General features: G+C 71.3%; 229 protein-coding genes and 4 tRNA genes (1 of these 233 only partly in view). 74 read left to right on the top strand and 159 right to left on the bottom strand.

Going from position 1 to position 226122, the window contains the following annotated elements; translation table 11 throughout:
- Positions 1-224: 224 nt before the first annotated feature.
- The 14 genes from nusB to LO931_RS00070 all read right to left on the bottom strand — a co-directional run bounded on the left by nusB (position 225) and on the right by LO931_RS00070 (position 13540).
- Positions 225-635 carry a transcription antitermination factor NusB gene (nusB, locus tag LO931_RS00005; protein ID WP_229051149.1) on the bottom strand — a complete coding sequence of 137 codons (411 nt, stop codon included), beginning with the start codon at positions 633-635 and terminating at the stop codon, positions 225-227.
- Positions 636-648: 13 nt separating this feature from the next.
- Entirely contained in the window at positions 649-1212 is a 564-nt protein-coding gene (efp, locus tag LO931_RS00010) for an elongation factor P (RefSeq protein ID WP_229051150.1), read from the bottom strand.
- Positions 1212-2285 (bottom strand): Xaa-Pro peptidase family protein, encoded by a 1074-nt coding sequence (locus LO931_RS00015; protein ID WP_229051151.1) that lies wholly within the window; start codon positions 2283-2285, stop codon positions 1212-1214. Before LO931_RS00015 ends, efp begins: the two co-directional genes overlap by 1 nt.
- A gap of 15 nt (positions 2286-2300) precedes the next feature.
- Positions 2301-3401 carry a 3-dehydroquinate synthase gene (aroB, locus tag LO931_RS00020; RefSeq protein WP_229051152.1) on the bottom strand — a complete coding sequence of 367 codons (1101 nt, stop codon included), beginning with the start codon at positions 3399-3401 and terminating at the stop codon, positions 2301-2303.
- Positions 3398-3931: a shikimate kinase gene (locus tag LO931_RS00025; RefSeq protein WP_229051153.1), complete on the bottom strand. Its 534-nt coding sequence runs from the start codon at positions 3929-3931 to the stop codon at positions 3398-3400. Before LO931_RS00025 ends, aroB begins: the two co-directional genes overlap by 4 nt.
- A 23-nt stretch (positions 3932-3954) precedes the next feature.
- Positions 3955-5145, bottom strand: coding sequence for a chorismate synthase (gene aroC / locus LO931_RS00030; protein WP_229051154.1), 1191 nt, complete (start codon positions 5143-5145; stop codon positions 3955-3957).
- 33 nt (positions 5146-5178) lie between these two features.
- Positions 5179-5859, bottom strand: coding sequence for an A24 family peptidase (locus LO931_RS00035; protein ID WP_229051155.1), 681 nt, complete (start codon positions 5857-5859; stop codon positions 5179-5181).
- A gap of 276 nt (positions 5860-6135) precedes the next feature.
- Positions 6136-6933, bottom strand: coding sequence for a shikimate dehydrogenase (locus LO931_RS00040; protein WP_229051156.1), 798 nt, complete (start codon positions 6931-6933; stop codon positions 6136-6138).
- The gene (mltG, locus tag LO931_RS00045) at positions 6933-8048 is read right to left on the bottom strand and encodes an endolytic transglycosylase MltG (RefSeq protein ID WP_229051157.1); all 1116 of its coding nucleotides are present in this window, start codon (positions 8046-8048) and stop codon (positions 6933-6935) included. Before mltG ends, LO931_RS00040 begins: the two co-directional genes overlap by 1 nt.
- The gene (ruvX, locus tag LO931_RS00050) at positions 8045-8527 is read right to left on the bottom strand and encodes a Holliday junction resolvase RuvX (RefSeq protein ID WP_229051158.1); all 483 of its coding nucleotides are present in this window, start codon (positions 8525-8527) and stop codon (positions 8045-8047) included. Before ruvX ends, mltG begins: the two co-directional genes overlap by 4 nt.
- Before the next feature lie 3 nt (positions 8528-8530).
- On the bottom strand, positions 8531-11209 hold the full coding sequence (gene alaS / locus LO931_RS00055) for an alanine--tRNA ligase (protein WP_229051159.1): 2679 nt from the start codon (positions 11207-11209) through the stop codon (positions 8531-8533).
- Complete coding sequence (locus LO931_RS00060; RefSeq protein ID WP_229051160.1) at positions 11209-11493, bottom strand: DUF6167 family protein; 285 nt, start codon at positions 11491-11493, stop codon at positions 11209-11211. Before LO931_RS00060 ends, alaS begins: the two co-directional genes overlap by 1 nt.
- Complete coding sequence (locus tag LO931_RS00065) at positions 11490-12026, bottom strand: hypothetical protein (RefSeq protein ID WP_229051161.1); 537 nt, start codon at positions 12024-12026, stop codon at positions 11490-11492. The genes LO931_RS00060 and LO931_RS00065 overlap by 4 nt, the downstream gene beginning before the upstream one ends.
- A gap of 137 nt (positions 12027-12163) precedes the next feature.
- A complete protein-coding gene (locus LO931_RS00070; protein ID WP_370636049.1) occupies positions 12164-13540 on the bottom strand; it encodes a replication-associated recombination protein A in 1377 nt (458 codons plus the stop codon).
- 76 nt (positions 13541-13616) lie between these two features.
- On the opposite strand from LO931_RS00070, the gene LO931_RS00075 reads away from it, so the two are divergent.
- Both LO931_RS00075 and LO931_RS00080 read left to right on the top strand, forming a co-directional pair.
- Positions 13617-13841: a hypothetical protein gene (locus LO931_RS00075; RefSeq protein ID WP_229051162.1), complete on the top strand. Its 225-nt coding sequence runs from the start codon at positions 13617-13619 to the stop codon at positions 13839-13841.
- On the top strand, positions 13829-14431 hold the full coding sequence (locus LO931_RS00080; RefSeq protein WP_229051163.1) for a hypothetical protein: 603 nt from the start codon (positions 13829-13831) through the stop codon (positions 14429-14431). Before LO931_RS00075 ends, LO931_RS00080 begins: the two co-directional genes overlap by 13 nt.
- 17 nt (positions 14432-14448) lie before the next feature.
- Here the strand turns inward: LO931_RS00080 and aspS are convergent, their stop codons facing one another.
- From aspS to LO931_RS00095, 3 genes are read right to left on the bottom strand one after another with little or no spacing between them, the layout of a single operon-like run.
- A complete protein-coding gene (aspS, locus tag LO931_RS00085) occupies positions 14449-16227 on the bottom strand; it encodes an aspartate--tRNA ligase (protein WP_229051164.1) in 1779 nt (592 codons plus the stop codon).
- Entirely contained in the window at positions 16224-17585 is a 1362-nt protein-coding gene (hisS, locus tag LO931_RS00090; RefSeq protein WP_229051165.1) for a histidine--tRNA ligase, read from the bottom strand. Before hisS ends, aspS begins: the two co-directional genes overlap by 4 nt.
- Positions 17585-18307: an MBL fold metallo-hydrolase gene (locus tag LO931_RS00095; protein WP_229051166.1), complete on the bottom strand. Its 723-nt coding sequence runs from the start codon at positions 18305-18307 to the stop codon at positions 17585-17587. The genes hisS and LO931_RS00095 overlap by 1 nt, the downstream gene beginning before the upstream one ends.
- A gap of 74 nt (positions 18308-18381) precedes the next feature.
- Here LO931_RS00095 and LO931_RS00100 point away from each other — a divergent pair, with 74 nt between their 5' ends.
- Together LO931_RS00100 and LO931_RS00105 are read left to right on the top strand one after the other, a co-directional pair.
- On the top strand, positions 18382-19620 hold the full coding sequence (locus LO931_RS00100; protein ID WP_229051167.1) for a DUF349 domain-containing protein: 1239 nt from the start codon (positions 18382-18384) through the stop codon (positions 19618-19620).
- Between the two features lie 149 nt (positions 19621-19769).
- Positions 19770-20723 (top strand): hypothetical protein, encoded by a 954-nt coding sequence (locus LO931_RS00105; RefSeq protein ID WP_229051168.1) that lies wholly within the window; start codon positions 19770-19772, stop codon positions 20721-20723.
- 59 nt (positions 20724-20782) lie between these two features.
- On the opposite strand, the gene LO931_RS00110 is transcribed toward LO931_RS00105, so the two are convergent.
- From LO931_RS00110 to thrS, 27 genes are all read right to left on the bottom strand, one after another.
- Positions 20783-23152, bottom strand: coding sequence for a bifunctional (p)ppGpp synthetase/guanosine-3',5'-bis(diphosphate) 3'-pyrophosphohydrolase (locus tag LO931_RS00110; RefSeq protein WP_370636050.1), 2370 nt, complete (start codon positions 23150-23152; stop codon positions 20783-20785).
- Positions 23153-23347: 195 nt separating this feature from the next.
- Positions 23348-23872, bottom strand: a complete 525-nt coding sequence (locus LO931_RS00115) for an adenine phosphoribosyltransferase (RefSeq protein WP_229051169.1) — start codon at positions 23870-23872, stop codon at positions 23348-23350.
- 8 nt (positions 23873-23880) lie between these two features.
- On the bottom strand, positions 23881-24444 hold the full coding sequence (locus tag LO931_RS00120; protein WP_229051170.1) for a hypothetical protein: 564 nt from the start codon (positions 24442-24444) through the stop codon (positions 23881-23883).
- 61 nt (positions 24445-24505) lie between these two features.
- Complete coding sequence (gene secF, locus LO931_RS00125; protein ID WP_229051171.1) at positions 24506-25600, bottom strand: protein translocase subunit SecF; 1095 nt, start codon at positions 25598-25600, stop codon at positions 24506-24508.
- On the bottom strand, positions 25600-27225 hold the full coding sequence (gene secD, locus LO931_RS00130) for a protein translocase subunit SecD (RefSeq protein ID WP_229051172.1): 1626 nt from the start codon (positions 27223-27225) through the stop codon (positions 25600-25602). The genes secF and secD overlap by 1 nt, the downstream gene beginning before the upstream one ends.
- Positions 27225-27521, bottom strand: a complete 297-nt coding sequence (gene yajC / locus LO931_RS00135) for a preprotein translocase subunit YajC (RefSeq protein ID WP_229051173.1) — start codon at positions 27519-27521, stop codon at positions 27225-27227. The genes secD and yajC overlap by 1 nt, the downstream gene beginning before the upstream one ends.
- 129 nt (positions 27522-27650) lie before the next feature.
- On the bottom strand, positions 27651-28730 hold the full coding sequence (ruvB, locus tag LO931_RS00140) for a Holliday junction branch migration DNA helicase RuvB (RefSeq protein ID WP_229051174.1): 1080 nt from the start codon (positions 28728-28730) through the stop codon (positions 27651-27653).
- On the bottom strand, positions 28727-29320 hold the full coding sequence (ruvA, locus tag LO931_RS00145) for a Holliday junction branch migration protein RuvA (protein WP_229051175.1): 594 nt from the start codon (positions 29318-29320) through the stop codon (positions 28727-28729). Before ruvA ends, ruvB begins: the two co-directional genes overlap by 4 nt.
- A complete protein-coding gene (ruvC, locus tag LO931_RS00150) occupies positions 29317-29847 on the bottom strand; it encodes a crossover junction endodeoxyribonuclease RuvC (protein ID WP_229051176.1) in 531 nt (176 codons plus the stop codon). Before ruvC ends, ruvA begins: the two co-directional genes overlap by 4 nt.
- 108 nt (positions 29848-29955) lie before the next feature.
- A complete protein-coding gene (locus LO931_RS00155; RefSeq protein WP_229051177.1) occupies positions 29956-30720 on the bottom strand; it encodes a YebC/PmpR family DNA-binding transcriptional regulator in 765 nt (254 codons plus the stop codon).
- Positions 30721-30739: 19 nt separating this feature from the next.
- Positions 30740-31336, bottom strand: a complete 597-nt coding sequence (gene pdxT, locus LO931_RS00160) for a pyridoxal 5'-phosphate synthase glutaminase subunit PdxT (RefSeq protein WP_229051178.1) — start codon at positions 31334-31336, stop codon at positions 30740-30742.
- A gap of 66 nt (positions 31337-31402) precedes the next feature.
- Complete coding sequence (locus LO931_RS00165) at positions 31403-32665, bottom strand: signal peptidase I (protein WP_229051179.1); 1263 nt, start codon at positions 32663-32665, stop codon at positions 31403-31405.
- On the bottom strand, positions 32662-33270 hold the full coding sequence (locus tag LO931_RS00170; RefSeq protein ID WP_229051180.1) for a SipW-dependent-type signal peptide-containing protein: 609 nt from the start codon (positions 33268-33270) through the stop codon (positions 32662-32664). Before LO931_RS00170 ends, LO931_RS00165 begins: the two co-directional genes overlap by 4 nt.
- Positions 33267-33941, bottom strand: a complete 675-nt coding sequence (locus tag LO931_RS00175; RefSeq protein WP_229051181.1) for a hypothetical protein — start codon at positions 33939-33941, stop codon at positions 33267-33269. The genes LO931_RS00170 and LO931_RS00175 overlap by 4 nt, the downstream gene beginning before the upstream one ends.
- Positions 33938-34516, bottom strand: a complete 579-nt coding sequence (locus LO931_RS00180; protein ID WP_229051182.1) for a signal peptidase I — start codon at positions 34514-34516, stop codon at positions 33938-33940. Before LO931_RS00180 ends, LO931_RS00175 begins: the two co-directional genes overlap by 4 nt.
- Before the next feature lie 38 nt (positions 34517-34554).
- A complete protein-coding gene (locus LO931_RS00185) occupies positions 34555-35097 on the bottom strand; it encodes an alternate-type signal peptide domain-containing protein (RefSeq protein ID WP_229051183.1) in 543 nt (180 codons plus the stop codon).
- Positions 35098-35287: 190 nt separating this feature from the next.
- Entirely contained in the window at positions 35288-37327 is a 2040-nt protein-coding gene (locus LO931_RS00190; RefSeq protein WP_229051184.1) for a signal peptidase I, read from the bottom strand.
- A 1-nt stretch (position 37328) separates the two neighbouring features.
- Positions 37329-37949, bottom strand: coding sequence for a hypothetical protein (locus tag LO931_RS00195; RefSeq protein WP_229051185.1), 621 nt, complete (start codon positions 37947-37949; stop codon positions 37329-37331).
- Entirely contained in the window at positions 37942-38589 is a 648-nt protein-coding gene (locus tag LO931_RS00200; protein ID WP_229051186.1) for an LPXTG cell wall anchor domain-containing protein, read from the bottom strand. The genes LO931_RS00195 and LO931_RS00200 overlap by 8 nt, the downstream gene beginning before the upstream one ends.
- On the bottom strand, positions 38586-39182 hold the full coding sequence (locus LO931_RS00205) for a signal peptidase I (protein ID WP_229051187.1): 597 nt from the start codon (positions 39180-39182) through the stop codon (positions 38586-38588). Before LO931_RS00205 ends, LO931_RS00200 begins: the two co-directional genes overlap by 4 nt.
- A gap of 64 nt (positions 39183-39246) precedes the next feature.
- Positions 39247-39780 carry an alternate-type signal peptide domain-containing protein gene (locus LO931_RS00210; protein ID WP_229051188.1) on the bottom strand — a complete coding sequence of 178 codons (534 nt, stop codon included), beginning with the start codon at positions 39778-39780 and terminating at the stop codon, positions 39247-39249.
- Positions 39781-40106: 326 nt separating this feature from the next.
- The gene (gene pdxS, locus LO931_RS00215; protein WP_304523484.1) at positions 40107-41024 is read right to left on the bottom strand and encodes a pyridoxal 5'-phosphate synthase lyase subunit PdxS; all 918 of its coding nucleotides are present in this window, start codon (positions 41022-41024) and stop codon (positions 40107-40109) included.
- Between the two features lie 9 nt (positions 41025-41033).
- Positions 41034-42683 (bottom strand): FAD-dependent oxidoreductase, encoded by a 1650-nt coding sequence (locus tag LO931_RS00220; protein WP_229051189.1) that lies wholly within the window; start codon positions 42681-42683, stop codon positions 41034-41036.
- A gap of 1 nt (position 42684) precedes the next feature.
- Positions 42685-43722 carry a diiron oxygenase gene (locus LO931_RS00225; RefSeq protein ID WP_229051190.1) on the bottom strand — a complete coding sequence of 346 codons (1038 nt, stop codon included), beginning with the start codon at positions 43720-43722 and terminating at the stop codon, positions 42685-42687.
- A gap of 90 nt (positions 43723-43812) precedes the next feature.
- The gene (gene pgsA, locus LO931_RS00230; RefSeq protein ID WP_229051191.1) at positions 43813-44451 is read right to left on the bottom strand and encodes a phosphatidylinositol phosphate synthase; all 639 of its coding nucleotides are present in this window, start codon (positions 44449-44451) and stop codon (positions 43813-43815) included.
- A gap of 34 nt (positions 44452-44485) precedes the next feature.
- Entirely contained in the window at positions 44486-45031 is a 546-nt protein-coding gene (locus LO931_RS00235; RefSeq protein ID WP_304523485.1) for an HIT domain-containing protein, read from the bottom strand.
- An 86-nt stretch (positions 45032-45117) separates the two neighbouring features.
- Positions 45118-47091, bottom strand: a complete 1974-nt coding sequence (gene thrS, locus LO931_RS00240; RefSeq protein WP_229051192.1) for a threonine--tRNA ligase — start codon at positions 47089-47091, stop codon at positions 45118-45120.
- Positions 47092-47272: 181 nt separating this feature from the next.
- Here thrS and LO931_RS00245 point away from each other — a divergent pair, with 181 nt between their 5' ends.
- Together LO931_RS00245 and LO931_RS00250 are read left to right on the top strand one after the other, a co-directional pair.
- Positions 47273-47773, top strand: a complete 501-nt coding sequence (locus tag LO931_RS00245; protein ID WP_229051193.1) for an NfeD family protein — start codon at positions 47273-47275, stop codon at positions 47771-47773.
- A gap of 3 nt (positions 47774-47776) precedes the next feature.
- Entirely contained in the window at positions 47777-49312 is a 1536-nt protein-coding gene (locus tag LO931_RS00250; RefSeq protein ID WP_229051194.1) for a flotillin family protein, read from the top strand.
- 4 nt (positions 49313-49316) lie between these two features.
- Here the strand turns inward: LO931_RS00250 and LO931_RS00255 are convergent, their stop codons facing one another.
- The gene (locus tag LO931_RS00255) at positions 49317-51038 is read right to left on the bottom strand and encodes a GMC family oxidoreductase (protein WP_229051195.1); all 1722 of its coding nucleotides are present in this window, start codon (positions 51036-51038) and stop codon (positions 49317-49319) included.
- 58 nt (positions 51039-51096) lie between these two features.
- Between LO931_RS00255 and LO931_RS00260 the strand changes: the two genes are divergently transcribed.
- From LO931_RS00260 to LO931_RS00270, 3 genes are read left to right on the top strand one after another with little or no spacing between them, the layout of a single operon-like run.
- Entirely contained in the window at positions 51097-51693 is a 597-nt protein-coding gene (locus tag LO931_RS00260; RefSeq protein ID WP_229051196.1) for a TetR/AcrR family transcriptional regulator, read from the top strand.
- Positions 51690-53111: an NAD(P)/FAD-dependent oxidoreductase gene (locus LO931_RS00265; RefSeq protein ID WP_229051197.1), complete on the top strand. Its 1422-nt coding sequence runs from the start codon at positions 51690-51692 to the stop codon at positions 53109-53111. The genes LO931_RS00260 and LO931_RS00265 overlap by 4 nt, the downstream gene beginning before the upstream one ends.
- Positions 53102-53737: an acetoacetate decarboxylase family protein gene (locus LO931_RS00270; RefSeq protein ID WP_229051198.1), complete on the top strand. Its 636-nt coding sequence runs from the start codon at positions 53102-53104 to the stop codon at positions 53735-53737. Before LO931_RS00265 ends, LO931_RS00270 begins: the two co-directional genes overlap by 10 nt.
- A gap of 182 nt (positions 53738-53919) precedes the next feature.
- Here the strand turns inward: LO931_RS00270 and LO931_RS00275 are convergent, their stop codons facing one another.
- From LO931_RS00275 to LO931_RS00285, 3 genes are all read right to left on the bottom strand, one after another.
- Positions 53920-54294: a hypothetical protein gene (locus LO931_RS00275; RefSeq protein ID WP_229051199.1), complete on the bottom strand. Its 375-nt coding sequence runs from the start codon at positions 54292-54294 to the stop codon at positions 53920-53922.
- A gap of 412 nt (positions 54295-54706) precedes the next feature.
- Positions 54707-54895, bottom strand: coding sequence for a hypothetical protein (locus LO931_RS00280; protein ID WP_229051200.1), 189 nt, complete (start codon positions 54893-54895; stop codon positions 54707-54709).
- A gap of 205 nt (positions 54896-55100) precedes the next feature.
- Positions 55101-55172: transfer RNA gene (locus LO931_RS00285), tRNA-Val, on the bottom strand.
- A gap of 149 nt (positions 55173-55321) precedes the next feature.
- Between LO931_RS00285 and LO931_RS00290 the strand changes: the two genes are divergently transcribed.
- Entirely contained in the window at positions 55322-56623 is a 1302-nt protein-coding gene (locus tag LO931_RS00290; RefSeq protein WP_229051201.1) for an HNH endonuclease signature motif containing protein, read from the top strand.
- Here the strand turns inward: LO931_RS00290 and LO931_RS00295 are convergent.
- On the bottom strand, positions 56620-57468 hold the full coding sequence (locus tag LO931_RS00295; protein ID WP_229051202.1) for an aminotransferase class IV: 849 nt from the start codon (positions 57466-57468) through the stop codon (positions 56620-56622). The genes LO931_RS00290 and LO931_RS00295 overlap by 4 nt on opposite strands.
- A gap of 81 nt (positions 57469-57549) precedes the next feature.
- Here LO931_RS00295 and LO931_RS00300 point away from each other — a divergent pair.
- The 4 genes from LO931_RS00300 to LO931_RS00315 all read left to right on the top strand — a co-directional run bounded on the left by LO931_RS00300 (position 57550) and on the right by LO931_RS00315 (position 58257).
- Positions 57550-57621, top strand: a tRNA-Gly gene (locus tag LO931_RS00300).
- Positions 57622-57647: 26 nt separating this feature from the next.
- A tRNA-Cys gene (locus LO931_RS00305) sits at positions 57648-57718 on the top strand.
- A gap of 33 nt (positions 57719-57751) precedes the next feature.
- Positions 57752-57823: transfer RNA gene (locus LO931_RS00310), tRNA-Val, on the top strand.
- A 74-nt stretch (positions 57824-57897) separates the two neighbouring features.
- The gene (locus tag LO931_RS00315; protein ID WP_229051203.1) at positions 57898-58257 is read left to right on the top strand and encodes a YchJ family protein; all 360 of its coding nucleotides are present in this window, start codon (positions 57898-57900) and stop codon (positions 58255-58257) included.
- Here LO931_RS00315 and LO931_RS00320 read toward each other — a convergent pair.
- A complete protein-coding gene (locus LO931_RS00320) occupies positions 58254-59231 on the bottom strand; it encodes a YihY/virulence factor BrkB family protein (protein ID WP_229051204.1) in 978 nt (325 codons plus the stop codon). The two genes, LO931_RS00315 and LO931_RS00320, sit on opposite strands and share 4 nt — an antisense overlap.
- 134 nt (positions 59232-59365) lie before the next feature.
- On the opposite strand from LO931_RS00320, the gene LO931_RS00325 reads away from it, so the two are divergent.
- The 4 genes from LO931_RS00325 to LO931_RS00340 all read left to right on the top strand — a co-directional run bounded on the left by LO931_RS00325 (position 59366) and on the right by LO931_RS00340 (position 63027).
- The gene (locus LO931_RS00325) at positions 59366-59992 is read left to right on the top strand and encodes a hypothetical protein (protein WP_229051205.1); all 627 of its coding nucleotides are present in this window, start codon (positions 59366-59368) and stop codon (positions 59990-59992) included.
- Between the two features lie 299 nt (positions 59993-60291).
- A complete protein-coding gene (locus LO931_RS00330; protein WP_229051206.1) occupies positions 60292-61971 on the top strand; it encodes a nitrite/sulfite reductase in 1680 nt (559 codons plus the stop codon).
- Between the two features lie 79 nt (positions 61972-62050).
- Positions 62051-62266: a hypothetical protein gene (locus LO931_RS00335; RefSeq protein WP_229051207.1), complete on the top strand. Its 216-nt coding sequence runs from the start codon at positions 62051-62053 to the stop codon at positions 62264-62266.
- Positions 62263-63027 (top strand): sirohydrochlorin chelatase, encoded by a 765-nt coding sequence (locus tag LO931_RS00340; RefSeq protein WP_229051208.1) that lies wholly within the window; start codon positions 62263-62265, stop codon positions 63025-63027. The genes LO931_RS00335 and LO931_RS00340 overlap by 4 nt, the downstream gene beginning before the upstream one ends.
- A gap of 4 nt (positions 63028-63031) precedes the next feature.
- On the opposite strand, the gene LO931_RS00345 is transcribed toward LO931_RS00340, so the two are convergent.
- Positions 63032-63895, bottom strand: coding sequence for a PPK2 family polyphosphate kinase (locus LO931_RS00345; protein ID WP_229051209.1), 864 nt, complete (start codon positions 63893-63895; stop codon positions 63032-63034).
- A gap of 74 nt (positions 63896-63969) precedes the next feature.
- Between LO931_RS00345 and LO931_RS00350 the strand changes: the two genes are divergently transcribed.
- Positions 63970-64461, top strand: coding sequence for a hypothetical protein (locus tag LO931_RS00350; RefSeq protein ID WP_229051210.1), 492 nt, complete (start codon positions 63970-63972; stop codon positions 64459-64461).
- A 1-nt stretch (position 64462) separates the two neighbouring features.
- Positions 64463-64891, top strand: a complete 429-nt coding sequence (gene msrB / locus LO931_RS00355; RefSeq protein WP_229051211.1) for a peptide-methionine (R)-S-oxide reductase MsrB — start codon at positions 64463-64465, stop codon at positions 64889-64891.
- A gap of 30 nt (positions 64892-64921) precedes the next feature.
- Here the strand turns inward: msrB and hemQ are convergent, their stop codons facing one another.
- From hemQ to hemE, 3 genes are read right to left on the bottom strand one after another with little or no spacing between them, the layout of a single operon-like run.
- Positions 64922-65650 (bottom strand): hydrogen peroxide-dependent heme synthase, encoded by a 729-nt coding sequence (gene hemQ / locus LO931_RS00360; protein WP_229051212.1) that lies wholly within the window; start codon positions 65648-65650, stop codon positions 64922-64924.
- A gap of 5 nt (positions 65651-65655) precedes the next feature.
- Positions 65656-66987 (bottom strand): protoporphyrinogen oxidase, encoded by a 1332-nt coding sequence (gene hemG, locus LO931_RS00365; RefSeq protein ID WP_229051213.1) that lies wholly within the window; start codon positions 66985-66987, stop codon positions 65656-65658.
- A complete protein-coding gene (gene hemE / locus LO931_RS00370) occupies positions 66987-68024 on the bottom strand; it encodes a uroporphyrinogen decarboxylase (RefSeq protein ID WP_229051214.1) in 1038 nt (345 codons plus the stop codon). The genes hemG and hemE overlap by 1 nt, the downstream gene beginning before the upstream one ends.
- 154 nt (positions 68025-68178) lie before the next feature.
- Between hemE and LO931_RS00375 the strand changes: the two genes are divergently transcribed.
- From LO931_RS00375 to LO931_RS00395, 5 genes are all read left to right on the top strand, one after another.
- Complete coding sequence (locus LO931_RS00375; protein ID WP_229051215.1) at positions 68179-68775, top strand: DUF3000 domain-containing protein; 597 nt, start codon at positions 68179-68181, stop codon at positions 68773-68775.
- A complete protein-coding gene (locus LO931_RS00380; protein ID WP_370636051.1) occupies positions 68772-70157 on the top strand; it encodes an HRDC domain-containing protein in 1386 nt (461 codons plus the stop codon). Before LO931_RS00375 ends, LO931_RS00380 begins: the two co-directional genes overlap by 4 nt.
- Positions 70158-70267: 110 nt before the next feature.
- Positions 70268-70861, top strand: a complete 594-nt coding sequence (locus LO931_RS00385; RefSeq protein WP_229051216.1) for a hypothetical protein — start codon at positions 70268-70270, stop codon at positions 70859-70861.
- A 195-nt stretch (positions 70862-71056) separates the two neighbouring features.
- Positions 71057-71719, top strand: a complete 663-nt coding sequence (locus LO931_RS00390; RefSeq protein ID WP_229051217.1) for a TrkA family potassium uptake protein — start codon at positions 71057-71059, stop codon at positions 71717-71719.
- Positions 71719-72381, top strand: coding sequence for a TrkA family potassium uptake protein (locus tag LO931_RS00395; RefSeq protein ID WP_229051218.1), 663 nt, complete (start codon positions 71719-71721; stop codon positions 72379-72381). The genes LO931_RS00390 and LO931_RS00395 overlap by 1 nt, the downstream gene beginning before the upstream one ends.
- Here the strand turns inward: LO931_RS00395 and LO931_RS00400 are convergent.
- Genes LO931_RS00400 through dut form a run of 5 tightly spaced genes read right to left on the bottom strand, consistent with a single transcriptional unit; the run spans position 72378 to position 75084 of the window.
- Positions 72378-72863, bottom strand: a complete 486-nt coding sequence (locus LO931_RS00400; RefSeq protein WP_370636082.1) for a general stress protein — start codon at positions 72861-72863, stop codon at positions 72378-72380. The two genes, LO931_RS00395 and LO931_RS00400, sit on opposite strands and share 4 nt — an antisense overlap.
- 28 nt (positions 72864-72891) lie before the next feature.
- Positions 72892-73572: a DUF3159 domain-containing protein gene (locus tag LO931_RS00405; RefSeq protein WP_229051220.1), complete on the bottom strand. Its 681-nt coding sequence runs from the start codon at positions 73570-73572 to the stop codon at positions 72892-72894.
- Positions 73565-73918, bottom strand: coding sequence for an OB-fold nucleic acid binding domain-containing protein (locus LO931_RS00410; protein ID WP_229051221.1), 354 nt, complete (start codon positions 73916-73918; stop codon positions 73565-73567). Before LO931_RS00410 ends, LO931_RS00405 begins: the two co-directional genes overlap by 8 nt.
- 9 nt (positions 73919-73927) lie before the next feature.
- Positions 73928-74623 carry a DUF3710 domain-containing protein gene (locus tag LO931_RS00415; protein WP_229051222.1) on the bottom strand — a complete coding sequence of 232 codons (696 nt, stop codon included), beginning with the start codon at positions 74621-74623 and terminating at the stop codon, positions 73928-73930.
- Complete coding sequence (gene dut, locus LO931_RS00420) at positions 74623-75084, bottom strand: dUTP diphosphatase (protein ID WP_229051223.1); 462 nt, start codon at positions 75082-75084, stop codon at positions 74623-74625. The genes LO931_RS00415 and dut overlap by 1 nt, the downstream gene beginning before the upstream one ends.
- Positions 75085-75135: 51 nt before the next feature.
- On the opposite strand from dut, the gene LO931_RS00425 reads away from it, so the two are divergent.
- Positions 75136-75621, top strand: coding sequence for a DUF3093 domain-containing protein (locus LO931_RS00425; protein ID WP_229051224.1), 486 nt, complete (start codon positions 75136-75138; stop codon positions 75619-75621).
- A 2-nt stretch (positions 75622-75623) separates the two neighbouring features.
- Positions 75624-76055, top strand: a complete 432-nt coding sequence (locus LO931_RS00430; RefSeq protein WP_229051225.1) for a DUF4235 domain-containing protein — start codon at positions 75624-75626, stop codon at positions 76053-76055.
- A gap of 90 nt (positions 76056-76145) precedes the next feature.
- On the opposite strand, the gene LO931_RS00435 is transcribed toward LO931_RS00430, so the two are convergent.
- From LO931_RS00435 to LO931_RS00445, 3 genes are all read right to left on the bottom strand, one after another.
- Entirely contained in the window at positions 76146-76445 is a 300-nt protein-coding gene (locus LO931_RS00435) for a DUF4193 domain-containing protein (RefSeq protein ID WP_229051226.1), read from the bottom strand.
- 128 nt (positions 76446-76573) lie between these two features.
- Positions 76574-77389 carry an inositol monophosphatase family protein gene (locus LO931_RS00440; protein WP_229051227.1) on the bottom strand — a complete coding sequence of 272 codons (816 nt, stop codon included), beginning with the start codon at positions 77387-77389 and terminating at the stop codon, positions 76574-76576.
- The gene (locus LO931_RS00445) at positions 77386-78429 is read right to left on the bottom strand and encodes a ferrochelatase (RefSeq protein ID WP_229051228.1); all 1044 of its coding nucleotides are present in this window, start codon (positions 78427-78429) and stop codon (positions 77386-77388) included. The genes LO931_RS00440 and LO931_RS00445 overlap by 4 nt, the downstream gene beginning before the upstream one ends.
- Before the next feature lie 81 nt (positions 78430-78510).
- Between LO931_RS00445 and LO931_RS00450 the strand changes: the two genes are divergently transcribed.
- From LO931_RS00450 to sepH, 3 genes are all read left to right on the top strand, one after another.
- Positions 78511-79704: an MFS transporter gene (locus LO931_RS00450; RefSeq protein ID WP_229051229.1), complete on the top strand. Its 1194-nt coding sequence runs from the start codon at positions 78511-78513 to the stop codon at positions 79702-79704.
- 12 nt (positions 79705-79716) lie between these two features.
- A complete protein-coding gene (locus LO931_RS00455; RefSeq protein ID WP_229051230.1) occupies positions 79717-83112 on the top strand; it encodes a bifunctional proline dehydrogenase/L-glutamate gamma-semialdehyde dehydrogenase in 3396 nt (1131 codons plus the stop codon).
- A gap of 81 nt (positions 83113-83193) precedes the next feature.
- Entirely contained in the window at positions 83194-84198 is a 1005-nt protein-coding gene (sepH, locus tag LO931_RS00460) for a septation protein SepH (RefSeq protein ID WP_229051231.1), read from the top strand.
- Positions 84199-84232: 34 nt separating this feature from the next.
- Here the strand turns inward: sepH and LO931_RS00465 are convergent, their stop codons facing one another.
- The 4 genes from LO931_RS00465 to LO931_RS00480 are packed head-to-tail and all read right to left on the bottom strand — an operon-like array spanning position 84233 to position 89276.
- Positions 84233-84886 (bottom strand): thymidine kinase, encoded by a 654-nt coding sequence (locus LO931_RS00465; protein ID WP_229051232.1) that lies wholly within the window; start codon positions 84884-84886, stop codon positions 84233-84235.
- A gap of 12 nt (positions 84887-84898) precedes the next feature.
- Positions 84899-85990 (bottom strand): alkaline phosphatase family protein, encoded by a 1092-nt coding sequence (locus tag LO931_RS00470; RefSeq protein ID WP_229051233.1) that lies wholly within the window; start codon positions 85988-85990, stop codon positions 84899-84901.
- A 2-nt stretch (positions 85991-85992) separates the two neighbouring features.
- Positions 85993-86568: a DUF5998 family protein gene (locus LO931_RS00475; RefSeq protein WP_229051234.1), complete on the bottom strand. Its 576-nt coding sequence runs from the start codon at positions 86566-86568 to the stop codon at positions 85993-85995.
- Positions 86568-89276 (bottom strand): bifunctional GNAT family N-acetyltransferase/acetate--CoA ligase family protein, encoded by a 2709-nt coding sequence (locus LO931_RS00480; protein ID WP_229051235.1) that lies wholly within the window; start codon positions 89274-89276, stop codon positions 86568-86570. Before LO931_RS00480 ends, LO931_RS00475 begins: the two co-directional genes overlap by 1 nt.
- A gap of 123 nt (positions 89277-89399) precedes the next feature.
- On the opposite strand from LO931_RS00480, the gene LO931_RS00485 reads away from it, so the two are divergent.
- The 4 genes from LO931_RS00485 (at position 89400) to LO931_RS00500 (ending at position 94972) form a co-directional block, all read left to right on the top strand.
- Positions 89400-91865, top strand: a complete 2466-nt coding sequence (locus LO931_RS00485; RefSeq protein WP_229051236.1) for a DNA topoisomerase (ATP-hydrolyzing) subunit A — start codon at positions 89400-89402, stop codon at positions 91863-91865.
- A gap of 77 nt (positions 91866-91942) precedes the next feature.
- Entirely contained in the window at positions 91943-92656 is a 714-nt protein-coding gene (locus LO931_RS00490; RefSeq protein WP_229051237.1) for an LppX_LprAFG lipoprotein, read from the top strand.
- 13 nt (positions 92657-92669) lie between these two features.
- Positions 92670-94448 carry an MFS transporter gene (locus tag LO931_RS00495; protein ID WP_229051238.1) on the top strand — a complete coding sequence of 593 codons (1779 nt, stop codon included), beginning with the start codon at positions 92670-92672 and terminating at the stop codon, positions 94446-94448.
- A gap of 32 nt (positions 94449-94480) precedes the next feature.
- Entirely contained in the window at positions 94481-94972 is a 492-nt protein-coding gene (locus LO931_RS00500; RefSeq protein WP_229051239.1) for a carbonic anhydrase, read from the top strand.
- A 21-nt stretch (positions 94973-94993) separates the two neighbouring features.
- Here LO931_RS00500 and LO931_RS00505 read toward each other — a convergent pair whose 3' ends face one another.
- The 8 genes from LO931_RS00505 to LO931_RS00540 all read right to left on the bottom strand — a co-directional run bounded on the left by LO931_RS00505 (position 94994) and on the right by LO931_RS00540 (position 102286).
- Entirely contained in the window at positions 94994-95491 is a 498-nt protein-coding gene (locus LO931_RS00505; protein ID WP_229051240.1) for a CAP domain-containing protein, read from the bottom strand.
- 96 nt (positions 95492-95587) lie between these two features.
- Positions 95588-96730: a tRNA dihydrouridine synthase DusB gene (dusB, locus tag LO931_RS00510; protein WP_229051241.1), complete on the bottom strand. Its 1143-nt coding sequence runs from the start codon at positions 96728-96730 to the stop codon at positions 95588-95590.
- Between the two features lie 12 nt (positions 96731-96742).
- A complete protein-coding gene (locus LO931_RS00515; RefSeq protein ID WP_229051242.1) occupies positions 96743-97366 on the bottom strand; it encodes a response regulator transcription factor in 624 nt (207 codons plus the stop codon).
- Positions 97363-98460 carry a sensor histidine kinase gene (locus tag LO931_RS00520; protein ID WP_229051243.1) on the bottom strand — a complete coding sequence of 366 codons (1098 nt, stop codon included), beginning with the start codon at positions 98458-98460 and terminating at the stop codon, positions 97363-97365. The genes LO931_RS00515 and LO931_RS00520 overlap by 4 nt, the downstream gene beginning before the upstream one ends.
- 38 nt (positions 98461-98498) lie before the next feature.
- The gene (locus LO931_RS00525; RefSeq protein ID WP_229051244.1) at positions 98499-99287 is read right to left on the bottom strand and encodes an ABC transporter permease; all 789 of its coding nucleotides are present in this window, start codon (positions 99285-99287) and stop codon (positions 98499-98501) included.
- A complete protein-coding gene (locus LO931_RS00530; protein WP_229051245.1) occupies positions 99284-100201 on the bottom strand; it encodes an ABC transporter ATP-binding protein in 918 nt (305 codons plus the stop codon). Before LO931_RS00530 ends, LO931_RS00525 begins: the two co-directional genes overlap by 4 nt.
- A gap of 68 nt (positions 100202-100269) precedes the next feature.
- Complete coding sequence (locus LO931_RS00535) at positions 100270-100857, bottom strand: hypothetical protein (protein ID WP_229051246.1); 588 nt, start codon at positions 100855-100857, stop codon at positions 100270-100272.
- A 25-nt stretch (positions 100858-100882) separates the two neighbouring features.
- Positions 100883-102286, bottom strand: coding sequence for a glycine--tRNA ligase (locus tag LO931_RS00540; protein ID WP_229051247.1), 1404 nt, complete (start codon positions 102284-102286; stop codon positions 100883-100885).
- A 167-nt stretch (positions 102287-102453) separates the two neighbouring features.
- Between LO931_RS00540 and LO931_RS00545 the strand changes: the two genes are divergently transcribed.
- The 8 genes from LO931_RS00545 to LO931_RS00580 all read left to right on the top strand — a co-directional run bounded on the left by LO931_RS00545 (position 102454) and on the right by LO931_RS00580 (position 107846).
- Positions 102454-103398 carry a metal ABC transporter substrate-binding protein gene (locus LO931_RS00545; protein WP_229051248.1) on the top strand — a complete coding sequence of 315 codons (945 nt, stop codon included), beginning with the start codon at positions 102454-102456 and terminating at the stop codon, positions 103396-103398.
- Positions 103395-104195 carry a metal ABC transporter ATP-binding protein gene (locus tag LO931_RS00550; protein ID WP_229051249.1) on the top strand — a complete coding sequence of 267 codons (801 nt, stop codon included), beginning with the start codon at positions 103395-103397 and terminating at the stop codon, positions 104193-104195. The genes LO931_RS00545 and LO931_RS00550 overlap by 4 nt, the downstream gene beginning before the upstream one ends.
- The gene (locus tag LO931_RS00555; protein ID WP_229051250.1) at positions 104195-105037 is read left to right on the top strand and encodes a metal ABC transporter permease; all 843 of its coding nucleotides are present in this window, start codon (positions 104195-104197) and stop codon (positions 105035-105037) included. The genes LO931_RS00550 and LO931_RS00555 overlap by 1 nt, the downstream gene beginning before the upstream one ends.
- Before the next feature lie 15 nt (positions 105038-105052).
- The gene (locus tag LO931_RS00560; RefSeq protein ID WP_229051251.1) at positions 105053-105442 is read left to right on the top strand and encodes a Fur family transcriptional regulator; all 390 of its coding nucleotides are present in this window, start codon (positions 105053-105055) and stop codon (positions 105440-105442) included.
- Positions 105421-106323 (top strand): 3-methyladenine DNA glycosylase, encoded by a 903-nt coding sequence (locus tag LO931_RS00565; RefSeq protein ID WP_229051252.1) that lies wholly within the window; start codon positions 105421-105423, stop codon positions 106321-106323. Before LO931_RS00560 ends, LO931_RS00565 begins: the two co-directional genes overlap by 22 nt.
- 77 nt (positions 106324-106400) lie before the next feature.
- Positions 106401-106844: a hypothetical protein gene (locus LO931_RS00570; RefSeq protein WP_229051253.1), complete on the top strand. Its 444-nt coding sequence runs from the start codon at positions 106401-106403 to the stop codon at positions 106842-106844.
- Between the two features lie 128 nt (positions 106845-106972).
- Positions 106973-107176, top strand: coding sequence for a hypothetical protein (locus LO931_RS00575; RefSeq protein ID WP_229051254.1), 204 nt, complete (start codon positions 106973-106975; stop codon positions 107174-107176).
- 211 nt (positions 107177-107387) lie between these two features.
- The gene (locus LO931_RS00580; protein ID WP_229051255.1) at positions 107388-107846 is read left to right on the top strand and encodes a GNAT family N-acetyltransferase; all 459 of its coding nucleotides are present in this window, start codon (positions 107388-107390) and stop codon (positions 107844-107846) included.
- Between the two features lie 4 nt (positions 107847-107850).
- Here the strand turns inward: LO931_RS00580 and LO931_RS00585 are convergent, their stop codons facing one another.
- The 3 genes from LO931_RS00585 to cimA form a co-directional block, all read right to left on the bottom strand.
- Complete coding sequence (locus LO931_RS00585) at positions 107851-108702, bottom strand: hypothetical protein (RefSeq protein ID WP_229051256.1); 852 nt, start codon at positions 108700-108702, stop codon at positions 107851-107853.
- A gap of 75 nt (positions 108703-108777) precedes the next feature.
- Positions 108778-109506 (bottom strand): hypothetical protein, encoded by a 729-nt coding sequence (locus tag LO931_RS00590; protein ID WP_229051257.1) that lies wholly within the window; start codon positions 109504-109506, stop codon positions 108778-108780.
- Positions 109507-109586: 80 nt separating this feature from the next.
- Entirely contained in the window at positions 109587-111188 is a 1602-nt protein-coding gene (gene cimA, locus LO931_RS00595; RefSeq protein ID WP_229051258.1) for a citramalate synthase, read from the bottom strand.
- A 206-nt stretch (positions 111189-111394) separates the two neighbouring features.
- On the opposite strand from cimA, the gene LO931_RS00600 reads away from it, so the two are divergent.
- Positions 111395-112087 carry a hypothetical protein gene (locus LO931_RS00600; protein ID WP_229051259.1) on the top strand — a complete coding sequence of 231 codons (693 nt, stop codon included), beginning with the start codon at positions 111395-111397 and terminating at the stop codon, positions 112085-112087.
- Here the strand turns inward: LO931_RS00600 and LO931_RS00605 are convergent.
- Positions 112080-113513 (bottom strand): aspartate ammonia-lyase, encoded by a 1434-nt coding sequence (locus tag LO931_RS00605; protein ID WP_229051260.1) that lies wholly within the window; start codon positions 113511-113513, stop codon positions 112080-112082. The two genes, LO931_RS00600 and LO931_RS00605, sit on opposite strands and share 8 nt — an antisense overlap.
- A gap of 78 nt (positions 113514-113591) precedes the next feature.
- Here LO931_RS00605 and LO931_RS00610 point away from each other — a divergent pair, with 78 nt between their 5' ends.
- The 4 genes from LO931_RS00610 to LO931_RS00625 are packed head-to-tail and all read left to right on the top strand — an operon-like array spanning position 113592 to position 116681.
- Positions 113592-114602 (top strand): zinc-binding alcohol dehydrogenase family protein, encoded by a 1011-nt coding sequence (locus LO931_RS00610; protein ID WP_229051261.1) that lies wholly within the window; start codon positions 113592-113594, stop codon positions 114600-114602.
- Between the two features lie 38 nt (positions 114603-114640).
- On the top strand, positions 114641-115153 hold the full coding sequence (locus LO931_RS00615; protein ID WP_229051262.1) for a hypothetical protein: 513 nt from the start codon (positions 114641-114643) through the stop codon (positions 115151-115153).
- A 2-nt stretch (positions 115154-115155) separates the two neighbouring features.
- A complete protein-coding gene (locus tag LO931_RS00620; RefSeq protein ID WP_229051263.1) occupies positions 115156-115674 on the top strand; it encodes a hypothetical protein in 519 nt (172 codons plus the stop codon).
- Between the two features lie 47 nt (positions 115675-115721).
- Complete coding sequence (locus LO931_RS00625; protein WP_229051264.1) at positions 115722-116681, top strand: ARC6/PARC6 family protein; 960 nt, start codon at positions 115722-115724, stop codon at positions 116679-116681.
- A gap of 44 nt (positions 116682-116725) precedes the next feature.
- Here the strand turns inward: LO931_RS00625 and LO931_RS00630 are convergent, their stop codons facing one another.
- Entirely contained in the window at positions 116726-117835 is a 1110-nt protein-coding gene (locus LO931_RS00630; RefSeq protein WP_229051265.1) for a branched-chain amino acid aminotransferase, read from the bottom strand.
- Positions 117836-117878: 43 nt separating this feature from the next.
- Positions 117879-118967 (bottom strand): 3-isopropylmalate dehydrogenase, encoded by a 1089-nt coding sequence (locus tag LO931_RS00635; protein WP_370636052.1) that lies wholly within the window; start codon positions 118965-118967, stop codon positions 117879-117881.
- Between the two features lie 609 nt (positions 118968-119576).
- Between LO931_RS00635 and LO931_RS00640 the strand changes: the two genes are divergently transcribed.
- Complete coding sequence (locus LO931_RS00640) at positions 119577-121586, top strand: leucine-rich repeat protein (RefSeq protein ID WP_229051267.1); 2010 nt, start codon at positions 119577-119579, stop codon at positions 121584-121586.
- Between the two features lie 47 nt (positions 121587-121633).
- Complete coding sequence (locus tag LO931_RS00645; protein WP_229051268.1) at positions 121634-122197, top strand: O-methyltransferase; 564 nt, start codon at positions 121634-121636, stop codon at positions 122195-122197.
- A 596-nt stretch (positions 122198-122793) separates the two neighbouring features.
- Here the strand turns inward: LO931_RS00645 and LO931_RS00650 are convergent.
- Positions 122794-122934, bottom strand: coding sequence for a hypothetical protein (locus LO931_RS00650; protein ID WP_229051269.1), 141 nt, complete (start codon positions 122932-122934; stop codon positions 122794-122796).
- 72 nt (positions 122935-123006) lie between these two features.
- On the opposite strand from LO931_RS00650, the gene LO931_RS00655 reads away from it, so the two are divergent.
- Positions 123007-124437, top strand: coding sequence for a PLP-dependent aminotransferase family protein (locus LO931_RS00655; protein WP_229051270.1), 1431 nt, complete (start codon positions 123007-123009; stop codon positions 124435-124437).
- A 338-nt stretch (positions 124438-124775) separates the two neighbouring features.
- Here LO931_RS00655 and ilvC read toward each other — a convergent pair whose 3' ends face one another.
- The 3 genes from ilvC to LO931_RS00670 form a co-directional block, all read right to left on the bottom strand.
- Positions 124776-125801, bottom strand: a complete 1026-nt coding sequence (gene ilvC / locus LO931_RS00660) for a ketol-acid reductoisomerase (protein ID WP_229051271.1) — start codon at positions 125799-125801, stop codon at positions 124776-124778.
- Between the two features lie 26 nt (positions 125802-125827).
- Entirely contained in the window at positions 125828-126361 is a 534-nt protein-coding gene (ilvN, locus tag LO931_RS00665; RefSeq protein ID WP_229051272.1) for an acetolactate synthase small subunit, read from the bottom strand.
- Positions 126362-126437: 76 nt separating this feature from the next.
- The gene (locus LO931_RS00670; RefSeq protein WP_229051273.1) at positions 126438-128231 is read right to left on the bottom strand and encodes an acetolactate synthase large subunit; all 1794 of its coding nucleotides are present in this window, start codon (positions 128229-128231) and stop codon (positions 126438-126440) included.
- Between the two features lie 316 nt (positions 128232-128547).
- Between LO931_RS00670 and LO931_RS00675 the strand changes: the two genes are divergently transcribed.
- The 5 genes from LO931_RS00675 to LO931_RS00695 all read left to right on the top strand — a co-directional run bounded on the left by LO931_RS00675 (position 128548) and on the right by LO931_RS00695 (position 131248).
- A complete protein-coding gene (locus LO931_RS00675) occupies positions 128548-128856 on the top strand; it encodes a hypothetical protein (protein WP_229051274.1) in 309 nt (102 codons plus the stop codon).
- A 12-nt stretch (positions 128857-128868) separates the two neighbouring features.
- A complete protein-coding gene (locus LO931_RS00680; protein WP_229051275.1) occupies positions 128869-129720 on the top strand; it encodes a hypothetical protein in 852 nt (283 codons plus the stop codon).
- Positions 129721-129940: 220 nt separating this feature from the next.
- Entirely contained in the window at positions 129941-130246 is a 306-nt protein-coding gene (locus LO931_RS00685; RefSeq protein WP_229051276.1) for a hypothetical protein, read from the top strand.
- Between the two features lie 115 nt (positions 130247-130361).
- A complete protein-coding gene (locus LO931_RS00690; protein WP_229051277.1) occupies positions 130362-130676 on the top strand; it encodes a hypothetical protein in 315 nt (104 codons plus the stop codon).
- Between the two features lie 269 nt (positions 130677-130945).
- Complete coding sequence (locus LO931_RS00695) at positions 130946-131248, top strand: hypothetical protein (RefSeq protein ID WP_229051278.1); 303 nt, start codon at positions 130946-130948, stop codon at positions 131246-131248.
- A 533-nt stretch (positions 131249-131781) separates the two neighbouring features.
- Here LO931_RS00695 and LO931_RS00700 read toward each other — a convergent pair.
- From LO931_RS00700 to LO931_RS00720, 5 genes are all read right to left on the bottom strand, one after another.
- Positions 131782-133209, bottom strand: coding sequence for an SDR family oxidoreductase (locus LO931_RS00700; protein ID WP_229051279.1), 1428 nt, complete (start codon positions 133207-133209; stop codon positions 131782-131784).
- Between the two features lie 21 nt (positions 133210-133230).
- Complete coding sequence (locus LO931_RS00705) at positions 133231-133779, bottom strand: Uma2 family endonuclease (RefSeq protein WP_229051280.1); 549 nt, start codon at positions 133777-133779, stop codon at positions 133231-133233.
- Between the two features lie 130 nt (positions 133780-133909).
- Complete coding sequence (gene ilvD / locus LO931_RS00710) at positions 133910-135598, bottom strand: dihydroxy-acid dehydratase (protein ID WP_229051281.1); 1689 nt, start codon at positions 135596-135598, stop codon at positions 133910-133912.
- Positions 135599-135654: 56 nt separating this feature from the next.
- Positions 135655-136317, bottom strand: a complete 663-nt coding sequence (locus LO931_RS00715; protein WP_229051282.1) for a hypothetical protein — start codon at positions 136315-136317, stop codon at positions 135655-135657.
- Positions 136314-136988, bottom strand: coding sequence for a SatD family protein (locus LO931_RS00720; RefSeq protein WP_229051283.1), 675 nt, complete (start codon positions 136986-136988; stop codon positions 136314-136316). Before LO931_RS00720 ends, LO931_RS00715 begins: the two co-directional genes overlap by 4 nt.
- Positions 136989-137091: 103 nt before the next feature.
- On the opposite strand from LO931_RS00720, the gene LO931_RS00725 reads away from it, so the two are divergent.
- On the top strand, positions 137092-137940 hold the full coding sequence (locus LO931_RS00725) for a RimK family alpha-L-glutamate ligase (protein ID WP_229051284.1): 849 nt from the start codon (positions 137092-137094) through the stop codon (positions 137938-137940).
- Positions 137941-137944: 4 nt separating this feature from the next.
- Here the strand turns inward: LO931_RS00725 and LO931_RS00730 are convergent, their stop codons facing one another.
- Both LO931_RS00730 and LO931_RS00735 read right to left on the bottom strand, forming a co-directional pair.
- On the bottom strand, positions 137945-138421 hold the full coding sequence (locus LO931_RS00730) for a hemerythrin domain-containing protein (protein WP_229051285.1): 477 nt from the start codon (positions 138419-138421) through the stop codon (positions 137945-137947).
- A gap of 103 nt (positions 138422-138524) precedes the next feature.
- Positions 138525-139526 (bottom strand): patatin-like phospholipase family protein, encoded by a 1002-nt coding sequence (locus tag LO931_RS00735; RefSeq protein WP_229051286.1) that lies wholly within the window; start codon positions 139524-139526, stop codon positions 138525-138527.
- A 66-nt stretch (positions 139527-139592) separates the two neighbouring features.
- On the opposite strand from LO931_RS00735, the gene LO931_RS00740 reads away from it, so the two are divergent.
- Positions 139593-140471, top strand: a complete 879-nt coding sequence (locus tag LO931_RS00740) for an alpha/beta fold hydrolase (protein ID WP_229051287.1) — start codon at positions 139593-139595, stop codon at positions 140469-140471.
- Here the strand turns inward: LO931_RS00740 and gatB are convergent.
- From gatB to gatC, 3 genes are read right to left on the bottom strand one after another with little or no spacing between them, the layout of a single operon-like run.
- On the bottom strand, positions 140464-141969 hold the full coding sequence (gatB, locus tag LO931_RS00745; RefSeq protein ID WP_229051288.1) for an Asp-tRNA(Asn)/Glu-tRNA(Gln) amidotransferase subunit GatB: 1506 nt from the start codon (positions 141967-141969) through the stop codon (positions 140464-140466). The two genes, LO931_RS00740 and gatB, sit on opposite strands and share 8 nt — an antisense overlap.
- The gene (gene gatA / locus LO931_RS00750) at positions 141966-143450 is read right to left on the bottom strand and encodes an Asp-tRNA(Asn)/Glu-tRNA(Gln) amidotransferase subunit GatA (RefSeq protein WP_229051289.1); all 1485 of its coding nucleotides are present in this window, start codon (positions 143448-143450) and stop codon (positions 141966-141968) included. Before gatA ends, gatB begins: the two co-directional genes overlap by 4 nt.
- On the bottom strand, positions 143447-143758 hold the full coding sequence (gene gatC / locus LO931_RS00755; protein ID WP_229051290.1) for an Asp-tRNA(Asn)/Glu-tRNA(Gln) amidotransferase subunit GatC: 312 nt from the start codon (positions 143756-143758) through the stop codon (positions 143447-143449). The genes gatA and gatC overlap by 4 nt, the downstream gene beginning before the upstream one ends.
- A 103-nt stretch (positions 143759-143861) precedes the next feature.
- Here gatC and ppk2 point away from each other — a divergent pair, with 103 nt between their 5' ends.
- Positions 143862-144758 (top strand): polyphosphate kinase 2, encoded by an 897-nt coding sequence (ppk2, locus tag LO931_RS00760; protein WP_229051291.1) that lies wholly within the window; start codon positions 143862-143864, stop codon positions 144756-144758.
- Positions 144759-144850: 92 nt separating this feature from the next.
- Here ppk2 and LO931_RS00765 read toward each other — a convergent pair whose 3' ends face one another.
- From LO931_RS00765 to LO931_RS00825, 13 genes are all read right to left on the bottom strand, one after another.
- On the bottom strand, positions 144851-145291 hold the full coding sequence (locus tag LO931_RS00765; protein WP_229051292.1) for a hypothetical protein: 441 nt from the start codon (positions 145289-145291) through the stop codon (positions 144851-144853).
- Positions 145292-145333: 42 nt separating this feature from the next.
- Entirely contained in the window at positions 145334-145879 is a 546-nt protein-coding gene (locus LO931_RS00770; RefSeq protein ID WP_229051293.1) for a DinB family protein, read from the bottom strand.
- The gene (locus LO931_RS00775; RefSeq protein ID WP_229051294.1) at positions 145879-146121 is read right to left on the bottom strand and encodes a DUF1272 domain-containing protein; all 243 of its coding nucleotides are present in this window, start codon (positions 146119-146121) and stop codon (positions 145879-145881) included. Before LO931_RS00775 ends, LO931_RS00770 begins: the two co-directional genes overlap by 1 nt.
- Complete coding sequence (ligA, locus tag LO931_RS00780) at positions 146121-148544, bottom strand: NAD-dependent DNA ligase LigA (RefSeq protein WP_229051295.1); 2424 nt, start codon at positions 148542-148544, stop codon at positions 146121-146123. The genes LO931_RS00775 and ligA overlap by 1 nt, the downstream gene beginning before the upstream one ends.
- A gap of 9 nt (positions 148545-148553) precedes the next feature.
- Positions 148554-149519 (bottom strand): methionine synthase, encoded by a 966-nt coding sequence (locus tag LO931_RS00785; protein ID WP_229051296.1) that lies wholly within the window; start codon positions 149517-149519, stop codon positions 148554-148556.
- Positions 149520-149694: 175 nt separating this feature from the next.
- Positions 149695-150771: an FAD-dependent oxidoreductase gene (locus tag LO931_RS00790; RefSeq protein ID WP_229051297.1), complete on the bottom strand. Its 1077-nt coding sequence runs from the start codon at positions 150769-150771 to the stop codon at positions 149695-149697.
- Positions 150768-151868: a tRNA 2-thiouridine(34) synthase MnmA gene (mnmA, locus tag LO931_RS00795; RefSeq protein ID WP_229053044.1), complete on the bottom strand. Its 1101-nt coding sequence runs from the start codon at positions 151866-151868 to the stop codon at positions 150768-150770. The genes LO931_RS00790 and mnmA overlap by 4 nt, the downstream gene beginning before the upstream one ends.
- Before the next feature lie 11 nt (positions 151869-151879).
- Positions 151880-153103, bottom strand: a complete 1224-nt coding sequence (locus LO931_RS00800) for a cysteine desulfurase family protein (RefSeq protein WP_229051298.1) — start codon at positions 153101-153103, stop codon at positions 151880-151882.
- A gap of 36 nt (positions 153104-153139) precedes the next feature.
- Entirely contained in the window at positions 153140-154267 is a 1128-nt protein-coding gene (locus tag LO931_RS00805; protein WP_229051299.1) for a cysteine desulfurase family protein, read from the bottom strand.
- Positions 154260-155105 carry a carboxylating nicotinate-nucleotide diphosphorylase gene (gene nadC / locus LO931_RS00810; RefSeq protein ID WP_229051300.1) on the bottom strand — a complete coding sequence of 282 codons (846 nt, stop codon included), beginning with the start codon at positions 155103-155105 and terminating at the stop codon, positions 154260-154262. The genes LO931_RS00805 and nadC overlap by 8 nt, the downstream gene beginning before the upstream one ends.
- Entirely contained in the window at positions 155098-156624 is a 1527-nt protein-coding gene (gene nadB, locus LO931_RS00815) for an L-aspartate oxidase (protein ID WP_229051301.1), read from the bottom strand. The genes nadC and nadB overlap by 8 nt, the downstream gene beginning before the upstream one ends.
- A gap of 14 nt (positions 156625-156638) precedes the next feature.
- Positions 156639-157913 (bottom strand): quinolinate synthase NadA, encoded by a 1275-nt coding sequence (nadA, locus tag LO931_RS00820; RefSeq protein ID WP_229051302.1) that lies wholly within the window; start codon positions 157911-157913, stop codon positions 156639-156641.
- The gene (locus LO931_RS00825; RefSeq protein WP_229051303.1) at positions 157910-158638 is read right to left on the bottom strand and encodes an NUDIX domain-containing protein; all 729 of its coding nucleotides are present in this window, start codon (positions 158636-158638) and stop codon (positions 157910-157912) included. The genes nadA and LO931_RS00825 overlap by 4 nt, the downstream gene beginning before the upstream one ends.
- Before the next feature lie 150 nt (positions 158639-158788).
- Here LO931_RS00825 and LO931_RS00830 point away from each other — a divergent pair, with 150 nt between their 5' ends.
- The 4 genes from LO931_RS00830 (at position 158789) to eis (ending at position 163757) form a co-directional block, all read left to right on the top strand.
- Complete coding sequence (locus LO931_RS00830; RefSeq protein ID WP_229051304.1) at positions 158789-160207, top strand: metallophosphoesterase family protein; 1419 nt, start codon at positions 158789-158791, stop codon at positions 160205-160207.
- Between the two features lie 101 nt (positions 160208-160308).
- Positions 160309-160923: a TetR/AcrR family transcriptional regulator gene (locus LO931_RS00835; RefSeq protein ID WP_229051305.1), complete on the top strand. Its 615-nt coding sequence runs from the start codon at positions 160309-160311 to the stop codon at positions 160921-160923.
- Positions 160920-162548 carry an MFS transporter gene (locus LO931_RS00840; RefSeq protein ID WP_229051306.1) on the top strand — a complete coding sequence of 543 codons (1629 nt, stop codon included), beginning with the start codon at positions 160920-160922 and terminating at the stop codon, positions 162546-162548. The genes LO931_RS00835 and LO931_RS00840 overlap by 4 nt, the downstream gene beginning before the upstream one ends.
- 69 nt (positions 162549-162617) lie before the next feature.
- A complete protein-coding gene (gene eis, locus LO931_RS00845; protein WP_229051307.1) occupies positions 162618-163757 on the top strand; it encodes an enhanced intracellular survival protein Eis in 1140 nt (379 codons plus the stop codon).
- An 86-nt stretch (positions 163758-163843) separates the two neighbouring features.
- Here eis and LO931_RS00850 read toward each other — a convergent pair whose 3' ends face one another.
- The 13 genes from LO931_RS00850 to LO931_RS00910 all read right to left on the bottom strand — a co-directional run bounded on the left by LO931_RS00850 (position 163844) and on the right by LO931_RS00910 (position 184126).
- Entirely contained in the window at positions 163844-167302 is a 3459-nt protein-coding gene (locus LO931_RS00850; protein ID WP_229051308.1) for an error-prone DNA polymerase, read from the bottom strand.
- Between the two features lie 16 nt (positions 167303-167318).
- Positions 167319-168881 carry a DNA polymerase Y family protein gene (locus LO931_RS00855; protein ID WP_229051309.1) on the bottom strand — a complete coding sequence of 521 codons (1563 nt, stop codon included), beginning with the start codon at positions 168879-168881 and terminating at the stop codon, positions 167319-167321.
- A complete protein-coding gene (locus LO931_RS00860; RefSeq protein WP_229051310.1) occupies positions 168878-169555 on the bottom strand; it encodes a hypothetical protein in 678 nt (225 codons plus the stop codon). The genes LO931_RS00855 and LO931_RS00860 overlap by 4 nt, the downstream gene beginning before the upstream one ends.
- A 31-nt stretch (positions 169556-169586) precedes the next feature.
- Complete coding sequence (locus LO931_RS00865; protein ID WP_229051311.1) at positions 169587-171413, bottom strand: BCCT family transporter; 1827 nt, start codon at positions 171411-171413, stop codon at positions 169587-169589.
- An 80-nt stretch (positions 171414-171493) separates the two neighbouring features.
- Positions 171494-173263, bottom strand: coding sequence for an ABC transporter ATP-binding protein (locus tag LO931_RS00870; RefSeq protein ID WP_229051312.1), 1770 nt, complete (start codon positions 173261-173263; stop codon positions 171494-171496).
- Positions 173260-174246, bottom strand: a complete 987-nt coding sequence (locus LO931_RS00875; protein ID WP_229051313.1) for an ABC transporter permease — start codon at positions 174244-174246, stop codon at positions 173260-173262. The genes LO931_RS00870 and LO931_RS00875 overlap by 4 nt, the downstream gene beginning before the upstream one ends.
- Entirely contained in the window at positions 174239-175171 is a 933-nt protein-coding gene (locus tag LO931_RS00880; RefSeq protein ID WP_229051314.1) for an ABC transporter permease, read from the bottom strand. The genes LO931_RS00875 and LO931_RS00880 overlap by 8 nt, the downstream gene beginning before the upstream one ends.
- A gap of 131 nt (positions 175172-175302) precedes the next feature.
- A complete protein-coding gene (locus LO931_RS00885) occupies positions 175303-176931 on the bottom strand; it encodes an ABC transporter substrate-binding protein (protein WP_229051315.1) in 1629 nt (542 codons plus the stop codon).
- 215 nt (positions 176932-177146) lie between these two features.
- Complete coding sequence (locus LO931_RS00890) at positions 177147-178094, bottom strand: electron transfer flavoprotein subunit alpha/FixB family protein (protein ID WP_229051316.1); 948 nt, start codon at positions 178092-178094, stop codon at positions 177147-177149.
- Between the two features lie 14 nt (positions 178095-178108).
- The gene (locus LO931_RS00895; protein ID WP_229051317.1) at positions 178109-178888 is read right to left on the bottom strand and encodes an electron transfer flavoprotein subunit beta/FixA family protein; all 780 of its coding nucleotides are present in this window, start codon (positions 178886-178888) and stop codon (positions 178109-178111) included.
- 211 nt (positions 178889-179099) lie between these two features.
- On the bottom strand, positions 179100-180722 hold the full coding sequence (locus LO931_RS00900) for a hypothetical protein (RefSeq protein ID WP_229051318.1): 1623 nt from the start codon (positions 180720-180722) through the stop codon (positions 179100-179102).
- A complete protein-coding gene (locus LO931_RS00905) occupies positions 180667-183237 on the bottom strand; it encodes a hypothetical protein (RefSeq protein WP_229051319.1) in 2571 nt (856 codons plus the stop codon). The genes LO931_RS00900 and LO931_RS00905 overlap by 56 nt, the downstream gene beginning before the upstream one ends.
- A 109-nt stretch (positions 183238-183346) precedes the next feature.
- Positions 183347-184126 carry an enoyl-CoA hydratase/isomerase family protein gene (locus LO931_RS00910; RefSeq protein WP_229051320.1) on the bottom strand — a complete coding sequence of 260 codons (780 nt, stop codon included), beginning with the start codon at positions 184124-184126 and terminating at the stop codon, positions 183347-183349.
- Positions 184127-184272: 146 nt separating this feature from the next.
- Here LO931_RS00910 and LO931_RS17565 point away from each other — a divergent pair, with 146 nt between their 5' ends.
- Positions 184273-185139 (top strand): NUDIX hydrolase, encoded by an 867-nt coding sequence (locus LO931_RS17565; protein ID WP_304523486.1) that lies wholly within the window; start codon positions 184273-184275, stop codon positions 185137-185139.
- Between the two features lie 73 nt (positions 185140-185212).
- Here the strand turns inward: LO931_RS17565 and LO931_RS00920 are convergent, their stop codons facing one another.
- The 7 genes from LO931_RS00920 to LO931_RS00950 form a co-directional block, all read right to left on the bottom strand.
- Complete coding sequence (locus LO931_RS00920; RefSeq protein ID WP_229051321.1) at positions 185213-186157, bottom strand: hypothetical protein; 945 nt, start codon at positions 186155-186157, stop codon at positions 185213-185215.
- A complete protein-coding gene (locus LO931_RS00925; protein WP_229051322.1) occupies positions 186154-187161 on the bottom strand; it encodes a hypothetical protein in 1008 nt (335 codons plus the stop codon). The genes LO931_RS00920 and LO931_RS00925 overlap by 4 nt, the downstream gene beginning before the upstream one ends.
- Before the next feature lie 131 nt (positions 187162-187292).
- Positions 187293-188201 carry a tetratricopeptide repeat protein gene (locus LO931_RS00930; RefSeq protein ID WP_229051323.1) on the bottom strand — a complete coding sequence of 303 codons (909 nt, stop codon included), beginning with the start codon at positions 188199-188201 and terminating at the stop codon, positions 187293-187295.
- Between the two features lie 9 nt (positions 188202-188210).
- Positions 188211-188759, bottom strand: a complete 549-nt coding sequence (locus LO931_RS00935) for a PH domain-containing protein (protein WP_229051324.1) — start codon at positions 188757-188759, stop codon at positions 188211-188213.
- A 10-nt stretch (positions 188760-188769) separates the two neighbouring features.
- Positions 188770-188928 (bottom strand): hypothetical protein, encoded by a 159-nt coding sequence (locus LO931_RS00940; RefSeq protein WP_229051325.1) that lies wholly within the window; start codon positions 188926-188928, stop codon positions 188770-188772.
- Between the two features lie 92 nt (positions 188929-189020).
- Positions 189021-189983, bottom strand: coding sequence for a methylmalonyl Co-A mutase-associated GTPase MeaB (gene meaB / locus LO931_RS00945; RefSeq protein ID WP_229051326.1), 963 nt, complete (start codon positions 189981-189983; stop codon positions 189021-189023).
- A gap of 35 nt (positions 189984-190018) precedes the next feature.
- Entirely contained in the window at positions 190019-191209 is a 1191-nt protein-coding gene (locus LO931_RS00950) for an acetyl-CoA C-acetyltransferase (protein WP_229051327.1), read from the bottom strand.
- A gap of 140 nt (positions 191210-191349) precedes the next feature.
- Here LO931_RS00950 and LO931_RS00955 point away from each other — a divergent pair, with 140 nt between their 5' ends.
- From LO931_RS00955 to LO931_RS00975, 5 genes are all read left to right on the top strand, one after another.
- Positions 191350-191694, top strand: coding sequence for a PadR family transcriptional regulator (locus LO931_RS00955; RefSeq protein WP_229051328.1), 345 nt, complete (start codon positions 191350-191352; stop codon positions 191692-191694).
- Positions 191691-192197: a hypothetical protein gene (locus LO931_RS00960; protein ID WP_229051329.1), complete on the top strand. Its 507-nt coding sequence runs from the start codon at positions 191691-191693 to the stop codon at positions 192195-192197. The genes LO931_RS00955 and LO931_RS00960 overlap by 4 nt, the downstream gene beginning before the upstream one ends.
- Positions 192198-192238: 41 nt before the next feature.
- Positions 192239-192694, top strand: a complete 456-nt coding sequence (gene mce, locus LO931_RS00965; RefSeq protein ID WP_229051330.1) for a methylmalonyl-CoA epimerase — start codon at positions 192239-192241, stop codon at positions 192692-192694.
- A gap of 98 nt (positions 192695-192792) precedes the next feature.
- Positions 192793-194133 carry a crotonyl-CoA carboxylase/reductase gene (ccrA, locus tag LO931_RS00970; RefSeq protein ID WP_229051331.1) on the top strand — a complete coding sequence of 447 codons (1341 nt, stop codon included), beginning with the start codon at positions 192793-192795 and terminating at the stop codon, positions 194131-194133.
- Positions 194134-194237: 104 nt separating this feature from the next.
- Positions 194238-195446 (top strand): DivIVA domain-containing protein, encoded by a 1209-nt coding sequence (locus tag LO931_RS00975; protein WP_229051332.1) that lies wholly within the window; start codon positions 194238-194240, stop codon positions 195444-195446.
- A gap of 3 nt (positions 195447-195449) precedes the next feature.
- Here the strand turns inward: LO931_RS00975 and LO931_RS00980 are convergent, their stop codons facing one another.
- The 3 genes from LO931_RS00980 to LO931_RS00990 form a co-directional block, all read right to left on the bottom strand.
- Positions 195450-195713: a hypothetical protein gene (locus LO931_RS00980; RefSeq protein ID WP_229051333.1), complete on the bottom strand. Its 264-nt coding sequence runs from the start codon at positions 195711-195713 to the stop codon at positions 195450-195452.
- Between the two features lie 20 nt (positions 195714-195733).
- Positions 195734-196084 carry a hypothetical protein gene (locus tag LO931_RS00985; RefSeq protein ID WP_229051334.1) on the bottom strand — a complete coding sequence of 117 codons (351 nt, stop codon included), beginning with the start codon at positions 196082-196084 and terminating at the stop codon, positions 195734-195736.
- 112 nt (positions 196085-196196) lie between these two features.
- Positions 196197-197369, bottom strand: a complete 1173-nt coding sequence (locus tag LO931_RS00990; RefSeq protein WP_229051335.1) for a 3-hydroxyacyl-CoA dehydrogenase family protein — start codon at positions 197367-197369, stop codon at positions 196197-196199.
- A 72-nt stretch (positions 197370-197441) separates the two neighbouring features.
- Here LO931_RS00990 and LO931_RS00995 point away from each other — a divergent pair, with 72 nt between their 5' ends.
- The 3 genes from LO931_RS00995 to LO931_RS01005 are packed head-to-tail and all read left to right on the top strand — an operon-like array spanning position 197442 to position 199013.
- Positions 197442-197852, top strand: a complete 411-nt coding sequence (locus LO931_RS00995) for a hypothetical protein (protein ID WP_229051336.1) — start codon at positions 197442-197444, stop codon at positions 197850-197852.
- A 13-nt stretch (positions 197853-197865) separates the two neighbouring features.
- Positions 197866-198543, top strand: coding sequence for an endonuclease NucS (gene nucS, locus LO931_RS01000; RefSeq protein WP_229051337.1), 678 nt, complete (start codon positions 197866-197868; stop codon positions 198541-198543).
- 41 nt (positions 198544-198584) lie between these two features.
- Positions 198585-199013 (top strand): hypothetical protein, encoded by a 429-nt coding sequence (locus LO931_RS01005; protein ID WP_229051338.1) that lies wholly within the window; start codon positions 198585-198587, stop codon positions 199011-199013.
- Between the two features lie 63 nt (positions 199014-199076).
- On the opposite strand, the gene LO931_RS01010 is transcribed toward LO931_RS01005, so the two are convergent.
- On the bottom strand, positions 199077-199601 hold the full coding sequence (locus LO931_RS01010) for a ferritin (RefSeq protein ID WP_229051339.1): 525 nt from the start codon (positions 199599-199601) through the stop codon (positions 199077-199079).
- Positions 199602-199694: 93 nt separating this feature from the next.
- Here LO931_RS01010 and LO931_RS01015 point away from each other — a divergent pair, with 93 nt between their 5' ends.
- Together LO931_RS01015 and LO931_RS01020 are read left to right on the top strand one after the other, a co-directional pair.
- Positions 199695-199850, top strand: a complete 156-nt coding sequence (locus LO931_RS01015) for a hypothetical protein (RefSeq protein ID WP_229051340.1) — start codon at positions 199695-199697, stop codon at positions 199848-199850.
- Positions 199851-199997: 147 nt separating this feature from the next.
- Complete coding sequence (locus LO931_RS01020; RefSeq protein WP_229051341.1) at positions 199998-200774, top strand: isocitrate lyase/phosphoenolpyruvate mutase family protein; 777 nt, start codon at positions 199998-200000, stop codon at positions 200772-200774.
- 53 nt (positions 200775-200827) lie between these two features.
- Here LO931_RS01020 and LO931_RS01025 read toward each other — a convergent pair whose 3' ends face one another.
- Positions 200828-202816 (bottom strand): protein meaA, encoded by a 1989-nt coding sequence (locus tag LO931_RS01025; protein WP_229051342.1) that lies wholly within the window; start codon positions 202814-202816, stop codon positions 200828-200830.
- Positions 202817-202964: 148 nt separating this feature from the next.
- Here LO931_RS01025 and LO931_RS01030 point away from each other — a divergent pair, with 148 nt between their 5' ends.
- Positions 202965-203543 carry a cob(I)yrinic acid a,c-diamide adenosyltransferase gene (locus tag LO931_RS01030; protein WP_229051343.1) on the top strand — a complete coding sequence of 193 codons (579 nt, stop codon included), beginning with the start codon at positions 202965-202967 and terminating at the stop codon, positions 203541-203543.
- Positions 203544-203678: 135 nt separating this feature from the next.
- On the opposite strand, the gene LO931_RS17525 is transcribed toward LO931_RS01030, so the two are convergent.
- The 27 genes from LO931_RS17525 to prfA form a co-directional block, all read right to left on the bottom strand.
- Entirely contained in the window at positions 203679-203804 is a 126-nt protein-coding gene (locus LO931_RS17525) for a hypothetical protein (RefSeq protein WP_255657672.1), read from the bottom strand.
- Positions 203805-203880: 76 nt separating this feature from the next.
- A complete protein-coding gene (locus LO931_RS01035; protein WP_229051344.1) occupies positions 203881-204324 on the bottom strand; it encodes a DUF2550 domain-containing protein in 444 nt (147 codons plus the stop codon).
- A 21-nt stretch (positions 204325-204345) separates the two neighbouring features.
- Entirely contained in the window at positions 204346-204720 is a 375-nt protein-coding gene (locus LO931_RS01040) for a F0F1 ATP synthase subunit epsilon (RefSeq protein ID WP_229051345.1), read from the bottom strand.
- Positions 204720-206174 carry a F0F1 ATP synthase subunit beta gene (gene atpD / locus LO931_RS01045; RefSeq protein ID WP_229051346.1) on the bottom strand — a complete coding sequence of 485 codons (1455 nt, stop codon included), beginning with the start codon at positions 206172-206174 and terminating at the stop codon, positions 204720-204722. The genes LO931_RS01040 and atpD overlap by 1 nt, the downstream gene beginning before the upstream one ends.
- A 6-nt stretch (positions 206175-206180) precedes the next feature.
- On the bottom strand, positions 206181-207122 hold the full coding sequence (locus LO931_RS01050) for a F0F1 ATP synthase subunit gamma (RefSeq protein ID WP_229051347.1): 942 nt from the start codon (positions 207120-207122) through the stop codon (positions 206181-206183).
- Positions 207123-207124: 2 nt separating this feature from the next.
- Positions 207125-208765 carry a F0F1 ATP synthase subunit alpha gene (gene atpA, locus LO931_RS01055; RefSeq protein ID WP_229051348.1) on the bottom strand — a complete coding sequence of 547 codons (1641 nt, stop codon included), beginning with the start codon at positions 208763-208765 and terminating at the stop codon, positions 207125-207127.
- A 37-nt stretch (positions 208766-208802) separates the two neighbouring features.
- Positions 208803-209627, bottom strand: coding sequence for a F0F1 ATP synthase subunit delta (locus LO931_RS01060; protein WP_229051349.1), 825 nt, complete (start codon positions 209625-209627; stop codon positions 208803-208805).
- On the bottom strand, positions 209627-210169 hold the full coding sequence (locus LO931_RS01065; protein ID WP_229051350.1) for a F0F1 ATP synthase subunit B: 543 nt from the start codon (positions 210167-210169) through the stop codon (positions 209627-209629). The genes LO931_RS01060 and LO931_RS01065 overlap by 1 nt, the downstream gene beginning before the upstream one ends.
- Positions 210170-210209: 40 nt before the next feature.
- Positions 210210-210398, bottom strand: a complete 189-nt coding sequence (locus LO931_RS01070; protein ID WP_229053045.1) for an ATP synthase F0 subunit C — start codon at positions 210396-210398, stop codon at positions 210210-210212.
- 119 nt (positions 210399-210517) lie between these two features.
- Positions 210518-211315, bottom strand: coding sequence for a F0F1 ATP synthase subunit A (gene atpB, locus LO931_RS01075; protein ID WP_229051351.1), 798 nt, complete (start codon positions 211313-211315; stop codon positions 210518-210520).
- 137 nt (positions 211316-211452) lie between these two features.
- Positions 211453-211845 (bottom strand): hypothetical protein, encoded by a 393-nt coding sequence (locus LO931_RS01080; protein ID WP_229051352.1) that lies wholly within the window; start codon positions 211843-211845, stop codon positions 211453-211455.
- Positions 211846-212015: 170 nt separating this feature from the next.
- Positions 212016-213137, bottom strand: a complete 1122-nt coding sequence (locus LO931_RS01085; protein WP_229051353.1) for a glycosyltransferase family 4 protein — start codon at positions 213135-213137, stop codon at positions 212016-212018.
- Positions 213130-213795 carry an L-threonylcarbamoyladenylate synthase gene (locus LO931_RS01090; RefSeq protein WP_229051354.1) on the bottom strand — a complete coding sequence of 222 codons (666 nt, stop codon included), beginning with the start codon at positions 213793-213795 and terminating at the stop codon, positions 213130-213132. Before LO931_RS01090 ends, LO931_RS01085 begins: the two co-directional genes overlap by 8 nt.
- A gap of 41 nt (positions 213796-213836) precedes the next feature.
- Complete coding sequence (locus LO931_RS01095; RefSeq protein WP_229051355.1) at positions 213837-214319, bottom strand: hypothetical protein; 483 nt, start codon at positions 214317-214319, stop codon at positions 213837-213839.
- Positions 214320-214329: 10 nt separating this feature from the next.
- Entirely contained in the window at positions 214330-214938 is a 609-nt protein-coding gene (locus tag LO931_RS01100; protein ID WP_229051356.1) for a CDP-alcohol phosphatidyltransferase family protein, read from the bottom strand.
- 52 nt (positions 214939-214990) lie between these two features.
- Positions 214991-215476 carry a VTT domain-containing protein gene (locus LO931_RS01105; RefSeq protein ID WP_229051357.1) on the bottom strand — a complete coding sequence of 162 codons (486 nt, stop codon included), beginning with the start codon at positions 215474-215476 and terminating at the stop codon, positions 214991-214993.
- Between the two features lie 33 nt (positions 215477-215509).
- Positions 215510-216064 (bottom strand): hypothetical protein, encoded by a 555-nt coding sequence (locus LO931_RS01110; protein WP_229051358.1) that lies wholly within the window; start codon positions 216062-216064, stop codon positions 215510-215512.
- Positions 216061-217164, bottom strand: a complete 1104-nt coding sequence (locus LO931_RS01115; protein ID WP_229051359.1) for an MCE family protein — start codon at positions 217162-217164, stop codon at positions 216061-216063. The genes LO931_RS01110 and LO931_RS01115 overlap by 4 nt, the downstream gene beginning before the upstream one ends.
- On the bottom strand, positions 217161-218330 hold the full coding sequence (locus LO931_RS01120; protein ID WP_229051360.1) for an MCE family protein: 1170 nt from the start codon (positions 218328-218330) through the stop codon (positions 217161-217163). The genes LO931_RS01115 and LO931_RS01120 overlap by 4 nt, the downstream gene beginning before the upstream one ends.
- On the bottom strand, positions 218330-219385 hold the full coding sequence (locus tag LO931_RS01125; protein WP_229051361.1) for an MCE family protein: 1056 nt from the start codon (positions 219383-219385) through the stop codon (positions 218330-218332). Before LO931_RS01125 ends, LO931_RS01120 begins: the two co-directional genes overlap by 1 nt.
- Positions 219382-220362: an MCE family protein gene (locus LO931_RS01130; RefSeq protein ID WP_229051362.1), complete on the bottom strand. Its 981-nt coding sequence runs from the start codon at positions 220360-220362 to the stop codon at positions 219382-219384. The genes LO931_RS01125 and LO931_RS01130 overlap by 4 nt, the downstream gene beginning before the upstream one ends.
- A complete protein-coding gene (locus LO931_RS01135; protein ID WP_229051363.1) occupies positions 220359-221369 on the bottom strand; it encodes an MCE family protein in 1011 nt (336 codons plus the stop codon). The genes LO931_RS01130 and LO931_RS01135 overlap by 4 nt, the downstream gene beginning before the upstream one ends.
- The gene (locus LO931_RS01140) at positions 221366-222610 is read right to left on the bottom strand and encodes an MCE family protein (RefSeq protein ID WP_229051364.1); all 1245 of its coding nucleotides are present in this window, start codon (positions 222608-222610) and stop codon (positions 221366-221368) included. The genes LO931_RS01135 and LO931_RS01140 overlap by 4 nt, the downstream gene beginning before the upstream one ends.
- A 4-nt stretch (positions 222611-222614) precedes the next feature.
- A complete protein-coding gene (locus LO931_RS01145) occupies positions 222615-223454 on the bottom strand; it encodes an ABC transporter permease (protein WP_229051365.1) in 840 nt (279 codons plus the stop codon).
- Entirely contained in the window at positions 223451-224299 is an 849-nt protein-coding gene (locus LO931_RS01150; protein ID WP_229051366.1) for an ABC transporter permease, read from the bottom strand. Before LO931_RS01150 ends, LO931_RS01145 begins: the two co-directional genes overlap by 4 nt.
- Positions 224300-224406: 107 nt before the next feature.
- The gene (gene prmC / locus LO931_RS01155) at positions 224407-225261 is read right to left on the bottom strand and encodes a peptide chain release factor N(5)-glutamine methyltransferase (protein WP_229051367.1); all 855 of its coding nucleotides are present in this window, start codon (positions 225259-225261) and stop codon (positions 224407-224409) included.
- Positions 225258-226122: the 3' portion of a peptide chain release factor 1 gene (gene prfA / locus LO931_RS01160; RefSeq protein ID WP_229051368.1), read on the bottom strand. Its footprint extends 206 nt past the window's final position; 865 of the gene's 1071 nt are visible here — the last part of the coding sequence; its start codon lies off the right edge, out of view — the gene reads right to left on this strand; its stop codon occupies positions 225258-225260. The genes prmC and prfA overlap by 4 nt, the downstream gene beginning before the upstream one ends.

Genomic DNA, 226122 nt, shown 5'->3' on the forward strand with positions numbered 1-226122 from the left:
CATGACCACCCGCGACGGCCGACCCATCGACCTCACCCTCAGACGCACCACCCGCGAACGACTCCGCACCATCCGCAAGAGCGTGCGCGCCAGAGCAGACGGCAACCAACCCCTCCGCACGTGACGGCGAGCCCGGCCGCTCCCCCCACGGACGACGAGGGGGCCGTGGCTGCCGAAGCAACCACGACCCCCTCGTCTCGATCCGCGGGTCCGGACCAGAAGAGCTACGCGCTGCGTGCGGCCTTGCCCTCGATGATCGCGCCGAGGACGCCGGCGACGAACGACGGCGAGTCGTCGGTGCTCAGCTCACGCGCGAGCTCGACCGCCTCGCTCACGGCGACCGCGTCCGGGACGTCCTCGGTGAAGAGGATCTCGAACGCGGCGACGCGCAGCAGGTTGCGGTCGACGCCGGGCATGCGGTCGAGCGACCAGCCACGGGCGTGCTCCGACAGGAGCCCGTCGATGCGCTCCTGGTTCTCGGCCACACCCTCCACCAGGGTGACCGTGTAGGCGTTGATCGGCGGGTGGTTCGTGACGAGCCGCTCCGGCAGGGAGCCGCCGAGCGACAGGCCCTGCATCTCGGACTCGAAGAGGACGTCGAGGGCGCGCTTGCGGTACTTGGTGCGCGCTCCCATCAGTGCCCACCCCTCATGACTTGACGCGACCGAGGTAGTTGCCGTCGCGGGTGTCGACCTTGATCTTCTCGCCGGACTCCAGGAAAAGCGGGACCTGGATCTCCTTGCCGGTCTCCAGCGTGGCGGGCTTGGTGCCGCCCGAGGAGCGGTCGCCCTGCAGGCCCGGGTCGGTGTGCTGCACGAGGAGCTCGACCGAGAGCGGGAGCTCGACGTAGAGCACGCGGCCCTCGTTCGTGGCAACCACGGCGTTCGTGTTCTCGAGCAGGTAGTCGGGCGCGGTGCCCATCTGCTCGGGCGCGATCTCGATCTGGTCGAACGTCTGGACGTCCATGAACACGTACGACGTGCCGTCGTTGTACAGGTACTGCATGTCGCGCTTGTCGACCGAGGCCGTCTCGACCTTCGTGCCGGCGTTGAACGTCTTGTCGACGACCTTGCCGGACTCGACGTTCTTGAGCTTCGTGCGGACGAAGGCGGGGCCCTTGCCCGGCTTGACGTGCTGGAACTCCACGACAGCCCAGAGCTGTCCGTCGATGTTCAGCACAAGGCCGTTCTTCAGGTCGTTCGTGGTGGCCATCAGCCAATCTCCAACAAGTCGGTGGGCGCCGGCGTCAGCACCTCGGGATCTCCTGAGGTGACGCAGACGGTGTCTTCGATGCGCACGCCGCCACGACCGACCAGGTACACACCTGGCTCCATCGTCAACACAGTGCGAGGGACGAGTCTACCCGTGCGCGTCGCTCCGAAGAACGGGTCCTCGTGGATCTGCAGGCCGACACCGTGACCGAGGCCCGTCGTGAACTCCTCGAGCCACCCGGACGTCTCGAGGTCGCCGCGCACCGCGGCGTCGATCTCGGCCGGTGTCGTCCCCTCACGGAGGCCCTCGACACCCAGGGCCTGGGACTGTCGGACGGCGGCATGGATCTCGCGCTGCCAGTCAGCAGCCGGGCCGAGCACGACCGTGCGCGTGCAGTCCGCGTGGTAGCCGCCGACGCGGGCACCGAAGTCGATCTTCAGGAGGTCGCCACGCTCGACGATCCGGTCGCCCGGGGCGTGGTGCGGGATCGCCGAGTTCTCGCCGGCCGCGCAGATCGTGGCGAAGGCGGGCGCCTCCGCACCCAGGTCGACCATGAGCCGCTCGATGCCGACCGCGATGTCACGCTCGGAACGACCCACGAGCGGCCCCTCCCAGGTGCGCTGGAGCGCCTCCACCGAGATCGCGCACGCCTGCCGCAGCAGCTCGACCTCGCCCGGGTCCTTGACCTCCCGCAGCCTCTCGACGAGGCGGCCCGCCGAGATGGGGTGGTGCGTGAGCTCGGCGGTCAGCTCGGTGTGCTGGTCGACCGTCAGGGCGTGGGTCTCGACCGCCCACTGCTCCTCCGGTGCCAGGGCTGCCGCAGGTGCGAGCAGCGTCGGCGCGACGTGGACCCGGACGTCCGGGCACTCGGCTGCGGCCTGGTCGCGGTACCGGCCGTCGGTCACGAGGACCGGCTCCCCCGCCGCCGACAGCACCAGGGCGCCGTTCGACCCGGTGAACCCAGTCAGGTACCGCACGTTCAGCAGGTTCGTGACCAGCAGCTGGTCAGCCTGGAGCTCCTCCAGCACCGCGGCCGCGCGCTCACGGCGACCGGCCCGATCGATGGTGTCCACCCCGACCTCGCTCGCTCAGCCGCTGACGGCGCGGTAGGCGTCGCGCAGCAGGAGCTCGTCGGTCACGGGCAGGATCTGCGGCGACGCGAGTCCGTCGAGCACGACGAACCGCAACGTCGACCCGCGGGTCTTCTTGTCGAGGCGCATGGCCTCGAGCAGGTGCGGCCACGCGTCGCCCCGGTACGCCGTCGGGAGGCCCACGGTGCCCAGCGCCGCGCGGTGGCGCTCGACGAGGGCGTCGTCGATCAGGCCCTCGGCGCGCGCCAGCTCGGCGACGAACACCATGCCGATGCTGATCGCCTCTCCGTGGCGGATCTCGTAGGCCTCGTGCCGCTCGATCGCGTGGCCGAGCGTGTGGCCGTAGTTGAGCGCCTCGCGACCGATCGCCCCGCGGGCACCGCCCGACTCGCGCAGGTCGCCCTTGACGGTCACCGCCTTCACCGCGATGCCCTTGGCGATGAGCTGGGCCAGGACGTCGGAGCGGGTGTCGCTCGCCGAGCGGGGGTCGGCCTCCACCAGGTCGAGGATCGACGGATCGGCGATGAAGCCGCACTTGACGATCTCGGCCAGACCGCTGCGCACCTCGCGCGGGGTCAGCGTCTGCAGGGCGTCGAGGTCGCAGAGGACCCCGACCGGCTCGTGGAAGGCACCGACCAGGTTCTTGCCCTGCGCGGTGTTGATGCCGGTCTTGCCCCCGACGGCGGCGTCGACCATGCCGAGCACGGTGGTCGGCACGTTGACGAAGCGCACCCCGCGGAGCCAGGTGGCCGCGACGAAGCCCGCGAGGTCGGTCGTCGCGCCTCCCCCGAGGCCCACGACGACGTCGGAGCGCGTGAACCCGGCCTCGCCGAGGACCCGCCAGCACTCGGCGAGCACGGAGGCGGTCTTCGCCTGCTCGGCGTCCGGGACCTCGATGATCCGCACGGCCAGACCCGCGTCGGCCAGGGGCATCCGCAGGGCGGTGGCGCGGTCGGCGACGTTCGGTCCGTGGATGATCGCGACGCGGGCCGCCTCCGGCCCGACGAGGTCGAGGACCTTCTCGCGCAGACCCCGGCCGATCACGACGTCGTACGGCTGGGCCGTCTCGACCCTGATGGTGCCGGCTGAGGGCGTCATCGCGTCTCCTGGATGCTCTGGTCGTGGGCGTCTCCGACGAGGCGGAGCACGAGGTCGACGACCTCGTCAGGGGTGCGGTCGTCAGTGCCGACGGACCAGCCGGCGAGCGCGGTGTAGATCGGGCGCCGCTCGTCGAGCAGACCCTTCAGCCGGCCACGCACGTTGCCGACCAGCAGCGGCCGGCTGGCATTGAGCCCGACGCGGCGCGCGGCGCCGGCGAGTCCGACCTCCAGGTGCACGATGGTGTGGCCGGCCAGGAGGTCCCGCGTCGCCGCGCTCAGGACGGCGCCACCGCCCAGCGCGAGCACGCCGTCGTGGTCGGCGAGCGCGGCGGCGACCGCGGTCTCCTCGATGGCCCGGAAGGCGGCCTCGCCGTCCGTCACGAAGATGTCGGCGATCTCGCGGCCCGTGGACGCCACGACGTCGGCGTCGGTGTCGCGGAAGGCGAGTCCGAGTCGGCGGGCCAGCGCGATGCCGACCGTCGTCTTCCCCGCTCCCGGCGCGCCGATCAGCACGACGGCCGGGCGCACCTCACGGGTCCCCGTGTCTGGGCTCAACGGAACCTCAGGGCTGCCAGGTAGCCCTCGACGTTGCGGCGGGTCTCGCCGAGCGAGTCGCCACCGAACTTCTCGAGCACGGCCTCGGCGAGCACCAGCGCCACCATCGCCTCGGCGACGATGCCGGCGGCCGGCACGGCGCAGACGTCGGACCGCTGGTGGTGGGCGCGCGTCTCCTCGCCCGTCGTGACGTCGATCGTGCGCAGCGCGCGCGGGACGGTGGCGATCGGCTTCATGGCGGCGCGGACCCGGAGGATCTCGCCGGTCGTCATGCCACCCTCGGTGCCGCCGGAGCGGCCGGAGGCCCGGCGGATGTTCTCGAGTCCCGTCTCGCCGCCGGGGATGATCTCGTCGTGCGCCAGCGAGCCGCGGGTGCGGGCCAGCTCGAACCCGTCGCCGACCTCGACGCCCTTGATGGCCTGGATGCCCATGAGGGCGGCCGCGAGGCGCGAGTCGAGGCGTCGGTCCCACGCGGTGTGGGAGCCGAGGCCCGGCGGGAGACCGTGCACCGCGACCTCGACGACACCGCCGAGCGTGTCGCCGTCCTTGTGGGCCAGGTCGATCTCGGCGACCATCGCCGCGCTGGCCTCGGGATCGAAGCAGCGCACGGGGTCGGCGTCGAGAGCCTCGACGTCACGCTTGGCCGGCACGAGGCCGACCGGGGCCTTGGCGGTGCCGAGCTCGACGACGTGCGACACGATCGTGGCGCCCGTGGCCTGCTCGACGAACTGCGCGGCGATCTCGCCCAGCGCGACGCGGGCCGCGGTCTCGCGCGCGCTGGCCCGCTCGAGGATCGGACGGGCCTCGTCGAAGTCGTACTTCTGCATGCCGGCCAGGTCGGCGTGACCCGGCCGGGGGCGCGTGAGCGGGGCGTTGCGCTTCAGGCCCTCGAGCACCTCGGGGTCGACCGGATCGGCGGCCATGACCTGGTCCCACTTCGGCCACTCCGAGTTGCCGATGCGCAGGGCGATCGGGCTGCCCAGGGTCAGGCCGTGGCGGACGCCGCCGATGATCTCGAGCACGTCGGCCTCGAACGACATCCGTGCGCCGCGGCCGTAGCCGAGACGGCGCCGCGCGAGGGCGGCGTCGATGTCCTTGGACGTGACGGACACCCCGGCCGGGATGCCCTCGAGGAAGGCGGCGAGCGCCGGGCCGTGAGACTCACCGGCGGTGGACCAACGAAGCATGGCGTGATTGTCCCACGCCCCCGGCGGAGGTCGTCAGGAGCCGTACAGGCGTGGACCCCAGGCGGCGCCGATGACCGCACCGAGCACGAGGTACTGGCCGAACGCGAAGCTGCGACGGTCGATGAGCCGGGCGAGCGACAGCACCACGCCGGCGACGGCCCCGACCAGGAATCCCGCGTACATCCCGACGAGGGTCGCGTCCGGGCCGAGAGGACCGAGCACGACGGCGAGGATCGCCGCGAGCCGGACGTCGCCGTAGCCGAGCGCACCCCCGAGGTAGCGCCCGATCTCGTAGAGGACCCGGAAGATCACGTAGACGACGATGTTGGCGACGAGCGCCTGCAGCAGCAGGCGGGCATCCTGCTCGATCAGCGCCGCCAGGCCCACCAGCAGCCACGTCGCGAGGTACAGCGGAGCGACGATGGCGTACGGCAGGAGCCGCGTGCGGATGTCGACGTACGACAGCCAGGCACCGACGCCGCTGACGAGCACCCAGGCGGGCAGGAGCCCCGGAAGGTCCGTGCCCCACGCGACCGTGCCCGCGAACAGGGCGGCGACGACGGCCAGCACCGGGGCGAGCCATCGGGGGCGGGCGATCTCGGCGTAGGTGGCCTTGTCCTCGTCGGGCTCGTCCGGCTCCGGCACGCGAGCGACGACCCACGGGCCCGCGGCCCCGATGAGGGCGGCGGCCACGGCGCTGAGCACGATCTCCACCCGGCGAGGCTAGCCGGGCGCGGGGCCAGACACGGGACGCCCTCCACAGGCGTGGCGCAGACCGCCCCCTGAGGTGCGACGAGGAACGAGGAGCCTCGAAGGGGGTTCGTCAGCCCGTCAGGCGACCGAGCACCGCGAGTGATGCATGGCGGTACCCCGGGCGACCCGAGAGCATCATCTCCGGTCCCGGCCCCGCTCGTGGTCCATGCCGAACGACACCCAGGCCCACCGCCGGATGCGTCACCGCCGCAAGAAGCCTGCGGGAGCACCCCCGAGTCAGCGCCCCGCGAGCTCCAGCGCCGCGGCTCCGCGCAGCAGGGACGGCCGCACCGTCCCACCGGTCATGAGGTGCACCTGGAGCGCCGCCTGGTGGGCGAGCAGGTCGAGCCCGCTGACGACGGGAATGCCGCGCGTCTCCGCCTCCGAGGCGAGCGCCGTGGGCCACGGGTCGTAGACGACGTCGAAGACGGCGTCCGCCCGGTGCGCGTGGAACGGGTCGACGACGGCGGAGGGAATCGTGGAGACGAGCACGTCGACCCCGGAGTCGCCGTGCGCGTGGTCGGTGAGGGTCGAGACCTCGACGGCCATGCCGCACCGGCGCGCCACGTCGACCACGTCGTCGGCGCGGCTGACGTCGCGCACGACGACCTCGAGCCGGCGTGCGCCGAGCCGCGACAGCGTCAGGGCCATCGACGCAGCGGTGGCCCCTCCCCCGAGGATCCGCGCGCTGACGACGTCGTCGATGCCGGCCGCGCGCAGCGCGTTGAGCCCGCCCGGGACGTCGGTGTTGAAGCCGACCCGCTCCTCGCCGAGCAGCACCGTGTTGGCGACCCCGAGCAGCTCGACGTCCTCGCTCACGTCGTCGAGCAGCGGCACGAGGGCACGCTTCAGCGGGGCCGTGACCGACAGGCCCCGCCACCCGTCGTCGAGGCCGTCCAGGAACCCGGGCAGCTCACCCTCGGAGACCTCGACCGCGTCGTAGTCCCAGTCGACACCCAGCTCGAGGTACGCCGCGCGGTGCATCACCGGCGAGAGCGAGTGGGCGATCGGACTGCCCAGGACGGCACAGCGCATCAGCAGCTGAACCCGGCGTCGCGGCAGTTCTGCTGGTGCTCGGAGTACGTCTCCGCGAAGGTCGTCTCGCCCGTGTCGGGGTCGGCCACGAAGTACACCCAGTCGCCGGCCTCCGGGTTCAGCGCCGCCTCGATCGCGGCCTGGCCGGGTGACCCGATGGGCCCAGGGGGCAGGCCGGGGTACTTGTACGTGTTGTACGGCGAGTCGGCCGCGCGCTCCTCGTCGGTCGTGAAGACGTCGCCGCTGCGACCGCTCACGTAGTGCACGGTCGAGTCCATCTGCAGCGGCATGCCGGAGTCGAGACGGTTGTAGATCACGCGGGCACCGCGGGCGAAGTCGTCGTTCGAGACCTCGTACTCCAGGATGCTCGCCACCGTGAGGACCTGCTCGGTCGTGTATCCCAGTGCCGCGGCGCGACCCTCGATGTCGAGGGAGGCGGTGACCTCGAGGGACTTGGCGACCATCTTCGACAGCAGCGTCACGGCCGTCTCGCCCGGGTCGATCGTGTACGTCGCCGGGTACAGGTACCCCTCGGGGTTGCCGGCCGCGATGTCGGGCAGTCCGATGGACGCCGGGTCGGCGAGCGCCGCTTCCAGGTCGGCCTGCGAGATCTGGGTCTTCTCCGTGATGGAGGCGACGATGTCGTCGACGCGTGCGCCCTCGGGCACCGCGACCGTCGCGTCGGCCTTGATGATGTCGGTCGTCAGCGCACGGTACGCCGCCGCGGCCGACATCTTCTCGCGCATCTGGTACGAACCGGCCTGCAGAACCGCCTGGTCGGGGTCGTCGAGCGCCTCCTCGTAGAAGGCCTTCGCGGACTTCACGACGTCCTGCTCCTCGAGGTCGTAGGAGAGGCTGCGCCAGCTCGCGCCGGACTCGACCTGCACGACGACCTCGCCCGAGCCCTCGCCCGAGTAGTCCGGAGCCGCACCGAAGCGGTCCTGGGCCCAGCCGTAGGCCCAGAGTCCTCCACCGACGAGCACCGCAAGCACCACGAGCAGGACCACCAGCTTGAGCCAGCGACGCTTCTTCTTCGGCTTCTCCGCACGCCGACGGCCGCGTGCCGGGCGAGGAGGCTCGCCGCCGGTCACGAGGTCGATCCCGGATTCAGTCATCCCTGTCCTTCGCTCGGCTGGGCGTTCTCCATCAGCTGGCCGGGCGGTTGCCCGCGCAGCCGTTCCCCCTCCAGGGCATTCTGCAAGATCACCACGGCCGCCGCTTGGTCAATCACCGGTCGCTGCTTCTTCGCCTTGGTGCCACTCGCGCGCAGCTGCTGCGACGCCGTGACGGTGCTGAGCCGCTCGTCGACGAGCCGGACGGGGCGTGCAGTGAGTCCCTGCAGCACGGCGACGGCGTCGCGCACGGTCGCCGCGGCGGGCCCTTCACGGCCTGACAGCGAGTACGGCAGGCCCACCACGATCTCGAGCACGTCCATCTCCTCGGCCAGGGCCGCGATCCGCGCGATGGCAGCCGGCTGGTTCGCCGCGACGTGCACGGTCTCGACCGGGGTCGCGATCAGTCCGTCGGGGTCGCACGTGGCGACACCGATGCGTGCCGCTCCGATGTCGATGCCAAGCCGACGTCCACGCCGCACCCGCTACGCCCCCGCGACGGCGGTCTCGACCGCCGCGATCGCCGACTCGACCCCGGACGCGTCCGCGCCGCCGCCCTGGGCGACGTCGGCCTTGCCGCCTCCGCGGCCGCCGATCTTCTCGCCCGCGATGCGCACGAGGTCGCCGGCCGCGAGCCCGGCGTCGACGCCGGGCTTGTTCACGGCGATCACGACGGACGGCTTGGCGTCGACCACGCCGAACAGCGCCACGACGGCGGGACGCTCGGCCCCGAGCCGTGCGCGGACGTCGAGCGCCAGGGTGCGCAGGTCGCCACCACCGACGCCGTCGAGCCGCGCCGCCACGACCGTAGCGCCGTTGACGTCCTTGCCCGAGTCCGCGAGGTTGCCGGCGCCGGAGAGCAGCTCGGCGGCCTTGATCTTGTCGAGCTCGCGCTCGGTGGCCTTGAGTCGCTCGACGAGGTCACCCACGCGCCCGGGGATGTCGTCGGGCTTGACCTTGAGCAGGCCCGAGAGCTGCGCCACCAGGTCGCGCTCACGGGCGAGGTAGGCGAAGCCCTCGATGCCGACGAGCGCCTCGACGCGGCGGTTGCCGGCGCCGACGGAGCTGTCGGAGGTGACGACGACCGTGCCGATCTGCGAGGAGTGCTCGACGTGGGTTCCGCCGCAGAGCTCGCGCGACCACGGCCCCCCGATCTCGACGACGCGGACCTCCTCGCCGTACGTCTCGCCGAAGAGTGCCAGCGCGCCGGCCTCACGGGCCTGCGGCAGCGTCATGTAGCTCGCGCTGACGGGGAGGTCGGCACGCAACGCGCGGTTCGAGGCGGCCTCCACGTCGCTCAGCTGCTCGGGCGACAGCGCGCCGCCCCAGCCGAAGTCGAGACGCAGGTAGCCGGGGCGGTTGTACGAGCCCGACTGCAGCGCCGTGGGTCCGAGCACCTCGCGCAGCGCGGCGTGCACGACGTGCGTGCCCGAGTGCGCCTGGCGGGCGCCGGTGCGCCACTCGGGGTCGACCTGCGCCTCGAGGGTCGTGTCGAGCGTGAGCTCGCCCTCGAGCACACGCACCTGGTGCACGACGAGACCCTTGATGGGCCGCTGGACGTCGAGCACCTCGGCCCGACCTCCCCCTGATGCGGCAGAGCCCCACAGCAGGTGACCCGCGTCGGCGTTCTGTCCGCCCGACTCGGCGTAGAAGGGCGTGCGGTCGAGCACGACCTCGCCGACGGAGCCGGCGCCGATCGCCGGGGTCGAGGCGCCCTCGTTCAGGAGGGCGAGCACGCGCGACTCGGTCGCGAGGGTCGTGTAGGCCTGCCAGTCGGTCGGACCGTGCGCGTCGAGCGCGGCGCGGTACGCCGTGGTGTCGGCGTGGACGCCCTTCTTGGACTTCGCGTCGGCCTTCGCCCGCGCCCGCTGCTCGGCCATGAGGGCGCGGAAGCCGTCGGCGTCGACGGACAGGCCCTGCTCCTCGGCCATCTCGAGCGTCAGGTCGATCGGGAAGCCGTAGGTGTCATGGAGCTGGAACGCGGCCTCGCCGCTCAGGCCGGTGCCGCCGCTCTGCTTCACGGCGACGGCCTGCTGGTCGAAGATCTGCGTGCCCTTGCCGAGGGTCTGGCGGAACGCCTCCTCCTCGGCGTAGGCGACCTGGCTGATGCGCGGGAAGTCGGCCTCGAGCTCGGGGTAGCTGGCCTTCATGCGGTCCAGACTGACCGGCAGGAGCGCCGGCAGCGCCGGGTCCTCGTAACCGAGCAGGCGCATCGAGCGCACCGCGCGGCGCAGGAGTCGGCGCAGCACGTAGCCGCGCGCCTCGTTGCCGGGCGTGACGCCGTCGCCCATGAGCATCAGGCCGCTGCGGACGTGGTCGGCGATGACCCGGAAGCGCACGTCGTCGACGTGGTCGGCTCCGTAGCGACGGCCCGTCAGCTCCTCGGCCCTGGCGATGACCGGGAAGACCTCGTCGATCTCGTAGAGGTTCTCCTTGCCCTGCAGGAGGTAGGCGACGCGCTCCAGGCCCATGCCGGTGTCGATGTTCTGCTGCGGGAGCGGACCCACGACGTCGAACTGGTCCTTGGCCCGGACGTTGGTGATCTCCTCCTGCATGAACACGAGGTTCCAGATCTCCAGGAAGCGGTCCTCGTCGGCCTCGGGCCCGCCGTCGGGGCCGTACTGCGCGCCGCGGTCGACGTAGATCTCGCTGCAGGGGCCGCCGGGGCCGGGCACGCCCATGTGCCAGTAGTTGTCGAGGAGGCCACGGTTCTGGATGCGCTCGTCGGGCAGGCCCGCGACCTTCTTCCAGATCTCGCGCGCCTCGGTGTCGGAGTGCAGCACGGTGACCCAGATCTTCTCGGGGTCGAAGCCCAGTCCGCCGTCGTCGAGCGAGCCCGTGATGAGGCGCCACGCGTGCGTGATCGCCCCCTCCTTGAAGTAGTCGCCGAAGGAGAAGTTGCCGTTCATCTGGAAGAACGTGCCGTGCCGCGTGGTCTTGCCGACCTCCTCGATGTCGAGGGTGCGCACGCACTTCTGGACGCTCGTCGCCCGGTCGAACGAGGGCGTCTCCTGACCCAGGAAGTACGGCTTGAACGGCACCATGCCGGCGTTGACGAACAACAGGTTGGGGTCGTCGAACAGCAGCGGTGCCGAGGGCACCACCGTGTGTCCGGCGGCCTCGAAGTGCGCGAGGAATCGGCGCCGGATCTCGGCGGTCTCCATCAGTCGGTGTCCTTGTCGGTGTTCGTCGTGGGGGTGCTGGGCAAGGCGTTCTCGGCGGTGGCCGGGAGTGCAGCGTGACGGTACAGGTCGTCGACCACGTCGCGTTGCTTGGCCTGCATGCCGTCGCGGGTCTCGGCGCGCAGCTCGCGCCACCCGACCCCGAGTGCTGCTGCCTGGTCGGCGATGCCGGGCACGGAGAGCCGGTACGCGGCCCGTCGCGCCTTGACGCTGGCGTAGACGCCGGCGGCGGTGCCCGCGACGAACCACACGACGCGCGGGGTCATCGGTCGGCCTCGGGCGGGCTGACCCAGGCCGTTCCCGGGTTCGGCGTGGGCACGTGGGCCCGGGCGGCGCGTCGGCCGGTGCGCTGACGCTCGCGACGCCGACGCGTGAGCTCGCGCCGCATCAGGGCAGCGATGCGGTCGCGCGACTCGGGGCGCAGCGCGTGGGCGAGGCCGTGCACCACGATCGTGAGGCGGGTGGTCGGGCGGCTGAGGGCCGTCGCGACGAGCTCGGTGCTGGTGGGCACCACGAACACCTTGCCGTCGACGATGCGGGTCTCGGGCGCGCTCGCGGGGTCGCGCTCCTGGCGCAGCACCAGCGCACGATCGTCGCCCGGCACGTAGGGCTCCGGCACGAGCGCGGCAGGCTCCACACGGGGGGACGTCTCCGTGGCGCCGGCGCGCTCGACGAGCTCGGCCAGGGCTGCACGGTCACGGGCGACCTGGCGCGCCGCCCGCACCGTCACGATCGCCGCGACGAGCGCCAGCAGGGCCACCAGGCCCGTGGCGAGCAGCACGACGAGGGCGGAGGACATGGCCCCGAGGCTACTAGGCCCGCCTCACCCGGGTCTGCCCCCCGCGGATTCTCACGAGACCGTCGGATTCCCGCATCACGCCCACGAAACTTCGTGTGCTGACGGCCGATTCCCGGGTTCACCCAGGAATCCTGCACTCAACGGTCGCGCAGGATCGCCCGCAGCCGCGCCAGACGTTCACGCAGCGAGCCCTCGAAGCCGTGGGGCGACGGCTGGTAGTACTCAGCTCCGTCGACCGCGTCGGGGGCGTACTGCTGGCCCACCACACCGCGGGGGTCGTTGTGGGCGTACAGGTAGTCGTGCCCGTGGCCGAGCTTCTTGGCTCCGGAGTAGTGGGCGTCGCGCAGGGCCGGTGGAACCGCACCCGCCTTGCCGGCGCGGACGTCGGCCAGCGCGGCGTCGATGGCCTTGTAGGCGGCGTTCGACTTCGGGGCGAGGGCCAGGTGGACGACCGCCTGGGCGAGCGGGATGCGGCCCTCCGGCAGGCCAATCATCGCGACGGCCTCCGCCGCCGCCACGGCCGTGGGCAGCGCGGTGGGATCGGCCATGCCGACGTCCTCGCTCGCCGAGATGATGAGCCTCCGGGCGATGAACCGGACGTCCTCACCCGCGTCGATCATGCGCGCGAGGTAGTGCAGGGCCGCGTCGACGTCGGAACCGCGAATGCTCTTGATCAGGGCGCTCGCGACGTCGTAGTGCTGGTCGCCCTGGCGGTCGTAGCGCACGGCGGCCTTGTCGACGGCGAGCGCGGCGTCCTCGACCCCGATGACCGCCTTGTCCTGCGCCCGGGCGGCGCCGGCTGCGGCCTCGAGGTAGGTGAGGGCTCGCCGGCCGTCGCCGCCGGCCAGGCGCACGAGGTGGTCCTTGGCCTCCTCGGTCAGCTCGACGGCCCCGGCCAGGCCGCGCTCGTCGGTGACGGCGCGGTCCATCAGCGTGCCGATGTCGTCGTCGGTCAGGCTCTCGAGGGTCAGCAGCAGCGAGCGGCTCAGCAGCGGCGAGATGACGCTGAAGTGCGGGTTCTCGGTCGTGGCCGCGACGAGGCTGACCCACCGGTTCTCGACGCCCGGCAGGAGAGCGTCCTGCTGCGCCTTGCTGAAACGGTGCACCTCGTCGACGAAGAGCACGGTCTCGCGGCCCGTGTTGGCGAGGGCCTGACGGGACCCGGCGATGACGTCGCGGACCTCCTTGACGCCGGCACTGACGGCGGAGACCTCGACGAAGCGACGGTCGGTGTGGTTGCTGATGAGGCTCGCCAGGGTGGTCTTGCCGGTGCCGGGCGGCCCCCAGAGCAGGATCGTCAGCGGCTGGTCGCCCTCGATGACCTGGCGCAGCGGCGAGCCCGGCGCGAGCAGGTGCTGCTGACCCACGAGCTCGTCGAGGGTGCGAGGGCGCATGCGCACCGCCAGCGGGGCGTTGGCGGAGGCGCTGCCCGCGAGCGAGCCGTTGGAGTCACGGCGCGCGTCGGCCCCACCTCGGTGCCCGCCCTGGGGCAGGTCGAACAGGCCGTCGCTCACCCGGCGAGCCTAGCGACGCGCACCGACGGCGGCTCGGCCCGTTGACCGCATCACGATCGGGACCGAGACTGAGGTGATGACAGCGATCGGCATCGGCGCGGCCCTCCTCGTCCTGGTGCTCGTCGGCGTCGGGGCGACGGTCCCCGTGCGCCGTCGCCGCTCGGCTCGGGTCGCGACCGCGCCGCCGACCCGCGAGGAGCTGGCGATCGTGGCCGAGAACCACCGCCTCCATGGCAGCCGGGAGCACGGCCAGACTCCCCCCGCGACGCGCGGCTTCGACCACGGAGGATGGGCACCCTGAACCGGTCGCGCCGGCGCGCGCAGGCTGCGATCCTCGGGCTGGGCCTGGCCTGCCTCGCCGCGTGCGGAGGCCCGACGGGGAGCGAGCCGGACGTGCCCGCGTCGGAGGTGGCTGAGTCGTCGGCTCCGACCACGGCAGCGCCCGGCCCGTGCACCTGGGAGCTCACGGCCGACGAGCCGGCCGGCGGCGCCGAGGCTCCGGGAGACGGTGGTGACGCCTCAGGCGACTCCCCCGAGGTCGCTCCGCACCAGGCCGAGAACGACCAGTGGCGCCAGCGGCGCGACGTCACTGCGGCACAGGTCGCCGAGGGGACAGCGCTCGCCGAGCGGCTCCGGCCAGTCCTGGTCTCGGCGTGCGAGGCGGGCGACTTCTCTCCCGAGAGCCTCGCCGACTCGCTGGCCGTCGCGGAGGGCTGGACCGTCTTCACGATCCAGCCTCGCTCCGCGATGGGCGACACCTCCACCGGTGTCGTGCTCGCGCTCGAGCGCACCGGGACGTGCCTCGTCGGCGACACGACGCCCGGCGCCGTGCGCGTGCACGTCACCGGACCCATCGCCGACGGCGGCTGCTGGGAGCCTCCCAGCAGCTGAGCCCGTGCGCGCCCGGGTCAGGCCTGCGTCTCGGCCTCGTCCTCGGGCTCGAAGTCCACGCCGGCCTCGGCGCGCTGCTCGTCGGTGATCGGCGCGGGCGCGGCCGTCAGCGGGTCGTACCCGCCGCCGGACTTCGGGAAGGCGATGACGTCGCGGATCGAGTCCGAGCCGGTCAGCAGAGCCACCGTGCGGTCCCAGCCGAACGCGATGCCGCCGTGCGGCGGGGCGCCGAACGCGAAGGCGTCGAGCAGGAAGCCGAACTTCTCCTCGGCCTCCTCGGCGCCGATGCCCATGATCTCGAAGACGCGCTTCTGCACGTCCTGGCGGTGGATTCGCAGCGAGCCACCGCCGACCTCGTTGCCGTTGCAGACGATGTCGTAGGCCCAGGCGAGGGACTCGCCCGGGGTCGCCAGGGTCTCGACGTCCTGCGGCGCGGTGAACGCGTGGTGCACCGCGGTCCACTCGCCGCCGCCCACGGCGACGTCGCCGGAGTCGAGCTCGCTGACGGGCTCGAACATCGGCCAGTCGACGACGAAGCAGAACGCCCACGCCGACTCGTCGATCAGGCCCTCGCGGCGCGCGATCTCGACCCGTGCGGCACCGAGCAGCTGGCGCATCGACTTCGTGGGGCCGGCGGCGAAGTAGATCGCGTCGCCCGGCTTCGCGCCGGCCGCGGCGGCCAGGCCGTCGCGCTCCGCGTCGGAGAGGTTCTTGGCGACGGGCCCGCCGAGCGTGCCGTCCTCCTGCACCAGCACGTAGGCCAGCCCGCGGGCGCCGCGCTGCTTGGCCCACTCCTGCCAGCCGTCGAGCGTGCGACGCGGCTGGTCCGCGCCGCCCGGGTGCACCACGGCGCCCACGTAGGGCGCCTGAAACACGCGGAACGGGGTGTCCTTGAAGTACTCGGTCAGCTCGGTGAGCTCGAGGTCGAAGCGCAGGTCGGGCTTGTCGGAGCCGTACTTACCCATCGCGTCCGCGTAGGTGATGCGCGGGAACGGCGTCGGGAGGTCGACGTCGATGAGCTTCCAGAGCGCGACGTAGATCTCCTCGGCCAGCGCGATGACGTCGTCCTGGTCGACGAAGCTCATCTCGACGTCGAGCTGGGTGAACTCCGGCTGCCGGTCGGCACGGAAGTCCTCGTCGCGGTAGCAGCGCGCGATCTGGTAGTACCGCTCCAGGCCGCCGACCATCAGGAGCTGCTTGAACAGCTGCGGGCTCTGCGGCAGCGCGTACCAGCTGCCCGGGCGCAGCCGCGCGGGCACGAGGAAGTCGCGAGCACCTTCGGGGGTCGAGCGCGTCAGCGTGGGGGTCTCGACCTCCACGAAGTCGTGCTTCGCCAGCACCTCGCGTGCGGTGGCGTTGACCTTCGAGCGCAGCCGCAGCGCGGCGGCCGGGCCGGAGCGGCGCAGGTCGAGGTAGCGGTGGCGCAGGCGCGCCTCCTCACCGACCTCGCCGGCACTCGAGGCGGCGGCGTCGTCGATGGGGAACGGCAGCGGCGCGGACGCGCTGAGGATCTCGACGTCGTCGGCGACGACCTCGATCTCGCCCGTGGCGATGGCCGCGTTCTCGTTGCCGTCGGGGCGGCGCTGCACCGTGCCGGTGATCTTGAGGCAGTACTCGGCGCGCAGCTGGTGGGCGACGTCCTCGCGGACCACGACCTGCACGACGCCGCTGGCCTCGCGCAGGTCGATGAACGCGACTCCGCCGTGATCTCGGCGACGAGCCACCCAGCCGGCCAGCGTCACCTGCTGGCCGATGCTGTCGGCGGTCAGGGTGCCGGCGTCATGCGTGCGGATCACGAGTTCTTCTCCTCGGTACGGGGTGTGGGGCTGGGGGCGACGACCTGCGGGCGCAGGTCCTCGACGGGCGGGGTCCAGGTGGTGGGGTCGATCTCGACCTGGTCGCCCGAGCGGATGTCCTTGACGGTGTGGGCGGTGGAGCGCTCATCGGGTCCGAACCAGACGAACGGGATGCCGCGGCGCTCGGCGTGTCGGATCTGCTTGCCGAACTTGGCGGCCGCCGGGGCGACTTCCGTCGGGATCCCGCGCGAGCGCAGGGCCCGGGCGACGTCGTCGGCCGCCCGGCGATCGGCCTCGTCGGACACGGCCACGAGCACAGCGGACGGGACCGAGCGGCTCGTGGTCAGCCCGTCGGCCAGCAGGGCCGCGAGCAGGCGCGAGACCCCGAGGGAGATGCCGACGCCGGGGTACGTGCTGCGGTTGTCGGCGGCGAGCCTCTCGTACCGGCCGCCGGAGCAGATCGATCCGAGCTGCTCGTAGCCCGACAGGCGGGTCTCGAAGACCGTGCCGGTGTAGTAGTCGAGGCCGCGCGCGATGCGGAGGTCGGCGGTCACGGTGACGCGCTCCGGGGCCACGATCGAGCCGACGACGTGGGCGAGCTCGGCCAGGCCCTCGGCGAGCATCGGGTGCTCGACGCCGAGCGCCTCGACGCGCTGCACGAAGGAGGTGTCGGGCGTGACGATCTCGGCCAGGCCGAGCACCTTCGTGGCGCTGTCGTCGTCGACTCCGATCTCGGCGAGCATGACGCGGATCTTCTCGGGGCTCACCTTGTCGAGCTTGTCGACCACCTGCATGACGGCGGTGGGGTCGGCCAGGCCGAGTCCCAGGTAGAAGCCCTCGAGCACCTTGCGGTTCGCGACCTGCAAGGTGGCGTGCGCGGTCGGGGAGCCCACGAGGTCCATCAGGCCGCCGAGCGCCTCGGTCATGACCTGGGCCACCTCGACGTCGGCATGGGCCGGCAGCACGTCCCGGCCGACCACGTCGATGTCGGCCTGCGTGAACTCACGGAAGCGGCCCTGCTGCGGACGCTCGCCGCGCCAGACCTTCTGGATCTGGTGCCGTCGGAAGGGGAAGTCGAGCTCGTTGGCGTTCTCGACGACGTACCGCGCGAACGGCACCGTGAGGTCGAAGTGGAGCGCCAGCTCGGCGTCACCGCTCTCGTCGGCCAGACGCCGCACGGCGTAGACCTCCTTGTCGATCTCGCCCTTGCGCAGCAGCACCTCGACCGGCTCGACGGCGCGGGTCTCGACCGAGCCGAAGCCGTGCAGCTCGAACGTCGTGCGCAGGTGGTCGAGCACGGCCTGCTCGACGATGCGCTCCCGCGGCGTGTACTCCGGGAACCCGGACAGCTTCGCCATCAGCTGAGTCCGTCCGCACTGTGCTCATCGACGAGGGGCACCAGGTAGGGGTTCGTCACGCGCTCGCGCCCGACCGAGGTCTGCGGTCCGTGGCCGGGAAGCACCACGACGTCGTCGCGGAGCGGCAGCACCTTCGTGCGCAGGCTGTCGATCATCTCCGGGTGCGACCCGCCCACCAGGTCGGTGCGGCCGATCGAGCCGGCGAACAGGAAGTCGCCCGAGAACATGACCTGCGAGACCTGCTCGTCGTCCGGGTAGTCGATCAGGTAGTAGAGCGTGCCGGGCGTGTGACCAGGCACGTGGGCGACCGTGAAGGTGACGCCGTCGACGTCGAACGTCGCGCCGTCGACCGCGTCGCGCACGTCGGCGGGCTCGACGAACTCCGGCAGCTCGCCGTCGAGGCCCAGCTGGCCACGCAGCATCGCGGCGGACTCGTTCGAGATCGCGGCCATCGGGTCGCTCAGCAGGTGACGGTCGGCCGGGTGGATCCAGACGGGGCAGCCCCACTCGGCGGCGACGTCCTGCGCGCACCAGAGGTGGTCGAAGTGGCCGTGGGTCACCAGGACCGCCTGCGGGGTGAGGTCGTGCTCGGCCGCGGCCGAGCGAACGCCCTCGATGGCGTCCATGCCCGGGTCGACGACCGCGCAGCCGGCGCCCGGACCACGGGCGACGAGGTAGCAGTTCGCCTGCAACGGACCGGCAGGAAAGGACGTCAGGAGCACGTCGGACAGGGTACGCGAGGTCGATGGTCGGTCCGCCGCCCCTCCTGCGCGACGGGGCTCCCTAGACTGTGCCCATGACCACACCCGCCGAGCACCCGTGGGGCCGCGTCGACGACGAGGGCAACGTCCACCTCCGCACCGCCGACGGCGAGCGGCTCATCGGCCAGTGGGCCGCCGGGTCCGACCCCGCTGAGGCGATCGCGTTCTACGAGCGACGCTTCGGTGCGCTCGAGACCGAGGTCGAGCTGCTCGAGAAGCGGCTCGAGTCGGGTGCCCTCTCCCCCGCCGACGCCGTGAAGGCCCTCGACAGGGCGCGCGAGAACATCACGGACGCCGCGGCGCTCGGCGATCTCGCCTCGCTCCAGACCCGTCTGGAGGCGCTGGCGCCGCAGATCGAGAAGGCGCGCGAGGAGCGCAAGGCGGCCCGCGTCGCCGAGCAGGCCCAGGCCGAGGTCCGCAAGAACGCCATCGTCACCGAGGCCGAGAAGATCGCCGAGGGCACCGACTACCGCAAGGGCGCCGACCGCCTGAGCGAGCTGCTCGACGAGTGGAAGGCGCTCCCCCGCCTCGCCAAGTCCGCCGACGACGCGCTCTGGCACCGCTTCAGTGGCGCCCGCACGGCCTTCATGCGTCGTCGCAAGACCTTCTTCGCCGAGCAGGACGGCAAGCGCTCCGAGGCCAAGAAGACCAAGGAGAAGCTCATCGCGGAGGCCGAGGCCCTGTCGAGCTCGACCGACTTCGGTGCGACCGCCGGCGCCTACCGCGACCTCATGACGCGCTGGAAGGCCGCAGGCGCTGCCCCGCGCAACGTCGAGGACAAGCTCTGGAAGCGCTTCCGCGCCGCGCAGGACGTCTTCTTCCAGGCCCGTGAGGAGGCCAACGCCGCGCTCGACGCCGAGTTCGCGGTGAACGCCGAGGCCAAGGAGAAGATCCTGGTCGAGGCCGAGGCGCTGCTCCCGATCACCAACCTCGAGGCGGCGCGCCGCGCCATGAACGACATCGCCGACCGCTGGGAGGCGGCCGGCAAGGTGCCGCGCGCCCGCATCTCCGAGCTCGAAGGCCGCATCAAGAAGGTCGAGCAGGCCATCAAGGCGGCCGGCGACCAGGAGTGGAAGCGCACCGATCCGGAGAAGTCGGCTCGCGCCGACGACATGATCGGCAAGCTCGAGCGTGCGATCACCGAGGCCGAGGAGACGCTCGCCAAGGCCGAGGCCGCCGGCGACGCCCGGCGCGCCAAGGATGCCGCCGCCAAGCTCGAGAACCACCGCGCCTTCCTCGCGATGGCCCAGAAGGCCCAGTCCGACTTCTCCTGACCCGTACCGCTCGCGAGAGACTTTGTTACCCCTCGCGAGAGACCTTGTTCGTGGTCACGAGCGCCGATGTTGGTGCTCAGGAGCGAGCGATGAACGCGGCCTGTGGACAGCGGACCCCGTGACGAGCGATCTCGGACTTCCATGTCCCCATGACTCCGTTCACGGCCGACGGCTTGCCCTTCTCGATCCGCGACGAGGTGATGTCGCGGATCGAGGCCCATCATCGGTTGCGTGACGGGGCACTGCGACGAGTCCTGCGGGGTGTCTACGTCGATGCGCGCGTGCCCGACTCACGTGAGCTGCGCATCCTGGCGGTCGACAAGGTGCGACCGCCCGACGGCGTGGCGTGCAGCGAGACAGCGGCGTGGGTCATGGGCGTCAACGTGTTCCCGCCGGGCCGGCAGCACGACTTCGTGCCGACGTTCCTCGTGCCGCACGGGACCACACGCATCACGATGCAAGGCGTCGCCTGCCGCCAGGCGCTGCTGAGCCCGCACGATGTCACGGACGAGCACGGCACCCTGACGACCACGGCCGTCCGGACGACGAGCGATCTCCTGCGACGTCAGTACCGTCCGTACGCGTTGGCGTCGGGAGACCAGATGCTGCGTGCCGGGCTGATCGACCTGGGCGAGCTGAGTGACGCGGTCCATCGCCTGAAGGGCTTTCCCGGAATCCGCCAGGCTCGGTCGCTGGTGGGACTGATCGACGCGCTGGCGGAGTCACCGGGCGAGTCGTGGACGCGGCTCCGCCTCCACGACGCCGGCTTCCCCCACCCTGAGCTGCAGGTCGTGGTGATCGATCGAGACGGCATCGAGCGGCGTCTCGACATGGCGTACGTGCTCCAGCTCGCGGCCGCCGAGTTCGACGGGCGTCAGCACCACACCTCGGCCACCGACACGGCTCTCGACCGCGACCGGCGCGACCCGTTGTCCGCGCAGCTCGGGTGGCGGTTCGTCATCGCCCGCCGCGAGTCGCTGTTCGGCCCGGACGACTCCTTCGAACGACGCGTGGGTGAGCTCATCGGCTTCACACCCATCCCGCGGTGGTGGGGAAAGCGCGCCCTGCGGCGGCCCTCAGGCGACGAACAAGATCGCTCGTGACCACGAACAAGGTCTCTCGCCAGGGGTAACAAAGTCTCTCGCGAGCGGTAATTCGGGAACTACTGGGTGAGGCGGTAGACGTCGAAGACGCCCTCGATCGTGCGGACCGCGTTGAGGACGTGGCCGAGGTGCTTGGCGTCGCCCATCTCGAAGGTGAACTTGCTCTTCGCCACGCGGTCGGTGCCCGTGGAGAGCGCGGCCGACAGGATGTTGACGTGCTGCTCCGACATCACGCGCGTGATGTCCGAGAGCAGGCCCGGACGGTCGAGCGCCTCGACCTGCAGGGCGACCAGGAACGTGCTCGTGGCACTCGGCGCCCACCGCACCGGCACCAGCCGGGCCGGCTCGTCGGCGCGGAGCTGGACGAGGTTGACGCAGCTCGCGCGGTGCACCGAGACGCCTGACGTGCGCGTCACGAAGCCCTCGATCTCGTCGCCCGGCACCGGGGTGCAGCATCGAGCGAGCTTGACCAGCGCGCTGCCCTCGAGACCCTCGACCACGACACCCGCGTCCGAACCCTCGCGCGAGCGGACCACACGACGGGCCACGGTGGGCACCGTGGCCTCGGCCAGGTCCTCCTCGGCGCCAGCACGTCCGCCCGACAGCGCGAGGACGCGCTCGACGACGCTCTGGGCGCTGACGTGGTTCTCGCCGACCGCCGCGTACAACGCGGTGATGTCGGCCAGGTTCAGGTCGGCGGCGACGGCCTCCAGGGTGCGCTGGCGGAACAGCCGCACGAGCGGGAGGCTCTCCTTGCGCATCTGGCGCGCGATGAGGTCCTTGCCGTGCTCGACGGCCTCCTCGCGGCGCTCCTTCGTGAACCACTGCCGGATCTTGTTGCGGGCACGCGGGCTCGCGACGAACTCCAGCCAGTCACGGCTCGGTCCGGCGTCGGGCGACTTGGAGGTGAAGACCTCCACGACGTCGCCCGTCTCGAGCTTGGACTCCAGCGACACGAGCCGTCCGTTGACCCGCGCGCCGATGCACGCGTGCCCGACCTCGGTGTGCACCGAGTAGGCGAAGTCGACCGGCGTCGAGCCGTCCGGCAGCTGGATGAGGTCACCGCGCGGCGTGTACGCGTAGACGCCCGTCTGACCCATCTCGTAGCGCAGCTGGTCGAGGAAGTCGATCGAGTCCTCGGTCTCGGACTGCCAGTCCAGCAGCTCGCGCAGCCAGGTCATCTCCGAGCTGCCCGGAGCGGCGTCGCCGGTCTTGGAGCCCTTGGCCCGGACGGTGCCATCCTCCTTGTACTTCCAGTGCGCCGCGACACCGTACTCGGCGCGCCGGTGCATGGCGTGGGTGCGGATCTGCAGCTCCACGGCCTTGCCCTGCGGACCGATCACGGTCGTGTGCAGCGACTGGTACATGTTGAACTTCGGGACGCTGATGTAGTCCTTGAACCGGCCCGGGATGGGGTTCCACCGGGCGTGCAGCACGCCGAGGACCGCGTAGCAGTCGGCCACGGAGTCGACCAGGATGCGCACGCCGACGAGGTCGAAGATGTCGGAGAAGTCGCGGCCGCGCACGAGCATCTTCTGGTAGATCGAGTAGTAGTGCTTCGGCCGCCCGGTCACCGTGGCCTTGATGCGCGTGTGCTTGAGGTCGGACTCGACGTCGCCGATGACCCGCTCGAGGAAGGTCGACCGGGACGGCGCGCGGTCGGCCACGAGCCGCACGATCTCGTCGTAGACCTTGGGGTGCAGGACGCCGAACGCGAGGTCCTCGAGCTCCCACTTGATCGTGTTCATGCCGAGCCGGTGGGCCAGCGGCGCGAAGATCTCGAGCGTCTCGGTGGCGATGCGCTCCTGCTTGTCCTGGCGCAGGTACCGCAGCGTGCGCATGTTGTGCAGGCGGTCGGCGAGCTTGATGACGAGCACCCGGATGTCGCGGCTCATCGCGACGACCATCTTGCGGATCGTCTCGGACTGGGCCGTGGCGCCGTACTTGACCTTGTCGAGCTTCGTGACGCCGTCGACCAGGTGCACGACCTCGTCGCCGAAGTCGACCCGCAGCTCGTCGAGCGTGTACGGGGTGTCCTCGACCGTGTCGTGGAGCAGCGCCGCACACAGCGTGGGCGCCGTCATGCCCAGCTCGGCGAGGATCGTGGCGACTGCGAGCGGGTGGGTGATGTACGGGTCGCCGCTCTTGCGGGTCTGACCCGTGTGCATCCGCTCGGCGATCGTGTACGCCTTCTGGATCGACGCGACGTCGCCCTTCGGGTGGGTGACCCGGTGGATCTTCAGCAGCGGTTCGAGGACCGCCTGACCGGTCTGGGTCTTGCCGCCGATGCGCGACAGACGCGACCGCACGCGGGCCGTGGTGGGCGCCGCCTCGGGTGCCTCAGGCTCGGGCGCGACGGCCTGGTCGTCCGCGTCGTCAGGCGTCGGGACGTGGCTCGCCGCTTCAGCGACCTCACCACGTTCTGCCACGACGACCTCCTGGGTACCAGTCTACGGCGAGGTCAGAGCAGTCCGTTGATGAGGGACGCGGCCGTGCCGAGCACGAGGATCGCGACCAGCACGAGCGCGACGACGCGCATCTGGGACGAGTTCACAGGGCCTCCTCTGACCGGACGAGGTCACAGGATCGCAGAGCGTTGGTCGCGCCGGTCGCGCAGGGCTGGCTCAGTAGACGCGCAGGGCCGTCAGCGGCACGTCGAGCGCCGCGCGGCCCCCGAGCGCCTCGATCTCGATCAGCACCACGGCACCCACGACCTCGGCGCCACAGCGTCGGGCGAGCTCGATCGTGGCGGCCAGGGTGCCACCCGTGGCGAGCACGTCGTCGACGACGACCACGCGCTGTCCCGCGGCCACGGCACCGGCCGGGACCTCGATCGTCGCGCTGCCGTACTCCAGGTCGTACGAGACGCTCTCGGTGCGCCCGGGGAGCTTGCCCGCCTTGCGCACCGGCACGAACCCGCGCTGGAGCCGTTCGGCCACCGCGAGCCCGAACAGGAACCCTCTCGCTTCGACGCCGAGCACCAGGTCGACGTCGCCGGACGCGGCCGCCATGGCCTCGGCGACCGTGCCGAACGCCTGCGGGTCGGCCAGGAGCGGCGAGATGTCGCGGAACAGAACGCCCGGCTCCGGCCAGTCCGGCACGGCCGGGACGGTGGCGTCGACCAGGTCGGCCAGGTCGTGGTTCGTCACGGCGCTGTTCACGAGGTGGAGGTCGACAGGACGAGGTCGATCTCGCAGCGGTCCTTGGCGTCCTTGGTGATCGCGTCGACCGCGTCGGTCGACTCGCTGTCGGCCAGCTTCGCCTGGACCTCGGCGGCCTCCGTCTGGAGCGCCGGGTCGATCTCCGTGAGCGCGCCGGACTGCAGGTCGGCAGCGAACTTCTGCACCGAGGCGGAGTCGGTCAGGTCGTACCCGATCTTCTCGAAGACCTCGACGACGTCGAGGAGGCGCTCGTGGAAGAGCTTCCAGTCGGCCTTGATCTCGTCCGGTCCCTCCTTCGAGAACTGCTCGGCACCGTCGAGACGTCGCTCGACGCTGCCGGCGAGGAAGGTCGCGGAGGTCTCGAGGTCGGCGTCGGGCGCCAGCGTCTCCTCGCTCTTCTCCTTCCACGTCTGCAGGTCGTCGCAGTACGCGCCGCTCGCGTCGCGCAGGAAGAAGAACCAGCCACCGGCGGCCAGGGCCAGCACCAGCACCCCCGCGATCGCGAGCACCTGGGGTCGGCGCCAGGCGGGGGCGGTGTGGGTGGTCTTGGCTGAGGACATCGGAACTCCTTGGGTCACGGACACGGTACTGGTGCGCGGCGAGCCGCGGGGACGACTCGGGTCAGCGGCCGCGTCGCTGCTGGCGACTGGATCGCTGGGGCTGACGTCGCCCTGCGGCGCCCGAGCTCGTCACGGGCCGTGCCGGGGTGGTGCTCGCGGCGGCTCCGGCAGTGGCGAGTCCCTTCGCACGCCGCTCCAGCACCTTCTGGGTGTGGGCCCGCACGGCGGGGTCGCGCTCCTTGAGCTGGGCCGCGATGGGGGTCGCGATGAAGATCGAGGAGTACGTGCCCACGGCCATGCCGACGAAGAGGGCCAGCGCGAGGTCCTTGAGCGGCCCGCTGCCGAGCACGCCGACGCCCACGACCAGCAGCGCCCCGACCGGCAGCAGCGCCGTGATGGAGGTGTTGATCGAGCGCACGAGCGTCTGGTTGACGGCCAGGTTGGCCTGCTCGGAGTAGATACGGGTCGTGGACGACAGGATGCCGCGGGTGTTCTCGCGGACCTTGTCGAACACGACCACGGTGTCGTAGAGCGAGTAGCCCAGGATCGTGAGGAAGCCCGTGACGGTCGCCGGTGTGACCTCGAACCCGGACCACGCGTAGATGCCGACCGTGATGACGATGTCGTGCGCCAGGGCGACCATGGCGGCCACCGACATCCGCCACTCGCGGAAGTAGGCCCAGATGAACAGCACCACGATGACGAGGAACACGATCAGACCCGTGGCGGCCTTCTTGGCCACCTCGGCTCCCCAGGAGGGACCGACCAGGTTCTGGCTGACCTCGGACGCGCCTGCGGACTGCAGGGCCTCGACGACCTGGGCCGTCTCGTCCTGCGAGAGCGCCCCCGTCTGCAGCCGGATCGTGCTGTCGCCGGAGGTGTTGACCACCGGCGCCGATGCGGCGTCCAGGCCCGTGTCGACGGCAGCCTCGCGCAGGTCGTCGACCGACGAGGAGTCGGCCGTGGCGACCTGGGCGGTGAACTCGACCCCGCCCTTGAAGTCGATGCCGCGCTCGAGTCCGTGGACGCCGAGGCCCGCGGCCGAGCCCAGCACCAGGACCGCGCTGACGAGGTACCAGACCATGCGGCGTCCGACGAAGTCGAACGAGACGCGCCCCGTGTAGAGGTGCTGGCCGAACGTGCTGAGTCGTCCCATCAGGACCGACCTCCCGGGCTGGCTGCGGTCTCGGTGACCTTGCGGCCCTCGATCCCGAGGTGGGCGGCGTCCAGGCCGGAGAGCCGGTGCCCCTGGCCGAAGAACTTCGTGCGGGCCAGGACCGACATGAGCGGCTTGGTGAACAGGAACACCACGAGGATGTCGACGAGGGTCGTGAGACCCAGCGCGAACGCGAATCCGCGCACCACGCCGATCGCGAAGATGAACAGGATCAGGGCCGCGAGGAACGAGACCGCGTCGGCCGCGAGGATCGTCGAGCGCGCCCGGGTCCAGCCCGCCTCGACGGCGAGCCGCAGCGACTTGCCCTCGCGCACCTCGTCACGGATGCGTTCGAACAGCACGATGAACGAGTCGGCGGTGATGCCGATCGCGACGATGAGTCCGGCGATGCCGGGCAGGGTGAGGGTGAAGCCCATCGCCTGGCCGAGCAGCAGCACGAGCCCGTACGTGATGATCGCCGCCACGCCGAGCGAGGCGAGGACGACGAGGCCGAGACCGCGGTAGTAGAAGAGCCCGTAGAGCAGCACGAGCACCATGCCGACCGCGCCGGCGATCAACCCGGCCTCGAGCTGGCTGCCCGCGAGGGTCGGGCCCTCGACCGAGACGCCGTTGACCTCGAAGGTCAGGGGCAGGGCGCCGTACTTGAGCTGGTTGGCCAGCTCGACGGCGGTCTTCTGCGTGAAGCTGCCGCTGATCTGGGCCTTGCCGTTGGTGATGTGGGCGTTCGAGGTGGGTGCGGTCAGCACCTCGCCGTCGAGCACGACCGCGAAGCGGCCCTGGGTCGGGGTGAGCGAGCCGGTGACGGTGTCGAAGGTGTCGCCGCCCTCGCCGTCGAGCTCGATGTCGACGACCCACTGGAGGCTGCCCTGCGGCACGCCGGCGCTGGCGCCCTTGACGTGCGAGCCGCCGATGACGGCCGGGCTCAGCACCATGACCTCGCCGGTCTTCGGGTCGCACGTGACGATCGGCTGGTCGGCGGTGTCGATGACCGCGAGGTCGTCGGGAGTGCAGGCGAACGCCTGCGCCTCCTGCTGCAGAGCGGTGATGCCCGCCTGGTACTCGGCCGGAAGGGACGCGGTGGTCTGGGTCTCCCCCGCGATCATCTGGTCGACGCTGAGCGCCGACCAGTCGACGGCCTCGACGGCCTCCTGCGCAGCCGCGGCGGTCGCCTCGTCGAGCGGCTGACCCGTCGACTGCACCTGCTGCTGCCACACGAGCCGGAACTGCATCTGCGCCGTGCGCCCGACCTGGTCGACGATGTCGCCGCGCTCCTTGCCGGGGATCTCGATGACGATCTGGTTGCCACCCTGGGTGGTCACCTCGGCCTCGGAGACGCCCGTCGCGTTGACCCGCTGGTCGATGATGCCGCGCGCCTGGTCGAGGTTGGCCGCCGTGACGTCACCGTCGCTCGACTCGGCCTGGAGCGTGATGCGGGTGCCGCCCTGGAGGTCGAGGCCGAGGCGCGGCGTCCAGGCGCCGTGACCCGAGCCGTCCTCCAGGTCGATGAGACCGATGAGGGCGAACAGCGCGACCGCTCCCGCGAGGAACAGCAGGAGCGTGCGGCCTGGGCGCTTGACCTTGCGGCCTCGGGCGGGCGGGGCCATCAGTCGCCTTCGAGGGTCTCGGGCTCGGCGGCCGGCTCCGGGCGCACGATCTGGCCGATGGCCTGACGGTGCACGCGGATCTCGACGCCGTCGGCGATGCGCAGGCGGGCCTCGGCGTCCTCGAGGGAGACGATCTCGGCGAAGATGCCGCTGGTCGTCATGACCTCGAGGCCGGGCTGGAGCTCGTCCTGGAGGGAGGAGTACTGCTGCTGCTTCTTGCGCGCAGGCCGCACGATGAACAGCCAGAAGACGACGACGATGAGCAGCAGGGGGATGAGGCCGGCGAGGTCGGACACGCAAGAGCTCCAGACGAGAGAGGTGCTTCCGGCGGACAGGGGCCGGACAGGGTAGGCCCGTGGGCCATCGGGAAGTGTAGACCTCGCGACCCGCGACACCGCCTCGGACGGTGCGGATTCAGGGAGAAATCAGGATTGGGGGTCGACGGTGTCGTCGAAGATCGGGAGCGGGGCGTCGACTCCCGCCGGGGCGGAGAGGCCCAGGTGGCGCCAGGCCGCCGGCGTGGCCACCCGGCCGCGAGGCGTGCGGGCCAGGAATCCGAGCCGGACCAGATAGGGCTCGGCGATCTCCTCGACCGTCTCGCGCTCCTCGCCGACCGCGACGGCCAGCGTGGAGACGCCGACGGGTCCGCCGCCGAAGCTGGCGCACAGGGCACGCAGCACGGCGAGGTCGAGGCGGTCCAGGCCGAGGTCGTCGACCTCGTACAGCTCGAGCGCGGTGCGGGCCGCCGCCAGGTCGAGGACTCCCCCGGTGCGCACCTCGGCGTAGTCGCGCACGCGGCGCAGCAGACGGTTGGCGATGCGGGGGGTGCCCCGTGACCGGCCAGCGATCTCGGCAGCGCCCTCGACCTTCAGGTCGAGCGACAGCAGGCCGGCCGAGCGCGTGACGATCTGCTGCAGGTGGGCGGGCTCGTAGTAGTCGAGCTGGGCGGTGAACCCGAAGCGGTCGCGCAGCGGGCTGGGCAGCAGGCCCGCGCGGGTCGTGGCTCCGACGACGGTGAAGGGCGGGATCTCGAGCGGGATGGCCGTGGCACCGGGTCCCTTGCCGACGATGACGTCGACTCGGAAGTCCTCCATCGCCATGTAGAGGAGCTCCTCGGCCGGACGCGACATGCGGTGGATCTCGTCGATGAACACGACGTCGCCCTCGTTGACGCCCGACAGGATCGCGGCGAGGTCACCGGCGTGCTGGATGGCCGGGCCGCTCGTGATGCGCAGCGGCGCGGAGAGCTGGTGGGCGATGATCATGGCCAACGTGGTCTTGCCGAGCCCCGGGGGGCCCGAGAGCAGCACGTGGTCGGGCACGGACCCTCGCGCGGTGGCGGCGTCCAGGACCAGGGCGAGCTGCTCGCGCACGCGGTCCTGACCCACGACCTCCTCCAGCGTGCGCGGACGCAGCGCGGCCTCATACGCACGGTCGTCGGTGCCGACGACGGGCGCCACGATGCTGGCCTCGTCGTAGGACTCGTCGGGCTCGAGGTCGTTCATCGGGTGCGGGCCAGGGATCGCAGGGCATCACGCAGGAGCAGGGAGACGTCGGGCTGATCGCCGGCCGGCAGGTCGGCCGCGACGGTGTCGACGGCGGCCTCGGCGTCACGGGCGCTCCAGCCCAGACCGAGGAGCGCCTCGTGCACCTGCTCGCGCCAGGCCGGGGCGCCCGTGGCGGCGGCGGTGGTGGCCAGCCCCACGCGGTCCTTGAGCTCGACGACGATGCGCTCGGCACCCTTGCGGCCGATGCCGGGGACCGAGGTGAGCGCCGGGTAGTCGGCCGAGGCGATCGCGGCGCGGAGCCGGTCGGGCTCGAGCACCGAGATCATCGCCAGGGCGACCTTCGGGCCGACCCCGCTGGCGGTCTGCACGAGCTCGAACATGTCGCGCTCGTCGGCCCCGCTGAAGCCGTAGAGGGTCATGGAGTCCTCGCGCACCACGAGGGTCGTGGCCACCGTGGCCTCCTGCCCGAGCCGCAGCGTGGCGAGGGTGCCCGGCGTGCTGCGGACGAAGTACCCGACCCCGGAGACGTCGAGGACCGCACCATCGAGCTGGACCGCGGCGACGGTGCCGCGCAGCGAGGCGATCATCGGCCGGCTCGCGAGAGGGCGGCGGCCAGGCGCTGCTGCGCGCCGCCGCGCCAGACGTGACAGATCGCGATGGCGAGGGCATCAGCGGCGTCGGCCGGCTTGGGGGCCTCGGCGAGGCGCAGGATGCGGGTGACCATCTGGCCGACCTGGGCCTTGTCGGCCCGGCCGTTGCCGGTGACGGAGGCCTTGACCTCGCTCGGCGTGTGCAGGTGGACGCCGAGCCCGTGCCTCGCGGCGATCGCCATGGCGACGCCGCTGGCCTGCGCCGTGCCCATCACGGTGCGCACGTTGTGCTGCGCGAAGACCCGCTCGATCGCGACCGCCTCGGGCCGGTGGGCCGCGATGGCCTCCTCGATGCCCTCGGACAGCATCAGCAGCCGGCGCGCGACGTCGAGGTCGGCCGGGGTGCGGATGACGCCCACGTGCACGAGCGACATCGGTCGCCCGACGGAGCCTTCCACGACGCCGATGCCGCAACGGGTCAGACCCGGGTCGATGCCCAGGACGCGAATGCCGACCGAACTCATGTTCGACAGCCTAGGCGGCGGCACCGACGGTCACCGTCACGACACGCCCGTCGAGCGTGGATCAGCCCCGGCGGCCGAGGCACCTCGAGGGTCGGGGGTCTCCCGACCTCAGGCCTGGGCCTGCTCCAGCACCTCGTCGCTCGCGTCGAAGTTCGCGAAGACGTTCTGCACGTCGTCGCAGTCCTCGAGCGCGTCGACGAGCTTGAGCACCTTCGTGGCGCCGTCGACATCGACCTCGACCTGCACCGACGGCACGAACGACGCGTCGGCCGAGTCGTAGTCGAGCCCGGCCTCCTGCAGCGCGGTGCGCACGGCGACCAGGTCGGTCGGCTCGCACACGACCTCGAAGGCCCCGTCGAGGTCGTTGACCTCGTCGGCACCGGCCTCGAGCACGGCCAGCAGGATGTCGTCCTCGGTGGTCTCGCCGCCCTCCTGCTCCGCGGGCACGATGATGACGCCCTTGCGGTGGAAGAGGTACGAGACCGAGCCCGGGTCGGCCATCGTGCCGCCGTTGCGGGTCATGGCGGTGCGGACCTCCATGGCGGCGCGGTTCTTGTTGTCCGTGAGGCACTCGATGAGCATCGCGACGCCGTTGGGGCCGTACCCCTCGTACATGATCGTCGTGTAGTCGACCGCGTCGTCGCCGATGCCACCGCCGCGCTTGACCGCGCGGTCGATGTTGTCGTTCGGGACCGACGACTTCTTGGCCTTCTGAATCGCGTCGTAGAGCGTGGGGTTGCCGTCGGGATCGGGCCCGCCGGTGCGCGCCGCGACCTCGATGTTCTTGATGAGCTTGGCGAACATCTTGCCGCGCTTGGCGTCGACGACGGCCTTCTTGTGCTTCGTGGTCGCCCACTTGGAGTGCCCTGACATGGCGCGTCCCCTCTGTTCTCTACTGCGTGACGAGGTCGACGAACAAACCGTGCACCCGGTCGTCGTCACCGACCTCCGGGTGGAAGGCGGTGGCGAGCAGGTGGCCCTGTCGAACCGCCACGATCCTATCCGCGCCGGCCACCTCGACCGAAGCCAGCACCTCGACGGACTCCCCCGCCTGCTCGATCCACGGTGCCCGGATGAAGACCGCGTGGACCGGGTCGGACAGTCCGGTCAGGTCCAGGTCGCCCTCGAAGGAGTCGACCTGGCGGCCGAACGCGTTGCGCCGGACCGTGACGTCGAGCCCGCCGAAGGTCTCCTGGTCGCGGATGCCGTCCTTGACCCGGTCGGCCAGCATGATCATCCCCGCGCAGGTGCCGAACGCGGGCATGCCGCCCGTGATGCGGTCGACGATCGGCTCGAAGAGCTCGAAGGTCCGCGCGAGCTTGAACATCGTCGTGGACTCCCCGCCGGGCAGCACGAGTCCGTCGCAGCGGGCCAGCTCCTCGGGACGCCGCACGGTGATCGCGGTCGCACCGAGCCGCTCGAGGGCGGCGACGTGCTCGCGGACGTCGCCCTGCAGGGCGAACACGCCGATCGTGGGGCTGGAGGTCACCGGGACAGGGTAGTGCGACGGCGCCGACCCGGCCGCGAGGGCCGGGGCGGTGCCGTCACGACGCGGTCAGGGCGTCTCGGTCAGCGTGGGCGTCGGCTCGGGATCCGGCGAGGGGCTCGGCTCGTCCGAGGGGGTCGGCTCCGGGGTCGGAGTCGACTCCTCCTCGACGTCCTCGACCGCGTCGGACTGGAGCTCGGGCGTGGTCTCGACCAGCGGAGCCGGCGCCGGCAGCGGCAGCGGCAGGTTGAGGTTCACGTCGAGGCAGACCGCGGTGTAGTAGCGCTGGTTGAACAGGTTCAGGATCACGACCGTGCCGAGCGAGACGCTCGCGCTGAGTCCGCCGTCGGTACCGACCGCGATGGCCGACAGCACGTAGATTCCAGGCGGAGTCGTGCTCAGGTCGATCGCGAAGCTTCCGCTCGGACCCGTCGTGTACGTGGTGCCGACCGTTCCGAGCACGGCCAGGTTCAGCTGGTAGCCGCCCACACCCGCGAGGGTGTTGAGCTGGACGTTCAGGAGCCCGGTCGAGGAGGCCGAGCAGCCGAACGAGGGCGGCGCGATGGCGTTGGCCTGGAACGTGCCGCCCGTGACGGTGGCCGTGTCCGCGTAGTACGCCGAGGTGCTGCTCGGCGCCAAGGGACCGACCGTCAGCCCGGTGGCGACCAGCGTCGACGTGGCGAGCGCGAAGGCCTTGCGTCGTCCGCCCCGCTTCGGCGTGTTCGCCGTGGGAGGCAGCACCGCGTCGTCGAGCTCGTCGGCCCGATCCGGTCGGTCCTCGTCGCGCCCGCGCGGACCGGGCTTGCCGCCGCGGTCACGGAGCACCAGCATCAGGACGCCCCCGACCAGGAGGCCGCCGGCGAAGATGCCGACGGGGCCATTGACCTCGGCGACCACGTATCCGGCCTTCGGGATGTCGAAGAGCAGCTTCTGGGCGGACTCGACGACGTAGACGTCGGCGTCGGGGACGGCGTTCGCGTCTCCCTGCAGGACGAGGGTCGCCGTGTCGGCGCCCTGCGTCACGCCCACGATGCGGTGCGTCACGAGCTGGCCGTTGGCCGCCTCGACGGTCACGACGTCACCGACGGCGAGCTCGGAGGCGTCCACGGTCTGGGAGAACCCCAGGGCACCGGTCGGCACGGCCGGGGCCATCGAACCGGAACGGAAGATGACCGGCTTGACGTCGAACGCGACAGCGGCCGCGCTGCTGAGCAGGCACAGCACGCCGAGCACCGCGCCGATCGTCAGCAGGCTCTCGCGCAGGAGTCGCAGCACCGGGCGTCGGGCGGGTGCCCGCTCCGGCGTCGTGCTCTCGATGAGGGAGTGGCTCACGGGGCACCGACCTGCTTGGCGTTGAAGACGAACGCGGGAGTCGTGCTGGTGGCCTGACCGGTCGTGGTCCCCGTGGGCAGCTTCGCCTCGACGCACACGCTCTCGGTCGCGCCGGCCGCGAGGGCCCGCAGCGTGCCGATGACCGGCGTCGGCGTGACCTCGTCGAGCAGGCCGCTGAAGGTCTCGGTGCCGCCCGTGCAGGTCTGCGCCGCGCCGGCGCCGCTGACGCTGCCGCCCGGCACGACCCGGTAGACGAGGTGGTCGGACAGGAGGCCCGGCGACGTGCCGGTCGCGGAGTAGACGAAGTCGGTCGTGCCGACGTTCTCGACCGTCACGACCGCGGCCTTGCTCTGGCCCGGCTGCATGTTGGTGAGCGTGAGCTCGGTCGCGAAACCGGCGGGGTTGTTGTCAGCGCCGGAGAGCTTGACGTCGAGCGTGCCGGTCAGGAACTCGCCACCCCCCACGGTCGCGTCGTCCGTCCAGTAGGCGTAGGTGCCGGTCGCGCCGAAGCCGGCCACGATGCCGAGGCTCAGGACCGCCCTCACAGGGACGGAGCGCAGCCCGCGCCGAGTGGCTCGGCGGGACGTGGGTGCGTGACGGGTCATTGGGGTGCTCCTTCGTGGTCCGGACGGCGCCGGGGCAAGAGTGCTGCCCCGACGCCGATCGAGATCGAGGCGAGGACGGCGAGGACGGTCAGGTCGGCGGAGCCCGTGTCGGGCAGTGCCTGGGTCTCGGGGGCGTCGGTGCTGACGGCGGCCGAGGCGGAGGTGATGGTCGAGAGGGTCACGAGGAGCGCGAAGTCGTGCTGCAGCAGCTGGGCGGAATCGGGTGCGTCGGGACTGATCTGGACGCGCACCGTGACCGGCACGGCGCCGCCGGCCGCGAGAAGCGACCGGTTCAGGAGCGGGTCGTTGGCGAGGCCGTCGACGGTGGGGCCGTCCGTCACCGACGGCACGTCGGCCGAGACGAGCACGTGCTCGGCAGCAGCCGCCGGGAGCCCCTTCTGGACCAGGGTGATGTCCATCCGAGCGTCAGCGGCTGCGTCGTTGCGCACCATGAACGTGGCCTCGCGGACGTCCCCCGGGACCCAGCGGAGCGAGGTGTCGAACAGGTCGATCTGCAGCTGCGGCACGAACGTCGCGCCGTCGGCGCTGACGGAGACGGCCGCCTCGGTCGCCGAGACGGCGGCCAGGTCGACGGCCTGGGCGGCGCTGGCCAGCCACAGCGGGCTCAGCGAGGCCGCCACGGTGGGGACGAGCACGAAGCTGGTCTTCATGCGTCGACCTTCTGTCGGTGGGAGCCCGGCCCGCCGGCCTCGGCGCGGAGCCGGGCCCGGCGGGAGCGGAAGAGGCCGACACCGGCGAAGGCGGCGTAGCCGAGGAGCAGGACCGCGACGACCCGGGTGGCGAGCGCCCGTTCCTCGACCGCAGCCACGTTGAGGTGTCCCAGGTAGGGCACCGAGTACCAGAGCGTGCCGCGCACCTGCTCCTCGAGGACGATGCCGTCGTCGGGAGCATTGTTCGCGTCGCCCTTGGTGAGGAGAGCGGGATCGCCCTCCTCGTCGAGGGTCTTGCCGATGACCCGGTGGGTCACGGTGGTGCGCTCGCCGGAGACCAGCTGGAACGTCACCACGTCTCCCACGTCGATGTCGTCGATGTCGGTGGGCCGGATCACCACGAGGGTGCCCGGCGGGAGTCCCGGCTCCATCGAGCCGGTCAGGACCGTGTACGGGGCCCCGCCCCCGAGACGGGGCACGACGACCATGACCGCGAGCAGGGCGACCGCCGCGAGCAGGGTCAGCCAGATGGCCGTCCTGCGCACTGCGGTGGCCAGCGTGCTGGTCATCGTCATGTCGTGTCCCGTCCCGAGGAGTCGTGATCAGCTACGGATCAGGGAGCGACCTGCGTCGCCGTGACGGTGTAGCCGTTGACGAACTTGTTGGTGTTCTGCGGGATGTTGTTGGGCGTGGTGCCGAACGGGAACTCGATCCGGATGGTCGCCGTCAGGACCTTGTTGTGGTCGGCCGACGTGATGCCGGTCGTGGTCTGGCCACCGACGGTGTAGGAGCCGGTCGCCAGGAGCTGGAAGCCCGAGTTGGCGCTCTGGGTCGGACCAGCGGTCGTCAGGGCGGCCGTCAGGTTCTCGCCACGGGCCTTGACCGTGAAGTTGCAGGTCTTGGTCAGGACGTCGCCGGGGACGACGCGGGTGATGCCCGGGTTCGTGCCGACGTAGGTCTGGCCGTCCGCGAACGTGAAGGGCTGCGCGGCGCAGGCGTCGGCACCGGTGCCGTCGACGAGCTTGAGCTCACCGGCGTGGACCTGGACGCCGTCGACCGGGGCCTCGGCGTTCCAGTAGGCGAGGGAGCCCGCACCGCTGGCGAGGAGCGCCACGCCGGCCACGGCGGCCAGGGTCACCTTGGAGGACTTCTTCATGGGGGAATCCATTCATGAGGTGGACGGCTCTCGCCGTCCGGTGGGTTCCCTCCCACGGGGAAGACTGGCGGCTCGCGCGCCCCCGTACTGCACGAATCGCAGGCATACCTCGAGTACGCCGCAAATACGGCTCGAACGGACTATTACGGAGTCATCACCACGGACAACGCCGCATGGCTCGAAGCGACGTTCAGTAGGTGAACTCGACTACCGTGTTCGCGCCGACGTTGCCCGCAGCATCGGTCAGCCCGGTGACCGTGAGGCGGTACTCCATCGCCGTGGTCAAACCGGCGCGGTTCGGATAGATCGTCGCCGACGTCGCGTTGCCGGAGGCGATGGAGAACGTGGACCCACTGACCGTGATCGGGTAGGTGGCCGAGCACGCCGAGCTGTAGGCGTTGCCATTCAGGCACACCGTGCTGGGCACGAGGAACAGGAAGGTGTCCGTCCGACGCAGGCTCCACTGGGCCGTTGGGCTCGCGGCCACACCGCTGACGGTCTCCGTGACCGTGCCACAGGCCACCCGGTTCGCCCCACAGGCGTCGGTCACGGCCGTGCGGAGGCCGTTCGCGTTGGCGTAGTTCGTCGGGGTCGGCGCGGTCACCGTGATCGTCGGCGCCGTGCCGTCGATGTAGTACGTGCCGCTCGCGATCGGGCTCACGTTGCCGGCGAGGTCGGTGGCGCGGGCCTGCATCTTGCGGCCGTTGGTCTCTGGCATCGGGACCGTGCCGCTGTAGGCGAGCCACACGGTGTCGGCGTTGTTCGTGTACTGCTGACCGGCCGCGGGGACGCCGCTGCCGCCGGCGTTGTCGGTGAAGGTGGCCGTCCAGGCCAGGCTCGTCACCTTGCACCAGGTCGTGCCGGCAACCGCGTTGCCGACGTTGGCCGTGGCGCAGGGGGCCGCCTGCGTCGCCGTGGGGGCGATCGTGTCGAGCACGACGGTGCGGACGGCCGAGGTGGCCGTGTTGCCGTACGGGTCGGTCGCCACGGCGTCGTAGCTCGCACTGCCCTCGACCAGGCTCACCGGGAGGCTCCAGGTGCCGCCCGCGGTGACGGTCGCGGTGTCCGTCAGCGGCACGCCGTTGCGTCGCACCACGATGGTCGATCCGGGCTCGCCCTGACCGACGATCGTGTTGGCCTTGACGTTGGTGACGAGGTCGGCGGGGACGTTCGAGTCGCTGCCGATGGAGTCGATCGAGACCGTGGTGGTGGTGTCGTTGCCGCAGCGGAGCTGGGTGTACCCGGGCGTGTAACGCACCGCGATCGTCAGCGGCGTGGGCGAGAGCCACGTCGTGCTGCCGTTCGGCACGGCGCGCACGCGCAGCTGGAAGTTGAGGGCGCCCGAGGTCGAGGCGGGGAAGGTGGCCCGCTGCACCTCGCTCGCGACCGACGCCGTGGTCGCGGCGTTGACGTACGTGACGTCGCCGACCTGCGTGCCGTCGAGCCGGTGCAGGCTGAGCTGGTAGCGGTAGCGCTGACCGACGTTGTTCCAGCCGACGAGCACGTGGTCGCCCGTGTCGGAGCACGTCGCACCGGCGGGGGTCGGCGTCGGCGCGACCGTCGTGAAGGTGCCGGACGTGGCCGTGGCGACGTCGGTCCAGTAGGCCTGCGTGGGCATCGCGCCGAGGACGAGCGCGCCCGCCGCCACCAGGGCGCCGACCGACATCGTCGCGACGGGACCGCCGGATGAGGCTCGCCCGGACCGGTGGTGCGAGCTGGCCGGACGGCGCAGCAGGAGGACCAGGACGACGCCCGAGGCCACGAGCACCGCGACGCCGCTGCGTCCGTCGAGGGCCGTGACGACGCGGCCGAGCACCGGCACGCTCACGTCGACGCGCTCGGCGCTCGTGACGACGTACGGCTCCGGGTCTGTGGTCGAGTTCGCGTCGCCCTGGAGCACGAGGACGGCCTCGTCGCCCCGGAGCTGCGCGGCCACCACGCGGTGCGTCACGCGCTCGTCACGGTCGTTCTCGACGCTGACGACGTCACCCACCGCCAGGTCGCCGGCATCGACGGTGCGGGAGAACGCGAGCGACCCGGTCGGGATCGACGGTGACATCGAGCCGGAGGTGAAGACGAGCGGCTTGACGCCGGCCGCCCAGGCGAGGCCCGTGGCCAGGATCGCCAGCACGCCGAGCGCGACGGCGAGCCGCAGGACGCCCCGGCGACGGCGGTCGGGTCGGTCGGTCGAGCGGTGCGAGCGCGCCGGGCGGGCGAGGTGGCGGGACATCTCAGCGCACCACCGATCGGCCGGTCACGACGAGCACGACGGTGCCGGTGCGCGGCTGCGCGCCCTGGGTGGCGGTCTGGGGCAGCGAGACCTGGGCGCACACGTTCTGCGTGCCGTTCGGCGCGATGGCGGCCATCGCGTTCGAGGCGGCGACGGTCAGCAGCGTCGTGTCGCTGGTCGCGAGCGTGACCGCAGGCCCGAGCGACGCGCCGGAGCAGGAGCTCGAGTACCCCACCGTGCCGTTGCCGGTGTTGGTCGCCGTGCCCGAGAACAGCTGGACCTGCAGGCTCGTGGCGATCGTGCCGGTGCCGCGACCCGCGACGGTGAAGCGGAGCCGTGACTCGACGCCGATGTTCGAGACGGTGAGCGTCGCCGCACGGCTGTCGCCCGGCAGCATGTCGGTGATCGTGAGTCCGCTGAGCGCGACGGTGTCGCTCGCGCTGCCGTTGAGGCCGATGTCGAGCGTGCCGGAGCTCAGCGTCGGAAGGGTGACCGTGGCCGAGCCGGTCCAGTAGGCGCCGGTGGCGTTCGTGCCGGTGACCAGCAGGAACAGCACGACAGCGCCGACCGCAGCGCGCGCCAGACGGCGGCGGGGTCGGGTGCGGGCGCGGTGCTCAGCCATGCTGCTCCTCCCCCTTGCGACGGGCCGCGAGAACGGCTCCGCCCGCAGCGCACGTGAGGAGGCCGAGGAGGAACAGGTCGAGCCCGACCTGGGCGCCGGTCGTGGGCAGCGACCCCGAGCCGGCGTTGCCAGCGGGGTTCGCGTCGCTCGGGAACGCCTCAGCCAGCGTGATGCGGAACTGCAGCGGCAGCTGCCGAGCCTGGGTCACGTTGGTCGAGGCCGGGTCGAAGAACGCGCGGACGTCGACCGTGACCACGTCGCCGACCGGGACCGGCCGGACGGTGAGGTCCTGGGCCACCTGGGCCGGGTCGAGCGCGACCCACGCGCCACCGTCGACGCGCACCGAGAGGTCGATGTCGCTCTCGAGGAACGGGTCGCCCGCTGGGGTGAGTGCCTCGATGCTCATCGTCGCGGCCGAGGGGCCCTGGGCCCGGACGTAGAACGTGCGGGTCTCGTCGTCGCCCGGGATCCAGCGCATGGCCGGGTCGAACAGCGGAGCCGTGATGGCCGGCATCCACGTGGAACCGTCGACGCTGACGCCGATCTCGTCCGCGGCGTGTGCGGGCGTGACCCACAGCAGCGCGAGCAGGCCACCGAGCACGGCGCCGAGCAGGGGCAGGAGGGAGCGACGAACGGTCATGCGGCGTGCGCTCCCTTCTTCTTCGTGCTGGTCGTGGCGGCGGTGCGGTTCGTGCGACGGTCGAGGAGGCTCGAGCCGAAGGCCCAGGCCGCGTAGGCCAGCAGGGCGATGACCACGCCGGTGGTGACGACCTGGCGGGCCGAGCCCGACAGCGCGTGGTTGACGTGCCCCAGCAGCGGCACGGAGTACCAGAGCCGACCCCTGACCTGGTCGGCGATGACCGGCTTCGCGTCGACGATGCTGTTGGCATCGCCCTGGGTGATGAACGTGCGCTCGTCCGAGCCGTTCGTCGGCGCCCCGATGCCCACGACCCGGTGGGTGACGACCTCGGGCTCGCCCGAGACGAGCTGGTAGGTGACGACGTCACCGACCTTGATGTCGTCGGCGTCGACCGGCTTGACGACGACCAGGGTTCCCGGCGGGAAGTCCGGCCGCATCGACCCGGTCAGCACCGTGTACGGCGTCGCGCCGCCCGCGCGGGGCACGAGCACGCCGACGGCCACCATCGCGGTGGTCGCCAGGATGACGGTCCACGTGAGCGTGAGCGTCAGGAAGCCGAAGGCGCTGCGGGTCTTGGTCATGGGCGTGTCCATGGGAACGTCCCGGCGCCGGCCGTCGACCGGCGCCGGAGTCCGTTCCCTCAGGAGCATCCGTTCGTCAGTTGTGCGTCTGGACGGCGACGAGCTGGAGCTGGCCGAGCTGCTCCGCGGTGATGTTCTTGCCGTCGTTGTCGGCAGACGTCAGCGGGTTCGCCGAGACCGTGCCGTAGGGGTACGAGGCGTTGACGGTGGCGGTGATGGTCTTCGTGCCCTGACCGACCACCGTGTTGTTCGTGACGCCATCACCCGACAGGGTGACGGCCCCGAAGGTCAGCTCGGAGGCGAGCGGGCCGGCGGCGGTGATGTTGCCGATCTGCAGCTTGGCGCCGATGTGGTCGCCCTGGAGGTCCAGCGTGACGGTGCACTGCAGGCGGATCGTGTCGCCCGGGATGACCTTGACGACAGGCGTCGAGGTCTCGGTGTGCGTCCAGCCCGAGCCACAGGCCGGCGTGCCGAGGGTGATCGTGCCGCTCGACAGCGTGCCGGCGTTCACGTTCGTGTCGGCCGTCCAGTACGCGAGGGTGCCGGCTCCGCCGAGGAGGATGGCGGCCGCGGCGCCCGCGGCGAGCGCGCCCTTGGTGGTCTTCTTCATGGTGATGCTCCTGGGTGAGGGTGAGCACGCCGACCTGGCATGTCGAGGAAGAGACGCCCCGATCACGGGATCGTGACGCGACTTCCGCCACCAGCCGACATGTGTTTCAGATCACACTCCCCCGCGGGCGCACACCCAGCAACCTCAAAAAGCCTTTCTCCCCCACTCCCACCGCACAACTCACTGGAACGACGGCCGTCTCGATGAGCACATTCCCTGCGCGGAAACGCCAAAGGTCCCACTGACGCCGACCACAGGTCGAGCGCAGCGAGACTCCGCGGGTCAAGCGCGAGGAACGAGCGCGAAGGCGACGGAGTCGCCTTCGCTCACCAGCCGCGGGTCTCGAGGCGGTGAGGCTCGGGGATGTCGGAGACGTTGATGCCGACCATCGCGTCACCGAGGCCGCGCGAGACCTTCGCGACGACGTCGGGGTCGTCGTAGAACGTCGTGGCCTTGACGATGGCCTCGGCACGCTCGGCCGGGTTGCCCGACTTGAAGATGCCCGAGCCCACGAACACGCCCTCCGAGCCGAGCTGCATCACCAGCGCCGCGTCGGCCGGGGTCGCGATGCCACCGGCAGTGAACAGCACGACGGGCAGCTTGCCGGTCTGGGCGATCTCCTTGACGAGGTCGAACGGCGCCTGGAGCTCCTTCGCGGCGACGTACAGCTCGTCGTCGCGCAGGCCCTGCAGCTTGCGGATCTCGCCGGTGATCTTGCGGATGTGGGTGACCGCGTTGGAGACGTCGCCCGTGCCAGCCTCACCCTTGGAGCGGATGAACGCCGCCCCCTCGGTGATGCGGCGCAGCGCCTCGCCCAGGTTCGTCGCGCCGCACACGAACGGGACGTTGAACGCCCACTTGTCGATGTGGTTGGCGTAGTCGGCCGGGGTCAGCACCTCGGACTCGTCGACGTAGTCGACACCCAGGCTCTGCAGGATCTGCGCCTCGGCGAAGTGGCCGATGCGGGCCTTGGCCATGACGGGGATCGAGACGGCCTCGATGATCGCGTCGATCAGGTCGGGATCGCTGGCACGCGCCACACCGCCCTGCGCACGGATGTCGGCGGGCACCCGCTCGAGCGCCATGACCGCCACCGCGCCGGCGTCCTCGGCGATCTTCGCCTGGTCAGCCGTGACGACGTCCATGATGACGCCGCCCTTCAGCATCTCGGCCATCCCGCGCTTCACGCGGGAGGTGCCGATACCGGTGTCGTTCGAGGCGCTGGGGGTCTGTTCGGTGCTCACCCGGCGAGTCTAGCGAGCGGGTTGGGCGGACCTCACGACGTCCACCATCCTGAGACGGTCGACGACCTTGCGGCGAGGGCGCCCGTCAGCTCGGCCCGACCGCCGTTCGTGGGCGTCGAGGACCTTCCAGTCGGCCAGGTCGAGGGCGGCTCCGTCGGCGAGGAGCGCGCGCGAGCCGCGATGCGGCTCGACCCGACCGGTCGCGACGTCCGAGAGCAGGGCGTTCACGGTCTCGAGCGAGCACGACTTGTTGGTGCCGATGAAGCCCGTGGGGCCGCGCTTGGCCCAGCCGACGACGTAGGTGCGCGGCAGCAGGTCTCCCCCGGGCTCGGTGAGCACACGGCCGCCGACGTTCGAGATGCGGTGGGCCTCCGGGTCGAACGGGACGCCGGGAATCGGATCGGAGCGGTAGCCGACCGAGCGCAGCACGGTCGTGGTCGCGATGAGCTCGTGCTCCTCGGTGGGCACCGCGCGCACCGCGCCGTCCGGGCCGGTCTCGAGGCGGGTGCGGGCGACACGGAGGCCCTCGACGCGGTCGGTGCCGAGGATCTGCTCGGGTGCCGAGAGGAAGCGCAGCACGACGCGGCGGCGGTCGGGATCGATCGTGGCGTCCGAGCCCTCGCGCAGGAGTCGCGACTTGGTGTCGTCGCCGCCCAGCAGCTCCTGCTGCGGGACCACGACGTCGAGGTCGGGGTGGGTCAGCAGGCCGACCATCTCGGGCACGGTGAACGCGGCCTCGGCCGGGCCACGGCGGGCCACGAGCACGACCTCGCGCACGGCGCTGGTGCGCAGAGCCTCGAGGGCGTGGTCGGCGATGTCGGTGCGGGCCAGCTCGGCCGGGTCGCTGAGCAGCACGCGTGCGACGTCGAGCGCGACGTTGCCGTTGCCGACCACCACGACGCGGTCGGCCGAGAGGTCGAGCGGGGTGTCGACGTGGTCGGGGTGCCCGTTGTACCAAGCGACGACGTGGGTGGCCGTCGCGTTGCCGGGCAGGTCCTCCCCCGGCACGCCGATGCGACGGTCGCGGGAGGCGCCGGTGGCGTAGATGACCGCGTCGTACCCGGCGAGGACCTCGTCGTGGCTGACATCGGTGCCGACCTCGACCCCGAGCCGGTACTCGAAGCCGGGCTGAGACTCGATCTGCGCGAAGAGCTTGCCGATGTCCTTGGTGTGCTGGTGGTCGGGCGCCACTCCCGCGCGCACCAGGCCGTGCGGCGTGGGGAGGCGGTCGAGCACCGTGACGTCGACCCCGCGCTGCTTCAGCAGCTCGTCGGCCGCGTACAGCGCGGCGGGACCTGCCCCCACGATCGCGACGCTCAGCTGCGAACGCTCCTGGATGCGCACGACCGGCGGCACGGGAGCCTGGGCCGGCCTGGTGGCCGACTCCAGGCCGTTGCCGGCGTCCGATCCCGCGTGGAACAGCGCGTTGAGCTCCATGAACACGAGCTCGTCGTCGTCGAGGCGCGTGTGCGGCTTGATCGCTCCGACGGGGCAGGCGCGGACGCACGCCCCGCAGTCGACGCACGAGATCGGGTCGATGTAGACCATCTCGGCCGTCGCGAAGTCGGGCTCGTCGGGCGTGGGGTGGATGCAGTTGACCGGACAGGCGAATGCGCAGGCGGCATCGCCGCAGCAGGGCTGCGTGACGACGTGCGGCACGTCAGGCTGCGTCAGAGACGACGGGGTCGATCAGCGCGGCCGAGGGCTCGCTGCGGTAGCGCGACGAGCGGCCGTCGATCTTCAGCCAGCGCCACATCCGGCGTGACGAGCGGGTCATCAGGCCCGACTCCTCGGCGAGCATGCGCACGTCGCTGAACAGGTCGGCCAGGAACTCCTGCGACTCCGGGCTGTCCCAGTAGAGCTCGTCGAGCACCTTCTTGGGCACGCCGAGCTGCGTGCGCATCTCCTTCGGCGGGATCAGGATCGCGTCGCCCAGCACGCGCATGATCACGGGGTACAGCATCGCGATCACCCACCGCTCGACGCGACCGAGACGCGGGCCGTTGCGCATGATGAAGGCGTGCGCGAACGAGATGTGGCGCGCCTCCTCGGCGACGTGGATCTGCATGATCCGCGACAGCACGGGAGGCAGCTGCTTCGAGCCGCGCAGGATCTGCTTCTGGGTGTGGTCGATGGGCTCCTCGCCCGCGAGCACGCCGATGAAGAAGCCGACCGGGAACCGCGAGGCCACGAGCGGCAGGAAGCCCGAGATCGCGCGCATCCAGCGGCGCATGCCCGGGACGTCGGCGCCGATGCGGTTCACGCACTGCTGGAACATCTGCGTGTGGTGGCACTCCTCGGTGGCCTCGTGGGTGAGGTACCGGAACTCGGCCGAGCCGTTGGGCTGGGTGAAGACGTACTGCATGATGCCGCGGATCAGGATGTTCTCGAACTGCAGGCCGACCTTGAGGATGTTGGCCTGACGCCACATGCCGATCTCGATCTGACGCTCGACGGGCAGTGCCTTGTACCAGGGGTGCGAGCCGAGCGGGTCGATGCCGTCGGGCAGGATCCACCGCTCGTCGGTGCGGTCGACCTGGAAGTCCGGGTGGTCCCACGGGATGTCGATGAAGGCGTTGAAGTGACGATCGACCGACGCCTGCGAGAGCTGCTGCAGCGTCTGCTCGTACTCCGCCTTGCTCAGGGTCGGGAGGTCGTCCTGGGTCTGGTCGAGGTCGTGCGCGTCCGTGACGGTCATACCGACAGTATGTGCACGTCACGATCTATGTGTCAACGGTGATGGCACATAGATCGTGCGTCATCACTCACAGCTGCCTGACCTGCAGGTTCAGGTGTCGAGGCCCGGGTTCTGCACCGCCTGACGGTGCACGATTGCCATGCGCTGGAACACCGTGACGAGACTCGCGAGGGCGAGGACCCAGAGCGTGATCTCGGTCAGGAAGTCCCACCCCAGCAGGCCGTTGAAGCCCGTCATGACCAGGATCGCGACGAGCCGGTCGGCCCGTTCGGCGATGCCACCCTTGGCCTGCATGCCGAGGCTCTCGGCGCGGGCGCGGGCGTACGAGGTGAGGTTGCCGAGCACGAGGCACGCCAGGCTGAGGTAGAAGTACCAGCGCACCTCGCCCAGGTCGGCCTCGGCGTGCACCGAGACGTAGTAGATCGCGAGGCCACCGAAGATCGCGGCATCGCCCACGCGGTCGAGCGTCGAGTCCAGGAACGCTCCCCACTTGCTCGACGTCCCCAGCTGGCGGGCCATGTAGCCGTCCATGAGGTCGCTGAACACGAACGCCGTGATGAACATGACGCCCCAGAACAGCTCGCCACGGGGGAAGAAGAACAGCGCGCCGAACACCACGCCGGCCGTGCCGACGATCGTGACGTGGTCGGGCTTCACGCCCCACTTCAGGAGCAGGTTCGCCGGGTGCGCCAGGATCGTGGTCCAGAACTGGCGGAAGCGCTCGAGCATGGGTGAAGTCCTCCCGGGACGTCGAGGACAGGTCTCAGGTGCCGTCGGACCAGGCGGCGGCCAGCAGGTCGCGCGTGTCCTCGAGCAGCTGGGGCAGGGTCTTGGTCTGCCCCAGGACGGTCATGAAGTTGGCGTCGCCCGACCAGCGCGGGACGACGTGCTGGTGGAGGTGCTGCGAGAGCGAGCCGCCCGCCACTCCCCCGAGGTTGAGCCCGACGTTGAAGCCGTGAGGCTGCGAGACCCGACGGATCGTGCGGAGGGCGTGCTGGGTCAGCTCGGCCACCTCCGCCGTCTCCGCGGGCGTGAGCTCGGTGTAGTCGGCGACGTGCCGGTCGGGCACGACCATGAGGTGGCCCGGGTTGTACGGGTACAGGTTCAGCACGACGAAGCACGTCTCGCCGCGGTGCACCACGAGCTCGGACTGCGCACCGCCCGCGGCGATGCGGCAGAACGGGCAGCCGGGATCGGCCCCCTCCGCGAGATCGAGGCCCGCCGACTCCGCCTCGGACTCCTCGCCGCGCACGTACGACATGCGGTACGGCGTGTAGAGCCGCTGCAGCCGGTCAGGTCCCTCGGTCACGCCGCAACCCTAGTGCGTCTCGCAGCCGACCCCGCGGAGCGGTGAGTCTGTCGGCTGTCGCCGACCAGCTCACCGCCCCCGACGGGTCAGACCTGGGTGCGGGAGGTGACGGCGTCGACGATGCGGGCCACCGCGTCGTCGAGCGGCACCGCGTTCTCCTGCTCCCCGTTGCGGAAGCGGAAGGAGACGGCGCCGGCCTCGATGTCGTGGTCGCCCGCGAGCAGCATGAACGGCACCTTCTGGGTCTGCGCGTTGCGGATCTTCTTCTGCATCCGCTCGTCGGACTCGTCGAGCTCGAAGCGGATGCCGGCGGCCTTGAGCCGCTCCCCCAGCTCCCGCAGGTGCTCGGTGTGGCGCTCGGCGACGGGGATGCCGACGGCCTGCACCGGGGCGAGCCACGGAGGGAAGGCGCCGGCGTAGTGCTCCACGAGCACGCCCATGAACCGCTCGATCGAGCCGAACTTGGCCGAGTGGATCATGACGGGCTTCTGGCGCGAGCCGTCCGGAGCGATGTACTCCAGGTCGAAGCGCTCGGCCGACGGCATGTTGAAGTCGTACTGGATGGTCGACATCTGCCAGGTCCGGCCGATCGCGTCGCGCGCCTGCACCGAGACCTTCGGCCCGTAGTACGCCGCTCCACCCGGGTCCGGAACGAGCTCGAGCCCGGTCTCGAGGCACACGTCCTCGAGCACCTTGGTGGCGGTCGCCCAGTCCTCGTCGGACCCGATGAACTTGTCGGGCTTGGAGTCGTCGCGGGTCGACAGCTCGAGGTAGAAGTCGTCCATCCCGAAGTCGCGCAGCAGGCTCAGCACGAAGCCCAGCAGGTGCCGGATCTCGTCGGGCGCCTGCTCGGGGGTCACGTACGAGTGCGAGTCGTCCTGCGCGAAGCCGCGCACGCGGGTCAGACCGTGGATCACGCCCGACTTCTCGTTGCGGTACACGTGCCCGAACTCGAACAGGCGCAGCGGCAGCTCGCGGTACGAGCGCTGCCGCGAGCGGAAGATCAGGTTGTGCATCGGGCAGTTCATCGCCTTGAGGCGGTACGGCTGCCCGTCGAGGTCGAGCGGCGGGAACATGTTCTCGCCGTAGTACGGCAGGTGGCCCGAGGTGTAGAACAGCTCCTCGCGCGAGACGTGGGGGGTGCCGACGTACTCGAAGCCCTCCTCGATGTGCCGGCGGCGGACGTAGTCCTCCATCTCCCGCTTGATGACGCCACCCTTGGGGTGGAACACCGGCAGGCCCGAGCCGATCTCGTCGGGGAAGCTGTACAGGTCGAGCTCGGTGCCGAGGCGACGGTGGTCGCGACGCTGCGCCTCCTCGATCCGGTGCAGGTGCTCCTCGAGCGCCTCCTTGGTCGGCCACGCGGTGCCGTAGACGCGCTGGAGCTGCTTGTTCTTCTCGTTGCCCCGCCAGTAGGCGGCAGCCGAGCGCATGAGCTTGAACGCCGGGATGCGCTTGGTGGTGGGCAGGTGCGGTCCGCGGCAGAGGTCCTTCCACGCCAGCGACCCGTCGCGCTTGAGGTTGTCGTAGATGCTCAGGCCACCGTCGCCGACCTCGACGCTCGCACCCTCGGCCGCGTCACCCGCGGAGGACTTCAGGCCGATGAGCTCGAGCTTGTACGGCTCGTCGGCCAGCTCGGCCCGCGCGGCGTCGTCGTCGATCTCGCGACGGGAGAACTTCTGGCCCTCCTTGACGATCTTGCGCATCCGGGTCTCGATCTTCTCGAGGTCCTCGGGCACGAACGGCTCCGGCACGTCGAAGTCGTAGTAGAAGCCGTCGGTGATCGGCGGGCCGATGCCGAGCTTGGCCTGCGGGAACAGCTCCTGCACGGCCTGCGCCATGACGTGGGCGGTCGAGTGGCGCAGGATGTCGAGGCCGTCGGGCGACGCGATGTCGACGCCCTCGACGCTCTGGCCCTCGGCCAGGGCGACGTTGAGGTCGCGCAGCTCACCGTCGACACGGGCCGCGATGACGTCGGGCGTCTCGCTGAACAGCTGCCAGGCCTTGGTGCCGGGGTCGACGACCTTCGGCTCACCGTTGACGACGACGTTCAAGGACATGGCGAACTCCTGTGTTCAGCTGGGCCACCCCCACGAATGGGCAGCGCTCTTGCCGCCAGCCTAGACCTCACCCCGCCTGACCGGATTCCGCCCCGGGCGACCCCCGCCTGCACCTAGGATGCGGACCGGACACACCGAGCTCCACGTCGCCGTCTCGGGCGACCGACCCAGGGGGAAACTCGTGATCACCTTCTTCGTGATCGGCGGCATCGGGATCGCGATCCTGCTGCTCTCGATCGTGCTCGGCGACCTGTTCGACGGCGCGCTGTCGTTCCTGGACGTCGGCGGCGACCTGTTCTCGAGCGCCGCCCTCGGCGGCTTCCTCGGCGCGTTCGGCTTCGCGGGCGCCATCGCGCTCGACGCGACCGACAACCTGACCGCGTCGGTCGGCGTGGGCCTGGTCTCCGGCGTCGTCGTGGGCCTCGGCGCCGGCTGGGCCTCCTCGCGCCTGCAGCAGGGTGGCGACGAGTCGACCGTGCGCACCAGCACGCTCACGGGTCGCACTGCCACGGTGCTGAACGCGATCCCCGCCGACGGCTACGGCGAGGTCACGATCCAGGTCGCCGGCCACATCACGAAGCTCAACGCCCGCTCCGCCGCTCCCGTGCCGACCGGCACCCCCGTCACCATCACCGCCGTTCTCTCCGCGACCTCCGTGCAGGTCGCCCCTCTGGAGGCTTGACCCGTGAACTTCGACTCCCTCTCCCCCCAGCTGCTGGGCGTCATCGGCCTCGTCGTCGTCGTGGCGCTGCTGGCAGCGCTCATCACCACGCGCTACAAGGTCGCCGGCCCCAACGAGGCCTTCATCGTCACGGGACGCGGCGGCAAGTCGGTCCGCAACGCCGAGACCGGCATCTCCTCGACCGACATCTCGGGCCAGAAGGTCGTGATGGGCGGCGGCGTGTTCGTCATCCCGTTCGTGCAGAAGCTGCACGTCCTGGACCTGTCGTCGCGCCGCATCATGGTGCAGATCCGCGGCGCGGTCTCGGGCCAGGGCGTCAAGCTCAACCTCGACGGCGTCGCGATCGTCAAGGTCGGCGGCAACGAGGACTCGATCCGCGCGGCCGCCCAGCGCTTCCTCTCGCAGCAGAACGAGATCGAGACCTTCACGCAGGAGACGCTCGCCGGATCCCTGCGGTCGATCGTCGGCTCGCTGTCGGTCGAGCAGATCATCCGTGACCGCGCCGCCTTCGCGCAGCGGGTCGCCGACGAGTCGGAGAGCTCGCTGACGGGTCAGGGCCTCGTGCTCGACACGTTCCAGATCCAGGACATCACCGACGACGGCACGTACCTGTCGGACCTCGGTCGTCCCGAGGCCGCCAAGATCGGCCAGCTCGCCTCGATCGCCGAGGCGGCCGCCCGCCAGGCCGCCGAGCAGGCACGCATCGCGGCCGAGCAGGAGATCGCCGTCTCGCAGCGCCAGCTCGCGCTCAAGACCGCCGAGATCAAGGCCGAGACCGACGCGGCCTCCGCACAGGCTGCTGCCGCCGGCCCGCTAGCCCAGGCCGACCGCGACCAGGCGATCCTCGCCGAGCAGGAGAAGGTCGCGGTGCGTCAGGCGGCGCTGAAGGAGCGTCAGCTCGACACCGAGGTGCGCAAGCCGGCCGACGCCGAGCGGTACCGGGTGGAGACCGAGGCCGAGGGTCGTCGCAACTCGCAGATCTTCGACGCCGACGCCCGCAAGGCGGCCGCCATCGCCTCCGCCGAGGCCGAGGCCGAGGAGGCCCGTCTGACCGGTGAGGGCGAGAAGTCACGACGCTCGGCGCTGGCCGAGGCGGAGGCCATCGAGGGCGCCAAGCGCGGTGAGGCCGAGAAGGCCCGCCGTGTGGCCGAGGCCGACGCGCTGCGCGCCGAGGGCGAGGCGGAGGCCTCCGCGATCCTCGCCAAGGGTGAGGCCGAGGCCGAGGCGATGAACAAGCGCGCCGAGGCGTTCGAGCAGTACAACGACGCCGCCGTGCTGCAGATGCTGATCGAGATCCTGCCGAAGCTGGCAGCCGAGGTCGCCGGCCCGATGAGCGCGATCGACAAGCTCACCGTCATCTCGACCGACGGTGCCGGCGAGCTCCCCAAGCAGGTCACCGGCAACGTCGTGCAGACGCTCGAGCTGCTCAAGAACACGACGGGCGTCGACCTGCAGGCCCTGATCAGCCGTTACACCGACGGAGACCCGGCGCTCGCGAGCACGTCCACCGCGCCGGCGGGCGACACCCCGCCGGCCTGACGCCTCAGGCGTCGACGGGGTCGGCCGGTCGCAGGGTCGGCATCGGCAGCAGCAGGGCCGCGGGCGCCCCCGCGGGCACGGCCGGGGCGACCGGTGCGACGGCGTCGACCCGTCGGTAGGCCTCGCCACGAGCCGGACGCGGATCGGCCTCGCCCTTGTTGGGCCACAGCGACATCGCCCGCTCGGCCTGGGCCGTGATCGTGAGCGACGGGTTGACCCCGAGGTTCGCCGAGATCGCCGAGCCGTCGGCGACGTGCAGTCCGTCGTAGCCGTGCACGCGCTGGTACGGGTCGATGACGCCGGTCTCGGCGGTCTCGCCGATGACGCAGCCGCCGATGAAGTGCGCCGTCAGCGGGACGCCCACGAGCTCGCCGGCCGAGCTGCCCGGGTAGCCGTCGATCGCGGTGGCGACGTCCTTGGAGACGCGGTCGGCGACCGGGATCCAGTCGGGGTTCGGCTCGCCGGCGCCCTGCTTGCTCGTGAGCCGTGAGCCGAAGAGGCCGCGCTTGCGGTAGGTGGTGATCGAGTTGTCGAGCGACTGCATCACCAGGATCACGATCGACTGCTCGGCCCAGCGGCGCGGCGAGTGCAGCTTCACCGTGCCCCGCAGACCGAGCAGGCGGTAGCCGCGCAGCACGGCGCGAAGGCGGCCACCGGGGCCGGGCCGGTCGGGAAGCGCCATGTTCATGAGGCTGAGGGCGCCGGAGCCGCGGCCGTAGCGCACGGGCTCGACGTGCGTGACCGCGTCGGGGTGGAACGACGAGGTGATCGCCACGCCCTCGGTGTAGTCGGCGTCCTTGGCGGAGGCCCGCGCCGAGAGCACGGCCTCGGAGTTCGTGCGGCTCAGCGCACCGATCTGCGTCGAGAGACGCGGCAGCGAGCGCTCGCGGAGGCGGTGCAGGAGGTCCTGCGTGCTCAGCGCGTTGCCCGCGAACACGACCTGACGCGCGGTGAAGCGCTTGCGGCGCAGCGGGTTGCCGGTGCGGCGCGTGCGCACCTCGTAGCCCCCACCGTCACGCTCGCGCACGTCGTGGACGGTCGTGAGCGCGTGGATGTCGGCGCCGTTCTTCTCGGCGAGGAAGAGGTAGTTCTTGACCAGCGTGTTCTTCGCGTTGTGGCGGCAGCCCGTCATGCACGCCCCGCAGTTGAGGCACGCGTTGCGGTCGGGTCCGGCGCCGCCGAAGAAGGGATCGCCCAGGTCGGCTCCCGGCTCGTCGCCGAAGAGCACGCCGACGTCGGTGGGGTGGAACGTGTCGCCGACGCCATAGTCGCGGGCCAAGGACTCGACGAGGTCGTCGGCCGGGGTGCGCCCCGGATAGGTCGTGACGCCGAGCATCTTCTTGGCCTGCGCGTAGTGCGGAGCCAGCTCGTCGCGCCAGTCGGTGATGTGCGACCAGTGCGGGTCCGCGTAGAACGGCTCCAGGGGCTCGTACAGCGTGTTCGCATAGACCAGCGAACCGCCTCCGACGCCCGTGCCGCTCGTGATGAGCACGTCCTTGAGCAGCGTGATGCGCATGATGCCGAAGCAGCGCGCCCACGGGGCCCACAGGTAGCGGCGCAGACGCCACGAGGTCTCCGGGAACTCGTCGTCGGCGAAGCGGCGGCCGGCCTCCATGACGCCGACCTTGTAGCCCTTCTCGGTCAGACGGAGGGCGGTGACACTGCCCCCGAAACCGGACCCCACCACCACGACGTCGTAGTCGAACTCATCGCTCTCGTCTCGCATGTGAAGCAGGTTACACACGCTATTGACACTTTGCCAATAGTCTCGCCAGACTGACCCGGTGACCTCCTCCCCGAGCCCGGTGCGCAGCCGACTCGAACCCGACGAGCGGCGCCGGCAGATCATCGACGCCGTCCGTCCGCTGTACCTGGCGCGCGCCTTCAACGACGTCTCGACCGCCGAGCTCGCTGCGGCCGCCGGCGTCGCCCGCGGCCTGATCAACCACTACTTCGGCTCGAAGCGCGACCTGTTCATCGAGGTCATGCGCTCCTCCATCCGCATGCCGGAGTCCGAGCTCCCGGACCTGTCCCACCTGCCGCTGCCCGACCGCGTGCGGCTCACGATGGACTGGATCCTCCAGGCCGCCGAGACCTACGGACAGACCTGGGTCAGCGTCTCCGGCGCTGCGAACCTGCACGGCGACTCCGACCTGCAGGTCGTGGTCGACGAGGCCGACGACCATGCCGCCCGCCTCACGCTCGACGCGATCGGCCTGCCGGACGACCCCCACCTGGTGGCACGCCTCCGCGCGATCGCCCCCCTCGTCAAGTCGGTCTGCCGCGAGTGGCTCGTGCGCGAGACGCTCACCCGGGCCGAGGCGCTCGACCTGCTCACCGACACCGTCCTGCTCTTCGCGACCAAGGAGAAGACCTCATGACCTCGATCGGCATCATCGGCTCCGGCTTCGGCGCCATCGCGACCGCGGTGGAGCTGCGCGACCACGGGCACGACGACGTGCGCCTGTGGGAGCGCTCGAGCGAGCTCGGCGGCGTGTGGCGCGACAACACCTACCCCGGCGCGGGGTGCGACGTGCCCTCGCCGCTCTACTCGTTCTCGTTCAACGTCAACAAGGACTGGAGCCGGCGCTACGCGCTGCAGGTCGAGATCCTCGACTACCTGCGTCGCACGGCCGACGACTTCGGCATCACGCCGCTGGTGCGCTTCGACCACGAGATCGTGTCGGCCCACTGGATCGAGGACGACCGGCAGTGGGAGGTCGGCTTCGCCGCGGGCGGCACCGACCGGGTCGACGTCCTGATCAGCGCCGTGGGCCAGCTGTCGCGACCGAAGCTGCCGCCCATCCCCGGCATCGACGACTTCGCGGGCGAGCAGTTCCACTCCGCCGAGTGGCGTCACGACCTCGACCTCACCGGCAAGCGCGTCGCGGCGGTCGGGGTCGGCGCCAGCGCGATCCAGTACGCCCCGCACCTCGCCGAGCGCGCCGAGCACCTGACCCTGTTCCAGCGGTCCGCGAACCACATCTTCCCGAAGCCCGACAGCGCGATCCCGCGCTGGTGGCGCCAGGCGATCCCCTACGAGCGCGGCCTCTGGTGGACGTTCGGCGAGCAGTTCTCACGCGGCCTCGATCTGGGCACGCGCACCGGACGCGCCATCGCGAAGGTCTGCGACTGGCACCTGAAGAAGTCGGTCGACGACCCCGAGACGCGCGCCGCCCTGACGCCGGACTACCCGCTGGGGTGCAAGCGCATCCTGTTCTCGAACAACTTCTACCCGACCGTGAACCGCTCGGACGTGGACCTGGTGGCCGACGCGATCACCCGGGTCACGCCCGAGGGTCTCGAGACGGCCGACGGCACGGTGCACGAGGCCGACGTCATCGTCTACGGCACCGGCTTCGACGCGCAGGACTTCCTCGACTCGATCGACATCACCGGCGTCGGCGGCCGCAAGCTGGCCGCGCAGTGGGCGGACGGCGCGCACGCCTACCTCGGCATGTACGTGCCCGGCTTCCCCAACCTGTTCGTCTCGTACGGCCCCAACACCAACCTCGGTGGCGGCTCGATCATCTACATGCTCGAGGCGCAGGCGCGGCACATGCGTCAGGTGCTGGACCGCCTGGACGCAGGTCGGTGGGAGACCGTCGAGGTCACCGAGGAGGCCGAGCGGGAGTTCGACGAGCGCGTGCAGAAGCGCCTCGGGCTCTCGGTATGGGGCCAGTGCGACAACTGGTACCGCCACCCCTCAGGGCGCATCACGTCCAACTGGCCGGGCTCGACCAAGCCGTTCGAGCGCGCCACCCGTCACCTGGATCCGGAGGCCTTCGCGTGGGCGTGACCGACATCGACCCGACGTCGAGCGACGACCTCACCTATCCGGCCGAGCCGTGGGACCTGCACGGCCACGCGCAGGTCGGGGTGTGGCTGGTCCCCCGGCGGGCGGCTCCCCCGCCGCACCACCCCGGCAGCCGACAGATCCGCCTGTTCGGGCGGGTCCTCGTCGGCGCGGCGTTCTTCCGCTACGACGACCCGAGCCCGCTGACCTACGACGAGATCATGGCGACCCAGCTCGTGCTCGACGGCTGGCGGCCCCGGGTGTCGATCACGCACATCTGGGTCGACTCCCCCGCCTCGAAGGCCGGCGGGCGTGACCTCTGGGCCATCCCGAAGGACCTCGCGGAGTTCGAGCGCGTCACCAACCGGGCCTACACCGCCGCGGGCATCGGCACGCTGACGCTCGCCCGGCTCCGGGCCCTGCCGTTCCGCCTGCCCCTGGGCTTCCGCATCGCGCAGGACCGCGCCGGGTCGCTGCTCGTCTCCCCCGTGGCCGGGTCGGCGCGTGTCGGGCTCGGCAAGGGCTTCTGGACCTTCGACCAGGACGGCCCCCTGGGCTTCCTGTCCGGCCGCACGCCGCTCCTGACGCTGACCCTCCAGCAGTTCCACCTCTTCTTCGGGAAGCGGTAGTCGCGGCACGCGGCCGTCATGCGGGCTAGGGCAGCCAGCGACGGCCGCAGGAACACGTCCAGTGCGAGACGCCCAGGACGGTCGCCGGGCCGAGCTGATGTCCGCGGAAGCGGTGCCACGTCTTCATGGCATCCACCATCACCCGAGGTCGCCCTCGGCGCACGTCCGGGGCCCTCGGTGGTCTAGATCCGCTCGCCGCCGAGCGCCTCGACGACCTCGTCGCACGACGTGTCGAGGCACTCCACGCCCCAGTTGTCGCCGAACACGACCCCGAACTCGCCGGGCGGATCCTCGCCAGCGTTCTCGGTGTACTCCTTGACGTTCTCGGCGGCCTGTCGATAGGTCCTCAGGCTGTCGTCGTCGGCGAACCACGCGATCCGGTACCCGTTGCCGTCGACGGAGCAGCTGAGGGTCTCGTCGGACCCGACGACCTCGTCCGGCTCGGCGTCCTCGCAGCCGAGCTCCTCCGCGACGGCCTGCGCCGACGGGAAGCTGGAGCCGCCGCAGGCCGAGAGCGGCAGGACGAGGGCGAGGACTGCCACGGCGGTGAGGCGCATGACCCCATGATGGCCGCACCGCGGCCGCATTGCGACGGACCGGAACGCGAACGGCCCCGTCCGGGCGGACGGGGCCGTTCTGCGGGTGGGCGATACCGGACTCCCTTTCAGGGAGATCTCCTGATGACCGGGCGGTTCGAGGCTCGACCGGCTGATGTCAGGCGGTTCGAGGCTCGACCGGCTGATGTCGGAGATCCATCGTTTCGACGAGGGTGGGCGGCCCGCGCCATGCGTCGACCCAACGCGCGGTCGCTGGTGGTTGTCCGAGGACCGCGAGATGGCAGAGGCAGCCTCGCACGCGTGCGGCACATGCCCGGCTCTGACCGCCTGCCGTCAGTACGTCCGGCAGCATCCCGAGCCCGCCGTCGTGTGGGCCGGGGTACTGCCGAAGCAGTTCAACCAGCGGAGGCGATCAGGCCGGCCTGAAGGGCCCGGAGTTGTCATCGTCGCCCCCACCTCGGGGCCAGTGGATGACGCCCTCGTAGACGCCGACCGCGAGCACGACCAGACCGATCACTCGGCCGTCGTTGGGATCCGGACCGTTCGACAGCAGCAGGCCGATCGAGACTCCGGCACCGATGCGGACGATCCACTTGATCACGCTACGACCGTAGTCGACGAGCCGTCAGCGGTCCGCGGTCGCCAAGCCGTCAGCGGTGCGCCGATGACGACGTTCGGCGTCCCGCTGCCCTCGACGCCAGACACGAGAGCCGAGACGCCAGCGATTGGACACGTGATGGACACGGTCCGAAACGAAGAACGCCTCCGATTCCAGTTTTCCCTGGAACCAGAGGCGTCATGAACGGTGGGCGATACTGGGTTCGAACCAGTGACCTCTTCGGTGTGAACGAAGCGCGCTACCACTGCGCCAATCGCCCGCTGTTGCGTCCGACACTTTAGCCCACCCGCTCCGACCTTCACCAATCCGGGGCGGCACGTTGCGCGGTCGTCGTCGGTTGTCCACAGCCCGGGTCGGTTCGGCCGATCGATTCTGTCGGTGGTCGGTGCTCGATCCTAGGGTGGAACCATGGAGATCGAGGGTGCGGTTCGGGTGCTGCGGGAGGCCGCGATGGCCTTGCGCACCGCGGGCGAGCACGGCCCCTCGACCGACACCGCTCGGGCGCTCATGACGGCCCGTAACGCTCTCGACGCCGCGCTGGCCGACACCCTGGCCAGCATCAGGGTCGCGGCCGGTCACGAGGCCGAGGGCGCCTCCTCCATCACCGGCTGGGCGCGACGTGAGCTGCGCATCAGTGCCGGTGAGACCTGGCGCCTCATCGCCGCGTCAGAGACCATGGACGCCCTGCCTGAGGTGCGGGAGGCCGCCCAGCACGGGCAGGTCACCACCGAGCATGTCGCCGCGTTCACCTATGCGCGTCGCCACGTCGGTGAGGCCCAGACCGCCCAGTCCACGAGGTGGCTGCTCGACGTCGCGCTCACCTGTGAGCCGAAGGAGCTGCGCGACGTCGCCCGCGAGCTGCGCGCCGCGATCCACCCCGACGAGCTCGAGGAAGCCTGGATCAAGGGCATGGCCAAGCGCGACATCACGGTCAACCCCGTCCCCGACGGCTGGCACGTCAACGGCTTCCTCGACATCGCCACCGGAGCCAAGCTGAAGGCGATCCTCGAATCCCTGTCGGTGCCGCGTGAGGCCAACGACCAGCGCACCGCCGCCGAGAGGCGCATCGACGGACTCTGCAGGCTCCTCGACAGCGTCCTGGAGAACGGCCTGCCGTCCGACAAGGGCGTCCGGCCGCAGATGAGCGTCCTGGTCGACGCCGAGACCCTCTCGGCCGCCACGACTCACCACCCCGGAGACCCCGCACCAGCCCCGACGGTGGCCACACCGCCGGCCGAGCTGATCGGGTTCGGTCCCATCAGTGGCGGTCTGCTCTCACAGATCAGCTGCAACGCCGACTTCACCGCCCTGCTGATCGACCGGAACAAGCCACCCAGCGACACCGGGCACGTGCTCGACGTCGGCAGGACCAAACGGCTCGCCACCAGGAAGCAACGGTTGGCGGTCCTGGCGCGACAACGACATCGATGCGCCAATCCCGGCTGCACCAACACGCACCTGGAGATGCACCACGCCACGTGGTGGTCCCGCGGCGGCACGACGAATGTCAAGGAGCTCATCGGCTACTGCGTGGGTTGCCACCACTTGGTGCACGCGGGGTTGCTCACCGTCGAGCGCGTCGGCGGCGAGCTCGTCACCCGCCACCCCGCCACCCACCTCAGCAGCCGCATCCCCCGCACCGAGCTACGACAACAGGCCTGGGAGCAACGCATCACCTGCAGCACCGAGTCGCTCCCCCGAGCCGGCTAGGCGCCGACGCCCCAGAGGTCCTCGGACTCGGCGCTGCGGCGCGCCCAGATCGCCTGCAGCTGCTGCGTCAGTGGTCCGGGCGCCACCAGCTCGCGGTCGTTGACCCGCTCGATCGCCTGCACGTCCCGGGTGGTGCCAACGAGCATGACTTCCTCGGCCGCCGACAGGACCTCGATGGGGTGGTCCTCCTCGGCGATCTCGACCTCGCCCGCAGCCCACTCCAGGAGCAGCGCACGAGTGATGCCGGCCAGCGGTCCGGCCGGGAGCGACGGCGTCACGACGCGCCCGTCGAGCACGTAGACGATGTTCGAGCCGGTGCCCTCGCAGACCTGGCCCTGGGTGTTCGGCATGACGGCCTCCGAGGCACCGCGGGCGAGCGCCGCCTCGACCATCAGCGCGTTCTCGCCGTACGACGTGGTCTTGAGGCCCGCCAAGGCGCCGCGCTCGTTGCGCGGCCACGGCACCGTGGCGATGCGGCTGACCGCGGGCGGCCGGTCGCAGGGCTCGGTGGCCACCACCACGGTCTGGTCGCCGTCGCCGCGTGGTGATCCCAGCGGTCCGAGGCCGGAGGTGACCGTGATGCGGATCCGTCCGAACGGCAGGTCGTGCCCCTCGAGCGTCGCGACGACGCCGGCGCGGACCGCGTCGAGGTCCGGCTCGCCGATGCCGAGACCCGTCGCCGAGCGCGACAACCGCTCGAGGTGGCGCGCGAGGGCGAACGGTCGCCCCTGCTCGACCTTGACCGTCTCGAACACGCCGTCGCCCACCACGAGACCGTGATCGAGCACGCTCAGCGCGCGTTCTTGCGGAGATTCCAGCACTCGTCCGTCGACCCACACACGCATGCCGCCAACCTACGCGACCCCGGTTTGGGCGTGGCGGGATGCATCGGCTAATGTTTCCTCTCGGCCTCGCAAGAGGCCAGTGCGGACATAGCTCAGTGGTAGAGCATCACCTTGCCAAGGTGAGGGTCGCGAGTTCGAATCTCGTTGTCCGCTCGGAACAGGGTTGCGGCCCATCCATCGGTGGGTTGGCCGAGAGGCGAGGCAACGGACTGCAAATCCGTCTACACGGGTTCAAATCCCGTACCCACCTCGGGATCACCACACAACTGAAAAACCCCCACACGGGCGATTGGCGCAGCGGTAGCGCGCTTCCCTGACACGGAAGAGGTCACTGGTTCAAACCCAGTATCGCCCACAGCAAGACCCCCGGATTCCTCGCCGATTCCGGGGGTTTTGTCTTGCTCTGACGGCCTCGGCCAGACTGGTGGCGTGACCTCACGCTGCCCCTGCACGAGCGGACTCCCCCTGGAGGCCTGCTGCGGGCCCGTCCTGGCCGAGCACGGCGCGGCCACGACCGCCGAGCAGCTCATGCGGTCTCGCTTCACCGCGTTCGCCGTCGGCGACGCCGCTCACCTGCTGCGTACCTGGCACCCGTCGACGCGCCCCTCGACGCTGGAGCTCGACGACGAGACCCGCTGGCTCCGGCTCGACGTCGAGCGAACCGAACCGGCGCTCGTGGAGTTCATCGCCTACTACCGCCGTCCCGAGGGACGCGGTCGCCAGCACGAGGTCAGCCGGTTCGTCCACGAGGACGAGCGCTGGTTCTACCTCGACGGCGTGAGCGTCTAGCCCGCAGGCTTCTCGACGGGCCGGCCCGGTCCCACGGGTGGTGAGGGGTCTGCTGAAGTGATCGGCCGCTCGTCCGACGCTTTCGCGGCCGGCACGGACTCGTCGCTCGGCTCTGGGTGCCGCAGCTCGTCGTACGCCGCGTTGATCGCCGCACCGATCAGCACCGAGATCGACAGGACGTACAACAGCAGCAGCACCGCGATGGGCGCTGCGAGCGGGCCGTAGATCGACGTGCCCCCGCTGCTGAATCCCAGGAGCCAGCGCACGAGGTACGCCCCGAAGATCCACATCGCGATGGTGAAGAACGCTCCCGGGAGGCCGGAACGCCAGCTCTTCCGGATCGGCACGGCCAGGTGGTAGAGCGTGCACAGGAAGCCGACGGAGAGGAGCAGGACCGTCGGCCAGTACAGCTGCGTGAGGAAGTTGACGTTGTCGGGCGTCACGGCCTGCACGACGTCGGGGCCCGCCAGCAGCAGGGGAACCAGGACGATGCCGAGCACGAGGGCCACGACGTACAGCCCGAAGGAGAGGGCACGGGTCTTCACGATGCCGCGGTGTCCGCCGAGGCCGTACATGATCGTGATGGTGTCGATGAAGACGTTGAGCGCTCGCGACCCCGACCACAGGGCGAGGAGGAAGCCGATCGACACGACGTCGAACCGGCCACCGCGCAGCACCTCGTCGAGCGTCGGCGTGATGACCGCGTCGACGGTGCTGTCGGTCAGGGCCCGGGAGGCCAGGTCGATCACGCGGTCCTTCAGCACGTCGACCTGCGCGACCTGGTAGCGCTCGGCGATGAAGCCGATCGCGCCCGCCAGGCCGAACACGAGCGGCGGGAGCGAGAGGATCGCGAAGAAGGCCGCCTCGGCCGCCAGACCGGTCACCCGGTTGCGGAAGCAGTTGCTGAAGGCGTGGCGCGCGACTCGCGGCACCTGCGTGACGAAGTCCGGCCAGCCTGATCCGGACGCCGACATGCGCCTACCGTATCCGCACGACGACCCGTCGGACGCGACCTGAGAACCGTGCCGCGCCGCGCGAGTTCGGTACGCTCCCCCGAGGCCCGGACCCGGCGACGACCGTCAGGCGGCCCCCCCGACAGGAGCCTGACGTGCGCACACTGGCCTCGGCCGCCCTCCACGGCGCGGCCGTCACGATCACCGCCCTCGCGGCCCTGCGGGCGACCGATCCCGTGCTCGCGGTCGCCGTGGTCGCGGCAGTGTCCGTGCTGCTGACCTGGTTCGCCGCGCTGTCGTCCACCGAGGACGCGTCGGGGCTCGATGCGACCGGAACGCTGCCGGGCGTCGCGCTCGCCATCGTCGGGCGCTCGGCCTGGGGCACCCTGCTGCCCGTGCTCGCGGTCCAGGCCGTGCTCGCGGTCGCGATCGGCGCCGCGGCCAACGCGCTCGACGACCGGCTCGGGCCCACGCTGCTCCTGGCCGAACCGACCCTCGTGCTCGCGGCCGTGACCGGTGCGCTGGTGGGCATCACGTCGGCGTGGGTCACCCTGTCGATCGACGGTGGCGGGCCGGTGGCGCTGTCAGCGGTCCCGGCACTCGTGGCCGGAGGCACGGGGCCGCTCGCGCTGCTCGGGGCGTTCAACCCGGCGCTCCTCCTGGGCCTCGCGACCGCCGGGCTGATCCCGTGGGACGCCACCGCGATCGCGCTCGTCGCAGCGGTCGCCGGAGCGGTGGTCGGCACGTACACGGTCAGCGCGCTGCTGCCCCACGACGAGTGACCCACGCCACATCGGCCTCCGGGGTTTCAGCGAGGAGCTACCTGAGTGTCCATCATGTGGATGCATCGTCCACTGGATGAGACAAAAGTTTGGCGGATGACACGACCGCCGACAGACTCAGGGCATGCAGTCAGCACACCCGGTCTTTCTCGTGGAGCGCCTCCACGTGGACCTGGGTCGTGCCCGCACCATGGCGTGTCGCTGAACAAGCGCCCCCGTTGACCGATTCGTGATCGTCCGGGCGCGCGGCGACCGCTGCACCCGTGGCCCAGCCGTGCGCTCCTCCTGTGAGGAAATCCATGGCTCAGACCGATGCACCAGCTGCCCGCCGTCCCCGCGCCAAGCGCGGTGAGGGCCAGTGGGCTCTGGGGTACCGCGAGCCGCTCAACGCCAACGAGCAGTCCAAGAAGGACGACAACCCGCTCAACGTCCGCGCCCGGATCGAGAACATCTACGCGCACCGCGGCTTCGAGAGCATCGACCCGAGCGACCTGCGCGGACGGTTCCGCTGGTGGGGCCTGTACACCCAGCGCAAGGCCGGCATCGACGGCGGCAAGACCGCCACGCTGGAGCCCGAAGAGCTCGATGCCGACCGCTTCATGCTGCGTGTGCGCATCGACGGCGGTCAGCTGAACCTCGAGCAGCTGCGGACCGTCGCCGAGATCTCGACCGAGTTCGCCCAGGACACCGCCGACCTGACCGACCGCCAGAACGTGCAGTACCACTGGATCGATGTCCGCGACGTGCCGACGATCTGGGAGCGCCTGGAGTCGGTCGGCCTGTCCACGCAGGAGGCCTGCGGCGACTGCCCCCGCGTCATCCTCGGCAGCCCCGTCGCCGGGGTCTCGAACGACGAGATCATCGACGCGCGCCCCGCGATCGACGCGATCGAGAGCCGCTACATCGGTGACCGCGCCTTCTCGAACCTGCCCCGCAAGTTCAAGTCGGCGATCAGCGGCCACCCCGGCCACGACGTCGTGCCGCAGATCAACGACATCGCCTTCATCGGCGCGATCCACCCCGAGCACGGAGCCGGCTTCGACGTCTGGGTCGGCGGCGGACTGTCGACCAACCCCATGCTCGCGCAGCGCCTCGGCGCCTGGGTCCCGATCGACGAGGTCCCCGCGGTCTGGGAGGGCATCGTCAGCATCTTCCGCGACTACGGCTACCGCCGCCTCCGGGCCCGCGCCCGCCTGAAGTTCCTCGTCGCCGACTGGGGCATCGAGAAGTTCCGCGAGGTCCTCGAGACCGAGTACCTCGAGCGCACGCTGATCGACCTCGAGGCACCCGAGGTGCCGACCACCCCCGTCGACCACGTGGGCGTCCACCCGCAGAACGACGGCAAGTTCTACGTCGGCGTCGCCTCCGCGGTCGGCCGCATCTCCGGGACCCTGCTGTCGCAGGTCGCCGACATCGTCGAGGCCCACGGCTCGCAGCGGGTCGCCACGACGCCGATGCAGAAGCTCGTCGTCCTGGACGTCGAGGAGGACCAGGTCGAGTCGCTCGTCGCCGACCTGGCCGCGATCGGCCTGCACGCCCGCCCGTCCGCCTGGCGCCAGAACACGATGGCCTGCACCGGCATCGAGTACTGCAAGCTCGCGATCGTCGAGACCAAGCAGCGCGGCATCGACCTGGTCGGCGAGCTCGAGCAGCGCGTGCCCGACCTCGACACGCCGATCACGATCAACATCAACGGCTGCCCGAACTCCTGCGCCCGCATCCAGACCGCCGACATCGGCCTCAAGGGCCAGCTCGTGCTCGACGAGAACGGCGACCAGGTCGAGGGCTTCCAGGTGCACCTCGGCGGTGCCCTGGGGCTGCAGGCCGGCTTCGGACGCAAGATCCGGGCCCACAAGGTCACGGGTGCCCAGCTGCCCGACTACGTCGAGCGGCTCACGCGCGGCTACCTCGACCAGCGCAACGACGACGAGTCTTTCGCCCAGTGGGTCGCCCGCGCCGACGAGGAGGTCCTGCGATGACTGATCGCGAGATGGACGCTGCGATGACTGATCGCGAGATGGACGCTGCGATGACTGATCGTCAGAAGGGAGCCGAGCGATGAGCGCCCGCGCCGTCCCGTTCCACTGCCCCTACTGCGCCGACGAGGACCTGCGCCCGCACGGCGAGGCGCACGGAGCCTGGGAGTGTCGCAGCTGCATGCGTGCCTTCAAGCTCTCGTTCATCGGCCAGCTCAACCCCGCCACTCTTCCCCCCACCACCCACGCCCTGCCCCCCACCGCGGGGGCCGAGCACCACGAAAGGAGGACATCATGAGCGCACCTGCACTCATTGCCCTGGCACACGGCAGCCGCGACCCGCGGTCGGCCCGCACCATCACAGCCCTGACGGAGATGGTCGCGTGCCTGCGCCCTGACCTCCGTGTGGCCCCTGCCTTCCTCGACCACTGCGACCCGAACCTCGACGCGGTCGTCGACCGTCTCGTCGCCGAGGGCCACTCCGAGATCGTCGTCGTGCCGCTGCTCCTCACGGAGGCGTACCACGCCAAGTACGACGTGCCGGCCGTCGTGGCCGCTGCCGCGACGCGGCACGAGGGTCTGCGCATCCAGACCACCGACGTGCTCGGCATCGAGGGCGCCCTGTTCCGCGTGCTCGACACCCGGCTGCGTGAGGCGCTCAAGGAGCGTCGTGTCCGAGAGCTCGACGCGCTCGTGCTCGCCGGAGCCGGGTCGACCGACCCGGTCGCCAACGCGGCCATCGCCCGCGCGGCGCGCGCCTGGGGCGCACACCACAAGCTGCCGACGATCGCGGCGTTCGCGTCGAGCGTCCCGCCGGCGGCCGGCGAGGCCGTGCGGGCGCACCGCGCGGACGGACGTCGTCACATCGCCGTGGGCATGTTGTTCCTCGCACCGGGCCTCCTGCCCGACCGCGTGAGGGAGCTGGCGCTCGAGGCCGGCGCCGTCGCCGTTGCCGAGCCGCTCGGCGTCGACGAGGAGATCGCCTCGATCATCCTCGCGCGCTACGCGGTCGGCGCGGTCGACCTGGTGCCGCTCGACGCACTGTTCGCCGGCGTCTGAGACGTCACTCCTCGGCCCGGTCGCCGTTCTCCCCGTCCAGACGGGCGAGCTCGGCGGCCGGGTCGAAGTCTGCCGGGGGCCACTGCAGGTCGAGCGAGCGCAGCGCCTCCAGCAGCAGCGTCGCGACGGCCCAGTTGCGGTACCACTTGCGTCCGGCCGGCACGACGTACCAGGGCGCGACGTCGGTCGACGTGCGCTCCACGGCGACCTCGTACGCCACGCGGTACTCGCTCCACAGTGCCCGCTCGTCGAGGTCGGCCGGGTTGTACTTCCAGAACTTCGTGGGGTCCGCGAGCCGCGCGCGCAGACGATCGGCCTGCACGTCGGCGTCGATGTGCAGCAGGCACTTGACCAGGACTCCCCCGCTCTCGACGAAGTGCTGCTCGAAGTCCACGATCGCGCCGTAGCGGCGCTCGAGCTCGGCCGGGTCGGCCAGCTGGCGGACACGACCGATCAGCACGTCCTCGTAGTGGGACCGGTCGAACACGCCGACCTGGCCGGCCTCGGGCAGCCTCGGCCGCACGCGCCAGAGGAAGTCGTGGGCGAGCTCCTCGGGGGTCGGCTTGCCGAACGACGAGAGCACCAGGCCCTGGGGCTCGACCAGACCCCCGACGGCGCCGATCGTGCCGCCCTTGCCGGAGGTGTCCATGCCCTGCAGCAGGAGGAGCACGCGCCGGTCGGTGCTCTCGGCCCGCCCTCCCGCGTAGAGGCGCTCCTGGAGCTCGGCGAGCTCAGGCCCCAGCGCGGCGAGAGCCGCCTTGCCGTCGGACTTGCCGTCGCCCTCGAAGCCGGGCGTCGATCGTGCGTCGATCGCGGCGAGGTCGACGCGTCCATGGGTCTCCAGCAGCGCGCGCAGGTCGGTCGTCATGACCGCAGTATGGCAACCCCGGCCTCGCCGCACTGCTCGCGCGCAGACTTCGTGACCGGTCGTAGTCTGGAGGCATGTACCCCGTCGCCGTTCTCGTGGAACGGGCGCTCAACGACCTCGACGCCGACCAGCTGGTCGCGCTGCACGAGGCGTTGGACGACACCGTCACGTATCACCTGATCCTGCCCGTGGAGAGCTCCTCCACGGCGCTCGCGTCCTCGCTCAGCGCCCTCGGCGCCGGCGAGATCGCTCCCCCGGTGGCTCCGGGCGTCGTCCTCGACGCTGCCGACGAGGTCCGGCGGCAGGGTGCTGCGGAGCTCGAGTCGAGCGCCACGCTGCTCCGCGCCCGCGGGCAGCAGGTCGTCGCGCTCCTGACCGAGGACGACCCGGTCGACGAGCTCGTGCGGGTCGTCGCCTCGGAGAAGGCAGCCGAGGCGATCATCCTGACCGAACCACACTTCGTGAAGGAGTTCTTCGGACTCGACTGGTCAGCTCGCGCAAAGCGGGCTCTCGACGTCCCGACCCTTCACCTCATCGAGCACGTTCCCTTCGACGGACAGGCCTGACATGGCACACCTGAACTCTGACAAGACCTACGACGTCGCCAAGAGCGAGGACGAGTGGCGCGGCGAGCTGAGCTCCGCCGAGTACCACGTCCTCCGCCAGGCCGGCACCGAGCGGCCGGGCAGCAGCTCGTACGAGACCGATCCGACGGTGGGCGTCTACGCGTGCCGCGCGTGCGGCGCCGAGCTGTTCCGCAGCGAGACGAAGTTCGACGCCCACTGCGGCTGGCCGGCGTTCTACAGCCCGCTCGCCGGCGACAGCGTCGAGTACGTCGAGGACAAGTCGATGTTCCGCACCCGCACCGAGGTGCGCTGCGCGACCTGCGGCTCGCACCTCGGACACGTCTTCGAGGGCGAGGGGTTCGACACTCCCACCGACCAGCGCTACTGCATCAACGGCATCGCGCTGCAGCTTCGCCCCGACGACGCCTGACCGACCAGGCCCGCTCCTGAGGGCCGGGGCTCACGGCCAGAGGGCGGTGAGCTCGGCCCAGGTGCGCTTGCGTCCCGTGTAGAACGGGACCTCCTCGCGCACGTGACGCCGCGCGCGGCTGGCGCGGAGCTCGCGCATCAGGTCGACGATGCGGTGGAGCTCGTCGGCCTCGAAGGCCAGCATCCACTCGTAGTCGCCGAGCGCGAACGAGGCGACCGTGTTGGCACGCACGTCCGGGTACGGACGCGCCTGCATGCCGTGCTCCTTCAGCATGTCGCGACGCTCGTCCTCCGGCAGCAGGTACCACTCGTAGGAGCGCACGAACGGGTACACACAGACCCACTCGCGCACCTCCTCGTCGGCCATGAACGCCGGGATGTGCGACCGGTTGAACTCGGCCGGACGGTGCAGCGCGGTCTGCGACCACACGGGCGCCATGCGGGAGCCGAGCGCCGTGCGCCGGAACGTGTTGTAGGCGGCCTGGAGCGCGTCGGCCGTGGGCGCGTGCCACCAGACCATGAGGTCGGCGTCGGCGCGGATGCCGCTGACGTCGTAGCTGCCCCGGACCACGACGTCCTCGTCGGCGAGCCGGGCCACGAGCGCCTCGACCTCGGCCGCCTCGGAGGCGCGCACGTCGGCGGAGCCCTCGTCGTCACCGAGAACGCGATCCAGGCGGAACACCGACCACATCGCGTAGCGGATCGTGTCGTTGATCTCCTTGGCCAGCTTGCCCTGGTTCGGCACCCGCTCAGTCGTCATGACCCTCAGTCTCCCAAGCCGGCCAACAGGCGCGACACCGCGTCCTGCGCGCCCGCGACGACCGCGGCGATGCCGACGCCGCCGTAGGCCGCGCCGCACACCTCGAGCCCGCGCACCTCCGCGACCGAGCGGCGAGCGGTGTCCGCCGTGTCGAGGTGCCCCACGACGTACTGGGGCAGGGCGCCACCCCAGCGCTGCACGTGCGTGTCGGCCGGGGTGGGCAGGGGGCCCACGGCCTCGGCGAGGTCGGCCAATACGCGTGCCACCAGCTCTCCGTCCGGCACCTGCAACGCGGTGGACTCCCCCGCGCGACCGACCGAGGCGCGCAGGACGGTGCGGCCCGAGTCGCCGACCCAGGACCACTTGTTCGAGCTGAACGTCGCGGCCTTCACGAAGCGCCCGTCGACCGGCGGCACGAGGAACCCGGAACCGGGCAGCTCGACGTGGTCGTCGATGACGACCGTCACCAGCGCGACGCTGGCGTAGTCGATGCCGGCAAGAGCGAACGCCGCGTCGGGCGCGACCTCCGCGAGCAGTCGCGCGGACGCCGGAGCGGGCGCGGCGACGACGACCGCGTCGGCCGTGATCTCCTCGACCGCGCCGACGGCGCCTGCCAGGAGGCGCCAGCCGTCCCCGTCACGCTCGAGGAGTCGCACGGTGCAGCCCGTGCGGATCTCGGCCCCGGAAGCGGCGAGGAGGGCAGCAGGCAGCGTGCCCACGCCACCGACCAGACCGGCGAACACCGGCGACGGCGGCCCGGGGTCTGCAGCCGCACGGGCCGCCACCGCGGAGCCGACCGGGTCGTCGCCCAGGGCCAGCAGCTGCGGAGCCGCGGCGCGCAGCGAGATGTCGTCGGCGTGCCCCGCGTACACGCCGCCCAGCAGCGGCTCGACGAGACGGTCGACGACCTCGCGACCGGCGCGCGCCGTGACGTACTCGCCCACCGAGAGGTCGGCGTCGGGCACGGGCGTGGGACGGACGTCGACCCCGTCGACGATGCCGCTGGCCGCCAGCGCCTCGAGATCGGCCGGCACGCCGAGCACCGTCGGCGGGAGTGCCCGCACCGCTCCGCGGGTCCACACGCCGGCGGCGGTGGTCGCCGGGTGCTGGACCCGGTCGTGCAACCCGATCGCGTCGATCAGGCCGACCGCCTCAGGACGCCGCGCGAGCACCGACTCGGCACCCAGGTCGACCTGGACCCCGCCGACGTCGCCGACCAGCAGCTTGCCGCCGATGCGGTCGGACCCCTCGAGCACCAGCACCTCGTGACCCTGACGGGCCAGCTCGTGGGCCGCGGTCAGCCCCGCGATGCCGGCACCGACGACGGCGACCCTCATCAGTCGAGCTCGTACGCGTGCACGACGTCGACGAGCCGCGTGAGGGCGTCCGGGTCGATCTCCGGCATCACGCCGTGACCGAGGTTGAACACGTGGCCGTGGGCGGCCCGGCCCTGGTCGAGCACCCGGCGTGCCTCGCGCTCGACGACCTCGGGTGGTGCGAACAGCGTGGTGGGGTCGAGGTTGCCCTGCAACGCCTTGCCGGGACCGACGCGGCGCACCGCCTCGTCGAGGGGCACCCGCCAGTCCACGCCCACGACGTCGGCTCCCGCCTCGCCCATCGCGCCGAGCAGCTCGCCCGTGCCGACGCCGAAGTGGATGCGGGGAACGCCCAGGTCGGCCACCGCGTCGAGCACGGCGGCCGAGTGCGGCTGCGCGAACGTGCGGTAGTCGGCCAGGCTCAGCGCTCCCGCCCACGAGTCGAAGAGCTGGATCGCCGACGCACCCGCCTGCACCTGCATCCGCAGGAACTCGCCGGCGATGGAGGCGATGCGGCCGAGGAGGTCGTGCCACAGCTGCGGATCGGTGTGCATGAGCGCCTTGGTGTTCCGGTAGTCGCGCGACGGGCGACCCTCCACCAGGTAGGACGCCAGCGTGAACGGGGCCCCCGCGAAGCCGATCAGCGGCGTGCCACCGAGCTCGCCCGTGAGGGCCGTGACGGCCGCGATGACGGGAGCGACGTCGTCGGGCTCGAGTTCACGCAGCTGGTCGAGCTGGCTGCGGGTGCGGATCGGCTCGGCCACCACCGGACCGACGCCCGGGACGATGTCGAGGTCGACCCCGATCGCCTTCAGCGGCACGACGATGTCGGAGAAGAAGATCGCGGCGTCGACGCCGTGGCGACGGACGGGCTGCATCGTGATCTCGACGACGAGGTCGGTCGTGAAGCAGGAGTCGAGCATCGCGACGCCCTCGCGGATCGCGCGGTACTCCGGCAGCGAACGGCCCGCCTGGCGCATGAACCAGACCGGGACGTGGGCAGGAGCCTCGCCGCGGCAGGCGCGCAGGAACGGGCTCTCGGACAGCGTCGTCGTCACCGGTCCAGTCTCGCAGGCACCGCCCCATGGGCGATCAGGCACCGCCCCATGGGCATGCAGGCACCGCCCCATGGGCATGCAGGCACCGGCAGTTGCGCCGGGGCGTCCGGAGTGTCGACCGGTGGGTGGACCCGAACGCCCCTACCATCAACGGGTGGGTGCCCACACCGAGCTCGGGGCCGTGCCGAGCCAGTTCGCCGCCGCCGTCGACCAGCTGAGGTCGGCCGCCGTGCGGCCCGAGGTCGTGATCGACGTCATGCCGGCGCCGACCCGCATCGCGCCCCACGCCTACGCGCTCAGCGGCGAGATCGTCGCCGGCGACGAGGACCTCGCCAGCGGACGGTTCATCCTGCTGCACGACCCCGCCGGCCACGACGCCTGGAACGGCACGTTCCGCTGCGTGACCTTCGCCCGTGCCGACATCGAGGGCTACATGGCCGAGGACCCGGTCCTGCCGGCAGTCGGCTGGAGCTGGCTCGAGGACGCGCTCGAGACCCGTGGGGCCGAGGCCACCGCGTTCGGCGGCAGCGTCACGGTGGTGCACACCGAGGCCTTCGGCTCGATGGTCGACGACGCCCCGCAGTCACAGGTCGAGGTCCGCGCGTCGTGGACGCCGCTCACCGGCGTCGCCGACCACCTGGGCGCCTGGGGCGACCTGCTGGCCGCCGTCGCCGGGCTGCCGCCGCTGTCGCCCGACGTCGCCTACCTGCCGGGGCGCGGTCGCCACGGCCCGGCCGGAGGCGGCGCGTGACGTCCTTCGAGCCCGAATTCATCGTTCCGCAGGCCCCGCAGCGGCCCGCGCCGTCGGCACCGACGCAGCGCCAGGACGACCCTCCTCCGGAGCCCGAGGTCGTCGCCACGGAACCCGACGTCACCACGGAACCCGACGGCCCGGAGTCGCCCGTCGTCGTGGAGGAGGCCGCGGCCCCCGTCGCGGACGCCCCGAGCCTGCCGCCGCTGCTGCTGCGTGAGGAGCTGCCGCCCGTCGTCGACACCGACGAGGCGTACGCGCGCACGTGTGCCGCGATCGCCTCCGGCCGGGGGCCCGTCGCCATCGACGCGGAGCGCGCCTCGGGCTACCGCTACTCGCAGCGCGCCTACCTCGTGCAGCTGCGCCGCGTCGGGTCGGGCACGCACCTCGTCGACCCCGTGCCGTTCGACGACCTGCGCGCCCTCGACGACGCGATCGGCGACGAGGAGTGGATCCTGCACGCGGCGACCCAGGACCTCCCCTGCCTGACCGAGGCCGGCATGCGTCCCCGCGCCCTGTTCGACACCGAGCTCGCGGGTCGCCTGCTGAACCTGCCCCGCGTGGGCCTGGCCACCCTGGTCGAGCTGTACCTCGGTCACAGCCTCGCCAAGGAACACTCGGCCGCCGACTGGTCGACGCGGCCCCTGCCCGAGCCCTGGCTCGTCTACGCGGCGCTCGACGTCGAGGTGCTGGTCGAGCTGCGTGACCTGCTGGAGGCCGATCTCGAGAAGGCCGGCAAGCTCGACTGGGCGCACCAGGAGTTCGAGGCGCTGCTCTCGTTCACGGGTCCGCCGCCGAAGACCGACCGCTGGCGCCGCACGTCCGGCATGCACCGCATCCGCGGACGCCGCAACCTCGCTCTCGTGCGCGAGCTGTGGGAGACGCGCGACGAGATCGCGGAGCGGCGCGACACCACGCCGGGCCGGGTCCTGACCGACGCCGCGATCGTCGAGATGGCCACGGTGGCCCCCACCGACGCCGACCAGCTCAAGGGTCTGCGCACGATGCGGGGCCGCGGCGCCCGCCGTCACCTCAACGAGTGGCAGCGCGCCATCGACACCGCTCTCGCCCTGCCGGAGGAAGACCTGCCGCGCTCCAGCGTGCGCGGTGACGGACCGCCTCCGCCGCGGGCCTGGGCCGAGAAGCATCCCGACGCGGCCGATCGCCTCGGCCGTTGCCGTGAGGTGGTGGTGGCGCTCGCGGAGCAGCACGACCTGCCGGCCGAGAATCTCATCTCCCCCGGGGCGGTCCGCGAGCTCGCCTGGGAGCCTCCCGCCGACCTGTCGGCCGAGAGCGTCGGTGCGGTGCTGGCCAGCAAGGGTGCCCGCCCGTGGCAGGTCGAGCTCGTCAGCGCACCGCTCAGCACAGCGCTCCGCGCCTGAACAGCACAGCGCTCCGCGCCTGAACAGCACAGCGCTGCGCGCCTGACGAGCACAGCGCTGCGCGCCTGACGGGTCGGAGCGTGACCGTCTGACACGTAGGGTCGGGCGACATGGGTGACTTCCACCGCCCCGCGCTCCCGGGGCCGAAGGCGTTCCGCGACGTCGTGGGCACCCCCGACCCCGCCGAGGCGACCGCCGCCGGTCACCGCATCGCGCACCTGCTCGTGCGGGGCACCGACGACGCCGCCGACGAGGCGCTCGTCGAGCGGGTCGTGACCCTGGTGGACGCGGAAGGGCTCGGCACCCTGGCCGACCTCTGGGCCGCCTGCCCGGCCGACACCGTGGCCGGGTGCCTGTGGCGGCTCTACCTGCTGCACACGTGGGTGCACCGACAGCCCGACCAGGCGGCGCGTGAGTACGCCGCGGGCATCGCTCACGCGCCGGTGCAGAACGCCCTGGCCGGGGTGGTGGAGCCGCCGACGCCGGACGACGTCGTGCGGCTCGTCGACGCCGTGCTGCGGGGCGTGGTGCGCTCGGACTTCGACGTCACGCTCGACCGCGCCGCCGCGTTCGCGCACGTCGCCGCGGTGGGTCGGGCCCAGCTGGAGTCCGGCGACCCGCAGAGCGCCGCACGGCTGTTCGACCTGGCTCGCCAGCTGCACCACGCCGCCGCGCTCGAGCGGTCAGGCGACCTCTGGTCGTGACGGCACAGGCCCCTGGTCGTGAGGAATCCCACCTCGGGAGCAGGACCGTGCCAAGTGGTTGGGCCTGCGGTTAGGCTGGTGGGGCGCCGGGCTGCGGTAGCCCCGGGTCCCAACATCAGCCGCTACGAGCGGCCACGCGCCGTGAGGCGCTCCCAGCCCGGCGCGCCAGCCTTTCGAGAGGTGTAGCGTCGCCTCGTGCACATCGTGATCATGGGCTGCGGCCGGGTCGGCTCGTCGCTGGCGCGCAGCCTCGAGGAGCGCGGTCACACGACCGCCGTGATCGACTCCAACGCCGAGGCGTTCCGCCGGCTCGGACCCACCTACGGCGGCCTGACGGTCACCGGCATGGGCTTCGACCGCGAGGTGCTGCGCCAGGCGGGCATCGAGCGCGCCGACGCGTTCGCGGCGGTCTCCAGCGGCGACAACTCCAACATCATCTCGGCGCGCGTCGCCCGCGAGCTGTTCGGCGTCGACAACGTCGTCGCCCGCATCTACGACGCGGGCCGGGCCGAGGTGTACGAGCGTCTGGGCATCCCCACCGTGGCCACCGTGCCGTGGGCGGCCGACCAGGTGCTGCGACGCCTCCTGCCCGCCGGCTCCGAGCCACAGTGGCGCGACCCGTCCGGCGAGCTCAGGCTCGACAGCGTCTACGCGCCGTTCCAGTGGATCGGACGCTCGATCGCCGACCTCGAGGCGGCGGCCGGCGTGCGCGTCGCCTACGTGACGCGTCTGGGCAGCGGCACCCTCCCGCAGGCCGACATGGCCATCCAGGAGGGCGACTACCTCAGCATGTTCATGCGCGACGACCGCGCGGAGACGGCTCACGCCGTGCTCGAGTCCGGACCGGAGGACCACTGATGCGCGTCGCCATCGCCGGCGCGGGGGCCGTGGGCCGCTCCGTCGCCACCGAGCTCATCGAGAACGGCCACCAGGTCCTGCTGATCGACAAGTCCCCCGGCTCCATCCGGTCCGACGCGGTGCCGGGCGCCCAGTGGCTGCTGGCCGACGCCTGCGAGATGTCGTCCCTGGAGGAGGCGCGCCTCGACACGTGCGACGTCATGATCTCCGCGACGGGCGACGACAAGGCCAACCTGGTCATCTCGCTGCTCGCCAAGACCGAGTTCGCGGTGCCTCGCACCGTCGGCCGCGTCAACCACCCCTCGAACGAGTGGCTGTTCGGCGAGTCCTGGGGCGTCGACGTCGCAGTCTCGACGCCGCGGCTCATGGCGGCCCTGGTGGAGGAGGCGGTCGCGGTCGGCGACCTCGTGCGCCTGTTCACCTTCCGGCAGAGCGACACGAACCTCGTCGAGCTCACGATGCCCGACCACTCGCCGTTGGTGGGCACGCGGATCGCGGACGTGCCGTGGCCTGCCGACACGCTGCTGGTCGCGATCCTCCGCGACACGTCGATCCTGACCCCGGACCGCGACCGCGCGCTGGAGGCCGGCGACGAGCTGCTGTTCGTGACCGCGCCGGCGTCGGAGCCCGCGCTGGCCACCCTCCTGGCCCCGAAGGGCTAGGCGAAGGGGTCGGGGCGGCCCACGGGGCCGAGCAGCTCGCGGGCCTGGGCGAGGTGGCGGTGCTCGACGAGCACCTCGTAGCGGGTCGCGACGACCGTCTTGACGCTGCTGAAGTCGCGGCGGCCGCGGGTCGCGGCGTAGCCGAGCAGGGCCCAGACGGCCCCGAATCCGGCACCGACGGCAGCGCCGGTCGCGACGATCGAGAGCCAGTGCGTCTCCGAGGCGAACAGGCCGATCAGCAGGCCGATGAACACGCCGAACCAGAGGCCCGACAACGCACCGGCGAGGGCGACGCGGCCCGTCGTGAGGCGTCCGGTCACGCGCTCGACCTGCTTGAGGTCGGTGCCGACGATCAACAGGTTCTGGACGGGGAACTCGGCGTCCGAGAGGGCGTCGACGGCCTTCTGCGCGGCGGCGTAGTCGTCGAACGTCGCGAGGCTCTGCGGGAACTCGAGGGAGAAGACGGGGGTCACGCTCTCCAGCGTAGTCCCGGGCACCCGAACGGGACCGTCAGCGCGGCTCGTCGTCGTGCGGCTCGACGCCCGTGGCCTCGGCCGTGCTCGGTCCGGCCGGGGTGGAGTCGCGGCTCAGGACCCACGCCATCGCGAGCAGCGCCAGCACCTGCAGGGGCCAGCCCATCACGATCTTGGCGGTGCCCAGCAGCCCGACCTCGTCGGCCGAGTACAGCGGGTACTGCACCAGCACGCGCAGCACGCAGGGCACCGCGAGGAGCCACGTCAGGCGCGAGCAGAGGCGGACCAGGCCGCGGTCGCGGCGCCAGGACGTGACGTCGCCCGCGAGGCTGCCGATCAGGAAGCCGACGACGGGCCAGCCGACCAGGATCGAGACGACGAGCACGATCGAGTAGGCGCCGTTGTAGAGGATGCCGGGCAGGAAGACGTCGCGCGCCTCCCCCGACCGCGACGCGAACAACGCGCCGATGGCGATCACGAACAGCGAGTTGACGACGAACTGCGGCGTGCTCCGCTGCGCGAGCCGCACCACCAGGAGCACCACGGCCACCCCGACCGCGACGTAGATCGACTGGCGCAGATCCTCGGTGGTGAGCCAGGAGACGAGGAACGCGAGGCTCGGGACGGCGCTCTCGACGACTCCGCGGATGCCGCCGAACGCCTCGGCGAGCTGGCGGCGGACGAGCTGTTCGACGGTCTCGACGGAGGCGTCAGGCATCGAGCTCGTACACGGGGTTGAACAGCACCTTGCGTCCGGCCTTGGTGCCGATGCGTCCGCGGGCGGTCAGCGAGCGGCCCGCGGCCACACCCGTGATGCGACGGCGTCCGAGCCACACCAGGGTGACGCTGTCGGAGCCGTCGTACAGCTCGGCCTCGAGCGTCGTGACGTCGTCGGCGCACCGCTGGGTGACGCTGCGCAGCACGCCGTGGATCACGACCTTCTCGCGTGGCGCCGCGTCGACGATGTGGCAGCAACCCGATCGCGCCGCGTCGTCGCGGAGCTCCGCGGCGTCACGGTTGTCGGTGCTGAAGCGCTCCAGCGCGCGGCTGACGAGTCCCGGCATGTCTCGATCCTACGTCGCATCCGGGTCGGCGCTGACGGCCTGCTCGTCCGACGACGTCTCCGCGTCGCCACGGGCCCCGGGCGGGAGCCTCAGCGGCAGGACCTCACCCGCACGCCGAGGCTCCGGACCGCGCACCACGACGACGTCGAGGAAGGCGTCCATCAGGTCGCCGTGGTCCTGGGGGTCCTTGGCGACGGGGCCGAGGAAGGTGCCCCGCAGGGTCCACCGCGGACCGTCGTGGCCGAGGACCCGACTGGGCTGGACCATCGGCTGACCGTCGGGGCTCGTGACCTTCAGGACGCAGCGAACCTCGCGCCCGAACGGCCCGTCGACCTCGGTCGCCGTGCCGTCACGCTCCTCGACCTCGCGCACGACGTCGGCGCGGAGGTCGTCCCACTTGCCGCCGTCGCGCGGCGCGGCGAAGACCCGCAGGCGCAGCGCACCCTCGGGACCGCGCAGCAGCACGACCGGCACGGTGTTGTCCTTGTCGTTCGCGGGTCGCTGCACGACGTAGCCCGGGGGCACCCGGAAGCGCAGGGCGCCGAAGTCGACGCGACCGTCGAGGTCGGGGCGCTCCGAGACGTCCCAGGGCCCGTGCGGTCGCCCCTGCTCCGGCGCCTCGGCGGCGTCCGAGGTCTCCGGGGTCGAGGTGTCCTGGGTCGAGGTGTCCTGGGCGCCACGGCGGCGCGGGGAGAAGATGCCCATCAGGCGTCCTTCCGGTCGAGGCTGAGGTGTCCACCGGTCGATCCGTACCCGCCGGCACCGCGCTCGGTCTCGTCGAGCGCGTCGACCTCCTCGAAGGAGGCCGTCTCGACGCGCTGCACGACGAGCTGCGCGATGCGGTCGCCGCGGGCGATCGTGAACGGCTCGCGCGGGTCGTGGTTGACCAGCACGACGCTGATCTCGCCGCGGTAGCCCGCGTCGATCGTGCCGGGGGTGTTGACGATCGAGATCCCGTGACGCCAGGCCAGGCCCGATCGCGGGTGGACAAAGGCGGCATAGCCGTCGGGCAGGGCGATCGCGATGCCCGTGGGCACCAGGGCGCGCTCGCCCGGGGAGATCCGGACGTCGACCGTGCTGACGAGGTCGGCTCCCGCGTCGCCCGGTCGGGCATAGGTGGGCACGGGCACGTCGGGGTCCAGACGGGTCAGGGGGATCGAGACCATGCCGCCGACCCTAGCCCGGACGGGTACGGCTCCGACTGTCAGACTGGTGGGGTGACCCATCGCGAACGCCTGACCGCTCCGACCGCCTGGTGGATCGGTGCCACCGGCTTCGGTCTCACGTGCGGCTGGCTCGTCTTCGTCGCCACGACGCCGGTCTTCGCGACCGTCGCGACCGTCATCGCCGCGGCGATCGGCTACGGCTTCGTCGCCGCGTACGGCGCGCTCCAGGTCCGGGTCGACGACGAGCTGCACGCGGGTCGCGCCCACATCGGTGCCGAGTTCCTCGGCGAGATCGAGGTGCTCGACCGGGCGACGTACCGCGAGGTCATGGGTCCGCGCGCGGACGTGCGGGCCTGGCTCGCGACGCGGCCATGGATCGACACCGGCGTCAAGGTCCGGATCGACGACGCCCAGGACCCGCACCCCTACTGGCTGCTCGGCAGCCGCCGCCCCGAGCGCCTGGCTGCCGCGATCGAGGACCTGCGGCAGACTGGGCGGCGCACCGCGGCCGGCGGAGCACCGCAGAAGGGAGCCTGAGGGTGTCGAAGCGACGTCAGCGCGCGAAGGGCGGGTCCGTCACGGCCTCGTCGTCCACGCCGAAGCAGAGCCGCAGCTCCAAGACCGCCTGGAAGCTCATGGACCGGTCGACGTCGCTCGCCGCGACCGCCGCCGCTCCCCTGCTGGCCGGAGGCGCCTGGCGCCTGGTCACGGGCCGCAAGCCCCCGACGGCGAGCGACAACCCCGAGGTCGAGCTGCGGGAGGCCATCGGCTGGGCCATCGTCGGCGGCGCGCTCGTGCAGGTCGTCAAGGTCGGTGTGCGTCGTCAGACCGCGCAGTACTGGGTGCGCTCCACCGGGCAGCTGCCGCCCGGGATGAAGGGCGTCAAGGGCGAGGTCATGGCCCGGGAGGTCGCCGAGGCCAAGGCCGAGCACACCGCCGCCACGCGGAAGAAGAAGCGCACGAAGCGCTGAGATCTCCCCACAACGAGATGTGCGCCCAGCTGGGCGGTCCTGCCAGGGCAGAACCGCCCGACTGGGCGCACATCGGGGTGGAGTGGTGCGTCAGTAGGCGCAGTCGCGGCAGATGAGCTGGGTGCCCTTCTCCTCCGCGAGCTGGCTGCGGTGGTGCACCAGGAAGCAGGAGCTGCAGGTGAACTCGTCGAGCTGCTTGGGAACGACCTGGACGGCCAGCTCCTCGTGCGACAGATCGGCGCCGGGCAGCTCGAAGGACTCGGCGGCCTCGACCTCGTCCTCGTCGACCTTTCCGGAGTTCTTCTCATGGCGACGCGCCTTGAGCTCCTCGATCGAGTCCTCGGACTGCTCCTCCTCGGTCTTGCGGGGAGCGTCGTAATCGGTGGCCATGTGTGTGTTCCTCCAGCGTCAGGCGTACCCGGTGGTGTGGGCGGTCATGATGACGTCGTGATCGCGCGTCCTGGGTGCGGGTCGAGCGTCCGGCCGGGTGATTGTTGCACACCGACCCCAGAGCGACGTCAGAACCCACAAGCGCGCACGAGCGCGAAATATTCCGGCGCGATCTCCGGGTGCGCACCCATGACCAGACGGCGATCCGGCGGACCGTCCAGACCGGACAGCACGCACCCCGCCTCGGTGGCGATCAGCCCGCCTGCGGCGAGGTCCCAAGGATGCAGGCCCTGCTCGACGTAGGCGTCGACCGTGCCCTCCGCCAGCGCGCACAGGTCGAGGGCGGCAGCGCCGATGCGCCGGATGTCGCGCACCTGCGGAAGCAGGCGGGTGACGCTGGCACCCTGCGCAGCGCGGACCTTCGGGTCGTAGCCGAATCCCGTGGCCACCAGCAGGTGCGTCAGGGGCGGCGGCGACGGTGCCGTGATGCGGCGGGGACCGTCGTCGAGCCGGAACGCCCCGCCTCCGCGGATCGCGCCCCAGGCGCGCCCGTCGGCGACGTTGACGACGAAGCCGGCCAGCACGTCGTCGCCGCGGCGCGCGGCGATCGAGACGGCGTAGGCCGGAATCCCGTACATGAAGTTGACGGTGCCGTCGATCGGGTCGACGACCCACTCGATGCCGCTCGTGCCGACGAGGGTGTCGCCCTCCTCCCCCAGGAACCCGTCGTCGGGGCGTGCCTGGGCGATGCGGCCGCGGATGAGCTCCTCGCTGGCCCGGTCGATCTCGGTGACCGGATCGGTCGCGCTGGACTTGGTGTCCGCGACGGGCACCCGTCCGGCCGGTCTCCGGCGTCGCACCAGGTCGGCCGCCTCGATGCCGACGGCGGCCGCGAGCGTCAGCAGGTCACCGGGCTGCGGGTCGGCGGCGTCGCCTCCGCTCACGCGAGAGCCGTCCGCGTGGAGCGGGCGTTCAGGCAGCAGTCGACCGCGCAGTGGTCGGCCCACGGCGGCATCTCGCCGACCGTGGCCCGGTCGGGATCCTCGTCGCGCAGGGCCGCGGCCCGCTCCAGCACGAGGTCGCGCACCATCTCGATGAAGGAGGCCGCGGTGTCCGGGGTGCCCACGCGCACGTAGGTCAGACCCAGCTCGGCGGCCGTGGCGGCCGCCTCCGTGTCGAGGTCGTAGACGACCTCCATGTGGTCGGAGATGAAGCCGATCGGCACGACGGCGACCGACGTGACGCCCTCGGCCGCGAGCTCCTCCAGGTGGTCGTTGACGTCCGGCTCGAGCCACGGCACCTGGGGCGGGCCCGACCGCGAGCAGTAGACGAGGTCGTGCTCGGCGTGGCCCACGGCCTCGCTCACGAGCCGGGCCACCTCGCGGTGCTGCCGCTCGTACGCATGGGCACCGGGACCGCCGGAGGCCTCGTTCATCGAGATCGGGATCGAGTGCGTCACGAACACGAGCCGGGTCTGCTCGGGTGCGGCGTCCAGCGCGGTGCGCACCGCGTCCGTGACCGGGCCGACGAAGCCGGGGTGGTTGAAGTAGTGCCGGAGGCGGTGGAGGCGGACGTCGAGCCCCTCGGAGGCCTCGAAGAGGTCCTCACGGTACTGCCGGCAGCCCGAGTAGGAGGAGTAGGCGCTGGTGACGAAGCACGCGATCTCCCGGTGCCCGTCGGCCACCATCTGCTCGAGCGTCTCGCGCAGGTAGGGGTCCCAGTTGCGGTTGCCCCAGTAGACCGGCAGGTCGACGTCGTGCGTGCGAAGGTCGGCCTCGATGCCGGCCATCAGCGCGCGGTTGGCGTCGTTGATGGGTGAGCGACCACCGAAGCCGAAGTAGTGCTCCCCCACCTCGACGAGGCGCTCCTTCGGGATGCCCTTGCCCCGCGTGACGTTCTCGAGGAACGGGACCACCTCGTCGGCGTGCTCGGGGCCCCCGAAGGAGACCAGCAGGATCGCGTCCAGGGGTGCGGTGTCGTGCATGCCCCCATCGTGTCACCCCGCCTCACGCGACCTGTCCGAGCGCCGCCCTAGAGTGGCCCCCGACCGACAGGAGGACGACCGATGGCATCGCCGTACCGCGTCGTGCTCTCGCGCCCTGGCGCGTTCGCGTTCAGCTCCACCGGGCTCGTCTCGCGACTGCCCCTGTCGATGCTCGGCCTGTCGATCGTCATCGTGGTGGCGGGGCGCACCGACTCCTACGCATTCGCCGGCACCGTGTCGGCGGCGTACGTGCTGGCGGCGGCGGCCACGGCGCCCCTGCAAGGCCGGCTCATCGACACGTGGGGCCAGTCCCGGGTGCTGACCCTCTGGGCGCTCGCCTTCGGCACCGGCGTCGCCCTGCTGGTCGTCGCCATCGCGACCGACTCGGCCACCCCGCTCCCCCACCTCGCGGCCGTGCTCGCGGGCGCGGCGACCCCGCAGACCGGCAACATGGTCAGGGCCCGCTGGTCGCACCAGCTCGACGACCCCGACGAGCTCAACACCGCCTTCGCCCTGGAGGCCGTGCTCGACGAGGTCGTCTTCATCGTCGGCCCCGTCGTCGCGACGTGGCTGACGCTCCAGGCGCACGAGTTCGCGGGCATCGCCCTCGCCGGGCTCGCGGGCACCCTCGGCAGCCTGGCGCTCGGTGCCCAGCGGCTCACGGCGCCGCCCGTGGTCCCGCACGAGTCCGGACCGCGCCCGCCCCTCGACCCGCGTGTCCTCGTCCCGGTCGTCGTCGCGAGCATCGGCATCGGCATCATCTTCGGCGCCGCCGAGGTGGTGGTCGTGGCGCTCACGGAGGAGCAGGGACGCCCCGGCCTCGCGGGCGTCATGCTCGCGGTCTGGGCGGCCGGCAGCCTCGGGGCGGGTCTGGCCGTCGGCCTGCTGCCGACCCCCGACGACGTCGTCCGACGCCTGCGCATCGCGCTCGTCGGCCTCACGCTCTCCTTCGTGCCGCTCGCCCTGCTGTCGAACCTCGGCTGGGTCGCGGTCGGGCTCCTGGTCGGCGGCGCTGCCATCTCGCCCACCCTCGTCGCCGCGGTGCACCTCGTGCGTCAGAACGTGCCCGAGGCCCGCCTGACCGAGGCCCTCTCGTGGACCACCCTCGGTCTCTCGGTGGGCGTCGCGCCCGGAGCCGCCGTGTCCGGATGGGTCGTCGACCACGCGTGGAACGCCTCGGCGGGCTTCCTCGTGCCACTCGTCGCGGGGGTCGTCGCGACGGGTGTCGCACTTCTGTTCCGACTCCCGGAGTCAGCCGAGGTCTCGCGGCACTAGGCTGGACACGCCATGACCGACGCCCAGCACCTGCCCGCGCGCGCCGTAGCCCTGGCGCGCTCCTGGGTCGACTCCTCGCCCCGACGCCGCGTCGACCCCGCGGCCCGCCGCCTGAGCGAGCTGCTCGCCGATCCCGACGGCCTGCAGTTCACGATCGACTTCGTCGACCGGGTCATCCGCCCCGAGGACCACGACGTCGCCGCAGCCAACCTGCGCGGTCTCGCGCGCCGCACCCCGGCGTTCCTGCCCTGGTACCAGCGGTCTGCCCTGCGCTGGGGTGCCCGCTTCTCGCGCATCGCCCCGGGATTCGTCGTCCGCACGGCCACGAAGGTGCTGCGCCGGCTCGTCGGCCACCTCGTCGTCGACGCGCGGCCCGAGCCGCTGGGCCGCACCATCGCGCAGCTCACCAAGGGCGGTCACCGGCTCAACCTGAACCTGCTCGGCGAGGCGGTCCTGGGCGAGGGCGAGGCCGCCCGCCGCCGCGACGCCGTCGTCGAGCTGCTCGGACGGCCGGACGTCGACTACGTGTCGGTCAAGGTCTCCTCGGTCGCCAGCCGGCTCTCGCTGTGGGGCTTCGACGCCACCGTCGAGCGCGTCGTGACCCAGCTGCGGCCGATCTACGCCGCCGCGATCGGCGACGACCCGGCCACCGCCAAGTTCGTCAACCTCGACATGGAGGAGTACCGCGACCTCGACCTGACGATCGCGGTCTTCACGCGCGCCCTCGACGAGCAGCCCGACCTCACCGCCGGCATCGTGCTGCAGGCGTACCTCCCCGACGTCCACGAGGCCTACGAGCGGCTCCACCGCTGGGCCTACGAGCGCCGGCTCCGAGGCGGGGCCCCGGTCAAGATCCGCGTCGTGAAGGGCGCCAACCTCGCGATGGAGCGGGTCGACGCCGAGGTGCACGACTGGCCGCTCGCGACCTGGGGCTCCAAGGCCGAGACGGACGCCTCCTACAAGCGCCTGCTCGACACCGCACTGCGCCCCGACCGGGTCGACGCGATCCGTGTGGGCGTCGCGGGCCAGAACCTGTTCGACATCGCCTGGGCGTGGCTCCTCGCCGAGGACCGAGGCGTCACGGACGCCGTCGACGTCGAGATGCTGCTCGGCATGGACGCCGGCCCGGTGCGTGCCGTGCGGGGCACCGTGGGCCGGGTCCTGCTCTACACGCCCGTCGTGCACCCTGACGAGTTCGACGTCGCGATCGCCTACCTGGTGCGCCGGCTCGAGGAGAACGCCAGCAGCGAGAACTTCATGTCCTCGGTGTTCCGGCTCACCGACACCGCCACCTTCACCCGCGAGGCCGACCGCTTCCTGGCGTCGGTCGACCTGATGGGGCGCGACGCCCCCTCCCGCCACCGCGTCCAGGACCGCCGCTCCGAGACGTTCGCGACCGACGTCACCGAGTTCGAGAACACCGCCGACACCGATCCCTCGATCGCGGGCAACCGCGCCTGGGCGCTCGACCAGCTCGAGCGCAGCGCCTACACGAGCCTGGGCGCCAACAGCATCGAGGACGCCCGCATCCACGGACCCGCCGGGCTCGAGACCCTGGTCCGCCAGACGCGGGCGGCCGGCAGCCGCTGGCAGGCCCGCGACGCGCAGGTCCGCAGCTGGCTGCTCCACCAGGCCGGACACGCGCTGGCCCACCGGCGAGGCGACCTCGTCTCGGTCATGGCCGCCGAGGCCGGCAAGACCGTGGCCCAGGCCGACGTCGAGGTCAGCGAGGCGATCGACTTCGCGCACTACTACGCCGAGTCGCTGCTGCGGCTCGAGGCGGTCGACGGCGCCACGTTCGTCCCGTCGTCGCTGACCGTCGTCACGCCCCCGTGGAACTTCCCCGTCGCGATCCCCGCCGGGTCGATGCTCGCGGCCCTGGCGGCCGGCAGCGCCGTGATCGTCAAGCCGGCCCCGCAGTCGCAGCGGTGCGCCGCCGTCGTCGTGGAGGCGCTCTGGCAGGCGGGCATCCCGCGCGAGGCCCTGCGCCTCGTGACCGTGCCGGAGGGTCCCCTGAGCAAGGCGCTCGTCGCGCACTCCGACGTCGACCGAGTCATCCTGACGGGTGGCTGGGAGACGGCCCGGCTGTTCCGCTCCTGGCGACCCGACCTGCACCTGCACGCCGAGACCAGTGGCAAGAACGCGCTGGTCGTGACGCCCAGCGCCGACCTCGACCTCGCGGTGGCCGACCTCGTGCAGAGCGCGTTCGGCCACGCGGGGCAGAAGTGCTCGGCGGCGAGCCTCGCGATCCTGGTCGGCTCGGTCGGTGACTCCGAGCGCTTCGGCCGCCAGCTCGTCGACGCCGTGCGCTCGATGCGCGTGGCCCACCCGACCGACCCGTCGGCCGAGATGGGTCCGCTCATCGAGCCGCCGGGCGAGAAGCTGACCTCGGGGCTCACCGAGCTCGGTGAGGGCGAGTCGTGGCTCGTCGAGCCGCGGCAGCTCGACGACTCCGGCCGCCTCTGGTCGCCCGGCGTGCGTGCCGGGGTGCGGCCCGGCAGCGAGTTCCACCGCACCGAGTACTTCGGTCCCATCCTGGGGCTCATGCACGCGCCCGACCTGGCCACCGCGATCGCGTGGCAGAACGCGACCGACTACGGCCTGACGGCCGGGCTGCACTCGCTCGACCCCCAGGAGATCTCGACCTGGGTCGACCAGGTGCAGGCCGGCAACCTGTACGTCAACCGCGGCACGACCGGCGCGATCGTCCAGCGCCAGCCGTTCGGTGGCTGGAAGCGGTCCACCGTCGGCCCCACGACGAAGGCCGGCGGACCCAACTACCTCGTGCGCCTCGGCGAGTGGACGCCACGACCGCTCCGGCGGGTCGCCGACGTCGACACCAGCGAGTCCGTCAGCGAGCTGCTCGCGAACGTGCTGCACGACTTCTCGCAGGAGGACGTGGCCTGGCTCGACGCCGCGGCACGCTCCGACGAGCTGGCCTGGCGGCGGGAGTTCGGGCTGACGAAGGACGTCTCCCGGCTCCACGCCGAGCGCAACCTGCTGCGGTACCTGCCCGTCCCGGTCACGGTTCGTGTCGAGGGGTCCCGCCGCGAGGTGCTGCGCCTCGTGCTGGCCGCGGTCCGCACCGGCGCCCCGATCGTCGTCAGCACGAACGTCCGTCTGGTCGTGCCGGGCTTCGAGGTGCACGTCGAGGACGACGACACCTGGCTCGAGCGGCTCGCCACGACCCGCCCGGAGCGGGTGCGTCTGGTCCGCGCCTCCCACCAGGCCGCTGCCCGCGCCGTCGACGGCGACCCCGACGTCGCGTTCGTGACCGGTGACGTCACCCAGTCCGGTCGCATCGAGCTGCTGACGTTCCTGCACGAGCAGTCCATCTCGATCACCCACCACCGCTTCGGCAATCCCGTCCCCGCGCTGGCCGGTCTCCTGCCGCGCGGCCCCCGGTGACCCCGGCCGGGGTGCTGGCGGCGCGTCCTCCCCGATTCCCCGGAACCTCGGGTGACAATGGCAGGGCAGCAAGGAGGCGACATGCGTGAACTCGGTCCGGACCGGCTGAGCGACGACGGCAACAGCCTCGTCGCCCGGGATCCCGGCACCGGCGAGGAGTTCAGCCTGCCGATCGACGACCGCCTGAAGCGGATCGTCGCGCTCGCCGACCACCGCCGCCGACCGGGGTATCGTCCCCGGGAGTCCACGAAGTCCGGAGAGACGATCATGCAGAGTGCGCTGAGCCCGCGTGACATCCAGACCCGCATCCGCCGCGGCGAGACCGTCGCCGAGGTCGCCGACGCCGCTGGTGTGCCGACCGAGCAGATCGACGGATTCGCCACGCCCGTGCTCGCCGAGCGGGCCTACATGGCCGAGCAGGCCCGCGCCACCCCGCTGCGCCGCAAGCACGTGGGCGGCGCCCCCGTCGCGCTCGGGGCGATCGTCGACGAGTGCCTGGCAGCCGCCGGCTCGCCGCCGGACGATGCCGCGTGGGACGCGTGGCGCCGGGAGGACGGCCGCTGGGCCGTGATCGTGACGCCCACCGGTGAGTCGGCCGCGCACTTCATCTTCGACGTCAAGAGCCGCTTCGTGCTTCCGGCCGACGACCTGGCGCACGGACTCGTGGGCGACGTCGCCCACCCGGACGAGTCCTCCGACATGGCCCTCGCGGACGCCGTGCGCGGGCAGGGCACCAGCGCCGCGGAGGGCGAGGTCGTGACGGCGGCCCAGGTGGTCGCCGAGGACTACGCCACCAGCGCGCCCGTGGCCTCGCTCAAGGAGGCGCGCGACCGCCGCGCCCTGGAGCAGATGGCGCAGGTCGAGCCCCCCTCCGACGACCAGCACCCCGACCAGCTCGACTTCGGCGACCTCGACCACGGCAGCGCCGAGCCCACGCCGGAGCCCGAGGAGACGCCCGTCCGCGACGAGACGCCTCCGCCGCCCGTCGACGACGAGCCCGCCGCACCCGCCGACGACAAGCGCAAGCACGAGCGTCGCCGGGTGCCCAGCTGGGACGAGATCATGTTCGGCGGCCGCGACGGCTGACGCCGTCCGCCCCCACCCACCCGAGGCAGAGGGGTCAGTCGAAGGGCAGGACGTCGGGCGACATCGCGGCGGCCTGCGCGGCCGCCGCCGTCATGCGGCGGCGGTGGTGGCGCCGGCACAGCACCTCGTAGCCGACCTGCGGCGCGGGCCGGTCGGCGTCCTCGACGTCGCCGACGACGATGACGTCGCCCTCGGTCACCATCACGCCGTTCTCGGTGCGCGCGTTGTGCGTGGCGCGGGACCCGCACCAGCACAGGGTCTCGACCTGCAGCGTCATCACCCGGTCCGCGAGCTCGACGAGGCGCGCGGAGCCCTCGAACAGCCGCGTGCGGAAGTCGGTGAGGATGCCGAAGCAGAACACGTCGATGTCGAGCTCGTCCGCGATCTTGGCGAGGGTGTCGATCTGGGAGGTCGTGTAGAACTGCGCCTCGTCGGCGACGATGTAGTCGATGCGCTGGGCGTGCGTCAGCTCGTGCACCACGTAGCCCCAGAAGTCGAAGTCGGCATCGACCTCGATCGCGCTGACCGACAGGCCCAGGCGGCTCGAGATCACCCCGGCACCGGCCCGGTCACGTGAGGTGAACACCCGGCCGTGCCGTGAACGCGCGCGATGGTTGTGGTCGACCTGCAGCGCCAGCGTGCTCTTGCCGGAGTCCATCGTCCCGGAGTAGAAGGTCAGGTCGGCCATGGGTCCATCCTGTCAGCACCACAGCAGGGGGATGCGGGTCTCCACCTCGCTCGTGGAGCCGTGGAAGCCGGCCATCTCCATCTCGCGGGCGAACTCGCGCGAGCTGAACACCGCGAAGTCGCCCTGGGCCGCCACGACGACGTCGCCGAAGCGCTCCTCGACCGCGGGCGCGAGCGGCCCGAACCAGTCCTCGCACTCCTCGCGCAGCCGCACGTCGGCCCGCTCGCCCAGCAGCTCGCGCCACCGCTGGGCGACCTCCGTGGCCGTGCCGGGGCGGGTGTGCAGGTGCCGGAACCGCGCCTCCCCCGCGATCATCTCGACGTCGTCGAGCAGCCGCGGGTTCGCGTCGACGTCGAACCGGCCCTCGCGCGGGAGGTCGATCATGCCGTGGTCGGCCGTGACCACCAGGCGCACGTCGTCGGGCAGGTCGGCGCGCAGACGGCGCAGGTCGTCGTCGATGCGGCGCAGCTCGGTGCGCCACTCCTCGCTCGTGCAGCCGTGCTTGTGGCCCGTGTGGTCGAGGTGCGACTCATAGGCGTAGACCGCGGGGCGGCCGGCGGCCTCGGTCAGGTCGAGCAGCACGTCGTGACGCTCCCAGCTCGAGGTCACACCGTGGTACGGCACGTCGCGCTGGCTGCACTGGGTGAGCCCCGAACCCTCGAAACGCGCCTCGTTCACCGCCGCGGCGTCGATGCCGTCGCGCGCCATCGTGGCCAGCACCATCGCGTGCGGCTGCCACTCGCGCGGATCGAGCGGGCGGTCCCAGGCGATCGAGTTGAGCCGCTCCCCCGTCTCAGGGACCCGCACGGTGTAGCCGGCGACCCCGTGCTGCCCCGGGGCCACCCCGGTGCCGAGCGAGGTCAGGCTCGTGACGGTCGTGGAGGGGATGTTGCTGCGCACCTCGGGCACCGACTCGAGCCCGCTGAGGAACGGCGCGTGCTGCGCGTTCTCGCGCAGGTTCAGCTCGCCGAGCCCGTCGACGAGGAACACGACGTACCCCCGGGCCTCGGGCAGGCCGATGACGTCCACCAGACCTGGCGCGCCCAGTGCGGCGCCGACCGACGGCCACACGTCATGGATGCGCGGCGTTGCTGCGAGGGTCACGATCAGCCGCGGCCCAGCGCCGAGGGACGGGAGGTGACCGCCGACAGGTGCCGGGCGAAGGCCAGGAGCTCCTCGACCGCGTGTCCGCCGTCGCCGGCCGTGGCGAGGCGGAGCGAGAAGTCGTCGCCGCTGACCGACCCGGTGTAGCCGTGGTCGGCCTCGCAGTTCGGGTCGTCGCAGCGGGCCGGCTCGAGGTCGACACGGGCGACCGCGCCCCAGCCGATCGTCAGCACGGCCTCCTCGAGCGTTCCGGCGGTCGACACGATGCGCGACACCACGACCGAGGCGACGCGGTCGAGACCGACGGCCTCCGACGTCGTCGAGGTGTACGGGCGCGGCACGAGGTCGTCCGGGGCGTGCTCGTCGGTGTGCAGCAGGACGATGCGGGTGTCGGTCAGCACCAGCACCGTCATGTGGCGGCGGATCTCGTCACGGTCGAAGGTCGGCTCGTGGTGGGCCACGAACGCGCCGACCTCCTCGCCCGCCAGGGCGTCACGAAGACCGTCGGCGACGATGTCGGGGTAGTACCCGCTGCGCGAGATCGCGGCGTACAGCTCGCCGGTGCGGTCGATGGCCATCACGCCAGCGTATCGCCCAGTGCACCGGCCGAGTTCAGACGACGGGTGTACCACTCGCCGCGCCGGTCCTGCGTCGGCACGACCTTGGCGCGGGCGCTCAGCACCGTGACGCCGTCGGGGCGCACGACCACGGGTTCCAGGTCGAGCTCGGAGACCTCCGGGAGGTCGTCCTTGAGCGCGGCGACGCGCAGCAGGAGGTCGTGGATGGCCGGGACGTCGACCGCCTCGGAGCCGCGGTAGCCGAACAGCAGCGGTGCCGCGCGCAGGTCGGTGACCATGTTCTCGACGTCGACGTCGGTCAGCGGCGGGATGCCGTACGTGCGGTCACCGAGGAGCTCGCTCGGGGCGCCGGACAGGCCGAACGCGACGAGCGGGCCGAAGAGGCCGTCCTCGGAGGCGCCCAGCGCGAGAGGGACGCCGTCGGTCACGGTGCGCTGCACGTAGAACCGGGTGTCGGCGCGGACCCCGGACCAGCGCGACATCTCCTCCCACGCCCGGCGCATGTCGTCGGCGGAGTTGATCGAGCGCCAGATGTGGGCGAGGTCGGGGCGGGCGCGCAGGTGCTCGCTGCCGGCCTTGAGCACGACGTCCCAGCCCAGCTTCTCGCCCGCGGCCACGGCCTCGTCGGCGTCGTGGACGTTGATCCAGGTCCACATGTCGATGCCGTAGCAGTCGAGCAGCTCGTGCACCTGCTCGGTCGAGAGCACGGCACCGCGGGGGGCGAGCTCGAGGACCTGGTCGATGAGCGCACGGGCGTCCCCGGCACGGATGTCATCGAACTGGGCGAAGTCGCCGTGCTCGCGCGAGGCCCACTCGGCGTAGTTGACGACGCGGGCCAGCGCCCGCACGGCGGACTCCGGCGCGGAGTACGACGGCACCGAGCCGCGGCCGGCCGAGCCACCTGCGACGTCGGGCACGCGCAGCAGCTCGGGCACGCCCTCGCTGCCGAGGAAGGTCGAGACGATCGGCTTGTCGGACTGCTCACCGATCGCGGCCAGCACGTCGGCGACCTCCTCGCCGGTCGTGTTGAGCGGCGGGATGTAGACCACGACCAGCGCGTCGACCAGCGGGTTGGCCAGGGCGTTCTCGATGGCCGCCTCGAAGTCCTCCGCGTCGGCGGAGGCGCCGAGCGAGACGGGCTTGAGCACCTCGAGCCCCGCGGCGCTGCCGGCATCGGCGACGAGCAGCGCCATCGCGTCGGAGTTGCCGACGATCGCGACACGGTTGCCGCGCGGCAACGGCTGGTGGGCCAGCACCTGCGCGACGTCGAACATCTCGTCGAGCGTGTCGACCTGGATCACGCCGGCCTGCCGGAACATCGCGTCGACGGCGGCCTGCGGGGCCGAGCTGCGCCGGACCGTGTGTCCCACGGGCACGCCCTGCGTGGAGCGCCCGGACTTGACCGCCACGATCGGCTTGGTGGCCGCCACGCGACGGGCGATGCGGGAGAACTTGCGCGGGTTGCCGATGGACTCCAGGTACAGCAGGACGACCTCGGTGGCGTCGTCCTCCTGCCAGAACTGCAGCAGGTCGTTGCCCGAGACGTCGGCGCGGTTGCCCGCCGAGACGAACGTCGACAGGCCGAGGCCGCGGCGCGAGACCGTCTCGAGGATCGCGGTGCCGAGGGCGCCGGACTGGCAGAAGAAGCCGACGCGACCCTGGGGCGGCATCGCCGGCGAGAGGGACGCGTTGAGCTGGCGGTGCGGCGCGGTGTTGATGACCCCGAGGCAGTTGGGTCCCACGAGCCGCAGTCCGTACGATCGGCACAGGCCGAGGAGTCCCCGCTGCCGCTTGCGGCCCTCGGCACCCTCCTCGGCGAAGCCCGCTGAGATCACCACGAGCCCGTGGACGCCCTTGGCGGCACAGTCCAGGACGACGTCGGTGACCGACTCGGCCGGCACCGCGACGATCGCGACGTCGACCTCGCCGGGGATGTCCTGCACCGTCGCGTAGGCCGGGAGACCCGAGACGGCCTCCGCGCTGCTGTTGACCGCGTAGACGGCGCCGGAGTAGTCGCCGAGCACGAGGTTGCGCACCATCGCCTGGCCGATCGAGTCCTGGCGCCGGCTCGCGCCGACGACGGCGATGCTGCGGGCGTCGAAGATGCGGGCGATCGAGGCGGCCTCCGCGCGCTGCTCGCGGGCGCGCATCACGCCGACCGAGGTGTCGGTGGCGTCGAGCGGGAACGTCAGCTGCTGCACGCCGTCGGCGAGCTCGGCGGTGATCGTGTAGCCCATCTCGCGGAACACCTGCAGCATCCGCGTGTTGCTGGGCAGCACCTCGGCGTGGAAGCGCTCGAGCCCCCGCTCGCGACCGGCCTGGGCCAGGTGCTCCAGCAGCAGCTGGCCGATGCCACGGCCCTGGTGGGCGTCCTCGACGAGGAAGGCGACCTCCGCCTCGGCCGGGCTGGTGGCGTCGTAGCGACCGACGGCGATGATGCGGCCGTGCAGCGTCACGACGAACGCGACACGCTGGTCGTGGTCGACGACCGTGAAGCGGTGGACGTCGCGGGCCGAGAGGGTCGGGTACGGCGCGAAGAACCGGAAGTACTTCGACTCCTCCGAGACGCGGCCGTAGAAGGCGACGAACTCGTCGGAGTCGGCCGCCACGACGGGCCGCAGCTGGGCGACGCGACCGTCGCGCAGCAGGACATCGGCCTCCCACTCCGGGACCGGGTGGAGGTCCACCGTCTCTGGCGCTTCGGTCACGTCGTCAATCTACCGCCTGAAGGCTGCCGGCAGGCGTCCCGGCGTGGCACCCGCGGGTCGGTCGGGCCGTGCCGACACAATGGTGGGCGGTCCCGAGCCCCGGGACCCCACGGGAAGGACGGCATGGCGCGCAGGTCGAGCACGGGACGCACCGAGGTCGAGGACGACTTCGAGGAGCACATCGTCGACACCGACATCCGGGAGGAGATGCGCTCGAGCTTCCTCGAGTACTCCTACTCGGTGATCTACTCCCGCGCCCTGCCGGACGCCCGTGACGGTCTCAAGCCGGTGCAGCGCCGCATCCTCTACACGATGGACGAGATGGGCCTGCGCAGCGACCGCGGGCACGTCAAGTCGGCCCGCCCTGTCGGTGAGGTCATGGGCCGCCTCCACCCGCACGGCGACAGCGCGATCTACGACGCCCTCGTGCGCCTGGTGCAGCACTGGTCACTGCGCGTGCCCCTGGTCAACGGCCACGGCAACTTCGGCTCGCCCGACGACCCGCCGGCCGCGATGCGCTACACCGAGTGCCGCATGGACGCCGCCGCCGAGGCGATGACGGCCTCGATCGACGAGGACACCGTCGACTTCCGCCCCAACTACGACGGCCGCGAGACCGAGCCGGTCGTCCTGCCGGCCGCGCTGCCCAACCTCCTGGTCAACGGCGCCTCGGGCATCGCGGTCGGCATGGCCACCAACATCGCCCCGCACAACCTCGTCGAGGTCGTGCAGGCCTGCCGCCACCTGATCAAGCACCCGAGCGCGACGCTCGAGGACCTCATGCGCTTCGTGCCGGGGCCGGACCTGCCCACGGGCGGCAAGATCATCGGCCTGGACGGCGTGCGCGACGCGTACGCCACGGGCAACGGCTCGTTCCGCATGCGTGCCACGGCCCGCATCGACCAGGTGGGCCGGCGCAAGGCCGTCGTCATCACCGAGCTGCCCTACAACGTCGGCCCCGAGAAGGTCATCGAGGCCGTCAAGAAGCTCGTCCAGAGCAAGAAGCTGCAGGGCATCGCCGACCTCAAGAACCTCTCGGACCGCCACGCCGGTCTCGAGATCGTCATCGAGGTCAAGAACGGCTTCGTGCCCGAGGCGATCCTCGAGCAGCTCTACAAGCAGACCCCGCTCGAGACGTCGTTCGGCATCAACGCGGTCGCCCTGGTCGACGGCCAGCCGCGCACGCTCGGCCTCAAGGAGATGCTCGAGGTCTACCTCGAGCACCGCTTCGACGTCGTGCGCCGCCGCACGACCTTCCGCCGCGGCAAGGCCGCTGACCGTCTTCACCTGCTGGAGGGCCTGCTGCTGGCGCTCGTCGACATCGACGAGGTCATCCAGCTCATCCGCAGCAGCGAGAACCGCGGCGAGGCGCGCGAGCGGCTCATGCAGGTCTTCGACCTGTCGACGGAGCAGGCGGAGTACATCCTCAACCTGACCCTGGGCCGCCTCACGCGCTACGACCGCATCGCGGTCGAGAACGAGATCGCCGAGCTGCGGCGCACGATCGAGGAGCTCGACGCGATCCTCGCCGACGACTCCCTCCTGCGCACCGTGGTCGGCGACGAGCTCAGCGCGATGGCGAAGCAGTTCGGCACGCCGCGGCGCACGATCCTGCTGGAGTCGGCCGGCCAGACCGTCACGGCGGCCACGCCCGTCGAGGTCGCCGACGATCCCTGCTGGGCCCTGCTCTCGGCCACCGGTCTGCTCGCCCGCACCGCCGACGACACGCCTCCCGGTCCCGTCGAGTCACGATCGGCCCACGACGTCGTGGTCTCGGCCGTGCGCACCACGGCCCGTGGTCAGATCGGTCTCGTCACGGCCGACGGCGTCGTCCGGAGGCTGTCGGTGCTCGACCTGCCGTCGCTGCCGCCCACGGCCGCCGCGCCGTCGGTGCAGGGCGGCGTCCCGCTGAGCGAGCTCCTGGCGACCGACGCGACCCCCGTGACGCTCATGACCCTCGGCGACGACCAGCCGGGTCTCGCGCTCGGCACCCGTCAAGGCACGGTCAAGCGCGTGCGCCCCGACCACCTCAAGGGCCGCGACGAGTGGGAGGTCGTGAGTCTGGCCGACGGCGACGAGGTCGTCGGCGCGGTCGACCTGGTGACCGGCACGGAGCAGCTCGCCTTCATCACCTCCGACGCCCAGCTGCTGCACTTCGGCGCCGACCTCGTGCGTCCGCAGGGCCGCAGCGGCGGTGGCGTCGCCGGCGTGAAGCTGGCGGCCGGTGAGCACGTCGTCGCCTTCGGAGCCGTCCGCGACCTCGAGGCGGCCCACGTCGTGACGATCGCCGGCAGCGCCTCGGCCCTCCCCGGCACGGAGACCGGTTCGGCCAAGGTCACGCCGCTGTCGGTCTACCCGAGCAAGGGCCGGGCGACGGGTGGCGTCCGGTGCCAGCGACTGCTCAAGGGCGAGGACGCCCTGGTCGTCGCCTGGGTCGGCGACGGCGCGCCGATGGCCTGCGCCGCGAGCGGATCCCCCGTGCCCCTCCCCGAGATCGACACCCGTCGCGACGGTTCCGGACTGCCGCTCGACCAACCGGTGCTGGCCGTCGCCGGACCGGCCGGCGGGCTCGTCGGCGCGCCCGACTGAGGGCGCCCCCGCCGCTCGCCGTCCGACCCGGCGACGGTCGACCGGGAACCTGGCCCCTCCCGTGCCAGACTGGCGGTGTGCGCTCTCCTCGACGGCTCCTCGGCCTCCTGCTGGTCCCCGCCCTGCTCGCCGGATGCACCGGCGGCGGGGAGGAGACGACCGATCCCGACACGGCTGCGACGCGGCTGGAGAGCGCGGCCACCGCGCTCGCCGACGCCGAGCGGCTCGACTTCTCGCTCGCCGTCGACGGCGAGCTGCCCTCGGGCGTCCAGGGTCTGGAGTCCGCGAAGGGCTTCGGCAACCGCACGCCCGCGTTCGACGGCGACGTCACGATCGCCACGGGCGGCACGAGCCTGAGCGCCGAGGTCGTCGCGGTCGACGGCCAGGTGTGGGCCAAGCTCGGCTTCTCCCCCGACTTCTTCACGATCGACCCGGCCGAGTACGGGGCTCCCGACCCGGCGCAGCTGATCGGCCTTCCCGGCGAGGGCATCGTGTCGCTGCTGGCCGAGGTGGACGTCGCCAAGGCGTCGCAGGAGCGCGACGGCAAGGACGTCCTCACCGCGATCACCGGCGCGGTGCCGGGCGACCTCGTCGCCGCGCTGATCCCGTCGGCCGATGCCGCGGCCGACTTCGACGTCGTCGTCCGGCTGACCGAGGACGACGAGATCCGCGACGTCACGCTCACGGGTGGGTTCTACCCCGACGCCGACGAGGTCACGTACGTCGTGACGGTCAGCGCGTCGTCGGAGTCGTCGACGATCGAGGCGCCGGTCCGCACCGGCGGCGCCTGATCCCGGGCTCGGCATGACGCAGCCGAGCGTCCCCCGCACCGACGGCGTGCGGGCCGCGACCCACGGGTTGCTGGCGCTCGCCGCCGTGGCGATCGGCTTCGCGGCCGCCGACACCTACGTGGTCGTCCTGGCGCTGCCGGACATGATGTCGGCCGCCGGCCTCGACGTCGACCAGCTGCAGCGGGCGGCCCCGATCGTCTCGGGATTCCTGCTCGGCTACGTGGCCGTGCTGCCGCTCATCGGTCGCATCGCCGACGTCCGCGGACGTCTCCCCGTGCTCACCGGCTGCCTCGTGGTGTTCGCGGTCGGATCCGTCGTCACCGCGGCCGCGTACGACCTGGAGTCGATGGTGGCCGGCCGTTTCGTGCAGGGCCTCGGGGGCGGCGGCCTGATCCCGCCGACCCTCGCGCTCGTCGCCGACGCCTGGCCCCCGGAGCGACGCGGGCTGCCCCTCGGCGTCGTCGGTGCGGTCCAGGAGCTCGGCAGCGTGCTCGGGCCGCTCTACGGTGCCGTCGTGCTGGCCGTCGGCGACTGGCGCGACATCTTCTGGCTCAACGCCGCGGTCGGTGCCCTGATCGGCGCCGCGATGCTGCGGCTGCGCACCGGTGACGTCGAGTCGCCCGCCGCCGAGGAGCCAGGTGGCCCGCCGGCTCGCGGACGCCCCGACCTCCTCGGGATGCTGCTCGCCGTCGTCGCGGTCGTGGTCCTCGTGGTGGTCATGCTCGAGCCCGCCTCGCTGACGCGCGGCATCACGAGCGGCCTGGCGTTCATCCCCGTGACCGGCGACTCCCGCTGGCTCACCCCCCTGGCGCTCTCGCTCTACGGGGTCGTGGCCCTCTTCGTGCTGCGGCAGCTGACGGCGAGGCGACCCCTCGTCGCGATGCGTGCCTGGCCCGACGTCGCCCGCCAGATCGACCTGCTGGGTGCCGCCCTGCTGGCCGTGGCGCTCGGCACCGTGATCGTCTCCTTCGCGTCGGCCGACCCGGAGCAGCACGCGATCTCCGAGGACGCGCCGTGGCTGCTCGCGATCGGCGCCGCGGCGCTCGCGGGGTTCGTCGTGCGCCAGCGCACGGCGCGCGACCCCCTGGTCCCCCGCGGTGCCCTGACCGCGCGACCGGCCTGGGGAGCCGTGGTGGTGTCGTTCCTGATCGGCGGCTCCCTCATCGCGGCCCTCGTCGACATCCCGCTGTTCGCCCGTCTGACCGTCTACCGCGACTCCCAGCTCGACGCGGCCCTCGTGCTCGTGCGCTTCCTCGTCGCCCTGCCGATCGGCGCGATCGTCGGTGGCTGGTTGTTGCGGCGGGTCGCTCCGGCTCCGCTCACCGCCGTCGCGATGCTGCTGTCCGCCGCAGCGTTCTGGCACATGTCGACGTGGGACCGCACGTCGCTGGAGTCGCCGGTCGAGACGCTGTCGCTCGTCGCCGGTGGTCTCGGGTTCGGCCTCGCGATCGCACCGGTCAATGCGGCGCTGCTGGACCACACCCGCGACGCGGTGCACGGCATCGCGAGCGCTCTGCTGGTCGTGGCCCGCATGGTCGGCATGCTGATCGGCATCTCCGCGCTCACCACGCTCGGACTGCGGTCGTTCTACGCCGAGGCCGGCGACATCGGCTCCCCGGCCGACGTGTGCGGCGGCACGACGCGCTGCCGCGCCTACGACGACCTCGTGCTCGACGCCGGCATCGCCCAGCTCCACACCGTCTTCACCGCAGCGGCCGTCCTGGCCCTGGTCGCCGGACTCCTGGCCCTCGTCCTGCTGCGACGTGCACCCCAGGTGACCGAGTCGCCCTGACGGACGACGGTGGCCGCCGATACGCTGGGCGCATGGCTTTCGACGACCTCCTCGCCGCGAACCGGACCTACGCGGCCGACTTCCACCACGGCGGCTTCGACGGGATCGCCCGCGCCGGCGTCGCGATCGTGACCTGCATGGACTCGCGCATCGATCCCCTGCGGGTCGTGGGCCTCGAGCCCGGCGATGCGAAGATCCTGCGCAACCCTGGCGGCCGCGTGACCGACCAGGTGCTCGTCGCCGTCGTCCTCGGCGTCACGCTCCTGCAGGTGCGCCGCGTCATGGTCGTGCAGCACACCCGCTGCGCGATGGCCTCGGCTCCCGAGGAGGAGCTGCAGGCCCGCATCAGCACGGCGACCGGGACCGACGCCAGCTGGATGTCGCTCGGCGCGATCACCGACCAGGAGGCCACGATCCGGGCCGACGTGCACAAGGTCGAGAGCCATCCGCTGGTGCCGGACGACATCGAGGTCGGCGGCTTCGTCTACGACGTCGACTCGGGACTTCTCACCCCGGTGGTCTGACGCCACCCGACACACCCGGGTTCAGTACCGGGCGAAGACCTGCACGAAGTAGCGCTGGTAGCAGCTCGGACCGTCCACGTAGCCGATGCCGAGGTGCGTGAAGTCACCGAGCAGGTTCGCGCGGTGCCCGGGCGAGTCGATCCAGGCCTGCACGACCGAACCGGGCTGCTGCCCGGCGGCGATGTTCTCGGCGGCACTCGACCAGCCGGCCGGGATCTGGCTCGCGTAGCTCGGGTTGTGCGCGAACGTGCAGGAGTTGTGCAGGTGCCACGTCCAGTTGCCCGCGACGACGTTGAGCTCGTTCGCGAGGGTCACCGGTGGCTTGCCGTTCTGCGCACGGATGGCGTTGGTGTCGTCGAGGATCTGCCGGACCTGCGGCGTGATCTGCTCCGCGGGGGTCGGCGTGACGGCCGCGCTCGCGGCCTGCCTCGGTTCGGACAGCGTCGCTGAGCCCGCGGTCGAGCCGACCAGGACGAGGGACGTGACGGCCAGGGCGGCCACCAGGAATCGACGCATCATGCTTCTCACTCCTTGGGCGTCCGGGGGCCCGCGGGTCGGGGCGAGCCCCTTCTCCTCGACGGTAGCCCGGGAGCCTGCACCCCGCATCCGTGCTGGTCAGCCGCCTGACGTCGCGTCCTCGGCCCCCGGATCGAGGGCACCCTCGACCTCGCGGGTGCTGAGCCAGCCGTCCGGCACGACGACCCGCTTCGGCGTGCCCTGCCGGCCGCGCGGGCGTCCGAGCTCGGCGACGGGGAACGGCTCGGTCGGGTCCAGGTCGCCCAGCAGTGCGTCGAGAGCCGCGTAGGACGAGACCTTGCCCAGCTGGCTGCGGACGGCCGAGCCGGCCGCGAAGCCCTTGAGGTACCAGGCGACGTGCTTGCGGAACTCGATGCAGCCGCGCTCCTCGCCGAGCCAGCCGCCCAACAGCTCGGCATGACGCCGCATGACGGCCGCGACGTCGCCGAGGTTCGGCGTCGTGAGGACCTCGCGGCCGGTGAGCGCCGCCGCGAGGTCGCGGAACAGCCACGGCCGCCCCAGGCAGCCGCGCCCCACGACGACGCCGTCACAACCGGTCTGGTCCATCATCGCGACCGCGTCGGACGCCTCCCAGACGTCGCCGTTGCCCAGCACCGGGATCGACGTCGACGCCTTCAGCTCGGCGATGGCCGACCAGTCGGCCCGGCCGGAGTAGTGCTGCACGGCGGTGCGGCCGTGAAGCGCGATCGCGGCGCAGCCGGTGTCGGCCGCGATGCGTCCCGCGTCGAGGTACGTGAGGTGGTCGTCGTCGATGCCCTTGCGGGTCTTCATCGTGACCGGCACGCCGAACGGCTCCGCCGCGGCGACGGCCGACGTCAGGATCTGTCCGAGCAGCCGGTCCTTCCACGGCAGCGCAGCGCCACCGCCCTTGCGGGTGACCTTGGGCACCGGGCAGCCGAAGTTGAGGTCGACGTGCTGCACGCCGTGCTCCTCGCACAGGATCGACACCGCGCGACCGATCGTGTCGGGGTCGATCCCGTAGAGCTGCACCGACCGCACGGTCTCGACGCCCGAGAACGTCAGCATCGACAGGCTCGTGCGATCGCCCTCCACGATGCCGCGCGACGTGATCATCTCGCACACGTACAGTCCGGCGCCCTGCTCGGCGCAGAGCTGGCGGAAGGCCGCGTTGGTCACCCCGGCCATGGGGGCCAGCACGACCGGCACGGGGACCTCGAGGTCGCCCAGGCGCAGCGGCGCCGGCATCGTCGAGGTCGTCATCCCCCGATTGTCTCAAACCCGGTGACGGGGCGGCAGCCAGCCGTTCTCGACGGCCACCCGGACCGCCTCGGCCCGCGTGCGGGCACCGGTCTTGCCGATCGACGACGAGAGGTGGTTCCGCACCGTGCCCTCCGACAGGGACAGCTCCCGGGCCACGTCGGCCACGGTCCCGCCGTCGGCGGCCGCCCGCAGGACGTCGGTCTCGCGATCCGTCAGGGGCGAGGTGCCCTGCGTCAGCGACTCCGCGGCCAGCGAGGGATCCACCACGACGAGCCCCGCGTGCACGCGACGCACCGCGTCGGCCAGCTGGGCGGCCGGTGTGTCCTTCACGACGAAGCCACCGGCGCCCGCCGCCATGGCGGCCCGGAGGTAGCCGGGGCGGCCGAAGGTCGTGACCATCAGCACGCGGCAGGTCGGCAGCTGCGCGCGCACCAGCCGAGCGGCCTCCAGCCCGTCGAGACCGGGCATCTCGACGTCGAGCAGGGCCACGTCGACCTCGTGCGCACGGGCCGCCGCCACGACCTCGTCGCCCCGCGCGACCTCGACGACGACCTCCAGGTCAGGCTCGAGCGACAGGAGCGCGGCGAGAGCGCCGCGCACCAACGACTGGTCGTCGGCCACCAGGAGGCGGATCACGCCGGCACCACGACCTCGACCGCGAACCCGGCACCATCTGGTCCCGGGCCGGTGTGCAGGACGGCGCCGACGCGGCGCGTGCGGTACCGCAGACCCTCGAGGCCCGTGCCACCCGCCGTCGCTGCTCCCGTGCCGCGTCCGTCGTCCCACACGCGCATGCTCCGCTCGTCGACCTCGACCCAGCACGCCCGTGCACCGCTGTGGCGGACCACGTTCGTGACGCTCTCGCGGAGCACCCAGGCGTACAGCTCGCGCCACTGGCTCGGCACCACCTCGGCGACGGTGGGCAGGTGCGGGTGGATGCCCGCGGACGTCAGCGCGGATCGCGCCGCAGCGATCTCCCGCGGCAGCGAGAGCGCCTGCAGTCCGCTCGTCGTGGAGCGGACGTCGGCCAGGGCGTCGCGCGCGAGGCGCTGCACGTCGGCGAGCTCGCTCTGCGCCCGTTCGGGATCGGTCGCGAGCAGGCGGCCGGCCAGCTCGGACTTGACCGAGATCACTGTCAGCGAGTGGCCCAGGATGTCGTGCAGGTCCCGCGCGATGCGGGTGCGCTCCTCCTCGATCGCCAGCTCCGCGAGATCCTGCTCGGCGCGGGCCAGCTGACGCTGTCGCTGCAGGGCGAGACGGAACGACCACACGGCACCGGCCGCCAGGATGATCGCGAAGTCGTTGCCGTGCGCGTCCCATCCGTCGACGGTGCGCCCGGACACCGCGGCGACCAGCACGAGGGCCACGGTCACGACCACGGCCCAGCGCGCCGGCAGCGACGCGGCCGCGAGGGCCACCACGAACACCAGCAGCACCAAGGACTCGTCGCCCGCGCCGGGAATCGTGAGAGCGGTCAGCATCAGCATCGCGGCGACCAGCAGCGCCGGCAGCAGGTACTCGCGGCGCTCGTGGGCCCGCTGCACCCCCAGCAGGCCCACGACGTACGCCGCGACGAAGACGACGACGGCGGCGACGCCGACCCCGCCCCAGATGCCGTCGTGGGCGAGGAGGACCTGGACCGGCTCGGTCAGGAACACGAGCCAGATGCCCGCACCGACCAGGCGGACCCAGGTGGGTCCGCCCGCGGCGCGGGCCCCTGACGTCAGCACGATCTCACTCTAGGTCGCCACCCGGACCGTTGCGGTCGTCAGACACGAGCCGTGTCGCGGCTCATCCGCCACGCCGCTCCGACCACGAAGACCGCGGCCCACGCCACGACGTTGAGGGTCGCCAGCAGCAGGTCACCACCGTCGCCGAACGGGGCTCGAGCCAGCTCGCCCACGCCGTAGGCGGGGGTCAGGCGGGCGACGTCGGCGAACGTGTCGCTGAACTCGCTCAACGGCACGAACAGCCCACCGGCGAGGGACAGCACCGCGAGCGCCGGGCCGAGCACCTGCATGACGTTCTCGCTCGGCAGCAGGTAGCCCATGAAGAGCCCGAACGCCGCGAACACGAGCGAGCACACCCAGGCCAGCACCCCGCACGCCACGAGGCGGCCCGTGGAGAGCTCGGCCCCCACGAGGTGACCCACCACGAAGACCACCACGATCGCGACCGCACCCATCGCCATGGCCACGACGGCCTTGACGAGCACGTAGGCGACCGGGTGCAGCGGCGTCAGCCGCAGCTGTCGGCTCCACCCCACGGCACGCTCGGTCGCGACCATCGCTCCACCGGAGGTCGTCGCGATCATCGCGCCGTACACCGCCATGCTGACCATGATCCAGGCCGTGACGTTGCCGTGGCCGGCCTGCTCGGTGCGGTACTGCTGGTCCGTGCCGAAGAGCAGGAAGAACAGGCTCGGCACCACCAGGGTGAAGACGACGGCCCTCCGGTTGCGGAGCAGCCGGCGCAGCTCGAGCCGCAGGATGGTCGGCGAGAACCCGCCGCGGGCCGGGGCCCGTCGGACCGGGGTGTCGGGAGTCGTGACGGTCATGCGAGTGCTCCTTCGGTCGCGGGGGCGTCGGTGGTGAGGGCCACGAACGCCTCCTCGAGGTTGCGCGTGGTGATCTCCACGTCGTGGGCGGGCGTGCGGGTGAGGAGGTGCCGCACGACGTGGTCGGAGTCGACGGCGTGCACGATGACCTGGTCGCCGCGCACGTCGATCGCGTCGACACCCTCGATCGCGGCCAGGGCACGGCGGTCGGCGCCGGGCCACGTGGCTCGCACGGTGCGGCCGACGGCCAGGGCCTTGACCTCGCTGGCCGTCCCGTCGGCGACGACCCGTCCGTGGTTCACCATCACGATCCGGTCGGCGTAGGCGTCAGCCTCCTCGAGGTAGTGCGTCGCGAACAGGGTCGTCCGCCCACGGGTCGCGTCGTCGCGGATCGCGGTCCAGAAGTCGCGGCGCCCCTGGACGTCCATTCCCGTCGTGGGCTCGTCCAGGATCAGCAGGTCCGGGTCCGGGATCAGGGCCAGGGCGAAGCGCAGACGCTGCTGCTGGCCGCCGGAGGCCTTGCCGACGAGGCGGTCGGCCACGTCCAGGAGACCGGCACGCTCCAGGACCTCCCCGACCGGTCGGGAGGGGCGGAAGAGCGACGCCACGAGCTCGACGGTCTCGCGGATCGTGAAGTCCTTGAGCAGGCCGCCGGACTGCATGACGGCGGCCACGCGCCCGTGGGCGACGGCGTCGCGAGGACTGCCCCCGTACACCTCGACGATGCCGGTCGTGGCGGTCGAGAGACCGAGGAGCAGGTCGATCGTCGTGGTCTTGCCGGCACCGTTCGGGCCGAGGAAGGCGACGACCTCACCGGGGGCGATCGTCAGGTCGATGCCACGCACGGCCTGCACGTCGCCGAAGGTCTTGGTGACGCCGTCCAGTCGGACGGCGGGAGGAGCGGAAAGGTTCATGCTCCCAGCGTCGGCCCGAACCGGGCTCCGTCCCCGGGCCGGACGTCACGACCTCGCCGTGACAGATGTCAGGGGGTCCAGGTGATGGTCGAGTCGTCGCCGTCGGGCTGGAGGTCGACCGACACGAGCACCTGGCCGGCCGGCACGAGGTAGACCAGGCACAGCGTCGCGGTCTCACCCGGGAGGAAGCTCTCGGGCAGCTGGCCCGACGGGCACGGTGCGAAGCTGCCGACGATCGGGGTGGGCGGCAGGAGGGTGTCGGCGTCGTCGCGGGCGAAGACCGGGAGCGCCACGCCACCGAGCCCCGCGGGACCCTCGTTCAGCACGGTCAGGTCGACGTAGAACGGCGCCGACGCCTGCTGGTCCGGGGTCAGCGAGAAGAACCGGAAGTCCTCGATCGCCCCCTTGCGCACGTTCGCGATCGTCACGGTGATCGCGCTCGCGGCCTGCTCGTCGACCTGGTAGACAACGGTCGCGGCCTCCCCCGCCGTGCGGGTCGTGCCGGGCTTGGTGATCGACACGCCGTCGGGCACCTCGAAGCCAGCCGGCACCGACGGTGTCGGCTTCGGCTCCTCCTCGCCGCCGCACGCGGCGACCGGGACCAGGAGAGCCAGCGCGCACAGGCTCAGACGGAGACGGCGAGACATCGTGATCACGCCGAGATTGTCACCCAGGAGGGGCTCAGCAGCCGGGCAGGCGCGCCGCGAGCCACTCGCGAACCTGGCTCAGCGCCACCCGCTCCTGCTGCATCGTGTCGCGCTCCCGGATCGTCACGGCCTGGTCGTCGAGGGTCTCGAAGTCGACCGTGATGCAGAACGGCGTGCCGATCTCGTCCTGGCGGCGGTAGCGGCGGCCGATCGCCTGGGTGTCGTCGAAGTCGACGTTCCAGTAGCCGCGCAGCTCCTTCGCGAGGTCGCGCGCGGCCGGCGAGAGTGCCTCGTTGCGCGAGAGCGGCAGCACCGCAGCCTTGACGGGCGCGAGGCGGTGGTCCAGGCGCAGCACGGTGCGGACGTCGACGCCGCCCTTGGTGTTCGGGGCCTCGTCCTCGGCGTACGCGTCGACGAGGAACGCCATCATCGACCGGTTCACGCCGGCTGCGGGCTCGATGACGTACGGCGTCCAGCGCTCGCCCGTGGCCTGGTCGTGGAACGAGAGCTCGCTCCCGGAGTGCTGGCTGTGCGTCGTGAGGTCGAAGTCGGTGCGGTTGGCGACGCCCTCGAGCTCGCCCCACTCCGAGCCCTGGAAGCCGAAGCGGTACTCGATGTCCACGGTGCGCTTGGAGTAGTGCGAGAGCTTCTCGGCGGCGTGCTCGTAGAAGCGCAGGTTGTCGGGCGTGACGCCCAGGCCGGTGTACCAGCCCATGCGCTCGGCGAGCCAGTACTCGTGCCACTCCTCGTCGTCGCCGGGCTTGACGAAGAACTCCATCTCCATCTGCTCGAACTCGCGCGTGCGGAAGATGAAGTTGCCCGGCGTGATCTCGTTGCGGAAGCTCTTGCCGATCTGACCGATGCCGAACGGCGGCTTCTTGCGCGCGCTCGTCATGACCTGGCCGAAGTTCACGAAGATGCCCTGGGCCGTCTCGGGGCGCAGGTAGTGCAGCCCCTCCTCGGACTCGACCGGGCCGAGGTAGGTCTTCAGCAGGCCGTTGAACATGCGCGGCTCGGTCCACTGGCCCTTGGTGCCGCAGTTGGCGCAGGCGATGAGGTCCATCGAGACGGTGTCGGGATCGATCTCGTCCTGGCCCGGCTTGTTCTTCTTCTCCGCGTAGGCCTCCTGCAGGTGGTCCTGGCGGTACCGGCGGTGGCACGAGAGGCACTCGACCAGCGGGTCGACGAAGGCAGCAAGGTGGCCGGAGGCCTCCCAGACGCGCGTGGGGAGAATCACCGAGGAGTCCAGGCCGACGACGTCGTCGCGTCCCTGCACGGTCGAGCGCCACCACTGGCGCTTGATGTTCTCCTTGAGCTCGACGCCCAGCGGGCCGTAGTCCCAGGCCGACTTGGTGCCGCCGTAGATCTCACCGCACTGGTAGACGAATCCCCGGCGCTTGCAGAGGCTGATGACGGTGTCGATCGTGGACGCAGGCATGTGGTTCTCACTTCTCCCGGCTGGATGTCGGCGGGGTGTGCGGCCGTCGTGACGGCCCGCTCCCGAGGATCGGACCAGCGTATCGAGGCGCACGTCTCGCCCTGCACACGGACGGGCACGGCGGGTCGATTTGACAATGATTCCCATCCGCGTGAGACCATGGAGTCATGCGTCGTGCCGCCCTGATCGCCCCTGCCCTCCTGCTGCTCTCCCCCCTCCTCGTCGCCTGCGGCGACGGCAGTGGCGACGACGGCCCGACCGTCGTGACCTCGGCCTACCCCTTCCAGTTCCTGGTCGAGCGGGTCGCGGGCGACTACTACGCCGTCGAGAACCTCACGCGCCCCGGCGCCGAGGCGCACGACCTCGAGCTCAGCCCGCGTCAGGTCGCCGACGTGCAGGGGGCCGACCTGGTCGTCTACGTCGAGCACTTCCAGGCCGCCCTCGACGAAGCGGTCGAGCAGGCCGACCGCGAGGACGACACCACGGTCGACCTCGCCACCGTCGTCGACCTGCTGGAGGCCGACGAGGAGAGCCACGAGGGTCACGACCACGGCGACGAGGAAGAGGGGCACAAGGACCACGACCACGGTGGCGTCGACCCGCACTTCTGGCTCGACCCGCACCGGATGGAGCTCGCCGCGCGAGCCATCGGCGAGTCCCTCGCCGAGATCGACCCCGACCACGCCGACGACTACACCGCGAACGCCGAGGAGCTCGTCACCGAGCTGCAGACGCTCGACGCGGACTTCACCGTGGGACTGCAGAACTGCGAGCTGCGCACGATCGTGACCGCCCACTCGGCGTTCGGCTACCTCGCTGACGCGTACGACCTGACCCAGATCCCGATCGCCGGCCTCGAGCCCAGCGCCGAGCCGTCGTCGGCCCAGCTCGCCGAGATCAGCGACCTGGTGACCTCCGCGGGCGTCACCACGGTCTTCACCGAGGAGCTCGTCGACCCCCGGGTGGCCGAGACCGTCGCGAACGCCACTGGGGCCACGACGGCTATCCTCGATCCGATCGAGGGTCTCAGCGAGGCCACCGCCGACGAGGACTACTTGTCCCTGATGCGGAACAACCTCGACGCGATCCGGGAGGCCAACAGGTGCCAGTGAGCCCAGGCACGGACGGTGGCGCCGGTGGCCCGGCGCTGCCCGAGCCCGTGCTCCAGGCGAACGGCATCACGGTCGACCTCGGTGGGCGCTCGGTCCTGACCTCGGTCGACCTCACGCTCGGACGCGGCGAGGTCGTCGCCGTGCTGGGCGCCAACGGTTCGGGCAAGTCCACGCTGGTGCGCGCCGTCATCGGGCTCGTCCCGAGGCGCGCCGGCAGCGTCGAGCTGTTCGGCACGCCGCTGGAGCGCTTCCGCGACCGCGCCCGCCTGGGCTACGTGCCGCAGCGCAGCACCGGGTCGACGGGCGTGCCCGCCACGGTCCGCGAGGTCGTGCTGAGCGGTCGTCTCGCCCGCCGGCGCTTCCTCGGCCCCGCGTCGCGCGCCGACAAGGCGGCGGCCGACCGGGCCATCGAGCTCGTCGGCCTCACGCCCCTCCGCGGACGTCCCGTCACCGAGCTCTCCGGCGGTCAGCACCAGCGCACCCTGATCGCCCGTGCCCTGGCGTCGGAGCCCGAGCTGCTCGTGATGGACGAGCCGCTCGCCGGCGTCGACGCGGCCAGCGGGCACCAGCTCGCGCGCACGGTCGGCGACCTCGTGGCGTCCGGCACCGCCGTCCTGCTCGTCGAGCACGACCTCGGACCCCTGACCGACGTCGTGGACCGCGCCGTGGTGATCGACCACGGACGCGTCGCCTACGACGGACCTGCCCACGGGGCGCCGACCGAGCACGTCCACCACCACCCGCACGACGGCGAGCCGGCCCGGCTCCAGCCCCTGCCCGGCGAGGGCGTGCTCTGATGCTGGAGCTGCTCGACTACCCCTTCATGCGCCTGGCCCTCGCGGCCGCCGTGATCACGGGCGTCACCGCGCCGGCGATCGGGACCTTCCTCGTGCAGCGCCGACTCGCCCTGCTCGGCGACGGCATCGGACACGTCGCCCTGACGGGCGTGGCCCTCGGGCTCCTGACCGGTACCGCTCCCCTGCTCACCGCCGTCGTCGCCGCGACGCTCGGTGCGCTCGCGATCGAGCTGCTGCGCACCTACGCGCGCACGTCGGGCGACGTCGCGCTGGCGATGCTGTTCTACGGCGGCCTCGCCGGCGGCGTCATGCTGATCAACTTCGCGGGCGACAGCGCCGCCAAGCTCAACAGCTACCTGTTCGGCTCGATCGTCACGGTCACCTCCTCGGACCTGATCACGGTCGCGATCCTCGGCGGGCTCGTGCTGGCCGTCGTGCTCGCGGCCACCCCGCAGCTGTTCGCGGTCTGCCAGGACGAGGATCACGCCCGGGTCAGCGGCGTTCCCGTGCGTCTCTACGGCATCCTCATCGCCGTCCTCGCCGCCGTCACGATCACCGTCGCGATGCGCACCGTGGGTCTTCTGCTCGTCTCCGCACTGATGGTCGTGCCGGTCGCCGCCGCCCAGCAGGTCTCCCGGAGCTTCCGCGGCACCCACCTCCTGGCGATCCTGCTCGGCCTCCTGGCCGCCGTCGGCGGGGTCGTCGCGAGCTTCGAGATCGACACGCAGCCCGGGCCGACCATCGTGCTCATGGCGCTCGCGTTCTTCGCGGTCCTGGCCGGCGTGCGTGGCGTCGTGGCGCTCACCGGTCGCTGGCGGGGCCGCCCTCTAGAATCAGGCTGAAGGAGGATCGTCACCATGGTCGTCACCCCCCGCAACACCCGTCAGCGCCGCGCCGTCGCGGCGATCCTGGAGGACCTCGAGGGCTTCGCGAGCGCGCAGGAGATCCACGACCTGCTGCGCCACCGCGGCGAGTCGGTCGGTCTCTCGACGGTCTACCGCAACCTGCAGGCCCTGGCCGACGCGGCCGAGGTCGACGCCCTGCGCAACGACGAGGGCGAGACCCTGTACCGCCAGTGCAGCACGGGTCACCACCACCACCTCGTGTGCCGCGCGTGCGGCCGCACCGTCGAGGTCGAGGGTCCCACCGTCGAGCGGTGGGCCGACGGGGTCGCCGCCCAGCACGGGTACGTCGACATCGCGCACACCCTGGAGATCTTCGGGACGTGCGGCGACTGCGCCAGGTGATCGTCCTCGACCGCGACACCTGGCTGCCGCGGGCCGAGGCACACCGTGAGCGGGCCGAGCGCTTCACCCGGCCCCACCTCGAGCGCCGGCGCGCCGGCACCGACCACCCGGTCGAGGACTTCCTGTTCGAGTACTACAACTACTCCCCCGGCGCCCTGACGCGCTGGCACCCCGGCCTCGGCACGGGGATGGCCGACGCCGCCGAGCACGCCGCGCTGGGTGCGTACCTGACGGTCGACGGCGTCACCGCGGTCGACGCCTCGCGGCTCGAGCGGCGCCTCCCGGGCCTGCGCTGGACCCGCACGCTGCTCGAGCGCACCCGCGACGCCGAGCCGCGGTGGAGCTGCTTCGGCCTGCACGAGTGGGCCATGGTGCACGGCGCCGGTCCGGAGCGTCGCCACACCTCGCAACCTCTGCGGCTCGGCGACGCAGGCACCGACGAGGTCGTCCGCTCGCACACCCTGCAGTGCACGCACGTCGACGCCTTCCGCTTCTTCACGCCGTCCGCTGCACCGCTCAACGCCCACCAGCTGACCCGCGACGACCAGATCGGCCACGAGCAACCAGGCTGCGTCCACGTATCGATGGACCTGTATCGGCTCAGCTTTCGACTGATGCCGTTCGCCGAGTCCACGATCGTGCTCGACGCCTTCGAGCTCGCGCTCGACGCCCGCCGCGTCGACATGCGCGCCTCGCCCTACGACGTCACGAACCTGGGCCTCGACCCGATCCCGGTCGAGACCCCCGAGGGCAAGGCCGAGTACGTGCGCGAGCAGCGACGGCTCGCGGCACTGGCCGAGCCGATCCGGGCACGCCTGCTCGCCGAGGTGACGGGGCTGCTCCAACACGCCGCCGAGACCACCGGCGAGCCCGCGGTCTGAACATCAGGTGCCTGAGGCGTTTCGTCTCCTAGTTCGACGCCGATGGAGGTCAGGTGCCGTCGGAGACGATCACCGGGATGTACGAGATGATCGCCATCATGGACCGACCCGTGGCGCCCGAAGCCTTGGTCTTCGTCGTGGCACCCGACGACATCGTGATGATGTACCAGACCGCACGCGAGCTGGTGTCCTTCATGCGACGCATGGACGAGCAGGAGCGAAGGTCCGCTTCCTTCTTCACGATCGACGGCGAGGAGCTGGATCTCACCAGAACTCTCGCCGGCGGCGTATGGCTCATGCACTCCGGGCGGGACGGTTCAGATGATCTGAGTCGGGCGTTCCGGGCGCTCGCAGACGACGACGACACCGATGCGCACGTTGACCCACGGCTGGTCGCGAACGAGGTGCTGGAGGTTGAGTGGGAATCGAGGTGGCCACGACGTCCGCGGTGGCTCCGTCGACTGATCCGGGGCCAGCGAGCTCCAACGATCGACGATCGGTGGCGCAGAGGAGCGGTGTGACGTAGTCCGCACCACGCGTCCACGGTGCGAGGAGGCTCTGCGCCGATGCCCTCGTCGAGCCTGCTCTTACGCCACTGGCGGTCCCGAATCCGCACTCGGATCACACCCGCGGCTCTAGCATCAACGACGTGCAGTACCTCGTCTTTGCGGCCATCGCTGTCGGCCTCGGCCTCCTCGCACCGCGGATCGAGCGGACGTTGCGAGCGCAATTCGGCGATGACGATGGCGACGGCGAGACGGGCTTCCTCCTGGCGTTCTTCGGCGGGATCGTCGGCCTGTTCGTGCTGTTCCTTCTCGGCGCAGGCATCTGGTACCTCGCCTTCGAGCGATAAGAACCCTCGCGGGGCGCCCGCACTTGACGTGCGAGACGCAGCGCTCTTGCAGGCCCGCGTCCGGCGCACGGCGGTGATCCATCCACCTAGGGCGGTGAGTCAGCCACCGTATGAGCGCTCATGCGGTGGCTGACTCACCGCCCGCCCCCATGAGGAGGTCTTTCGGTGGCTGACTCACCGCCCGCTCCGGGCGTCACCGTAGGCTGGGTCGGTGCCTGCAGCAGTGCGCGAGCCCGGAGGGCTCCACCTCGTCGACGGACCCGACCTGACCGGGGCGGACGTCCATGCCGTCTGGACCATTCGTGACGTCGTGTTCAACGTCGAGCAGCGTTGCGAGGACGCCGATCCCGACGCGGTCGACCTGCGGCCCACCACGTCGCACCTGTGGCTGGCCGACGACGCCGGCATCACGAGCTACCTGCGCACCTACGTCACCGCCGACGGCGTACGACGCGTCGGCCGTGTCTGCACGCGGAAGGACGCCCGCGGAACCGGGCTGTCCGGATCGCTGCTGCGCGAGGTGCTCGAGCGCTGGGGCGACCAGCGCATTGACCTGGGAGCGCAGGCCTACCTGCACGACTGGTACGCCGGGTTCGGCTTCGTGCGGAGCGGCGACGACTACGTCGAGGCGGGCATCGACCACGTGCCGATGACGCGGCAGCCCACCTGAGCGATCAGCTCTCGGTCTCTTCCTCGTCGCGAGCCGAGTCCTCGGACGGCTCGTCACCCGGCTCCTCGTCGGAGTCGTCCGACGACGGCGCCTCGACGTCGTCGCCCGTGCCGAAGGCCTCGATCGCGTCGGCCATCGTGTCCTCCGCGGCTCCGACGGCGTCGACCACCGCCAGGTCCGCGGTGTTGTACTGCTCGCTGAACTCGAAGTAGTACGACTGGCCGCCGTCGAGCGAGGCCGCCATCTGGTTCAGGTTGTCGAGCACGTGCTGGAGCGCGGCGGAGGTCAGCTCGGCCGCCTCCTCGAAGCCGGCCGGCACCTCGACCGACTCGAAGGTGTCCTTGACGGCCTGCATGCCCGGGATCGTCGCGTCACGGACGGGCTGGCCGCTGGAGAACGGACCCGTCCCGAGCAGCGTGCCCGGGGTGGTGCGGTCGAGCGCCACGACCGTGGCGTCCACGAACTCGGTCGTGTCGAGCGTGTCCTCGGCCAGCGTCGCGAGCGCGTCGAGGTCCTTCTCGAGATCCTGCTCGGCCTTCGCCGCCTCGACGTAGTCGTCGGAGTTCTCGCGACCGTACTCCGGGGCGTCGCCGATGGCCGGGATCTCCTCGACCGCTGCGTCGATGGCGTCGAGCGCCGAGGCGAGGTCGCTGCCGGCCTCGTCAGCCAGGATCTCGGCCTGCTCCTCGCGGAACGCCGCCACCTCGTCGAGGTAGTCGGCGGCCGCCCGGTCGGCAGCGGCGACGTCGTTCTTGTGGTTCTGGTGGATCACCAGCACCACGGTCGTGACCGCGACGGCCACGACGACCAGCAGCCCCAGGGCTGAGAAGAGGAGGATCTTCGCGCGCTTGCTCATGGCAGAACCGTGGCCGCGGCACGGGGGCGTGTCAAATTGGGGGCGTGGGGACCTCTCCCCTGGAGATCCTCGCGATCAGGCCGGAAGCGCGGCGTCGACCGCGGCCGCGAGGTCGGAGTCGACGGTCAGGCCGAACACCCGGACCGCCTCGGCCGCGATCGCGATCTGGCTCCCGTAGCTGAAGGAGTAGTTCTGGCCGACGGCCGCGAACGCGACGAGCAGCTCGCACTGGTCGATCACGTTCTGCACCGCCGCCGAGACCGTCGCCGCCAGGTCCTCCTGCCCGCCCGGGACCGGGACGGCCTCGAAGTCGGACAACGCCTCCTCGTACTCCGGGATCACGTCGCGCTCGACCACGCTCGCGTCGCGGATCGTCGACGACCCGGTGATCTCGTCGATCCGCAGCGCCAGCACCGCGTCGGCGGCCGCGATGAACGTGCGCGCGACCGCGATGCGTCCGAGCACGTCGACGAGCTCGACGTACGGGTCCAGCAGGGTCGCCTCGAGGTACTGCGCGTCCCGATAGTCCTCCGACAGCTCCGCCCCGACTCCCCCGAGCGCCGGCAACGACGGCGGTGCCTCGATCCGGGCCTGCACCTGCGCCTGCAGGTCGGTGGGCGGGCCCTCGCGCCCGGCGGTGATGAGGTCGGTCAGCTCGTCGCGGAACGCCGCGACCTCGTCCAGGAACTCGGCGGCCACCGCGTCGGCGTCCTCGCTCGCCCGCACCTGCCGCTGCTGCTCGACGATCACCAGCCCGCCGACGGCCACGAGCACCAGCGTCGTGACGAGCACGGGCAGGACCACGGCCAGTCGCCGCCAGCCGGACGCCCGCCGCTCCCGGTGGTCGTGCCTCGGGCGGTCGTGCCTCGGGTCCTCGGACAAGGTCAGCTCGCGGCCGGTGCCACCCCGTGCGCCCGCAGACCATAGGTCAAGGCGTCGGTGAGGGCGATCCAGGAGGCCTCGATGATGTTGGGCCCGACTCCGACCGTGACCCAGGAGTCCTTGCCGTCGGACGTCTCGATCAGGACCCGCGTGATCGCGTCGGTGCCGTGTCCCTGGTCGAGGATGCGCACCCGGAAGTCGGTCAGGTGGAACTGCGCGACGTCGGGGTACACCTGCTCGATCGCCTGGCGCAGCGCGTGGTCGAGCGCGTTGACGGGGCCGTTGCCCTCGCCGATCACCGCGAGCCGCTGGCCCCCGGCAACGATCTTGACCGTCGCCTCGGCGAGCGAGGCCTCGGCGATGACCCGCCACGACTCGATGTCGAAGTAGGTCGGTCGCGCTCCCTCGACCTCCTCCACGAGCAGCAGCTCGAACGAGGCGTCGGCCGCCTCGAACGTGTAGCCGGACTGCTCCAGCTCCTTGACGCGGTCGGTCAGTCGGGCCAGGCGCGCCGGGTCGTCGGTGAGGTCGAAGCCGAGCTCGCGACCCTTGAGCTCGATCGTCGCGCGGCCCGCCATCTCCGAGACGAGCAGCCGCATGTCGTTGCCCACCAGTGCGGGGTCGATGTGCTGGTACAGGTCGGGGTCGACGCGGATCGCGCTCGCGTGGAGACCGGCCTTGTGGGCGAACGACGAGACCCCGGTGTACGGCTGGCGTGCCGACGGCGGGTAGTTCGTGATCTCCGAGACCGCGTGCGCGATGCGGGTGGCCTCGGCGAGACGACCCGCGGGCAGCACCGGCCGGTCGAGCTTGAGCTCGAGGTTCGCGACACAGGTGACCAGGTCGGCGTTGCCGGTGCGCTCGCCGTAGCCGTTCAGGCAGCCCTGCAGGTGGGTGGCTCCCGCCAGCACCGCCGCCATCGAGTTCGCGACCGCGCACCCGGTGTCGTTGTGCGCGTGGATGCCGAGCCGGGCCCCGGTGGAGGCGGCGACGTCGGCGACGATCTCGCTCACCTGGTGCGGCAGCATCCCGCCGTTCGTGTCGCACAGCACCGCGACCTCGGCGCCCGCCTCGGTGGCCGCCCGGACGACCTCGAGCGCGTACGCGCGGTTGTCGAGGTACCCGTTGAAGAAGTGCTCCAGGTCGACGAAGACCCGCTGTCCCTCGGACCGCAGGTGCTGCACCGAGTCGCGCACCATCGCCAGGTTCTCCTCCAGCGTCGTGCGCAGCGCCAGCTCGACGTGACGGTCGTGGCTCTTGGCCACGAGCGTCACGACCGAGGCCCCCGACTCACGCAGCGCGGCGATCATGGGGTCGTCGGCCGCGACGGCGCCGGCCCGGCGGGTCGAGCCGAACGCCGCGAGCGTCGCGTGCCGCAGCTCGAGCTCCTTGGCCGCCAGGGCGAAGAACTCGGTGTCCTTCGGGTTCGAGCCCGGCCAGCCGCCCTCGATGTAGCCCACGCCGAGGTCGTCGAGGTGACGCGCGATGTGCATCTTGTCCTGCACGGAGAGGTTGAGGCCCTCCTGCTGGGCGCCGTCGCGCATCGTCGTGTCGTAGACGTGGAAGTCCCGGTCGACGCTGGTGGGGTCGGGGGTCGCGGTCATGGTGGGTCCTTTGGCAACAAAAAAGCCCCCCGAGAATCGGGAGGCGGCGCGCTGGTTCCTGTCGGTCAGGATCCGGCGCGCCCGGCAATGATGATCACGGTCTCCGTCGGAGGACACGCGGTCGTGAGGCTGGTCACGATCGTGAGTCTAGACTTCGAGCCGATGCTTGCCAAGACAGGGCACGACACGACCCGAGGGGCCGACCGATGACCGTTCCCGTGCCGGATGCGCGCCACAGCCTTCACGCCGTCGTCACCGCACGACCGCTCGAGCCCGTCGAGGACGTGCCGGTCCCGCTGCCGTCGGAGGCGCTCCTGCGCCGCTTCGGCGCCGACGAGGCGCAGATCAAGGCGTTCGAGGCGCGACCCCACGCCCGCGTGCTGCACCGCTCGGGCCCGGTCGGCTCGGCCGCGACCGACGCCGTGGCCGCTCGCCGGGAGGCGCTCACCCTCGCCGCGCAGCACGACGGACTCGTGCTGGACCTGTCGGTGCCGCGCCTGGTGACCCACACGGTCGACGAGACCGACCCCCGCGCCCCGCGGCAGTGGGTCGCGCTCGACGTGGAGGGCGCCGGCCTCGAGGGCACCGACGTCGTCTCTCACGGGCTGACGACGTTCGGCCTCCCCGAGCTGCGCTGCGCCGCGGTGCCGCTCCAGGAGCTGCCGGCCACGCTGGCTGTCCTGACCGGTCTCGCCCACCGCCTCCTGGTGGAGTGGCCCCAGAACGACCCCCTCGGCCGGGCCTCCGTGACGCTTGCCGACATCGCCACGGCGATGGGCGAGCCCGAGCCGCCCCGCCCGGACGACGGGGCCGGCTACGGCATCGACGTGCGCCTCAAGCTGCGCGGCGGCGAGCTCGCCGTGACGGTCCTCGGCGACGCCGCCGCGCTCTTCACCTGACGGGCGGCTTCGGACCGAGGTTGGCCAGGGTCTCGGGGCGCAGGATCCGCTGCAGGTGCTCCTCGGGCAGCAAGCCCTTCTCGAGCACGAGCTCGGCGACACCACGGCCGGTCAGCAGCGCCTCCTTGGCCACCATCGTCGCGGCCTCGTAGCCGATGAACGGGTTGAGCGCCGTGACCAGCCCGATCGACGCCTCGACCTCGGCCCGCAGGTGCTCGACGTTGGCCGTGATGCCGTCGACGCACCGCTCGGCCAGGACGCCGACGGCCTGCTCGAGCCGTGAGATGCCGGCAGCGAGCGAGAAGCAGATCACGGGCTCGAAGGCGTTGAGCTGCAGCTGACCCGCCTCGGCCGCCATCGACACCGTGACGTCGTGCCCGATGATCTGGAACGCGACCTGGTTGACGACCTCCGGGATCACGGGGTTGACCTTGCCGGGCATGATGCTCGACCCGGCCTGCACGGCCGGCAGATTGATCTCGCCCAGCCCGGCGCGTGGACCGGACGAGAGCAGCCGCAGGTCGTTGCAGATCTTGCTGAGCTTGACCGCGACCCGCTTGAGGGTGCCCGAGACCTGCACGAACGCGCCACAGTCCTGGGTCGCCTCGATCAGGTCCACCGCCGTCTCGAGCGGCAGGTCCGTGATCGCTCCGAGGTGCGCGCACGCGATCTCCACGTAGCCGGCCGGGGCGTTGAGCATCGTGCCGATCGCGGTCGCCCCCAGGTTGATCTCGTGCAGCAGGGCGACGGCCTCCGACAGTCGCGCGCGGTCCTCGGCAATCATCTGGGCGTAGGTGCCGAACTCCTGGCCCAGGGTCATCGGCACGGCGTCCTGCAGCTGGGTGCGGCCCATCTTCAGCACGTCGTGGAACTCGAGCGACTTGCGGGCGAAGGAGTCCTCCAGCCGCAGCATCGCGGCCAGCAGGTCCCGGGCCGCGAGGATGATCGAGATCTTGACCGCGGTCGGGTAGACGTCGTTGGTCGACTGGCTGAGATTGACGTGCTCGTTGGGGTGGAGGACGTGGTGGTCGCCCTTCGCATGTCCCATGAGCTCGAGCGCGCGGTTCGCGATGACCTCGTTCGCGTTCATGTTGGTCGACGTGCCGGCGCCTCCCTGGATCACGTCGACCACGAACTGCTCGTGCCACTGACCGGCGCGGATCTCCTCGCAGGCGTCACGGATCGCGGCGAAGCGCTCGTCGTCGAGCAGGCCGAGCTGGTGGTTGGCCATCGCCGCGGCCTCCTTGACCGCGGCGATCGCCTCGACCAGGAAGGGGCTGTCGGAGATGGGGATCCCGGTGATGGGGAAGTTCTCCAGGGCGCGCAGGGTGTGCACGCCCCAGTAGGCCTCCGCCGGCACGTGACGCTCCCCGATCAGGTCGTGCTCGAGTCGCGTCGCCGGTGCCTCAGGTGTGATGTGAGTCATACCTCGATGCAACCACAGTCCGGCCCCGCAGCGACGCGCCACCGCGCCCGTGTTGGCCACACCGAGCAGGCTGGACCCATGACCACGATCTCCGCCGTCGGCTTCTCCCGTTCCCTGCCCGCCAGCGACCCCGGCTCGCTGATCGACCTCCAGGTCGACGCCCCCACCGCGGGACCCCACGACCTCCTCGTGGAGGTGCACGCCGTCTCGGTCAACCCGGTCGACGTGAAGGTCCGCGGCGGCGGCGACGCCGACGGCACCCGGATCCTGGGGTTCGACGCCGCAGGTGTCGTGCGGGAGGTCGGCGAGGAGGTCACGCTCTTCCAGGTGGGCGACGAGGTCTGGTACGCCGGCGACATCACCCGCGCCGGCACCGACGCCGACCTGCACGCGGTCGACGAGCGGATCGTCGGCCGCAAGCCCGCCTCCCTGACCTTCGCGGACGCGGCCGCGCTGCCCCTGACCGCGATCACCGCCTGGGAGTCCCTCTTCGACAAGCTCGGGCTGACCCGCGAGTCCTCCGGCACCCTGCTCGTGGTCGGAGCCACCGGTGGCGTCGGCTCCGTGCTGCTGCAGCTCGCGGAGCACCTGCTCCCTGACGTCACCGTGGTCGCGACGGCCTCACGGCCCGAGGGCGTCGAGTGGGTCGAGGGTCTCGGCGCCGAGCACGTGGTCAACCACCGCGAGGACCTGGTGTCCGAGACGCTCGCGATCGCCCCCGAGGGCGTCGACTGGATCTTCTCGGCCCATTCCGAGGGAATGGTCGAGACCTACGCCGAGGTCCTCGCTCCCTTCGGCGCCGTCGTGGCGATCGACGACCCGTCGTCCCTCGACGTGCGCGCGCTCAAGTCGAAGAGCCAGTCGTGGCACTGGGAGCTGATGTTCACGCGGCCGATGCAGGGCCGCGCCGACCAGGTGCGTCAGCACGAGATCCTGACGGAGGTGGCGGGCCTCGTCGAGTCCGGCGACGTCCGCACGACGGCGACCACGCGCCTGTCGCCGATCGACGCCGAGCAGCTGCGCGAGGCCCATCGGCTCGTGGAGGACGGACACGTCATCGGCAAGGTCGTCATCGCCCGGGAGGTCTGAGCCGGAACATCGGAGGCCGCGCGACCCTCACACGTCCCATGACGCCTCCTACCGCACCCTCTTCCCGCCGCCGCCTCCTCGTGGTGCTGGCGGCCGTCGTCACCCTCCTCACCGCCGCCGCGGTCGTCGCCGCCCTCGTGCTGACGGGCGACGACAACCGGGACTCCGGCCAGGAGCCGGTGGAAGACGTCGCTGCCGCGCCCACCGAGGCGCCTGACGCGACGGTCCGCGCCTACCTGGAGGGCGCGCAGGCGCGCGACTGCGAGGTGCTGGCCGCCCACGACGTCGGCGAGTACGACTCCGTGGCGGACTGCGAGGCCTTCTTCAGCGGCGCCGACGACGTCGAGGGCGAGGACCTGGTCGAGCTCACGATCGCCGACGTCGAGGTCACGGACCAGACCGACCAGGCCGCGACGGTCCGCCTGCAGCTCACCCAGTCCTACGGCGAGGGCGCCGACGCCACGACCTACGAGAACACCGTCGACTACACCCTGCGCAACGACGACGGACGCTGGAACATCACGGGCTTCGAGACGGTCCAGGAGGACTGATCGTGGATCCGCTCGCCCCGCACCGACGACGCGTCGTCCGCGTGCTCGCTGTCGTGGCGGCCGTGGCTCTGGTCATGACCGGGCTGCTCGTGGCGCGCAGCCTCACGGGACAGGCCGACGACACGACCCCGCCCACCGCGGCGCCATCTGCGGAGGACGCGATGCTCGCCTACGTCCGGGCCGCGAACCTGGGCGACTGCGAGGCGCTGGCCGTGCACCCCATCGCCCGGTTCTCCGACGCCACCGCCTGCTCGGAGGCGATGCAGCGCTCGCAGGAGCAGGCCGAGGCGCAGGGCTACGAGGTCGATCCCCTGGCCGTCGACGTCGCGGTCGAGCACCTCGAGGTGCTGTCCGAGACCGGCCTCGTCGCCGTCGTGCGCCTCGAGCTGAGCCAGAAGGTCACCCAGCTCGACGGCGACGTCAGCCACCCGCACCACACGGGCGACTACACGCTGGTCATGATCGGCGGACGCTGGCTCGTCTCGTCCATGGTGACGGTGCCCGCCGCCGAGAACGGGTGACGGAACAATCAGGGGCGTGACGCCCTCGTAGAGGCATGACCACGCCGATGCCGTCTCCCGTCCCGCCGCCGCCCCCCGCCCGCGACCGCGGTCGGGTCGGCCTCGTCGTCGCCGTCGTCGCGCTGGCCATCGTGCTGGTCGCCGGTGGCGTCACGACCCTCGTGCTCGTGCTCGGTGGCTCGTCCGGGACCTCCGACTTCGGCACGCCGGAGGAGGCCACGCGCGGCTACATCGAGGCCACCAACGACGGCGACTGCGAGGCGATGGCCGTGCACCCGGTCAGCGGGTTCGACTCCACGTCGGAGTGCGAGGACTTCCGCCAGGAGGCGAAGGAGAACGACGAGGACGAGGCGGAGGTCGACCTCAACTCGTTCGTCATCGACGAGCTCGAGGTCACCTCGGAGTCCGACGACGAGGCGACCGTGCACCTCGAGTCCAGCATCGACATCACGGTCGACGGCGAGACCACGATCGGCCACAGCTCGGTCGACTACACGGTGAGCCACGGCGACGAGGGCTGGATCGTCACCGACCTGGAGCCGGACTACGGCGACGACGGGACGGACGAGGACTCGGACCAGGACGACTCGGACCGGGACGACTCGGACCGGGACGACGACGCCGCGGAGGCGGTCGAGGACGCCGTGCGCGAGTTCACGCAGGCCACCACCGACCTCGACTGCACGATCCTCGCCGAGCACCCGGTCACCGAGTTCGGTTCGGTGCAGGAGTGCGAGGAGGAGCTCGCGGACGCGATGGAGGAGGCGGAGACGTCGGGGATCGATGTCGAGTCGTTCGTCATCGAGATCGATGACCTCGAGGTCGTCTCGGTCGACGACGACACCGCGACGGTACGGCTGGACGTCACCCAGACCTACGACATCGACGGCGACGAGCAGTCCGCCTCCACGACGGTGGAGTACGAGCTGGAGAAGGACGGCGACGAGTGGCGGGTCGTCCGCGACGTCACCGAGATCTCAGACCCGGTCGGCCCTGACGGCGCCTGAGGCCCGGAAGGGTCCGAGGCACCGCCAGGGTCTGTCGAGCGGGCTCAGACCAGGCGGGTCAGCCAGCCGTGGCGGTCCTCGGCCCGGCCGTACTGGATGTCGACCAGCGCAGCGCGGAGGTCGGCGGTGACCTTGCCGATGTCGCCGTCGGTGCTGACGACCTCGCCGCCGTTCCAGGCCAGCTTGCCGACCGGGGTCACGACCGCGGCGGTGCCGCAGGCGAAGACCTCGGTGATCTGGCCGCTCGCGACGCCGTCGCGCCACTCGTCGATCGAGACCTTGCGCTCGACGACCTCGTGGCCGAGGTCGCGGGCGAGCGTCAGGATCGAGTCGCGGGTGATGCCCTCGAGGATCGAGCCCGAGAGCTCCGGGGTCACGATGGATCCTTCGGACTGCACGAAGTACAGGTTCATGCCGCCGAGCTCCTCGACCCACCGGTTCTCGACGGAGTCCAGGAAGGCGACCTGCTCGCAGCCGTGGGCGAAGGCCTCCTGCTGCGGCAGCAGGCTCGCGGCGTAGTTGCCGCCGCACTTGGCGGCTCCGGTGCCGCCCAGCCCGGCGCGGGTGAACGTCTCCGACAACCAGATGTTGACCGGCTTGAGGCCCGCCTTGAAGTACGCACCGGCCGGCGAGGCGATGACCGAGTAGGTCACGTGCTGCGACGGCCGCACCCCGAGGAAGACCTCGGAGGCGAACATGAAGGGACGCAGGTACAGGCTGCGCTCCTCACCCGTGGGGACCCAGGCCCGGTCGGCCGCGACGAGCGACTCGATCGAACCGAGGAACCAGTCGGTGGGCAGCTCGGGCAGGGCCAGGCGGTGGGCGGAGCGGGCCAGCCGCTCGGCGTTCGCCTCGGGCCGGAAGCCCCAGACCGAGCCGTCGGCGTGGGCGTAGGCCTTGAGCCCCTCGAAGATCTCCTGCGCGTAGTGCAGGACCGCCGTGGCGGGATCGAGCAGCAAGGGGCCGTACGGCACGACGCGGCCGTCCTGCCACCCGCCCTCGGGGGTCCACTCGGACAGGAACATGTGGTCGGTGAAGTGGTTGCCGAACCCAGGGTCGGCCAGGATCGCCGCCCGCTCCTCGTCCGTGCGCGCAGCAGGGTTCTGGGTGAACGTGCTGGCGAACGGGGCAGGAGCGGTCGGTGTGGAGGTCATGGAGTTCACGGTAATGCTTTCGGAGAAGGTGGGACAGGGACGGTCAGCCCACCGATACGCCTCCGGCCACGAGCGTTCCGATGGCCTCCCCCACCTCCTGCGTGGATCGAGGGCCGGTGGAGCCGCCGGCGCGGGCAGCGATGTCGGCCTCGACGGCGGTCGCGATCTGCGCGGCGGCCTCGGGGTGGCCGAGGTGCTCCAGCAGCAGACCGGCCGACAGGATCGCAGCGGTGGGATCGGCCTTGCTCTGGCCCGCGATGTCGGGGGCCGAGCCGTGGACCGGCTCGAACATGCTCGGGGCGGTGCGGTCGGGGTTGACGTTGCCGCTCGCCGCCAGGCCGATGCCGCCCGTGACGGCGGCGGCCAGGTCGGTCAGGATGTCGCCGAACAGGTTGTCGGTGACGATGACGTCGAAGCGCGCCGGGTCGGTCGCCAGGAAGATCGTGGCGGCGTCGACGTGCAGGTAGTCGACCGAGACCTCCGGGAACTCCGTCGCCACGGCGTCGACCGTGCGGCTCCAGAGGTGGCCGGCGTGCACGAGCACGTTGTTCTTGTGCACGAGCGTGAGCTTGCGGCGCGGACGGGCCTGGGCGCGTGCGAACGCGTCGCGGACGACCCGCTCGACGCCGAAGGCCGTGTTGAGGCTGACCTCGGTCGCGACCTCCTGCGGCGTGCCGACGCGGATCGCGCCGCCGTTGCCGACGTACGGACCCTCGGTGCCCTCGCGGACGACGACGAAGTCGATGTCGCCCTTCGCGAGGACGCTCTCGGCGAGCGGGGTGGGCACCCCGGGGTACAGCTTCGACGGACGCAGGTTGACGTAGTGGTCGAGCTCGAAGCGCAGCTTCAGCAGCAGGCCGCGCTCGAGCACGCCGGACGGCACCGACGGATCGCCGACGGCACCGAGCAGGATCGCGTCCTGACCGCGGATCTCGTCGAGCACGGTCTGGGGAAGGGTCTCCCCCGTGGCGTGCCAGCGACGCGCTCCGAGGTCGTACTCGGTCCGGGCGAAGGCGAGGTCGTGCTGCGCCGCCACCTGGTCGAGGACTCGGAGTGCCTGCTCGGTGACCTCGGGGCCGATGCCGTCTCCGGCGACGACCGCAAGGTTGTACGTCTGCGTCATGGTGATCATCCTACGGCCGCCGGTCTCAGATGCTGAAACTGGCGTCTCGTCCAGTGGATGGTCAGTTGTCGTCGGGACGATCGGCCGCGATGAGCGCGTCGAGGGTCTCGTTGGCGTCGTCGCGCAGGTGGGCGGGGCCCCACTCGATGGTGTGATCGGACATGAAAGAACTCCTTCTCGGTACTGGATGGTCAGCGGTCGGGACAGACAGCTGGTCCGATGAACCGCGTGGCCGGGGTGACCGGCACGAGAAGGAGCGAGATCTCAGGTGGTGATGAAGCGATCCTGCAGCGGTTCAGCGGGCCAACGCCAGAACTCCGCGGCAGGTCGTCGGCCTTTAGGAGACCCTGCCGCGGCAAGCGATGGATACGAGCTGCTTCCGCATGGCCAGGACTCTACCCCACCGCCCCGCCCCTTGCCTACCCGCCGGTAACGAAGGACGTCGGCGTGTCGCGACGACGGTCGTGCCGGGTCAGGTCCGCATGGTCCGTCGGGACCATTTTCCGGTGTCCGGACCTGCGCTCGCCACACGCGACCGGTCGGTGACACCGGGCGTGGTTAGCGTCCGGCGAGGCGCCTGACCAGGCACCGTCCCACACCTGAGAGACCCGAGGCACCATGTCCATCCTTCGTCCGTCCCCGCGCCTGCTCCGGGCGATGGCCACCTCGGCCCTCGTCGTCGGCCTTCTCGCCACCCCGGCCCAGGCCGAGGAGGACGTCGAGCCGACGCCACCGGCCGTCGAGACCACGGACACGGTGCCGACGACGGGCGACGACCCGACCACCGGGACCCCCGCCGAGACCGACGATGTGACTCCTGTCGAGGACGACACCCCCGCCGACGACGGTGCACCGCAGGGCGACGACGCGACGGCCGGACCCGTCGAGCAGGACGCGACCGACGCCCCGGTGGCAGCGGCGCTCGCTCCGACGGCCACGGTCCTCGCGATCACGGCTCCCGTCCCGTGTGGCCGGGGTCAGCTCACCACCGCGACCGGCCCGGGTCAGGTCACCTACTCGTACTGCCCGACGGACGTCGCCGCTGGCGCCACGGCCGTGGGCTTCTCGTCGGCGCCGCCGTCGAGCACCCTGACGATCCCCGACCAGGTCGTGATCGACACGGTCGCCTACGACGTCGTCGCGGTCGGCGAGTACGCCTTCGCCTCACGAGGACTGACCGCCGTCTTGATCGGCGACAAGGTCACGTCGATCGGGGCCGAGTCCTTCCGGCAGAACCCGACGAGCACGCTGACCCTCGGATCGTCAGTGCAGAGCATCGGCCGCTCGGCGTTCTACGACAACGACATCACCGCCCTCACGCTGCCGTCCTCCCTCACGACGATCGGCCACGGCGCCTTCGAGTACAACCAGATCCCGTCGCTCGTGGTGCCCTCCTCCGTGACCTTCATCGACGACTGGGCCTTCCACGACAACCTGATCGCCTCGGTCTCGCTGCCGTCGTCGCTCACGGCGATCAGCTACGCCACCTTCGAGCGCAACCGACTGACGACGGTCACGATCCCGGCCTCGATCACGTTCATCGGCAGCAACGCCTTCGACGAGAACCCGAACCTCGGACGCGTCACCTTCCTCGGCGACGCCCCGGCCGCGACCTCGGCGTACGCCTGGAACGGCGACGAGTCGTTCGACTCCGCCAGCCCCACGCTGCGCATCTGCCCGTCCGCCGCCTCGACCGGCTTCCCGGAGTCGGGCAGCTGGCTCGGCTACCCGCTCTGCACCCGGTCGACCGTCACGTTCTCCGCAAACGGTCACGGGACCGCGCCTGCCGCTCAGGTGGTGCTCGACGACCAGACCGTGGCGGACCCGGGCGCGCTCACGGCCGACGGCTTCCGCTTCGACGGCTGGTACACCGCTGCCACCGGCGGCAGCCCGGTCACGTTCCCGCTCGCCGTCTCCGGCAGCACGACGCTGTACGCCCGCTGGACCGCCCTTCACACCGTCACCTTCGACGCGAACGGTCACGGCACCGCTCCGGCCGCCGTGGTCGTGGCCGACGGGGCGACCGTCGCCGACCCGGGCGCTCTGGCGGTCGAGGGTCAGCTCTTCGACGGCTGGTACACCGCTGCCACGGGCGGTGACCCGGTGACCTTCCCGCTGACCGTGACCGGCCCCACGACGCTGTACGCCCGCTGGACCGCGAACCCGCTCACCGCGACGACCGACCGCGCCACGTACGCGCCGGGCGATCCCATCGTGGTGCAGGGCACCGGGGCGCCGACCGGTTCCTCGGTCTCGGTCGAGGTCCACTCGACGCCGGTGCTGCTCGGGACGACGACCGCGACGGCCGGAGGCACCTACCGCTTCGCCGGCACGCTGCCGACCACGCTGGTTCCAGGACGTCACGACGTCGTGGTGACGTTCGCCGGCGGGACCCAGGTCGTCTCGGCCGCGATCACCGTCGCGGCTCCCGCCGTGAGCACGCCCCCGGCGGCCACCGGACCCGGCACCGGCACCGGCAGCACCGTCGCGACGGAGACCCGCCCGCGCAGCCTGCCGACGACCGGCGCCCAGGCCTCCGTGCCGCTGCTGGTCGGCGGCCTCGTGCTCCTGGCCGCGGGCCTCGTGCTGCTGTCCCGTCGTCAGGGCCGGTCCAGCGCGTCTCAGTGAGCAGGAAGGCGGCGGGCCGGGACGTCGGAGCGTGACACACTGACAAGGTGTCCTCGCCCTTCGACGTACCCGAGCTCGTGGGCCGCGCCCTCGACCTCTCGCGTCAGCGCGGCTTCATCACGTCGACCCGCAACGAGACCGGTCGACTGCTGTCGGCGCTGGCGGCGAGCCGCACGGGCACGCTGGCCGAGCTGGGCACCGGCACGGGGGTCGGCTCCGCCTGGCTCGCGAGCGGTGCCGCCAAGGGCGCCCGCATCGTCAGCGCCGAGCTCGACCCGTCGCTCGCCGAGGACGTCCAGCGCATCTTCGCCGACGTCGACACGATCGACATCACGTCCGGCGACTGGCGCACGCTCGAGCAGCACGCGCCGTTCTCGCTGATCTTCGTCGACGTGCGTGAGGTCATGGCCGAGATCGACCACCTCGCCGACCTGCTGGAGCCCGGCGGCATCGCCGTGCTCGACGACTTCACGGTCTCAGCGCACTGGCCGCCCATCGTGGACGGTCAGGTCGACTCCGTCCGCGAGCAGTGGCTCACCGACGAGCGGTTCGTCGCCGTCGAGATGATGATCGACGCCGACGCCAGCCTCGTCATCGCCACGCGCCGCTGACGCAGGCCCCGTGACGGTCGAGCCGTCCAGCAGCTGCAGGAAGAGCTGCACCAGGGGCCCGATCGCCAGCGCGTAGACGACGGTGCCGACTCCGACGGTGCCGCCGAGCGCGAACCCGATCGCCAGGACCGTGACCTCGAGCGACGTCCGGACGACGCGGATGCTGAGCCCCGTGCGTCGCACGATGCCGCTCCAGAGTCCGTCGCGCGGACCGGTGCCGAGGTTCGCCCCGATGTACAGCGCGCCGGCCAGGGCATTGCCCACGACGCCGGCCACGAGGAAGCCGATCTGCACGCCCAGGTGGTCGGGCGTCGGCAGCCAGGCCAGCGTGACGTCCGCGGCGATGCCGATCAGCAGCACGTTGAGCAGGGTGCCGATGCCGGGCCGCTGCCGCAGCGGGATCCAGAACAGCATCACGACCACGCCCGTCGCGATGACGACCTGCCCGAAGGTCAGTGGGACACGCGCGGCCACGCCCTCGTGGAACACGTCCCACGGGTCGAGCCCGAGCCCGGCCTCGACCAGCAGGCCCATCGTGGCGCCGTAGAGCCACAGCCCCACCACGAGCCGCACCAGGCGGCCGGGGAGGCTGCGGGTCAGGCGCGCCACGGGGCCACGTACTCGTGCTCGTGGCTGCGCGGGCCGGGTCGGTCGCCGTACCCGTCCGTCGCCACGAGCCGCACGGTCATCCAGGACGACGCCACGGACACGACCAGGAAGGCTGCAGTGATGAACATAGGTCCAGCATGATCCATATTGGCCTTGCATCACATAGCCAATCAGGAGAAGGTGGACTCATGATCCCCCTCATGTCCGCCCGTCGTCTCGCGGCGGTCATCGGCGACCTCGACGACGACGGCCCCGCCTACGTCGAGATCACCGAGCGCATCCGCATCGCCGCCATGGACGGCAGGCTGGCCGACGGCGTCCGGCTGCCGAGCGAGCGCGAGCTCGCCGCGGCCCTCGGGGTCAGCCGCACCACGACCTCCCGCGTGTACGCCGAGCTGCGCGACGCCGGCCTGATCGAGTCACGCCGCGGATCCGGCAGCACGATCGCGCTCCCGCTGCAGGCGTCGGCCGCCAGCACCCTGATCGGGATGCACGGCGACGGCGACACCCTGGCCTTCACGTACTCCGCCCCGGTCGGCCCACCGGGGATGACGCGGGCCTTCGAGCGGGCGGTCGAGAAGCTTCCCGGCCTGCTCGCCACGAGCGGCTACCTGCCCGACGGCCTCCCCGTCCTGCGCGAGCTGCTCGCCGCGTACTACACCGAGCGCGGACTGCCCACCGATCCCCAGCAGATCATCGTCACGAGCGGCGCGATGGGCGCGATCTCGCTGCTCGCGCGCACGCTGCTCTCCCCCGGCGACCGGGTGCTCGTCGAGGGCAGCAGCTATCCGCACGCGCACGACGCGTTCGTGGCCGCCGGTGGACGTCTGGTGCCACTGCCGGTCGGCGGGTCGCCGTGGGACCCCGACGCGCTCACCACCGCCCTGTCCGCCGGACGTCATCGCCTGGCCTACCTGATCCCCGACTTTCACAACCCCACCGGTGCCGTCATGAGCGCCGACGAGCGGGGGGCTTGGGCGCACGGGCTGCACCGGCACGGGGTGACGGCGATCGTGGACGAGTCGATGCGCGAGGTCAACCTCGACGGCATCGAGCTGCCGCCCAGCCTGGCCTCGTTCGACCCCTCCGCCGTGCTCATCGGGTCGTCGTCGAAGCCGTTTTGGGGCGGGTTGCGGGTCGGCTGGCTCCGGGCGCCGCGTCATCTCGTGATGGGCCTCGTGCAGGCACGCATGATCGACGACCTGAGCTCGTCGGCGTTCGACCAGATGGTCTTCGCCGAGCTGCTGACCGACGGTGGTCAGACCGCGGCCGCGGGTCGCGCTGCCCTGCGCACCGGACGCGACCACCTGCTGGGCGAGCTCGCGGCCCAGACCCCCGAGATCGAGGCGCCCTGCCCACCCGGCGGGCTCAACCTCTGGGTGACGCTGCCGGGCCGCATGTCCACGCGCCTGTGCTCCGCCGCCGAGAAGCGCGGCCTGCTGCTGACGCCTGGCCCGCGGTTCTTCTCCCAGGGCGGCACGGCCGGCGAGCGCCACCTGCGCCTGCCGTACGTGCACTCCCCCGAGCGGCTCACCGAGGCGGTCTCGCGGCTGCGGCTCGCGCTCGACGACGTGCAGGGCGGCCGCGCCGCCGACATCACGCGGCAGTCGCCGCTCGACCTGATCGCGTAGGGGGCGGCGGGCGCCACGATCTGACCGCGGCGGGTGGGTCGGACACGCGGGCCTGGACCACACGGCGGGGCCGGGACTCGCGATGATGCGTTGAGGCGGCTCGGGGTGCCGAAAGGCATCAACACTGGTCCTTCGCGACGAAGGTCGAGGGATAACGGTCGCCAGGGCGACCACAATCCCTCGAGCTCCGTCGTCGGCAGCGTGAGGAGGCCACGCTCCCCGCCCGCCGTTGTCCTTGCCGCTTGTCCCGCACCACCTGGATCGGACACGTGCAGATACGCCGCTGTGGGCGAGACTCCTCTCGGAATCTCGCCCCCAGCGAAGCAGTCTGGTGACGATCAGCGAGCGGCAGAGCCCTCGACGTAGTCGGTGTCGGTCTGCTTCCACGCGAAGTGCGAGCGGAGGTTCTTGCCGGTCGCCTCGATGGCGTGGCCGGCCTCCTTCTCGCGGAGCTCGAGGAACTCGGTCGCGCCGTTGTCCTGGTCGGCGATGAAGCGCTCGGCGAAGGCACCGGACTGGATGTCCGCGAGGACCTCCTGCATGCGCTGCTTGACCGAGGCGTCGATGATGCGCGGGCCGGAGACGTAGTCGCCGTACTCCGCGGTGTCGGAGATGCTCCAGCGCTGCTTCGCGATGCCGCCCTCCCACATGAGGTCGACGATGAGCTTGAGCTCGTGCAGCACCTCGAAGTAGGCGATCTCCGGCTGGTAGCCGGCCTCGGTCAGGGTCTCGAAGCCCGCCTGCACGAGGTGCGAGACGCCGCCGCACAGCACGGCCTGCTCGCCGAAGAGGTCCGTCTCGGTCTCCTCGGTGAAGGTCGTCTTGATGACGCCGGCGCGCGTGCCGCCGATCGCCTTCGCGTACGACAGCGCGAGGTCCCACGCCTTGCCGGTGGCGTCCTGCTCGACACCGATGATGTCGGGGATGCCGCGGCCGGCGACGAACTCGCGGCGCACCGTGTGGCCCGGGGCCTTCGGGGCGACGAGCACGACGTCGACGCCCTCGGGCGCCTGGATGTAGCCGAAGCGGATGTTGAAGCCATGGCCGAAGACCAGGGCGTCGCCCGCGACGAGGTGGGGAGCGATGTCCTCGGCGTAGACCGTGCGCTGGACCTGGTCCGGCGTCAGGATCACGATGACGTCGGCCTCCTCGACCGCCTCGGCGACCGGGAGGACGCGAAGGCCCTCGGCCTCGGCCTTGGCGCGGCTCTTCGAGCCCTCCTTCAGGCCGATGCGGACGTCGACGCCTGAGTCGCGCAGGTTGAGCGCGTGGGCGTGTCCCTGGCTGCCGTATCCGATGACCGCGACGTTGCGGCCCTGGATGATCGACAGGTCTGCGTTGTCGTCGTAGAACAACTCGGGCACGAGAATCTCTCCTTGGGTGGGGTGGTTCAGCCGGCCTGGGTGCCGGGAACGGCACGCAGGCTGCGGTCGGTGATGGAACGGGCGCCGCGGCCGATCGCGACGCGACCGGACTGGGCGATCTCGCGGATGCCGAACGGCTCGAGGACCTTGAGCATCGCGTTGAGCTTGCCGGAGTCGCCGGTGGCCTCGATCGTGACCGCGTCGGTGGCGACGTCGACGACCTTCGCGCGGAACAGCTGCACGGTCTCGAGCACCTGTCCGCGGGTCGCGGCATCGGTCTTGACCTTGATCAGCATGAGCTCGCGCTCGACGGCCGCGTCGGAGTCGAGCTCGACGATCTTGAGCACGTTCACGAGCTTGTTGAGCTGCTTGGTGACCTGCTCGAGCGGCAGCTCGTCGACGTTCACGACGATCGTCATGCGGCTGATCTCGGGGATCTCGGTCGGGCCGACGGCCAGCGACTCGATGTTGAAGCCGCGGCGCATGAACAGGCTCGAGACGCGCGCGAGCACGCCCGGCGTGTTCTCCACCAGGACAGAGAGCGTGTGCTGCGTCGTCATGACGACACCTCCGTGCAAGGAGCAGCGTACGAAGGCGCCGTCATGACACCTGGACGGTTCACTCGCTGGCGCTCGCTCACAGGTCATCGCCTTCCCACTCGGGCGCGAGGTCCCGCGCGATCTTGATGTCGTCGTTGCTCGTGCCGGCGGCCACCATGGGCCAGACCATCGCGTCGCGCTCGACCACGAAGTCGATCACGACGGGTCGGTCGGTGATGGCCATGGCCTTCTCGATCGTGGCGTCGAGGTCGTCGAGCGAGTCGCAGCGCAGACCGACGCAGCCGTAGGCGTCCGCGAGCTTCACGAAGTCGGGGATGCGGCGGGCGCCGATGCTCTCCGGACCCGTGTTCAGGTCGGTGTTGGAGTAGCGGCCCTCGTAGAACAGGGTCTGCCACTGGCGCACCATGCCGAGCGAGGAGTTGTTGATGACCGCGACCTTCACCGGGATGCCCTCCAGCGCGCAGGTCGCGAGCTCCTGGTTGGTCATCTGGAAGCAGCCGTCACCATCGATGGCCCACACGACGCGCTCGGGCGAGCCCACCTGGGCGCCCATCGCGGCCGGGACCGCGTAGCCCATCGTGCCGGCGCCGCCGGAGTTGAGCCACTGGCGCGGACGCTCGAAGTCGACGAAGCTCGCCGACCACATCTGGTGCTGGCCGACACCCGCGACGTACACGGCCTCGGGGCCCGCGATGGCGCTGAGGCGCTCGATCACGGTCTGCGGGGCCAGGCCCTCGGCGGGGGGCTCATAGGCGACCGGGTACTTCGCCTTCAGCGAGAGCATCTGCTGGCGCCAGGCGGTGAAGTCACCCTTCTCGCCGTCCTCGGCCAGGGCGTCGAGCACGGTCTGGAGGTCGGCGATGACCTCCTGGCAGTCGCCCACGATCGGGACGTCGGCGTGCCGGTTCTTGGAGATCTCGGCCGGGTCGATGTCGGCGTGGATCACCTTGGCGAGGGGCGCGAACGTGTCGAGGTTGCCCGTGACCCGGTCGTCGAAGCGGGCGCCGAGGTTGATCAGCAGGTCCGACTTCTGCAGCGCGGCCACGGCAGCGACGCTGCCGTGCATGCCCGGCATCCCCAGGTGCAGCTCGTGGGAGTCGGGGAACGCTCCCAGGGCCATCAGCGTCGTGACGACGGGGACCTGGTAGGCCTCGGCCAGACGCAGCAGCTCGGCCGAGGCGTTCGCCTTGATGACGCCGCCGCCCACGTAGAGGACGGGGCGCTTGGACTCGACGATCAGGCGAGCGGCCTCGCGGACCTGCTTGCCGTGCGGGTGCGTCGTGGGGCGGTAGCCCGGCAGCGCGAGGTCGTTGGGCCACTCGAACGTCGTCATCGCCTGCAGGGCGTCCTTGGCGATGTCGACCAGGACGGGGCCGGGCCGGCCGGTGCCCGCGATGTGGAAGGCCTCGGCGATGACGCGCGGGATCTGCGCGGGATCGGTCACGAGGTAGCTGTGCTTGGTGATCGGCATCGTGATGCCGCGGATGTCGGCCTCCTGGAAGCCGTCCGTGCCGATCAGCGCCGACGAGACCTGACCCGTGATCGCGACGATCGGGACGGAGTCCATGTAGGCGTCGGCGATGGCCGTGACCAGGTTCGTGGCGCCCGGCCCGGAGGTGGCCATGCAGACGCCCACGCGTCCGGTGGTCATCGCGTAGCCCTGGGCCGCGTGGCCCGCGCCCTGCTCGTGGCGCACCAGGATGTGGCGGATGCTGGAGTCGAAGAGCGGGTCGTACGCCGGCAGGATGGCGCCGCCGGGGATGCCGAAGATGACCTCGACCTCGGCGTGCTCCAGTGCGCGGACGAGGCTCTGGGCGCCCGTCAGGGTGGTGCTCGCCTCGATCGACGAGGAAGTCGTCTGGCCCGTCATGCTGTGTCCTTCGGTGGTGCTGGGAGTGTGGTGTCGGCTCGTCGTCTTCGTATGGCCCGTGACATAAAAAAGGCCCTCGGCCCGAAGGCAGACGAGGGAGACGTGAGCCCGGGGTGGGCGGTCACGTCATACGGATACGAGAAGGAGCGCGTGCACGCGACCAGTGTGTCCCCCTGCTCCTACGTGGTCAAGTTGCGAGACAACGGGTACCACGATGTGGACGAGGCCTCCGGCGATCTCCCCCGCGGCGGCCCTGCTCGGTCCTACGATGGGCCGGTCCGCCACCCAGGCCGACCCGAACGATCCGGGAGCCCGCATGACCTCGCCCCTCCTCCGCACGGCCGGTCTGGCCGTCGCGGGTCTCGCCCTGTTGTCGGCCTGCTCCGGCGGACGCCCCGCCGTCGCCGACCTCGAGACCGGGCTGACCTCGAACGCGTCGATCTTCCCGGTCGCGGAGCAGCAGGCCGAGTGCGCCGCCGAGCTGCTGCTCGACTCCGACCTCTCCGACGAGGTCCTGACCGTCGTCGCCGAGGCCGACCAGGAGGCGGAGGCGGACCTCTCGGCCGAGGACCGCTCGATGCTCGCCACGCTGCAGGTCCAGGTCCTCCAGACCTGCACGGGCTGAGGGGGATACGCCGTGCACCCTCGCACTGCGCTCACGATCGTCACGGTCCTCCTCTTCCTGACCGCCTGTGGGTCCGACCGCCCGACCCCGGACGACGTCGCGGAGGCTGCCCTCCCCACGCTCGCGGCCCTGGACGGGACCGAGGCGCGAGACGCCGCCGACTGCCTGGCCCAGGTCGTGGACCGTTCCGAGCTGTCGGACGCTGCCGTCCTGCTCGTCGTCGAGGAGCTCCGGAACGCGGGCGAGACCGGACCCGATGCCGCCCAGGTCATGGTCGAGACGGACCTCGGCGCCGAGGCGGCCGACGAGGAGGCCTTGTCCGACGTCGCTGACGACCTCGACGCCTGCCTCCCGTTGTCGGCCGGCCGGCCCTCGCGGGAGGACCTCGCGGAACAGCTCGTGGCACAGGCGTCCGAATCGATGCCGATCGACGCCGTCGTCGGGGCCTGCATCGCCGAAATCATGTATGCCTCGGACCTCTCGGACGACGCCCTTCGCGGACTTACCGGCGGCGAGGCCGGGCTGGCGACGTTCGGCGACGACCTCCGCGGCGACGATCGTCCGGCCTGGGAGGCCGTCACGGGCGACGTGCTCGAGTGCGTGCCCGGCCCCGCGGGCGTCGACCGGCCGTCGATCGACGAGATCGCGAGATCCGTTGCCGAGGCCGCCGGACCCGACCTCTTGACCGAGAGCCAGGCGTACTGCTTCGCCCAGGTCGTCCACGCGTCCGGCATCTCCGACGACACCCTCCAGCGCATCGCCGACGGCAGCGTTGCCGTGGACGGTTCGTCAGGGGTGCCGGAGGCCGACGCCCTCCAGTTCGAGTCGCTCGAGGACGAGCTGGCCGCCTGCCTGACGGCGTGAACATGCCGCTCATCGGCCTCCCCGCCGCGTGGGGTGGAGCCGACGGCGTGCCCGAGGGGCACCCCGAGGTCTGAGAGACATCTCCCGGGCCGCGCACGGCCCGGTCCACGAGGTGGCACGTCGACGGATGGGGACCCCTCCCTATCGCGGAGCCGCACGGACTCCGCTTGAATGTGTGCGACGCGGCAGATGGTCGCGACCAGATACCCGGGAGTTCTGCATGAAGAAGCTCATGGCCGTTGCCGCCATCTCGCTCATCGCCTTCACGTCCGCGTGTGGCGCCGGTCGCCCCTCGGTGGACGACCTCAGCTCCGCCATCCAGGAGCAGGGCGACTCGCTCGGCATCACCGAGGAGGCCGCCGACTGCATCGCCGAGAAGGTCGAGGCCTCGGACATCTCCGACGACACCCTCAACAAGATCGTCGACGGCGACGTCGACGTGACCGGTGTGGCCTCCGTCCCGCAGGACGACGCCGACGCCCTCGACGCGATCACCGAGGACCTCGCCACCTGCATCTCGGAGTGATCGCGCGGGTCCTCCCGGGTACGCCCGGGAGGACCCCACGGCAGATGTCCAAGTATTGGATTACACATCCGGACGCGAGAGGGAATCGCGTCGAAATTCTGCGGGGATTCGTCAGATGAACAAGGTCACGACGGCCACAGCCGTGTCGCTCATCGCCCTCGCCTCGGCGTGCGGTGGCAGCGATCGGCCGACCTCGGCCGACCTGGCCAAGCAGTTCGAGTCACAGTCCGTCAACGCAGCTCCGATCGAGCAAGGCCCTGCCAGCTGCATGGCCGACGTAGTCCATTCCTCTGACATGTCCGACGGCACGGTGAACAGAGTCGCCGAGGGCGATATCAAGCTCACAGGACCTACGGTTCGCCTACCTGAGGACGACGTCGCCGCTTGGGAGGCCATCACCGACGATGTCGCCGCTTGTCTCGGCGGCTGAACACGGCAAGACAAGAACGGCCCGGAGGTCTTCTCCCGGGCCATTCGGCGTCTCCGCACCCGGGTCCGCACACCTGGCCCACAGAATTGCTACAGGCAAAGGATCATGACAACTGATTTCTGCAACGACAGAACGGCCCAACAGGGCCTCTCTTTGGACGTTCGCGGTCTCCGCGCCCCGACCCCTGCTGACAGCCCCCACACAGGCAGACGATTGAATGGTGCAGAAAGGCGCGGCAGGGGCCGCGCCTCAACACCGGGAGTCCTCACATGAAGAAGCTCATGACGGTCGCGGCCGTCTCGCTCATCGTCATTACCTCCGCCTGTGGTGCAGGCCGGCCGTCGGTCGACGACATCAGCGCCTCGATCTCCGACGCTGCCGGCGACGCCGCCACCGACGAGCAGGCTGACTGCTTGGCCGACCTGCTCCACGGGTCGGACATCTCCGATGACACGCTCAACAAGATCGTCGACGGCGACATCGATGTCACCGGCGTCGCCGCCCTCCCCGAGGACGACGCGAAGGAGTTCGAGTCCCTCGGCGAGGACTTCGCCGCCTGCCTCGGCGCCTGAACTCACAACTTCACCACGAACGGCCCGGGAGAGGTTCTCTCGGGCCGTTCGTGCGCGATTGATTGATCGTAGATCTCGATGTCATGGGCGAGTACCACGCCCAATCTCGTCGATACCTGCATCACCCGTCATGGTTGCCCTGGTCGACGAATTTCGGACCAGGCTCGCACCCTCGCGCAGCGTCGATGAGCAGATTGATCGGCGCTCCTGGGTCCTTGCGGAGTCGTGCACTGTCGTCGAGTCTTGCGTCTCCACTCCTCAACAGTTGGGCACTCCCATGATTCGATTCCGCGCTCTCCCCATCGCCGCTGTCGCAGCCGTCTCGTTGATAGCCGCCACTCCCGGAACGGCGAGTGCCCTCACGTACAACCTGTCCTACTTCCAGTGCCGCGTGTTTCAGGCGACCTATGCGAAGGACTACAACGTGAGATCGTCGTGCATCCTTGGTTCAAACGGAAAGTACGCGATCGTGCTCTGGAACGCTCCGTAGATCTCGCTAGTTGCTCACGGTCACGATCACGGCGACGCGACCGTCACCAGGGCGAGGGGGCGTAGTCCTTGAGGAACACGCCGAACAGGTCCTCGCCGGCCTCGCCGCGCACGACCGGGTCGTAGACGCGGGCCGCCCCGTCGACCAGGTCGAGCGGCGCCTTGAAGCCCTCGGACGCCAGACGCACCTTGGTCGTGTAGGGCCGCTCGTCGGTGATCCAGCCGGTGTCGACCGCGGTCATGAGGATGCCGTCGGACTCGAGCATCTCCTCGGCACTCGTGCGGGTCAGCATGTTGAGGGCGGCCTTCGCCATGTTGGTGTGCGGGTGTCCGGCCCCCTTGTAGCGCCGACCGAACTGGCCCTCCATCGCCGAGACGTTGACGACGTACTTGCGGCGGGCGGGCGAGGCGGCCATCGCGGGACGCAGCCGGCTGACGAGGATGAACGGCGCGACGCTGTTGCACAGCTGCACCTCCAGGAGCTCGAGCGCGTCGACCTCGCTGACCGTCTGCACCCAGCTGTTGGTGTCGACGACGTCGGGCAGGAGGCCGCCGGCGTCGATGCGGTCGACGTCGGCGGAACCCGCCGTGAGCGCGATCGCCGTGAGCGCGTCGGCCGTCGAGGCATCACTGGCGAGGACCGGGTGCGCCGAGACCGAACCGACCAGCGAGGCCGGGTGGGCGTCGCTCGTGTGCCCGAACGTCACGAGCTCGACGGGCGATCCGGCCGGCAGCGGCGCCTGCTCGGCGTCGGCGATCGCCGAGTACGCACCCGGCTGCCGCTTGACGGTCTGGGCGGCGTTGTTGATGAGGATGTCGAGCGGGCCCGCCGCAGCGACGTCGTCGGCGAGGCCGATGACCTGCGCCGGGTCGCGCAGGTCGATGCCCACGACCTTCAGGCGGTGGAGCCACTCCCCCGAGTCGGGCATCTGGGTGAACCGGCGCACGGCGTCGCGCGGGAACCGCGTCGTGATGGTCAGGTGCGCGCCGTCGCGCAGGAGCCGCAGCGCGATGTACATGCCGATCTTGGCGCGGCCGCCGGTCAGCAGCGCTCGCCGGCCCGTGAGGTCGGTGCGGGCGTCGCGCTTGGCGTGGCTGAAGGCCGCGCACTCGGGACAGAGCTGGTGGTAGAACGCGTCGACCGTCGTGTACTTCTGCTTGCACATGTAGCAGCCGCGCGGGACGAGCAGCTCCCCCGCCGTGGCTCCGGCCGCAGAGGAGACCAGCGGGATACCGGCCGTCTCGTCGTCGATGCGGCTCGCCGAACCGGTCGCGGTGAGCTCGATGACCTTGCGGTCGGCGGCGTTGACAGCGTCGCGCTTGGCGTTGCGCCGCTCGCGCTTGGCCGCCTTGAAGAACCCACCCGTCGCCCGCCGCAGCGCCACGTAGGCCGGGTCCTCCTCGTCGAGCGCGCCTGCCTGGGCCAGGACCCGGAGGGCCGTGGCGAGGTCGTCGTCGGAGAAGTCGGGCACCGGCGAATTCTACGCGGCGCGTCAGGCGTCGAGCGTGTCGAGGTCGAACACCACCGCGAACGGTCGGTCGACCGTGACGGTCTCCCCCGCCTGCCAGGTGCCGAGCTCGATGTAGACGTCCGTGCCTGCGTCGAGCACGTAGGCAGTCAGGCTCAGTGAGGGATCGGTCTCGACCCGCCAGAAGGCACCGATGCCGGCCCGCGCGTACTGGGCGGGCTTGGTGATGCGGTCGACCGTGAGCGAGGACTCCGACACCACCTCGACGGCGAGCAGCACGTCAGTGGGCGCGAGCCACTTCCCGGCCGGGTCGACGTCGCGGCGAGTGACGAGGACGTCCGGCTGCCGGAAGTTCCGGGTGTCGAACCGGACACCCAGCTCAGCACCAGGAAAGTACTCGTCACCCAGGTGACCATCGAGCAGCTTCGTCAGGGTCGCGGCGATACGGCCGTGCCGCCACTGCGCCGGCGGGCTCACCTCGAGGCGTCCGTCGACCAGCTCGAGCTTGCCCTCGTAGTCGGGCATGTCGTCGACGGTGTACCGCTGCCAGGAATCGAAACCCAGGACCGACATGGTGGACCTCCTGCTCGAAGTGTTCCACGCCTCCCAGCCACCCGACCAGGGTCGCTCCGGCCGGCCGCGACGTCGAACGGCCCTCCACAGGAGGGCCGCCGGACGGTTCAGGCCGAGGTGGCCCAGGGCGTCAGCCGGTGATCGCGCCGTGGGCCGCCGAGCTCACGAGCTTGCGGTACTTGGCGAGCACGCCGGTCGTGTACTTCGGCGGAAGCGGCTCCCAGCCCACCTTGCGGGCCTCGAGCTCGTCGGCGTCGACCGCGACGTCGAGGCGCTTGTTGGCGACGTCGAGGGTGATCTGGTCGCCGTCCTTCACGAAGGCGATCGGGCCGCCGTCGACCGCCTCGGGGGCGACGTGGCCGACACACAGGCCGGTCGTGCCGCCGGAGAAGCGTCCGTCGGTCATCAGCAGCACGTCCTTGCCCAGACCGGCGCCCTTGATCGCACCGGTGATGGCGAGCATCTCGCGCATGCCGGGGCCGCCCTTGGGGCCCTCGTAGCGGATGACGACGACGTCGCCGGCGACGATCGTGCCGGCCTCCAGAGCATCCATCGCCTTGCGCTCGCCGTCGAACACACGGGCGGTGCCGGTGAACACGTCGGAGTCGAAGCCGGCGCTCTTGACGACCGCACCCTCGGGCGCAAGGGTGCCGTGCAGGATCGTGAGCCCACCGGTCTTGTGGATCGGCCGGTCGATCGTGCGGATGACGTCGCCGTCGATGCGCTGCTCGATGTGGGCGAGGTTCTCGGCCATGGTCCGACCCGTGACGGTCAGGCAGTCGCCGTGCATCAGGCCGGCGTCGAGCAGGGCCTTCATGATGACGGGGATGCCGCCCACCTTGTCGACGTCGTTCATGACGTAGCGACCGAACGGCTTGAGGTCGCCCAGGTGCGGGACCTTGTCGCCGATGCGGCTGAAGTCCTCGAGCGTCAGGTCGACCTCGGCCTCGCGGGCGATCGCCAGCAGGTGCAGGACGGCGTTGGTCGAACCACCGAGGGCCATGACGACCGTGATGGCGTTCTCGAACGCCTCCTTCGTCAGGATCTGACGGGCGGTGATGCCGCGGCGGAGCATCTCGACGACGGCCTCGCCCGACTTGATCGCGTACTCGTCACGGCGGCTGTCGATGGCCGGCGGGGCGGACGAACCGGGCAGGCTCATGCCGAGGGCCTCCGCGGCCGACGCCATCGTGTTCGCGGTGTACATGCCACCGCAGGCGCCCTCGCCGGGACAGATCGCGCGCTCGATCTTGTCGACCTGCTCGCGCGACATCTTGCCGGCCAGGCACGCGCCGACGGCCTCGAAGGCGTCGATGATCGTGACGTCCTTGCCGTCGACGTTGCCGGGCATGATCGAGCCCGCGTAGACGAAGACGCTCGCGAGGTCGAGGCGCGCGGCGGCCATCAGCATGCCCGGCAGGCTCTTGTCGCAGCCGGCCAGCAGCACCGAGCCGTCGAGGCGCTCGGCCATCATGACGGTCTCGACCGAGTCGGCGATGACCTCACGGCTGACGAGCGAGAAGTGCATGCCCTCGTGGCCCATCGAGATGCCGTCGGACACCGAGATCGTGCCGAACTCGAGCGGGTAGCCGCCCCCGGCGTGCACCCCCTCCTTGGCGCGCTTGGCCAGGCGGTCGAGCGACAGGTTGCAGGGGGTGATCTCGTTCCAGCTCGACGCGACGCCGATCTGGGGCTTCTCCCAGTCGTCGTCGCCCATGCCGACCGCGCGGAGCATGCCACGGGATGCCGTGGCCTCGAGACCGTCGGTGACGGTGCGGCTGCGGGGCTTGATGTCGGGCGTGGTGGGGTCGTCGGCCATGGGCCCAGACTACGACTGCGGCCGGTGACGCCTGCAGCACAGGTGCCCCTCAGACCTCAGAACAGGGGCACGAGGACCAGGGCCAGGGACCAGCTGACGAAGCTCCCGACGAGCACGTACTCCGCTCGCATGCCGTCCTTGCTGTCCTGCGAGATCTCCGGGAACCGCAGGATGCCCTTGGCCGCGACCACCACGGCGATGGCCCCGAGGTTGCCGCTGACGGCGAAGCCGAAGACGAGCCAGCGCTCCAGCGGCCCGAGGAGGCGGCCGCCCCGCAGGGTCTTCTCGGTCGCGAGCACCTGCGGGCCGGTGGCCTCCAGGGCCTGCCGCACGACGACGTTGGCCGCGGTCGTGAGGAAGAGCAGCACCCCGAGTCCGAGTGCCGCTCGGTCGAGCGGGACGCCGGCCAGTCCGGGCACGGCGAGGTCGCGGTACCACCCACCGATGGGCGCGTCGGTGACCTCGAGGATCGGCGAGGCGGCGACGAGGGCGACGCCCGTGACCGCGAGCAGGACCGTGCCGGCGGTGGAGGCATGGCTGGCGGCGTCGAGCCAGACGACCAGCACCAGGGTGACGACCGGGACGACCCAGAGGGCGTGCCATCCGAGACCGAGGACGAGCGACCCGGTGATCGCCACACCGAGGCCCCCGAGGTGGCGCCAGCGAGGCAGCAGGTCAGCCACGCCGACCGACGCCAGCAGCACGGCGAGCGCGGTCACGCCGTGGCTCCTGCGAGCGTCGTCGGGACGAGCCGCAGCGACTCGACCAGCGAGGCGATGCCACCGCGGCGCACCCGCTGGGACACGGCGGACGGCGAGACGTCCTCGCTCCGCGCGATCTCGGCATGGGTGCGACCCTCGACGAGACCGAGGACGATGCGTCGCTGGCGTGCATCGAGGGCGCTGAGCACCTCGTCACGGCACAGCAGGTAAGCGTTCACGAGATCGACCACCCCTTCCTCTCCCCCGCTGTCGACGACCCAGGTGCGCAGGGCGGGCAGCCTGCGCTGACGGTCCTTGACCTCGTCGACCGCGGTGCGGGCCGACCACCAGGCGGGCCCGTCCTGCGTGAGACCGTACGCGGAGGCACCGACGATCTCGATCACCCCGACGCCGATGCCGCAGCGGGCATCCATCGTCTCCGGCAGGGCGCACCGCACGAGCGCGGCGGCACGGAGAGCCTCGTCGAGGCTCCCGTGGACCGACTGGAACTCGTCGCCGATCGTGGGCTCGAGGGCCTGGTCGTGCGGGACCAGGCGGTTGACCCGATCAAGTGCGGCGAGGAGGTCACGCTGGGCGCCGGCCCGCGACTCGGCGGACCGTGACGCCACCAGGTCTCCGATCAGGGCGTACCGCACCACAGGAGCCGCGTCGGAAGTGGAGCGCTTCATCACCATGAGATGAAGCATATCGCTTCATTCGCTCCGTGTGAAGCACATTGCTTCATGCCGACGTGGCCTCGTGTCCGTCCCTGCCGCCTCGTACGGTGGGTCCATGACGCACCTCGCCTGGGCGACCGGAAGCGGATTCGCCGCCTCCGACGCCGATCTCCCTCTGCTCACCGCGGCCGCCGCCGAGGCGCACCTGACCAGTGACGTCGTCGTCTGGGACGACCCGGACGTTGACTGGGACGCCTACGACCTGGTCGTCGTCCGGTCGTGCTGGGACTACGTGCCGCGCCGCGAGGAGTTCCTCGCCTGGACCGACACCGTGCCGCGCCTGGCCAACCCCGCGGCCGTGCTGAGGTGGAACACCGACAAGAGCTACCTGCGCGAGCTCGAGGCGGCCGGCGTGCCGATCGTCCCGACGGCGTGGTCGGTCACGAGCGAGGACGAGCTGCCTCCCGCCGACGAGTGGGTCGTCAAGCCCACGATCTCGGCCGGCTCCGCCGACACGGCACGCTGGACCGACCCGGAGCGGGTCCTGCAGCACGGTCGTCGACTGCTCGACGCGGGCCGTCCGACGATGACCCAGCCCTACGTCGCCGCGGTCGACAGCGAGGGCGAGACCGGTCTCCTGCTGTTCGGCGGCAGCTTCTCGCACGCCTTCCGCAAGGGGGCGCTGCTCACGACCGACGACGACCCGCGTGAGCTCCCCGAGCTCAAGGAGGACATCCGACCACGCGACCCCTCGGCCGAGCAGGTCGCGTTCGCCGAGCGCACGGTCGCGACCGCCCAGGAGATCCTCGGAACCGACCTGCTCTACGCGCGGGTCGACGTCGTGACCGACGCCGACGGGACGCTGCGGCTCATGGAGCTCGAGCTCACCGAGCCGTCGTTCTTCCTCCAGCACACGTCCGTCGGTGCCGCTCGGGTGATCGAGGCCGTGCTCGCGACCCTCTGACCCGCTACCCGGCGAGGGGGCCGAACGCGCGACGCACCGCGACCTGGAGCCGGAGCCCCGCCAGCACCTCGAGCAGCTCACGCTCCTCGTAGCGGAAGTGCGACTCCATGATCGCGCCGATGCCGTCGAGGTGCCGTTCCAGCTCGACCGGCGTGCCGCCGAGATCGATCGCGCGACGCAGGCCACCGATCAGGTGCTCGATCATCGAGTGGTCCTGCTCGAGGCGGTCCAGGACGTGCGACAGCTCGGGGCGCAGCCGTCTCAGCTCGGGGAACAGGGTGCGGTCCTCCCCCGCGTGGTGCCCGTCCAGCGCAGTGCAGAAGCCCTGGCAGTACAGCAGCAGGTCTCGCTCCGGCTCGGGCACGTCGCGACCGACCTCGACGGCGTCGCGCACGACGTCCAGCGCGGCCCGCAACCGGGCGTGCACCCGGGTCATCTCGTGGTGCCAGGCGATCAGCCTGGTCGCATCGCCCTCACCCACGAGTGAGGAGCGACGACAGGGGCGTCGTCATGGCGACCCCTCTCGTGTCCGGCACCTCCATGCGTGACGCAGTCCGTCACCCGCACGCGATGCTGGTGCCAGCCTAGCCCGTCGGACGAGGCCCGTCCGGATGCCTCGCGATCCACCGCAGCGCCGCAGCACGGCCGCCGTCGTACAACGACTGCTGCTGCTCGGGGGTGAGGTCGAAGTCGGTCCACCCCACCCCACGGGGCTTGGCGAAGATCGTGCGCTCGGCGTCGCGCGGGTCGTCGACGTGGCGGATCTGCGTGGAGTCCACCGTCGTGTAGACCAGGCTGCGCAGCATCGAGATCGGACCCGTGACGGGCACGGCCGGCGCCCGCTCGCTGGCGCGCGAGCTGAGCCGCACCCCGATCGAGGGCCACCGTGGCGGCTGGTCGTCCACCCGGTCGAACGCGGCGACCGGAAAGGTCTCGAGGAGCGACCCGTCGGCCAGGGTCGACTCGCCGTGGACACCACGCAGTCGCACCGGCTCGAAGAGGAACGGGATGCCCGCCGAGGCCCGGACCGCCGTGGCGACCTCGAAACCGTCGGGATCGACGCCGTACTCGGGGAGGTCCCAGGGAATGCGCAGCACACGCTGCCGCGAGAGGTCGCTCGTCGAGACGACGAGGTGGTACCGGTCGCGCACGTCCGCCGCGGCCGGATCGCGGGCGAGGTCCGCGAAGGTGCGCACGCCCAGGTCGCCGAGCACGCCGCGCAGCCACTCGGTCAGGTAGGCCCCCTGGTACATGCCGAGGCGGAACAGGATGCCCCAGGCGTCGGCGACCCGTGGCGCCCACTCCAGCCACCGCAGGCCGGGCCGCCGGTCCTCCATGCGGCCGTAGTCGAGCGTGCGCATGATCTCGTCGGCCCGAGTCATCGGCTCCCCGGCTCGCTGCATCGCGGCGATGACCGAGCCGACGATGGCGCCCGCCGACGAGCCCGCGATGCGCTCGAACCGCCACCCGGCCGAGTCGAGCGCGACCGCGGCACCCACGAGCGCGATGCCCTTGACGCCACCGCCCTCCAGGACGAGGTCGGCAGAGCGGGTCGGGGTGTGCGCGGGCTGGTCCTCCACGGCCATGCGTCGAGCCTAGTGCGCGGGTCCGACGCGCCTGCGGCGTCTGCTCGCCCGTGACAGGATGCACGCGTGATCCAGCCAGCCCTCGTCCGCTTCCACGACGTCAGCAGCCCGGACGGCACGAGGTTGCGCGCCTGGAGCAACGGCGGGTCAGGCCCGGCCGTGCTGATCTCGAACGGCCTCGGCACCAACCCCTACGCGTGGCCCACCCTCCTGCAGCCCGACAACGGCATGCAGGTCGTCGGCTGGAACCACCGTGGCATCGGCGGGTCCGAGCGCCCCGAGTCGGGCCGCGTCGACATGGACGCTCACCTCGAGGACATGGTCGCCGTCCTGGACGACGCCGGCATGGAGACCGCCGTCCTCGTGGGGTGGTCCATCGGCGTCAACGTCGCCTTCGAGTTCGCCGTCCGGTACCCGGAGCGGGTGAAGGGCATCCTCGCCGTCTCGGGGGTCCCCGGCGCCACGTTCTCGACCATGCTCGAACCGTGGAAGGTGCCGCCTCTGGTGGCCCAGACCCTGATGACCACGCTCGCCCGGATCTCGACCGTCACCGGTCACGGCCTCGCGCCCGTGACGAGCCGCATCCCGTGGACACGGTTCTCGATCAACCTGCTCAAGATGGCGCGGGTCTTCGACGCGGACGCCGACGACGCGCTCCTGCGGTCCGTGGTGCAGGAGTTCTTCACCTCGCACCCCGCCTGGTACGCCCAGCTGGCCCTCGAGGCAGCCCGCCACGACCGCGTCTCGTTGTCGCAGATCTCGGTGCCCGTGTCGCTGGTCGCCGGGACGAAGGACCTGCTGGCGGGCCCCGAGGCCATGCGCTCGGCTGCCGCCCGCATCCCGAGGGCCCGTTACCGCGTGGTCGAGGGGACCCACTTCCTGCCGGTCGAGCATCCCGAGCTCGTGCTCGAGGAGCTCCACCGGCTCCTCGAGCGCGTCAGCTGAGCTTCTCGAGGATCAGCTCGCGAACTCGACCCGCGTCGGCCTGACCGCGCATCTCCTTCATGACGGCGCCGATCAGCGCGCCGGCGGCCTGAAGCTTGCCGTCGCGGATCTTGTCGGCCACGTCCGGGTTGGCCTCGATCGCGCGATCGACGGCCTCCCCGAGCGCACCGTCGTCGGAGACGACCTCGAGCCCGCGCGAGGCCACGACCTCCTCGGGCGTGCCCTCGCCGGCGAGGACGCCGTCGAACACGTCGCGCGCGAGCTTGTCGTTGATCTTCCCGGCGTCGATCAGGGCCTGGATGCCGGCCACCTGGGCCGGGGTGATGGGAAGCGCGGCCAGGTCGACGCCCGTGTCGTTGGAGCGGCGCGCCAGCTCGCCGAGCCACCACTTGCGGGCGGCCTGGGGGGCGGCACCGGCCTCGACCGTGGCCACGATGAGCTCGAGCGCGCCCGCGCCGATCGTGTCGCGCATGTCGAGGTCCGAGAACTCCCACTCGGCCTGGAGCCGCTTGCGACGCTCGGACGGCGGCTCGGGCAGCGTGCCCCGCAGCTCGTCGACCCAGGCGCGCGAGGGTGCGACCGGGGCGAGGTCGGGCTCCGGGAAGTAGCGGTAGTCCTCGGCGTCGGACTTCTCGCGACCGGAGGACGTCGAGCCGTCGGACTCGTGGAAGTGGCGGGTCTCCTGGACGACCTTCTGGCCCGCGTCGAGGATGCCGGCGTGGCGGCCGACCTCGTAGCGCACGGCCCGCTCGACCGAGCGGAAGGAGTTGACGTTCTTGGTCTCGCTGCGGGTGCCCAGCGTGCTGGAACCGGTCGGCTTGAGCGACAGGTTGACGTCGGCCCGCAACGAGCCCTGGTCCATCCGGGCGTCCGAGACGCCGAGGGCCAGCATCAGGTCGCGCAGCTGGTTGACGTAGGCGCGAGCCACGGCGGGAGCCTTGTCGCCAGGCACCTCGATCGTGCGGGTGACGATCTCGATCAGCGGGATGCCCGCGCGGTTGTAGTCGAGCAGCGAGTGGTCGGCGCCGTGGATGCGACCCGTCGCGCCGCCCACGTGCAGGCTCTTGCCGGTGTCCTCCTCCATGTGCGCGCGCTCGATCTCGATGCGGTAGACCTCGCCGTCGACCTCCACGTCGGTGTAGCCGTCGAATGCGATGGGCTCGTCGTACTGCGACGTCTGGAAGTTCTTCGGCTGGTCCGGGTAGAAGTAGTTCTTGCGCGCGAAGCGGCACCACTCGGCGATCTCGCAGTTCAGCGCGAGGCCGATGCGAATGGCCGACTCGACGGCCTTGGCGTTGACGACCGGCAGCGCGCCGGGCAGACCGAGGCACACCGGGCACACCTGGGTGTTGGGCTCGGCGCCGAACTCCGTGGCGCAGCCGCAGAACATCTTGGTGCGCGTGCCCAGCTCGACGTGGACCTCCAGGCCCATGACCGGCTCGTAACGGGTCAGGGCGTCGTCGAACGGCACCAGCGGGGTCTTCGTCGGGGTGCTCATCGCACGACCTCCTCGAGGACGGGGGCGGGCACGAGGCGCTCGAGCGCCGCTCCCGCGTTGTAGAGGCGCTCGTCGGCCTGCGCCGGGGCGAGGAACTGGCCTCCGACCGGCAGGCCCGAGTCGTCGGCCAGACCGATCGGCACGTTGATGCCGGGCACGCCGGCCAGGTTGGCCGGGATCGTGCAGACGTCCTCGAGGTACATCGCGAGGGGGTCGTCGGACTTCTCGCCGAGTCGCCACGCCGTGGTGGGGGCGGTGGGCGAGAACAACACGTCGACCTGCTCGAACGCGGCGGTGAAGTCCTGCGCGATCAGCGTGCGCACCTTCTGCGCCGAGCCGTAGTACGCGTCGTAGTAGCCGCTCGAGAGGGCGTAGGTGCCCAGGATGATGCGGCGCTTGACCTCGTCACCGAAGCCGGCGTCACGCGTGGCGGCCATGACCTGTTCGGCCGAGGGCGACGGGTTGCCGTCCGGCGAGACACGCAGCCCGTACCGCATCGCGTCGAAGCGGGCCAGGTTGCTGGAGACCTCGCTCGGCATCACCAGGTAATACGCCGCGATGCCGTGCGTGAAGCTCGGGCAGGAGACCTCGACGATCTCGGCGCCGGCGTCGGCCAGCTTCGCGACGGCCTCGTCGAACCGGCGCTGCACGCCGGGCTGGAAGCCCTCCCCTGCGAACTCCCGGACGACGCCGATGCGCAGGCCGGCGACGTCGCCGCGACGGGCGGCCTCGACGACCGACGGCACGGGAGCGTCGATGCTGGTGGAGTCGCGCGGGTCGTGCCCGGCGATGACCTCGTGCAGCAGGGCAGCGTCGAGCACCGAGCGCGCCATCGGACCGACCTGGTCGAGGCTGCTGGCCATGGCGATGACGCCGTAGCGGGAGACCCCGCCGTAGGTGGGCTTCACGCCCACGATGCCGGTCATCGCGCCGGGCTGGCGGATCGAGCCGCCGGTGTCGGTGCCGAGCGCCAGCGGGGCCTCGAAGGCGGCCACGGCCGCGGCCGAACCGCCGCTGGAGCCGCCGGGGATGCGCCCCGTGTCCCACGGGTTGCGGGCAGGACCGTAGGCGGAGTGCTCGTTCGAGGAGCCCATCGCGAACTCGTCGAGGTTCGTCTTGCCGAGGATCGGCAGGCCGGCGGCGCGCAGGCGGGTCACGACCGTCGCGTCGTACGGCGGCACCCAGCCCTCGAGGATCTTCGAGCCGGCGGTGGTGGGCTGGCCGACCGTGTTGATGAGGTCCTTCACGGCGATCGGCACACCCGCGAGGGTCGGGAGCGACTCCCCCGCCGCGCGTCGCGCGTCGACGTCCGCGGCGGTGGCGAGGGCGCCCTCGGCATCGACGTGCAGGAAGGCGTTGAGGTCGCCGTCGACCGCGGCGATGCGGTCGATCTGGGCCTGCGTGGCCTCGACCGAGGTCACGCTGCCGTCGGCCAGCTGCGCCGCGAGATCGGAGGCGTGGAGACGCGTCAGGTCGCTCATGCCTCCTCCCCCAGGATCTTCGGGACCAGGAAGCGGTCCTCCTCGGACGCCGGGGCACCCGAGAGCGCCTCGTCCCGGCTGAGGCCGGGGCTGGGCTCGTCCGCGCGGAACACGTTGGTGATCGGCACCGGGTGGCTCATGGGCGCGACGTCGGCGCCGGCCGACTCCACGACGCCCTGCACGGCGGCGACGTGGTCGAGGATGGCGGGCAGCTCGGCGCCGAGGCGGTCGAGCTCGTCCTCGCTGAGGCTGATGCGGGCGAGGCTCGCCAGGTGGGCGACGTCCTCACGCGAGAGGGGCGACGACATGCGTCTCCTGGGTCGAGGGGTCAGTACCGCGCCATCCTAGTGACCCCCGCGACGGACCCTGACGCGTCACCATCCGTTCACCCGACGCCCGTAGCGTCCCTCCGTGCCCGAGACCCTGTTGATCGACCGCCTCGACGGATTCACCGTCGACGACTCCGACGACGACGACCCCGTCCTGCTCGACGCCGCCGGCCGGCCGGTCGACACCTGGCGCGAGGGCTACCCGTACGACGAGCGGCTCGACCGCACGACGTACGACCTCGAGAAGCGCCTGCTGCAGATCGAGCTCATCAAGCTGCAGAGCTGGGTCAAGGACACCGGCCAGCGCATCGTGCTCGTGTTCGAGGGGCGCGACGCCGCCGGCAAGGGCGGCACGATCAAGCGCTTCACGGAGCACCTCAACCCGCGTGGCGCGCGCGTCATCGCCCTCGTGAAGCCGACCGACCGCGAACAGAGCCAGTGGTACCTGCAGCGCTACGTGGAGCACCTGCCGAGCGCCGGGGAGCTCGTGTTCTTCGACCGCTCCTGGTACAACCGCGCCGGCGTCGAGCGGGTCATGGGCTTCTGCACGCCCGACCAGTACACCGAGTTCCTGCGGCAGGCGCCGGCCTTCGAGAAGATGCTGGTCAACGACGGCGTCCACGTCGTGAAGTTCTGGTTCTCCGTGTCGCGGGCCGAGCAGCTGACCCGCTTCACGATCCGGCAGGTCGACCCCGTGCGGCAGTGGAAGCTCTCCCCCATGGACCTCGCCTCGCTCGACAAGTGGGACGCCTACACCCAGGCTAAGGAGGCGATGTTCCGCAAGACCGACACGAAGCACTCGCCGTGGACCGTGGTCAAGAGCAACGACAAGAAGCGCGCCCGCCTCGAGGCCATGCGGCACGTCCTGCACCGCTTCGACTACCCGGGCAAGGACCACGACGTCGTCCGCACGCCCGACCCCCTCATCGTGGGCGCTGCGGCCGACCTGTTCGACCCGGAGGACGCCGACGTCGACTGACCTCGCCTCGACCGCACCCAGATGTGCGCCGAGTTGTGCAGAATGGCCCACCCTGCACCGCACATCTCAGCGCAAATCTGGGCGGGCTGACGTCAGGCTCGGGCGCGGTTGCGGGCGAACAGGCGGGCGGCAAGCACCAAGATCGTGACGCCGAGGGCGATGTCGGCCACGACGTGGGCCTGGCGCCACAGCGGCATGTCGAGAGCGCCCGGCACGGTGTAGTGACCGATGCCGATCAGACCGCTGACGGAGTACAGCGCCAGCCCGATGACGGCGGGGACGACGCGTCCGCGCAGCAGGTTCCAGACTCCCCAGGCCCCGAAGGCCGTGAACACGAACCACGCCAGGCCGACGACGGTGGCGCTCGGCGCCGGGATCGTCGCGTCGGGCCCCGGCACGGGGTAGTCGGCGTAGTTCGCGTAGTTGTCGACGTAGTGAACGACCGACACGACCACGGCTGCCGCCACGACCACGAGGATCGTGCGGCTGCCTCGCAGCGGCGAGGCGGTCTGGGGCGAGGCGGACTCGGCCATGGATCCATCGTGCCCCGAGGACCGCGCTCTGGCCAGAGCGCGCTACTGGCCGGTGCGGCCGTCGACCGCCTCGCGCAGGAGGTCGGCGTGGCCGCAGTGACGCGCGTACTCCTCGATCATGTGGACCAGCAGGTCGCGGATCGTGACCACCTCGCCGTCGCGTCCGGGGATCACGAGCTCGTGGCCGAGATCGGACTCCGGCACGCCCTCGACCCACGCCTCGGCCCGTGCGACCTCGGCTCGCCAGCGCTCGAACGCCTCGGTGACGCACGCGTCGGTGCCCTCGGCGCCGTCGAAGTCGAGGTCGCGGTGCTCGGGCGTGCGGAAGGGGCGCGGCTCGTCGAGGCCCAGCGCCGTCTGCGCGAACCAGAACTGCTCGACCCCGGCGAGATGACGTACGAGCCCCAGCAGGCTCATCGTGCTGGGCGGGACGCTGCGAGTGGCGAGCTGCTCGGGCGTGAGCTCCTCACACTTCAGCGCAAGCGTGTGACGGTAGATGCGCAGGTAGTCGACGTACGTGGCCTTCTCGCCCACCGGCTGCTCGCCGTCGCGCGGGTCGGGGCCGGCGGTGACCCACATGTCGGCCATCAGGGTGCGCCGCAGCTGTCAGAGAGCACCCGCACGGTCGACACGCGCCCGGCGGCCAGGCGCGACGCCGACGGCACGGGGCGCCGCACGAGCTCGCCGCCGCAGTTGGGGCACACGCCGTGCAGCACGTTCTCGGCGCAGTCACGGCACCACGTGCACTCGAACGAGCAGATCAGGACGTCGGTGGACTCAGGGGCGAGGTCGCGGTCGCAGCACTCGCAGCTCGGTCGGATCTCCAGCATCAGGACTCGCCCTCCTCGGCGGGCTCGGCGTCGTCGGTGGCCGCCGTCTCGGCCGGCGGCGGGCCCTCGGCGAGGAGCTTCTCGAAGCCCGCCTCGTCAAGGATCGGCACCCCGAGCTCCTCGGCCTTGTCGGCCTTGGAGCCGGCGTTCTCGCCCACGACGACGTAGTCGGTCTTCTTGCTGACGGATCCGGCCGCCTTGCCGCCGGCCTGGATGATGGCCTCCTTGACGGAGTCGCGCGTGAAGTTCTCGAGCGAGCCCGTGACGACGACCGTGAGGCCGTCGAGCACGCCGCCCGTCTCGGCCTGGCCCGGCCCCGGGTGGCCGGGGATCTCGAACGCCACGCCCGCGTCGCGCCAGCTCGTGAGGATCTCGGCGTGCCAGTCGACCTCGAGCCAGCTGCGGAACGACTCGGCGATGATGCCGCCGACGCCGTCGACCGCCGAGAGCTCCTCGACCGAGGCGTCCTCGATGGCCTCCAGCGACCCGAAGTGCTGGGCGAGTGCGCGGGCGGCGACCGGCCCGACGTGACGGATGTTCAGGGCCACGAGGAAGCGCCAGAGGTCCTTGGTCTTGGCCTTCTCGAGCTCGTCGAGCAGCTTGAGCGCCTGCACCGAGAGGATGTGGGTCTCGTCGCCGTCGAACTCGCCCTCGGCGTCGAACGGCGGGTCGTCCTTCTTGCGCAGGCGTCGGAACGGCGCGCGCGTGTCGGTCGTGCCGTCCTCGTTCAGTCGAGCGAGTCCGGTCTCGGGGTCTCGGACCGCGACGTCGATGCCGAACAGGTCGCGTCGGCCCAGGGCGAACAGCCCGGCCTCGGTGACCAACGGCGGCACCTCGGGTCGCGAGGGCTGGGTGAGCGCTGCCGCCGTGACCTCGCCCAGGGCGTCGATGTCGAGCGCCCCACGCGAGCCGATGTGCTCGACGCGGCCCCGAACCTGGGCCGGGCACGACTGCGCGTTGGGGCAGCGCAGGTCGATGTCGCCCTCCTTCATGGGCCGCAGCTCGGTGCCGCACTCGGGACAACCGGTGGGCATCTCGAACTCGCGCTCGGAGCCGTCGCGCAGCTCGGCGACCGGGCCGAGGACCTCGGGGATCACGTCGCCCGCCTTGCGGACCACGACGGTGTCGCCGATCAGCACGCCCTTCTCGCGGACGACGTCCTTGTTGTGCAGCGTGGCCTGCCGCACGACGCTGCCGGCGACGAGCACGGGCTCCATCTGCGCGTACGGCGTGGCGCGGCCCGTGCGTCCGACCGAGACGATGATGTCGAGGAGCGTGGTCTGGACCTCCTCGGGCGGGTACTTGTAGGCGATGGCCCACCGGGGCGCCCGGCTGGTCTCGCCCAGCTCGTCGTGCATCGCGAGCTGGTCGACCTTCACGACCACGCCGTCGATCTCGTGCACGATCGAGTGACGACCCTCGCCCAGCTCGGTGATGCGACCCACGACGTCCTCGACGTCGGCGTACACCCGACTGTTCGGGCTGGCGGGCAGGCCCCAGGAGGCGAGGAGGTCGTAGACCTCGCTCTGGGCCTCGACCGGCGGGTCGGGCCAGGCGCCGATGCCGTGCACGTAGAGCGACAGCGCCTCGATGCGGGCCAGACCGGCCTCGAGCTCGAGGCCCGACTTCTTCGACAGCATCTGTCGCAGGCCGCCACTCGCGGCGTTGCGCGGGTTGGCGAAGGCCGGGAACCGCCGGCCCGCGCTGATCTCGGCGCGCTCACGATCGACGCCGCGCTCCAAGGACTCGGCCACGACCCGCTCACGCAGGTCGGCCTGCAGCGCGTTGAGCCGGTGGAAGGCCTCGACCGCGATGAACACCTCGCCGCGGACCTCGACCAGAGCCGGATGGCCCTCGCCGGTGAGCCGGTCGGGCAGGTCGGCCAGCTTGACGGCGTTGGTGGTGACGTCCTCGCCGATGCGGCCGTCGCCGCGGGTGGCGGCCGTGACGAGCACCCCGTGCTCATAGCGCAGCGAGATGGCGAGCCCGTCGATCTTCGCCTCGGTGAGCCAGGCGACCTTGCGCGCCGTGGCGGCCTCCGTCTTGGCACACCAGGCGCGCAGCTCGTCGGGCGAGAACACGTTGTCGAGGCTGAGCATGCGCTCGGCGTGCTCGACGGGAGCCAGGTCGGAGCTGGCCGCGGCCCCGACCCGCTGGGTGGGCGAGTCCTGGCCCTGCAGCGCGGGGAACAACCGCTCGAGCGCCTCGAGCCGCTGCATGTCGGCGTCGTACGTGGCGTCGTCGACCAGCGAGGCGTTGCGACCGTAGTAGTCGTCGCGCGCCTTCTCGATGCGCTCGACCAGCGCCTGGACCTCGACCCGCGCGTCGCCGAGGCTGGTCTCGAGCGCCTCCTCCGGAGCCGGAGCCTGCGTGGCCGGAGTCTGCGTGGCCGGAGTCTGGGCGGCCTTCTTGCGGGGACTCATGGTCCGAGACTAGTGCCGGGCACCGACGTTCGCCGCGAGTGCGAGGGCCTGCCGGGCCCACTGCGGCGTCGCTCCGGCCAGACCGCACGAGGGGCTGACGACGACGCGGGGATCGGCCCGTTCCTCGTCGAAGCCGAGGCGCGAGAGGAAGGAGTCGACCCGGCCGATCAGGACCGAGGACGTCGGCACCGGCGAGGGGTCGGTGGAAGGCACCGCGCCAACCCACAGCTCGACACCCGCCTCGAAAGCCTCGGCCCAGGCGTCGTGCGGACGGGCGAGCGCGAGGTCGAACCCGATGCCCGCGAAGCCCGCACCGCGCAGCAGCGCGACCGGCACGTCGGACGCGCACACGTGCACGACCGGGGTCGCCCCCGCGGACCGGATCGCGTCGCTCACGAGACGCAGGTGGGCGTCGGCCTCCGGCGGGTGCACCGTGCGGTGCCGACCGAAGCCGCTGGCCGTCGGGATGCCGGCGTCGAGCACGGCCGGCAGGGCGGGCTCGTCGACCTGCACGACCAGCTCGGCCCGCGGGAAGCGGCGCCGCAGGTCCCGCACGTGCGCGGTCACACCGATCGCGAGCGACTCGGCGAGGTCGCGCCGGGCGCCGTGGTCGGCGAGGAACTTCTCGCCGCGAGCCAGCTCGACCGTGGCAGCCAGGGTCCAGGGTCCGGCCACCTGTTGCTTGAGGGGTCCTTCGTGGTCGGAGCCGATCTCCTCGAGGGTGTCGAGGTCCTGCGCGAGGAGCGAGCGCGCGCGGCGGTGGTCGACCCCGGATCCGACGCCGACGCGCCAGCCGGCGGGCTGGAGGTCGGCGTCGAGGCCGTCGAGGAGCGCGAGCGAGCGGCCCGTCATCTGGGCGTGCACGCCGCGCTCCGGGAGCTCGGGCACGAACGGCAGGTCCAGCTGACCCAGCGACACCCGCCCCCACTCGGCGACGTCCTCGCCCGGAACCGACCCGACTCCCGTGGCGCGCATGCCCGCCACCCTAGGGCTCCCCCGGCCCCACCCTGCACCACCGCCCCCCGAGCGGGCGGTGAGATAGAGACCAGTCCGAGGAGGGAGCGGTGAGTCCGGGACCAGTGCGGGGGCACCACACGTCCCTCACTCACCGCCCACCCCCGGGACACGTCCGTAAGTCACCGCCCGCGGGTCAGGGGCGGAGGTGGCGGCGCACGGCGACCGCAGCGGTGCGGCCGGCGCGGTTGGCGCCGATCGTGGACGCGGACGGGCCGTACCCGACGAGCTGCACGCGCGGGTCGACGACCGACTCCGTCGCGGTGCCCGGCGTCGACCCGAGCTGGATGCCACCGCGCGGCGACCGCAGTCGCAGCGGCGCGAGGTGCTCGACGTCCGGCCGGAAGCCGGTGGCCCACAGGATGACGTCGACCGCCTCGAACGACCCGTCGGCCCAGCGCACGCCGTCGGGCTCGACGCGCTCGAACATCGGCAGCCGCTCGTAGGCCCCGAGCCGCTCCGCCTCGGCCTCCTGCGGTCGCAGCATCAGGCCCGTCACGCTCACGACGCTGCGCGGCGGCAGGCCCTGCTGCACCCGTTCGATCACCATCGCGACGGCCTCGCGCCCCGCCTCCGGGTCGAACGGCTCCTCGCGCCAGATCGGCTCGCGTCGCGTGACCCAGAGCGTGTCGGTGATCGGGCGCAGCGCACCGAGGAACTGCACGGCCGACGCACCCCCGCCGACGACCAGCACGCGCTTGCCCCGGAAGTGCTCGGGTCCGGGGTAGTCCACGGTGTGCAGCTGCTCCCCCGCGAACACCTCCTGCCCGGGATAGCGCGGCACGAACGGCCGGCGCCACGTGCCCGACGCGTTCACCAGCGTGCGGGTGCGCCACACGCGGTCACCGTCCGCCGAGACGGCCTCGACGCGGAGCAGCGCCGGGTCGTCGGGGTCCTGGCGCACGTGCCGCACGACGACGGGCCGCTCGACCGGGAGGTCGTGCTCGGTCTCGTAGGCCGCGAAGTACGCGGGAACGAAGGTGTTCGCGCGCTCGTCACCGACGGCCTCGGGCAGGGGCGCGTCCGGCAGGTCGGCGACGCCGTGCACGTCACGCATCACGAGGGCGTCCCACCGGTGCTCCCACGCGCCGCCGGGCTCGGGGTTGGCGTCCAGCACCACGTGGTCGATGCCGAGGCGGCGCAGGTGGAACGAGGACGAGAGACCCGCCTGCCCGGCTCCGATCACGAGCGAGTCGAGGACCTGCTCGCTCACGCAGGGCTCACGGCACGCCGATGGGTCGCCGAGATCGTCGCCGAGCCGACGACGCGCGTGCCGTCGTAGACCACGCACGCCTGACCGGGCGCGATGCCCTCGGCCGGATCGAGCAGCTCGACGTGCACGGTCTGTTCGCCCTCGACCACGTGCAGCCGCGCGCGGTGCTCCGCGCCGTGGGCACGCAGCTGCACCGAGCAGTCGAGCACACCGGCGGGGACGTCGGTGCACCACAGCGGCTTGATGCCGTCGAGCGCGTCGACCAGGAGGTGCTCGCGCGGCCCGACCGTGACCGTGCCGGAGACCGGCTCGATGTCGAGCACGAACCGGGGCTTGCCGTCGTCGGCCGGCACCCCGAGGCGGAGTCCCCGACGCTGGCCGATCGTGTACGCGTAGGCGCCGTCGTGCTCGCGCAGGACCGTGCCTGACTCGTCGACCACAGTGCCCGGACGCGGCCCGAGCTTGTCGGCGAGCCAGCCCGCGTTGTCGCCGTCGGCAACGAAGCAGATGTCGTGGCTGTCGGGCTTGGTGGCGACCTGGAGCCCTCGCTCGTCGGCCTCACGGCGGACGTCGGGCTTCGTCGAGCCACCGAGCGGGAAGTGCGAGCGACGCAGCTGCTCCTGGGTCAGCACGCCGAGGACGTAGCTCTGGTCCTTCGCCATGTCGACGGCGCGGTGCATCTCGACGAGGCCCTCGTCGTTCTCGTGCACCTGGGCGTAGTGACCCGTGACGACGCCGTCGAAGCCCAGCACCAGCGCGCGGTCGAGCACCGCGGCGAACTTGATCTTCTCGTTGCAGCGCAGGCAGGGGTTCGGCGTGCGCCCCGCCTCGTACTCGGCGATGAAGTCGTCGACGACCGTGTCGGCGAACTCGTCGCTCATGTCCCACACGTAGAACGGGATGCCGATCGTGTCGGCGGCCCGGCGCGCGTCGTTGGAGTCCTCGATCGAGCAGCAGCCGCGCGCTCCCGAGCGGTACGACTTCGGGTTGCGGCTCAGCGCCAGGTGCACGCCCGTGACCTCGTGACCGGCCTCGACGGCGCGCGCGGCCGCCACGGCGGAGTCGACACCGCCGGACATCGCCGCGATGAGCCGCAGCCCTCCGGTGCTCATCGCTGACGCACCGCCCGTGCAGCGCTGGCCCGGGCGTGGACCTCGGGCAAAGCGGCCAGCGCGCGATCGACGTCGTCGTCGGTGCTGGTGTGACCCAGGCTCAACCGGAGCGAGCTGCTGGCCGACTCCTCGTCGTAGCCCATCGCGAGCAGCACGTGGCTGGGCTGCGGCACGCCAGCCGTGCAGGCGGATCCCGTCGAGACCTCGACGCCGCGGGCGTCGAGCAGCATCAGCATCGCGTCGGCGTCGCAGCCGGGGAACGTCACGTGGGCGACGTGAGGCAGGCGCAGGGCCCGGTCGTCCGGGCCGTTGATGATCGCGTCGGGCACGAGGGCGGCGATGCCGTGGACGAGGCGCTCCCGCAGACCCTCGACCCGGGCCGCCTCGACCTCGCGGTGGCGCACCGCGACGTCCACCGCCGCCGCGAACGAGGCGATCAGCGGCGCGCCGAGAGTCCCGGACCGCACGTCGCGCTCCTGGCCGCCGCCGTGCAGCAGCGGCATGAGGTCGAGCTCGCGCACGGCGAGCAACGCACCCACGCCGATGGGGCCGCCGAGCTTGTGCGCCGTGACGGTCATGGCCTCGAGACCGCTCGCCGCGAAGTCGATCGGCAGGTGACCGGCGGCCTGCACCGCGTCGCTGTGCACCGGGATGCCGTGCGGCTCCGCCAGGGCCACGATCTCGGCGATCGGCTGCACCGAGCCCATCTCGTTGTTGGCCCACATCGTCGTGATCGCCGCGATCGAGCCTGGGTCCGACTCGATGGTGGTGCGCAGGTCGTCGAGCCGCACGATGCCGTCGCGGTCGACCGAGGTCGTGACGACGTCAGCCCCCTGCTCCTTCCCGAGCCACAGCACGGGGTCGAGCAGGGCGTGGTGCTCGATCGCGCTGAACAGGAGTCGGCGGCGTGCCTGGTCCTGCGCGAGACGCGACCAGTACAGGCCCTTGATGGCGAGGTTGTTCGCCTCGGTGCCGCCGGAGGTGAACACGACCTCGCTGGGCCTGGCGCCGAGCCGCTCGGCGATGAGCTCGCGCGACTCCTCGACGACACGTCGCGCGGCACGACCCGAGGCGTGGAGCGACGACGGGTTGCCGGTGCGACCGAGCATCTCGGTCAGCACCGCCACGGCCTCCGGCACCATCGGCGTGGTCGCCGCGTGGTCGAGGTAGGCCGGACGGTTCACCGCCGGACTGGGCGGCACCGGATTGGGGTCACTCATGATCGTTCCAGGGTAGACCCGTGGTTCACGCCCACCTCAGCCACAGACCTCGACCACCGTGTCGGCCGCGGTGTCGAGCAGCTCGGCGGTCACGGACGAGCCGAAGGTGAAGCGCACGGCCGTCTGCGCCACCTCACGCTCGCAGCCCATCGCCGTGAGCACATGACTGGGCTCGTCGCTGCCCGCGTGGCAGGCCGAGCCGCTCGAGACCACGACGCCGCGGCGCTCGAGGTCGAGCAGGATCGACTCCCCCGAGCGGCCGGGGAACACGAACGAGGCGTTGCCCGGGAGCCGGTGCACGGGGTCACCCGTCAGCAGCGCGCCGGGCACTCCGGCGAGCACGCGGGCGACCAAGGCGTCACGCAGCGCGGCGACACCACTCGGATCGGGACGCGGCGCTCGGACCGCGGCGGCGATGCCGACGGCCGAGGCGACGTTCTCGGTGCCGGAGCGCCGGCCGTCCTCCTGGCCGCCCCCGTGCACGAGCGCCTCGAACGGGGTGCGCCGGGCGACCCACAGCACGCCGACGCCCTTCGGTGCGCCGAGCTTGTGCCCGGAGAGGCTGAGTGCCTGCACGCCGAGCCGGGCGACGTCGAGGTCGAGCCAACCGGCTGACTGCACCGCGTCGGTGTGGAACGGGACTCCGCGCTCGGCAGCCACCGCGGCCAGGGCGGCGACGTCCTGCACCGTGCCGACCTCGTTGTTGGCGTGCTGGATGCTGACGAGGGCGGTGTCGTCGCGCAGCACGCCGGCCAGCGCCTCCGGCGAGACCCGGCCGAACGCGTCGACCCCCAGCTCGGTGACCTCGAAACCCTGTCGAGAGAGCCACGCGGCCGACTCCAGCACTGCGGGGTGCTCGATGGCGCTGACGACGACGTGCCGGCCTCGCGTCGACGCCTGCGCGATGCCCTTGACCGCGGCGTTGTCGGCCTCGGTGCCGCCCGAGGTGAAGGTGATCTCGGAGGCGCGTGCGCCGAGGAAGGCGGCGACGTCGCGCCGGGCGTCCTCCAACGCGCGCCGCGCCAGGTCGCCCACCTCGTGGTGGCTCGACGGGTTGCCGAACGTGCCAGTCAGGTAGGGCCACATCGCCTCGAGCACGTCACGGCGGACCGGAGTGGTCGCCGCCTCGTCGAGGTAGAGGAGCCCCGAGCCCTGCTCAGCCACGCTCCACCCTCATGTCGAGTCCGAGGTCGAGCGCGCGCACGCCGTGCGTGAGGGCGCCGACGCTGATGACGTCGACCCCCGTCTCCGCGATCGCGCCGATCGTGTCGAGCCGCACGCCGCCGCTCGCCTCGACGACGGCACGACCGGCCACCAGGTCGACACCCTCGCGCAGCTCGGCGAGCGAGAAGTTGTCGAGCATGATCGTGTCGACGCCGCCGGCCAGGACCGGCTCGATCTGCGCGATGCGGTCGACCTCGACCTCGAGGTGCATCGTGTGCGGGATCTGGGCCCGAGCGGCGCGGATGGCTGCCGTCAGGTCGTCGGTGAGCGCGAGGTGGTTGTCCTTGGCCATGACCGCGTCCGACAGCGAGAACCGGTGGTTGAAGCCACCACCGCAGCGCACCGCGTGCCGCTCCAGCACCCGCAGGCCCGGCGTGGTCTTGCGCGTGTCGACCACGCGCGCACCCGTGTGGGCGACCGCACGCACGTGCTCGGCCGTGAGCGTCGCGATGCCGCACATCCGCTGGAGCAGGTTCAGCGCGATGCGCTCGCCCCGCAGGATCGCGCGTGCAGGGCCGCTCACGGTCGCCAGGACGTCGCCCGCGGCGAACTCCTGACCGTCGTCGATGTGGAGCACGACCTCGACCGTCTGGTCGACCTCGCCGAACACGACCTCGAGCAACAGCACGCCCGCCATGACGCCCGCCTCGCGAGCCACGACGTCGGCGGTGGCGACGGCGTCAGCGGGCACGAAGACCTGGGACGTGACGTCGCCGGACGGCGCGTCCTCGGCCAGGGCCATCACCACGACCGGCCGCAGCTGCGCGACCTCAAGCATCGGCCGCCCCCCGGGTCGTCACGACCGCGCTGTGCACGCCCGGACCGGCGCCCGGCTCCGGGAAGTCGCTGCGGTAGTGGCCGCCCCTCGACTCGCGGCGGGCCAGCGCGCTGGCCACGACGGCCTGCGCCACGACCCGCAGGTTCGCGTCCTCGGCCGACTTCGCGTCGGTGGCCGCCGGCAGCGCCCACCCGGCCAGGGTGGCGGCGGCGTCGGTGAGCGTCGCGGCGTCACGGGTCAGGCCGGCAGCGTCCCACATGAGCTGCTGCAGGTCCGCCCTGCTCGACGGGACTCCCCCGACGGGCAGCTCGATCGTGAGGGGCTCGGCCCACTCGTGGTCGTCCAGCAGGCCCTCCTGCGCGTGCTCGCCGAGGACGGCGTCGACGACCCGGCGGCCGTAGACGGCGCCCTCGAGCAGCGAGTTGGACGCGAGCCGGTTGGCCCCGTGCAGGCCGGTGCAGGCGACCTCGCCGACCGCGAACAGCCCGGGCAGCGAGGTGCGCGCCCAGAGGTCGGTGCGGATGCCGCCCATGAAGTAGTGCGCCGCGGGCGTGACCGGGATCGGGTCGCGTCCCCAGTCGAACCCTCGCGCCCGCACGGCCGCGTCGATCGTCGGGAAGCGACGGGCGAGGAACTCGGCCCCCAGCGCGGTTGCGTCGAGCCGCACCGGGTCGCCGCCCTGCAGCGCCATCTGGGCGGCGATGCCTCGGGCGACGACGTCCCGCGGGGCGAGCTCGGCGTCGGGGTGCACGTCGAGCATGAACCGGCGACCGTCGCGGTCGACCAGCACGGCGCCCTCACCGCGCACGGCCTCGGAGACGAGGTGGTTGCCCGGAGCCGCGAGCGAGGTCGGGTGGAACTGGTAGAACTCCAGGTCGGCCGCCACGGCGCCGGCGCGCAGGGCCATCGCGAGCCCGTCGGCCGTCGCGACGGACGGGTTGGTCGTGTAGGGGTACAGCTGGCCCGCTCCCCCGGTGGCGAGCACGACCGCGTCGGCCTCGAGGCGCTCGCCGTCGAGGAGCAGCACGCCGACGACCCGGCCGTGCTCGACCACGAGGTCGACCGCCGTCGTGTTCTCGCGCACCGTGACGGACGACTGGCTCAGCCGCGCGATGAGGGCTGCGGCGATGGCCGCACCCGTCGCGTCTCCCCCGGCGTGCAGGATGCGCTCGTGCGAGTGGGCCGCCTCGAGCCCGCGCGCCAGCTGGCCGTCGTGGACGTCGAACAGCACGCCGCGGTCGATGAGGTGCTGCACGGCGTCGGGGCCCTCGGCGCACAGCACCTCGACGGCCTCGTCGTCGGAGAGGCCGGCACCGGCGGCCAGCGTGTCGGCGACGTGCTCGGCGACGGTGTCGTCGCTCGAGGTCACGACCGCCACGCCGCCCTGGGCGAACCACGTGTTGGACGACTCGAGGGTCGCCTTCGTCAGCAGCGTGACGCTGACGCCGGGACGGCCGTCGGCGTCGAGCGCCGCGGTCAGCCCCGCGACACCGCTCCCGATCACGACGATGTGGGTCATGGGTGTCTCCCGCCCTACTTCGGCAGCGCCGCGAGCATGCGCTCGAGCGCGACCTTGGCGTGCGTGGCGACGTCGTCGGCGACCACGATCTCGTTGCGGACCTCGCCCTCGAGCAGTCCGTCCAGCACCCAGGCGAGGTAGCCGGGGTGGATCCGGTACATCGTCGAGCAGGGACAGATCACCGGGTCGAGGCAGAAGATCGTGCGGTCCGGGTAGTCGGCCGCGAGCCGGTTGACCAGGTTGATCTCGGTGCCGATCGCGATGACGTCGCCCGGCTCGCTGGCCGCGACGAACTTGCGGATGAAGTCGGTCGAGCCGGCCGCGTCGGCGGCGTCGACGACCGGCATCGGGCTCTCCGGGTGCACGACGACCTTGACGCCCGGGAACTGGGCCCGCGCCTGGTCGATCTGGGCGACCGTGAAGCGCTTGTGCACCGAGCAGAAGCCCGGCCACAGCAGCACGCGCGCGTCGAGCAGCTCCTGGCGGTCGACGCCGAGGCCGGGCTTGCGCGGGTTGATCATCGGCATCTGCTCCAGCGGCACGCCCATCGCCTTGCCGGTGTTGCGGCCCAGGTGCTGGTCGGGGAAGAACAGCACGCGACGGCCCTGCTCGAACGCCCACTCCAGCACCGTGGCGGCGTTGGACGAGGTGCACACGATGCCGCCGTGGCGGCCGCAGAAGGCCTTGAGGGCGGCCGAGGAGTTCATGTAGGTGACGGGCACGACGCTCGCTCGACCGTCCGAGGTGTCCTCGTCGGCCCCTTCCTCATCGGCATAGAGCTCCATGAGCTCCTCCCACGCGGCCTCGACCGAGTCCTCGTCGGCCATGTCGGCCATCGAGCAGCCCGCGGCGAGGTTGGGCAGGATCACGTGCTGCTCGGGCCTGGCCAGGATGTCCGCGGTCTCGGCCATGAAGTGCACGCCGCAGAACACGATCGTCTCGGCGTCCGGCTTCGTCAGCGCGGCGTTCGCGAGCTGGAAGGAGTCGCCCACGAAGTCGGCGTGCTGCACGACCTCGTCGCGCTGGTAGAAGTGCCCCAGGATCACGAGCCGGTCGCCGAGGGTCTCCTTCGCGGCGCGGATGCGCGCGTGCAGCTCGTCGTCCGACATCCGCTGGTACGCGACCGGCAGCTGGCCCGGACGCACCACGGGGTCGGGGATGACGTCGTCCTCGGACGCGCCCGGGCCGTAGCCGGGGCTCAGGTCGAAGGCCCACGGGCCCTCGGCGAGGTCCGCGTCGCAGCTGGCACCGGGAGCGGTGGTGATGAGCTCGTTGACGGAGATGGTCATCGGGTCTCCTCGAAGGTCAGGGTGGTGCGGGACGGGGTGGGGTCGTGGCGGTACAGGGCCGGCGGGCGGTGACTGCGGCCCTCGAGACATCGACCGGTGGCCTCCAGTCGACCGATCATCTGGCGCCGGAAGTTGGCCGGGTCGAGCTGACGGCCGAGCACGGCCTCGTAGACCTCGCGCAGCTGCGCGAGCGTGAACTCCTCGGGCAGGAAGCCGTAGGCGATCGGCGAGTACGTGATCTTGGCCCGGAGCCGCGTCAGTGCGTACTCGACGATGTCGTCGTGGTCGAAGGCCAGGCCCGAGACCTCGTCGGCCACGAACCACTCGACGTTCGGCACCGGCAGCACCTGGGCGTCCTCCTCGGCGCGCACGAGCGCCCAGTAGACGATCGAGACGACCCGGTCGGGCGAGCGGTCGACCCTTCCGAAGGCGTACAGCTGCTCGAGGTGGTTGGGGGCGAGGCCGGTCGTGCGCTCCAGCGTGTTGCGGGCGGAGGACGCGAGGTCCTCGTGCGGCTGCAGGGGGCCTCCGGGCAGGGCCCAGCGCCCCTCGAACGGCTGGCGGATGCGACGCACCAGCGGGAGCCAGACGGTGGGCTCGCCCGTGACGGGGTGGGGGCGCAGCGCGAAGATCACGGTCGAGACGGCCAGGTCGACCCGCTGGTCGGAGTCGTGCTGCTCGTCGACGGGTGCCCCGCCGCCGGATCGATCGAGGTCGAGCGTCATGCGCCACTCCTTCCGTTCAGGTGCAATCGACTCTAACCCTCCGTTAGAGTCAGGTCAACACTAAGTCGGACCCGCGTGTTCACGTGTCGGTCACCGATCCACGGGGGCGCCGTTCAACGATTCGCCCGACGGCCGACCTACCGTCGCCGCGTGTTCGCCCAGACGCGTGACCTCGCCCTTCCTGCGTGGGCCCGCCGGCCGCTGACCCGCCGGCTCGCCATCGCCCTCGTGCTGGCCCTCGCGCTCGTGGCGCTCGTCGCCGTGCGCACCGGAGCCGGCCAGGACCTGCTGCCCTCCGACGACGGCACCGCGACGGCCCAGCCGGACCGCATCATCCTCAACCCGACGGCCGAGCCCGCCACGAGCCAGACGTTCACGTGGCGCACGAACGAGGCGACCTCCGAGGGCGAGGTGCAGATCGCGCCGGCCGACTCTCCCGATGACGTCCGGGTCGTGCAGGCCCAGGCGAGCGTGGCCGAGCAGCTCCCGCGGTCCCGCCTCGTCGCGCGCCACCACAGCGCGACCGTGGACGACCTCGAGCCACAGACCGCCTACACGTACCGGGTCGGGCAGGGCGACGACTTCTCGGGCTGGACCACGTTCACGACCCCACCCGCCGCGGCGTCAGCGGACCCGTGGACGTTCCTCTACTTCGGCGACGCCCAGTGGGGTCTCGACGCCGGCTGGACGAGCATCGTGGAGCAGGCGTTCACGCAGCACCCCGACGCCACGCTCGCCCTGACCGCGGGCGACCAGGTCAACGACGGCAACGACGACCACCAGTGGGAGCAGTGGTTCGCGGCGATCGCGCCGTACTCCTCGACCCGCAGCTTCCTGACCGTGCCCGGCAACCACGAGCTCTACGGCGACGACGACATGATTCGCTACCGCAGCCAGGTCGAGCATCCGCGCAACGGACCGGAGGGCCAGGACGACCTCGCCTACCGCGTCGACGTCGGCGGCGTCCGCTTCATCACCCTCAACGGCAACATCACCGACGGCCTGACCGACACGACCGACAACGGCCTCGGCGCGCTCCAGGCCGAGTGGCTCGAGGAGCAGCTCACCGACAACCCGATGGAGTGGACCGTCGTCTCGATCCACCAGCCGATGTTCTCGGCCGCGAAGCTCCGCGACAACGTGGCGCAGCGTTCGGCCTTCATGCCGGTGCTCGAGGAACACGACGTCGACCTCGTCCTGCAGGGCCACGACCACGCCTACGCGCGGGGACACCTGGCCGAGAACGACGTGCCCGGCGGATACGCCGGCCCGACCTACGTCGTCGCGAACGCGGGCGACAAGTACTACGACCTCGACCCGGCCGGTCGCAACAACTGGACCATCAACGACGCCGAGCGCGACGCGGCCGCCGACAAGATCTCGACCTACCAGTCGATCACGGTGGAGGCGGGACGGCTCGTCTACACCTCCTACGTCGGCAAGGTCGGCGACCCGGGCGAGGGCACCGGGCCGATGCCCACGGGATTGCAGCCCGGCGACGTGCTCGACACGTTCACGGTCACGAAGGACGCCACCGGCACGCCTCTCGTCCTCGCCCCCACCGGCTGAGGTGACGCACCTCACCCCGCGCCGCGGCTTGCCGTCGATGAAACGAACCCGTACTCTCCTGATGGAACGAAACCGTTCCGTACCATCGAGAGGACGACCGCGTGGCCCCCGACGACGACTCCCCGACCCGCCCGCGGGTCACCGGCGACCGTGAGCTCGAGATCCTCGACGCCACGATCGACGTGCTCGCCGAGGTGGGCTACGACCGGCTGACGATGGACGCGGTCGCGCAGGCGGCCAAGGCCTCGAAGGCCACGCTTTACCGACTGTGGTCGAGCAAGGCCACGCTCGTGCTCGAGGCACTGCTGGTCCTCAAGGACCCTCCGGCCGGCGAGCTGGACACGGGTTCGCTCCGCGGCGACCTGCTGGCCATGCACTGCGGTTCCGGACGTCTGACGGACCCCCGTCTGATGGCCGTGTTCAGCAGCATCATCACCGCGCTCGGCCACGACGAGGAGTTCGCGGCCGGGTTCCGGGAGAAGTTCATCGGTCCGAAGATCGCCCGATCTAGGGAGATCTACCGCCGCGCCGCCGAGCGGGGGGAGCTCCGGGACGGGGTCGACGTCGACCTGGTCGCCCCGGCCCTCGCCGGCATCATCCTGCACCGCGAGTTCCTCCTCGGACTCCCGCCCGACGTCGACGTCATCGAGACCGTCATCGACCAGATCATCCTTCCCGCCGCCCTGCGGCCCAGCCTTCTCCAGGAGAACGCATGACCACCACCCCCGACGGCGGCACGACCGCCGCCGCAACGGAAGACGGCTCGTCGGTCGGCAAGAAGAGTCTGGGCATCGCGCTCGCCGTGATCTGCATGGCGCAGCTCATGGTCGTGCTCGACGCCACGATCGCCAACATCGCCCTGCCGTACATCGGCAACGACCTGGGCATCGACCAGAACAACCTGCAGTGGGTCGTGACCGGCTACGCGCTGGCCTTCGGCGGACTGCTGCTGCTCGGCGGACGCCTCGGCGACCAGTTCGGTCGCCGTCGCGTGTTCATGATCGGCCTGGTCGTCTTCGTCGTCGCCTCCGCGATCGGCGGCCTGGCTCAGAACGAGGCCATGCTGCTGTCGTCCCGCGCCCTGCAGGGCCTGGGTGCCGCGCTGGCCTCCCCCGCCGCCCTCGCGCTCATCACGACGACCTTCCCGGCCGGCCCCGAGCGCAACCGCGCCTTCTCGATCTTCGCGGCCCTCGCCGGCATCGGCGCGGCGCTCGGCCTGGTGCTCGGTGGTTGGCTCACCGGCATCGAGAGCGACACCGTCCAGGGCTGGCGCCTGACGTTCCTCATCAACGTCCCGATCGGTCTGGTCGCGGCGTTCCTGGCCCCGCGCTACCTCGACGAGAGCGAGCCGCGCAAGATCGCGCTCGACGTGCCCGGCGCCATCATCGGCACGATCGGCATCGTCTCGTTGGTCTACGGCTTCTCCCGCGCCGGCGAGGAGGCCCACGGCTGGGGCGACAGCTGGACGCTCGCCGCACTGATCGGTGGCGCGCTGCTGCTCGTCGCGTTCGTGCTGGTGGAGCGCTCGGTCAAGGCCCCGCTGATGCCGCTGAGCCTGTTCGCCGACCGCGCCCGCTCCATCGCGTTCGTGACGATGTTCATCACGCCCGCCGCGATGTTCGCGATGTTCTTCTTCATGTCGCTCGTCCTGCAGAACGTGTCGGGCTGGTCGCCGCTGCACACCGGTCTCGCGTTCCTGCCGTTCACGGTGGGCATGATCGCCGGCGCCACGACGGCCTCGAACCTCATCACGCGGATCGACCCTCGCTACATCGTGGGCGTCGGCACCCTGATCTCCGGCTTCTCGCTGCTGATGTTCTCCCGCATCGCGGTCGACGACAGCCCGTCGAACCTGCTGGCGGTCGCCAACGGCACCTCCGACTTCGCGAGTGACATCGACTTCTGGATCAAGATCGCCCCGTTCATCGTGACGATGGCGCTCGGCATGGGCCTCAACTTCGTCACCATGACGCTGGTCGCGGTCCACGGCATCCCGACCGAGGACTCCGGCATCGGCTCGGGCGTGCTCAACACGATGCAGCAGGTCGGTGGCGCGGTCGGTCTGGCGGCGCTGTCCACCGCCGCGGTGCACTTCACCCGCGACAAGGCCGAGAGCATCGGAGCCGCCCTCCAGTCGATGGGTGGCGCGCAGCCGGACGCAGCGACCCAGGAGCGTCTCCAGGACGTGGTCGGCCAGGCCGCCTTCACCGAGGGCGCGTCGCAGGCCTTCCTCATCGGCGCGTTCATGATCTTCGCGGCCTCGGCCCTGGTGTGGGTGTTCATGAACACCAAGCACACCGAGCTGCACGCCGAGGACGCGCAGGCGGTCCACGTCGGCTGACCTCGTCACCACTGAAGCCCTCCCCCTGGCCACCCGCCGGGGCGGAGGGCTTCGGTGCAGGATGGGGGCATGAGCACGAGGGTCAGCCCCCTGCACGCCGAGGACTGGCGGGCAGCCAAGCCGTTCTGGATCGAGGCGTTCGGCGCCGATGACGACGAGTCGCCGCCCGGGCCCGGCCGCCACACGTGGCGCGCGCAGGACGGAGACGAGACCGTCGCCCTCGGGGTGGAGCGCGAGTTCGAGACCTGGTTCGGCGGATCGCGCGTGCCGACGGCGGGCATCGCCGGCATCACGGTCCCGGCCGAGCACCGGGGCGGCGGCCACCTGCGCCCCCTGTTCGCGGCGATGCTCGACGCCGCGACCGAGCGCGGCGCGCAGATCAGCGGGCTGTACCCGACGTCGACCGGCATCTACCGCAGCCTGGGCTACGCGCCGGTCGCCCAGCTCGACGACGTCGCCGTGCCGACCCACCTGCTGGACGTGCGGGGTGACGCCGCCCCGGTGCGCCGCGCGGGCCACGACGACCTCCCGGCGGTCGCGGCGGCCTATACCGCCTGGGCGCGCGAGCACCGCGGGCCGCTGACCCGCGACGGCATCTCGTTCCCCGACCTCGCAAAGGCGTTCACGAGCGAGACCACGGGTGTCACGCTCGCGGAGTCGAGCCCCGGCCAGGTCTCTGGCTACGCCGCCTGGGACCGGGGCAAGGGCTACGGCGCCGACGCCGTGCTGACGGTGCGCGAGCTGGTCGCTCTCGACCGCCCGAGCCTCGTGGGACTGCTGCGGGCGCTCGGCTCGTTCGCGTCCGTGACTCCGGTGACAGTCGTGCGCACGAGCACGGCCGACGAGTGGACCGGCCTGCTGCGGTCCGACGAGTCCCGCGTGCAGTGGCGCGGCACGTACATGGTCAAGGTGCTCGACGTCGCGGCCTTCTCGTACCTGTCCCCCGCCCCGGGGCTGAGCGCCGAGCTGCCGTTCCGCTGGAACGACCAGGCGTTCGTGCTGACCGCCTCCTCCGGTCGCGTCGAGGTGGCACCCACCTCCTCGGCCTCGCGCACGCTCGACGACACGGCCCTCGTGCAGACGTTGTTCGGCGTCGCCGACGCGCGGACGCTGCGCCGCCTCGGCCACCTCACGGATGACGCCGCCGACGACGCCGCCTGGGACGCCCTCGCGGCGGGCCCCCGGTCCGCCATCGCCAACTACTACTGACCACATCCTGCTGCCCACGCAGGTGTGGCGACTTTCGCCCCATTTCGGCCGTCGGAATGGTGCAAAAGTCGCCACATCTCGACGGACTATTGGAAGTCGCGGCTCTTGTGGCGGACCGACAACGGGCCGGCGCCCGCTCGGGCCGCGGCGCGGTAGCGGGTCTCGATGCGGTCGACGACCTCGGCGACGAGGTTGACGACGCGGTCGTCGGTGACCTCCACGACGCCGCGGATGACGACACCGGCCGCGGAACGGAAGATGCGCTTGTGGCGCTCCCAGACCGAGCCGAACACCACCACGTTGAGCATGCCGGTCTCGTCCTCGAGGTTGAGGAACGTGACTCCGCCCGCGGTGCCGGGGCGCTGGCGGTGGGTGACCAGACCGCCGACCCACACCCGGTCGCCCGACTCGACCCGACCGTCGGCGACGGGTGCGCTCTCGTTCTCCGGCCGGGCGGCCAGCACGTCGCCGACCGAGCGGACGCGCTCGGCCGTGAGCACCTCGCGCAGGTGCTCCATGGGGTGACGGTCGGGGGTGATGCGGGTCGACCACTGGTCGGCGAGGGTCTGCTCGACCGCCGAGAGATTGGGCAGGGCCGGCGGCACCGACCAGGCTCCCGTGCCGGGCAGCATGTCGGGCGCGTCGACGAACCCCGCGTTCCAGAGCGCCTGGCGACGGCTCAGGCCGAAGCCGTCGAACGCCCCGGCCGTGGCCAGCGCCTCCATCTGCGCCGTCGTGAGCCCCGTGCGCCGGGCCACGTCGGCCATGTCGGCGAAGGGCCGCTCGGCGCGGGCCGCCACGACCCGCTGCGCGACCTCGAGCCCGATGCCCCGCACGCTGTCGAGACCGAGGCGCACCGCGAAGCTGCCGTCACGCCTGTGGGTGGGCGTGGGGTCGGGACCCTTCGGGTCGAACGGTCCCGGGCGCGGCTGCTCGCGGTGGGCGCAGGACTCCAGCCCGGTCACGGTCGTGACCCCGTCGACCAGGGGCTCAAGATCGGCCTGCGCCTGGGAGCGGGCGATGTCGGGGCGACGCGTCTCGACGCCGTGGCGGCGGGCGTCGGCGACCAGCGAGGCCGGCGAGTAGAAGCCCATCGGCTGGTTGCGCAGCAGGGCCGCGAGGAACACCGCGGGATGGTGCAGCTTGAGCCAGCTGCTGGCGTAGACGAGCAGCGCGAAGCTCAGCGCATGGCTCTCGGCGAAGCCGAAGTCGGCGAACGACTTGATCATGACGTAGATCGACTCGGCCTCCTCGCCCACGAGTCCCTTGCGCGCCATGCCCTCGAACAGCTGGGCCTCGAGCGCCTCGATGCGCTCGATGCCGCGCTTGGAACCCATCGCCCGGCGCAGGAGGTCGGCCTCGTCGCCCGTGCAGTCGCCCAGCACCATGGCCATCTGCATGAGCTGCTCCTGGAACAGCGGCACGCCCAGGGTGCGCTCCAGCACGGGCTCGACCGCGGGGTGCGGGTACGCGACGGTCTCGCGCCCCGTGGCACGGCGGATGTACGGGTGCACGGCACCGCCCTGGATCGGGCCGGGACGGATCAGGGCGATCTCGATCGCGAGGTCGTAGAACCGCCGGGGGCGCAGTCGCGGCAGCGTGCCGATCTGGGCGCGGCTCTCGACCTGGAAGACGCCGACGCTGTCGGCCCGGCAGAGCATGTCGTACACCCCGGCCTCGTCCTTGGGGATCGTGTCGAGCGACCACGCCTCCCCCAGGTGCTGCTCGGCGAGCCGGAAGCAGTGGTCGAGCGCGCCGAGCATGCCCAGACCGAGCAGGTCGAACTTGACCAGACCCATCCACTCGCAGGCGTCCTTGTCCCACTGCAGCACGGTGCGGTCGACCATGCGGGCCCGCTCGATGGGGCAGACCTCCCCGATGGGCCGCTCGGTCAGGATCATGCCGCCGGAGTGGATGCCGAGGTGCCGCGGTCGGCCGAGCAGCTGCTGGGCGAGCTCGCGCACGGGGGCCGGCAGGGCCGCGTCGTCGTCGATCTCGCGCCAGCGCTCGACCTCGGAGGAGAAGGCGTCCTGCTGGCCCGTGGAGTAGCCGAGCGCCTTCGCGGCGTCGCGTACCGCCGAGCGCGGGCGGTAGGTGATGACGTTGGCCACCTGGGCGGCGTTGCGCCGACCGTAGGTGTCGTAGACCCACTGGATGATCTCCTCGCGCCGGTCGGAGTCGAAGTCGACGTCGATGTCGGGCTCCTCCTCGCGGGTGGCCGCGAGGAACCGCTCGAAGGGCAGGTCGTAGAAGATCGAGTCGACCGCCGTGATGCCGAGCGCGTAGCAGAGCGCGGAGTTGGCCGACGAGCCTCGCCCCTGGCACAGGATGCCGCGGCGCTTCGCCTCGCTGACGATGCCGTGGACGATGAGGAAGTAGCCCTCGAAGCCCTTCTCGGCGATGACCGCGAGCTCGCGGTCGATGCGGGCCCGGGCGATGTCGGGATGGTGGGCGTAGCGGGTGCGGATGCCCTCCTCGGCGAGGTTGCGCAGGTGCTGGCGGTCGGTGAGTCCGTCGGGAGTGACGACGGGCAGTCGCGGGGTGACGGCACGCAGGTCGAAGGCCAGCTCGCGCGCCAGCCGCACCGAGGTGGCGACCGCTCCGGGGTAGCGGGCGAAGCGGGCCTGCATCTCCTCCCCCGATCGCAGGTGCGCACCCCCTGCAGGTGGCAGCCAGCCGTCGATCTCGGCGAGGCTGCGACGGGCCCGGATGGCCGCCATCGCCGCCGCCAGCCGGCCACCCTCGGGGGTGGCGTGGTGCGCCGCCTGGGTGGCCACGACCGCGAGACCCTGCCGCTCCGCGAGGGCCGCGAGGGCGTCGTTGCGGGCCGAGTCGTCGGGCCGCGCGTGGTCGGTGAGCTCGACCACCACGTTCTCGTGACCGAAGCGCTCGACCAGCTCGGCCAGCTCGGCCTCGGCCGCAGACGCGCCGCCCACGGCGAGGGCCTGCTGCACGGCGCCCTTGCGGCACCCGGTCAGGACGACCCAGTGGTCGCGACCCCGCTCGGTCAGGTCGTCGAGGTCGTAGGTCGGACGCCCCTTGTCGTCGCCGCCCAGGTGCGCCTCGGTGAGGGCCCCGGCGAGCCGGTGGTATCCCTCCGCCCCGCGGGCCAGCACGAGCAGGTGGGTGCCCTCGGGGTCGGCCACCCCGTTCTGCGGACGCTGCAAATCGAGCGAGAGCTCGGCCCCGAAGACCGTGCTGAGCCCGTGCAGGCGCGCCGCCTCCGCAAAGGCCGGTGCCCCGGCGAAGCCGTCGTGGTCGGTCAGGGCGAGCGCCTCCAGCCCGAGCCGCACGGCCTCCTCCACGAGGGCGTCGGGATCGCTGGCGCCGTCGAGGAAGCTGAAGCTGCTGTGGCTGTGCAGCTCGGCGTACGGCACCGCTCCCGACGGGCGGACGACCGTGCGCTCGGCGGGTCGCCGCCGCGGCCGCGACATGGGCGCGTCGCGAATGACGTCGTCGGCGCTGATCGGCTTGCCCGAGGCGGTGCGCCCGCTGAGCCGACGCTCCAGCTCGCCCCACGGCAGGTCCGGGTTGTTCCACCCCACGGCTCAGGCCCGCCGCTCAGTCATAGCGGGCCTCGGTGAACCAGGTGTCGCCGTCGAGGACGAGGAGCCAGGCCTGGCCGTCGACCCCGACGACCTGGAAGCGCGCGACGCGGCGGGCGCTGGCCTCGTCCCACCAGCGCTCGTCGACGGGCCACGGCCCGGCCCAGGCGGCGACCTGCTGCCACGGCTCGGCGGCGCCGACCCGGAAGTGCGCCGGCACCGCCGAGACGGCTCCCCGCGTCGTGACGATGACCCGTTGTCCCTCGGCCCCCGCGACCGAGGCCGGACGCGGCGAGGCGAAGACCGTGGCCGGCGCCGGCGCCGGGATCTGCCCGGGCCAGGGGCGCTCGGCGGGCCGCGCCACCGCCACCCGCTCGCCCCACGGCGCAGCATGCACCTGGTCGGCGGGCGCCCGACCACCCTGGGTGCGCAGGGCCTGCACCGCCTCGGGACCGATGAGCGCCTGCACCCGGGCCGCGCCCCGCTCGACCTGGGCGTCGGGCCCCGAGCCGAACAGGGTGTCGGCGTGCTCCGCGACCGCCGAGGTCTCCTCCGGCACGAACCGCACCGCACCGATGCCCTGGCGGTACTCATCTCGCCGCCCAGGGCTGTGCCCATCTCGCCGCCCAGGGCCCGGCACCCCTGCCGAGGCGCCCGCCGCGAGCTGCCAGCGCAGACGGTCGAGCAGCGCCGCGGCGTCGAACCACGCCGGGTGCCGCCACGTGCGGGCCTGCACCGTCGTGTCGCCCGAGTCGACCTCGATGCGCACCGCGGTGGCGACCAGGCCGTGGTGCGCCAGCTGCGCCACGCACTGCTCGGCCGTGGTGCGCAGGCTGAAGACCGCGGCCTCGGACGTCTCGAGCGGCGGCTCGAACGCCGAGCCCGCCACGAGCTCGGGCGGCGCCTGGCGACGCGCGACCGGACGCGGGTCCTCCCCCTGCGCCAGCCGGTGCAGCAGGGCTCCGGTGTCACCGAAGCGCGTGCGGACGTCGGCGCGCGAGAGACGGGCGAACGCGCCCAGCGTGCGCACCCCGAGCCGGCGCAGCAGGTCGGCGAGCGCCGCGTCCTCGACCACGTCGATGCCGAGCTCGCCCACGAAGTCGGCCGAGCCGCCGGGCGGCACGATCCAGACGTCCTGGGTGAGGGCGCGGCGGGCCGCGTGCTCGGCGGCGAAGGCGCCGTCGGCCACGCCGCACCGGACGTCCCACACGCCCAGCTCGACGATGCGCTCGGCCAGGACCGCGGCGGTCTCGCGCTCGCCGCCGTAGTAGCGAGGGGGGACGCGCAGCGCGCACAGGCCGGGCCTGATCGGGGCGACCCCGGGCGTGAGCTGCTCGAGCGCCTCCAGCACCTCGTCGAAGCGCTGGGCCTCGACCTGTGGGGCGCGCTCGACGAGCCGCAGCTCGGGGCACCGCGCCTGGGCGTCGCGGCGCCGCATGCCGCGCCGCACCCCCTCGACCCGCGCCGCGGGCGAGCACGCCAGCACCTCGCCGTTCGCGAGCACCGCGGCCGGCACCGTGGCGGGCAGGCCCGCCGCGACGACGGGCCAGTCGGGGCACCACACGACGAGGGTCCTCACGAGGCACCGCGCAGGAGCTGCAGCTCTGTGCCATCTACCGCCCGTGGCCCGGCACCCCCGCCAGAGGGCTGCTCGACGGGGCCGAGCTGACCCAGGTCGCCGGGCAGCCAGACCTCGCGGCTGCGCGAGACCGTGACGTCGGTACGCGCCTCGATGACGGCGCGCCGCGACCGCAGGTGGCCGTGCCCGTGGCCGACACCCGACCACTGCGAGGAGACCAGCGAGAGCCGCCCGTCGCAGCGCGGCCACTCCCCCCACACCACGAGCACGCACTGGCGCGTGCGCAGCCGGGCGGCGAGGCGAGCGGCGTCGCGCTGCGGGACGCGGGCGGGCGGACGCACCACGACCATGGCGAGCGTGTCGACGAGCGCCGCGACGACCTCCCACCACAGCTCGGCGGGGTCGGGCACCGCGACGAGGCGGTCGGTGTCGATGCCGGCCTCGCGCGCCGCGGCGAGGCCGAGGTCGGGGCAGCCCACGACCCCGCACCACGACCCCGCCGCCGAGGGACCCGAGACGAGCGTGAGCGCGAGGCTCGCGGCGTCGACGCCGTAGACCCCGCCCGCGCGGGGCGTCAGGAGCCCCGCGAGGGCGGGGTGGACCGGGACCGTGGCCGTGTCGACGGGCCGCCCCTCGAGGCGGGCCACGCGTCGTCTCAGCTCGTCAAGATCCACTCACCCATGATCGAACATGCGTTCGAACAGGTCAAGTCCGATCGGCGTCCTTCCCAGTGGCCGAGACCGCCTCTGACGATCCCTCCTCCGGTGACTCCGTCACGAGCGTGAAGTCGTCGCCGTACTCCTCCACCCCGGCCACGACCGCGTCCTCGACCAGCTCGGTCGCGATCTGGCCGCGCACGATCATCGGGTCGGTGCGCAGGTCGAGGTAGAGCGAGAGCGTCAGGCCGATCATGACGATCACGAACGGGAGCCCGCCCACGATCGTGATCGCCTGCAACCCGCTCAACGCCTCGTCGCCGCCCACCGCCAGCATGATCGCCGCGACGGCACCCATGAGCGCGCCCCAGAAGATCACGATCTTGCGGCTCGGCTCGAGCGTGCCCCGCTCGGACAACGTGCCCATGACCATCGAGGCGGCGTCGGCGCCCGACACGAAGAAGATCGCGACGAGCAGCATCACGAGCACGACCGAGACGGTCGCGAGCGGGTACTGCTCGAGCAGTCGGAACAGCGCGTTCTCGGTGTCGACCGACCCGTCGGACTCGGCGACGTTGCCGCCCTTGGCCTGCTCGGCGATCGCGGAGCCGCCGAAGATGCAGAACCACACGAGGCTCACCAGGCTCGGCACGAGCAGCACGCCGGTCACGAACTGGCGGATCGTGCGTCCGCGGCTGATGCGCGCGATGAACATGCCGACGAAGGGCGTCCACGAGACCCACCAGGCCCAGTAGAAGATCGTCCAGCCCGAGAGCCACGCGGTCATCTCGTCGCCACCCGTGGCGGCGGTGCGCGAGGCCATCTCGGTCATGTCGGCGGCGTAGGAGCCGATCGCGGCCGGCACCAGGTTCAGCACCGTCAGCGTCGGGCCCACGACGAACACGAACACCGCGAGCACGAGCGCCAGCACCATGTTGGTGTTGGCGAGCCACTGGATGCCCTTCGCGACGCCGGAGACCGCCGAGGCGATGAAGGCGATGGTCAGCACCACGATGATGAGCACCAGCGCGGTCGTGCTGACCGAGTCGACCCAGCCGTTGAACTCCAGGCCGCCACCGATCTGCAGGGCACCGAGGCCCAGCGAGGCGGCCGAGCCGAACAAGGTCGCGAAGATCGCCAGGCAGTCGATGGCCTTGCCGGCCGGGCCGTCGGCGTGACGCCCCATGAGCGGCCGGAAGGCAGCCGAGACGAGCTGCGAGCGCCCCTTGCGGAACGTGCCGTACGCGATCGCGATGCCGACGACGGCGTAGATCGCCCACGGGTGCAGCGCCCAGTGGAACATCGTGGTGGCCATCGCGGTCTGGATGGCCTCGGTGGTCTCGCCCTCGGTGGTGCCGGGCGGGGGCGACATGTAGTGCCCCAGCGGCTCGGCCACGGCGAAGAACATCAGTCCGATGCCCATGCCGGCGCTGAACATCATCGCGATCCAGGAGACGGTCCGGAACTCAGGTCGCTCGTCGTCGGCGCCGAGCGGGATGCGGCCGTACTTGCTCGCCGCGAGCCACAGGACGTAGATCACGAAGAAGCTCGCGGTCAGGACGAACAGCCAGCCGGTCGTGTCGATGACCCACGACTGGGCGTCGCCCGAGACGGACGCGAGGCTGTCGGTGCCGAACGCGCCCCACAGCACGAAGCCGATCGCGAGGGCGCCGGTGACGCCGAAGACGACCTTGTCGACCGGGTTGCGGCCGGTGTTCTCGGCGGTGGGCACGTCGTCGACGGTGCGGAACCGCAGGGCGCGTCGCGCGTGCTCGGCGAGCGACGCGCCGGCCGCTCCCTTGCTCTTGTTCTCGTTCTTGCTCTTGCTCTCGGGGCCCGGGGTGCCGGGCGGGGTGGACTCGGTCGTGTCGGTCATGAAGAACTTCCCGTTGCGTACAGAGACCAATCGACCTTAACGACCGCTGAGAAGTCCGCCCCGGCCGGGGGTGACGCCCCTCAGTCGTCGAGCGTGACCTCCGGGAGCACGTCGCCGGCCTCGACCACGCCGAGCGGGATGGACCCGCCGGGGATGGCCTCGAGCAGCGCACGGGTGTACTCCTGCTCCGGCGAGCTGAAGACCTGGTCGACCGACGCCGCCTCGACGAGGCGGCCGTTCTGCATCACCAGGACGTCGTCGGCGATCTGACGGACCACCGCGAGGTCGTGGGTGATGAACAAGTAGCTGAGTCCCAGCTCGGCCTGGAGGTCGTTGAGCAGCGTCAGGATCTGCGCCTGGACCAGCACGTCGAGGGCGGAGACCGCCTCGTCACAGATGACGACCTCGGGCTCGAGCGCGAGCGCACGGGCGATGGCGACCCGCTGGCGCTGGCCACCCGACAGCTCGTGCGGGAACCGGCGCATGACGCTGGTCGGCAGCGAGACCTTGTCGAGCAGGTCGCGGACCTTGGCCTCGCGCTCCTTCTCGGTGCCGATGCTGTGCACGCGCAGCGGCTCCTCGATCGACCGGTAGATCGTGAACAACGGGTCGAGCGAGGCGTACGGGTTCTGGAACACGGGCTGCATCTGACGACGCAGCCGCAGACGGTCGGCCTTGCCCCGGATGCCGGCGACGTCGACGCCGTCGAACGTCACCGTGCCCGAGGTCGGCTCGAGCAGACCCAGCACCATGCGGGCGACGGTCGACTTGCCCGAGCCGGACTCCCCCACGATGGCGGTCGTCGTGCCGCGCCGGAGCGAGAAGCTGAGGTCGTCGACCGCGACGAAGTCGGTCTTGTTGAACGGACCCTTGCCGGGCAGCGTGAACACCTTCGTGAGGCCCTTGACCTCGATGATGTCGTCGCGACCCTGGCCGAACGCGGCCGAGCTGTCGGCCACCTCCTGGGCGATCTCCTCGGCGTGCTCGAGCGCGGCCTCCCGCACCTCGACCCGGTGCTCGACCGACGAGAGACGCTGCGAGGCCAGCGACGGGGCCGAGGCCACGAGGCGCTGGGTGTACGGGTGGTGCGGGTCCTGCAGGATCTCGAGCGCCGGACCCGACTCGACGATCTGGCCCTTGTACATGACCACGAGGTGGTCGGCCCGCTCCGCGGCCAGACCGAGGTCGTGCGTGATCAGCAGGACCGCGACGCCGAGCTCGTCGGTCAGGTGGTCGAGGTGGTCGAGGATCTGCTTCTGAACCGTGACGTCGAGCGCGCTGGTGGGCTCGTCGGCGATCAGCAGCTTGGGGCGGGCCGCCAGGCCCATCGCGATCAGCGCGCGCTGCCGCATCCCGCCGGAGAACTCGTGCGGGAACTGCTGGGCCCGGCGCTCGGCGTCAGGGAGCCCGGCCTCCTCGAGCAGCTCGACGACCCGGGCGTCGGCGGCCTTGCCGGTGGCGACCCCGTTGGCGACGAGCGCCTCCTTGATCTGGTGCCCGACCTTCCACAGCGGGTTCAGGTTGGACATCGGGTCCTGCGGGACGAGACCGATCGACGATCCACGCAGCGCGACGATGTCCTGCTTGCGGGCGTCGGCGATGTCCTTGCCCTCGAACAGGATCTGACCACCGGTCACGTGCCCGGTGCCGGGCAGCAGTCCGATGACGGCGTGGGCGGTCGTGGACTTGCCCGAGCCGGACTCCCCCACGATCGCGACGGTCTGCCCCTCGTAGACCGTGAGGCTCGCACCCCGGACGGCCGGGACGGGCTTCTTCTTCTCGTCACGGAACGCGACGTCGAGGTCGCGGATCTCGAGCAGCGGGGTCTGGCCCGCGGATGCGGCGTTCACTTCTTCCTCGCCTTCGGATCGAGGGCCTCGCGCACGGCCTCACCCAGCAGGATGAAGCCCAGCACGGTGACGGCCAGGGCGACGGACGGCACCATCAGCACGCGCAGGTTCTCACCCGAGCGGATCTGCACCTCGGCGGCGGCGATGTCGTTGCCCCAGGACATGACGTTCGAGGGGAGCCCGAGGCCCAGGAACGACAGGGTGGCCTCCGACACGATGAACACGCCCAGCGAGATCGTCGCGGTGACGATGACGGGCCCGATCGCGTTCGGGACGATGTGGCGCACGAGGTTGGCGCGGCCCGAGGCGCCGATCGCCCGTGCGGCGTCGACGAACTCCAGGTTCTTGACCTCGAGCACCGCCGCCCGCATCTGACGCGTGATCTGGGGCCAGGCGAACAGCGACAGCGCGAGCACGATGACGAGCACCGAGCCCCAGAAGCCGCGATCGGGCCAGGTGTTGTTGATGACCGAGACGACGACGATGCAGCCGAGCAGAAGCGGGATCGAGAAGAAGATGTCGCTGGTGCGCGAGATCACCGTGTCGGCGAACTTGCCGTAGTACGCCGCCACGGCTCCGGTGACCACACCGACCACGACGAAGATGATCGTGGTCAGCAGGCCGACGGCCACGGACGCTCGCGCGCCGTAGACGGTACGGGCCCACACGTCGGCGCCCTGCTTCGTGAAGCCGAACGGGTGACCCTCGCGGGCCGGCTCGAGGCTGTCGGAGAGCTGCGCGTACCGAGGATCGGCGGAGGTGAAGAGCTGCGGGAAGGCGATGACGACCGCGAGGAACGCCAGGATCGTGACGGACGACCAGAACATCGGACTGCGCCGCATGCGCTTCCAGGCCTCCTTCCACTGGCTCTCGGGCGCACGCTCGATGTCGACGTTGTCGATCGCGGCCAGCGGGGTCTCGTCGAGCGGTGCGACGAACCGCTCCTGGCCGGGACGCTGGGGCTTGTTCGTGGAGTCAGGCATAACGGATCCTCGGATCGAGCCAGGCGTAGAGGATGTCGACGAGCAGGCTCATGACGACGTAGATCAGCACCATCAAGGTGACCACCGAGACGATCGTGGGGCTCTCCCCCTTGAGGATCGCGCTGTAGGCGAGTCCACCGATGCCGGGGACGTTGAAGATGCCCTCGGTCACGATGGCACCGGCCATCAGGGTGCCCAGGTCCGCGCCGAGGAACGTCACGACGGGGATCAGGGAGTTGCGCAGCACGTGGTTGCGGACGACCTTGCCCTCGGACAGGCCCTTGGCCCGCGCGGTGCGCACGTGGTCGGCGGCGAGGTTCTCCGAGACCGAGCCCCGCGTCAGGCGCATCGCGAACGCCAGGGAGGTCAGGCCCAGGACGATCGCCGGCATGATCAGGTCGGTGATCGTCCAGTCACCGCCGACGGTGGGTGGTAGCCAGTCGATGTCGGCCTTGATGCCGATGAAGATCTGGAAGAGGAAGCCGATCACGAAGATCGGGACGGCCACGATGAGCAGCGAGACGACGAGCGAGATGCCGTCGAACCATCCGCCGCGGCGGATGCCGGCGTACGTGCCGATGATGATGGCGAGCACCGCCTCGAAGGCGACCGCCATGAGGGCCAGGGTCACCGATACCGGGAAGGCCCGCTGGATCTGGTCGATGACGGGCTGGCCCGAGAACGAGGTGCCGAAGTCGAACGTCAGCGCGCCCTTGAGGAACAGCAGCCACTGCACGATGAACGGCTTGTCGAGGTTGTACTGCGCCTCGATCGTGGCCCGCGTCGCCTCCGACACGGGCTTGTCGCCGAACAGGTTGAGGATCGGGTCACCGGGGCGCAGGAAGACCAGCGCGTAGATGATCAGCGTCGCAAAGACGATGACGGGGATCGTCTGCACGATCCGCTTGAGGATGTACCACCCCATGGCGCCTCCCTAGGGCCAGAGCTACGACGACGAACGACTCGGTGAGACCGTTCGGCACAGCGCACGGACGACCGGACCCCCCGGCGGGCAGCATGACGCTGCCCGCCAGGAAGTCCGGGTCGCGAGGTCTACTACTTGGTGATCTTGTAGTAGTCGGGCAGGTTCTGCCAGGTGAACTCGACGTTGTCGACGTCCGTGGCGGCCGCCGCAGCGATGTTCGAGTACCACAGCGGGATCGCCGGCAGGTCGGTGAACAGGATCGCCTGGGCGTCCTCGATCAGCGCGTACCGGTCGTCGCCCTCGGTGGAGGCCGCGTCCGCGATCGTCGTGTCGAACTCCGGGTTGGTGTACTCGCCGTCGTTGGAGCCGGCGCCCGTGCCGTACAGCGGGCCCAGGTAGTTCAGCATCGACGGGTAGTCCGCCTGCCAGCCGGTACGGAACGCGGTCGTGATCGTGTTGTCGTTGACCTTGGCCCGCAGCTCGTCGAACGTCGCGTACGGAGCGCCCGAGGAGTCGATGTCCAGGGCGTTCTTGATCTGGTTCGTCGTCGCGTCGACCCAGGCCTTGTGGCCACCGTCGGTGTTGTACGCGATCTGGAACGAGCCGGTCCACGGGCTGATGGCGTCGGCCTCGGCCCACAGCTCCTGCGCCTTCTCCTCGTCGAAGGTCAGGACCTCGTTGCCCTCGACCTCCTCGGACCAGCCGTCGAGCACCGGAGCGGTGAAGTCGGAGGCCGGGGTGCGGGTGCCGTCGAAGATCTTGTCGGTCACTTCCTCGCGGTTGATCGCGTAGGAGATGGCCTGACGACGCAGCTTGCCCTCCTCGCCGGAGAAGTGCGGGAGCGTCTCGGGGATCGTGAACGACTGGAAGACCGAGCCGGGATCGTTGAACGCCTGGACGTCATCGGTCTCGAAGGTCGCGAGCGCCGAGTCCGGCACCGTGTCGAGCACGTCGAGGTCGCCACCGACCAGGTCGGTGTAGGCCGCGTCGAGGTCGGCGTAGAACTTGAAGGTCAGTCCGCCGTTGGCCGGGGTGCGCGCACCCTCGTAGTCGGGGTTGGTGACCATCGAGATCTGGACGTCGTGCTCCCAGCCCGACTCCGACAGCATGTACGGGCCGTTGCCGATCGGGCGCTCGCCGTACTCGGCCGTGATCTTGCCGTCGGGGCCGTAGGCGGCCTCCGGCAGCGGGAAGTACGCCGAGTAGCCAAGACGCAGCGGGAAGTCCGACTCGGGCTTCTTGAGCTGGATCGTGAAGGTCGACTCGTCGACGACCGTCAGGCCGGAGATCGTGGAGACACCCTCGGGGGTGTTGCCCTCCTCGGTCGTGCCCTCGATCGGGTAGAAGAAGTAGGCGTTGAGCTGCGCGTTGGCCGGGTCGGCGCCGTAGTTCCAGGCGTTGACGAAGGACTCAGCCGTGACGGGGGTGCCATCGGTGAAGGTCCAGCCGTCGTTCAGCGTGACGGTCCACAGGGTGGCGTCGTCGCTCTCGATCGACTCGGCGACCTCGTTGGTCGTCGAACCGTCGGCGTTGTAGGCCACCAGGCCCGCGAACAGGTTCTGGATCGGGTTGCCGCCGCCGGTCTCGTTCGTGGCCGTCGGGATCAGCGGGTTCTCCGGCTCGGAGCCGTTGACCGAGATGATCGCGTCGCTCGCGTCGCCGCTTCCCTCGTCGTCAGAACCGCCGCTGCAGGCGGTCAACACCAGCGCGCTGGCGGCCAGGGCCACTCCCGCGAGGCGGACTCGTCGTGTGAGTCGCATCCATTCCTCCTGTTGATGGGTGACCCGTGCGGTGGCACGGGGCAGCCGATGAATCACCCATGAGTATCACCATCGGGCCAGTGCGGAGTAGTCCCGACGGGCTACTTCATCAAATCGACACCCAACCCCAGGCGGCCGAGCGGCCACCGCGAGGTGGCCGGGACACGACGAGACCCCCGGACCGCGTGGTCCGGGGGTCTCGTCGTGTGCGGGGGTCAGCCCTTGCGCTTGACGACCTCTTCGGTCGCCTGCGGCAGGACCGTCTTCAGGTCGCCCACGACACCGAAGTCGACGAGCTCGAAGATCGGCGCCTCGTCGTCCTTGTTGACCGCGACGATCGTCTTGGACGTCTGCATGCCGGCGCGGTGCTGGATCGCACCGGAGATGCCGTTGGCGACGTACAGCTGGGGCGACACGACCTTGCCGGTCTGGCCGACCTGGAAGGAGTGCGGGTACCAACCGGAGTCGACCGCGGCGCGCGAGGCGCCCACGGCGGCACCGAGGCTGTCGGCGAACGCCTCGACCTCGGAGAAGTCGCCACCGGTGCCACGTCCACCGGAGACCACGATCGCGGCCTCGGTGAGCTCGGGGCGACCCGAGGCCTCCTTGACCTTGGTCGAGGTGATCTTGGCGCCCTTGGCGGCGTCGGAGACGTCGACCGAGACGGCCTCCACCGTGCCGGCACCCGAGGTGGCCTCGGGGGCCGTCGAGTTGGGCTTGACGGCGATGACCGGCGTGCCGGCGGTGATCTTCGCGTCGACGGTGAAGTTGCCGGCGAAGACCGACTGCGTCGTCGTGATGGTGTCACCGTCGACCGAGACGTCGACCGCGTCGGTGATGAAGCCCGAGCTGGCCTTGAGCGCGACGCGAGCCGCGATCTCCTTGCCCTCGAACGTCGACGGCACGAGCACCGCGGCGGGGCTCTTGTCGGCGACGAGCTGGCTCAGCGCCTCGGCCTTCGGACCGACCAGGTAGTCGGCGTAGACGGCGTCGTCGAGCTGGTAGATCTTCTCGGCGCCGTACTCGGCGAGCTGCGAGGGGACCTCGGAGCCGAACACGACGGCCGACGGCTCGCCGATGCGGCGAGCGATCGTGAGGAGCTCCAGCGACGGCTTGGTGACCTTGCCCTCAGGGGCATCGATCAGCACGAGAACTTCAGACATGTCCTGATCCCTTCTCAGACGAACTTCTTGGAGGCGAGGAACTCGACGAGCTTCGCGCCGCCGTCTCCCTCGTCGGTCACGACCTCGCCGGCGGTGCGCGGCGGGCGGGGCGTCGTGGAGTCCACGGCGGTCCAGGCGTTGTCGCCACCGACCTCCGAGGCCTCGAGGCCCAGGTCGGCGAGCGACCACTCGTCGATCGGCTTCTTCTTGGCCGCCATGATGCCCTTGAAGGACGGGTAGCGGGCCTCACCGGTCTGGTCGGTCACCGAGACGACGACCTTGCCGCTGGCGGTGATCTCCTGCGACGCGACGTCGCCGTCGCGGCGGATCGTGACGGTGTCGCCGTCGACCGTGATCTCCGAGGCGAACGTGACGGCCGGAAGGCCCAGGCGCTCGGCGACCAGCGTGGGGACGATGCCCATGCCGGCGTCGGTGGAGGCCATGCCGAAGAACACGAGGTCGTACTCGAGCTTCTCGATGGCCTTGGCGAGCACGAGCGACGTCGCGAACGCGTCGGACCCGGCGATGGCGTCGTCGACGACGTGGACGCCGGCGTCGGCACCCATCTGCAGCGCCTTGCGCACGGCGTCGGCGGCGTCCTCGGGGCCGACGGTCACGACGGTGACCTCGCCCTCGCCGGCCTCGACGACCTGCAGAGCCTGCTCGACCGCGTACTCGTCCAGCTCGGACAGCAGGCCGTCGACGCCTTCACGGTCGACAGTGTTGTCGGACGTGAAGGTTCGGTCGCCGGTGGCATCCGGGACGTACTTGACCGCAACAACGATCTTGGTCACGGGGGACCCTCCTGGAAGGTTCGGGATTCACGGCGCCGGGACCGGCGTCGTGGCCATCGCACGATGGCACCTGGGGTCACTGTGTCACCTCGCTGTCAGCAAGGGTGAGGCGACCCTCAGCAACCTGAATGTTACCCACTCGTAGTATTTCGGGCGACCGCTGCAGGCCATGGACTGCGTCACACCGAGGCGCAGGTCACACGAGGCCGGCTCAGTCGGACTCGGTGCGCGACCGCAGCAGCGACTGCGCTCCCAGGCCGATCACGAGGTAGATCATCGATCCGGCACCCCAGGCCACCAGGGCCTCCTTGCGCTCCGCGTTGGATCCCGAGAAGTCCACGAGGCCCGCCATGGGGGCGGTCAGGGCGTTGCAGACCGTCTCGACGGCCGAGTAGAGCCCGCCGGAGTCGTTGCCCAGCGCGACGAGCAGGGCTCCGACGGCCAGCACGACCGACAGGATGAGCCCGGCAGCACCGACCACCGCGGCCAGGACGGCGACGGTCGAGGACCGGGACGAGCCACGGGACTCGTCCGGGGGCTCCGGGACGGCGTCGATCTCGGCGGCCTCGCGCCGGGCGCGGGACTTCTCGACCTTCGCCGCGGCCTTCGACTCCGCACGGGTGCGGCGCTCGGCCGCCTTCGCCGACCGGGCGGACGCGCGGGCGGAGACGGCCGGCGCAGCGTCGACGGCGCGCTGCTCGGCCGTCGGCTCGTCGGAGTCGTCGACGTCGTCCTGGACGTCGAGGACGACCGTCTGCTCGGCCTCGAGCGCAGCAGCCTGCTCAGCCTCCAGACGCTCAGCCTCGAACCGCTCTGCTTCCAGACGCTCGGCCTCGAGGGCGGCGGCGTGCTCGGCCTCCAGACGCTCTGCCTCCCGTCGCTCCGCCTCGAGGGCGGCGGCGTCCTCCTCCTCGTCGAGGCGGCGCTGCTCGGCCTCGGCCTCGGCCGCCACCGCTGCGAGTCGGGTCGTCACCTCGTCGGCCGCCAGCTCGCGGTCGATCTCGTCGGGCTCGTACGGCTCCTCGACCTCGAGCTCGTCGGGACCGGCCGGGGCCGGCTCCTCGACGCGGGCGTCGCTGCGACGCAGGCGGGCCTCGCTGCGCGCACGTCGACGCTCGAGTGCAGCGGCGCGGCGGGCCTGCTTCGCCGTCGCCCTGCGGCCACGGGTGCTCGGCGCCTCCGCAGCCACTGCCGCGGCGGGCTCGTCGTCGATGTCGGTGTCGTCGGTCTGGGCCTGGTCGATGTCGTCGACGGCGACCGGCAGGGCCTCGGCGGCGAGTGCCTCCTCGACCTGCGGCTCCTCGACCACGGGCTCGGGCTCGGGGTCCTGAACGGGCTCGGGCTCGACGTCCTGAACGGGCTCGGGCAGGACCTCCGCGCTCAGACCTTCGTCGGGGGCGTCGGCCGGATCGATCTCGTCAGGTGCGTCGACGGCGGGCGTGCCTTCGCGACGGGCACGCTTGGCCGCGCGTCGAGCCGCCTTGGCCTGCGCGCGCTCCAGCCGAGCCTGCTGTAGGGGCGTCAGCCGGTCGGTGTCGAACTCGACCTGCTCTGCCTCCTCCAGCGGGTCGACGACGCGGGACTCCTCGGTCGACTCGGGCTCCGCGAGCTCGGCCTCGGCCGATGCGGCACGCTCGTCCGCCTCGGCCTGCGCGGCCCACTCCCCCGCGGTCGTCAGACCCTGGAGGGCACGGTGCAGCGGGCTCGACTCGTCGAGCCCGCGGTCGGCGACCGCCCAACGCCCGGGGCCGTCCGACTCGGACGGCTCCGCGGGCGACTCATCTACGCCGGACGACCCTTTTTTTGATCGGGGAGGCAAGGGCTCCCGTCTCACCGCTCACCTCCTGGAGCGTCTCCCCCGCGTCGTCGTCGTCGGCGTCGCCGCCGTCGTCGACGAACTCCGACGCCGTGGGCGCCGAGGGGGTCAGGGGGGTGCCCTTGGCGACCTGGTTCGCCATCACGATGTGCTCCTGGGCGACTCGCTCGGCCTCGGCCTCGGCGGCGGCGACCCACTCCATCGCGGTGCGCTCGGCCTCCTGCAGCTTTTGCTCGGCGGCCTCGCGGGCCGCGGCGACCGCCTGGCTGAGACGCTCCTGCGCCTCACGCTTGGACGCGATCGTGACACGCTCGGCCTCGGCCTGCGCCTCGGCGATGCGACGGCGGGACTCCGACTCGGCGGAGGCTGCCACCCGGCGAGCCTCCTCCTGGGCGGCGGCGACCTTCTCGGCAGCCGCACGTTCGGCCTCGGCGACCTTGCGCTCGGCGTCCTGGCGTGCAGCCTCGGCGGCACGCTCCTGCTCGCGCTCGGCCTCGGCACGGGCCGCAGCGGCGACCCGGGCAGCCTCGGCGGCCTCGGCGGCGACGCGCTCGGCCTCGGCCTGGGCCAGACGCACCCGCTCCTCGGCGACGCGCTCGGCGTCGGACAGACGACGCGCGGCCTCGACCCGCTGGGCCTCGGCGTCCTCGGCGAGACGACGGGCCTGCGACTCCGCCTCGGCGACCATGGCCTTGGCCTCGTCGCGCTCACGGGCGAGCTCCTTCGCGGCCGCCTCGTGGCGACCGGCCGCCTCCGAGGCGAGGCGCTCGGCCTCGACCTTGGCGGCGACGAGCTTCTCCTCCGCTGCACGCTCGGCGTCGGCGACGCGCACGGCGATCGCCACCCGCTCGGCGGCGACCTCCTGGGCGTACTTCTCGGCCTCGGACCGCGCGGCGGCGACGTGGTTGGCCGCGGTCTCCTCGGCCTCACGGACGATGCGCTCGGACTCGGCCTTGACCTCGGCGAGGCGGCGGTCGGCCTCCTCGCGCTCGCCGGCGAGCTGCTTGTGGGCGGCCTCGCGCTGCTGCGCGGCCTGACGAGCGACCTCGTCGGCCTTCTGCTGAGCGGCGGCGATGCGCCGGTCGGCGTCGGCCTCGGCGGCCTGGAGACGCTCCTGCGTCGTGCGCGCCGCCTCGGCCTCGGCCTCGGCGATGCGCTTCTCGGTGTTGCGCGCCGCCTCCTCCTCGGCCGACTGGACCAGGCGCCGGGCCTCGGCCTCGGCGTCGCTGATGCGCGCGGCAGCGGCGCGGTCGGCGTCGGCCTTGGCCTGCGCCACGCGCTCGTCGGACTCGCGCTGGAGCTCGGCGATGCGGGCCGCGGCGGCCGACCGCTCGCTCTGGATGTCGCGGTTGACCCGCTCGGCCTCGGAGCGGGCTGCGGCGACGCGCTCCTCGGCGGCCTCCTCGGCGGCACGGAGCTTCTGGGCGGCGGCCTCGCGCTGACGGGTCTCGTCGGCCTCCAGGCGCGCCTCGAGGTCGGCACGCTCACGAGCGGCCTCCTCCATCAGACGGGCGGCCTCGGCACGAGCCGCGGCGACGCGGCCCTGGGCCGCGGCGCTCGCTGCGGCCAGCTTCTCCGCGAAGGACGACACGGGGGCGGCCGGCTCGGGCTCGGGCGCCACCTCGGCGACCGGCTCGGGCTCACGGACCGGCTCCGGCTCCGGGCCGGCCAGGCTGTCGATGTAGCTGACGCTGTAGGACTCCGGCTCGGGCTCCTGGACGGGCTCGGGCTCGGGCGTCACCTCGGCGACCGGCTCCGGCTCACGAACCGGCTCAGGCTCCGGTGCCACCTCGGCGACGGGCTCCGGCTCCGGCTCGGGGGCAGGCTCGGGCTCGGGCTCGGGGGCAGGCTCGGGTGCCACCTCGGCGACCGGCTCAGGCTCCGGGGCGACCTCGGCGACCGGCTGGGGCTCGGGCTCGGGCGCCGCCTCGGCGACGGGCTCGGGCTGCGGCTCGGACTCGGACTTCTTCTCGTCGGCGGCAAGCTCTCCGGCCGTGGCGGCCGTCCAGAGGCGTCCGAAGACCGACTCCTTCGGCTCGTCGGCGGGCGCGTCCGCCGACGTCGGCTCGGGCTCGGCGGCGCGCGGGGCCTCGGGCTCCTGACCGCGCTGGATCTCCTCGGCGATCTCGTCGCGGCTCAGCTCGCGGGTGGAGTCACCCGCCGCGCTCGAGTCGTCGGCCTCGGTGGCACTGCGCTCCGAGGCGGCCTGGCGAGCGGCCTCGAGCTTCTGGGCGAGCGTCTGCGGCTCGGCGGGCTTCGGCTCGTCGAGGTCGTCTGCGGAGTCCTCGACCTCGTCGGCCTCGTCATCGGCCGGACCCTTGCGCGACGAGCGCTCCTCGCGACGGCGCTTGGCGGCGTCGAGACGGGCCGCCTTGGCAGCAGCACGGCGCTCACGGGCCGAGAGGGGGCGTCCGGCGCCGGAAGCGGTCGGCGTCGATCCCTCGTCGCCGGAGTCGCCGATCATGTCGGCCGCGACCCTCAAGGGGTCGGCCGGAGCACTACCGGTGGTCGGCTTCTCGTCTGAGTCGCTCATGACTCCCTTTCCTTGCGGGCCCTGCCAGGTCACGTCCGCATCAGTATGCCTCAAGTGTCACTCGAGTCCACGCGTATTGCGGACCCGGTGGTCGGTGCGTCCGGCGGGGTCAGCGACCGGTGAAGGTCGCCTTGCCGGGACCGTTCTCGACGAACGAGGTCATGCCGGCCCGGGCGTCGTCGGTCGCGAAGAGACCGGTGAACTCGACCCGCTCGATCTCCAGGCCCGACTGCAGGTCGACCTCGAGACCGCGGTCGATCGCGGACTTCGCCGCGCGGAGTGCCAGAGCCGGACCTCCGACGAACTGCGTGGCCCAGGCGACGGCCTCGGTCAGCACGTCCGCCGCAGGGACGACGCGGTCGACCAGGCCGATGCGCAGAGCCTCCTCGGCGTCGACGAAGCGACCCGTGAAGATCAGCTCCTTCGCGGTGCTCGGTCCCACCAGGCGCGACAGGCGCTGCGTGCCGCCCGCGCCGGGGATGATGCCCAGCAGGATCTCGGGCTGGCCGAGCTTGGCGTTGTCGGCCGCGATGCGGAGGTCGGTGGCGAGGGCGACCTCGCAGCCGCCACCGAGCGCGAAGCCGGTGATCGCCGAGATCGTGGGCTTGCCGATGGCCGCCAGGGCCCGCGTGAAGTCCTGCAGGAGGTGGGCGTGTCGCACCATCTCCTGGTAGGTCATGTCGGCCATCTGCTTGACGTCGGCACCGGCCGCGAAGACGCGCTCGCCGCCGTAGACCACGACGGCAGCGACGTCGTCGCGCTCGTCGGCCTCACGGGCGACCTCGATGAGCTCACGCTGCACCTGGGCGTCGAGGGCGTTCATCTTGGGCCGGTCCAGACGGATCGTTCCCACGCCGCCCTCGACCTCGAGCCGCACGAACTCTGCCACGTCGATCTCCTTGCCTGCGGCGCCAAGGCCGCCGATCAGGTCACGGCTCTGGTGGCCGGACTCGTCGATGTCGCCGAGCATAGGGGCGCACGCGGGTGACCGCGTACGGTGGTCGGGGCCCGACCCGGGCCGGACGAGAGGCAGGCATGGACGCAACGGAGATCGCCGACGACACCGTCACCCTGCGCCCCGAGCGATCCCAGTCCGGGTTCGACGGCTACAGCGTGTGGGTCGAGTCCGAGCGCGTCGGCTCGGTGGCCCTGCGGCAGGAGTCGCGCTCGACCTGGTCGATCCGCTGGAACGTCGGCACGGGCGACTCGGCCGCGCGCTGGGCGATCCACGCCGTGGGGCTGGCCGTCGACCACGTGCTCGGCGCGCTGGGCGCCGGGCGTGTCGAGGCCCGCATCCCCGTCGACCGCACGGCGGACGTCCGGGCGGCCTCGATCAGCGGTCTCCGCAAGGAAGGGGTGCTGCGCAGTGCTCCGGGTGAGACCGATCGCGTCCTGATGGCGCGCCTTTCGACCGATCCGCCCGCCCGCAGCCGCGACGGCTTCATCGCGATCCTCAACGCCGGGCTCCCCACGAAGCGCGTCATCGCGCAGGGACTCTGGCGTGACGAGGCCGGCCGGGTGCTGCTGTGCGAGCTGACCTACAAGCAGGAGTGGGACCTGCCCGGCGGCGTGATCGAGGTCGGCGAGTCGCCGGCGCTCGGCCTCGCCCGTGAGCTGCGCGAGGAGCTGGGACTGGACGTCGAGGTGGGCGACCTCGTGACCGTCAGCTGGCTCCCGGCCTGGCGCGGCTGGGACGACGCCTGCATCTTCCTGTTCGACCTGGGCGTCGCCGACGCCTCGATCACCTCGACCATGACGCTGCAGCCCACCGAGATCGCCGGTGTGCACTGGTGCGACCCCGCCACCATCGGTGAACGCGCCACCGCGGCGGCCACCGAGGTCCTCGCCGCCGTCACCACCGGCGTGACCCCCTACCGCGAGGCCCCCCTCGCCCCTGAGTGACCCCGGCGAGATGTGTGGACCTGGGCCCCATTTCTCGACGAGGAAAGGGGCGCAAGCCCACACTTCTCGCTGGTCAGCCCTGCTCGACCGCCACGACGCCGCCGAACTGGCCGATGGCCCGCACCTCGCCGGAACCCGGCGGAACGACGAGCAGGACCTGGTGGTCGAACCGCACGACACCGCTGCCGACGAGGCCTTCCGGCGCCAGCGCGTTCTGCACGGTGCCTGCGGCGTAGGTGACGGTGCGGCCGGGGGTGATCTGGAACTGGTCGGCCCGGTGCAGGGTCGCGAACACCAGCGCTCCCCCGTCGGCCGTGCGCAGCACGTACTGCACCGGCTCGGCGGTCCACGCCTGCGAGAACTCGACGTCGGGCAGCTGCGCGCTCTGCTGGTAGGAGTCGACCATCTGCTGGCGGAAGGGGTCGTCGGCCGCGACGGTCTCGGCCGGCGCCTCGGGCAGCGAGGCGAGGGCGGCGACGTAGGCGTCGACCGCGGCCTGCGGCGAGAGCACCATGCCCCGCTCGTCGTCCGGTGACACCGTGACGGCCGTCGCGTCGTCGGTGACGCGAAGCTCCGGCAACGACGCCTGGGCGACGATCGCCGGACTCTCCGTCAGGGTCCACTCGTCGACCGCGCTCGCCCGGGCGAAGACCTGCACCCGCCGCTCGCCGCCGTCGGCACTCGCGACGGCGACGAACCACAGCGGGTACGCGCCGAACCGCGGGATCGCGACCTCCTCGGCCCGCAGCACCGTCTCGGTGCCTCCGCCATCGACCTGGAAGGCGGCGGTGTCGATGTCGAGCACCGACCCGCTCTCGACGACGGACAACGGCTGGGGGTCGCCGATGTCGACGGCCGCCCCGTACACCTCGCGGTAGCGGGCGTAGACGCTGTCGACCTCGTCCTCCGCGATCGCGAGCTTCGTCGCATCGGCGTCGTCGCGCTGGTGCGGCACGGCGCACGCCAGCAGGGACAGGCACGAGACGACGGCCACCCCGAGCCGCAGGATCCTGCTCATCGCGGGCCCTCCGTCGTGTCCTCGTCGTCGACGACGTCGAACTCGTGCAGCTCAGCCTCGGTCACCTCGTGCTCGACGCCGTCCTCGTCGACCCAGACGTAGAGCACCTGCGGCGTGGCGCTCGGCGGCTCCGGCTCCGATTCGGGTGCCGGCTGCGGCTCGGGCTCCGGCTCCGGTTCGGGCACCGGCTCCGGTTCGGGCTCGGGTGCCGGCTGCGGCTCGGGCTCCGGTCGGGGCTCGACCAGGTCCTCCTCGTCGACCACCTCGAAGCCGTCGAGCTCGTCCGGGTCGATCTCGTGCTCCACCCCGTGCTCGTCGACGTACAGGAAGACCTCGACCTCCTCGACCTCCACCGCCTCGGTGTCGTCGAGCTCGTCGGGCTGGCTGCGCCACACGTGGTGGCGGCGCAGCAGGCCGCCGAACCACGCGACACCGACGCCCAGCAGCGCGATGCCCGCGCCGCGGCCGAAGCCGCCGCGGATGCCGTAGGCGGTCGTGACCTCGAGACCCGAGAGGTTCGTGGACCCGACCGCGACGACGGCGATCGACACGGGCTCGTCCGGCAGGGTCAGGCTGACGTCGGCACCGCCGAGACCGGCCTGGGAGACGATCCACCAGTCGAGCGCGGTGGGCGCGGACGGCACGTTGGGCTCGCCCTCGACGGACCGGGTCTCGATGTCCCACGGCGTCCCGTACGAGGTGATCTCGACGCGCGCGGCGTTGCTGAGGTAGTTCTCCACGTCGACGGTGTTGCCCACGCCGACGAAGACGGGCTTGCCGATCGGCACCTCCACGAGCACGTCGACCTGCACGCCGACCCACGTCACGACCCCCGGCGCCGTCACGACGGCTGCCTGGTCGGTGTCGATGGCGTGTGGGCCGGTCGTGATGCGCCCGTCAGGTCCGAGCACGACCATGAGCGCGGCACCGGCGAGCGCGACGAGGACACCGAGCACGCTGATCGCCCAGGCCCCGATCGTGCGCCCCCTGATCCGCCCCCTCATGCGCCCCGTCATCCGCACCGTCCCTCCCGACGACGGGCGCCCTCGCGCACCGCGACGCCGACCCTACCTGCGGCGATCGGATCCTGCGGGAGACGCGCGGTGAGGGTCTCGCGGCGGGTCTCGGTGGGTTCTCAGTACAGGGCGGTCGCCAGCAGGCGTCGCGCCGTCGCGACGCGCGGGTCGTCCGAGCCCACGACGACGAACAGGTCGAGGAGGCGTGCTCGCACGCGATCGCGATCGTCCTCGCTCGTGCGACGCACGAGCTGGATCAGGCGGTCGAAGGCGTCCTCGACGTGACCGCCGCTGACGTCGAGGTCGGCGACCAGCAGCTGGGCGTCGATGTCGTCGGGAGCGTCCGCTGCCGCGGCACGGGCCTGCTGGAGGTCCGAGCCCTGGGTGCGCGCCATGAGCCGCACGCCGGCGAGCCGCTCGGCGACCTCGGCGTCGCCGGGGTTCTGGGCAGCGAGCTTCTCGTACGCGGCCACGGCACCCGGGAGGTCCCCCGCGGCGAAGGCGGCGTCCGCCTCCGCGAAGCGCGGATCGTCCGCCGGCTCCTCCAGGGCCTCGGGCGCGGAGCCGGGGGCAGGCGCACGTCCCGTGACGCCGTGCTCGGCGCCCAGGCGGATCAGCTCGTCGAAGTAGCCGCGGATCTGCTCGTCCGGCACGGCGCTCTGGAACAGCGGAACGGGCTGGCCCTTCACGAGACCGACGACGAGCGGCACCGACTGCGCGCCGAGCGCCTGACCGATGCCGGGGTTGGCGTCCACGTCGACCTGCGCGAGCAGCAGCTGACCGTCGTACGCGTTGGCCGCGGCGGCGAGCCGGGCGTTGAACTCGGCACCCTGCGGGGCCCGCGGCGACCACAGGCTCAGCACGACGAGGTGGTTCAGCGAGGCCTCGAGGGCCACCTGCTGGAAGTCGGCCTCGGTGACGTCGACGACCCAGGAGCCGCCGGCGCCCGAACCACCGGCAGCGGCGGGCTGCGTCGCAGGGCGGGCGAGTGCGGACAGGTCGAGGGCTCCGGGACGCGAAAAGCTCATGCCCCCATCCTAGGGAAGCAGGTGTGGCGGCACTCCCCCGCGCGGCCCACGCAGGCCCGCGCGCTGCACGACACGCTGGATCGTCAGGTCGCGCCCGTCCGGGTCGCCGATGAAGCGGATGTCGCGCAGCCCCTGCGCCTGGGCGGCCGACTCGAAGATGAAGTGGCCGTAGCCGAGCAGTCGTCCGAGGAGCGGCTTGTCGACCGTGATGTCGAGGATGCGGGTGATGGGCATCGTGGCGATCTTGACGTTGAAGACGCCCGAGGCGCGAAAGACCCGCATGTTGGTGATGACGAAGACGTCGCGGCGCTCGCGGGCCGTGAGGAACACGGCGTGCCCGAGGAGGACGAAGGAGACGAGCAGGAAGACCCAGCCCCACGAGATGGGCCCGAACAGCGCCAGGACCCACAGCGCCAGGACACCGATCAGCTCGACCTCCGGCAGCGCGTAGACGATGCCGTGGTGGCGCACGAGGTCGACGACGTGCTCGCCCTCGTCGTGCAGCAGGTGGCGATCGACCTGCTGCTCGGGGATACGCTCGGCCAGCGCACGGATCATGGCTGGCCCGCTACTCGAAGAGCTCCTGCACGAAGACGCCGACGTTGCCGAACGCGTCGATGACGGCGCTGAACGCACCATCGACCGCGTCGGCCGCTTGGGTCGGCGCGGTCAGCAGGTAGTAGACGGCAAACCCGATCACGAGCAGCGCCAGAGCCTTCTTCACCACGCCACTATTTCTAGGCCATCACCCCGCACAGCCGCGGGAGGCGCGCCGAACGGCATGCCCTTCGAGGCTCCGCGTCCCGGAGCCTCCAGCTCTCAGATCTGGTCGAGGACGACGTCGGCCGCGCTGTAGGGGTCGGTCGAGCCGCCCAGGACGTCGGCGGCGAGCCCGTCGAGCCGTGCGTCACCACCCAGGTGGCCGAACCGGCGGCTCACCTCCCCGAGCGCGATCGCCTCGATCTCGCGCCGCGCCCGCGCGAGGCGGCGACGACGCCCCTCGCCCGAGGACTCCAGGTGGGCGCGGTGGTCGTCGACGTGCGCCAGCAGCTCGGCGATGCCCTCGCCCTCGGTCGCGACCGTCAGCGCGATGGGCGGCTTCCAGGCCCCGTCGGGGCGGTCGGTCATCGACAGCATGCCGCGCAGCTCGCGCCGGGTCGTCGTCGCGCCGTCACGATCGGCCTTGTTGATGCAGAACACGTCCCCGATCTCGAGGATGCCGGCCTTCGCGGCCTGGATGCCGTCACCCATGCCGGGCGCCAGCAGCACGAGGCTGGTGTCGGCCAGGCCGGCGATCTCGACCTCGGACTGGCCCACGCCGACGGTCTCGACGAGGATCACGTCGCAACCGGCCGCGTCGAGCACCCGCAGCGCCTGCGGTGCAGCGCCAGCGAGCCCGCCGAGGTGGCCCCGGCTGGCCATCGAGCGGATCATGACGCCGGGATCGGTGGCGTGGTCGGACATGCGAATGCGATCGCCCAGCAGGGCCCCGCCACTGAAGGGCGAGGAGGGATCGACGGCCAGCACGCCGACCGTGCGGTCCGCAGCGCGCAGCGCCGCGACCAGGGCCGACGTGGAGGTGGACTTGCCGACGCCCGGCGAACCGGTCAGGCCGACGACGTGCGCCCCGCCGGTGTGCGCCACGAGCGCCTTCGCAACCTCACGGAGGGCGGGCGAGTCGCGCTCGACCAGGGAGATGAGACGGGCGACGGCCCGGGCCTTGCCCGGACCGTCGCCTCGTGCCGTCTCGACGAGCTCGGTGACGTCGTCGACACGGCGCATGCCTGCTCCTGCGTCAGTGCGCCGTCAGGCCCGGATCAGGCCCGCGGGACGCGGATGACCAGGGCGTCGCCCTGACCGCCGCCGCCGCACAGCGCAGCCGCGCCGACGCCGCCGCCGCGACGCTGGAGCTCCAGCGCCAGGTGCAGCACGACGCGAGCGCCGCTCATGCCGATCGGGTGACCGAGGGAGATCGCACCGCCGTTGACGTTGACGATGTCCTCGGAGATGCCGAGCTTCTTGGTCGACGCCAGGCCGACCGCGGCGAAGGCCTCGTTCAGCTCGACCAGGTCGAGGTCGTCGGTCGTCAGGTCGGTCTTGGCGAGCGCCGCGGCGATCGCGTTGGCCGGCTGGTCCTGCAGGCTCGAGTCGGGGCCGGCCACGTTCCCGTGGGCGACGAGCTCGGCAAGGATCGGGAGACCCAGCTCCTCGGCCTTGGCCTTGCTCATGACGACGACGGCGCAGGCGCCGTCGGAGATCTGGCTGGCGGTGCCGGCCGTGATGGTGCCCTCCTTGGAGAACGCCGGGCGCAGCTTGCCGAGCGACTCGGCGGTCGTGTCGCCACGGACGCCCTCGTCGGCGCTGACGACCAGCGGGTCCCCCTTGCGCTGCGGGATCTCGACGGGAACGATCTCGTCGTCGAAGACGCCGTTCTTCTGGGCCGTGGCGGCGAGCTGGTGCGAGCGGGCGCCGAAGGCGTCCTGCTCCTCCCGCGTGAACGTCTCGACGTCGACGTTGCGCTGCTCGGTGAGCGAGCCCATCGCCTGGTTCGTGATGGCGTCCCACAGGCCGTCGTACTCCATGTGGTCGAGCATCGTGGTCTTGCCGTACTTGAAGCCCTCGCGCGAGCCGGTGAGGATGTGCGGCGCCTGCGTCATCGACTCCTGGCCACCCGCGACGATGACGTCGTACTGACCCGACTGGATGAGCGCGTCGGCGAGCGTGATGGCGTGGATGCCGGACAGGCAGACCTTGTTGATGGTCAGGGCCGGGACGCCGAGCGGGATGCCGCCCTTGTCGGCGGCCTGGCGGGCCGGGACCTGGCCGGCTCCGGCTCCGAGGACCTGCCCCATGATCACGTAGTCGACCTGGTCGCCGGTGATGCCGGCCTTGTCCAGGGCGCCCTTGATGGCGACGCCACCGAGGTCGGCGCCCGACAGGGTCTTGAGTCCACCGAGCAGGCGGCCGATGGGGGTGCGGGCCCCCGCGACGATCACGGTCTGGGTCATGAGAGGAGCTCCTTAGAAGGCAGGTGCTCGTCACTTTACCCAGAGGTAACGTGCGGCCGACACGGGCGTGGGCCGGATCACGCCATGACCTCGACGCTCACTAGTTTGCGTATCTGACTAGTCATGCATACGCTCTAGTCATGGAGACCGACGAGACGCCGACCGAGTGGCTCCGAGCCGTGCTGTCGCTGACCGTCCTCGCGATCGTCGCCGAGGGCGAGACGTACGGCTACGTCGTGGCCCAGCGACTCCAGGCCGCCGGCCTCGGCACGGTCAAGGGAGGCACCCTCTACCCGGTCCTCAACCGCCTGGAGGACGCCGGGCTCCTGACCTCGTCCTGGCGCGAGGGCGTGGGCGGACCCGGCCGCAAGTTCTTCGCCGTCACGCCCGAGGGCCGCGAGCACCTGGCGACCCGGACCGCGGCCTGGCACAGCTTCACCGAGCGGGCGACCGGCCTGCTCCCCACCGAGAGGAGCACGACATGACCACCGACGGCACCCGCAGCGACTACCAGCAGCGCCTCATCCTGGCCCTGCGACTCAAGGACGTCCCCGGCGACCGCATCGGCGAGATCGTCGCCGAGGTCGAGAGCCACGTCGCCGAGACGGGCGAGGACCCGGTCGAGGCCTTCGGTTCCCCCCGTCAGTACGCCGCGAGCCTCACGGCGGAGCACCGGCCGGACCCGAAATGGGTCACCGCTGTGAGCCTCGTCGGCTCCGGTCTGGCCGGGTGGCTCGTCGCCCAGGGCGGGCTCGCCGTGCTGCTCGGCGAGTCCTACTGGGGCCAGTCGGGCTGGCTGTGGCTGGGGCTCGGCCTCGCGATCGGCGTGCCGGGCGGCGTCAGCGTGTGGCGCCGATCGACCCGGGTCCGTGACCCGCGCACCGGCGGCGACCTCGAGCCCTTCTCGCCCGGAGGCTTGGTGGTGCTGATCGGCAGCCCGATCGTGGTCGTGCTGCTGGCGTTCGCGGCGATCAAGATCTTCGGCTGACCCGGCAGGTCGCCCCGTACGTCCTGCTCTACGCTGCCCCCATGTCTGCGACCGAACCCCTTGTGCCCGAGCACCTTCTGATCGCGATCGACCACGTCGGCATCGCCGTCCCCGACCTCGACGAGGCGATCTCCTTCTACTCCTCGCTGTTCGGACTGAAGTCCGTCCACGAGGAGACCAACGAGGAGCAGGGGGTGCGCGAGGCGATGCTGGCCGTCGGCGACTCCGGCTCGTTCATCCAGCTGCTCTCGCCCCTCTCCCCCGACACGACGATCGGCAAGTTCCTGGCCAAGAACGGCCAGGGCATCCAGCAGCTCGCCTACCGGGTCTCCGACCTGGACGTCGTCTCGGCCACGCTGCGCGAGCGCGGCGCACGCCTGCTGTACGACGAGGCCCGTAACGGCACCGGCGGCAGCCGGGTCAACTTCGTGCACCCCAAGGACGCCGGCGGCGTGCTGGTCGAGCTCGTCGAGCCGGCCACGAACGGTCACCACTGACCGTACGAGACCTGTGTCACACGGCAGGTCGTGGCGCGCCCATGTTTCTCGCGGGTAACATCACCGCGACCTGAGACGACCCCACCTGGAGGCTCTTCGTGCAGCACATCCTCGACGCGATCATGGCCGGCGACACCGCCGGCGAGGACTTCGCGAACCTGGACATCCCCGACCACTACCTCGCCGCGACCGTCCACAAGGACGAGGTGGACATGTTCGAGGGTGTCGCCAGCCGTGACAAGGATCCGCGACAGTCGATCCACGTCGAGGACGTCGCGCTGCCCGAGCTCGGCCCGGGCGAGGCCCTCGTGGCGGTCATGGCGAGCGCCATCAACTACAACACTGTCTGGACCTCGATCTTCGAGCCCGTCTCGACGTTCGGCTTCCTCGAGCGCTACGGCCGCCTCTCGCCGCTGACCAAGCGTCACGACCTGCCGTACCACGTGGTCGGCTCCGACCTCGCGGGCGTCGTGCTCAAGACCGGCCCCGGCGTCACCAAGTGGCAGCCCGGCGCGGAGGTCGTCGCCCACTGTCTCTCCGTCGAGCTCGAGGCCCCCGACGGCCATGACGACACGATGATGGACCCCGAGCAGCGCATCTGGGGCTTCGAGACCAACTTCGGCGGCCTGGCCCACATCGCCCTCGTGAAGTCGAACCAGCTGCTGCCCAAGCCCGACCACCTCACGTGGGAGGAGGCGGCCTCGCCCGGCCTCGTCAACGCGACGGCCTACCGCCAGCTCGTCTCCAAGAACGGCGGCAACATGAAGCAGGGCGACAACGTCCTGATCTGGGGCGCCTCCGGCGGCCTGGGCGGCTTCGCCACGCAGTACGCGCTCAACGGTGGCGCCAACCCGATCTGCGTCGTCTCCAACGAGGAGAAGGCCAAGATCGTCCGCAGCATGGGCGCCGAGCACGTCATCAACCGTTCCGAGGAGAACTGGAAGTTCTGGAACGAGGACAACACGAAGCAGAACCCCAAGGAGTGGCAGCGCCTCGGCAAGAAGATCCGTGAGCTCACGGGCGGCGAGGACATCGACATCGTCTTCGAGCACCCGGGTCGCGAGACCTTCGGCGCCTCGGTCTACGTGACCCGCAAGGGCGGCACGATCACGACCTGCGCGTCGACCACGGGCTTCATGCACGAGTACGACAACCGCTACCTCTGGATGAACCTCAAGCGCATCGTCTCGAGCCACTTCGCGAACTACCGCGAGGCGTTCGAGGCCAACCGCCTGATCGACCAGGGCAAGATCCACCCGACGCTCTCGCGCACCTACAAGCTCGAGGACGTGGGCCAGGCGTCGCTCGACGTGCACCACAACCTCCACCAGGGCAAGGTCGGCGTGCTCGCGCTGGCGCCCGAGGAGGGCCTCGGCGTCCGCGACGCCGAGAAGCGCGAGCAGCACCTCACCGCGATCAACCGCTTCCGGGGTATCTGAGGCACCAGTACGAGACCGAGGGGCGTGGCCATGGGCCACGCCCTTCGGCGTCGGTACAGTGGGCGATGACCGCGCCCCCGTCATCCCACCTGCGAGGAATTTCCATGTCGGATCAGTCCGGATTGTCGATCTTCGATGCCAGCAAGTCCGCCTCGTCGGCGTCGTTCCCGCCGGCCCGCCGCGGTGGCTACGACCCGGACGCCGTCGACGCCTGGGTCCGCTCCCAGTCGGCCGAGCTCTCCAAGGCCGCCAAGGCCGTCCAGGAGGCGAATCGCAAGAACGCCGACCTGACGCAGCAGGTCGAGCAGCTGAAGGACCGCGTCGAGGCCGTCGAGCGCCCGACGTACACCGGCCTGGGCAACCACGCCGCCCAGCTGCTGGGCCTGGCCGAGACCGAGGCCGAGGAGGTCCGCGCGAAGGCGCGCCGCGAGGCCGACGAGACCGTCACGAAGGCCCGCGAGGACGCGACCCTCATGGTCGCCGCCGCGAAGCAGGAGAGCGAGGAGCTGCGCTCCCGCACCACCAGCGAGATCGAGACGAAGCGCAAGTCGCTCCTCGACGAGGCCGAGGCCAAGAACGGCGAGGCCCAGGCCTACGCGGCCGACCTGCGCGACCAGGCCGAGCGCGAGGCCGAGCGGGTCAAGCTGGCCGCCGAGCAGGACGCCGAGTCGATGCGCCTGACCGCGACCCGCGAGGTCGAGCAGGCCCGCGCCGGCGCCGACCGCGAGGTCTCCGAGGCCCGTCGCGTGCTGGCCGTCGAGAAGGAGCGCCTCGCCCGCGAGGCCGCCGAGAACCACGAGGCCGCCGTCGCCAAGACCTCCAAGCTCGTCTCGGACGCCGAGTCGCGCGCGCAGGCCGCCGACGACCGCTCGCGCGAGGTGCTGGCGAACGCGGCACGATCGCGCGACGAGGCCAGCAAGGAAGCCGCCCAGCTCATCGAGAACGCCCGCACCGAGGCGTCGAACATCGTGGCGCAGGCCACTGCCGAGGCCGACAACGTCCGGGTCACGACGACCACCGAGGTCGAGCGCCACACGCGCGCCCTGCGCCTGGAGGTCGCCGACCTCGAGCGCAAGCGCGACGGCATCGTCTCGCAGATGGGCCAGCTGCGCGACATCGTCGCGACCTTTGCCCCCACGGCCGCTCCGGCCGTGGCGGAGGAGACGTCGGCCGAGGCCGAGCCGGCGGCCGACGTCGAGTCGGAGCCGGAAGCGCACGCCGAGACCGACGAGTCCGTCACCGATGAGTCCGTCACCGACGAGGTCGAGACCGCTGCGCCCGAGACCGACCGCCCGGAGGCGACGCAGTCCTGAGGTTCAGGCCCGCTGCCAGCAGGCCGTGTGCCAGTGTCGGCGCTCGTCGAGCGCCGACGCGCTGAGCAGTGCAGCCACGACCGGCCACACCACGACGTGGCCGGTGCCGACCTGGATGGGCCGGTAGCAGCCCGGGCACGTGTACGCCTTGCCCGACGTGGCGCCCGTGAGGCGACGCACGTGCCACTCGCGTCCGTCCCGCACCTCGACGCTCTGGTTCACGACGAGTGGGCGCCCCGAGGGGCGCGGAGGACGTCGGCGGGGCACGCCTCGATCCTAGGTCTCCGCTAGGCCGCGGGTTCGGCGCAGTACCAGCGCACCCAGCCCTCGCCGTCGCGTGCTCCGGTGAGCGCCTCGTCGAAGGTCACGACGCCCACGCGCCCGTCGAGCCACTCGAACACGATGCTCGAGCTCAGCGTCGGTGTCGCCGAGCAGCTCAGTCCCCGCGCCTCGACGTCGGCCACGGCCTGGGCAACGAGGTCGGGCCTGACCGACGGCGTCACGGTCAGCTCCCGGTCACCGCCGGAGTGCCGCCCGGCGTCGAACATCATCAGCGCGATCGCGATCGCGACGGAGGCCGCCAGGGTCGACCAGGTGACTCGTCTGACCCAGCGGGCGACCAGCTGCAGAGTGCTCACGCACCACCGTTCCGTCCTCCCCCATCACGACAACGAGGCCGGTACCCCAGGGGTTACCGGCCTCGTCGCGTGATCTGCAGGACGTCGACGCCCGGAGGCGCCGCGGGTCCGCTCAGTAGGTGTGGAAGCCGGCCTTCGTCTTGCGGCCGAGCTGGCCGTCGGCGACGAGCTTCTCGAGGGTGGGCGCCGGCGCCCACCCGTCGTGCCCGAAGGCCCCCACGAGGGTCTGCTGGATCGCGAGCGAGACGTCGTTGCCCACGACGTCGAGCAGCTCGAACGGACCCATCGGCAGCTTCGCGTTCTCCTTGATCGCCGTGTCGATCTCCTCGAGCGAGCCCTCGCCGGCCTCGTGGAGCTTGATGGCGTCGTTCAGGTACGGGAAGAGCAGGGCGTTGACGATGAATCCCGCCCGGTCGCCGCACGAGACCGGGTGCTTGCCGACGTTCAGGCTCAGCGCCTTGGCGGTCTCGGCGACCTCCGCCGACGTCGTGTCGGCCGACACGACCTCGACGAGCTTCATGACCGGAGCCGGGTTGAAGAAGTGCAGACCCACGACGTCGCCGGGGCGACCCGTCTGCGCCGCCAGGTCGGCGATCGAGAGCGACGACGTGGTCGTGGCCAGGATCGCGCCGGGCTTGGCGATGCGGTCCAGGTCGCGGAACAGCTCGCGCTTGATCTCGAGGTCCTCGGCGATGGCCTCGACCACGACGTCGACGCCGCCGAGCGCCTCGCGCTCGGTCGAGCCCGTCAGGCGGTCGAGCACGGAGGACTTGCCGTCCTCGTCGAGCTTGCCCTTGGAGATCGCGCGATCGAGGTTCTTGGTGATGTAGGCGACGACGCCGTCGAGCTTGTCCTGCGAGCGGCCGACGTAGGTCACGTCGTAGCCGGCCTGCGCGAACACCTGGACGATGCCGGACGCCATCGTGCCGGTACCGACGACGCCGACCGAGGTGACGTCGTGGCGCAGCTGCGGGGTGGCCTCCTCGGCGCCGGCAGCGCCCGCGAGGTTGCTCAGGATCGGGGCCGGCTCGTGCAGCGGGTCGCCCGACTTCGCGTGCAGCGCCTGCAGGCCGTCGATCACGGTCTGGGCGCCGAGGGCCTCGATCAGCGCGATCGGTCCGACCGGGTAGCCACAGCCGAAACGCATGCCGGCATCGATGTCGGCACTCGTCGCGTAGCCGCTCTCGAGCATCGTCGCGGCGTGGTTGAGGTACGGGAAGACGAGCGTTCGCGCGATCTCTGCGCCGCGGTCATCGGCGGTGAGTCGGTCGACGATCTCCTGCATGTCTACTCCTGAGTAACGTGACGGGTCGTGACACACTAGCGTGAACTTTTCGCACTGATCTACGGGGAGCCGATGAATCGACGTACGCGGGTCTGGGCCGTCGCCCTGACCCTGACGGCAGGCCTCGTGCTGAGTGCCTGTGGCGAGGAAGATCCCGAGTCCGAGTCGTCGTCGACCCCGTCGGCGAGCGAGAGCTCCCCCGCCCCCACGACGGCCTCCCCGACTCCCGAGACCCCGGCCCTCCCCCAGGTCGCGTCCGACCTGGTCGGCACGTGGCGCGACGACACCGCCGACTGGACCGCGAACTTCGCGGCCGACGGCACGTTCACCTGGGACTACCAGGGCAACACCGGATTCCTGACGGGCACCTACACGCTCGAGAGCGGCGTGGTGACGTTCGCCGGCAACGACGGCAACGACCTCGCCGGCCAGGTGACCCCGCAGGGCCTCGTGTTCACGCTCGGCACCCTGACGCCCCGATGAGCGAGCAGGGCTGATGCGGCTCGTCGTCGCGCGCTGCCAGGTCGACTACGCCGGCAGGCTCACCGCGCACCTGCCCCTCGCCACCCGCGTCATCATGGTCAAGTCCGACGGCTCGGTCCTGATCCACTCCGACGGCGGCTCCTACAAGCCGCTGAACTGGATGAGCCCACCGTGCACGCTGCGCGAGGGCGTGGCCGACGACGGCGTGGCCGAGTGGACCGTGTCGGCCACCAAGACCGACGACACGCTGCGCATCCGGATCGAGGAGGTCATCTCCGACTCCTCGCACGACCTGGGCATCGACCCGGGCCTGCAGAAGGACGGCGTCGAGAAGCACCTGCAGGAGCTGCTCGCCGAGCACACGTCGACCCTCGGTGACGGGTTGAGCCTGGTGCGCCGCGAGTACATGACCGCGATCGGGCCCGTCGACCTGCTGTGTCGCGACGCGGCGGGAGCCGCGGTGGCGGTCGAGATCAAGCGCCAAGGTGGCATCGACGGCGTGGAGCAGCTCACGAGGTATCTGGAGCTCATGAACCGCGATCCGAAGCTGCGCCCGGTGCGGGGCATCTTCGCGGCCCAGGACATCAAGCCCCAGGCCCGCACCCTCGCCACCGATCGTGGCATCGAGTGCGTCCTGGTCGACTACGACGCCCTCCGCGGCATCGACGACCCGAGCCTGCGTCTGTTCTGACCCGGGTTGCGGGACGTGAGGGCATGTCGTTCGCTGGGGGCATGAGCGACCTGACTCCCCTGCACCCGATTCTCGGTGGCTGGCGCACGAGCGGAACCGTCCTGGACGAGCACGGCGCCGTCTCGGCCGAGATCGCGGGCACCGACACCTACACGTTGCTGCCCGGCGGCACGTGGATCGCGCACGAGGTCGACGTCGACATGGGCGGTGGGCAGAAGGCCGTGGCCCACGAGCTGATCGGCGGCGAGAACCCCGACGGCGGCTGGAACATGTTCGCCTTCGACGAGTCGCCGACACCCGGCACCATGCGCCTCACGCTCGAGGAACCGGGACTGCTCCTGCTGCACGGCGAGGGCGTCCGCAGCTGGTTCCGCATCGACGAGGACGCCGACCACCTCTCCACGTGCTGGGAGCGGCGTACGGGCGACACCTGGACGCGGTGGATGGACCTCCGCTTCGACCGATTCTGACCTGGGCAGGCGAGAGCCCCCGCAGCCGTGGTGGCTGCGGGGGCTCCCGCGGGGCGTGCTGGGTCAGGCGCCGGCCTTGCGGGGCGCGGTCGGGTCGCTGCCCTCGCCCGTGTCCTCGCGGGCGACCCAGTCCTCGATGCGCTCGTAGTCGCTCGCCGAGCGAGTCACGACGGCCAGGAGGTCGCTCATCTTGGAGACCTCCTCGACCTGCTCCTTCACGAACCACTGCATGAACTGGTCCGAGGCGAAGTCGTTCTCGTCGCGGGCGATGCGGGTCAGCTCGTTGATCTGGTCGGTGACGCGCTTCTCCTGGTCGAGGGCCAGCTTGACCGGCGCGATGACGTCCGCGAACGCCATCTCCGGGGCCTCGAGGGCAGGGATGCGGATCTCGGCGTCGGCGTCCAGCAGGTACTGGATCATCATCATCGCGTGGTCGCGCTCCTCGACGGCCTGGTTGTAGAACAGGGCGGCCATCTGGGGCATCGTCAGGGCGTCGTAGTAGGCGGCGATCGCCACGTACTGCTGGTGGGCACCGAACTCGTAGCCGAGCTGCTGGTTGAGTCGGGAGACGAAGGCGGGAGCTGCCATGGTCATGGTCCTTTCCGAAGGGTTCGACCTCACCTGCGGTGTTACGGTGAGGCAGTGGCGAAGAAGGCGAAGATGCCGAAGAAGAAGTGCTGCGTGAGCAAGCCACGGTGCAAGCGGTGCCCCATCCAGATGCTGAAGGACGGGACGCTCCCCGACGGCTACACCGTCAAGAAGCGCAAGCTCGTGAAAATTCCGAAGGGCAAGAGCGCCAAGGGCGCCAAGTCCGGCAAAAAGCTCGCTGCGGCCTGAACGGTCACCCCTTCCTGGCTCGGCGACCTCGCCAGCCTAGCCCTGCAGAACGCTGGAATTCCAGCAAGGAATGGCTGACCTCGCGAAGGTTCGGCTTGCCTGACGACCTCGCGTGCGAAGCACGGCACCCCGCGTTACCGTCATGACATGACCGACATCGCCGCGCGCGCCCACCTCCTCCTCGACCTGCACACCTCCGCCGAGATCCTCACCGTCGTCAACGTCTGGGACGCGATCAGCACCAAGATCGTCTCCGAGACCGACGGCATCGAGGCGATTGCGACCGCCAGCCACTCCATCGCCGCGATGTACGGCTACGAGGACGGCGAGAACATCCCCGTCGACCTGATGATCGAGGCGGTCGGCCGCATCGTCGCCGCCACCGACCTGCCCGTGACCGCCGACCTGGAGGCCGGTTACGGCAACCCGGGCGAGACGGTCCGCAAGGCGATCGACGTCGGCGTCGTCGGAGCGAACCTGGAGGACCAGATGAAGCCGCTGGCCGAGGCCGTGGCCGCGGTCGAGGCCGTCGTGAAGGCCGGAGAGGCCGCGGGCATCCCGTTCGTCCTGAACGCCCGCACGGACGCGGTCGCGAAGGCCGGCGACCGCCCCCACGACGAGGTGATCGCCGACGCGATCGAGCGTGGCAGCGCGTTCCTCGACGTCGGTGCGCCCGTCGTCTTCGTGCCCGGGCCGCTCTCGGAGGACGACGTGCAGGCGTTCGTCGACGCCTGGGGCCCGCAGAAGCTCACCACGATCGGCTACCCCGGCTCGATCCCGCTGGCCCGTCAGGCCGAGCTCGGCGTTGCTCGGGTCTCGTACGGCCCGTTCTCGCAGTCCGTCGCCCTCATGGCGCTGCAGGACCTCACGAAGGACATCGTGGCCGGCGGCGGGCTGCCGTCGGACTTCCGCGTCCTGAACTGAGCCCGACGACGAAGGCCCCGACCGTGAGGTCGGGGCCTTCGTCGTGGAAGGGTTCAGTCGAGGTCGTTGGCCTTGCGGATCTCGTCGACGACGCGGTCCATGATGTCGGTGATGCCGAAGTCCTTCGGCGTGAAGACCGCGGCGATGCCGGCCTCCTCGAGGCGACGGGCGTCGGAGTCGGGGATGATGCCGCCGACGATGACCGGCACGTTCGTGAGCCCGGCGTCGTGCAGACCCTTCTGCACGTCCGGCACGAGCTCCATGTGTGATCCCGACAGGATCGAGAGGCCCACGACGTCGACGTCCTCGGCCACGGCCGCGGCGACGATCTGTGACGGCGTGAGTCGGATGCCCTGGTAGACGACCTCGAAGCCCGCGTCACGGGCGCGCACCGCGACCTGCTCGGCCCCGTTGGAGTGGCCGTCGAGCCCGGGCTTGCCGACGAGGAAGCGCAGGCGACCGCCCAGCTGCTCGCCCGTGCTGGCGACCTTCTCGCGCACGGCCCGCAGCTCGGCACCCGCCTCGGCGACGCCGACGGCACCGGACACGCCCGTGGGCGCCCGGTACTCGCCGAAGACGCCGCGGAGCGTGTGCGCCCACTCGCCCACCGTGGCGCCGGCGCGGACCGCGGCGAGCGTGGCCTCCATCAAGTTGGTCGTGGTCTTGGCCTCCGAGGCGACCCGCGCGAGGGCCTCCTCCACGGCGGCACGGTCCTGCTCACTGCGCCACTGCTGGACGTCGGCGATCGCGTTGGCCTCGGCCTTCGGATCGGCGGCCATGATCGCGGCGTCGAGGTCCTCGGTCAGCGGCGACGGCTCGGTCTCGGTGTAGGAGTTGACGCCCACGACCTTGAGCTCGCCGGCCTCGATGCGCGCGCGGCGCTCCGAGTGCGACGAGACCAGCGCCTGCTTCATGTAGCCCGTCTCGACCGCGGCCACCGCGCCACCCATGGCCTGCACTCGGTCGATCTCGGCCTTGGCGCCCTCGACCAGCTCGGCGACCTTGGCCTCGATGACGTGGCTGCCGTCGAAGATGTCCTCGTACTCCAGGAGGTCGGACTCGAACGCCAGCACCTGCTGCAGGCGGAGCGACCACTGCTGGTCCCACGGGCGCGGCAGGCCGAGGGCCTCGTTCCAGGCGGGGAGCTGCACGGCGCGGGCCCGGGCGTTCTTGCTGAGGGTCACGCCGAGCATCTCCAGCACGATGCGCTGGACGTTGTTCTCGGGCTGCGCCTCGGTCAGGCCCAGGGAGTTGACCTGCACGCCGTAGCGGAAGCGGCGCATCTTCGGATCGGTCACGCCGTAGCGGTCACGCGTGACCTCCTCCCACAGCTGCCCGAACGCGCGCATCTTGCAGGTCTCCTCGATGAAGCGCACCCCGGCGTTCACGAAGAAGGAGATGCGGCCGACGACCTTGTCGAAGTCGGCCTCGTCGACCTGCCCGGAGTCCTTGACGGAGTCGAGCACCGCGATCGCCGTGCTCATCGCGAACGCGAGCTCCTGCACGGGCGTCGCGCCGGCCTCCTGCAGGTGGTAGCTGCAGATGTTGAGCGGGTTCCACTTCGGGATGTTGTTGACCGTGTACGCGATCATGTCGGTCGTGAGCCGCAGGGAGGCCTCGGGCGGGAACACGTAGGTCCCGCGCGACAGGTACTCCTTGATGATGTCGTTCTGGGTCGTGCCGGCCAGGCTCTCGGGCGGAGCGCCCTGCTCCTCGGCGGCCACCTGGTACATGGCGAGCAGCCACATCGCGGTGGCGTTGATCGTCATGGAGGTGTTCATCTCCTCCAGGGGGATGTCCTGGAAGAGGCGGCGCATCGAGCCCAGGTGCGGGATCGGGACGCCCACCTTGCCGACCTCGCCACGGCTGAGCTCGTGGTCCGGGTCGTAGCCCGTCTGCGTCGGCAGGTCGAAGGCGACCGAGAGTCCGGTCTGCCCCTTCGACAGGTTCTTGCGGTACAGCGCGTTCGACTCGGCCGCGGAGCTGTGCCCCGCGTAGGTCCGCATCACCCAGGGGCGGTCGGGCGCAGTCTTGTCAGCCATGGGGGCAGATTACCGCGGGGTAACGGCCCAGGTCATGGGAGAGGCCTGAATCACGTCGGCGGACCGCAGCGTGGACCGGCCACGGCGATCAGCCGGGATGTCCACCACCGAGCTTTCTGCCAGCTCGACCACGCTCTACAGTCACCCCATGGTCAACCTCACTCGGATCTACACGCGGACCGGCGACGACGGCACGACGGCCCTGGTCGACATGAGCCGCACGTCCAAGAACGACCGGCGCCTGGTGGCCTACGCAGACGTTGACGAGGCCAACAGCCAGATCGGCGTGGTCCTCGCCCTCGGTGAGCTCGGTGACGACCTCGTGGCCGTGCTGACCCACGTGCAGAACGACCTGTTCGACGTGGGGGCCGACCTCGGTGCGCCGATCGTCGAGAACCCGGAGTACCCCCAGCTGCGGGTCGAGCCCGACTACGTCGAGCGGCTCGAGAACTGGTGCGACACCTACAACGAGCAGGTCGAGAAGCTGCGCTCGTTCATCCTTCCCGGTGGCACCAGGGCCGCCGCCCAGCTGCACGTGGCGCGCACGGTGACCCGGCGTGCCGAGCGGGCGGCCTGGGCGGCCATCGACGAGCACGGCGACTCGATGAACGCTCTGACGGCGAAGTACCTCAACCGGCTCAGCGACCTGCTCTTCATCCTCGGACGCGTCGCCAACCACGCGGCCGGCACGGGCGACGTCCTCTGGGTCCCCGGCGGCGAGCGCTAGCGAAACGTCCGCTCGCCGGGATTACCGCTCGCGAGAGACTTTGTTGGTGCTCACGAGAGACTTTGGATTCTCGTGTCCACAGACGAACTCACTCGCGAGAGGTAACAAAGTCTCTCGCGAGCGGTACGGGGCGGGTCAGTGCCAGTCGATGGCAGCCTGGACGACGACGCCCGGCTTATTGGGAGCGGCGTCCGCGGGGGCGGCGACGCCCAGGACGGGCAGCACCGCGACGACGGCGGCGACGACGATCTTCTTGAGCATGAGGTCTCTTCTCCCTGACGTGCTGGAATTCCTGAGTCTGACGTCCCGCGCCCGTGGGCGTCAAGGACCGCGACGGTTACAAGACGGTGTTGATGCCGCGCCCAGGCGGCGAGGACTCGAGCCAGGCGAGCAGTCCGGTCAGCGCGGGCGGGGTCAGCGCGAGTCGAAACTGACCCTCTGACGCCTGCAGGTCGACCACGACGTATCCGGGCGACAGCACGTGCCCCTCGGCGCCGTCGGGCTGACGCCGTCCGCTGATCTCCACGCCCCGGCGCGGCAGCACGATCGTCGGCCTCCAGGCCAGCGAGAACGTGCGGTACCACTCGAGGTGGTCGTCGTGATAGACGCCCGTGCCGATCGACCACCCGGCCGCGCCGGAGTCACGCCGGCTGACCGTGAGCTCGAAGGCGCCGGAGCGTCGCTCGATCGAACGACGCCGCACGACGACGAGCGCCAGCAGCACGATGGCCAGCACGACGACGGCGAGGAGGGAGTCGACCAGCCACAGCCACAGCGGCATGCTCGTCCCCCTCCGTCGTCGTCAGGACCGCTGCAGGACGCGCAGCTTGGCCTCGGCGGCCTGCACGGCGAGGGCGTCGCCCTCGGACTGCGCCTGCTCGAGCTCCGCGCGCACGTCGGACTCGACGAGCTCGTCGGCCAGGAACGTGTCCTCGCTCAGCACCGAGACGCGGTTGTCGGCGACCGACAGGAAGCCGTCGCCCACCGCGGCGCGGACCCGCTCGCCACCGGACGCCTCGATCTCGACGACGCCCGGCACGAGCACCGACAGCAGAGGAGCGTGGTTGGCGAGCACACCGAGGTCACCCGAGGCGGTGCGGGCGAGGACGCGAACGGCCTCGCCCGACCACACGACGCGGTCCGCCGCGACGAGCTCGACCTGCAGAGTGCCGGCCATCAGAAGCTCTTCTGCAGCTCGGCCCACTTCGCGTCGACGTCTTCCAGACCGCCACACATGAAGAAGGCCTGCTCGGCCACGTGGTCGTACTCGCCGTCACAGATCTTGGTGAAGCCGTCGATCGTCTCGTCGAGCGGGACGGTCGAGCCCTCGATGCCGGTGAACTGCTTGGCGACGTAGGTGTTCTGGCTGAGGAAGCGCTGGATGCGACGAGCGCGCGAGACGATCGTCTTGTCCTCCTCGCTGAGCTCGTCGACACCGAGGATCGCGATGATGTCCTGGAGCTCCTTGTTGCGCTGCAGGATGCTCTTGACCCGGTTCGCCGTCTGGTAGTGGTCGTCGGCGATGTAGCGCGGGTCGAGGATCCGCGACGTCGACGTCAGCGGGTCGACGGCCGGGTAGATGCCCATCGAGGCGATCTCGCGGTTCAGCTCGGTCGTGGCGTCCAGGTGCGCGAACGTCGTGGCCGGGGCCGGGTCGGTGTAGTCGTCGGCGGGCACGTAGATCGCCTGCAGCGAGGTGATCGAGTGACCGCGCGTCGAGGTGATGCGCTCCTGGAGCACACCCATCTCGTCGGCCAGGGTCGGCTGGTAGCCCACCGCGGACGGCATGCGACCGAGCAGCGTCGAGACCTCGGAGCCGGCCTGCGTGAAGCGGAAGATGTTGTCGATGAACAGCAGCACGTCCTGCTTCTGCACGTCGCGGAAGTACTCGGCCATCGTCAGGGCCGACAGGGCGACGCGCAGACGCGCTCCCGGCGGCTCGTCCATCTGGCCGAAGACCAGCGCCACCTTGTCGAGGACGCCCGCCTCCTCCATCTCGGCGATGAGGTCGTTGCCCTCACGGGTGCGCTCGCCGACACCGGCGAACACCGACACGCCGTCGTGGTCCTTGGCGACGCGGGCGATCATCTCCTGGATCAGCACGGTCTTGCCGACACCGGCACCACCGAACAGGCCGATCTTGCCGCCGAGCACGTACGGCGTCAGCAGGTCGATGACCTTGATGCCGGTCTGGAACATCTCGGTCTTGGCCTCGAGCTGGTCGAAGGCCGGAGCCTTGCGGTGGATGCCCCAGGTCTCGCCGACCTCGAGCGTCTCCCCCTCCTCCAGGTTCATGACCTGACCGGTGGTGGTGAACACCTTGCCGAGCGTGACGTCGCCGACGGGGACCGAGATCGGTCCGCCGGTGTCGATGACCGACGTGCCACGCACGACACCGTCGGTCGGTCGCAGGCTGATCGCGCGGACGAGGCCGTCGCCGATGTGCAGGGCGACCTCGAGCGTCAGGGTCTCCTTGGTGCCGGCGACCTCGGTGTCGACGAGGAGGGCGTTGTAGATGTCGGGCATCTGGTCCGACGGGAACTCGATGTCGAGGACCGGGCCGATGACGCGCGCGACCCGACCGGTGGCACCCGTGGTGGGCGTGGTCTTCTCTTCAGCGGTGGCAGTCATGTTCTCTCACTCCTGACCAGCGGTGGCGTCGGCGAGCGCGTTAGCGCCGCCCACGATCTCGCTGATCTCCTGGGTAATGCCAGCCTGGCGGGCCTGGTTGGCAGTTCGGGTGTACTTCTCGATGAGATCCTGCGCGTTGTCGGTCGCGGACTTCATGGCCTTCTGACGGGCGGCGAGCTCGGAAGCGGCCGCCTGGAGCAGGCAGTAGTAGATGCGGCTGTTGACGTACTTCGGCAGCAGCGCGTCCAGGACCTCGTGGGCCGAGGGCTCGAACTCGTACAGCGGAAGCAGCTCGTGCTCCTCGGGGGCCTCGGTGCCCTCGACGACCTCGAGCGGGAGCAGACGGATGACGTCGGGCTCCTGCGTCAGCATCGACTTGAACCGGGTGAAGACGACGTGCAGCTCGTCGACCGGTCGGACGTCGACATCGCTGTCGGCATCCGAGTCGATGTCCTCGCCCTCGGCGAACGCCTCGACGAGAGCCTCGCCGATCGTGCGCGCGTCCTCGTACTGCGGCTTGTCGGAGAAGCCCGTCCACGACGTCACGTGATCGATGTCGCGGAACTTGAAGTAGGCCACCGACTTGCGCCCGGCGAGGTAGAAGTCGATCTCCTTGCCCTCGCCGCGCAGCTTCTCGGCGAGACGCTCGGTCTCCTTGAGCACGCTCGAGGAGTAGGAGCCCGCCAGGCCACGGTCGCTCGTGATGACGAGCACCGCGGCGCGGGTCGGGTTCTCCTTCTCGGTCGTCAGCGGGTGGTCGACGTTCGAGAACGTCGCCACCGCCGAGACCGCCCGGGTGAGCTCACGCGCGTACGGCGCTGCCGCCGCCGCGTGCTGCTGCGCCTTGATGATGCGCGACGCGGCGATGAGCTCCATGGCGCGCGTGATCTTCTTGGTCGCCTGGGTCGACCTGATCTTCGCGCGTAGCTCTCGTACCGACGCTGCCATGGTCAGCCCCGCTTCTGCTTGACGATCTGCTCCTGCTCGACGTCCTCGTCGTCCAGGGCCTCGACGTCCTGCGAACCGGGCTTGATCGACTCGCCGTCGCTCGTCTCGAACTGGTCGAGGAAGGACGTGTACGCGTCCTCGAGCGCCGAGGCGGTGTCGTCCTCGAACTTTCCGGTCTCCCGGATCGCGTCGAAGATGCCGCTGTGCGAGCGCTTGATGTAGTCGAGGAACTCCGACTCGAAGCGGCTCACGTCGTCGATCGGGACGTCGTCGACCTTGCCGTTCTGCACGGCCCACAGCGAGACGACCTGCTGCTCGACCGCGAAGGGCTGGTACTGGCCCTGCTTGAACAGCTCCATGATGCGCTGACCGCGGGCCAGCTGCGCCTTGGACGCCGCGTCGAGGTCGGAGGCGAACATCGCGAACGCCTCCATCGCGCGGTACTGCGCGAGCTCGACCTTGAGCGAGCCGGTGACGGCCTTCATCGACTTCTGCATCGCGGCGCCACCGACGCGCGAGACGGAGATGCCGACGTCGACCGCCGGACGCTGGTTGGCGTTGAAGAGGTCCGACTGCAGGAAGATCTGGCCGTCGGTGATCGAGATGACGTTGGTCGGGATGTAGGCCGAGACGTCGTTGGCCTTGGTCTCGACGATCGGCAGACCCGTCATCGAGCCGGCGCCCAGCTCGTCGCTGAGCTTGGCGCAGCGCTCGAGCAGACGCGAGTGCAGGTAGAACACGTCGCCCGGGTAGGCCTCACGGCCCGGCGGGCGGCGCAGCAGCAGCGACACGGCGCGGTACGCCTCGGCCTGCTTCGACAGGTCGTCGAACACGATCAGGACGTGCTTGCCCTGGTACATCCAGTTCTGGCCGATGGCCGAGCCGGTGTACGGGGCGAGGTACTTGAAGCCGGCCGAGTCGGAGGCGGGAGCCGCGACGATCGTCGTGTACTCCAGCGCGCCGGCCTCCTCGAGGGCGCCACGCACGCCGGCGATGGTCGAGCCCTTCTGACCGATCGCGACGTAGATGCAGCGGACCTGCTTGTCCGGGTCGCCCGACTCCCAGAACTCCTTCTGGTTGATGATCGTGTCGATCGCGATGGCGCTCTTGCCGGTCTGGCGGTCACCGATGATCAGCTGACGCTGGCCACGGCCGATGGGGGTCAGCGAGTCGATCGACTTCAGACCCGTCATCAGCGGCTCGTGCACGCTCTTGCGCTGGACCACGGTGGGCGCCTGCAGCTCGAGGGCGCGGCGGCCGTCGGTCTCGATCTCGCCGAGGCCGTCGATCGGGTTGCCGAGCGGGTCGACGACGCGGCCGAGGTAGCCCTCACCGACCGGGACCGAGAGGACCTCGCCCGTGCGGCGGACCTTCTGGCCCTCCTCGATGCCGGCGAAGTCACCGAGGATGACGACGCCGATCTCGCGGACGTCGAGGTTCAGCGCGAGGCCGAGCGTGCCGTCCTCGAACTCGAGCAGCTCGTTGGCCATCGCCGAGGGCAGGCCCTCGACGTGCGCGATGCCGTCACCGGCGTCGGAGACGATGCCGACCTCTTCGGTGCTGGCCGCGCTGGGCGTGTAGTCGGCCACGAACTTCTGCAACGCGTCCCGGATCTCGTCCGGACGAATCGAGAGCTCCGTCATGGTGTGCCTGCCTTACTGGGTCGGATGCGAGAAGACTTCAGCCTGCGAGCTGCCGGCGGGCAGCCTCGAGGCGACTGGACATGGTGCCGTCGATGACGTCGTCGGAGATGCTGACCGCGAGGCCACCGATGACGGACGGGTCGAGGACGACGTTGAGGTGGACCTCACGGCCGTAGCGGGCCGTGAGGGCTGCGGCGAGCCGGTCGTGCTCGGTCTGCCCGAGCTCGGAGGCCGTGCGGACCTCGGCGAGCAGACGACCGCGGCGTGCGGCGACCAGGTCGGCGAACCGCTGGAGCGTGCGCTCGAACGAGGCCGACCGGGCGTGCGCCGCCTGTCGGACGATCGCCACGGTGGCCGTCTTGGCCTTGCCGTCGAGGATCGAGCCGACCAGGTCGGCCTTGCCGGCCCCGGGGACCGTGGTGTCGGACAGGGCCGACCTCAGGTCCGCGTTGGAGGTGACGAGACCGGCCACCGAGAACAGCTCGTCCTCGAGCGCCTCGACCTCGCCGGCGTCGGCCGCTCCCTTGAGGATCGCCACCACACCAGCGGTCTCGAGACCGTCGGTCAGGTCGCGACCCGCGCTCCACCGGCTGCCGACCGCGGTGCGGACGACCTCCAGGGTGGAGGCGGAGACGGCCTTGCCGAACACCGACGTGGCGAGGTCGCGCTTGGCCTCGTCCTCGGTGGACGGATCGGTGAGCACCCGCCGCAGCGCCGGCGACGAGTCGAGCGTGGCGACGACGCCGAAGAGCTGCGTCCCGAGCTCGTCACCGGCGTCGCTGCTCGCGTCGACCGCGGACAGCACCGCGTCGAGCGAGCTGCCGGAGACGCCACGGAGGTGGCCGGGGGTGGAGGCGGACATCAGTTGGCCGACTCCTCGAGCTCCGCGATGAAGCGCTCGACGGTGCGCTGGCTGCGCTCGTCGTCGCTCAGCGCCTCGCCGACGATGCGGCCCGCGAGCTCGGTGGCCAGCGTGCCCACCTCGCTCTTGAGCTGCGCGACGACCTGGGCACGCTCGGCCTCGACCTGCGCGTGGGCGGCCGCGGTGATGCGTGCGGCCTCGGCCTGCGCGTCGGCCCGGAGCTCGGCGAGGATCTGCGCGCCCTGCTCCTTGGCCTCCTCGCGGATGCGAGCAGCGTCGTGCCGGGCCTCGGCGAGCTGAGCGTTGTACTGCTCGAGCGCGGCCTGGGCCTCCTTCTGCGCAGCCTGTGCTTCCTCGATGCCACCTTCGATGGCAGCCGTGCGCTCCTTGTAGGCCTTCTCGAAGCCCGGGACGACGAACTTGACGATCAGGAACAGGAGCAGGAGGAAGACGACCGCGCTGAGGACGATCTCCGCGGCGTGCGGGATGAGGGGGTTGAGCTCCTCACCCTCGGTGGCCGCGACGAGTCGAGTCGAGATCATGCGTGTGCCTTCTGTCGGAGTCGGTGGCTGGTGCTACGGACTAGTTGAGGACGAACGCGAGCGCCAGGCCGATGATGAAGAACTGCTCGGCGAGGACGAAGCCGAGGATGGCCAGCTGGCGCAGGGTGCCCTGGGCCTCGGGCTGACGAGCCACACCGGAGACCAGGGCGGCGAAGATCAGACCCACGGCGATACCGGGGCCGATGGCGGCCAGGCCGAGGCCGATCATGTTCAGGTTGCCTTCCACGGCAGTTCCTTTCGTCGTCGATGCGGTACGTCCGCGTCGATGTACAGGTGGGAATGTGAAGTTGTGCCGGTGAGACCACCGACGAGACCGATCGGTGAGGATCAGTGCTCGTCGGCGACCGCCTCACCGATGTACATGGAGGCCAGCAGCGTGAAGACGTAGGCCTGGAGGAACATCACCAGGATCTCGAGGAAGCTGATGCCCACGAAGAGGATTGCCGAGGCGATGCCGGCCGGAATGGCGAGCGTGTTCTCCGAGTGGAGCAGCAGGTACTCCGCACCCAGCGAGAACAGCAGCAGGAGGAGGTGGCCGGCGAACATCGTGGCGAACAGACGCAGCGTCAGCGTGACCGGCCGCAGCAGGATGTTGGACAGGAACTCCAGCGGCACCAGCAGGACGAGGATCGGGCCCTTCATGCCGGACGGCACCGTCTCGTGCTTGAGGTAGCCGAGGAAGCCGTGCTGCTTGATGCCGGCGCCGTTGTAGACGAGCCAGGTGATCACGGCGAGCGCCAGCGGGAAGCCGATGTGCGACATCGCCGGGAACTGCACGACCGGGATGAGGCCGTAGTAGTTGTTGACGAAGACGAAGGTGAAGACCGCGAACAGGAACGGCACGAACTTCTGGAAGTCGTGCGAGCCGATGTTGTCGCGGGCGATGCCGTTACGGACGAAGCCGTAGACCATCTCGCCGGCGAACTGGAGCCGGCCGGGCACGACGGCCGCGGGGCGAGCCGAGGCGGCGAACAGCGCGACGATGAGGACCGCGGAGAAGGCCAGCAGCACCATCGGCTTCGTGACCTCGAGCGCGCCGACCTCGAAGATCGCCGGCAGGTTGAAGTCGGCGGGACCAGGGCTCGGCGGACCTGAGGCAGCGGCGAGCGTGGAGGCGAGGGACACTCGGTCTCCTTCTAAATCATGGCGCGGTCGCGCGACCTTGAGTCGCGATCCGGGCGTACGGCCAGCGTCATTAGCGAGTGTGACGAACGAGTCATCTGCTTGCTGCGGGAAGGCTATCAGGCGGCGATGACGACCTCCTACTCGAGGTCGTAGATCGGGGTGCGGGAGCGCCGCACGGTCGTGACGTGGAGGGCGATCCAGGCCACCGCGGTCACGATCATCGCGGCCGCGACGGCCTGTCGATCGAGGTTCGCGCCGATGCCGTCGGGGTCGAGCAGCACCGACAGCACGACGATCGCGGCGACGGCCTTGATCGTAAAGAAGCCGAGCGCGATGGGCAGCGAGGCCATCGGGTTCTTCTTCGCCAGCGGGTCGAGCAGGCCCGGGCTGGAGCCCAGGAACACGATCACGAGCACGCCGCCGAGGAGGGCGCCGAGCACGCCCTCACGACCTCCGATGAACCCGGCGACCACGGTGACGACCGCGACCACGAGAAGGCACGGCAGGACGACTCGACGCACGATCAGCATGGCTCCATCGTTCCATGCGGGTTCCGTCGTCTCGCTCCCCCGGTTGCCGGGTTCCCACGAGACCGCTCGAATCCTGCATCGAGCGCAATTAACTTCGTGCGCTCGACGCGGGATCCCTGGGTGGACCCAGGAAGTTTTCGACGGTCTCGTGGGAAACCGCAGTCGGAGGGCTAGGGGCCGACCTTGGAGCTGAGCTTGGGGGCCAGGACGATCGCGACGGCGGTGAGCACGATGAGCACCAGGAACGCCACGATCGACTGCCAGCCGCTCAGCAGGCTCATGACGACGCTGCCGAAGGCCACCAGACCCGCGACCGCGTACATCGAGAGCACGGCCTGGGGGTGCGAGTGGCCCATCTGCAGCAGCCGGTGGTGCAGGTGCATCTTGTCGGGGCTGAACGGCGAGCGGCGCTCGCGGGTGCGGCGCACGACGGCGAGCAGCATGTCGACGAACGGGATCGCCAGGACCATGAACGGCAGCAGCAGCGGCAGCAGGGCCGGCAGGAAGCTCGCGTCGGCGTCGCCCACGCCCTGCGCGAGGCTGCTGGGCGGGAACTGGCCCGTGAGGCTGATCGAGGAGCACGCCATGACGAAGCCGATCAGCATCGACCCGGAGTCGCCGATGAACATGCGTGCCGGGTAGAAGTTGTGCGGCAGGATCCCCAGGCACACCCCGGCCAGGGCGATCGTCAGCATCGCGGCCGCGATCGCGCGGGTCTCGCCGTTCTCGACGGCCAGGATGAACGCGAACACGAAGAACGCGATCGCGCCGATCGCGACGATGCCGGCCGCCAGGCCGTCCAGGCCGTCGACGAAGTTGACCGCGTTGGCGCTGCCGACGATCAGCAGTCCCGTCAGGAGCATGGCCTGCGCCTGATCGAGGCCGATGAAGGTGCCCGGCAGCGGCAGGTAGACGAACTGCACGCCCAGCGCCACGACCACGACGCTCGCGAGCACCTGCCCGGCGAACTTCGTGAGCGCGTCGAGCTCGATCAGGTCGTCGACCACGCCGACGAGACAGATCAGCGCCCCGCCGGCCAGGATCGCGCGGACGTCGTGGAACACCGTCGCGTCGGCCGCGCCGAGGAACGGCATCCGCTCCGCGACGAGCGTCGCGGCCAGCAGGCCGCCGAGCATCGCCGGACCGCCGAAGTAGGGGGTCGGCACGGCGTGCACGTCGCGCTCCCGCACGCGGGCCTGCGCCCCGAGCCGCACGGCGATGAGCCGGGCGATCGACGCCAGCAGGTAAGTAACGCCGAGGGCGATGCCGAAGATCGCGAGATACTCACGCACCGGAGGACCCGCCCGAGCTCGGGGCGGGCTCGATGGTGTTGTTGAACCGGTGCAGCACCTCGAGGTCGACGGCACCCTGTCGCAGGATGCGGGGCGTCGGCCCGGTCACGTCGAGGATCGTCGAGGGCACTCCCCCGCCGGACGGTCCGCCGTCGAGGTACACCGAGACCGACTCGCCGAGCTGCTCCTCGGCCTCCGCGGCCGTCGTGGCCGCCGGACGCCCGGTCAGGTTGGCACTGCTCACGGCCAGCGGCCCGGTGGCCGACAGCAGCTCCCGCGCGATCTCGTCGTCCGGCACGCGCACCGCGACGGTGCGGTGCGTCTCGCCGAGGTCCCAGTCGAGCGAGGCCTGCTGGTGGCACACGACGGTGAGCGCGCCGGGCCACAGCTCGCCGGTCATCTCGCGCAGCCAGCCGGGGACCTCCGCGACGAGGGCCTCCAGCGTCGACGTCGCACCGATCAGGACGGGCGGCGGCATCGTGCGGTCGCGCCCCTTCGCGTCGAGGAGACGCTGGACCGCAGCGGGCGAGAACGCGTCGGCCGCGAGGCCGTAGACCGTGTCGGTGGGGATGACCGCCAGCTCGCCGGCGCGCACGGCGGCGCGCGCGGCCTCGACGCCGTCGCGTCGCTGCGCCTCGTCCCGGCAGTCAAAGATCATGCGGTCACCTCGATCACGGTCGTCATCGTAGGCGAGGTCACTCAGACGAGTCCGTAGGCCGCCAGGGCGATGAGCGCGAAGCGCCCCGTGCGCCCCACGAATACCGCTGCGGCGAACACGTCGGTGCGCATCGACGAAGCCCCGGCCACGACGGCCACGGCCAGCAGCGGAGGGATGCCGACGAACGACGACACGAACACCGTCGCGACGGCACGGAGCGGGTGCTCGAGCCAGCCGATCAGGATCTCCGCGAGCCTGCGGAGCGCGACGCGGATGCGTCCGGGGTCCGCGCGTTCACGAGCGGGCCGCTTGCGAGCGACCTCGCGTCCGGCACGCGCGCCGCGGAACAGCACGACCTTGCCGACGGTCGTGCCGACCGAGACCGCGACGACCATGATCACGATGTCGACGTTGCCGAGCACGAGAGCCGTGGCCGCGACGTACGCCTCGGCGTTGAGGATCGGGATGATCGCCGATCCGATGCCGTAGACGAAGGCCGTCAGGACCAGCACGTCGCCCATCACGGTGGGCTCATCACACTGGTGCACCTCGGGCGGCCTCGAGCTCCCGGACGCGCCCGACGACCCGGTGGGCGCTCCAGGCCTTGACCGCCACCTGGGCGAGCACGATGAGCAGCGCCAGGGGCAGCCACCCGACCACGACGGCCACGATGATGCCGATGTTGTTGAGCGCCTTGGCGGGGTGCGACCAGTTGAGGCGGTAGACGAGTGGGTCGACGACGGCGAAGTAGTTCGGGCTCACGATGGGCCACAGCAGGAACGACAGCGACAGCAGGCAGTCCAGGACCATGAAGTTCAGCAGGAAGATCGCCACCGGCACCGCGAGGTCCGGCTGCAGCAGGATCAGGTTCGACGCGCAGAGCGCCGTGCAGAGCCGGTCGCTGAGGATGTCGTGCACCGCGCCGAGGCGGGTCTCCTGCCCGAGGAGGCGCGCCGCCAGGCCGTCTGCGCTGTCGCCCAGGTAGTAGACGAGGTACGCCGCGATCACCCAGGGAAGGCGGTCGTCGGCCCCGAGCGCCACGACGGCCAGCCCCAGGCTCACGACCGTGCGGACGACCGTGATCGCGTTGGGGATCGTGAGGACGGGACCGATCGAGTCGGAGACCACGGGAGTGCGAGCCACAGCAGGACCCTACGCCCGAGGACGCCCGGTCAGGTCGGCGCCACGAGGAGGCTCAGCCGACCGCGTGGTGCAGCAGGAACGCGATCGCGAGGTACTGCAGGGTGCGTCCGACGAGCACCATGACGGAGAACAGCCAGAGAGGCTGGCGCGAGGCGCCCGCGAGGATCGTGACGATCGCGAGCGGCGGGACCATGAGCGCCGACGACACGAACACCGTGGTCGCGCCGAGGTACGGACGGTCGAGCAGGCCCAGCATCCAGTCAGAGAACCGGCGGAGACCGGTCATGAACCGCCCGCGTGGCACCTTGCGCTCGCGCTTGCTCAGCTTCTGCCGACCCTTGCGCGCCAGGTCGAACACGAACATCTTGCCGAGCACCGTGCCGATGCTGAGCGAGATGATCAGCCAGAACAGGAAGACCGGGCTCTCGGTCAGCGTGCCGAGCACGATGACGTAGGCCTCGGCGTTGAGGAACATCGGGAGCAGTGACGACCCCACCCCGAAGGCGAACGCCGTCGCGACGAGCGCGAGGTCTCCCATGGACGGAACGTTATCGGTCGTGCAGCGCGACGCTCAGCACGGCACCTGCACCGGTTCACCGGGAGCCTCGAGCGCGTCGACGAGCCAGGCGTCGTCCTGGCGCACCATCGTGAGCACGATCGAGGAGAGCACGCAGGTCGGGTCGCCGGAGGTCGCCTGAGCGACGCTCTGACGGGCGAAGAGGGTCACCTCGACCTCGTCGGCCGAGGTGGCCCGCGGCGACGAGGCGAGGACCGTGCCGGTCGACGACGCACCGAGCGCGCCGTAGGTCTCCCGGAGGCCGTCGATGATGACGTCGTAGTCGGCGCGGAAGTCGGCCGTCGCCCCCTCGTCGGCCCAGGCGGCGTCCTCGTCCAGGGTGGCCGCCTTCCACGTGAGCAGCTGCCCCGTGCGGTCCTCGGCGACGCTGCGGGCCTCGGACTCGGCCTCGTGCGTGCGCACGTCGGACCGCCACTGCCACGACACGACCGCCAGCGCCACCAGGCTCACGGCGAGGGCCAAGCCGAGAGCGAGGACCCAGGGCGACCGGTCGCGCTGCCGCAGGCGCCGTGCGACGTCGGAGGCCACGGAGGCGGGCGCGCGCGTCACGGCGCGAGCACCCCGACCGGGCCGGGGGCGTTCGCCGAGCCGCGCTGCTGCAGCCCGAACTCGCTCGTGCAGGCGCGCGTCGGGTCGACGACGACCGGCGACGGGTCGGTGGCCGACCCGTCGGGCACGTACCGGCAGACGGCCTCCGCGCCGGGGCGCGTGTCGACCAGCATCACCGCGTGGAGCCGGCCGCCGGTGATGGTGGTGGCGAAGTCCGAGAACCCCTGCGGCACGTCGGCGAGGAACTGCCACAGGTGCGGCCGGTAGGGCAGCGTCATGTCGGTGAACTCCCCCATCGTCGTGAGCATCGCCGGCAGCTGCATCGCGACGGTCGAGGTGAAGGCGCGCAGCTCGGTGACCTGGGCGGGCGTGGTCTCGAGCATGCTGCGGAGCTTCGGGTCGTAGGCCGCGAGCCACCCCGTCAGGCGGTTGGCCGCCGGGGCGAGCGTGCGCAGCTGGGGCCCGAGGTCGACACCGGTCCGGAGCACCGTGGCGGACCCCGTGATGATGCGCTCCGTCTCGGGCCAGTACGTGTCGAGCGACGCGAGGATCTCCTGCCCGGAGTCGACGACCGTCGCCAGGTCGTCGGGGTCGGCGAACGCGACGCTCAGCTCGTCGAGGGTCACCCGCAGGTCCTCGGGGTCGATCTGCGACATCAACGTGTCGATCGCCTGCAGCGACTCGGCGACGGTCGTCGGCGTGTCGGTGCGGTCCGTGGGGATGACGTCGCCGTCGGCCAGCACGGCGCCCTCGTCGTCCTCCGGCTGCAGGTCCAGGAACTGCTCGCCCGCCGGCGACAGGTTGCGCACGACGGCTCGCGCCGACGACGGGACCTCGACGCCCGCGTCGATCGCGATCTCGGCCTCGACGCCGGTCTCGGTCGTGCGGATCTCGACGACCCGTCCCACCTTCACGCCCCGGTAGGTGACCGACGACCGCTCGAAGAGCCCCCCGGTCTCCTCGAGCTGCACCGTCACCGTGGTGGGGCGCTGGGAGATCGAGCCGCCGAGGAAGTTCTGGTAGACGTACACCGTGGTCAGCAGGAAGACCGCGAGGAGGGCGGCGGCCGGGACCATCAGGCGGAGCGGGAGCCGCTTCATCGGGATCCCCCCGTCAGGACGCCCAGGAGGTCCTGGAGCCCGGCCCCGCCGCTCGCGGGTGCCCCGGCGGCCGGGGCCGTCGGCAGCAGACCCGTGAGGTTGCTGATGAGGGGCAGCTGCGTCAGGTCCTGCACCGCGTTCGGGGCGACGTCGGGCGTCGGGGCGCCCTCGGTGCTCGGGGCCACGAGCGTGAGGTCGCCGATGCTGAGCGACCCCTGGAAGATCAGGTGCGTGTTGAGGAAGGACCCCGGCACCCCCGTCTGCAGACCGGCGACGAAGGCGAGGATCTGGGTGACGCCCTCCTCGATCCGCGGCTCGATCGAGGCGACCTGCTCGAACACCGGTCCGGACTGCGCGACGATCGCGGCGATGTCGTCGCCGGTCTGCTCGATCGTCGGCACCACGACCTGGCCCAGGGTGTCGATCGATGCCAGGAGGTCGACGAGACTGGCCGTGTTGGCGTCGAGCACCTCGGCGGCCGGCGCGATCTCGGTCAGCGCGCGGTCGATCGTCGCCTGACGGTCGGCCAGCACCTGGGACGCGGCGGAGATCGAGGACAGGGCGGCGTCGATGTCGCCGCTGAGGTCGGTCACGGCACCGGCGGTGCTGGCGACGCGCTGCAGCACGTCGCGCAGGGTGTCCTCGCGCCCACCGATCATCAGGTTGGTCTCGTCGACGATCGTCTGGATCTGGCCCACCCCGCCGCCGTTGATGAACAGCGACGCGGCCGACAGCGTGTCCTCGACGGTCGGGGCCGCCGAGGCCAGCTCGGGGGCCACCTCGTCGCCGTCGGCGAGCACCTCGGTGTCGGCCGGGTCGTCGACGACGTCGACGAACAGCTCGCCCAGCGCCGTCGTGCTGCGCAGCCGGAAGTCCGCTCCGGTCCCGATCTCGGTGTCGTCGTCGATCTCCATCTCGACCACGGCCTTGAGGTCCTTGACCGAGATCGAGTCGACCCGACCGATCGAGACGCCGTCGACCTTGACCGGCGCGCCCTGCGCCAGATTGAGGGCGTCGTCGAACGTCGCGGTGATCCGGTAGGTCTCGCCGGGCATCGAGCTGCCGGGCAGGGGCAGGTCGGCCGCCGTCGTGCCGCAGCCGGCGAGTCCGGCCGCGAGCGCGCCGAGCACGCCGGCCGTCGCGAGGGTGTTCCCGAGGCGGCTCATCAGCGCTCCCCTCGCAGCAGGTCGAGCAGGTCGAAGATCGTGGCCTCGTCGAGGTTGAGCGTGTCGCACACCAGCACGGCGGAGTGGCAGATCTCCTGCAGCGTCGACCGTCCCGGAATCAGGTCGGCCGGGCGGGTCAGGAACCGCAGACGACCGCGGTCGTCGATCGCACGCGGCAGGTTCTGGGTCACGAGCGGCCCGTTCTGGAGCAGCTGCGTGATCTCCTGCTCGTGCGCGACGAGCTCGTCCGACAGGGCGACGAAGTCCTCCATCTGGGCCGAGATCTGCTCGCGGTGGGTCGCCGAGAAGTCGGAGAGCCCCTGCAGCATCGCGGTGATCGCGTCGAACGTCGCCTCGATCTGCAGCTTCTGGCCGTCGAGCATCACGGTGGCGTCGGTGACCTGGGTGACGAAGTCGCGCACCAGGGCGTCGTTGGAGGCGAGCGTCTGGGTGAGCGTGTCGAGGTTCGTGAGGTTCTGCTCCACCGCGGGCAACGATCCCGAGACCGTCGACAGCACGACCGCGAGGTCCTCGAGCCCGTTCGCGATCGTCTGGCCCTGTCCCTGCAGGGTGACGGCGGTCGACGACAGCAGCGCGTGCAGCGGACCCTCCGAGCCGTCGATGGAGCCGAGCGCGGACGAGACGTCCTCCAGCGACCCGAGCAGCTGCTCGAACTCGACCGGCGTCCTCGTCCGGTCCATCGCGACCACCGCACCGCTCTCGATGCGCGGACCGGAGGTGTAGGCGGGGGTCAGCTCGACGTACCGGTCCGTCGCGACGGACCGCGAGACGATCACGGCTCCGACGTCCTTCGGGATGTCGACGTCGCCGTCGACGACGACCTCGACCTCGACGTAGGCGCCGGCAGGGGTGATCGACTCGACGTGCCCGACGGACACCCCACGGATGCCGACGTCGTTGCCGCGGAACAGCCCCGTCGCGTCGGAGAACTGCAGGGTCAGGCGCGTCTCCTGCTCGCCGACCCCCAGGCAGCCGCCGAGCAGGGGAAGCACCGCCAGCAGGCCGGCGACACGGACGATCCACCGGCTGGTCATGAGCACTCCCGCGAGGGGCTGAGGCAGAAGAGGTTGTCCGGGATCGCCGACGGCACGTGCAGGTCGATCCACGGCCCGTTGCCCGAGGCGTTCGCCAGGTAGACCGTCATGGTCGACAGGCTCGTCACGGTCGACGTGATCGAGTCGCGCACCTCGTAGAGGTGGTCGAGCGACTCCGTGAGGTTGGTCATGAGCGGGTCGAGGTCGTCGGCCGTGTCGGCGAGCAGGCCCGTGACCTGGTCGGCCAGGCTCTGCGCGTCGACCAGCAGCGCGTCGATCGCCGTCTGCCGCGAGGTGAGGGCCTCCAGCACGAGGGCCGACTGGTCGAGCAGCACGAGGATCTCGTCCTGCTGGTCGACGAGCATCCCCGTGAACGCGGCCGACGCGTCGAGCAGCGCGGCCAGCTCGTCGGTGCGCTGCACCGCGACCGACGACAGTGCCTCGACGCCCGCGAACGCCGCCTGCGCCTCCTCCGGCGTGCGTCCCAGCACGTCCGCCACGACCGTCATGGCCTCGGCCAGACCGTCCTCGTCGAGCTCGGACAGCTGCTCCTGCGTGCCGTCGATGACGTCCTGCAGGTTGTACGGGACGTCGGTGCGGTCCAGCGGGATGGTGTCGTCGGCGAGCGTGCCGCTGCCGGACGGCGAGATCTCGAGGTAGTGGGTGCCGAGCAGCGTGGCCACCTTGACCGACGCCGAGGTCGTCGAGCCCAGGTCGACGTCCGCGTCGATCGTGAACTCGACCGCCACGGCGTCCTTCGTGAGACGGATCGCGGTGACCTCGCCGACGCCGACACCGGAGACCTGCACCTCCTCGCCGACCCGCAGGCCCGCGGTGTGCTCGATGATGGCCGTCGCGTGGTTCTTGCCGAGGCTCGCGGTGCTCAGGAACACCACGACCAGGGCGCCCACCACGACCGCGACGACGCCGAGCAGTCCGACCGTCCGCGGCTCGCGCAGCCGGCTCGCCGCCTTCACGAGCACACCTCCGAGTACGGGCCGGCCGGGTTGCCCAGGTCGATCAGCGTGCCGGGGGCGAGCTCGACCGAGATCATGCAGATGTACATGTTGAGCCAGGTGCCGGTGTTGGTGGGGCGCGTGAACGAGTCGAACCCGGCGGGCGCCGACGCGAAGAGCTGGTCGAGCGCCGCCTGGTGACCGACGAGCAGGTCGGCGACGTCGCGCAGCGAGCCGATCGTGGAGTCGAGGTCGGGGCGGATCTGCTCGGTCAGGGACGCAGCCGCCTGGGCGAGCTCCGACATCCCGTCGAACGAGCCGGTCAGCACCTCGCGCTCCGCGGCGAGACCGGTCATGAGCTCGGAGAGCCGGTCGACGGTCGTCGTGAACTCCGCCTGCTGGGCGCTGAAGTCGTCGAGCACGGGCGTGAGGTTGGCCAGGACGTCACCGATGACGTCGTCCTTGGCAGCGAGGTCCTGCGTCAGGGTCGCGGTCTGGTCGAGCAGGGCCTCGACCGTGCCACCCTCGCCCTGCAGCACGGCCACGAGTGAGGAGGCGAGCTGGTTCACGGCTGCCGGCTCGAGCGTGTCGAACAGCGGCTCGAAGCCGTTCAGCAGGGCCGTCAGGTCGAAGCCCGGGTCGGTCTGCGCGGCGCCGATCACCTCGTCGGCGTCGAGCACCTCCCCGGGCTCGTCACCGGGCTGCAGCGCGAGGTACCGCTGGCCGAGGAGGTTCTGGTAGCGCACCGAGATCGTCGTGGTGCCCGTGATCTCCTGTCCGGAGCCGAGCGTGAACTCGACCCGCGCCGCGTTGCCGTCGGTCAGGCCGATCGCCTCGACACGGCCGACGCGCACACCGGCGGCCCGCACGTCGTCGCCCGGGCGCAGACCGGAGACCGACTCGAAGTCCGCCCGGTACGTCGTGGACTCCCCGGAGACCCGGTTCATCATCGTGTTGTAGATGACGAGCATGATGACGAGCGCCACCGCGGCGAACAGCAGGAACTTGATGCGGACCCCGTAGTTCACGAGTCGCCACCTCCGCCCACGAACCCGCGGGTCAGCAGGTCGCCGATGCCGTTCGGGTCGGATGCGGCGACCGACTCCAGCTGCGCCAGCAGCCCCTGGATCTCCGCGACCAGCGCCGCGTCGTCGGCCGGCGAGGTCGTGGTGGTGGCCGGGCCGGAGCCGCCGCAGCTGCCGGCGGCGGCGCGGTACGCCGGCGGCCCGAACACCGCGCAGTCGGCGGCGGTGTACGGCGCGTCGGTGTTCACGACGATCTCGACCGTCGTCTCGAGGTAGCCGCCGGCCGTGGCGCCTGCGTCGGGATCGGTGAACGACGTCGCCCCGATCGTCGCGAGCTCCACGAGGGAGTCGAAGGTCTCGGCGAACCCGGCGCGGCGGTCGAACATCGTCTCGACGAGCGGAGCCGACTGCGTGACGGCCTTCACGAAGGCCGGCTGGGTGCTCGAGACGAGGAGCTGCGCCTCGTCCACCAGGTCGTCGCCGCCCGTGAGCACGGACGCCAGGTCCGCCTGCCGGTCGACGACGGTGCGGGTCGTGACGAACGAGCTCTCGAGCGCGTCGAGCAGGTCGGGCGCGACCTGCGCGATCGTCGTCAGGTTGGTCGCGAGGAGCCGGAGGTCCTCGCCCACCTGCGGCAGCTGGGGCTCGAGCCGCGTCAGGTAGCGGTCGAGCGTCACCAGCGAGGCACCGAGGGACTCGCCGCGGCCGTCGAGCGCCTGCGCGAACGCCCCGAGCGTCGTCGAGAGCCGCGCCGGCTCGACGGCGGTGAGGATCTCGAAGCTCGAGTCGAGGGCGTCCTGGAGCTCTCGGGTGCGGCTCGACGGGTCCTGCTGGATCACCGAGCCCGCCTGGAAGGTGCCGGCCGGCCGCTCCGGCGGCACGAGGTCCACGAACGACGTGCCGAACACGGTGGCCGGCAGGATGCGGGCCGTGACCTCGGCGGGCAGTCGGTCGGCCTCGTCGGGATCGAGGCTCAGACCGAGTCGCACGCCCTCGTCACGCGCCTCGATCGACGTGACCCGACCGATGATGGCACCGCGGAGCTTCACGTCGTTGCCGACCGCGAGGGCGCCGCCCACGTCGTCGACCTGGGCCTGGACGTCGACCTGGTCGCTGAAGACGCCGCCCTGCACCGCGAAGAAGCCGGCCACGACCAGCGCCAGCACGATCACGGTCGCGACGCCGCGCTGCACGAGCGCGCCACCCCGGTGCTCGAGGTCGCGGGAGATGTACGCGGCGGTCATGGCGTCACCCCGAGATCCTGACCCCGGGATCGCCGCCCCAGAAGAGCAGCGTCATGACCATGTTGAGCACGACCACGACCACGATGCTGGCCCGGATCGCGCGGCCCGTGGCCTCGCCGACGCCCTCGGCGCCGCCGGTGGCCATGAAGCCGTACCAGCAGTGGATGACCGCGACGGCGAAGGCGAACACCACGATCTTGACGACCGACAGGATGACGTCCGAGGTCGCGATGAACGTGCCGAAGTAGTGGTCGTACGTGCCCGACGGCTGCCCGAACAGCACCGTCACGGCGAGCCTCGACGCGAGGTAGGAGCCGGCGAGGCCGATCATGTAGAGCGGCAGGATCGCCAGCATCGTGGCGATGATGCGGGTCGTCACGAGGTACGGGATCGCGGGGACCGCCATGACGCCGAGCGCGTCGATCTCCTCGCTGGTGCGCATCGAGCCGAGCTGTGCCGTGAACCGGCACCCGACCTGCGCCGCCAGGGCGAGGGCGGCGACGAGCGGGGCGAGCTCGCGGGTGTTGACGACGGCCGAGACGAAGCCGGTGAGCGGGGCGAGGCCGATCGTCTCCAGCCCGTTGAATCCCTCGATGCCCAGCGAAGTGCCGGCCGAGAGCGCCAGCAGCACCATGACGCCGACCGTGCCGCCGCCGACGAGGATCGCGCCGGTGCCCCAGCTGATGTCGAGCAGGATGCGGAACGTCTCGGCCCGGTAGTGGCGCAGCGTCATCGGCACGGCGGCGACGGCTCGGGCCAGGAAGGTCGTGAACGTGCCGATCGTGGCCAGCCCCGCCGTGCCCCGGTCGCGCGCCGCGCCCACGCCGGCTCCGAGGGTCGTCACGCGATCCTCGCGGGCACGAGCATCGAGTAGCCCTGCGTGATGGCGACGTTGACGACCGCCAGCACGATGACGGCGATCACGACGCACTGGTTGACCGCGTCGGCCACGCCCTTGGGCCCACCCTTGGCGTTCAAGCCCTTGTGCGCCGCGATCACGGTGGCCAGGAAGCCGAAGATCACGGCCTTGCCCTCCGCCAGGACCAGGTCGGTCGGCTGCGCGAAGGAGATGAACGACGCGAGGTACGCCCCGGAGCTGACGTGCCCGCCGCCGACGTTGATGACGTAGCCGGTCAGCATGGCCGTCGCCGCCACGACGATGTTGAGCAGGAAGCCGACGGCCATCGCCGCCGCGATGCGCGGCGCCACGATGCGCTGCACGGGGTTGAGACCCATGACCTTCATCGCGTCGACCTCCTCGCGCACGGTCTGCGCCCCGAGCTGGGCGCAGATCGCCGAGCCGACGGCACCGGCCATGAGCAGCGAGGTCACGAGCGGTGCGGCCTGGCGAAGGATTCCGATGCCGTTGACGGCGCCCGTGAAGGAGACGGCACCGATCTGCTGGGCCACGGCGCCGACCTGGATCGCGATGATGATGCCGAACGGGATCGCCACGAGCACGGTCGGCAGGAACGCGACGCGGGTCATGAACCACGCCTGGTCGAAGAACTCGCGCCACGAGAAGCGGCGGCGCACGATGTCGACCACCATGAAGCGCAGCGCTCCCAGGCCGAGCAGCACCATCTCGCCGAACGTGTCGACGCCGTCGAGGAACTTCGTGCGGAGGGCACGGGTGGCGCCACCGACCCGCGTCGGCACGCCTCGGCGCGCTCCCTCCTGCAACGTCATGATGCCCCTTCGCCTCGTCCCTGCGCGTGAGTCACTGTAAACGCGAGTGACTCCCGTCACAACGATTCGGGAGGAGTTTCGTCACTTAATTTGGACGAATGTACGACTCAGGGGCGTCGAGCCGTCACGAAGCGGGGGCGTCCGGCCAGGTCGGGGTGGTCGCGGACCTGCAGCCAGGGCTCCTCGTGGGCGGCGCCGCCGAAGACGGCCGGGGCCGACTCGCCCTGCGCGTCCGCGTGCTCGGCGGCGACGACTCCCCCGCTGCGCAGGAGGCGACGAGCGACCTGCTCGACCACGCGCATCGCGTCGAGGCCGTCCTCGCCCGACCAGAGCGCGAGCGCAGGGTCGTGGTCACGCACCTCGGGAGCGACGCTCTCCCACGCGTCCAGCGGGATGTAGGGCGGGTTCGCGACGACCGCGTCGACGGTGCCGTCGAGGTCGCCGAACGCGTCGGCCATGTCACCCTGACGCAGGTCGACCCCCGTTCCGGCAAGGTTGCGGACCGCCCACTCGAACGCGCCCTCGTCGAGCTCGACGGCGTGCACCCGCGCGTGCGGGACCTCGTGCACGACGCTCAGGGCGATCGCGCCCGACCCGGCGCAGAGCTCCACGACCACGGGCGCCTCCAGGTGCGCGACCTGGTCGATGACCCAGCCGGCCATGACCTCGGTCTCCGGACGGGGCACGAACACTCCCGGCCCGACCTCGAGGTCGACGTACCGGAACGCCGCCGAGCCCGTGAGGTGCTGCAGCGGCATCCGGCGGGCACGAGCCTCGATCATCTCCAGGAACGTGCGCCGAGCCATCTCCGAGACCGACGCCCGACGCACCAGGGCACGCGGCGAGCCGGTGACGTGCGAGAGCAGCAGCTCGGCGTCGTTCTGCGGCGAGGCGACTCCCCCGTTGGCGAGCATCGCCGTGGCCTGCTCGAGCAGACGCTCCGCCTGCGAGCGGACCGTCACCGCGCACCACCCTCGGCCAGCGCGTCGAGCCGTTCGGCCAGGTCCGCCTCGACGAGCGAGGCGATGACGTCGCCCAGCGCGCCGTCCATCACGGCGTCGAGGTTGTAGGCCTTGAAGCCCGTGCGGTGGTCGGAGATGCGGTTCTCCGGGAAGTTGTAGGTGCGGACCCGCTCGGAGCGGTCCATCGTGCGGATCTGCGAACGGCGAACCTGCGAGGCCTCGGCGTCGGCAGCCGCCTGCGCCGCCTCGAGCAGGCGCGAGCGCAGGATGCGCATCGCCTGGTCCTTGTTCTGCAGCTGGCTCTTCTCGTTCTGGCAGCTGACGACGATGCCGGTCGGCACGTGGGTGATGCGCACGGCCGAGTCGGTCGTGTTGACGCTCTGGCCACCGGGACCGGACGAGCGGAACACGTCGATGCGCAGGTCGGCGTCGTTGATCTGGACGTCGACGTCCTCGGCCTCCGGCAGCACCAGGACGCCGGCCGCCGAGGTGTGGATGCGACCTTGCGACTCCGTGACGGGCACCCGCTGCACGCGGTGCACGCCGCCCTCGAACTTCAGCAGCGCGAAGGGCGCCTCGCCGGGGTCGGTGGTCTTGCCGGACTTCACCGACGCGGTCACGGACTTGTAGCCGCCCAGGGCGGTCTCGGTGCTGTCGAGCAGCTCGACCTTCCAGCCGCGGGTCTCGGCGAAGCGCGAGTACATGCGCAGGAGGTCGGCCGCGAAGAGGGCCGACTCGTCGCCACCCTCACCGCCCTTGATCTCGACGATGACGTCCTTGCCGTCGGCCGGGTCGCGCGGCACGAGGAGCCGCTGCAGCCGCACACCCAGGTCGGCGACCTGCTGCTCGAGCTCGGTGACC

Origin of the sequence: Aeromicrobium sp. Leaf350, assembly GCF_916858655.1 — a bacterium.
In the GTDB taxonomy this organism is placed as follows: domain Bacteria; phylum Actinomycetota; class Actinomycetes; order Propionibacteriales; family Nocardioidaceae; genus Aeromicrobium.

Bases quoted from the DNA above. Each gene is read 5' to 3' on its own strand.
- LO931_RS01035 (WP_229051344.1), bottom strand. From the start codon at position 204,324: ATGCCGCTGTGGCTGTGGCTGGTCGACTCCCTCCTCGCCGTCGTCGTG.
- LO931_RS00350 (WP_229051210.1), top strand. From the start codon at position 63,970: ATGTACCCCGTCGCCGTTCTCGTGGAACGGGCGCTCAACGACCTCGAC.
- LO931_RS00485 (WP_229051236.1), top strand. From the start codon at position 89,400: ATGGCGCGCAGGTCGAGCACGGGACGCACCGAGGTCGAGGACGACTTC.
- LO931_RS00190 (WP_229051184.1), bottom strand. From the start codon at position 37,327: ATGTCCCGCCACCTCGCCCGCCCGGCGCGCTCGCACCGCTCGACCGAC.
- LO931_RS00200 (WP_229051186.1), bottom strand. From the start codon at position 38,589: ATGACCGTTCGTCGCTCCCTCCTGCCCCTGCTCGGCGCCGTGCTCGGT.
- LO931_RS00735 (WP_229051286.1), bottom strand. From the start codon at position 139,526: ATGGCCGTGGAGGACCAGCCCGCGCACACCCCGACCCGCTCTGCCGAC.
- LO931_RS00120 (WP_229051170.1), bottom strand. From the start codon at position 24,444: ATGTCCTCAGCCAAGACCACCCACACCGCCCCCGCCTGGCGCCGACCC.
- LO931_RS00065 (WP_229051161.1), bottom strand. From the start codon at position 12,026: ATGTCCTCCGCCCTCGTCGTGCTGCTCGCCACGGGCCTGGTGGCCCTG.
- aroC (WP_229051154.1), bottom strand. From the start codon at position 5,145: ATGCTTCGTTGGTCCACCGCCGGTGAGTCTCACGGCCCGGCGCTCGCC.
- LO931_RS00100 (WP_229051167.1), top strand. From the start codon at position 18,382: ATGACCACACCCGCCGAGCACCCGTGGGGCCGCGTCGACGACGAGGGC.
- hemG (WP_229051213.1), bottom strand. From the start codon at position 66,987: ATGAGGGTCGCCGTCGTCGGTGCCGGCATCGCGGGGCTGACCGCGGCC.
- LO931_RS00930 (WP_229051323.1), bottom strand. From the start codon at position 188,201: ATGAGCTTTTCGCGTCCCGGAGCCCTCGACCTGTCCGCACTCGCCCGC.
- LO931_RS01050 (WP_229051347.1), bottom strand. From the start codon at position 207,122: ATGGCAGCGTCGGTACGAGAGCTACGCGCGAAGATCAGGTCGACCCAG.
- LO931_RS00060 (WP_229051160.1), bottom strand. From the start codon at position 11,493: ATGACCCCGCGCGTCGTGTGGTTCGTCGCGGGCACCGCCGCCGGCGTC.
- LO931_RS00880 (WP_229051314.1), bottom strand. From the start codon at position 175,171: ATGGGGTGGTACATCCTCAAGCGGATCGTGCAGACGATCCCCGTCATC.
- LO931_RS00445 (WP_229051228.1), bottom strand. From the start codon at position 78,429: ATGCACGACACCGCACCCCTGGACGCGATCCTGCTGGTCTCCTTCGGG.
- LO931_RS00265 (WP_229051197.1), top strand. From the start codon at position 51,690: ATGACCTCGATCGGCATCATCGGCTCCGGCTTCGGCGCCATCGCGACC.
- LO931_RS01025 (WP_229051342.1), bottom strand. From the start codon at position 202,816: ATGGCTGACAAGACTGCGCCCGACCGCCCCTGGGTGATGCGGACCTAC.
- LO931_RS00405 (WP_229051220.1), bottom strand. From the start codon at position 73,572: ATGCCTGACGCCTCCGTCGAGACCGTCGAACAGCTCGTCCGCCGCCAG.
- LO931_RS00275 (WP_229051199.1), bottom strand. From the start codon at position 54,294: ATGCGCCTCACCGCCGTGGCAGTCCTCGCCCTCGTCCTGCCGCTCTCG.
- ruvC (WP_229051176.1), bottom strand. From the start codon at position 29,847: ATGAGTTCGGTCGGCATTCGCGTCCTGGGCATCGACCCGGGTCTGACC.
- LO931_RS01070 (WP_229053045.1), bottom strand. From the start codon at position 210,398: ATGATCGGCCTCGGCCTGGCCGCCATCGGCCCCGGTATCGCCGTGGGT.
- LO931_RS00775 (WP_229051294.1), bottom strand. From the start codon at position 146,121: ATGCTGGAGATCCGACCGAGCTGCGAGTGCTGCGACCGCGACCTCGCC.
- LO931_RS00875 (WP_229051313.1), bottom strand. From the start codon at position 174,246: ATGCCTGACTCCACGAACAAGCCCCAGCGTCCCGGCCAGGAGCGGTTC.
- LO931_RS00995 (WP_229051336.1), top strand. From the start codon at position 197,442: ATGAATCGACGTACGCGGGTCTGGGCCGTCGCCCTGACCCTGACGGCA.
- LO931_RS00770 (WP_229051293.1), bottom strand. From the start codon at position 145,879: ATGGCCGACATGTGGGTCACCGCCGGCCCCGACCCGCGCGACGGCGAG.
- LO931_RS00335 (WP_229051207.1), top strand. From the start codon at position 62,051: ATGAGCGCCCGCGCCGTCCCGTTCCACTGCCCCTACTGCGCCGACGAG.
- LO931_RS00685 (WP_229051276.1), top strand. From the start codon at position 129,941: ATGAAGAAGCTCATGGCCGTTGCCGCCATCTCGCTCATCGCCTTCACG.
- LO931_RS00345 (WP_229051209.1), bottom strand. From the start codon at position 63,895: ATGACGACCGACCTGCGCGCGCTGCTGGAGACCCATGGACGCGTCGAC.
- LO931_RS00320 (WP_229051204.1), bottom strand. From the start codon at position 59,231: ATGTCGGCGTCCGGATCAGGCTGGCCGGACTTCGTCACGCAGGTGCCG.
- sepH (WP_229051231.1), top strand. From the start codon at position 83,194: ATGCGTGAACTCGGTCCGGACCGGCTGAGCGACGACGGCAACAGCCTC.
- LO931_RS00075 (WP_229051162.1), top strand. From the start codon at position 13,617: ATGACAGCGATCGGCATCGGCGCGGCCCTCCTCGTCCTGGTGCTCGTC.
- LO931_RS01005 (WP_229051338.1), top strand. From the start codon at position 198,585: ATGAGCGACCTGACTCCCCTGCACCCGATTCTCGGTGGCTGGCGCACG.
- LO931_RS00635 (WP_370636052.1), bottom strand. From the start codon at position 118,967: ATGATCACCATGACGCAGACGTACAACCTTGCGGTCGTCGCCGGAGAC.
- LO931_RS00825 (WP_229051303.1), bottom strand. From the start codon at position 158,638: ATGACGCTCGACCTCGATCGATCCGGCGGCGGGGCACCCGTCGACGAG.
- atpD (WP_229051346.1), bottom strand. From the start codon at position 206,174: ATGACTGCCACCGCTGAAGAGAAGACCACGCCCACCACGGGTGCCACC.
- LO931_RS01105 (WP_229051357.1), bottom strand. From the start codon at position 215,476: ATGGGAGACCTCGCGCTCGTCGCGACGGCGTTCGCCTTCGGGGTGGGG.
- LO931_RS00960 (WP_229051329.1), top strand. From the start codon at position 191,691: ATGACCACCGACGGCACCCGCAGCGACTACCAGCAGCGCCTCATCCTG.
- LO931_RS00290 (WP_229051201.1), top strand. From the start codon at position 55,322: ATGGAGATCGAGGGTGCGGTTCGGGTGCTGCGGGAGGCCGCGATGGCC.
- LO931_RS00720 (WP_229051283.1), bottom strand. From the start codon at position 136,988: ATGAAGCGCTCCACTTCCGACGCGGCTCCTGTGGTGCGGTACGCCCTG.
- LO931_RS00840 (WP_229051306.1), top strand. From the start codon at position 160,920: ATGACCACCACCCCCGACGGCGGCACGACCGCCGCCGCAACGGAAGAC.
- LO931_RS00955 (WP_229051328.1), top strand. From the start codon at position 191,350: ATGGAGACCGACGAGACGCCGACCGAGTGGCTCCGAGCCGTGCTGTCG.
- LO931_RS01120 (WP_229051360.1), bottom strand. From the start codon at position 218,330: ATGAGCCGCCTCGGGAACACCCTCGCGACGGCCGGCGTGCTCGGCGCG.
- secD (WP_229051172.1), bottom strand. From the start codon at position 27,225: ATGGCCCCGCCCGCCCGAGGCCGCAAGGTCAAGCGCCCAGGCCGCACG.
- LO931_RS00395 (WP_229051218.1), top strand. From the start codon at position 71,719: ATGCGCGTCGCCATCGCCGGCGCGGGGGCCGTGGGCCGCTCCGTCGCC.
- LO931_RS00655 (WP_229051270.1), top strand. From the start codon at position 123,007: ATGTCCGCCCGTCGTCTCGCGGCGGTCATCGGCGACCTCGACGACGAC.
- LO931_RS00615 (WP_229051262.1), top strand. From the start codon at position 114,641: ATGACGCCTCCTACCGCACCCTCTTCCCGCCGCCGCCTCCTCGTGGTG.
- LO931_RS01030 (WP_229051343.1), top strand. From the start codon at position 202,965: ATGGTCAACCTCACTCGGATCTACACGCGGACCGGCGACGACGGCACG.
- LO931_RS00155 (WP_229051177.1), bottom strand. From the start codon at position 30,720: ATGTCAGGGCACTCCAAGTGGGCGACCACGAAGCACAAGAAGGCCGTC.
- ilvD (WP_229051281.1), bottom strand. From the start codon at position 135,598: ATGGCCGACGACCCCACCACGCCCGACATCAAGCCCCGCAGCCGCACC.
- ilvN (WP_229051272.1), bottom strand. From the start codon at position 126,361: ATGACGACGCAGCACACGCTCTCTGTCCTGGTGGAGAACACGCCGGGC.
- ruvB (WP_229051174.1), bottom strand. From the start codon at position 28,730: ATGAACGACCTCGAGCCCGACGAGTCCTACGACGAGGCCAGCATCGTG.
- aroB (WP_229051152.1), bottom strand. From the start codon at position 3,401: ATGACGCCCTCAGCCGGCACCATCAGGGTCGAGACGGCCCAGCCGTAC.
- LO931_RS01150 (WP_229051366.1), bottom strand. From the start codon at position 224,299: ATGACGTTGCAGGAGGGAGCGCGCCGAGGCGTGCCGACGCGGGTCGGT.
- LO931_RS00105 (WP_229051168.1), top strand. From the start codon at position 19,770: ATGACTCCGTTCACGGCCGACGGCTTGCCCTTCTCGATCCGCGACGAG.
- LO931_RS00465 (WP_229051232.1), bottom strand. From the start codon at position 84,886: ATGGCCGACCTGACCTTCTACTCCGGGACGATGGACTCCGGCAAGAGC.
- LO931_RS01080 (WP_229051352.1), bottom strand. From the start codon at position 211,845: ATGCTGATCGTGCGTCGAGTCGTCCTGCCGTGCCTTCTCGTGGTCGCG.
- LO931_RS00690 (WP_229051277.1), top strand. From the start codon at position 130,362: ATGAACAAGGTCACGACGGCCACAGCCGTGTCGCTCATCGCCCTCGCC.
- gatB (WP_229051288.1), bottom strand. From the start codon at position 141,969: ATGAGCACCCCGACGAAGACCCCGCTGGTGCCGTTCGACGACGCCCTG.
- gatA (WP_229051289.1), bottom strand. From the start codon at position 143,450: ATGAGCGACCTGACGCGTCTCCACGCCTCCGATCTCGCGGCGCAGCTG.
- nadC (WP_229051300.1), bottom strand. From the start codon at position 155,105: ATGCTTGAGGTCGCGCAGCTGCGGCCGGTCGTGGTGATGGCCCTGGCC.
- LO931_RS01040 (WP_229051345.1), bottom strand. From the start codon at position 204,720: ATGGCCGGCACTCTGCAGGTCGAGCTCGTCGCGGCGGACCGCGTCGTG.
- LO931_RS00695 (WP_229051278.1), top strand. From the start codon at position 130,946: ATGAAGAAGCTCATGACGGTCGCGGCCGTCTCGCTCATCGTCATTACC.
- LO931_RS00530 (WP_229051245.1), bottom strand. From the start codon at position 100,201: ATGAACCTTTCCGCTCCTCCCGCCGTCCGACTGGACGGCGTCACCAAG.
- LO931_RS00725 (WP_229051284.1), top strand. From the start codon at position 137,092: ATGACGCACCTCGCCTGGGCGACCGGAAGCGGATTCGCCGCCTCCGAC.
- LO931_RS00435 (WP_229051226.1), bottom strand. From the start codon at position 76,445: ATGGCCACCGATTACGACGCTCCCCGCAAGACCGAGGAGGAGCAGTCC.
- ruvA (WP_229051175.1), bottom strand. From the start codon at position 29,320: ATGATCGCCTCGCTGCGCGGCACCGTCGCCGCGGTCCAGCTCGATGGT.
- LO931_RS00385 (WP_229051216.1), top strand. From the start codon at position 70,268: ATGGGTGACTTCCACCGCCCCGCGCTCCCGGGGCCGAAGGCGTTCCGC.
- alaS (WP_229051159.1), bottom strand. From the start codon at position 11,209: ATGGAGACCGCCGAGATCCGGCGCCGATTCCTCGCGCACTTCGAGGCC.
- LO931_RS00705 (WP_229051280.1), bottom strand. From the start codon at position 133,779: ATGTCGGTCCTGGGTTTCGATTCCTGGCAGCGGTACACCGTCGACGAC.
- LO931_RS01125 (WP_229051361.1), bottom strand. From the start codon at position 219,385: ATGACCAGCCGGTGGATCGTCCGTGTCGCCGGCCTGCTGGCGGTGCTT.
- LO931_RS00890 (WP_229051316.1), bottom strand. From the start codon at position 178,094: ATGTCTGAAGTTCTCGTGCTGATCGATGCCCCTGAGGGCAAGGTCACC.
- LO931_RS00225 (WP_229051190.1), bottom strand. From the start codon at position 43,722: ATGACCGTCACGGACGCGCACGACCTCGACCAGACCCAGGACGACCTC.
- LO931_RS00990 (WP_229051335.1), bottom strand. From the start codon at position 197,369: ATGCAGGAGATCGTCGACCGACTCACCGCCGATGACCGCGGCGCAGAG.
- LO931_RS00800 (WP_229051298.1), bottom strand. From the start codon at position 153,103: ATGAGTGACCCCAATCCGGTGCCGCCCAGTCCGGCGGTGAACCGTCCG.
- LO931_RS17565 (WP_304523486.1), top strand. From the start codon at position 184,273: ATGGACGCAACGGAGATCGCCGACGACACCGTCACCCTGCGCCCCGAG.
- LO931_RS00205 (WP_229051187.1), bottom strand. From the start codon at position 39,182: ATGGACACGCCCATGACCAAGACCCGCAGCGCCTTCGGCTTCCTGACG.
- LO931_RS00525 (WP_229051244.1), bottom strand. From the start codon at position 99,287: ATGACCGTCACGACTCCCGACACCCCGGTCCGACGGGCCCCGGCCCGC.
- LO931_RS00450 (WP_229051229.1), top strand. From the start codon at position 78,511: ATGGCATCGCCGTACCGCGTCGTGCTCTCGCGCCCTGGCGCGTTCGCG.
- LO931_RS00630 (WP_229051265.1), bottom strand. From the start codon at position 117,835: ATGACCTCCACACCGACCGCTCCTGCCCCGTTCGCCAGCACGTTCACC.
- LO931_RS00650 (WP_229051269.1), bottom strand. From the start codon at position 122,934: ATGTTCATCACTGCAGCCTTCCTGGTCGTGTCCGTGGCGTCGTCCTGG.
- LO931_RS00330 (WP_229051206.1), top strand. From the start codon at position 60,292: ATGGCTCAGACCGATGCACCAGCTGCCCGCCGTCCCCGCGCCAAGCGC.
- LO931_RS00495 (WP_229051238.1), top strand. From the start codon at position 92,670: ATGACGCAGCCGAGCGTCCCCCGCACCGACGGCGTGCGGGCCGCGACC.
- LO931_RS01090 (WP_229051354.1), bottom strand. From the start codon at position 213,795: ATGATCTTTGACTGCCGGGACGAGGCGCAGCGACGCGACGGCGTCGAG.
- LO931_RS00170 (WP_229051180.1), bottom strand. From the start codon at position 33,270: ATGACCCGTCACGCACCCACGTCCCGCCGAGCCACTCGGCGCGGGCTG.
- LO931_RS00605 (WP_229051260.1), bottom strand. From the start codon at position 113,513: ATGACTCACATCACACCTGAGGCACCGGCGACGCGACTCGAGCACGAC.
- eis (WP_229051307.1), top strand. From the start codon at position 162,618: ATGAGCACGAGGGTCAGCCCCCTGCACGCCGAGGACTGGCGGGCAGCC.
- LO931_RS00905 (WP_229051319.1), bottom strand. From the start codon at position 183,237: ATGAGCGACTCAGACGAGAAGCCGACCACCGGTAGTGCTCCGGCCGAC.
- LO931_RS01020 (WP_229051341.1), top strand. From the start codon at position 199,998: ATGACCGACATCGCCGCGCGCGCCCACCTCCTCCTCGACCTGCACACC.
- LO931_RS00455 (WP_229051230.1), top strand. From the start codon at position 79,717: ATGACCGACGCCCAGCACCTGCCCGCGCGCGCCGTAGCCCTGGCGCGC.
- LO931_RS00975 (WP_229051332.1), top strand. From the start codon at position 194,238: ATGTCGGATCAGTCCGGATTGTCGATCTTCGATGCCAGCAAGTCCGCC.
- LO931_RS00950 (WP_229051327.1), bottom strand. From the start codon at position 191,209: ATGACCCAGACCGTGATCGTCGCGGGGGCCCGCACCCCCATCGGCCGC.
- hisS (WP_229051165.1), bottom strand. From the start codon at position 17,585: ATGGCGAAGCTGTCCGGGTTCCCGGAGTACACGCCGCGGGAGCGCATC.
- atpA (WP_229051348.1), bottom strand. From the start codon at position 208,765: ATGACGGAGCTCTCGATTCGTCCGGACGAGATCCGGGACGCGTTGCAG.
- LO931_RS00600 (WP_229051259.1), top strand. From the start codon at position 111,395: ATGACCGTTCCCGTGCCGGATGCGCGCCACAGCCTTCACGCCGTCGTC.
- nadB (WP_229051301.1), bottom strand. From the start codon at position 156,624: ATGACCCACATCGTCGTGATCGGGAGCGGTGTCGCGGGGCTGACCGCG.
- LO931_RS00500 (WP_229051239.1), top strand. From the start codon at position 94,481: ATGGCTTTCGACGACCTCCTCGCCGCGAACCGGACCTACGCGGCCGAC.
- LO931_RS00255 (WP_229051195.1), bottom strand. From the start codon at position 51,038: ATGCGAGACGAGAGCGATGAGTTCGACTACGACGTCGTGGTGGTGGGG.
- LO931_RS00925 (WP_229051322.1), bottom strand. From the start codon at position 187,161: ATGAGGGGGCGGATCAGGGGGCGCACGATCGGGGCCTGGGCGATCAGC.
- thrS (WP_229051192.1), bottom strand. From the start codon at position 47,091: ATGTCCTTGAACGTCGTCGTCAACGGTGAGCCGAAGGTCGTCGACCCC.
- LO931_RS00180 (WP_229051182.1), bottom strand. From the start codon at position 34,516: ATGACGATGACCAGCACGCTGGCCACCGCAGTGCGCAGGACGGCCATC.
- LO931_RS00625 (WP_229051264.1), top strand. From the start codon at position 115,722: ATGCCGTCTCCCGTCCCGCCGCCGCCCCCCGCCCGCGACCGCGGTCGG.
- LO931_RS00765 (WP_229051292.1), bottom strand. From the start codon at position 145,291: ATGGCCGAGTCCGCCTCGCCCCAGACCGCCTCGCCGCTGCGAGGCAGC.
- nadA (WP_229051302.1), bottom strand. From the start codon at position 157,913: ATGACCATCTCCGTCAACGAGCTCATCACCACCGCTCCCGGTGCCAGC.
- LO931_RS01010 (WP_229051339.1), bottom strand. From the start codon at position 199,601: ATGGCAGCTCCCGCCTTCGTCTCCCGACTCAACCAGCAGCTCGGCTAC.
- LO931_RS01115 (WP_229051359.1), bottom strand. From the start codon at position 217,164: ATGAAGCGGCTCCCGCTCCGCCTGATGGTCCCGGCCGCCGCCCTCCTC.
- LO931_RS00675 (WP_229051274.1), top strand. From the start codon at position 128,548: ATGACCTCGCCCCTCCTCCGCACGGCCGGTCTGGCCGTCGCGGGTCTC.
- nucS (WP_229051337.1), top strand. From the start codon at position 197,866: ATGCGGCTCGTCGTCGCGCGCTGCCAGGTCGACTACGCCGGCAGGCTC.
- LO931_RS00610 (WP_229051261.1), top strand. From the start codon at position 113,592: ATGACCACGATCTCCGCCGTCGGCTTCTCCCGTTCCCTGCCCGCCAGC.
- efp (WP_229051150.1), bottom strand. From the start codon at position 1,212: ATGGCCACCACGAACGACCTGAAGAACGGCCTTGTGCTGAACATCGAC.
- LO931_RS00210 (WP_229051188.1), bottom strand. From the start codon at position 39,780: ATGAAGAAGACCACCAAGGGCGCGCTCGCCGCGGGCGCCGCGGCCGCC.
- LO931_RS00585 (WP_229051256.1), bottom strand. From the start codon at position 108,702: ATGAGCAAGCGCGCGAAGATCCTCCTCTTCTCAGCCCTGGGGCTGCTG.
- LO931_RS00670 (WP_229051273.1), bottom strand. From the start codon at position 128,231: ATGACGGGCCAGACGACTTCCTCGTCGATCGAGGCGAGCACCACCCTG.
- LO931_RS00415 (WP_229051222.1), bottom strand. From the start codon at position 74,623: ATGGGCATCTTCTCCCCGCGCCGCCGTGGCGCCCAGGACACCTCGACC.
- LO931_RS00540 (WP_229051247.1), bottom strand. From the start codon at position 102,286: ATGCCTGCGTCCACGATCGACACCGTCATCAGCCTCTGCAAGCGCCGG.
- LO931_RS00545 (WP_229051248.1), top strand. From the start codon at position 102,454: ATGCGTCGTGCCGCCCTGATCGCCCCTGCCCTCCTGCTGCTCTCCCCC.
- LO931_RS00865 (WP_229051311.1), bottom strand. From the start codon at position 171,413: ATGACCGACACGACCGAGTCCACCCCGCCCGGCACCCCGGGCCCCGAG.
- LO931_RS00185 (WP_229051183.1), bottom strand. From the start codon at position 35,097: ATGAAGAAGTCCTCCAAGGTGACCCTGGCCGCCGTGGCCGGCGTGGCG.
- LO931_RS00080 (WP_229051163.1), top strand. From the start codon at position 13,829: ATGGGCACCCTGAACCGGTCGCGCCGGCGCGCGCAGGCTGCGATCCTC.
- LO931_RS17525 (WP_255657672.1), bottom strand. From the start codon at position 203,804: ATGCTCAAGAAGATCGTCGTCGCCGCCGTCGTCGCGGTGCTGCCCGTC.
- LO931_RS01140 (WP_229051364.1), bottom strand. From the start codon at position 222,610: ATGACCGCCGCGTACATCTCCCGCGACCTCGAGCACCGGGGTGGCGCG.
- LO931_RS00935 (WP_229051324.1), bottom strand. From the start codon at position 188,759: ATGATCCGTGCGCTGGCCGAGCGTATCCCCGAGCAGCAGGTCGATCGC.
- hemQ (WP_229051212.1), bottom strand. From the start codon at position 65,650: ATGACGACTGAGCGGGTGCCGAACCAGGGCAAGCTGGCCAAGGAGATC.
- LO931_RS00785 (WP_229051296.1), bottom strand. From the start codon at position 149,519: ATGCGCGCCACGGGAGTCGGGTCGGTTCCGGGCGAGGACGTCGCCGAG.
- LO931_RS00175 (WP_229051181.1), bottom strand. From the start codon at position 33,941: ATGAAGACCAGCTTCGTGCTCGTCCCCACCGTGGCGGCCTCGCTGAGC.
- meaB (WP_229051326.1), bottom strand. From the start codon at position 189,983: ATGCGCCGTGTCGACGACGTCACCGAGCTCGTCGAGACGGCACGAGGC.
- cimA (WP_229051258.1), bottom strand. From the start codon at position 111,188: ATGACCGCGACCCCCGACCCCACCAGCGTCGACCGGGACTTCCACGTC.
- LO931_RS00340 (WP_229051208.1), top strand. From the start codon at position 62,263: ATGAGCGCACCTGCACTCATTGCCCTGGCACACGGCAGCCGCGACCCG.
- LO931_RS00560 (WP_229051251.1), top strand. From the start codon at position 105,053: ATGGTCGTCACCCCCCGCAACACCCGTCAGCGCCGCGCCGTCGCGGCG.
- LO931_RS00885 (WP_229051315.1), bottom strand. From the start codon at position 176,931: ATGCGACTCACACGACGAGTCCGCCTCGCGGGAGTGGCCCTGGCCGCC.
- mce (WP_229051330.1), top strand. From the start codon at position 192,239: ATGTCTGCGACCGAACCCCTTGTGCCCGAGCACCTTCTGATCGCGATC.
- pgsA (WP_229051191.1), bottom strand. From the start codon at position 44,451: ATGCTCGAGCGCTTCCGCCAGTTCTGGACCACGATCCTGGCGCACCCG.
- LO931_RS00195 (WP_229051185.1), bottom strand. From the start codon at position 37,949: ATGGCTGAGCACCGCGCCCGCACCCGACCCCGCCGCCGTCTGGCGCGC.
- msrB (WP_229051211.1), top strand. From the start codon at position 64,463: ATGGCACACCTGAACTCTGACAAGACCTACGACGTCGCCAAGAGCGAG.
- LO931_RS00295 (WP_229051202.1), bottom strand. From the start codon at position 57,468: ATGCGTGTGTGGGTCGACGGACGAGTGCTGGAATCTCCGCAAGAACGC.
- LO931_RS01060 (WP_229051349.1), bottom strand. From the start codon at position 209,627: ATGTCCGCCTCCACCCCCGGCCACCTCCGTGGCGTCTCCGGCAGCTCG.
- LO931_RS00555 (WP_229051250.1), top strand. From the start codon at position 104,195: ATGCTGGAGCTGCTCGACTACCCCTTCATGCGCCTGGCCCTCGCGGCC.
- dut (WP_229051223.1), bottom strand. From the start codon at position 75,084: ATGGTCTCGATCCCCCTGACCCGTCTGGACCCCGACGTGCCCGTGCCC.
- LO931_RS00570 (WP_229051253.1), top strand. From the start codon at position 106,401: ATGTACGAGATGATCGCCATCATGGACCGACCCGTGGCGCCCGAAGCC.
- LO931_RS00505 (WP_229051240.1), bottom strand. From the start codon at position 95,491: ATGATGCGTCGATTCCTGGTGGCCGCCCTGGCCGTCACGTCCCTCGTC.
- mltG (WP_229051157.1), bottom strand. From the start codon at position 8,048: ATGACTGAATCCGGGATCGACCTCGTGACCGGCGGCGAGCCTCCTCGC.
- LO931_RS00040 (WP_229051156.1), bottom strand. From the start codon at position 6,933: ATGCGCTGTGCCGTCCTGGGCAGTCCGATCGCCCACTCGCTCTCGCCG.
- LO931_RS00640 (WP_229051267.1), top strand. From the start codon at position 119,577: ATGTCCATCCTTCGTCCGTCCCCGCGCCTGCTCCGGGCGATGGCCACC.
- LO931_RS01065 (WP_229051350.1), bottom strand. From the start codon at position 210,169: ATGATCTCGACTCGACTCGTCGCGGCCACCGAGGGTGAGGAGCTCAAC.
- ligA (WP_229051295.1), bottom strand. From the start codon at position 148,544: ATGAGTCCCCGCAAGAAGGCCGCCCAGACTCCGGCCACGCAGACTCCG.
- LO931_RS00410 (WP_229051221.1), bottom strand. From the start codon at position 73,918: ATGCCGGGACTCGTCAGCCGCGCGCTGGAGCGCTTCAGCACCGACAAC.
- gatC (WP_229051290.1), bottom strand. From the start codon at position 143,758: ATGTCGTCGCCCCTCTCGCGTGAGGACGTCGCCCACCTGGCGAGCCTC.
- dusB (WP_229051241.1), bottom strand. From the start codon at position 96,730: ATGACGACCTCGACGATGCCGGCGCCGCTGCGCCTGGGCGACCTCGAG.
- LO931_RS00475 (WP_229051234.1), bottom strand. From the start codon at position 86,568: ATGGCCATCGACCGCACCGGCGAGCTGTACGCCGCGATCTCGCGCAGC.
- secF (WP_229051171.1), bottom strand. From the start codon at position 25,600: ATGGGACGACTCAGCACGTTCGGCCAGCACCTCTACACGGGGCGCGTC.
- nusB (WP_229051149.1), bottom strand. From the start codon at position 635: ATGGGAGCGCGCACCAAGTACCGCAAGCGCGCCCTCGACGTCCTCTTC.
- LO931_RS00920 (WP_229051321.1), bottom strand. From the start codon at position 186,157: ATGAGCAGGATCCTGCGGCTCGGGGTGGCCGTCGTCTCGTGCCTGTCC.